Origin of the sequence: Paraburkholderia dioscoreae (genome assembly GCF_902459535.1) — a bacterium.
Classification (GTDB): domain Bacteria; phylum Pseudomonadota; class Gammaproteobacteria; order Burkholderiales; family Burkholderiaceae; genus Paraburkholderia; species Paraburkholderia dioscoreae.
Genome location: NZ_LR699553.1, coordinates 1,773,135 through 1,996,829 on the forward strand (window position 1 = coordinate 1,773,135; position 223,695 = coordinate 1,996,829).

Genomic DNA, 223,695 nt, shown 5'->3' on the forward strand with positions numbered 1-223,695 from the left:
ACGAGGGCAACGCGGTCGGCAACCGGCTGCGGCCGGGCAATTTCGTCGACGTATTTTTCACGCTCAAGCGCGATGGCGGCAGCATGGGTAATGGCGGCGAAATCGACCGGACCCAGGCGCGCTTGCTGATGTCGAAAGTACGCGTGCTCGCGTTCGGCAACGCCACCGCGAGCGGCGACAGCGCGGGCGACCCGAACGGCATGGTTCGCACGGCGGTGCTCGCGGTGCCGGTTGCCGATGTCGATCGTCTGACGCTGGCCGAGAGCGCCGGCCGTCTGATCTTCGCGCTGCGCAATCCGAAGGATACCGAAGTAGTCGATCAAAGCGTGTTGCCGGCCTATCCGGGCGTGCTGAAGACAGCGGCTCATGCGGGCACGGCGGAGCCGCTCCAGGACTCCACGCGCGCCGCGGCCGGCGTCGCGCTCGACACCTTGTCGGGCAGCGCCAACGCGGGCAGTGCCGGCACTGCCGCGAGGCTGCCGCCGCTGCCGCGCATGCCGCCGACGCGCGTGGCGGGCAATATCAACAGTACAAAGAGCGGTATCGAAGTGATACGGGGTGGGCGCGCCGAGACGGTCGCCTGGTAAAGCAGTTTCAGGGAGCGGGCGGCCGGTCGCGTCCATAACTACATGACAGAACGGATTTTTGTTTTCCGCAAGGCGGCGTGGCTCGGGGTGGCTTTGCTGGCCGTATCGGCGGCGACTGATGCAGCCGGGCCGGCGCCGCGGGGGCAAGCCGCGCAGGCGGCTCAAGCGGCTCAAGCGGCCCAGCCTGCGCTCGCCGCGCCCGCGCAGCGCATCGCCCTGACGGTCGGCGCGCAGCAGCAGCTCGCGGTCGGCCACACGCTGCAGCGTGTCGCGATCGGCGATCCTTCGGTGGCCGACGTGCTGATCATCAAGGGCGACAAGCGCGGTGGCGTGCTGCTGGTCGGCAAGGCTGCGGGCACTACCAATCTGATGCTGTGGGCGCGTGACCGTGACGCGCCGCTGCAATACACCGTCGACGTGACCACGCCGGCCGCCGCGTCGCTGTTGGGACCGGATACGCCGGCGGTCAAGGTGCTCGGCGGCACCGCCGTGGTGTCCGGCACGTCCGCGACGATGGAGGCTCACCAGCGCGCCGTGGTTGCGGCCGAGGGCTCGCTCGGTAAGGACGGGGCGGTATTCGACACCTCGACGGTGGCGAGCCGCGCGGTAGTCCAGGTAGACGTGAGAGTGGTCGAGTTCAGCCGTTCGGTGCTCAAGGAAGTCGGCTTCAACTTCTTCAAGCAGAACAACGGCTTCACGTTCGGTTCGTTCGCGCCGTCGGCGTTGAGTTCGGTATCGGCGACGGCGGGGCAGGCGCCGAGCATGACGGGCGTGACGCCGATTTCCTCGGCGTTCAACCTGATTTTCAACTCCGCCACGCATGGGCTGTTCGCGAACCTGAGCCTGCTGGAGAGCAACAACCTCGCGCGCGTGCTGGCCGAGCCGACACTGGTGGCGTTGTCCGGTCAGAGCGCGAGTTTCCTCGCCGGCGGCGAGGTGCCGATTCCGGTGCCGCAGGCGCTCGGTTCGACTTCGATCGAATTCAAGCCGTACGGCATCGGGCTCACGCTCACGCCGACCGTCCTGAGCCCGCAGCGTATTGCGCTGAAAGTGGCGCCGGAGGCGAGCCAGCTGGACTTCGCCAACGCGGTGACGATCAGCGGCGTGTCGGTGCCCGCGTTCATCACGCGGCGGGCGGACACCACCGTCGAACTCGGCGATGGCGAGAGCTTCGTGATCGGCGGCCTGATCGACCGCGAGACGGCTTCGAACGTCTCGAAGGTGCCGTTGCTCGGCGATCTCCCCGTGATCGGCACGTTCTTCAAACAGCTGAACTATCAGCAGAACGAGAAAGAGCTGGTGATCATCGTGACGCCGCATCTGGTCTCGCCGCTTGCCAAAGGCGCGAGCTTGCCGTCGACGCCGGGCGAGCAGTCCGAGCAGCGCAACGGGCCGGTGTGGCGTTCGCTGATCGGCGGCGTGGCGGCGCGCGATTCGGCGCCGGGATTTTCGAAGTGAAGCCGGCAGGCGCTCTCGCGGCGCACCGGGTGAATACAGGCGTGAGCCGGCGTGCGTGCGAACCGCGCGCGCCCGCCGGCAGGCAGTACGACGCGGGGGCGTTGCCGCCCATGCCGCATAAGGAAGTCCAATATGAACGCGAGAACGCATTCATTGACTGAACGGGCGGTCACCGACTATTTCGTGTTCGCGTCGCTGACCGGCGAACACGTGCATTGGCTCGCCGATACGCTGGTGGCGGCCGGTGTGGTCGAAACGGCCACACTCGATCCGTCGATGCTGACGCAGCGCATCGCGACGCTCAATCCGTCGCTGGTGTTCGTCGATTTTTCCTGCGGCCGCGCCGCGGCGGCGAGCGCTGCCGCGAGCGCGGTGCGCGCCGCCTATCCGGGCATGCAGATCGTCGCGCTGGGTTCGCTCGCCGAGCCCGAAAGCGCGCTGGCCGCGTTGCGTGCCGGCGTGCGCGATTTCATCGATCTGTCGGCGCCCCGCGAAGACGCGCTGCGGATCACGCGCCAGGTGCTCGACAATCTCGTCGAGCCGGTCAGCCGGCATGGCCATGTCACGGCGCTGCTGGGCGCGCGCGTCGGCATGGGCGTAAGCACGCTGGCCGCGAACCTCTCGGTGATGCTGCAGCGGCGCGACGTCGCGCAGGGCCGGCAAGCCGCCTTGCTCGATCTCGGCCTGCCGGCCGGCGACGCCTCGCTGCTCCTGAATACGCGCAGCGAATTCAGTTTCGTCGAAGCCGTGCGTAATCTGCGCCGCTTCGACCAGACCTTCGTGCATACGGCGCTGTCGCATCACGCGAGCGGCCTCGCGCTCACCACGCTGCCGCCGAACCTGGCCGATATGCGCGAGGTCTCGTACTCGTCGTCGATCGGTTTGCTGACTCGCCTGCGCGCGTTTTTCGACCAGCAGATCATCGATCTCGGCGGCTTCACGAATGGCGAGTTCATCGCCCATGTCGTGCAGGCCGCGGACGAAACCTGGCTGCTGTGCGATCAGGGCGTGGCCTCGATCGTATCGGCCGTCGGCGTGCTCGACGCGCTGCGCGAAGAAGGCGTGGACACCGCCAATGTGCGGCTGATCGTCAACAAGTTCGACGCCGATCTCGGCCTCGCTCCCGCGCAGATCGCGCAGCGTCTGGATATTGCGTTGCTCGGGACCTTGCCCGAGCGGCGTATCGCGCTCGGGCAGGCGGCCAATCAAGGGCATCTGCTGGTCGACGTCGCCGCGCGCGACCCGTATGTGCGCGCGCTCGAGCCGTTGATCGAGCGGCTCGGCGGCGCGCAGCGCGCCGTGGCGCAGGCACGCGGCAAGGCGGCATTCGGCGCGCTCAGGCGCCTCATTCCAACCACTCACAAGCGGTCATAGACGATGGCAAAAGACATCGAATTTGCCGACGACGCGCCTTCGTTCGCGCATAGCCAGCAGTTCCAGGATATCAAGAACGCTGCGCACGAACATCTGCTCACGCGTATCGAAGAACTCGGCTCCGAGTTCGGCCGCTGGTCGCGTAACGCGATCAACCAGTTCGTCGATCTGGAGATGGACAGCTTCGTCAGGCTGCGCCGGATACCGATCAACGAGAGCGAGGTGCGCCTGATCGCCGAGGCGCTGACCAAGGAGCTCGCGGGCTTCGGTCCGATCGAGGATCTGCTCGCCGACCCGGCCGTCGAAGATATTCTGATCAACGGCTACAACGACGTGTACGTGTCGCGCCACGGCATTCTGACGCGCATTCAGGTGCGCTTTGCCGACAACGCGCATCTGCTGCGGATCGTGCGGCGCATTCTCGCGCCGATCGGCCGGCGTCTGGACGAATCGAATCCGATGGTCGATGCGCGTTTGCCGAACGGCGGCCGCGTGAACGTGGTGATCGAGCCGCTTTCGATCGACGGCCCGATCGTCTCGATCCGCAAGTTCCGCAAGGATCCGATGCGGCCCGACGATCTGCTCGGCAACGGTACCTACAGCCCGGAAATCGGCGCGTTGCTCGAAGCCGCGGTGGCGGCGCGCTGCAACGTGCTGGTGTCGGGCGGCACGAGTTCGGGCAAGACCTCGCTTCTCAATGCGCTGGCGTTTCACATTCCCGAGGCGGAACGCGTCGTGACCATCGAGGACACGGCGGAGCTGTCGCTGAACCATCCGCACGTGGTGCGGCTGGAAAGCCGGCCGGGCGGCTTCGACGGCGCGGGCGTCGTGACGATTCGCGACCTGCTGCGCAATACCTTGCGGATGCGGCCGGACCGCATCATCGTCGGCGAAGTGCGCGGCGGCGAGGTGCTCGAAATGCTGCAGGCGATGAACACCGGCCACGACGGTTCGATGGGCACCGTGCACGCCAGCTCGCCGCGCGAATGTCTGTACCGGCTCGAAATGCTGGCGGGCTTCGCGGGCTTTCAGGGCACCGAGTCGAGCCTGCGCCGCCAGATCGCCAATGCGATCGACTTCATCGTGCAGATCGGCCGGCTCTCCAACGGGCGCCGGCGCATTCTGTCGATCACGGAAGTGACGGGGCTGTCGGACAACATCATCGCCACTCAGGAGTTGTATCGCTACGAGCCGATCCTGAATGCCGATGGCGACGAACTCGACAACTGGGTTTCGCTCGGCATTCATCCGCACTCGCCGAAGCTGGCGCGCTTCCGCCAGGCGCTCGGCGGCGGGGCCGGCAATGCGTTCGGCAATGCGGGTTTCGGCGGCGGTTTCGGTGGTTCGGGCGGTGGTGGCTTCGGCGGTTCGGGCGGCGGTGGCGGCGGGTTTGGCGGAGGCTTCAATGTCTAGCGCGGTTCTGGTCTTCGCGGCGCTTGCGCTGCTCTGCGCGGCGCTTGCATTGCTGCTCTGGCAGCGCAGCGCGCAACGCAAAGGCCAGGTGAGCGCGGAACGCTATATCGACAGCCGCGTGGCGTCTTCTGGTGGGGGCGCCTTTGGCGCTGCTTCCGCCATGCCGGCCGGCGCTGGCGTCGTCGGCGGCGGCGCGGGCTGCGTGGGCGGCGGCGCGGGCGGCGGCGCGGGCGGCGTGGGCAGCGGCCCGGGCGGCGTGGGCGGCGTGGGCAGCGTGGGCAGCGGCCCGGCAAGCGGCGCGCGCGCCACGCCCGCGCGCGCCACGACGCACGCCGTGATTGCACCGCAGGCGCCGCCTGCGGATGCCGGCTGGCTCGCCTATTGGCGTTATCTGCGGGCGCGCGCGCGTTTCATGGTGCGGCATGCGTTGGCGCGTGCGGGCATTGCCAATGCAAAAGGGCCCGCCGTGCTGGCGGGCACGCTGGTGTTGCTGCTGTGCGGCTGGGCCGCGCTGGTCGGCGGCGCGCTCGCGGCCGGCGTTGCGTTGTGCGCCTGCGTGATGTTCTTCTATTTTCTGCTGACGCTGCGCGTGAACAAACGCCGCCAGCAAATCGTGCGGCAGTTGCCGCTGTTTCTCGACGGCATCGTGCGTCTGATCACGCTCGGCAACAGCGTGCCCGCGGCCTTTCAGGCCGCGCTGCAAACGACCGAGGCGCCGTTGCGCGAATGCCTCGACTACGTGTCGCGGATGCTGCGCACCGGCGTCGAAATCGACCGTGCGCTTTCCCAGGTCGCGCTGATCTACGGCGTGCGCGAACTCGAACTGGTGGGCGCCGTGCTGCGCCTGTCGGTCAAATACGGCGGCCGCGCCGACGTGATGCTCGAACGGATGGCTTCGTTCATGCGCGACCTCGAACACGCCGAGCGCGAACTGGTGGCGATGTCGGCGGAAACGCGGTTGTCGTCCTGGGTGCTGGCCATGCTGCCGGTGGGCATCGGCGGTTTTCTGATCCTCTCCAATCCTAAGTATTTCGCTTCGATGTGGTTCGATCCGACCGGCCGGCAACTCGTCTATCTGGCGTTTGCTTTGCAACTGGGTGGGGCATATCTGCTCTATCGCCTTGCGAACCTGAGGAATTGACATGCAGACCCAACAACTCGTCGCGCTCGCGCTCGCTCTGGCCGCGCTCGGTTTGCTGCTGATCGCCGGACTGGTGCTGGCGCGCATGGCCGCCGCGCGGCGCAGCGAACGCACGCTGCGCCACGCGCTCGACGAGCGCGCGCTGCAAAGCGCGGCGCTCGCCGCCGCCGCGGCGGCACGCGGCGCAGAAGGCGCGCAGGGTGGCGCAAAGCGTGCCGCGCGGCACGCGCCGCCCACGGGTCTCAAAGGTCTGCTGGAGCGCTTCGCGCACACCGGGATTCGCTGGCTCGACACGCCGTTCGGCCGCCAGATCGTCGCCGAAGAAGATCGCCGGCTGCTCGAACAATGCGGTTTCGTGGATACGCGCACGCGCGGCCTCTTTCTGGTGGCGCGGCTCGCAGGTGCGATGGTGCTGCCCGTGCTGGCCGGCATGCTTACGCGCGGTCAGTTCGAGGGCTCGCGGTATGTGGCGCTGGTGATCATCGCCGCGATGGCGGGCTTCATGCTGCCGAAATTCGTGCTGCGGCGGCGCGCCGGCAAGCGCCGCAACGGCGTGGTCGACGAATTGCCGTTGCTGGTCGATCTGCTGCGGCTTCTGCAAGGCGTGGGTTTGTCGCTCGATCAGAGCTTGCAGGTGGTGGTCAACGACTTTCGCGGCATGCTGCCGGTGCTCGCCGGCGAGCTGGAAATCGCCCAGCGTCAGTTCACTGCCGGCCGCACGCGCGAGCAGTCGCTGAACCGGCTCGCAACGAGTTACGACAACGAAGATCTGCGCGCGGTTATGCGTTTGCTGGTGCAGGTGGACCGGCACGGCGGCGCCGTGCAGGAACCGCTCAAGCAGTTCGGAGACCGTCTGCGCGAAACGCGCCGCGCAATGTTGCGCGAACGCATTGGCCGGCTCGCCGTGAAGATGACGGGCGTGATGATCGTCACGTTGCTGCCCGCGTTGATGATCGTCACGGCCGGCCCCGGCGTGCTGGCTGTCCAGCATTCGCTGGGCGCGGCGAAGCACTGAGGATTTGCCATGACTCACACTCTCCCGTTCGATTCCGTCAAACATGGCGCGCGCTGCGCCGCGGCGCTGGCCTTGCTGGCGCTGCTCGGCGCGTGTGCGTCCAGAGACCTGACGGGCTACGGCGTCGGCCCGCAGGCCGAGCGTGCCGTGCTGGCCCAGCAGGCCAACAAGGATCCCGCGCCGGACACGCCCGGCATGTACCTCGGCCTGATCGACCAGATGCAATCGCAAGGACTGTACTTCGCTTCGCTCGCGCATATCGATGCGTACGACAAGCAGTACGGCGCGAGCCCCGACTCGATCCTGCTGCGCGCCGACGCGCTGCGCATGACCGGGCAGCCGGCCGCCGCCGCGGCCGCGTACGGAGAACTATTGAAGACGCCGCTCGCCACGCGCGGCTATCGCGGCCTCGGTCTGATCGCCGGCGCGGCCGGCGACTTCGCGCGCGCCGCGCAGGCGTTGCAGCAGGCCGTCCAGCTCGCGCCGACCGACGCGGCAACGCTGTCGGACCTCGGCTACGCAAGGCTGCGCGACGGCGACGTGGACGGCGCACGCGTGCCGCTCATGAAAGCGGCCGAACTCGACCAGAGCAATCCGAAGATCGTCAGCAACTTCGTGCTCTATCTGCTCGCGAGCGGCGACCAGGCGCAGGCGCTGGCGGTGATGAACCAGCAGAAGCTCGCACCGGACGTGCGCGCCGCGATTCGCAGCGATGCGGCGAAGGTGGCCGCGGCAGGACGCGCGCAAGCACGCGGCGCGCCGGCGCAACAGCAATCGGGCGCGGCGGGCGCGGCGGGCACGGGCACGGGCACGGTCGCGAGCGCGCAGGGCATCGAGCCCGCGCCGCGCCTGTTGCAGCGTTTCTCGCAATGAGCGCGCCGCGACTTCGGGCTGATGCATCAGGCAATCATGGAGCAACGATGAAAAACAGAATCACGAAGCGGGGTTGGCGGGCGTCGATGCCGGCCCGGTGGCTGGCCATGACCGCGGCGGCCGGCGTGCTGCTGGGCGCCTCCGTCTGCACGATGGCGCAGACGGACGAATCGGCGCAGCCGGTTCAGGCCGCGCAGCCGGCGGTACGCGCCAGCGAAGTGGGTCATGCGACCCGCGCATGGCTCGACCTGCAGAGCAGCAATGCGCAAGCCGCGCCGGCGCTGCCGACGCTCGGCGCCGAAGCCGGGCTGGCCTATCGCCGCTACATGGAGTCGTTCAAGAGCAAGATTCCCGATCTGTACGGTTCCGCATTGAACGCCGGCAACGGCGGCAGCGGCGCGATGGCCGTCAACAGCGAGCTGGGCGGAAGCAGCGGCGGATCGAACTGACATGCGCAAATTGCCTTTCGCCACGACGCTTGCCGCGCGCAACGCCCGTCCCCGGTGGACGGGGCGTGCGCCTGCGCGCCGCCAGCATGGCGCCATCGCGATGCTCGCGGCGATCTGGCTGAGCGTGGCGATTGCGGCGCTCGGTGCGCTCGACGTCGGCAACGTGTATTTCGCGCGCAGGCAGTTGCAGCGCACGGCCGATCTGGCGGCAATGGCGGCGGTCCAGTTGATCGGCTCCACGGGCGGCTGCGCGACCGCCACCACGGCCGCGCAGCAGAACGCCGCGGCCAACGGCTTCACGGCCGGCAGCACCACGACCATCAGCACCACGTGCGGCCGTTGGGACACGAGTTCGAACGCGTACTTCGGCACCAGCGGCAATCCGCTCAATGCGGTGCAGGTGAAGACGACCCAGGTCGTGCCGTATTTCTTCGTCGGACCGAGCCGTAACGTCTCGGCGACGGCCACCGCGTTCGCGTCCAACATCGACGCGTTTTCGCTCGGCACCGGCATCGCGTCGATCAATACGCAGCAGTCGGCGCTGTTGAACGCGATCCTTGGCGGCTTGCTGAACACGAGCGTGTCGCTGAGCGTGGGCGACACGCAGAGCCTCGCGACGGCGCACGTCAAGCTGGAAGATCTGAAAGTGGCGCTGGGCGCCGCGACGATGAAGGGGCTGCTCGGCACCACGGTGAGCTTTCAGCAACTGATGGTTGCGATGGTCACCGCGCTGCAGACGGGCGGCGATACGATCAATGCGGCGATTCTGCAGCGGTTGGCCGTGGCTATTCCGGGTGGCCAGAACATCACGATCGGCGATGGCGTCACGTCCGCACCCGGGTTGCTCGCGCTCGGCCTCGCCAATCCGGATGCCGCGGCGAGCGCGACGGTCAACGCGTTCGATGCATTGCTGGTTGCCGCGCAGATCGCGCAGCGCAGTCCGGACGGCACCTTGGGCAAGGCCCCGGTGATCAACGTGGCGGCGGGGCTCGCGGGCGTGGCCGGGATTTCGCTGCAGATCGTCAATCCGCCCGTGCTGGCGGTGGGCGAGGGCGGCACGTCGGCCGACGGGACATACCGGACGAACGCGCGCACGGCGGTGGTCAACGCGAGTGTGAATCTCTTGCCGCTCAACTTGCCGACGATCACGGTGGGCGGCGCGCCATTGCTCGCGGTGACCCTATCGGCATTGAGCACGCCTTTGAACGTCTCGGTGCAGACCGCCCAGGGTAGCGCGTCCCTGACGTCGGTCGATTGCGAGAGCACCAAGGCGGCCACGAATGCCACGATCAAGGTCACGCCTGGGATTGCCGCGCTCTGTATTGCCGGCGACGCGTCCTGCAGCAAGCCGGTCAACGTGGTGTCGTTGTCGGCGGTCGTGCTCGGCATCACGGTGCCGGCGGGGACGGTTGCGCTGAACCCGATCAAAGCCAGGCTCGATCCGGGCACGCTGACCCCGCTTGTCTTCAACGGTCCGTCGGGCAGTTTCGACGCCAGCAAAAGTGCGAATTCCAACGCCATCGGCAGCGATGGCGCCGTGCTGACCTCGACGTTGCTCAATAGCCTGTCGGGCGCGCTGGTCGTCAATGCGCTGGGTGTCGATCTAGGTGGCGTCGTGTCACTGATCCTTTCGGGCCTGACAGGCCTCCTCGTGCCGGTTCTCCAACCCGTCTTCAACCTCCTCGACGCAGTCCTCGTCCCCACACTGTCCCTGTTGGGCGTTCAGGTCGGCACCGCCACGGTCCACAACATGTCGCTGACGTGCGGCGTCGCGCAACTGGTCAACTAGCCTATCCAAGATGAGAACCACCACCAAAATCGAGGAACTCGATATCTACGTCTGGGAGGGCAAGGCCGACATCGTCGACCGGGTCGCGCGCTGCATGGCGAGCTTCGACGTCGAAGTGATCCGTGCTGACGATATCGCGATCTCGCCCGAGCGGACCGCGCTGCGGCCGTCGCTCGCAATCATCAGCGTATCCGTGATCGACAGCGGCGCGCTGATCCTGCGCGACTGGCAGGCGGCGCACGGCATCCCGGTAGTGTGGGTCGGCGCCGCGCCGCGTGAACACGATCCGGCCACGTACCCGTCCGAGTACTCGCATATCCTGCCGCTCGACTTCACCTGCGCCGAATTGCGCGGCATGGTCATGAAGCTCGTGCTGCAAATGCGCGCGCACAGCGCGAAGACGCACGAGTCCGACGCGATGATCGCCAACTCGGAGTGCATGCAGGCGCTGCTGCACGAAGTCGACACCTTCGCCGATTGCGACACCAGTGTGCTGGTGCATGGCGAAACCGGCGTCGGCAAGGAGCGCATCGCGCAACTGCTGCACGAAAAACATAGCCGCTACGGGCAAGGCCCGTTCGTCGCGGTGAACTGCGGCGCGATTCCGGACGGGCTGTTCGAGTCGCTGTTCTTCGGTCACTCGAAAGGCTCGTTCACCGGCGCGGTGGTCGCGCACAAAGGCTACTTCGAGCAGGCCGACGGCGGCACGCTGTTCCTCGACGAAATCGGCGATCTGCCGCTCTATCAGCAGGTCAAGCTGCTGCGCGTGCTCGAAGACAGCGCGGTGACGCGCATTGGTTCGGCGACGCCGGTGAAGCTCGACTTCCGGCTGGTGGCGGCGACCAACAAACTGCTGCCGCAACTGGTGAAAGACGGCACGTTTCGCGCCGACCTCTACTACCGGCTTGCCGTGATCGAGTTGAAAATTCCGTCACTGGAAGAGCGGGGCGCCGTCGACAAGATCGCCATCTTCAAGGCGTTCATTGCGCAGATCGTCGGCACCGAGCGTCTCGCCGCGCTGCCCGACCTGCCGTACTGGCTCGCCGACGCCGTCGCGGACACCTACTTCCCCGGCAACGTGCGCGAACTGCGCAACCTGGCCGAACGCATCGGCGTGACCGTGCGCCAGATCGGTGCGTGGGACGCGGCGCGCCTGCAACGCCTGCTCGCGCTCGCGCGCACCAGTCAGCCGGTGCCGGCCGAAAGCGTCGCCGAGGTGCTGGTGGACCGCAGCAAGTGGGACATGGCCGAACGCAACCGCGTGCTGGCCGCGCTCGACGCAAACGGTTGGCGGCGCCAGGATACCGCGCTCTACCTGGGCATCAGCCGCAAGGTTCTGTGGGAGAAGATGCGCAAATACCAAATTTTCGACGAAGAGCCCGAAACACGCGAAAGTGAGTAATAATGAGACGGTTGTACTAAAACAAAAACTGTTCAAGCAGGAATTACATGGACCGAAAGTCGAAACTACGACAGATTGCCTTCGCCGCAGTCATCGCGATCGGGGCAGCGCAGGGCGTGAATGCGCAGTCTCTGCCGGACAGCAGCGCGGGTGCTGGCGCCGGGGGCGGCGTTGTTTCCCAGCCGGGCGCGACGGTGGCGTTGCCGGCAACGCCACCGGCAGGACAGGCTCAGACGTCGGCGCTCACGCCCGACGAAGCGAAGCAGTCCGCCGCGGGCAATGTGGCGGAATTGCAGCAGATGATCCACGGCTCGGATCTGAGCGAATTGCGCACCACCTATAACGGTAGCTACGGCGCGAGCTTGCTGTTTTACGGCAAGGAGATGACGTACTACGTGGCGCTGTTCCAGCAGAAAAATTTCTGGCGTGTCATCAAGACCCAGGACGCCGCGCGTGCCGACATGATCTACAAGGATTTCGTGCGTCAGACGGTGCAACTGTCGGACGTCGAGATTCGCCGCACGCAGCTCGAGGCGCAGAAAGCGTTTACGGAGCGGATGATCGCGTTGTCGCAAGACCGCGCGAACCGTCTGCAGGCCGATCTGGATGTGGCGCGCCAGCAGCAGACCATCGTGGCGAGCCAGCAGCAGCAGACCCGCGCCGAAGCTACGGCGCTCGCTCAGCAGAAGGCTTCCGCGCAAGATCAGTTGCGTGCCGCGCAGCGTCAGGTGCGTGAACTGCAGCGCCAACTGGAAAGCGGCTTGCCCTCGCACTGAGGGTGACGGTCTGAAAAATATCGGGTGGGCCAGGGCGGCGCGGATCAACAGTACCGGCCGCCGCCCGTCACCAGCGCCGGCTGCGCCTGCTCAGAAAACGCGTGTCACGCATGGCACACGGCCTCGCTATTCCCTCAGCTGTTTGCGCGCGCACGAGCGTTCGCGCCTGACTCACCGCATGTACGGTGGTAGGGCTAATCTTCGCGGCATCGCTTCGCCATGTCCGCGAGAGAGCACTGCGGCAAGTTCTAATGCCGCTTCTTTCCCTCCGAAGGCGCTCCCTTTTCCTCTGCATGATGCGGATCACCCGTATCCACAGCGATCGGGTCGCTGGCAGGAAAACTTTCCTCTAGCGCCTCATCGAGCCGGCTGTCTTCCGATTCCGCGGGCGTTTGGGTTTCGGCGGGATGAGTCTCGGGGTGCTTCTTGCTGGTCATGACGTGCTCCGTAAGAAGAGAGTCGGCAATCCAGCATAGCGCAAAGCAGGCATCGGCGAACATCGGCCGAACGGTTTAAGACTGCGCGCCATCCGCGTGGGCGTCAGAACGGCGAGCCGAACGGGGCTGGAGCCGAAGCAACTTCATCAGCCAAAACTTAAAACCGATGCGCATCGACTCGTTTTCCGTGTGTCGATGGAAAGCGGCGCGGAAAAACAAATCATTCGCCGACCGCGTGGGCCGGCGGACAGCAACGCATGCCGCAGGCCGGCAGTGTCAAGCTCGGGAGGGGCGCAACCAGAACCTGTGAACAAAGGCAGCGAACAACATGAACCGGAAAAAAACCGCGTGCGCGCAGCGTCTCAACGCGTCACACGTCGTAGAAACAGAACTGGATCATCTGGATTGGGCAACGAAGCAGCCGGCGCAGCGCATGCTCGACGCCGTATATTGGCGCCGCCGCGTGCTGGCGGTTAAATGTAGATTCGAATTGACGGAACTGCAGGTGATGCGCCTGGAAAAAATCCTGCAGCGGCTCGGCCATTCAGCGGAGTAGCCGAGCGCTGCCGCAGTGGCTTACTCGGTGCTGCCGCTGCCGCCGTTACCACCATTACCACCGTGATTGCCGCCACCGTGGTTGCCACTGCCATGATTGCCACCGTCGCCGCCCGTGCCGAACAGACGCCGGCGGCGCGTCACGACCACCGGGCCGTCCGACGTGCCGCTGCTACGATCTGACGCAGGCCGGTCCGAAGACGGCGCGCCATACGACTCGCGCGGTTCACGCGGCTCACGATGATCGCGGGGTTCACGCGAACCGTGCGGCCCACGCGTGGTGTGCTCGCCATGCGAAGGACGCCCCGCGCGCGGAGCCGGACGCGTGCCGGTGTCGAGCTGGATCGTCGAGATGGCGCGCTTGTAGATGCCTTGCAGGCCGACAGGCGTGCGCAGCATCACCAGATACTGATCGAACGACTCGATGCACCCCGTCAGGCGGATGCCGTTGACAAGATAGATCTCAACGCGCTTTCGTTCTTTGCGCGCAGCGTTCATGAAGTCGTTTTGCGGATGCGATTCTGCGGAAGCCATGGACAATTCAGGTTAGAAAAACGGTTGTTCGCCGCGATTCTACCCTGTGTGGGGGCGGAACGCGTCGGCGGGCGAACTGCGTCCACTATAACGGCTTGTGGGCGCATAAGCATCTGATAACTATTGACTGTAACGTTGCGTTACGAATCTGCGGACGAATGCCGCATTCTTCCGCCACTCACGGGCCTTCGCGGCGCGGATGGCGGAAAAAGATAGCGCCCGGCCGTGTCTTCGGCGGAATAAACCAGCGCCTGCCCGCGTTATATCAGGCATGGCGGCGCTGCATCGTGCGCGTGGCCGACCGGCTTCTCGGCCCGCACAAGGCGTCCGGGCGCTCATCAGGAGATTCACCATGAAAGTATCCCGCATTCTTTCCGCCGTTTTCGTTGTGCTCGCGCTCGCGGCCGGTACGCTTGCGACGAGTGCCTGCACGACCGATGGCAGCGCCTCCGGCACGAGCGGCGGCAACAGCAGTGGCGGCGGCTACTGAGCGCCACACGCCGGGTGAATTTCGAAGCCGAAGTGATTTCGTGGCTCCCGCAGTTGCGCCGCTACGCGCGCGCACTGACGGGCGACCGCGCCTGGGCCGACGACCTCGTGCAGGATACGGCGGAGCGAGCGTTCGCGCGCTGGGCGGCGTTCCGGCCGGACAGCAATCTGCGCGCGTGGCTGCTGACGATCCTGCGGCATCTCTACATCGACCAGTTGCGCGGCCGCCGCGAGATTGCCGTCGACGACGAGAGCGCGCCGTGGCGCAACCTCGAAGCGCCTCAGGGTGAAGTCGACGGTCTCGTGCTGCGCGATCTGCAGCGCGCGCTGTATTGTCTGCCGGTCGAACAGCGCGAAGTGCTGTTGCTGGTCTGCGTGGAGGAACTGTCTTATCAGGAAGCGTCGAGCGCACTCGGCGTGCCGATCGGCACGGTCATGTCGCGGCTGTCGCGCGCGCGCGAACACATGCGCGCGTTGCTGACGGAGGGACCGGCTCAGGGGCCGGCGCGTAAAACTACGCCGTTAAAAGTAGTGAGAAATCCGTGATGAATAGCGACGACTACGATTCCAGCTTGCCCGAAGGGCTCGATCTGCGAGCGCTGTCGGCGTTTGTCGACGGCGAATTGCCAGGCGTGGAGCGCGCCGCGATCGAGGGGCAGTTGAAACAGCATCCGCAGGCCGCCGCGCGCGTGGCCGCATGGCGCGCGCAGAAGGCTGCATTGCGGGCGCTGTGCGGGGCGCCGCAGCGCAGCGAGCGTGACACGCGCAACGAACGCCGTGAGGACGATGCCGCCGACGAACCGGCCTTCATCGTGTTGCGCCGCAAGACGCCGTGGTGGCAGCGCGCGGGTGTCGCGGCCTGCTGGCTGGCGGCAGGCGCGGGGCTCGCGCTCGCGTTGGGGCCGCTCGCGCCGCGCCTGACCGGCGGCGCGTGGGGCGGTCTGGGCGGCCAGCCGCCGAGCTTCGCCGAGCGCGCGGACATTGCCTACGCGGTGTACACGCCGGAGCGGCGTCATCCGGTGGAAGTGGCCGCGAGCGAAGAAGAGCATCTGATCAACTGGCTCTCCAAACGGCTGAACCGGCCGCTCTCGGTTCCTTCATTGCAGGAATACGGTTACTCGCTGGTGGGCGGGCGGCTCTTGCCCGGCGAAGCGGGACCGGCGGCGCAATTCATGTACGAGAACGGCAGCGGCGCGCGCCTCACGCTCTACGTCACCGGCACGTCGCGCGACGAAACCGCGTTCCGCCTGTTCCGCGAGGGCAACCGGCGCACCTTCTACTGGATCAACGACGGCATGGGCTACGCGCTGTCCGGGCCGATCGCGGAAGGCAAGCTGCGCACCATCGCCATCGACGTATGCAGCGCGCTCGGCGGCAAACCGGAGTCGTGGCAATAGCGGCGGTCGCGGGCCCGGTCCTCTGCCGCGCCGGGTCTGCAACACGCGGTAACAGAAACCGTTCGCGCTGCCGCAGCGCATGCGGAATAGCGTCGCGAAGGGCTTCGTTTACTGCTTGCTGGATCGTGTTGTCGCCGCGCACTTGTGCGTGTTCACGGCGCGGTTTCGAGCAAGGCAAACCGACGGTGTCTTCACGGTGCCGACACGTTTCTTGCGGGTCGCAACGCCGGCGCGTCGAGGCAGCAAAATCATGCTCACATTTCATCAGTTCGGCAGCCGGCTGTATCGCGGCATAGTCTGGTTGTGTCTGGGCGCCGCGTGTGCGGCGCCGCTCGCGGCGCACGCGGATGACGACGCGCTGTCAGGCGATGGGTCAACGTGCCGGTTCGTGGCGGGGCAGGCGGAAATCGACGGCGTCATGCAGCAGATCACCGGCCGTGCGTGCCTGCAACCGGACGGCACGTGGCAGATCGTCGATGACGATGCCGCCGCTCAAGCGCTGGCGGATGGCGCGGCTTACTACTACGATCCGTGGTACTGGGGCCCGGCGGTCGTGTTCGGTGTCGGCGTGTCGTTCGTGTTCATCGACCGCTTTCATCATTTTCATCCCATGGATCATGTGCGCTATGTGCGTGGCGTGCGCGGACCGTATGTGGTGGGCGGCCACGGCGGTTGGCACGGCGCGCCGCCCATGCACGCATGGGGCGGCATGTCGCACGGCGGCGGTGGAATGCGCCGCTAACCCGCTGCCGCTCGCACGCGCGGCGGCCAAGGAGATGCTTTGATTCGCAGCTTGCCGCCGAAGGTATCCGCCGCGCAGTTCGATCGCGCACTCGCCGCCTGGCGCTCGATTGTCGGCGAGCCGCAGGTGGTGAGCTCGGCGGATGGGCTCGCGGCGTATCGCGATCCGTTCGCGCCCGGCGAGCGCGAAGCGTTTTCGGCCAGTGCCGCGCTCATGCCCGGATCCGTCGACGAGATCCGCGCGATATTGCGGATTGCCAATCAATTTCGCATTCCGTTGTGGACCGTTTCGACCGGACGCAACTTCGCCTACGGTGGTGCGGCGCCGCGCCTGGCCGGTTCGGTCGTGCTCGATCTGCACAGGATGAACCGCATCCTCGAAGTGAACGAGACAATGGGCTACGCGCTGGTCGAACCGGGCGTCAGCTACTTCGATCTGTACGCGTATCTGCGCGAGAAGGGCTACAGGCTGTGGGTCGATCCACCCGCGGCCGGCTGGGGCAGCGTGGTCGGCAATACGCTCGAGCGCGGCTTCGGCTATACGGACTACGGCGATCACGCGGCGGCGCAGTGCGGCATGGAAGTGGTGCTGGCCAACGGCGACGTGTTGCGCACGGGCATGGGCGGAATCGAAATCGGCACCGCGTGGCAGCTGTATCAGCCGGGCTACGGACCCTCGTTCGATGCGATGTTCATGCAGTCGAACTACGGCATCGTCACCAAGCTGGGCGTTTGGCTGATGCCCGCGCCGCCCGCGTATCTGCTCGGCGAAATCCAGTTCCGGCATGAAGCGGATCTCGAAACGATCGTGGAGATTTTGCGTCCGTTGCGACTCGATGAAACGATCCGCAATCACGCGGTGATCGAAGGCGGCCTGCGCCGCGCGGCCGGTCTGTCGGCGCGTGCGCAATGGTATGACGGCCCTGGCGCGATGCCCGAGAGCGCGGTGGCCGCGATGCTCGACAAGCTGGATGTGGGCCGCTGGAATCTGCATTTTGCGCTATACGGTACGCCTGAATTGATCGACGCGCGCTATGCGATCGTGCAGCGCGCGTTCGCCCGCGTGCCGCAGGCGCGGCTCTCCGCCACGCGTTACGCGGGCGATGCGCAGCCCACCGGGGGCGGCGATCGCAATCTCGCCGGCATTCCGGCGATGACCGCGTTTCGCATGCTCGACTGGCGTGGCGGCGCGGGCGCGCACGTCGACTTCGCGCCGGTGTGCCCGGCGACGGGGCGCGACGCGCTGCGTCAATACACGATGGTCAAAGCGCGCGCCGCGGAATACGGCTTCGATTACTACGGCGGTTTTACGGCGGGCGCGCGGCATCTGCATCACATTTTCGCGGCGATCTTCGACCGCGACGACGCGAACCAGGTCGAGCAGGCCGGCGCGCTGGTGCGTTCGCTGATCAGCGATGCGCGCGCGGCGGGCTACGGCGAATATCGCACGCATCTCGCGTATATGGATTTTGCCGCGGCCCAATACAGCTTCAACGACGGCGCTCTGCTGCGGCTCTCGGAGACGATCAAGGACGCGCTCGACCCGAACGGCATTCTCGCGCCGGGCAAGCAAGGCATCTGGCCGGCGGCATGGCGCGACCGGCGAGGCTACACCTGAGGCGTGCGCTGCACGCGCTCAATGACGACAGGAGCGATCAATGGACCGCCGCACTTTCATGATGACCGGCGCCTGCCTGCCGACCGTGGCAGGCGGCGCGTGGCCGTGGCTCGCGCACGGCGCGGCTCATGGCAATACGGTGGCGCTTGCCGATTCCACGCTGGCCCAGGGCGCCGCGCTCGCCGGCTATGCCGCGCACAGGCAGTGGCCGGTTTTCGAAACCGGCGACGATATCGGCATGCTGTGGCACACGACACTCGCACCGCTTCTTCGCGCGACGTCCACGCATGCGTCGGTCTCGCTGATCGGCATCACTCGCGTCTCCGATTATTTCGTCCTGAGCGAACTCGCGACTCGTGCGGGACACCTGATCGAACACACTCGCGAACAAGGCGCGAGCGCTAACGCGCAACCGGCCCATGTTGCGTTCGTGTTCGCGCCGCGCGTGCCGCGCTAGAACCTGTACGCCTTGTTCTTCGGATCGAACGTCGAGTCGTCGAATGTTTTCGGCGTGATGGTTTCGAACACGATTCTCTCGAAGATATTACCGTCGTTGTCGTAAGACTCGACGCTGCGGAAATACGGATGCCGCAGATCGAGGCCGAGCGTTTCCTTCTTCGCGTAGAACTGCGGCTGGCCCATCGGCGTTTCGAAGGTGAAAGCCACCACACGTACGCCGTCGATCGTTTTGACTTCCACCGTGGACGAGCGCGGCAGACCGGCGGCAGCGTATTTTTTGCCTTCGTCGAGGTACTGGTTCGCAATGTATTCGGTGCCGAGATCGCGCACGTCATGGTTCGATTGCGAGTGGGCGAGGGCGCCATTCAGCGAGGTCCACAACGGCATCACGTTCAGGATGCCGCCCAGGTGTCCATACAATTCGTCGGTCCGTTTGGACTCGTCGTAGATGACTTCCTGACCCGCGTGGCCGCCGTCGGGCAGCCACGTAGCGTAGATTCGCAGCGGGTCGTGCGTGAGGCGCACCAGCATGTGATCGGGCTTGTCGGGCCAACTGCCGTGAATGCGTTCCGAACGCGACATGGTGAACTCGTACGACGGATAACCGTTCGGCCCTTCCTTGATATAGCGCGGCAACGCGAGCGGGTCGAGCGACTGGAATAGCGCGACCAGTTGGGCGTCGCCGAGCTTTTCCAGGGCGCCGCTCTGTTGCGCGGCGCGCAGCCATTTGACCTGTTGATCCAGCGTGAGCTTGCCGACCTGCGAGGACGGCGTGGCCGGCGCCTTGACGGCGTTGACGGTATCGAGCGCGGGCGGCGTGTCGTCGTTTTGCGCGAACGCGGCGGGAGTGGCCAGTGCGGCCAGTGCGGCCGCGCCGCTCATGAGCGCGGCGAGCAGGAGTCCGCGCGACGGCACGCTTTGCAACGGTGCATGGCGCGACGCCCACAAGCGGGCGGCTTGCGTCGAATCACGGATGAGGTGCATGAAGGCCGGCGTGCGGCATGAGCGTGCGGACATGCGGTGCTTCATGAATCTCTCCGTAAGGTGATGCGAGGCGCAACCTCTGTCAGGCAGGCTTTTGCTTCGCGAGTTCCTCGTCTCGCAGTGCGCGGCGCAGAATTTTACCTACGTTGGTTTGCGGCAGCTCGTCGCGGAACTCGACGAGCTTCGGCACCTTGTAACCTGTCAGGTTCTTGCGGCAATGGGCGATCACCTGTTCCGCCGTCAGCGAAGGATTGCGCCGGACGATGAACACCTTCACCCGTTCGCCCTGCGCGGCATCAGGCACGCCGATGGCCGCCACTTCCCGCACGTCCGGATGCGTTGCGATCACGTCTTCGACTTCGTTCGGATAGACGTTGAAGCCCGACACCAGGATCATGTCCTTCTTACGGTCGATCAGGCGGATAAAGCCGCGCGAATCCATCACGCCGATGTCGCCGGTGGCGAGCCAGCCGTCGTCGTCGATCACCTTGGCGGTTTCCTCCGGGCGATTCCAGTAGCCCTTCATCACCTGCGGCCCCTTCACGCACAATTCGCCCGCCTCGCCGATGTTCGCCCAACTGCCGTCGTCTTTCCGGAAGCGCACGTGAGTGGACGGCGCGGGCAAACCGATCGACCCTTCGAAGTCGCGCATGTTGTTCAGATCGACCGGATTCATCGAGACGATCGGCGAGCATTCGGTCAGCCCATATCCTTCGATGATCGGTTTGCCGGTCACCGCCTTGAAACGCTCGGCCACCGACTTCTGCGTGGCCATGCCGCCGGCCATCGCGAGCTTGAGATCCGAGAAGTCGCGCTTGCAGAACTCCTCGTTTTCGAGGAACGCGTTGTAGAGCGTATTCACGGCGGTCATGCCGGTGAATTTTTCGTGACGGATGATCATCATCACGCGCTTCATGTCGCGCGGATTGGCGATCAGAATGTTGCGGCCGCCGAGCCCCATGAAGATCAGCGCGTTCACGGTCAACGAATAGATGTGGTAGAGCGGCAGCGGCGTGAGCACCGTTTCGACGTCGCCGGTCAGTTGCCCTTCGGACCACGCTTTCGCCTGCAGCAGATTGGCAATGATGTTCTTGTGCGTGAGCATCGCGCCCTTGGCGACGCCGGTCGTGCCGCCCGTGTACTGGAGGAACGCTATGTCCGCATGCGTGGGGCGCACGGGTGTCAACGGCCGCGAGTAGCCGATTGAAAGCGCTTCGAGCAGCGGCACGGCGTTGGGCAGGTTGTACGCGGGCACCATCTTTTTCACGTGCCGTAGCATGAAATTGAGCAGACGTCCCTTCAGATTCAGGCCGTCGGCAAGCAGATCGCCGAGACCCGTCACGATAACGTTCTGCACTTTGGTCCCCGGCAGCGCGTCTTCGACCGTCTTCGCGAAGTTCTCGAACACGATGATGGTTTGCGCGCCGCTGTCCTTCAATTGATGCGCGAGTTCGCGCACCGTATAGAGCGGATTCACGTTGACCACCACGCCGCCGGCCTTCAGTATGCCGAACAGCGACACCGGATACTGGAACGTGTTCGGCAGCATGATCGCCACGCGCTCGCCCGGCTTCACGCCGAGGCTTTGCAGATACGCGGCGAATGCGCTGGCCTTGCGGCCGAGCTCGCCGTAGGTCATGTTCGCGCCCACGCTCACATAGGCCACACGCTCGCGGAACCGGGCGATACATTCGTCGAAGAACTGCACGACCGATTCGTACTGCGCGACGTCGATGTCGTGCGGCACGTCTGCCGGATAGGACGCGTACCAGATGGCGTCGGTGTTGGGCGCGTGAACGGGCGCCTGAGCCGGCGCCTGAGTCTGCGTGGAAGCAGGCGCGGGGTTCGCGGCGTACTGCGGTGCGGAATCGGCGGCTAGCGGAAGCGGGGTTTGAGTGGACTGCGTCATGATCGTCTCCCATGCAAAGCGGTCGACCGGAGCTGGCGCTATGGTGCTTTGGCGCTTGTCCCGGTCCCATGCAAGATAGTGGCTGAAGCTGCAGCTTCACCTGTTTGTGTGTTGATCCTGCGGTCGGTCAGTCATCCAGGCACTCCGCGCGAGTGCGGCAGCGCGCGAAGCAAAAACACGCCGCGAAGCGAGTGCGAAAAACATCACGCCGCTCAGCGCTCCAGAATCGCGACCACACCCTGGCCGCCCGCCGCGCAGATCGAAATCAGTCCGCGCGCGGTGCCGGCCGGTTTGTCGAGTTGCGCGAGCATTTTCGCGAGACCGGCGACGATGCGTCCACCCGTCGCCGCGAATGGATGACCCGTGGCAAGCGAGCTGCCATTCACGTTCAGTTTCGCCCGATCGATCGCCCCGAGCGCGCCCGGCAAACCGAGTTGCGTGCGGCAATATTCGTCATCCTGCCACGCCGCGAGCGTGCACAACACCTGGGCGGCGAACGCTTCGTGAATTTCGTACAGATCGAAGTCCTGCAAGGTGAGTCCGGCGCGCGCCAGCATGCGCGGCACAGCGTATGCGGGCGCCATCAGCAGGCCTTCTTTCCTGTCGAAGAAATCGACGGCGGCGGTTTCGGACCAGCTCAGATACGCGAGCACCGGCAGTCCATGCCGCGCGGCCCAGTCCTCGCTCGCGAGCAGCACGGCGGAGGCGCCGTCGGTGAGCGGCGTCGAATTGCCGGCGGTCAGCGTGCCGGCGTCGCGATCGAACACCGGCTTCAGGCTCGCGAGTTTTTCCAGCGTGAGGTCGGCGCGCAGATTGTTGTCTTGCGCAAGACCCCGGTACGGTGTCATCAGATCGTTGACGAAGCCGCGCGCGTACGCCGCCGTCAACTTGCGGTGGCTGTCGTAGGCGAGTACGTCCTGCGCCTCGCGCGAGATGTTCCAGCGTTTCGCCATCAGCTCGCAATGCTCGCCCATCGAAAGGCCCGTGCGCGGCTCGCCGTTACGCGGCAGCAGCGGCTTGAAAAACATGCCGGGCCGCAGTTTGCTCAGCGCGCCGACGCGTTGCCCGGTGCTCCTGCCGCGATTCGCTTCGAGCAGGATCTTGCGCATCCGCTCGTTGACGCCGATCGGCGCATCGGAAGTCGTATCGACGCCGCCCGCAATGCCCACTTCGATCTGCCCCAGGGCAATCTTGTTGGCGACGAGGATGGCAGCTTCGAGTCCGGTGCCGCAGGCCTGCTGGACGTCGTAGGCGGGCGTCTCTTTGGCAAGCGTGGTGGACAGCACGGATTCGCGCGTCAGATTGAAGTCGCGTGAATGTTTGATGACAGCGCCTGCCGCGACTTCGCCCAGCCGTTCGCCGTGCAGGTTATAGCGGTCGATCAGGCCTTGCAGCGTAAAGGTCAGCATGTCCTGATTCGACGCGGTCGCGTAGGCGGTGTTCGAGCGGGCAAACGGAATCCGGTTGCCTCCGACTATGGCGACGCGGCGTACGGCTGGCGGCGGGTTGGACATGCTCGGCTCCTTCGGGTCGTTCCCTGGTTTTATTGAATGGTGCGAATGCTGCACATGCTGCGATTGCGGTGATGCCTGATAACGACGGTCCTGATGCAACAACGATTTCAGCGGGCCCGAATTCCACGCTTCGACGCCCGATGCGCGTGCGTCATTGCAGTCTCCATTGCATGCGCCCACGCAAATGCGGTTTCTGTCCGCCAATGTCGCGCACTTCAATGTCGCGTTCGATCAGCGAAGGCGATGCACCCCACAGTGAAGCCTCGCCGGGCAGCAGCATCGGCAGCTTGAATTCGGCGCTGAGCGTGGCTTCCGCGAGCGGCTTCGGCGGTTGCAGCGCGGAGGCGGCGCGCGCCAGCGTCCACATGCCATGCGCGATCGCGCGCGGAAAACCGAAGGCCTTCGCGGACAGCGCGCTCAGATGGATCGGGTTGTAGTCGCCGGACACGCCCGCGTAGTCGCGGCCGAGTTGCGACGGCAGTTGCCAGCGCGCGATGCGTTGCAGTGGTTCGGGCCCGAGTTCGAGCGGATCGAGCACGCTACCGCTCGCCTGCACGCCGCGCTTCAGATAGACGCTGTCGCCGTCCCACACTGCTTCGCCGCGCCGGTACATGTGGGTATGCAGCACGAACGCCTGGCCTTTGTCGTGGCGCAGCAGCGCGCCGAATTCCACCTCGACGCGCAGCATGTCCTTGTAGGCGAGCGGCCGGCGCAGGCGCACATGGTTGGCCAGATGCACGAGCCCGAGCGCCGACCACGGAAACGCCGGGTCGGTCAGCATCAGCAGATGCAAGGGAAAGGCGAGCAGATGCGGATACGTGAGCGGCACGCCGTGCTCGGGAATGAAACCGCACACGCGCGCGTAATGCCAGATCTGCCCTGGCTCAAGGGGAACGGCGGGGCGCACGAGACGCAACGGCGGCAGATGTGTCTCGCGCCCGCGTTTGACGATGCCGGACAACGCGCGCGCGTAGAGCTTCGCGGGCGCGGGCAAGGTGTCGATCACGACGGTCCTGGGCCGCACGGCGTCCGGCCGCGCCGTGTTCGATGCCTGACTGCCGCTGAACGGATCCCCCGGCTCACTCATGGTCACGCTCCAATCAGGCTTTGTCCGCACACGCGCACGACCTGGCCGCTCACGCCCGCCGATCCCGGATGCGCGAGCCACGCAATAGTCTGCGCGACGTCGACCGGCTGGCCGCCCTGGCTCATCGAATTCATGCGGCGGCCGGCTTCGCGGATTGCGAGCGGAATCTTCGCGGTCATCTGCGTTTCGATGAAGCCGGGCGCGACGGCGTTGATCGTGATGCCGCGCGCGTGCAACTGCGGCGCCATGCTTTGCACGCGACCGATCACGCCGGCCTTCGAGGTGGCGTAATTGGTCTGGCCGAGATTGCCGGCAATGCCGCTGATCGACGACACGCCGACGATCCGGCCGCCGTCGCGCAGAATGCCGGCGGCGAGCAGGGCGTCGTCGATCCGCTCCTGCGCGGACAGGTTGATGTCGATCACGCTTTGCCAGGCGGCCTCGGTCATCTTCACGATGGTCTTGTCCTTCGTGATGCCGGCGTTGTGCACGACGATATCCACGCCCTGTTCGTCGAGCGCGGCGGCGATCTGCGCGGGTGCTTCGGGCGCGGCGATGTCGAACGCGAGCGCGGTGCCGTTCAGTTGACGCATGGTGGCGTCGAGCGCCTCGCGGGCCGTTGGGATGTCGATGCCGATTACGTGCGCGCCTTCCGCCGCCAGCACGCTCGCGATCGATGCGCCGATGCCGCGCGCGGCGCCGGTCACGACCGCGCGCCGGCCCGCGAGCGGCTGCCGCCAGTCGAACGTGGGTGTCGTTTCCGCGCCGGCACTGGCGGCGGCGATGCGCACGACCTGACCCGACACATAAGCCGAGCGCGGCGACAGAAAGAAACGCAGCGTCGCTTCAGCGCGACCTTCGGCGCCTTGCTCCACGTAGACCAGATTGGCGGTGATGCCGCGCCGCGCTTCCTTGCCGAGCGAACGCGTGAAGCCTTCGAGCGCGCGCTGCGCGGTCCACTGCCGCGGCGTCGCACAGCTTTCCGGCGGCCGTCCCAGCACGATGGTGCGCCCGCACCTGCCGAGCGAGCGCAGTGTGTCGTGAAAGAAGCCGTGCAGCGGTTCGAGCTGGGTGCTGTCTTCGATCCCGCTCGCGTCGAACAGCAGGGCCGCGAGCTTGCCTTGGGAGCCGGAATCGGCCGCTTCGAAACGCCCCGTCATCAGACCGTGGCGATTGGCGAGCGGCACCCACAGCCCGGCGCCTTCATGCGCGACGCTGGTCACGCCGATGCCGGCCACGAGATTCGCGAGCGCGTCGAGCAACTGCGGTTCGCGGCCCGCACCGATCGCCATCAGGCCGCCGAACTCCGGCTGGTCGGCGCGATAGCGGCGCAGCACCTCGGGCTTCGGCAGGCCGAGCGAGCGCGCAAGGCGCGCGCCGAACGGCGAATTGACGAAGTTCAGATAAGAGTCGTTCATATTATTGATTGCTCCCGCTGGCCACGCCTCGAAGGCAGCCCCCGGCCCGAATGAAGTCCCTCGCGGGATTGGAGGCGTCGAACGTGTGTCAGTGTGCACCGAGTTCGGCGCACACGGCGCGCCTTTCCCGGATGTTTTTTTTACAAGCCGGCGCCGAGCTCAGGCTGCGAGCTCCAGCGCCTTTTCCAGCGTCTCCTTGCGTTTTTGCAGGTTGGCAAGCATGTCGAAGTCGGCGGGGAAGTCATCCACCTTCACGACTTGTGCGCCATAACGCGCGTAATCGTCGAGCACGCGGCGTTCGTCGGCGTCGATCAGGCCTTTTTTCTGCGCCGCGTCGGTCCATGCGGCCAGTTGCGGCAGGCTCTGCGGCATCGGCTCGAGCAAACCTTGTTTGACCGCGTCGCGCAGCTTCTGGTCGATCTGCGTGAAGCGCGGGTTCAGCTCGAACACCAGCTCGCCGTAGCCGAGCGCGTCGACATCCGGATGCGGCACGTACGAATCGGACACCAGACGGTTGCGCGCGGCACCCGGTGTTTGCATCAGTTCGGCGATTTCACTGCCGAGTCGGTCGGACGGTTCGCGGTGGGGCAGGCCGAACGGAAACGCGAGCACGCGCACGAGGCCGGCGGCGACGCGGTTCGGATAGTTGGCAAGCACACCGTCGAGCGCGTGTTGCGCCTTGTACAGCGAATCCTCGACGCCCCAGCGAACCAGCGGCAGGTCTTCTTCCTGGCGGCCTTCGTCCTCGAAGCGCTTGAGCGTGGCCGAAATCAGGTAGAGCTGCGACAGCACGTCGCCCAGACGCGCGGAGATGCGCTCGCGGCGTTTCAGATCGCCGCCTAGCACGAACATCGAGACATCGGCGAGCAGCGCGAATGCGGTGGAAAGGCGGGTCGCCGCGCGATAGTACGCATGCAGCGGCGCGTAGGCCATGCGCGGTTTGGCGATGAACGCGCCACCCGTCACGCCGTACACGAAACTGCGCACCACGTTGGACAGCGTGAAGCTGACATGGCCGAAGAACGCTGCGTCGAAATCGCGCAGCGCCTTCGCGCGATCCGTTTCGCGCGTGGCGGCCATTTCCTTCAGCACATACGGATGACAGCGGATCGCACCCTGGCCGAAAATGATCAGGCAGCGCGTGAGAATGTTCGCGCCTTCCACAGTGATCGCGATCGGCACCTGCTGATAGGCGCGCGCGAGAAAGTTCGACGGTCCCATGCAGATGCCCTTGCCGGCGGCGATATCCATGCCGTCGTTAATGACCATGCGGGCACGCTCCGTGATGTGATATTTGGCGATCGCCGAAATCACCGAGGGTTTTTCGCCGAGATCCACCGCGTGCGCCGACAGGCGGCGCGCGGCGTCCATCACATACAGGTTGCCGCCCATGCGGCCGAGCGCTTCCTGCACGCCTTCGAACTTGCCGACGGCGGTGCGGAACTGGCGGCGAATCGCGGCGTAAGCGCCGGTGCCGCGCACGGCGATTTTCGCCATCCCCACATTCGACGAGGGCAGCGAAATCGCCCGGCCCGCTGCCAGGCATTCCATCAGCATGCGCCAGCCGTTGCCGACCTGCGCGCGGCCGCCGATCACCCAGTCGAGCGGAATGAACACGTCCTTGCCCGAGTTCGGACCGTTCTGGAACACCGCGTTGAGCGGCCAGTGACGGCGGCCGATGTTCACGCCCGGATGGTCGGTCGGAATCAGCGCACAGGTAATGCCGGGTTCGTCGCTCATGCCGAGCAGGTGGTCGGGATCGAGCGCGCGGAACGCGAGGCCGAGCACGGTCGCGATCGGTCCGAGCGTGATGTAGCGCTTGTCCCACGTGACGCGAAAACCCAGCGTCTCGCGGCCTTCGAACGTGCCTTTGCATATGATGCCGACGTCCGGAATCGCCGCCGCATCGGAACCGGCGTACGGGCTCGTCAAGGCGAAGCAGGGAATTTCCTCGCCGCGTGCGAGGCGCGGCAGATAGTGGTTTTTCTGCGCGTCGGTGCCGTAGTGCATCAGCAGTTCGGCGGGGCCGAGGGAGTTCGGCACCATCACCGAAACGGCGGCGGCCGAGCAGCGCGTGGCGAGCTTCATGATGACCTGCGAATGCGCATACGCGGAGAACTGCTTGCCGCCGTACTGCTTCGGAATGATCATGCCGAGAAAGCCGCGCTCCTTGATGTACTGCCAGGTTTGCGGCGACAGATCCTGCCAGATCATGGTGGTCTCCCAGTCGTTCGCGAGATCGCAGAGCTGCTCGCATTCGACGTCGAGGAACGACTGTTCTTCCGCCGTCAGCGTGGCGGGGCCGTAGCCGAGCAGCTTGTCCCAGTGCGGGCGGCCCGAGAATAGTTCGGCGTCCCACCAGACCGTGCCGGCTTCGATCGCGTCGCGCTCGGTCGGCGACATCTCCGGCAGGATCTTGCGGAAGATATCGAGCACGGGCTTGGCGAGCCACGCGCGGCGCAGCGGCTTGAGCGCGAGCACGAGGGCAGGGAGGACGAATACGACAGCGAGCAGCGAGGTGGCCACCGGGCCCGTCGCGCCGCTGACATGCGCGGCTGCCACCCAGACGATCATGAAGGCAAGCCACCATACGGCGCGTGCCTGAACGTAGACGAGCGCGAGAGCGGCTATGACGAGCACTGGGATGAACCACGGCATGACGTTTCCTCCTGTTTCGATGGTGCGTGCGAACGCGTCCACGGGGCGCGGACGGTGCGCGTTCTATTGATTTTCTGCCCGGCGGCTGTGGTGCTTTTCCACGCGTTTGCGTGTTGCCTGCGTTTGCTTCCCCTCGCGCCTGCTTCGTTTTGCGCGTCGTGTCTGCAGTTCGACAGCGCGGCGTCGCTTAGGTGCGGGACTTAGACGTGCTGCTCAGGTATGCGGCGTTCATGATGTTCGGCTGCCTTTTTTGCTGGGTTTGTACCGGGTACTTGTTGCCTGTCTGATGCCTCGCCGACGGTGTAGAGATTGCCGGTCGATGCCTCGTGCGATGCTGCGGCATGCTTAACGTTGTGCGGCTTGCCGGCGTGACGCGGCGGGAATGTTATTGCCGGCGCGCCAGTGCGCTGCCTGTTCCTCGTGCGGACGGCTCATGACGGCGCCGCCCGCAGCGCCTGTTTGCTAAGCCGTGCCGTGCAACGCGTGCTGAAACGCGCCTGCCTCCATATTGTCGCCACGGCGTTCGCCTTCGGATACCCCCGCCGATGCCGATGCCGACGCCGATTCGCCTGACGCCCGCGTCGTGTTTTCCGCGCCTTGCGCGCTGCCCTCGATCGGGCATTCCGAGCCTCCTTCGGTAGCGTCGCCCAGTACCGCGGCGAATGCGGCCAGTTGCGAGCCGTTGGGCAGCGGCGCCTTGAGCGCGGCCACCATCAGCGAGGCAAGGCGTGCTATGAGCTGCAGGTCGTTCATCGACTTGCCCTGCGAGAACTCGGAAATCAGGCTGTCCGTATCGGTACCGGCCAGCACGCCTGAGAGCGCGCCGATCGCGAAGTGAAGCCGCCAGCCGAGCTCCTCACGCGGCAAATGCGGCAACGCGCGCTGGAACGCATCGAAAAAACGCACCGCTACCGAAGCGTAGTGCCCGTTGAGAAAGTCGCGAATGAACGACGACGGGTCGGTATAAGCGCGCCCCAGCAACCGCAGGAATGCCTTGCCGCCCACGCGTGGATCGCGCGACAGGCGCAGCGCCGGAATGAACATCGCGCCGAGCACATGCTCGCAGGTCAGACGCTCGCCGAGCATCGCGTCGAAGCGATCGAGCAGCTTGAGCCGCTCCTGATTGAGACGATCGAGGCGGCGCGACAGCATCGAGTGAATCAGCGATTCCTTGCTGCCGAAGTGGTAGTTCACTGCCGCCAGATTTACTTCGGCACGCGAAGTAATCTGGCGCAGCGACATGGCCTCATAGCCGCATTCGATGAACAGCGTTTCGGCGGCGTCGAGGATGCGGGACTTCGTATCGCCGGCATGCCGGCCTGTTGTGCGAACTGCCATGTTGCGTCTCCCAGTTGCCGGGCATGCGGCCCGCAAACAAGCGATTCAAATATCGATTTGAAACGGCCGTTTTTTTCAGGATAAGAAGGAATGGTGCGTGCGATCAAGGGTCTGTGTCGACTAACTCCTCTAGAAGACCTGACGAAGGTCGAGCTTTCCCTGCACGCGGCGCGTCAAACCGCGCGGAAATAAAAAAGGCCGTTCCGATGGAAATCGGAACGGCCTCGTATGGCTTTGCTACTCTGTTTGGCCCAGCTTCTGTTTGCTGACGCGTGCTTTGCGTCGCGGCGGTTCGAGCCGCCTTTGCCGCTTATTGTGCCCGATAACGCGCCGGCAAAATAGCTGTTTGGTTCAAACGCTTAAAGCTGTGCCGCAACCTGCTTCGCCGACTGCGTCATGTCGATGCCGCGGCGCTCGCGGCTGAACGGAATCAGCGCGGCGATCACCACGGCCACGACGCCAATTACCACCGCCATGATGAGCGCGTAGTTGTTGCCGTGCGCTTCAGCGGCGCTCGCTTGCAGTGGGCCGTTGACCGACGCGATCAGATTGCCGAGCTGGTACACGAGGCCGGGGAACGTCGCGCGAATTTCATCGGGCGAGATTTCGTTCAGGTGCACCGGAATCACGCCCCACGCACCTTGCACGGAGATCTGCATCAGGAAGGCGCCGAGCGCGAGCAGCAGCGGGGTGGTCGAGAAGGCCCACAAGGGCAGCACCGGCAACGCGATCAACGCCGCGATGAAGATCGCGCGCTTGCGGCCGATCTTCTCGGACAACGAACCGAAGAACAGGCCGCCGCAAATCGCGCCGACGTTCAGCGTGATGGTGATCCACGACACCGTATGCGCGTCGAACTGATGCTGCACGCGCAGGAAGGTCGGATACAGATCCTGTGAGCCGTGCGAGAAGAAGTTGAACGCGGTCATCAGAATGATCGCGTACAGCGACAGCTTGACGTTCTGCCGGAGCGTGGCCACGAGACCCGGGCGCGCTTTCTTTTCGAGCGTCTTGAAGGCGGGCGATTCCGGCACATGCGCCCGCACGTATAGCACGAGCAGCGCCGGCAGTACGCCGACAAAGAACATGCCGCGCCAGCCGATGTACTGATAGAACACGCCGAACACGACCGAGGCGAGCAGATAGCCGCTCGGATAGCCGGCTTGCAGCAGACCCGAGACGATGCCGCGCGATTTGGGCGGCACGGTTTCCATGGTCAGTGCGCCGCCCACGCCCCATTCGCCGCCCATCGCGATGCCGAACAGCGCGCGCAGCACGAGCAGGGTGGCCAGGTTAGGCGAAAAGCCGGAGAGCAATTCCAGCAGCGAGAAACACGCGATGTTGACCATCAGCGTGGGACGGCGGCCGTACCTGTCGGCGAGCCAGCCGAAAATCAATGCGCCGACCGGACGCATCATCAAGGTCAGCATAATGCCGAAGGCGACCTCCGGGATTTTCGTATTGAACTCCGCCGCGATATCTTTCAATACGAACACCATTAGAAAGAAATCGAATGCGTCGAGTGTCCAGCCCAGATAGGCGGCGATCGTGACGTTTCTCTGTTCCCGTGTCCAGCTCATTGATTGTTCTCCTGAGTCTCCAATCACCCGTGTTCAACTACGGGCGGCTCCGCAGCCCCGCACCCCCTGTGGCAAAGGCTCCGGGGCGAGTGTACGCCGACTGTTAAACGCTTGCATGAATGAACGCACGTTTATCCGTATTAATCCCTGGAGCAAGTTTCATGCGAAATGACGGTGCATGCATTATGTTTGGTAAATGTAATTATTGTATTAATAGTGTGTGCAATGCAGTTTGTTATTTGTAATCTATTTCAAGTGCCATTGCACGGTAATCCGTCAGTCTGACTTCAAGGTAATTCACGCGCGATAGAGGTGGTGCTCGCGGGATTCCGGTTGGCGGCGGCGCGGACCGGCGGGTATAACAGCGGCTCGCGGCATTCGCGCCGCGCATACAAGGGAGACTGATCAATGACAATTCCGCATTTATGCCTGCTCATCGTGGTGCTGTTGCCGTTTCCGTGGACGATGCTGGCGAAGGTCAGCAAGCGCTATGACAACCGCACGCCGCGCGCTTATCTTGCCGGGCTCGAAGGCTGGCGCGCGCGAGCGCATGCGGCGCATCAGAACGCGTGGGAGGCGCTGGCAATGTTTACCGCTGCGATCGTCGTGGCCGGGCAGGCGGGCGGATCGAGCCCGTGGATCAACTGGCTGTCCATCACCTTCGTCGTTACCCGGGTGCTGCACGGCGTGCTGTATGTGGCGAACGTGGCGCCGCTGCGGTCGCTGGTGTGGTTCGTCGGCATCGTGTGCGTAGTGTCGATCTTCTTTGTATCGGTTCGCTAGGTAAGCGTGGTGGCGTCCGCGCTGTTCGCGCGGGCGCGAGCCGTCTTTGGTGGCGCTTTAGCTTGAATGCCTTGTTGGATCGAACGAGCTGGCGCGGGCCGAAACGTGAGCGCCTGATCCGGTGGGCACGGCCGGGAAGCCCTATGGCACCTGCCTTTCGGCTTATATATGCAGTTTATGAATCAGTCGAGCTGAAAAATCAATTGGATTCATGCTGCGTCGCGGAATAAGATGCTTGGCATCCCGTTCATTTCATTGCAGCCGACGCGCCATGTCAGTCAAATCAATCACTTCCGTGCCAGTACGCCGCGAGCGGAGTCCGTTTGTCGTCGTGGCCGCCGTCACGCTGCTTACGGGCCTTGGCGCCGGTTTGGGCGGCATGCTGCTCGCGTTGCTGCTGCACGGCATCCAGCATCTCGCCTACGGCTACAGCGTGACGCACGTGATCAGCGCCGAGAGTTTTCTGCAAGGCGTGAGCGGCGCCGCGCCCGAGCGCCGCCTCGTCGTGCTGACGATCTGCGGGTTGGTGGCGGGGCTCGGCTGGTGGGCGCTGTACCGGTTTGGCCGGCCGCTCGTGAGTATTCGTCAGGCCGTCAAGTCCGACGATCCGCAGATGCCTGTGCTGAGCACGACGATCCATGCATTGCTGCAGATCGTCACCGTCGCGCTGGGCTCGCCGCTCGGCCGTGAAGTCGCGCCGCGCGAAGTCGGCTCGGCGCTCGCCGGCTGGCTGTCGCGCCGCGCGGGTCTGTCTGTCGCGCAGAGCCGGATCATGGTGGCGTGCGGCGCGGGCGCCGGTCTGGCCGCGGTCTATAACGTGCCGCTCGGCGGCGCGGTGTTCGTGCTCGAAGTCCTGCTGGGTACTTTCGGCTGGCCCGCCCTGGTGCCGGCCATCGTGACCTCGTCGGTGGCGGCGCGGGTCGCGCAGCTGGGACTGGGCAACGAGCATCAATACCTCGTGCCTTCAATGGTGCTGAGTTCATCGCTCGTGGTCTGGTCCGTGGTGTGCGGCCCGATTCTGGGCGCGGCGGCGTGGAGCTTCGCGGAGCTGATGAAGCGCTCGCGCGCGGCTGCCCCGAAAAACTGGCGCCTGCCGGTGTTGTCGCTGCTGAACTTCGCGATGATCGGCGTACTGGCGATGCATTTCCCGCAGTTGCTCGGCAATGGCAAAGGGCCTGCGGGACTGGCATTCAACGGTGGCCTGACCCTGAGTCTCGCCGCGATGCTGCTGGTGCTGAAGGTGGTGATTACCGCGAGCAGTCTGCGGGCGGGCGCCGAGGGCGGCCTGCTCACGCCGGGGCTCGCGAACGGCGCATTACTGGCGATCGTGCTCGGCGGGTTGTGGAGCATGGTGTGGCCGGGGGCGTCGCTGGGTGCGTTCGCGGTGGTCGGCGCAACCGCGTTTCTCGCTGCCTCGATGCAGATGCCGATTACGGCCGTGGTGCTGATGTTTGAATTCACCCGCATGAGCCAGGATTTTCTGATTCCGGTTCTGTTTGCCGTGGGCGGCGCGCTGCTCGGTTTTCGCGCCTGCGCGAAGTGGGTGCCGGCGCTGCAGTCGAGCTTTGGTTTGAACTGGAGCGGGGCGGCCAAAGCGCGATAAGGCGGTGGCCTTTGGTGGCGGCATGGTGGATGCCATGCCGTCGAACGCAAAACCGGCCGAAGCGCCGTTGCTCAAACGCTACGGCCTTTTTCTCGCCGCCACCTCGCGGATCAGATTCCCCACCACCTCCAGATCCTCGATTCCCGTCAGATCGCTTTTGGCCTCGCCGGTCTCGACAATTTCTCTCAATAGCCGCCGCACGGTTTTGCCGGCGCGTGTCTTGGGCAGCGCCTTGCAGACGAACACGTGCTCCAGACGCGCGATAGTCCCGATCGCGTCGCTCACCGCCGCGCAAATCTGGCCGACAGTCGCCTCGACCGGCGCCCCGGCCACCAGTGTCACGAACGCCACGGGCACCGTGCCCTTGACCGCGTCGCTCACGCCGACCACGGCCGCATCCGCAATCCCCGGCTGCGACGCCACGACCGATTCGATCTCCATCGTACTCAGCCGATGCGCGGCAACGTTGATGACATCGTCGCCGCGTCCGAGCACCCACAACTGCCCGGTGCTATCGACCACGGCCTCGTCGGACGTGTTGTACACGCCAGGATAACGGCCGAAATACGTATTCAGATAGCGTTGATGGTCGTCCCACACCGTGCGGGCGAGCGTGGGGAAGGGCGCCGTCAGGACCAGCGCGCCTTTGGTGCCGACCGGTGCAATCGATCCGTCTTCGAGCAGCACGCGGTACGCGTGTCCCGGCACCGGCGTGCCGCATGAACCCGCTTTCAGCGGCTCGACGCCGTAGACGGGATAGGTCCAGGTCGAACCGGTCTCGGTCTGTCCGTACGCATTGACGATCGGCAACTGATCGCCGAGCGTGTCCGATGTCCAGTGATACGTTTCCGGATCGAGCGGTTCCCCTTGCGTCGTAATTAGCCGCAAGCCATCGATCCGGTTGGCCTTCGCCACCTCGTCGCCGAGCGCGCGCAGCATACGCAGCGCGGTCGGCGCGATCAGGATCTTGGTGACGTGATGCCGGTTGGCGATCTGGTAGAAGCGGTCTTTGCCCGGCGTATCGAGTGCGCCTTCGTAGCACACCAGACTCGCGCCGTGTGCGAGTCCGCCGATCACGGCCTGAATCGGAAACGTCAACCAGCCGACATCGGCCGCGCACCAGTAGACATCGTCTTTTGCCGGGCCGACCTGCCATTGCACATTGGCCCACGTGCCAAGCAGAAATCCCACGACGCTATGCACCACACCCTTGGGCTTCGATTCGGTGCCGCTCGTGAAAATCAGAAATGCCGGCGCGTTGGCTTCGAGCGGCACGCACGGGCAATCGTCGGACTGCGCGTCGACCAGTTCCTTGTAGCCGGTCTCGCCGTCATGCAACGCGGGCGCCGCCCCGGTGCGATCGATCACGACGATGTGCTCCAGCTTCGGTGCCGAGCGCCGCGCTTTGCGGGCGTTTTCGAGTAACGGCACCTGCTTGCCGCGCCGATAGCTGGCGTCCGCCGTCACCAGGACTTTGGCCCGCGAGGTTTGCAGTCTTAGCGCGGCGGCGTCGGCCGAAAAACCCGCGAACAGCACCGTATAAATAGCGCCGATCCGGTTGCATGCCTGAATCGCAACAAAAGACTCCAGCATGTTCGGCAGATAGATCGCGACGACGTCGCCCTGACCGACGCCGAGCGAGCGTAGCCCGTTCGCAAAGCGTGCGGTGGCGGTGCGCAGTTGCGCATAGCTGAGCGTGGCGCAATCGCCCGGCTCGCCTTCCCACGTGATTGCCGGCCGCGACGCGTAATACGGATCTTCCGCGTAGCGATCGACGCAGTTGTCGCACACGTTGAGCATGCCGCCGGCGAAGTATTTGAACTCGGGGAAGTTGCCGTCGCGCACGCTGTCCCACGGGCGCATCCAGCGGAATTTCTTCGCCACCCACTCCCAGTAGGCGTCGGGGCCACCGACGCGCTCGATCTCGCGCGCTTGCGCGAGCAAAGCGGCCTGTTCGGCGACCCGCCATTGTTCAGGCCAGGGTAAAAGCGGTTCGGCAAGCAGCGTGCTCAGCGTATCGGTGGAGCTCATGCGGTGTCTCCTGCGTCTGACTTCACGGATAGATCCAGCGCGGATCGATCGGCACGGCCGACAAGCGGATCGGGCGCAGCGGCGACCCGGCTCATGCTGCGGATGCGTTTGCGCCCGCTTGCGTCCGTTCGTTCCGCTGGCTCCCGACCGTCCCGGTGCCGGTTTTGAATTGTTCTGCTTGTTTTTCTGATTGCACGGTTGCCGTTTTGCGTGTGAAAATCTACCTAACGTTTGTTAGATAGTCAAGCACCGGAGGCACTCGTGGGCGCAGAGGATTTCCCTGATCAGCAGCAACGTTCGCCCTATTTCAGCGAAGAGCACAGCATGTTGCGCGATGCGATACGCCGCTTTATGGCCAAAGAGGTACTGCCATTCGCGGATCAGTGGGAGATGGACGGCTATGTGCCGCGCGAGCTGCTGCGCAAGATGGGCGAGCAGGGTTTTCTCGGAATCCGGCAGTCCGAAGCATTTGGCGGTGCGGCAATGAATGTGCTCGGCACAGTGGTGCTTGCCGAAGAATTGGGCCGCTCCACCTTCGGCGGTTTTGCGATCACGGTGCTGGTTCATACGGACATGGCGTCGCCGCATCTGCAGCATGCGGGCAATCCCGCGCAACTCGAACGGCTGATGCCCGATCTCGTCGCGGGCCGCAAGATCGCCGCCGTCGCAATGACGGAAGCGGGCGCGGGTTCCGATCTGGCGTCCATGCGCACCACGGCGCGTCTCGACGGCGACCACTACGTGCTGAACGGCGCGAAGATGTTCATCACCAACGGCGTTCACGGCGACGTCTATTTCGTCGCGGCCAAAACCGGCGGCCCGGGCCGCAGTCACGGCGGCATCTCCATGTTCATTGTCGAGAAGGGCATGCCGGGATTCTCCGTCGCGCGGCCGCTGAACAAGCAAGGCTGGCTGTCGTCCGATACGGCGGAACTGGTGTTCGACGAATGCCGCGTGCCCGTGCAAAACCTGCTTGGCGAAGAGAACAAGGGCTTTTATTCGCTGGTCAGGAATCTGCAGAACGAGCGCATCACGCTTGGCGCGCAGGCGCTGGGCGAAGCATCCAAAGCAATCGAGATCACGCTCGCTTACGTCACCCAGCGCACCGCTTTCGGTCAGACGCTGTGGGAGAAGCAGGCGATCCGTCAGAAGATGGCGATGCTGCTCTCGAAGGTGGAAGCGGCGCGGCAACTCCTTTACAACACCGCATGGCGCGATGCGCAAGGGCAAACGGTCGTCGCGGAAGTCTCGATGATCAAGGCGCTGTGCGGAGAACTCGTCAACGAAGTGATGTACGCCTGCCAGCAGTTTCACGGCGGCTTCGGCTACATGCGTGAAGCGCCGATCGAGCGAATGGTGCGCGACGCCCGTGTGCAGTCGATCGGCGGCGGCGCAACCGAGGTGATGCTCGAAGAAGTCGCGAAGCGGATGGTATGACGTCTATGGTCAGCACGCCCGTTCCCGCCATATCGACGAGGGCAGCCGCATCGGCAGGCAGCGGCGATGTCGCGTCGGCGTCGCCCACAACTGCGGCCAGCGACTCACGCCGCACGATCCTCGATACGGCCGCACGCCTGTTTCGCAAAGAAGGTTACGCCGCCGTGTCGTTGCGCGACATCTCGGCGGCTTGCGGCATGAAAGCGGGCAGCCTGTATTACCACTTTGCGTCGAAAGACGAGATCGTGTCCGAGGTCTTGCGGATCGGCGTGGAGCGTGTGTTCGCCGAAGTGCGCGCGTCGATCGACGCATTAGGCAAAGACGCCGCGCCCGAGCAGGTGTTTCGTACGGCGGTTCGCGCGCATTTGCGCGCGTTGCTCGAATCGCACGACTATACGTCGGCCAACATCCGCATTTTTGGTCACGTGCCTGCGCAGATCCGGGCGGCGCAATTGCCATTGCGCGACGAATATGAGGCGGTGTGGGCCGACATCATTGCGCGACTTGTACCACGGCGGAAAAAACGCAGTGACGAGTTGCGTTTCGTGCGGTTCTTCCTGCTCGGCGCGATGAACGGCACGCTCGACTGGTTTCATGCGGGCCACGCTTCAGTCGACGAAGTGGCGCAACGGTATGCGTCGCTGGCGCTGTCGGGCCTGCTGGGCGCAAGCCGGGATTGATGCGGAAGTCGTGCAGAACAGGGATAGAAGCAGCGATATGTCATCCACCGTCGCGTTGCACGACCCGATCCAGAAACGCCAGCAGTGCGTCGCCGAACACGTCGTTCCGGTCGCCGGCCACCATATGCCCGGCGTCCATCACGTTCACGTATTCGCTCTGCGGACATAGCGCGCGAAATTCCCGCGCGCCTTCTTCACTTAATACGTCGGACAACGCGCCGCGCACCAGCAGGGTCGGACACGTCAGATGCCGCGCGCAATTTTCGAGTCGCTGCTGCCGTAACGCGAAGTCCCACTCCTGAGGCTTGAAGCGCGGATCCCAATGCCATCGATATTTGCCGTCAGCGGCAAGCCGCACGTTTTTCGCGAGGCCGTCGAGATTTTTCCGCCGTGCGCGTTGCGGCTGATAACTGGCGATCGCGTCGGCCACTTCTTCGAGCGACTCGAAGCCCTCGGGCTTTTGCGTCATGAAGTTGTGCACCCGGTCTGCGCCGTCCATCTCCACCCGCGGCGCAATATCGACGAGGATCAGCGCGCAGGCCTCGACGCGGCCTTCACCCGCCGCGATCAGACTGGTGCCGCCGCCGAGCGATGCGCCGATCAGCGCGGCGCGCGGCCTGCCGAGCGCCGCGATCACGCACCGCAAATCCTCGACCATCACGTCTTCGCCGTACGCGCCGTCGGGCGCCCAGTCGGAATCGCCGTGGCCGCGGGCGTCGAACGCGACTGCCCAGTAACCGCGCGCGCCGAGCTTTTCGCCCGCACCTTTCCACGCGTGCCGGGTCTGGCCGCCGCCATGCTGCAGCAGGACCAGCGGGCCGCGAGGGTCTCCCCACGCATCACCCGTAATCGCGACGCCGCCCGCGCCGCGCCACGTGAACATCGGCTCGGGCGTGCCGGGAAGTCTTATGCCTGCTGTCACGCGATGACTCCTTCAAAGAAATGCGGCCCTACTGGGATGACCGGCAACGGTTCACCAGGAATCGAAAGTCGGCGCGCGTTTTTCGGAAAATGCCTGCATGCCTTCTTTCCATTCGTCGCCACCGACCAGCATCGACAACGCCTCGATACCAAAGCGCCGCGCCGTGCGCAGATCGGCGTCTTCGCTGACATAGATGCTGCGTTTCGATTGCGCGACCGAGCGTGGTCCGAGTTTGCGGATCTCCAGCGCGATGTCAAGCGCGCTTTGCAGCAGCATGTCGCCCGGCACCACCGCCGACACGAGCCCATAACGGTCCGCGGTGGCCGCGTCGAGATGGGTGGCACGCAGAATCCAGTCGAGCGCTTTGCTGCGGCCGACGTGCCGGATCAGTTTCTGCACGCCGCCGGCGCCCGCCACAGCGCCAAGTTTGGTCTCGGGCAAACCGATTTTTGCGTGCGAAGCGATCACACGGAAATCGCAGGAGAGCGCCAGCTCGCATCCGCCTCCGAGCGCAAAGCCGTTGATTGCGGCGATGGTCGGAAAGTGCAGTTCTTCCAGCCGGTCGAACAGCACGGCGATATCGGCCAGATAGTGGTCGCGCGCGTCGAACGGCTGATGGATCGATGCTTCGGGCCCCGCGAAATATCGCAAGTGCGCGCCGCAGCAAAACGCGCGCTCCTGCCCCGTGATGATCAGCGCACGGGTGCTTTCCATGTCGACGAGATCCAGCGCGTGATCGAACTCGGAGAGCAGTTCGAGCGACAGTGTATTCATCTGCGCAGGGCGTGTGAGCGTAATCAACGCAATCGCGCGCTCGGCCCATTCGAGCCGTACCGCGCTGCCTTCGAACGTCGGTCCATCAAATGTTCCACTCATAAGGTCTCCTGGTTGGTGCGCACGGCCACGCTGGCGGCGCAGTGCCGGGCGTGCCGATTTCTTTGGAAAGGGTAGGGGGACGACGGCCAGTCTGTCAAGAAAATGAACTGACCGTCGGGTTAGTTTTGATCATGCGGCGTGATGGAGCGGTCGGGAATACGGGCGATCCAGCAGCATAAAGTTGAAAACTAACCGTTGGGTTAGAAGATTGACCAGGAAGATTAAGGTCGTTATGATGGGTCCTGGAGACAGCACGCACCATTGTCCGTGGCCTTCGCCATGCGTGGCGGGAGCCGGGGAGGCCGGCGTGGCGCGTAGGTCGGAGAACAGCCTGTCGCGCTGGCTTCATCCGCGAAACGGAAAATAAAGGTCCAACATGGATGTCTATGTGATGGGAGTGGCGATTCATCCAGCGGCGGACGCGATCGGCGATCTGCGGCTGGAAGAAATGGCCTACCGCACCGCGCGCGCCGCGCTCGACAATGCGGGGGTCGAACGCCGCGAGATCGATCATCTGACGCTTGCCGCCAGCGACGAAATCGACGCACGCGGTATCAGCAGCATGCTGCTCGCCGCGCCGTCGGGCGGTTATCTGAAAGACGAAATGCGCGTCACCGATTCGGGCCTCGCCGGCCTGCACCTCGGCGCGATGCGCGCGGCGGCGGGACACTTGCAGCTCGGCCTCGTGGTCAGTTCGAACCAGAGCTCGGTCGTGCCGCTCGAAGACATCGCGCGAATGCGCGGCGAGCCCTTTTTTCTGCGGCCGGTCGGCTTGAACTTCGCGATTGCCGATGGCCTGTTCGCCGGCGCGGTGGCCACGCGGTACGCCATTTCCGCCGCAACGGCCGCCGAACGCGTACTCGAACGCATGCGCTCGGCGGCCCGCAACAGCCGCGCCGTGGCGCGTACGCTGCCGCGGCTTGACGACATCGCGGGCTCACCCTGTCTCGCTTATCCGCTGCGCGCCGGGCATCGCGCGCCGGTCACGGACGGCGCGGTCGCCATGGTGCTCGCGTCCGGCGAATGGCTGCGCGCGCATCCGCAACACCGGCCGCTCGCGCGCATTGCCGGCATGGCGTGGGGCGTCGACCGTTATCAGCTGGATGCCGAGCGCTTGGCCGGCCTCGATATTTTCCAGCGCGGCCTCGATGACGCGCTGTCGCGCGCGGGCCTAGAGAGCGTCGACGAACTCGAAGTGGTCGAACTCGAAGCGCAAAACGCATGGGCCGACGTGGCCTTCAGCCAGGCGCTCGGCGCCTCGGCGCGTGTGAGCGTCAGCCCCTCGGGCGGCGCATGGGCGCAAAACCCGTTCTTCTGCACCGGCTTGCTGAATGCCGCCGAAGCAGCGCTGCAGGTTGCCGGCCAAGCGGGCGGCCATCAGGTCGACGGCGCGCGGCGCGCGCTGGCTCACGGCGTATCCGGCTTTGCACAACAGACTCATGGCTTCGTCGTCATGGAAGGAATAGCGGCATGAAGGCGCACAACGTAGCGGTTATCGGCGTTGGCCAGACGGAATTCCGGTCGCGCTCGGACAATCAGACTTACGCCGAACTCGCGCAGGAGGCCGTCGCGCTCGCGCTTGTCGACGCCAATCTGCAGCCCGAGGAAATCGACGCGGTGGTGTTTTCAATGGCGCCGACCACGTTCATGGGTGTCGCGGACGCCGACAAATGGGCTGCGGATTACATCTGGGCGCGCGGCAAGCCGTTCATGCGCGTGCACACCGGTGGCGCGACCGGCGGCTCCGCGTTGCAGGCGGCACACGCGCACGTCGCGTCCGGGCAGTACGGCACCGTGCTGGTGGTCGGCGCCGACCGCATCACCGAAACGCCGGACGCGCAGTTCGTGTTGAACCTGATCTGGGACGCGTTCTACGAGCAGGACTTCGCGCTGAACACGGTGACGATGACAGCGCTCGCCACGCAGCGCTACATGCACAAGTACGGCACGACCGAGCGGCAATATGCGAATGTCGTGGTGCGCGCCCGCCGCAATGCGTTGAACAATCCGTCCGCGCATCTGAAGGGCGCGATCGATATCGACGCGGTGCTCGCGTCGCCGCGCATTTCGTGGCCGTACAAGCTGTTCGATATCTGTCCGCGTTCGGCGGGTGCGGCGGCGGTCGTGATTACGTCCGAGACGCTCGCGCGCGAACGCTGCACGCGCCCGGCGTTCATCACCGGCACCGCGGGTGTGTCGAACACGATATTCATGGGCGATCGCATGGGTCCACACGCCGATACCGATTTCGCCGATTTCGCGGAGTTGCGCCAGGCGGCACGCGAATGTTTCCGCCAGGCAGGCATAACAGATCCGCTGCGCGAGTTGCAAACGGTCGAAATCTACGACCCGTTCAGTTCGTTCCAGTTTCCGCAGCTCGAATCGCTCGGCTTTTGCAAACCCGGCACGGCGCAGCAACTGAGCGACGAAGGCGCATTCGACATGGATGGCGCAATCGCCGTGAATCCGTCCGGCGGCACGCTGTGCACGAATCCGATCGGCGTGACCGGCCTCGTGCGTGCGGCGGAAGCGGCGCGTCAGGTCATGGGCCGCTCCGCCGCGATGCAGGTCAAGAACGTTCACAACGCGCTCGCCACCGCGATTGGCGGGTCGACGCAATTTTTCACGGTCACGATGCTGAGCGACGAGCCGCGCCGTGCCCCGGCGGCCTGACAGGAGATCATTCATGAGCAAGAGTCCAGCAACACCCGAACCGCGCACTTTTCCGGGTGAATGGCATGTGCGCTACAACTATCCGGTAGGAGACGTGGGCGCGCATTTCTTCGACGCGTTGAAGGAGAAACGCATTGTCGCGACGCGCTGCAGTGCGTCGGACATGACGTATCTGCCACCGCGCGCGTACTGCGAGCGCAGCTTTGAAAAATGCGACGGCTATGTGGATGCCGGCATGGAAGGCACGATCGAAGCGGCGACTATCGTCAGCGCCGCATTCGACAACCTGCCGACGCCGCCCTATGCGATCGCCTATGTACGGCTCGACGGCGTCAGCACCGCGATGGTCAACTTCGTGCGCGGCATGGATCTCTCGGACGTACCCGCGGCGGCGGCGAAACTGCAGCCCGGCACGCGCGTGCGTGTCGAGTTCATCGATGCGCCGCAAGGCCGCATTACCGATTTCCACTACGTGCTGGCCGCCGCGTGAGTACCATCCTCTCCCGCATCGATCGCCAGTCCGACGCGTTCAGGAACAACGAAGCGCACTACGACGCGCTGCTCGCCGAACTGCGCGAGCGCCACGCGCATGTGCTTGCGGGTGGCGGCGAGCGGCTGGTCGAACGGCATCATGCGCGCAACAAGATGCTCGCGCGTGAACGGATCGACCTGCTGCTCGACCCGCTATCGCCGTTTCTCGAACTGTCGCCGCTCGCGGCATGGGGCATGTACGGCAACGCGGTGCCGTCGGCCGGCGTGATTACCGGTGTCGGCCTGATCGCGGGCACGCCCTGCATGCTGATCGCCAACGACGCCACCGTGAAGGGCGGCTCGTTCTTCGCCGAGACCGTCAAGAAACATGTGCGCGCGCAGGACATCGCCGGGCATCATCGTTTGCCGGTCATTTATCTGGTCGATTGCGGTGGTGCGTATCTGCCGGAACAGGATCGTGTGTTCCCCGACAAGGACCACTTCGGCAATACGTTCTACCGGCAATGCCAGATGTCGGCCGCGGGCATTCCGCAGATCGCCGCGGTGTTCGGCGGCTGCACGGCGGGCGGCGCATACATACCGGCGCTCGCCGACGAAGTCGTGATGGTACGCGGCCAGGCACGCATTCATCTGGGCGGCCCGCAGATCGTCAAGGCGGCGATCAACGAAATCGTCGACGGCGAAACGCTCGGCGGCGCCGAGATGCACACGCGCGTGTCGGGCGTCTCCGACTATCTGGCGGAAAACGAAGCGCAGGCACTCCAGCGCGTGCGCGACATCATCGCCAATCTGAACCGGCCGCGGCCGCTTTCTGGCGCAGTGCGCGACGTCGTGCCGCCGCGCTACGACATTGGCGAGTTGCGCGGCATCCTGCCGCCGGGGCTGAAGGAATCGTATGACGTGCGCGAAGTGATCGCCCGGCTCGTCGACGATTCCGAGTTCCAGGAATTCAAGCCTGAGTTCGGCAGCACGCTCGTGTGCGGCACTGCTTACTGGTGCGGTTATCCGGTTGGAATTCTCGCCAACAATGGCGTGCTGTTTTCAGAGTCGGCCACGAAGGGCGCGCATTTCATCGAACTGTGCAACCAGCGCAATATTCCGCTGCTGTTTCTGCAGAACATCACCGGCTTCATGGTCGGTACCGAGGCCGAGCGTGGCGGCATCGCACGGCATAGCGCGAAGCTCGTCTACGCAATGGCGACCGCACGCGTGCCGCGCCTCACGGTGATCATCGGCGGCTCGTTCGGCGCGGGCAACTACGGTATGTGCGGTCGCGGCTTCGATCCGCGCTTCCTGTTCGCATGGCCGAACTCGCGAATCGCGACCATGAGCGCGGACGTCGCGGCGACCGTGCTGACCGACCTGCGGCGCAGCAGTCTGAAAGCCGCCGCCGACGAAGCCGAGATCGCCGAAATCGATCGCGTCACGCGCGAGCAGTTCACCACGCAAAGCGATCCGTATTACGCCACTGCGCGCCTGTGGGACGACGGGCTGATCGAGCCGTCGGAAACGCGCGAAGTGATCGGCCTGTGCCTCGCACTCGCGGCGGCCGAAGCGCCGGCGACCGGCCCTTCACCCGTCTTCCGGATGTAAAGGCAAACATGTTCGAATCCATTCTTATAGCGAACCGTGGCGAAATCGCCTGCCGGATCGCACGCACCAGCCGCCGGCTGGGCATCCGCGTCATCGCTGTCTATTCCGACACGGACCGCGGCGCGCGTCATGTTCGCGAGGCCGATGTCGCGGTGCGAATCGGCCCGGCGGACGCAACGCGCAGTTATCTCGACGCCGACGCGATCATCCGTGCGGCACTCGAAACCGGTGCGAGCGCGATCCACCCGGGCTACGGGTTTTTGTCGGAGAGCACGCAGCTTGTGAGCCGCTGCGCCGAGCACGGCATTGCGTGGATCGGTCCACGCGGCGACGTGATCGAGCGGATGGGCTCGAAGATCGAATCGAAGCGTATCGCTGTCGACGCGGGCGTGCCGTGCGTGCCGGGTTACCACGGCGATAACCAGAAGCTCGAGCATCTGCTCGAACAGGCGCGCGCAATCGGCGCGCCGCTTCTGATCAAGGCGAGCGCCGGTGGCGGCGGCAAGGGCATGCGGCGCGTCGACGACCTCGACGATTTCGCCGCGCAATTGAGCATGGCGAAGCAGGAAGCGTTGCGCGCATTCGGCGACGACCGCGTGCTGATCGAAAAGCTGATCCTGCGGCCGCGCCATCTGGAAGTGCAGCTTGCGGGCGACCGTCACGGCAACCTCGTCCATCTGTTCGAGCGCGAATGCTCGATCCAGCGCAACTATCAGAAGGTGTTCGAAGAAGCGCCGGCGCCGCATCTCGCGCCGGCCGTGCGCGAAAAACTGCTCGACGCCGCGACGAAGCTCGGCAACGCGATCGGCTACGACTCGCTCGGCACGGTCGAGTTCGTGCTCGCCGAGGACGCCGATACGCCGTACTTCCTGGAAATGAACACGCGCCTGCAGGTCGAGCATCCGGTGACCGAAATGGTCACGGGTCTCGATCTGGTCGAACTGCAGATTCGTATTGCCGCCGGCGAACCGCTGCCGATGCAGCAGGACGCGGTCGCTGTCACAGGCTGGGCAATCGAGGCGCGTATCAATTGCGAAGACCCGGCGCATGGGCATCGGCCGGAGTTCGGCACGGTCGCGCGTTATAGCGAGCCTGCGCTGGCTGGTGTGCGCGTCGACAGCGGCATTGAAAGTGGCTCGGAAATCGCGCCGCACTATGACTCGATGATCGCGAAGGTGATCGGTTACGGCGCGACCCGTGCGCAGGCGGTCGAGCGTTTGCGTGCCGGTCTCGGCGCGTTCGAGGCCGCCGGCATCGGCACCAATCAGAGCTTGCTGTGCGCGATCGCGGATCACTCGCTGTTCCGCGCGGGGCGGTTGACCACCGGCTTTCTCGCGGAAGCATTCCCCGGCGGCTGGCACGACGATCCCGCGGACTTCCGCTACGCGGTGTGCGCCGCCGTGCTGCATCGGCTCGCGGCACGCGCGGCGCCGGGTGCCGATTACTGGCAGAGGCAAAGCGGGCACCGCTTCATGGCGGCGGCGGGGCGGCGGGCGGCCGCGCGCATGCGGGTCGCACTGGACGGCGACGAACAGCCGGTCAGTGTCGAACGCGATGGCGAACTCTGGCTCGTGAAAGCCGGCGACGAGGCCGTGCTCGATCTCCAGGTGCGCGCACTTGCCGACGACCAGTTGCTGCTGCTGCCGCGGCATGGTGTGCCGCGCCGCTACACGCTCACCGCCGACGGCGCGCATCTGTTCGTCAATCACGTCGGCACGCGCTGGCGCGTGCAGGTCGTGAGCGAAGTGGAAGCGCTGGCGCGCGTGGCTGCGCAAGCGGGCGTGCAGGGTAGCGAAGTGGCATCGGAAATGCCGGGCGCCGTGACGGAGATTCATGTCGCGCCAGGCGATCAGGTGGCCGCCGGCGACGTGCTGGTCGTGATGGAAGCCATGAAGCTGATCTTTCCGCTGGTCGCGCCGCGCGACGGCACGATCGCCGTGGTCCGTTGCGCGCTCAACGAAATCGTGCCGCGCGGCCATGTGCTCGTGCAACTGGAGCAATTGGCGACACCGGCGGACATACCGGCGCCAGCAGCCGAATCCATCGACAAATAAAGGGCGATACGGATATGCGCGGACTTTACTTCGAGGAATTCACGGTCGGGATGCGGTTCGATCATGCGCTCACGCGCACCGTCACCGAGTGGGACAACATGCAGTTCTCCAACATGACGATGAACCCGCAGCCGCTGCACGTCGACGCGCATTTCGCGGCGTCGACGGAGTTCGGCAAGCCACTCGTGAACAGCCTCTTCACGCTAGGACTAATGATCGGGATCTCCGTGTGCGAGACCACACTGCGCACGACCATCGCCAATCTCGGCATGACCGACGTGAGCTTTCCCGCGCCGGTTTTTCAAGGCGATACGCTGCACGTTAGAACCGAAGTGCTGTCGTTGCGCGCGAGCGCTTCGCGGCCCGGCGCCGGCATTGTCGAGTTCAGGCACGCGGCGTTCAATCAGAACAACGTCGAAGTCGCGCGCTGCACGCGCGCGGCGTTCATGCATCGGTCCCCGGCGTGAGCGCGGCGCAATCGTGGCTGTTCGTGCCCGGCGACAGCGCGCGCAAGATCGAACGTGCGCTGCAAGGCGACGCGCACGCGCTGATCTTCGACTGGGAAGATGCGGTGGCGCCCGCGGCAAAAGCGGCGGCGCGGCAGACCACGGCAGCCGCGCTCGCTGCGGCGGGCGCACCGGCCGGGCGCTGCTGGATTCGCGTCAATGCTTTGTCGACAGCGTTTTTCGACGACGACATTGCCGCGCTGCCGGGCGCCGCGATTGCGGGCGTCGTGCTGCCGAAAGCGTGCGGCGTGCGCGATATCGAGCAGCTCGGCGCAGCGCTGGAACAGTTTGAACGTGCGAACGGGCTTGCCGCCGGCGTATTGCGGATCGTCGCGATCGTGACCGAGTCGGCGGCTTCGGTACTCGCTTTATCGGAATTCCGCGCGCCCGTATCGAGACTGCACGCGGTGATGTGGGGCGGCGAAGATCTCGCGGCCGATCTCGGCGTGGCGAATAATCGCGAGACCCGCAGCGACGCTCATGCGGCCTATCGGGCGCCGTTCCAGCTTGCGCGCAATCTGACGCTGTTTGCCGCGGCTGCGGCAGAGTGCCTTGCGATCGACGCAGTCTTTACCGACCTGCATGCGCAGGACGCGCTGCTCGCCGAAAGTGCCGCGGCACGCGCCGACGGTTTCGGCGCAAAGGCGGCGATACATCCGGATCAGGTTGCCGTCATCAATCGTACGTTCGCGCCGACCGCGCAAGAACGGATGTGGGCGCAACAGGTGATCGCGGCGTTGGACCAGCAGCGGGGCGGGCTCGCCGTGCTCGACGGCAAGATGCTCGATGCGCCGCATTTGAGGCTCGCGAAGCGCATTCTTTCGCGCTAGCCATCGGGAGAGAAAGATCGGTTGCCGCACGTCGCCGGCCGGGAGCGGGCGGCGTGCGGTAGTCCGTCGATTAGCGGCGCACTTCGATTCCCTCGCGCTCGCGATCCCAAAGCTGCGCGCGGCGCGCGTCGGCATCGAGTTTCAGTTTGTATTTTTCGAGCTTTTCGCTGGCGGTCTTCGGCAGCCTGTCGATGAACTCGACAAAGCGTGGCACCATGAAATAGCTCATGTGCTCGGCGCTGAAATGCACGACGTCCGCATGCGTCATCGACTCGCCCGGCTTCAGCACGACATACACCATCACGTCGTCTTCGCTCAGTTCGGAGGCGACTGGAATCGCGGCCACTTCATGAATCGCCGGATGGCGGCACAGAATCAACTCCACCTCATACGCGGAAATATTCTCGCCGCGCCGGCGAATCGCTTCCTTCTTGCGGTCCATGAAAAACAGGTAGCCGTCTTCGTCCAGATAGCCGCGATCGCCCGTTTTGAACCAGCCATTGTCGAATTCGCGCGCCGTTTCCTTCGGCATCTTGTAGTAGCCCTTCATCATGCTGCCGGGTTTGAGCGGCAGCATGTAGATTTCGCCGACCTCGCCGGCGAGCAGGTCGGTGCCGTCGTCGGCGACGATGCGCAGTTCGCATTCGCCGCGCGGTTTGCCGGCCGAGCCGGCTTTTTCCGCCGGGTCCGAGGGCGTGAAGCGCGTCATCGCAAAGTTTTCTGTCATTGCGAACACGGATGTCAGCACTACGCCGAAGCGTTCCTGAAACTCGGAGTAGATCTCTTTGGGCACCGGCACTGCCATGCACAGGCGTAGCTTCGTTTCGCGCTCATGCGGACCGGGCGGCAGCTTCCAGATGATGTTGGTCATCGCGCCGAGCGTATTGAACTGCGTGGCGCCGGTTCGGCGGATGTCGTCCCAGAAGCGCGTTGCCGAAAAACGTGGCGCGAGCGCGATTGCCGCATCGGCCCAGAGCGCCGCGTAACACGAGTAATACGCGGCGTTGCCGTGAAAGAGCGGCAGGCACGTGTACAGCACGTCGTCTTCCCGATAGCCGAAGTCGAGCGTCAGCGCGCGACCCACCGCGTGACCTTGCGAATGCGGGCATTGCACGCCTTTTGACGGTCCGGTCGTGCCGGACGTGAACATGATGAGCTGCGTGTCATCGTAAGTGACACGGTCGAGCGGCGGCTGGCTCGCGTCGTCCGATTCGAGCTCGGACAGTGCACGGACGGTGCTTTCCGCGTTGTCCGGAAGGCTCGGCACACCGTTGCCGCCGTGGATGAAATACTGCCTGATCTGCGGCACCTCGCTTCTGATTGCGGCGACCCGCTCGCTCCATTCCTCATCGACGACGAAACACACCGAGTCCGATTTATCGAGGAAATAGCGCATCAGCTCGCCTTTCGCGGCGGTATTGATCGGCACCGCCACCGCGCCGATCTTGCTCAAGCCCCACACTACCCAGAAAAACTCCGGGCAATTGGGCAGCATCACCGCAACGTGGTCGCCGTAGCCGATGCCGTGCGCGATAAAGCCGTTGGCGTAGCGGTTGGTGATCGTCTCCAGTTCCGCATAGGTGTACCGGCGGTCCTGCCAGATCAGGAAAGTCCTGTCTGGAATGCGCTGCGCCTTGTCCGCCAGGATGCGGCCCATCGTTCGGTCTTCCAGCTCGTAATCCTGCATTGCCGTCTCGCTCCTTCTACTCGCCCAGATAGGCTTTGGTTAGTTCAGGATGGGTCGACATCGCTTGCGCGGTGCCCTGCATTTCGACCCGCCCGTGCTTGAGCACATACACCTGGTCGGCCAGCTTCAGGACCAGATGCGCGTTCTGCTCGACCACGAGAATGGTCATGCCAAGCTCGCGCAGCGTCTGCAAATGCGCGAAAACCTGTTTCGTGATGACGGGTGCGAGGCCGAGACTGACTTCGTCGGCGAGCAATAGCCTGGGGCGCGACATCAACGCGCGCGCGAGCGCGAGCATCTGCTGTTCACCGCCGCTGAGGGTCGAGCTGTCCTGTTTCTCGCGCCGCGCGAGCGACGGGAACATCTCGAGCATTCGCGCATAGTCGTGGGCAATCTCGCTGCGCGAGCGGCGCGTGTGTGCACCGGCCAGCAGGTTTTCGCGCACCGTGAGGTCGGGAAACATGCCGCGGCCTTCCGGCACGTGCGCAATGCCGAGTCGCACGATGTGTTCGGGTTTCGTCCGGCCGATGTCGCCGCCGTCGAAACGGATCGTGCCGCTGCCCGCACGCACGAGGCCGCTGATGGTGCGCAGCAGGCTCGTCTTGCCGGCGCCGTTCGCGCCGAGAATCCCCACGAGCTGCCCTGCGCCCACTTTCAGCGACACGTTCTGCAGCGCGCGGATCGCACCGTAACTGACACACAGGTCGTTGATTTCAAGCATCGGCCGGCACCTCGCCGAGATAGGCCAGCAGCACGCGCGGGTCGCTCAGCACGCCGTCCGCCGTGCCTTCGGCGATGACGCGGCCGGCGTCGAGTACCACGACGTGATTGCACAGCCGGCGCACGAGCCCCATGTTGTGTTCGACCAGCAGCACCGACAGTCCCTGTTCGCGCTGCAGATCGAGCACGACGTGTCCGAGATGATCGATCTCGGCGTCGTTGAGTCCGGCGATCGGCTCGTCGAGCAGCAGATGGCGCGCGCCCATCAGGATCACGCGCGCCAGTTCGAGCAGCTTGCGATGGCCGTAGGGCAGGCTGCCGGTCACCATGCCGAGGCTTGGGCTCAGGCCCACGCGCGCGGCGACCTGCATGGCAGCGTGGCGTGCCTCGGCTTCCGCGCGCCGCACGCTCGGCAGGCCGATCATTTCGGCGAGCACCGAATAGCGGAGCGTGCGATGGTTTGCGACCATCAGGTTGTCGAGCACGCTGAGTTCCGGAATCAGTTGCGGATGCTGGAACACGCGGCCGAGTCCTAGGCCCGCGATCTGATCGGGACGGCGGCCTGTCAGGTTCGTTTCACCGAGCCGGATGGTGCCCGCGCCCGGCCGTGAGATGCCCGAGATGCAGTTGAGCAGCGTGCTCTTGCCGGCGCCGTTCGGACCGATCAGACCGACGATGCTGCCGGGTTCCAGCGTCAGCGAGACGTCCTGCAGCGCGTGCACGCCGCCGAAACTGACGCTGATCGATTCGATCGACAGAGTGGCGGACCGATTCATGATGCCGCCTTGCGCCGGGCGCGCAGCAGACTGGTGAGCCCGCCGGGCAGCAGGATCACGACCAGCATCAGCGAGATGCCGAAGATCAGGCCCGGCGCATCCTTGAAACCGCGAAACGCTTCGGGCACCGCGACGTAGAACGCCGCGCCGAGCAGGGCGCCGCGCACGCTGCCCATCCCGCCGATCACGATCATGGCGAGAAACATGATCGACATGTTGACGTCGAAGCTTTCGGGATTCACGTAGCGCACCACGTTTGCATACAGGCCGCCCGCCACCGCCGTGTAGAACGCGCTCAAGGCGAACGCGACGACCTTGTAGCGCGCCACGCGAATGCCGATGCACGCGGCCGCCGTTTCGCTTTCGCGCAGCATCGAGAGGGCGCGGCCGGTGCGGCTCGACGCGAGCCGGAAAGCGGCCCACGTGCCGGCTGCGAGTGTCGCGGCGATCACCCATGCCATGCGGCTGCCGTCCGCGACCGACAGGCCGAACAGCGAGGGCATCGGCACCTGCATGCCGCCGCCGCCGCCCGTGACCGTGCGCCACTCGAAAATTACCTTCTGCGTGACGATGCCGAAACCGAGGGTGGCGATCGCCAGGTACAGGTCTTTGAGCCGCAGCGCCGGCAATGCGATCAGCGCGCCGATCACGGTCGCGAACGCGCCGGCGAGCGGAATGGCGAGCCAGAACGGCACGCCCCAGCGCTGCGCGAATATGGCCGACGCGTACGCGCCGATCGCGAAGAATCCCGCATGACCGAGACTGGTCTGGCCGGAGAAGCCGGTGAGGATCGTCAGGCCGATTGCGACCAGCGCGAAGATGCCGATCAGGTTCAGCAGGTAGACGAAATAGCCGCCGCTGAAGAGCGCGATCAGCGCATACAGCACGACGAAGCCGCCGAGAAACCACTGGTCGCGGCTGCTTTTCGCGCGCGCCGGCAGCGCGGTCGTGGTGGTGTGGTTCATCGTCGGCATGCTCAGACCTTGGTCGATTTGACGCGGCCGAAAATACCGGCCGGCGCGACGATCAGGACAACGATGATCAGGATGAACGACAACGCCTCGTTGAAGGTTCCCGACACATACGCGCCCAGCAGATTTTCGACCACGCCCAGCAACAGGCCGCCGACAAACACGCCCGGCAGGCTCGACAGGCCGCCGAGCACCGCGCCCGCAAAGCCTTTGATGAGCAGCGGCGCCATCAGGTTGACGTCGAGGAACAGGATTGGCGCGACCAGGATGCCCGCCACCAGACCCGCGACGCTGCCCATCGCCCAGGCGAGTGCGAACGAGCGGCTCACCGAGATGCCCATCAGCTTCGCGACCGCCTGGTCCTGGCTTGCCGCGCGCAATGCGATGCCGGCTCGCGTGTGACGCAGAATGAGCGTAAAGACGATGATCATCGCGACCGACACCAGAATGGTCAGCGCACTGTCGGGCGATACGTTCACGCCGAACAGCCTGAACACCGGCAGGTCGGCCACGGGGCTCGTGAACACATTGGTCAGATTGCCCCAGATCATTCCCGCGACGCTGTGCAACGCCATGTTCAGTCCGAGCGTCGCAATCACCGCATTGATGGTCGGCGAGCCCAGCAGCGGCCGGATGATCAGTTGCTGCACGACGATTCCCTGCAGCGCGGCGAACGCGATCGCGGCCGGCAGCGCGATCCACCAGCTCAGCGAATAGGTGTTGAGCATTGTGTACGCGACGAAGGTGGAGAACATTGCCATTTCGCCCTGGGCGAAGTTCGGCACGTCGGTGGCTTGCAGCACCAGGACGACGGCGATGCCGATCAGTGCATACAGGCTGCCCGAAGCGAGACCGCCGATGATGAGTTCCGCGGTCATGTGGCGCTCTCCTGTGTGTGCTTCGTGTGCTTCGGGTTCGAGGGCGGATTCGACGCGGCTGGCAGGGCGCCGCCCGCGAGCGCTCTCAGACGCGTTTTGCGCGCCTTGCCGCTCAGCATTTCGAGGAAACGCAGTCCGCGCGGATCGACGAGCGTGTCGAGCAGTTTCAATTCCTCGGCGGTGGGCGGCGGCGATACGGCCACGTCCGCGTGCCACTTGAGTTCGAAGCCGGTATTGCGCTCAACGTCGCCGCGCGTCACGCCGGGATGCAGATGCGTGACCTGCAGACGACCGGACGGTCCGCTCGCCATCACACACAGGTTGGTGATGACGACGATCGTCATGTCGACGCCGTTGCCTTGTCCCGGATGTCCCGCGCCGCTGCAGAAATCGAGCGACGGCACGAACACCTGGCGCGTATGGCGCGGCGCATAGTAGTAGAAACGCTTCGCCGCCGTGGACGCGTCGGGAATACCCGCCGAGCCGGGCAACCGCAGCGTCGGCCGTTCGTGCGCGCCGATGCAGACATTGTTGGTCGCGCCCATCGGATCGATCTGCGCGGGGCGCATGAATTCCGTCCAGCGCGGTTTACCGCCGAGAAAAATCGCCGGCATGTACAGCAGATTGATCTGCAGATAGTCGAGCCATACCGATGCGCGCGGCACGGTGTCGAATTCGTCGTGGCCGAGCGTCAGTGCGCGCGTGCCCTCCATCAGCGTATTGCCGTTCGGGCACAGGCTCGTGCAATTCGGCGCATGCATGTGTTTGGCGAGCATATAGGCGGACGTCGAGAGGAACGTGCCGATGCCTTCGGCGAGAAAGTCGCCGTCTTCGACCAGGCGGGCCATTGCGACGACCATCTGGTCGGTCTGCGCGCGCTGTTCGTCTGACAGCAGGAGATCGCTCATTGCGGCGGAGTCTGTTGCGTCGCTCATGCCAGCGCTCCGGTTGCGGTTTCAAGCCACTGCTGCCAGGCGCCGCTATCGCTGGTGCCGGCCGTGCCTGCGGCATCGGCGTAATCGAGTACCGCCGCAAGATCCAGCGGATGCTGCGGAAAGCACGAAGTCGGAAGGCTGCCGCCCGGCACTTCCACGAGGTGCGTTACGAAAATGCCGGGCAGTTGCACGCCGCCGTCCATTGCGCGAAGTTCGTCGGGCTCGACAATGGTTTCGGCGGTGACAATCGTAATGTCGGCGATGGCGGGCAGATGACGATCGAGCGCAAGCTGGCCTTGCAGGCTGCAATTGCCGAAGCGGTCGGCGGCGCTTGCGTGGAGGATCGCGACGTCCACGTGCAACGCGGGCACCGCGAACAACGTCGCCCCGGTGAGCGGACAGGCAAACGCTTTCAGGTCGGGCCGCGCCTTGGGGAGATCCGTGCGGGCGATATCGCCGCGCATCGGCAGGAACGGCACGCGCATGGCGGCAGCCTGCACGCCGTAGCTCAACGTGTATTCGGTCTCTTCGATCAGTTCGAGCGTGCCGTTCTGTACGCCGCGCGTGAAATGCGGCGCGAAGCCGACCACCTCGAGGCCTGTATAGCAACTGCGCAGACGCCGCACGCAACCGGCGCCGATCAGCAGATCGGTTTCAATGCCGCCCGTGAGCGTGACAATTTCCAGATCGCGCCGCCCTGCTGCGGCGAGTGAGAGCGCGGCGGCGACCGGCCGCCGGTACAGCGTCATGCCGCCGAGCGCGACGGTGTGGCCGTCGCGCACGGCGGACAGTGCGTCGTTGAGACCGGTCCGTTTGTCGGGATTCATTCGGCCTTCATCCAGTCGGTCTTGATGACCCACTTGCCGTCTTCCGCGCGCATGAACGCAACGGCGTTGCTGCCGGCGTGCTGCGTGGCGGTGAACGTGATCGGGCTCATCAGGCCGGTGTTGAAATTGTTCATCTGTTCGAGTGCGGCGACGATCTTGTCACCGGTCGGCTCACCCTGCACGTGCTTCAACGCTTCGACGAAAATCTCCGCGGCGTTATAGCCGTGCATGCTGTACGTGGTGGGCGGTGTCTTCGGCAGATACTTTTTCTGGCGCGCGATGAAGTCGAGCACCGCGGGTTTTTTCGAATCGAGCGGCTCCATCACTGCTACCGCGATCGCGCCGTTGACGAGCGCGGCGCCCGCCAGCGTGAATGTCTGCGGATCGCCGAGCGCGCTGTGGCCGCTGAATTGCGGCTTCCAGCCCATCTTGTTCGCTTCGCGCATGATCAGCGCGCCGTCGCGCGGAATACCGAAGAACACGACGTCTTCGGCGCCGGACTGGCGAGCTTGCGAAACCACACCGCTGAAATTCGACGTGCCGCGATCGAACGGCAGCTTGGTGAACGGCACGTTGTCCTTTTTCATCCGCGCTTCGAAGCCCGCTACCGCGTCCTGACCGAAATCGTCGTTCTGGTAGATGGCGGCGATTTTCGTGTGCTTGAGCGTTTTCACGAGATAGGTGCCCAGTACGTCGGCCTGCAGGCGCACTTCGGGAAGCGACGTGAACACATAGCGCTGTGTCGGCGTGGTCAGTTTGTGGCTGAACGCATAGGGCGCGATGATCGGCAGCCTGCGTTCCTGCGCATAGGGCAGCATGGCGGTGACGCCCGGTGTGCCCGTGGGCGACACGATGGCGACCACGTTGTCCTGTTCGGCGAGCTTCTTTACACCGGCGAGCGAGCGCATGGGCTCGTAGCCGTCGTCTTCCGCAATCAGTTCGAGCTTGCGGCCGTTCACGCCGCCCTGGTCGTTGATGTAATCGACGTACACCTGAATGCCGTCGCGCACGCCCTGGCCGAGCAGCGACATGCCGCCCGAAGCGGGACCGGTGAAGCCGATCTTGATCGGGTCTGCGGCGAACGCGGGCGCGGCGGCACAAATGCACGCTGCGGAGGTGAACACGGCTAGCACCGCGCGGAATGCCGACGAGCGAAAAGCGGTCATGGGTGTCTCCTGATTCTGTTTTTTTGGGGCTTGGGAAGAATCCCGCTTGCCGTTGGTTGTGCCGGCATGACGCCGATGCGGCCCCGTGAAACTCCGCCTGAGCCCATGCCGCCCGCCAGCCTCGCGTTCCAATTCAGCTTAACGCCATGCTGACTACGATGTCAACTAACTAACCGATCGGTTAGACAACTTACTTGTGGATATTTTTCTGGCCGTTCATCCTTCCGTCGCGAGGGTTTCGGGCCGATAGGAAGGTGGGAGGAAATGTGCATGAACTACAGGGAAACCCCAACCTAGATGTGTGAAACGATCCGGAGTGGCGACCCTCGGTAGCTCAATCTGACCCATGAGTCAGTTCAATTGACACGTGGTATTGCTGCGGATATCGTGGGCGATGAATCCGGGGGGATTGGCGACCCGGAAAGTGTCGGACAGAAGGAGACCCCAGCATGACCGAGCCGTCCGTTGTCGCAGTGAGCCGCGCCGGCACCGTAGGTGTCATCGAACTCGCGCGGCCTGAAAAATTCAATTGCCTGTCGCTTGCGGTGTTCGCGGCGATCAGCGCGGCCGTGGACGCGTTCGAGACGCCTGAGTCGGGCGTGCGCTCGATCATGATCTGCGCTCAGGGCAAGAATTTCTGCACCGGCGCGGATCTCGACGAGGTTCTTTCGTTGCGCCAGGACATCGGCGAAATGCGCCGCTTTATCAGCACTGCGCACCAAACCATGAAGCGGCTGTCCACGAGCAGCCTGCCGGTAGTTGCGGCATGCCAGGGTTTATCGCTAGCCGGCGGCTTCGAATTGATGCTGGCCTGCGATATTGCGATCGCCGCACGAGACGCGCGCTTCGGCGATCAGCATGCACAGTACGGCCTGCTGCCGGGCTTCGGCGCGAGCCAGCGGATCCCCCGTTTGATCGGGTTGCGCCGCAGCATGGATTTGTTCTTCTCGGCGCGCTGGCTCGATGCGCAGACTGCGCAGCAATGGGGTCTCGTGAATCGGGTCGTCGAAGCGGGCGAACTGCGGCAGGCGGCGCTCGATTACTGCGAGGAGTTGGCTACGCGCAGCCGCATCGGGCTTGCAACGATGAAGCGGCTGGCGCGCGAGGGACTCGAAGGGTCGCTGGAGGCGGGACTGAAGCTGGAGGAGGAGGTCGTGTCGGGCGGCTTGCTGGAAGAGGACGTGAGCGAAGGACTGGCGGCGTTCCAGGAGCGTCGCTCGCCCCGGTTCCGCTCTTAGGCGCGGGCCGCCACCCCGCGCAGCCGTTCTGATCAGACGGCCGAGATACCGCCCGTGATGCTGATCGCCTGACCGGTGATCTTCGCGGCGGCCGGTGACGCGAGAAACACCACCAGGCCCGCCAGTTCTTCCCTCGTGACCACGCCGAGCTTCGCCATCTTCTCCGCTTTGCCGAACAGCTTGCCGGCAAACGGGTCCGCCATGATCTTGTCGTAATGGTCCGTGCCGCTCGTGATCGACGGTGTGACGATGTTGGCGCGCACGCCGTCATGCTTGCCTTCGGTGGCGAGTCCGCGCGTGAACATGACGATGCCGGCCATTGCCGCGCCTATCACGCTTTCGCCGGGTGTCGGCAACTTGGCGGCGTCAGATGCGATGTTGATGATTGCGCCGCGCCGCGCTTCGCGCATGTAGTGCAACGCGGCGCGGCTGCAAAGAATCTGCGCAAACAGGCCGCGTTCGAGAATGCCGGGAATCTCCGCGACGGCGATTTCATGCAACAGCCTTGGCATGTCGTTGCCGCCGGTAGAATTCACCAGCACGTCGATACGGCCGAGCGATGCCATTGCGTCCGCCATGATCTTTTCGGCAATCTGCGGCTGCGCGGCATCGCCGATGGAAAGCGCGACGGTCGCGCCCGGAAAGCGTTGTTGCAACTCGGCCCGGGTGGCTTCGGCGCGCGCGGCATTGCGGCCGTTGATAAGGACGCCGGCGGCCCCCGCTTCGAGCAGAGCTTCGGCGCAGGCGCGGCCAAGACCCGCCGTGCCGCCGGTGATGACGGCAGTGGTTTGATTTAGCATCCGGTAGGTCTCGAGAAGAAGAAATAGAAGGGGTGTCGCCCTAGTTTAACCACAACTTGACTGCAGGGGCAACAGACCGACCTATGGGTTAGAATGGCATCCGATCAAATTTTTTCGAATCATTTTTTTGAATCACTCACTGAGATGAAACAGAGAGACGGCTTGCTTCGGTTTGCGCATGGCTTTTGCGGAGTGTGTGTATGAGCACCTGGAAGAATGCGGTGTTGGGCGCGAGCGAGCAATTCGATCGCAAGCGCGAGGTGCTGTTGCGCGAGGCGGCGGCGTCGTTCAATCGGAGCGGCTATCACGGCACGTCGCTCGCTGAAATCGCGAAGAAACTCGGCGTGACGAAAGCCGCGCTGTATACGTATGTACCCAGCAAGGAAGAGCTGCTTTATTTCTGCCACGATTCGGCGATGGACAGCGCCATGGAGATTCTCGTGCAGGCGCGCGCGGGAGCCGGAACCGGCCTGCAGAAACTCGCGGCTACGCTGCGCGGTTATCTGAACCTGATGCTCGGCGAGGACGGCAGCTATGTGGTTCTGCTCGAAGAGAACGCAATGAAGCCCGTGCACATGCGCGCGATCATCAAGCGGCGAGACAGGTTCGAACAGGGTTTGCGCGATCTGGTCGAGGAAGGCATTGCGGACGGCAGCATCGTGTCATGCAATGCGAAGCTCGCCATTTTCATGATCATGGGCGCAATGAACTGGAGCCGGAAGTGGTATCAACCGAGCGGCAGCTGGTCGGGCGCTCAGATTGCCGTTGCGCTTACCGAGATTCTCGAACGCTCGTTGGCGGGCACGCCGGTCGCGCAGTTGATCGCGGATCCGGGCAGCATCGAAGTGGAGGAGCCGGCCGAGGAGGCGCCGGTCGCGAAGGCGCGGCGGCGGCCGGCGTAAAGCCGGGCGGCGTGGAACGCCGCCCCTGCGGCTCAGGTTCGACGCGTTCTGAACACGGGCTCGCCCCCCAAGTCCGGGATGCGCAAATGTGGGAATCGTCGATACCAGTAGAACAGCAGGGGGCTAAATGAAAAAAACCCCGTAATACTTTGATCTTACGGGGTTTCTCGAACTACCTCGGCCTATGTTGGGTACCGTGCGGGATTCGAACCTGCGACCAACGGATGACAGTCCTACATTGATTCTCCCGTATTTGCCTTGCGACCGGTAGATGTCAAGGCATGTCATGCGCACGCGCGTGCCTGGGTGGCGACTTGGAGCAGGAAGAAACAAAGGCCGTAGGCTGGCTCGCTTCCAGCCCGAGTGTTCACATCTGCGGATCGTTGACGGGGAAGGTGGGGCGTCCGTCCTTCGCCGGCAGACCCCACTTCTGCATCACACTTTGGTAGAACCCTTGCTGCTGCAACTTGATCAGGGCTTGCTGGAACGCATGAGCGAGCCGCTTGCCGTTGTCGTCGACACCAAAGCCGATTCCGTATGACGAGAGGTCGTAGTAGTACACCGCCTGGTATTTGTCCGGAAACTTTTTGATGTTGTAGTTCGCAGCGGGCGAGTCGACCCACACGGCCTGGCTTGCTTCGTTGGTCAGCGACATCAGCGTCATGTTGGTGTCCGGATACGTCGCGATCGAGATCGCTTTCTTGCCGTTCGCTACGCATTTGCTGCTCACTTCATTGGCCCGTTGCAGCGGCGCCGTGCCGCGCGGCAGCGCGATCCGCATCCCACATAGATCGTCGAGTGATTTGAGCGTCAATTGCCGCTTAGGCGAGGCGACGATCGTCTGGCCAACGTTCAAGTAGTCGATGAACGTCACTTTGCTATGGCGCGACGGAAAATCGCCAAGCGACAACAGCACATCGAAGCGGTTCGCGGCGAGGCCCGGAATCAACGAATCGAACGATGCCTGCACGAACCTGATTTTCAACCCCAGAACTTTGGCCGCAGCAGAGACCAGATCGGGCGCGAAGCCCGCTACGTCGCCGTCTTCGTCGATGAACTTGACGGGTGCGATCTCCGGATTGACCGCAACCGTGATCGGTTGCTTCTGACGATAGAACTCCGGCACGAGCGCGGAAAGCTCGGGGCTTGCAGGTATGGAGTCGATATTCGGCGCGTCTTCGGCGAAAGATGGCGTAACGCTCAGGCCGAGCGTGGCGGCAACAGTGAGTCGTGCAACGATCCGGGTGAAACGAATGGGCGTGGTCATTATGTAGGGATGGTTGGAACGGGGTTGACCGGACTAAAGCATATGTTCTGCTGTGGCGCTCATCGCGCTTCCACTGCCGCAGCCGCGAAATGACGCTGATGCCAGAACAGACAGTGCGCGGACGGGTCGTCGTGTGTCGATGAATCGGTGATCTCGCCGATAAAGATCGTATGCGAATACCCGTTGTGCGTCGCGATTACTTTGCAATCGAGAGAGACGACACTGCCGGTCAGCAACGGCGCGCCACTCTTGCCAGCTTTCCATTGCGCCGGATCGAAACGGGACGGCCCTTTCTCGGTGGCAAAGCGTTGCGCGACGTTCTTCTGGTCGGCGGACAGCAGATTGACGGCAAACACCTTAACGCGCAGGATCACGTCGTGTGCGCTCGCGCTTCGGTTTACGCAGGCGAGCACCGTCGGTGGATCGGCTGACAGGCTGCACACCGATGTCGCGATCAGGCCGAACGGCGTGCCGCTTATAGCGGTCGTGATGACCGTGACGCCGTTGGTGAAGCGCGCCATCGCGTTGCGGAAAATTTCGTCGGTCGTGTCGGTGCTCATGTGAAACGCCTCGCGTCAGAAAGGCACCGCTCCTTGGCAAGCGGCGCACGATACTTTTTTAGTCGCCGAAATCTAATCGCCAAAGTGCAGGGGCTGCAGTCCGAGATTGCCCCTCAGCGTGCTCGCCTCGTACTCGGTGCGAAACAGTCCGCGCTTGCGCAGCTCGGGAAGAATGTATTGCGTCAGGTCGTCGACACCTTGCGGCAACGTCGCCGGGCAGATATTGAAGCCATCGGCAGCGCCGGCCCGGAACCACCTTTCCATTTCGTCGACGATGTCTTCCGCGGTGCCGACGATCTGCCAGTTATTGCCCGAGGCCACGCGCTTGTACATCTGGCGGATCGTCAGGTTTTCCCTGTGCGCCAGCGCCAGCAGATTTTCCGCAATACTGCGCACACGCTGATTGCCGACATCGGGCACCGGGCCGTCTAGATCGTATTCGGACAGATCGCCGAGCACGCCGTACAGAATGGCCAGTCCGCTAAGCGGATCGATCAGGTTTTGCAACTGATCGAACTTGTCCTGCGCTTCGCCGCGCGTCTTGCCGACATACAGTGTGACGCCGGGCATGATCAAAAGTTGATCCGGCCTGCGGCCGTATTTCGCAAGGCGGCCTTTGAGATCGTCATAGTAGGCCTTGGCGCCTTCCATGCCGCTTGCATTGCTATAGACGACATCGGCATAGCGCGCGGCAAGTTCGCGTCCCGCTTCGGCGGCACCGGCTTGCACGATGATGGGCCGGCCTTGCGGCGTGCGCGCGGAGTTCAGTGGGCCGCGCACCTTGAAGTGCTTGCCCTTGTGATCCGGCACGTGCAGCTTCGCCTCGTCATAGAAGACGCCGCTCGCCTTATCACGGATAAACGCGTCGTCTTCCCAGCTATCCCAGAGCTTCCTGACCACTTCGACGAATTCGTCCGCGCGCTCATAACGCTCGTCATAGCCGAGATGTTCGTCGCGGCTGAAATTCCACGCTTCCTGCTGCGACCACGACGTGACGACGTTCCAGCCCGCGCGGCCGCCGCTGATATGGTCGATCGACGCATACTTGCGTGCGATATGGAAAGGCTCGTTGTACGTGGTCGAAGCCGTCGCGACGAGGCCGATATGCGACGTGCACGCGCCGATCGCCGCCAGCAAGGTCAGCGGTTCGAGTTCGGCATTCTTTGCGTCGCGGGCGAGCGATCCTTTAGGCGTATCGTTTGCGCGGATACCGATTCCGTCGGCAAAGAAAATCATGTCGAGTTTTGCTTCTTCGGCTTTCTTTGCAGTACGAAGAAAGTAATTGAAATCGATGGCGCCCGCTGCCGGCACATCCGGATGCCGCCATGCGGCCATGTGATAACCCAGATAGCGCATCGAGAGGCCAATTCTGATCTTTCCGTCTGTAGCAGTCATTTTTACAATCCCGATCGAAGTTTCCAAAACACCGGTTAACCGCCATGCGCTAGGTGCGCAGGCTGGAAAGAAAGCGTTTGCAGCGTTCGGTGCCGCCGCCATTGAAGATGTGGGCCGGTGTGCCCTCATCGACGATGCGGCCGCCGTCCATCAGCACCACGCGGCTCGCCACCTTGCGCGCAAATTCCATCTCGTGCGTGACGACGACCATCGTGGTGCCCGCGAGCGCCAGCTCCCTGATCACGTTGAGCACTTCGTTGACGAGTTCCGGATCGAGCGCACTGGTCGGCTCGTCGAACAGCATCACTTCTGGTTCCATTGCGAGCGCGCGTGCAATCGCGACGCGCTGCTTCTGTCCGCCGGACAGTTCGGCCGGGTAGTGGTGCATCCGGTCCGCGAGTCCAACGCGCGACAGCAGATACTTGCCGCGCTCCATCACGTCGCGCTTGCGCTTGCGCCCGACAATGCACGGGCCGGCCAGCACGTTGTCGAGCGCCGAATAGTGCGGGAACAGATGGAAGCCCTGAAAGACCATGCCGAAGTAACGGCGTTGCTGATCGAGTGTTTTCTTCGGCAGGCGCACGCACCGCGTACCGCGCATTTCTGTGCCGAGCACTTCGCCCTTGAAGGTGATGCTGCCGGCGTCGATCAATTCGAGCATATTGATGCAGCGAAGCAGTGTGCTCTTGCCCGAACCGGACGGCCCGATCATCGCAACGACTTCGCCTTTGGACAGCGAGAAGTCCACGGCATCCAGCGCGGTGAAGTCGCCGAACTGCTTCGTGACGGCGCGCATGTCGAGAAAGCGTGTCGTGTCGTTCATCGCCGATGTGTCCTCGTGGATCGCGTTCACGTCCGCACTCCTTTCCTGAAGTGACGTTCAAGCAGACTCTGCGCCGCCATTGCGAGGCTCGTCAGCGCCAGATACCAGATACAGGCGACGGTCAGCAGCGGAATCGTTTCGAAGTTGGTCGCGTAGATCAACTGCACGGTCGTCAGGAGTTCGACGTAACCGATCACCGTGACGAGCGACGTGTTCTTGAACATCGTGATCAGTTCGTTGGCGAGCGGCGGAATGATGATGCGCACCGCTTGCGGCATGACCACATGCCACATCGTGTGGAAATCGCTCATGCCGATCGCCTTGCAGGCTTCGCGCTGTCCGCGATCGACGGCTGAGACGCCGCCGCGAAAAATTTCCGCGCTATAGCCGCCGAGGTACATCGCGAGACCGATCACGGCCGCGCTGAAGCGCGAGATGATCTGGTTGGTGTCGATGTCGAACAGATTCGCGTGAAGGAACGGCAGCGGCAGATAGAGCCGCGGAATCAGCGCCGACAGAAAGAACAGCAACAGCAGCATTGCTAGCGGCGGCGTCGCGCGGATGATCCAGATGTACACGTAACCGGCGGCGCGCAGCACTGCGTTGTCGGCCATCCGGCAGGCGGCGATCACGACCCCAAAACACAGGCCAAGCGCGCTCGACGACGCGGTGAGGACCAGCGTATTCCCTAATCCCTTCAGCACGCGCTTGTTGAACAGGTAATGGGCGACGATGTCCCATTGCCAGCGCGGGTTGTCTACCACCAGTTCGACGAACAGGATGACGACGACAAGTAGCATGGCGTACCAGAACCAGTCGGATTTCTTCGGGCGCGCGTGAATGCGCAAGCCCGCAGGCTGCTGCACGGCGGCCCTGTACGCTTCGCCATTTTGCCGGCGGGCGACCGGCGTCTCCGTGAAAAACGCAGCGGCGTCCTGCATGTCTTTTCGAGCTTCAATGTCCACTGGCCTGTCCTCGTGAAGCAGTCGTTTTGAAAGGCGCGCAATGCGTCGATGAAGCGACTATAGGCAGGCAAAACTATTACATCTAGTACAATTTTGTTCGTTTGATCCTACTCTATGTAATGCCCTAAAATCGCTGCACGGTGGCTTTCAACACCACCGCGTTGCGCCAATAATCGGGGAGACAGGCTCGTGGCCAGGCTCAATGCCAAGCAGATGGAAGTGTTCGTCGCGGTGATGACGCACGGCTCGATCACCGCCGCCGGACAGCGCCTTAACGTATCGCAACCGGCCGTGAGCCGGATGATCGAGCGCTTCGAGCAGGAGGCCGGTTTCGTCGCTTTCGAGCGGCGCCGAGGCAAGCTGGTGCCGACGCCAGAAGCGGAAATTTTCTTCGCCGAAGTCACGCAGGTATATCGCGGCCTCGATTACCTGAACGATGTAGCGAGAGAAATCGGCACCATGCGGCGCGGCTATTTGCGCGTCGGCGTATTTCCCGCATTCGCCGAGGGCTGGATCACTGAACGGATCACACGCTATGTCGCGGGGCGTGAGGAACTGCTGACGTCGCTGGAGCCGATGTCGACCGATAGCGTGATCGAAGCCGTGTCGCGGCAGACCATCGATCTCGGTATCGCGCTGCGCGCATCCGATCGCGAGGGGTTGCGTAGCGAGGAAATCGCCAGTTCGGAGATTGTCTGCATTCTGCCCAAAGGGCACCGCCTGACTGGACGACCTGTGTTGCAGCCAACCGATCTGTCCGGCGAAGACTTCATTTCGATGGCCGCCAAGGTGAAGGCGCGCACGTCGATCGATGCGGTGTTCGATTCGAGCGGCGTCGAGCGACGCATTCGCGCGGAGACCCCGTGGGCATCGACGGTCTGCCATATGGTGGCGCATGGTCTGGGCGTCGGGCTCGTGATCCGCGAGTCGGCGCTCGAGTTCGCGCATCTGGGCTATCACATCGCCGCGTTCAAGCCGCGCATCGACTATCGCGCGTATCTGATTACGTCGACCGCTCGCCCGTTGTCTACGGCGGCAAACGGGTTTCGCGACATGCTACTGCTCGAATTCAACCAGGCAAAGAAAACACCGCGGGCGCCGAAGCGTTGCCCGACCTGACAAAAAAGCCATGGCCCGCGTCAACAGGACGATGGGCTCACAGCTACTGCGCAGAACGCAAATACGCGGACGCGAATAAGCGAAGTTGATTAGTCGCTCAGCGCCGAATTGCTGAAGCTCAGGCTGCCGATTTCGACGTCTCTTACTGGAATCCTGCTTTCAATGGTCTATGTTATAGCCTGCGGTTTGCTTGCATTGGAACGATATCGCACTGCTCTGTTTTAGACGTCGCAACCTCGGCCTGATAAGGTGTATTAACCTGCCTGCGACTTCCACAGACTCAGTTCGACCCAACGGATTGTCTACTGTTGTTGGATTCAGCGCCCGCTCCAGCCTTAAAGTTCGGAGGCCCGTGCCAGTGCAAGCGTGTCGATGTACTCCCGGATGTTCGTCACTTTGCCATTTCGAACGGTAATGGCGAAGACCCAATCGTCCTCGAACGTCCTATTCGTGGCTTTGACTCTGCCGGTGGCGAAGCCGACAACCAGAACCCGGTCGCCCTGCGCTACGAATTCGGGGGGCTGTGGGTATGACGTTTCCACCATTTCGGAAGCCTTTTGAAGCAGATCCGCCAATCCCTCGTGTCTGCGGTGTGTGCCAGCCAGCGCCCACTCGCCCGGAATGACCCACTCAATGTCTTCGGCACAAATCGCCAGCAGACCTTGCTTGTCGCCGCGGCTCATTGCTGCAAAAAAATCCTTCACAATCTGGACATTCTCTTGCGTGCTCATCGAAATCTCTCCATTTCTGTTGCATCTGATCGTGTCCGATCTAGTCGGACGTGATCGAAATAGATCCGCGACTGGGGCAAGCGAGGGAACGATCGCATCCCTGAAGTCGATCGTGGGTCCGATCGCGGCCGCGGCGGATGCAAAGCTTTCAGGGTCGCGAGTGGTTGCAACTGACACTTCGATGCCGCTTCGGGCAAACGCCCTGGCCAGCGCCTGGCCGATCTTGCCGAAGCCGATAATTGCGTAGCTCATATATTTTCCTTCAGTTTGCCGAGCCTTACGGCGCTCCGGATAATCGAGTGGAGCGCCGTAGGGCGTAGCGTCAGAGTTGCGCCAGGCCGCCGTCGACAGCGACCTCGCTGGCGGTCATGAAGCTGCTGTCCGACGACGCGAGAAAGGCGGCCACGGCCCCGATCTCCGACGGATTGGCCATGCGCTGGAGCGGAGTCATAGCGGCGTAGACCTTCTGGCCTTCTTCGCCGAGCGCAGCCTTCGCGAGTTCTGTCGCCGTCGCCCCGGGTGACAGCACGTTCACCCGGATGCCGGTGCCCTTCAGATCCTCCGCCCAGGTCCGCGCGAGGTTGCGCACTGCCGCCTTGCTCGCGCTGTAGGCGCTCATTCCCGGGGCGCCTGTGGTGCCGGCGCTCGATCCGGTCAGGATTATCGAACCGCCCTGGCCCATCAGCGGCAGCGCCTTCTGGACCGTGAAGATCGTACCCTTCACATTGGTGTCGAAGGTTTCGTCAATGTGCTCGGCGGTGATCTTGCCGAGCGCAAGCTGGCTTCCCGCCCCGGCATTGGCGAAGACGATGTCGAGGGTTCCGCGCTCGGCCTTCACCGCCGCGTAGAGTCGGTCGAGGTCGGCCTCATCCGAGACCGAGCCCTTCACCGCGCGGGCATTGGGGCCGAGCTCGGCCACAGCGGCGTCGAGCGCTTCCTGCCGGCGGCCGTAGATGAAGACGAAGGCGCCCTCCTCGATAAAGCGCTTTGCTGCGGCGCGGCCGATGCCGGTAGCGCCGCCGGTGATCACAGCGGTCTTTCCATTCAGTCTGGTCATGTCGTGCATCCTTCCTTGGAGTTGTACGGAAGCAGGGAACTGCTGGCTTGAGATCAGTATGCAGTTCTGATAACCTACGGACAAGTATGCACCTTTTGGTAACCATGAAAAATGACTGACTGTTCTCAAAATTGCGGGGGTCGCTACTCCTACGGGCTCGCCGCCACGCTCAGCATCATCGCGGGCAAGTGGAAGCCGCTGATCCTGTACTTTCTGCTCGACGGCCCGAAGCGCTACGGCGAGCTCAAGCGCAACGTCCACGGCGTCAGCGCAAAGGTGCTGATCCAGCAATTGAAGGAACTGGAAGCCGATCGCGTGCTGGCGCGGACCGACTACAAGGAGGTGCCACCGCGCGTGGACTACGCGCTGACCCCGCTCGGACGCAGTCTGGCCGACAGGATTGTCCCGCTGTGCACTTGGGGAACCGAGAACATGGCAGAAATGGTGAGCATTCTCGCCGAGCGAGACCGTTTGCTTTAGCAGGACGCTGAAGAACCGCTGAGTCATACGACCCTCCGCGTTCGTAGGAGGGCGGCAGGTGGAATTCCTCCGCACAGAAGTCGGACGGTCTCTACTCCCTTGACCTGCCGCAGGATTTCCAGGCCGAGCCGCCGCAGCGTGTAGATCCCACGCTCTTCGGCGCGATTTCATATGGCCGAAAAGCCGAGTTGGTCGATGAGAACGACGTGAGAGACGTGTTGTTCCCAGTGGTGTCGTGGACCTGCCGGTGAGGACGAGGTGTCGGTGATTCAGCCGACATCGACCTTCAAGGCGATGTCGAAGGTGCCGGCGCCGTTTTTGGCCAGACCGATGAGCATCAGGCCAAGCGACTCGAGCGTCTGGGCCATATGTAGGCCGCCGACATCGAACGGACGAAGGCCGAGACTCTCGATGAAGGTTGAGACGCGCGCCTTGGCCTCCGGATCGTCGGCCGCGATGAACGCGTCGAGGCGCCCACCCCGAGCAAGGACGGGTCCGAAGAGGGTGTTGAACGCCTTCACGACATGCGCGCCGACGGGGGCGCCCCTGGCGATCTCCTGCGCAGCAGAACTGCCGGCGGGGGTGACGAGGCCCGTGGCGTCGGGGGAGATCGGGTTGGTGATATCGATGATCACCTTGCCGTCGAGCGCTTTCCTGTACTCGGCCACCACCGCCGCCGCACCGTTGTACGGCACGGCGAGGATGACGATGTCGCCCGCTGGCGCGGCGCCGTACGTCCCTGTGGTCGCTCCGGCTGCGAGCTGGTCGGCCAGCGCCCGCGCCCTGGCGGGGGTCGCGGCTGATTACCTCGACGGTGTACCCAGCCTTGGCGGTACGGCCGCCGATCGCCGCGGCCATGCCTCCCGAGCCGATGATGCTAATAGTGCGGATAGTGCGGATAGTGCTCATGTGCAGATTCCTCGTGAGTTGGGGTCTTGCTCCGTAGTCTTTAACCGGGGCATCCCCCGGCTAATATTTCGTGTGTGGCGAGCTGCGTGCGTCATCCCTCATGACATCCCCGGGTCGACAGAATCTTTGGTCGAACGGATCACGGCATCGCGACATCGCTGTCCGCCGGGCTCGTTGCGACCCGGCTCCCTGCCTCAGCTCGACTCAGCCGGCAGGGAAGTAATGGCCGTTGTCCAGATCGGCGAGCAGCCAGGGCTGGGCGGGTTCCCAGCCGAGGGTCTGGCGGGTGATGAGGTTGGACGCCGGGAGGTTCAGCGTGACCATATTCGCGAGGAATCCAAAGTATCCCGGCAGCATCAGTACGTCCGCGGGAATGCTCACGGCCGGCAGGCCCAGATGGCTGCCAATGGCCTCGGCGATCTTGCGGAACCGGATGCCCGCGCCCTCGATCCCGTGCCAATTTTTTCCAGCCGGACCCTTCTCCAGCGCCAGCCGGAACAAGGAGGCGAGGTCGCGGCTGTGCACGGCCGGCCACAGGTTCGCGCCATCTCCGGGGTAGCCGATGGCGCCTTTCTGCTTCGCGAGCCCGATCAGCAGCGGGAGGAAGCCGGCACTATCGGTCGTGCTGTGCGCGATGGGAGGAATCCGCACGATCGAAGACCGCACGCCCCGCGCCGCGAGGCCGAGCACAGCGATCTCCACGACGTTACGAACCCGCAGGGTTCCCCTGTACTCGTCGCCGCCGGGAAGGGGCGGATCCTCCTCCGTGGCTGGCCGGCCCAGGTTTTCCCACCCGGGCGAGCCAATGCTCCCCGCCGCGACCAGCGGCTTTCCGGTCCCTGCCAGCGCCTCGCCGTACGCGCGCATGATCTGCAGTTCCGCGGCGGCCACGGCATCGATCCCGCCGGAGGGAAGCAGGTCCTGCCTGTGCGCGAGGTGGATGACGCCATCGGAATCCGCCGCTGCCGCCTTGAGCCCATCGAGGTCGGAAACATCCCCGCGACGCACCTTGGCCCCGAGCGCGGACACCGCCGCCGCGGACTTGTCCGACCTGGCCAGGCCGGTGACCTCGTGGCCGGCGGCGATGAGCTCGGGGATGATGTACGAACCGATATGGCCGGTCCCGCCAGTGACCAAAACGTGCATGTTATTGCTCCTTGTAGGTGATGTGATGCGAGAAGTGGTGGTACCGATGCACTCAGCCGAGAAGGCTGCCGCCGATTGAGAGGTGGGTGGGCTTGACGGAGTGGAGGGTCACAGAATTCGTGTGGTCGGAGGCGACGGCGTTGGTGATGTCGACTAGAACCTTGCCTGCCAGCTCTTCGCCGTACTGCTTCACCACGCCGAGAACGGCGGAGTAGGGAACCGCCAGGATGACAATGTCCCCGGCCGGGGCGGCGCCGAACGTTCCTGTCGTCGCGCCGGCTCCAACCTGCTCGGCGAGCGCCCGCGCCCTGGCGGCGTCGCGACTCATCATCTCGACGGTGTGTCCGGCCCCGGCGGCAAGACCGCCGATCGCTGCGGCCATGCCATCTGCGCCGATGATGCTGATAGTGCTCATGTGCTGTCTCCTGGTGAGTTGGGTGGCGCTCGTAACCACTAGCAACCATCCTATTCAAATTACTTGCAAAAAACAAGTAAACATGGAATTTTACTTGCATCAAGCAAGCGATGTTAATATCTAGCCATGAAGACGACATCTAAAGAAGACGTTCGGTCCCATTGCGCAGTGAACTACGGCGTGGAGATCTTCGGCGACCGCTGGTCGCTCCTGATCATTCGCGACATCGTTTTTGCCGGCAAGAAGACGTATGGCGAGTTCCTGAAATCGGAAGAGGGAATCGCGACCAATGTCCTTGCTTCCCGCCTTGCGTTTCTTGAGGAGCAAGGAATTCTCTCGAGGGCACCCAGCCCCGACGACAGGCGGAAGGACTTTTACACGCTGACCGAGAAGGGCCTGGACCTCATTCCTGTCGTGCTTACCATAGTCCTTTGGAGTGCGAAGCACGATTCGAAGTCGTACGTGCGGCGCCGTAAGGAATTCGTTGCTCGATTGAGTCAGAGCCCCTTGCAGGTGAGTGAAGAGGTGAAGGCGCTGGTCCGCAATGGCGGATGTATGTTTCCTGAGAGCAAGAAATGAGCAAGACGGCAAGCGCGTCCTGTCACGTCGCACGAACGATATGCATACACCACCGGCTACGAGGTGCAGCGAATAACGGGGCCGATGTCCGAAACGGTCCTGGAAGCCGCTATTAATGTTTCACCAACCCCAGCGGCTGCTCAGGGTCGCACTGAGCCAGTCGTCGTCCGGCACAGTGCGGCCATGACGCTACATTCGCGCCTGTTGCGAGCTCACACCGAATGTCCCCTTCAGCCGTGCGCGCCTATGAACATTCGGCAATCCACGACGAAAACGGCCAGGTTATCGAAGTCGAACAGGTGCTACCTCGTGCCCTTGCGCCTGAAGAGATGCCCGGCGTGATCGAAGAATTCCGTCACGCCGCGGCGCTTGCGAAACAGGCCGGTTTCGATGGCGTCGAACTGCATGCCGCCAATGGCTATCTGCCTGACCAGTTCCTGCAGGACGGCTCGAATCACCGCACGGATGCATACGGCGGCTCGTTAGAGAATCGCGCGCGCTTTCTGTTCGAGGTGCTCGATGCCATCGGTTCAGTTTGGGACGCTGGCCAGATCGGTGTTCGTCTTTCGCCCGGAAGCTCGTATGGCACGGTGTCCGATAGCGATCCGCATGCTACGTTCGGCTACGTCGCGCGTCGTCTGGATGGCTACGGCCTGGCATACCTGCATATGGTCGAGCCTCGTGTGCGCGGTAACGACGACGTCGATGCAGCGGTATCGGCGGTTTCGGCAAAGGATCTGCGTCGTGTGTTCAAAGGCACCCTCATCGCGGCGGGGGGCTTTACTGCGGATAGTGCGCATCGCATGATCGAGGCAGGCGACGCCGATCTTGTCGCGTTCGGCCGCCTGTTCATCTCCAATCCGGATCTGCCCGAGCGACTGCGCGTCGGGGCGCCATTGAACCGTTACGACCGCTCGACGTTCTATGGCGGCGATGCGCGCGGCTACACCGATTATTCCTTCCACAGCGAAGCGCCGGTCATCTGAACCAGAAGCGAGCGTTGTTACTGGCCCCGCCGCAAGATCCCCTGCGGCGGGGCTGTTTAGTCTCTGCGGATCGTTTCCGTGGATTGTGCGGATTGCAAAGCCCGCTCGACAACGCCAATTTCATCGACCGTGTTCCGACGCGATAGACTTCGGGCTTAAAACATCTCAGCCACGACACGGACTTCACGATCCTTCAAGGAGAAGCAGCGGCATGGACCGGATGGCAGCAATGGAAACGTATGTCAGTGTCGTGGAGGCGGGTTCATTCTCGGCGGCCGCAAAACGGCTTAAGCTCGGGCAGCCGGCCGTCTCGAAGTCGATCGCGCAGCTCGAAGAGCGGCTCGGCGTGCGACTCCTGCTGCGCTCGACACGCGGCCTGACACCCACCGATGCGGGTCAGCGGTTCTACGAGCACGCGCGGCGCGCAATCGAAGAAGTGGATCTTGCTGAACAGGTGGTGCGCGACGCGTCTACTGGACTGTCGGGCGTGCTACGCATCAGCGCCGCAGTGACCTTTGCACGCCTGCACATCCTGCCGGCGCTCAAGACCTTCATGAACCGCCACCCGAATCTGCAGATTGACATCGTGCTGGACGATCGCACCATCGACCTGCTCGAAAAAGGCGTGGACGTTGCATTGCGCATGGGCTCGCTCGACGATTCGGCCATGACCGCGCGTCGCATTGGGCGGAGCCGGAGGCTGGTCGTCGGCACACCCGGCTACTTCGCCGAAGCAGGCGTGCCGAAATCGCCCGCGGATTTGAGCCAGCACCAGGCCGTGGTTTATTCGTTACGCGGTGGGGGCGAATCCTGGGCGTTCAGCCAGCACGGCAAGGAAGTAGCCGTGGTCGTGTCGGGTCGCGTCAGTGTCAGCGCCGCCGAGGGCATCCGCACGACGGTGCTCGGCGGCATGGGCCTCGCGATCGCGTCGGAATGGATGTTTTCTCCGGAACTTGCCGATGGTACGGTCAAGGCGGTGCTGACCGACTGGGAATTGCCCCCGATCGACCTTTGGGCGGTATTCCCTGCCGGACGCCTGGTGAGTGCGAAGGCGCGCGCCTTCGTCGCTTTCGTGGCGGAGGTAGTGGGCGTCGCGTCTGCCGGCAATGCCGGCACGCCCTCAGAACCCTAGCTTGCCGATCGACGCGCCGCCGTCGACGTACAGCGTCTGACCCGTCATGAAGGCGGTTCACGACCCATCCCCAGCCCCGGGCCCGCATACCGGGAAGCAACGCCTGAACGGTCTGGACCGCCGGATGGAGGTTCAGCGCGAGGACGTCGTCGAGATCGTCGAGCGCGACTTCACCCAGACGTTATGGCCTGACCAGCGCAACATTGTTCACCACGCCGTCAAACGAATGCCGGCGCACCAGATCCTGGAGCACGGCGTTGGTTGCATCACGGTCGGCGAGATCGACACGGACGAGTTCACCCGGAAAATCGCTTGCTTCACGCGCGAGGCCAACGACACGGTGGCCGTCGCCAATCAGGCGCTCTGTCAGCGCGAGACCGATGCCTTTGGTCGCGCCGGTAACGAGAAAAGTACGCTGTGTCATTAAATGTCCTTTAAGAACAGGAAGGAATCGAAAAGCCGCGGCGGGTTCTCCGGCGCGGCGTAGTGACCGTTTAGCCTTAAGCGCTGAGCAGTAAGGCTCAGGCGTTGGCGGTCGCTTTTTCCAGAACCGGGAACATATGCGACGGGTCGGGACGACGCGCGTAGTCCGGATTGACCTCGGAATACAGCACGATGCCGTCCTGTCCGATGACATAGCGCGCCGGCATCGGCAAGGTCCAGCTGGGATCGTTGTTGAACGTCGGCAGATCGTTCTTCAGGTTCTTGTAAAGCTCGACCAGATAGTCGGGCAGCGCGAAGCGCAGTCCGAAGTCGGCGCGCGTCTGACCGTTCACGACCGTTCATGTCACTCAGCACCGGAAAACCCAGTTCGTTGGTGCGCACCGACTTGCGGCTAGTGAGCGGTGTCTGCGGTGAGATCGCCACGACGTTCGCGCCATATGTCTGAATTTGCGGCAGCACTTCGTTGATCGCCTGCAATTCGATATTGCAGTACGGGCACCAGGCGCCGCGATAGAACGTCACGACCAGTGGCCCCTTCAGGAGCAGCGCTGCGAAAGACACGTCGTTGCCATCCTGATCTTTCAGGTTGAAGTGCGGCGCGCGATCACCGGCCTTAATGGCTCCGGCGGCCTGCCCGCTCGCAATCAGTTCTGCCGTGGCGCGTTCCATCACCGAATGAATCTCCGGCGGTGCGTTGAACGGCGGCTTGCCCGCCTTGAAGTCGGCCCGGAATGCGTCGAGTTTGTCTTGCAGTGACATGAGTGTTCTCCGTCGAGAGAAAGAGGAATTGAGGAACCAACGAGCCGGTGGCTTCAGGCTACGTTCTGCGCTGCCGCAATGCGCGCCACTTCGGCCGCAGTGATACCTTCGAGCGCCAGCCCGTAGCCGATGCCTTCGTCGATCACGCGACGCAGCCGCTGGGTCAGGCCGATGCGGGTGTATTTGGTGGTGAGCGGGGGCTGCTTTGCGATAGTCGCGGCGATGGCATGCGCACGACTGAGCAGTTGATCCGCAGGTACGATCTCATTGACGACGCCCAGCGACTTCCCCTCCGCAGCGTCGAGTTTTTGCTGCGTGAGCACGAAGTACCGGCCGCGAATGCTGCCGATCATTTCCGGCCACAGCAGATGGACACCATCGTTGGGGGCGATGCCGAACGCAGCGTGCGGCATGTCCTGGAACACCGTCTCGGGTGTGGCCACCACGATGTCGCACAGCAGGACGTATTCCGAATGCAGCAGGACCGGGCCGTTCAGCGCGGCGATCATCGGGACTTCGACGTCCAGGATGTTCATCAATATCTTGCGGCCTTCGCGGAAGATCTTGTCGTAGCCGCGCGGAGTAAAGAAATCGAAACCTTCCGGCGAAATCGCGTCCATGAAAGCGTCACCGCTACCGGTCAGGATGACCACGCGGTTATCCGGGTCTGCGCCGATCTGATGGAACATGTCGGTGAACTGTTCATGCGTATGGCCATTGAAGACGAGCTTCGCGCCGTCGGTATGGAAGCGGACTTCGAGCACGCCGTCCGGCGTACGGGTCAGTCTGGCGTTGGCGTATGCGTCTTTATAGCGGTCGAACGCGGACATTTCGGTTCCTCGGTGAGCTTCGATATGGGATTGGACGAGAGCCGCGAGGCGGCTCCCCGAGACGGCTTAGGCAGCGACAGCGACCGGCTTGGTCCACTCGTTACCGGCCATGAAGCCGTCGAGCTCGGTGTGGGCGATGTGGTTCGTGTAGTTGCTCATCACCTTGGTTGCCACGCCCAGAATCACTTCGAGGACGTTCTGACGGGTGTAGCCTGCGGCGAGAAAGGCGTCGACATCAGCGTCGGGAACAAAGCCACGCTCACGCACCACGAGCGTCGTGAAACGATGCAGCGCTTCGAGCTTTGCATCGGGCAGCGGCGTGCCGGCGCGCAGCGCGGCGATCACGCCTGCGTCCATCTTGATCACTTTCGCCAGCGTGCTGTGACCGGCCATGCAATAGCGGCAGTTGTTCTCGAAGTTCGAGGTCAGGTAGACGACCTGCTGTTCGTGCGGCGTCAGCGTGCTCTTTGAGAACAGATCCCACAACGCCGAGTAACCGGCCAGCAGCGCGGGCGATTCCGCCATATGCGCCTGAAGGTTGGGGACGAAGCCAAACGCGCGCTTCGTGTCTTCAAGGCTGGCCTTCGAGGCGGCCGGTGCGTTATCGATCGTGTAGGTTTGGAAGTTGCTCATCGTTTTGCTCCTGCTGGTTGACGGTGAGCAAATGATGAAGGTCAGCCCTTTTTCTAAGAAGGCAGGCACCGTCGATAACAGTCATTCCTCGCAGGCATAAAGCGATGGTTGAAGTGCTCACGCCTGAGGGGGCGGATGGTCCGGCGCGGTGAGCGGTGGTGGAACGCAAACGCATGGAAAGTCCTCGCCTGGCGGACATCCTACCGACGGCTCCGGTCAAGGGCGCGCCGGCCGACTGGATGGAGCGGAAGGCCGGAATATCTTAAAGGCGGTCGTTGTGGACGGGCTGGCCGGAGCGGCCGAAGTAGGGCGGCAGTGTGAATTCGTTGATGTCCCAGCGGCCGTTCGCGATCGCCGTTGGCGAACGACCGCTGTGCCGCAGTGAGCGGGCATGCCGGCATCAACATGCGAACGAGTCGAGCCAGCGCGGGGCCACGAGATGGAAGGCGTCTTCGGCCAGGCGTTTGCGGGCGATGGACTCGGCCTGGCGATATGCAACCGGATCGATGCCTTCGCGTACGAGATTGCGTGCGGTAGTGGCCGACCGTCGCGCATCAACGATGCGTGATATCGGGGTAGGGGCCGAGGCTGAGGAAATTATCCTTGCCCGTGCTCGGTCGTCGGTAGCGGAGCAATGCCAGTGGCGCGCACGGGAACCACGGGAACCACGGGAACTATAGGCAACAAAAAACCCCGTAAGACATTGATCTTACGGGGTTTCTCGAACTTCACCGGCTTACGCCGGAACAACTGATGGTGCCCAGGAGAGGACTCGAACCTCCACGGTGTTGCCACCGCTAGGACCTGAACCTAGTGCGTCTACCAATTCCGCCACCTGGGCACGTTTTCAACCTAGACCGCTATTTTAGCGTGATGATGCAGCGTGTCAATCCCCACATTCAAACTAACTTCGCTCCAATCAACCGCGCGGATATCGCGTGCAATGAAGGAATGCTTTCACTGCTCGACAACCGTCCTGCCACCACTCATTTCACCACGTGATCCACGCCGATAAACAGAAACGGATCACATGGGTTCACACAAAAAGTAAAGCCGCTCGTAAGCGGCTTTACTTTTGAATCTGGTGCCCAAGAGAGGACTCGAACCTCCACAGTGTTGCCACCGCTAGGACCTGAACCTAGTGCGTCTACCAATTTCGCCACCTGGGCAGGTGATGAACAGCAAAGACCGACATTATAGCGACAGATTGGTGACTGTCAAGCGTTTCTCAAAACTCGCCTGAACATCGCTCCGAGGAGCGTGCATGCGTCTCGCAGCAACCGCCGGGCGACTATTGACGGGCCGCTAGGCGCGCAATACGGGTGTTAGAATGCCTCGCAGTAGTTCGTTGGCACGGTGCACACGCCCGTCGGACTCAGCCTTGACCGAGCCGGACCCGAGCAGTCTTTTCTGTGCATTTGCAGGTGCAATTCAAGCGCGACTGAAGCGCAAGCGAAGCGCGCCGTCATCGCTTCCCAAGCCGAGCCACATCGCAGACCGACGTCCATGCAACGAGAAAAAATCATCGACAAGCCCTTGAGCAAATTTCCGTATCCGATTCCAAGCCGCGAAGAAATCCTCGGCGTCCTGCGCACGAGTGAAGCGCCGCTTGCCGCGAACGACATCGCCGAAGCCTTGTCGATCAAGCGCCAGGAGCGCGAAGGATTTTTCAAGCGCCTGGGCGCGATGGAGCGCGACGGCCAGATCCGGCTCGATCAGCGCAATCTCTATCAACTGACTCATCCGTCGAACTTCGTCGCGGGCCGCGTGCAAGGCCATCGCGACGGCTACGGTTTTCTGATTCGCGACGACGGCCAGGACGATCTGTTCCTGCCCACCGGCGAGATGCAGAAGGTCATGCACAACGACCGCGTGCTCGCGCGCATCGTCGGCTATGACCGGCGCGGCCGTCCGGAAGGGCACATCGTCGAGGTCACGGATCGCGCCAACAAGCGCGTGATCGGCCGGCTGCTCAACGAGAACGGCGCGCTAATTGTGGCGCCCGAAGACAAGCGTATCGGCCACGACATTCTGATCCAGCAGAACACCAAGAAGGCCAAGGTGGGCCAGGTGGTGGTGGTCGAGCTGACCGATTTCCCGAGCCGTCATTCGCAGCCGCTCGGCCGCGTGGTGGAAGTGCTCGGCGATATCGACGACCCCGGCATGGAAATCGAAATCGCGGTGCGCAAATACGGTGTGCCGCACGAATTCAGCCAGGCCGCGCTCGACGAAGCCGCGCGGCTGCCCGACGAAGTGCGCCCGGTCGATGCGCGTCATCGCATCGATCTGCGCGACGTGCCGCTCGTCACGATCGACGGCGAAGACGCCCGCGACTTCGACGACGCCGTGTACTGCGAGCCGGTTCAGGTCGGCCGCGGCGAGGGCTTCCGCCTGATCGTCGCGATCGCGGACGTGTCGCATTACGTGCATCCGAAGAGCGGGCTCGACGCGGACGCGATCGAGCGCAGCACCTCGGTGTATTTCCCGCGCCGCGTGATTCCCATGCTGCCGGAGAAGCTGTCGAACGGATTGTGCTCGCTGAATCCGAACGTCGACCGTTGCGTGCTGGTGTGCGACATGATCGTCACCACGCGCGGCGAAGTGAAGGCGTATCAGTTCTATCCCGGCGTGATGCACTCGGCCGCGCGGCTCACCTATACGGAAGTCGCCGCGGTGTTGAAGAACACCAAGGGCCCGGAGGCCGCGCGCCGCGCCGCCTTGCTGCCGCAACTGCAGAATCTGTACGGCGTGTACAAGTCGCTGTTCGCCGCGCGCCAGAAACGCGGCGCGATCGACTTCGATACGACCGAAACGTATATCGTCTGCAATGCGCAGGGCAAGATCGAACAGATCATTCCGCGCACGCGGAACGACGCGCACAAGCTGATCGAGGAATGCATGCTGGCCGCTAACGTCTGCGCGGCCGACTTCCTCAAGCGCAACAAACATCCGGGACTGTTCCGCGTGCATGCCGGGCCGACCGCGGAAAAGCTCGAGAATCTGCGCACCTTCCTGCGCGGCATGGGCCTCACGCTCAACGGTGGCGACAAGCCGCACGCGAGCGACTACGCCGCGCTGATGGCGCAGATTCGCGAGCGGCCCGACGCGCAGATGCTGCAAACCATGCTGCTGCGCTCCATGCAGCAGGCCGTCTACAGCCCGGACAATATCGGCCACTTCGGTCTCGCGTACGAGGCGTATGCGCACTTCACGAGCCCGATTCGACGTTACCCCGATCTGCTCACGCACCGCGCGATCTACGCGATCCTGCAGGGCCGCAAGTATCAGCCGGAGCCGCCGCAAGGCGTCGAGTTGAATACGGCGCTCTCGCCGCGCGCTCGCGCCATGCAGCAGGCCGACGACGAAAAACGCGGCCGCGTGCGCGGCAACAACGTGGCGATCTGGGAAGAGCTCGGTCTGCATTGCTCGGCCAACGAACGCCGCGCCGACGAAGCCTCGCGCGACGTCGAAGCCTGGTTGAAGTGCTACTTCATGCGCGACAAGCTCGGCGAAGAGTACGGCGGCATGGTGAATGGCGTGACTTCGTTCGGCATTTTCGTGCAGCTCGACTCGCTCTTCATTGAAGGCCTCGTGCACGTCACGGAACTCGGCTCGGACTACTTCCAGTATGACGAGATCAAGAACGAGCTGCGCGGCGAGCGCACCGGCATCCGTTATCGGCTGTCGGATCGGGTGCGGGTGCAGGTAAGCCGTGTCGATCTCGACGCGCGCAAGATCGACTTCCGGCTCGTGCGCGACACGCCGATCAAGCCGCCTTTGGCGCGTGGGCCGGGGGCTGACAAGTCGTCCGCTGAAAACGGCGGTGCACGCGTGCGTGCGCTGCCGCCGGCGGAAGGCGGCACGGCAGCGCCGGGCGCGCGCCGCAAGCGCGCCGCGCCCGCGCAAACCGAGGCGGTCAAGGAAGCGCGCGCGGCGCGCGGCGCGGCGAAGAAGCACGGCGCCGCGACCAAATCGGCGTCGAAACCGCAGGCACGCAAGAAGCGCTGAAGTCGCCGGACTGCCTGAACCGCGCGCATCGGGCACGTAGCAACGTGCCCGATGCGCGCGGTCTGCGTTTTATCGCCGGCAGGCATTCGAACGCGGCAGCGAAACGTGGCGGCGAAACGTGGCGGCGAAGCGCGGCAGGCAGGTTTGCGCAGATTCATATTCATCACAGCAGCGCGTGTTGCACGCGCGCTCAATCAAAGGTTGTATCAGTCATGGCACGTCTCAAGGTTTTATATGGTTTCCACGCAGTGACCGCGCGTATCCGGCACGATGCGTCGACAGTCGAAGATGTCTATTACGACGCGACGCGCAAAGACCGTCGCATGACCGAATTCCTGCACGCGGCGAAAGAGGCCGGCGTGCGCCTGATCGCCGCCGACGAAACGCGTCTGTGGGGCCTCGCGCACACCGAGCGCCATCAGGGCGTGGTCGCGCGCGCGGGCGACATGCCGCTCGCGCAGAACCTGGCCGAGCTGCTCGACGGCATCAACGGTTCGCCGCTGATTCTCGTGCTCGACGGCGTGACCGATCCGCACAACCTCGGCGCCTGCTTGCGCGTGGCCGATGCCGCCGGCGCGCACGCGGTGATCGCGCCGCGTGACCGCGCGGTGGGTCTGAACGCGACGGCCGCGAAGGTGGCGAGCGGCGCGGCCGACACCGTGCCGTACATCACCGTGACGAATCTGGCGCGCGCGCTGCGCGAGTTGAAGGACGCGGGCGTGTGGGTCGTCGGGACGGCCGGCGAGGCCACCAAAAGCCTCTACGACACCGAGCTGGACGGTCCGGTGGCACTGGTGATGGGCGCCGAAGGCGAGGGCATGCGGCGTCTCACGCGCGACACCTGCGACGTGGTCATGCAGATTCCGATGGCGGGCACGGTCGAAAGCCTGAATGTCTCGGTGGCGAGCGGCGTTTGTCTGTTCGAAGCCGTGCGGCAGCGGGCGGTGAAGAAGTAAGCCCGGCCGGCGCTCGCGCGCCACTCCGGTAAACTACCGTTTTTCTACTGCCCGCCAGCCTCTTCCATGACTCAAGACGAACTCAAACAACTGGTCGGCCAGGCCGCCGCCGACTACGTGAACGCCAACGTGCCCGAAGGCTCGGTGATCGGCGTCGGCACCGGCTCCACCGCGAACTGTTTCATCGACGCGCTGGCCGCCGACAAAACGCGCTATCGCGGCGCGGTGTCGAGTTCGCTCGCCACCACCGCGCGGCTGCAGTCGCACGGTTTCAAGGTGCTCGATCTCAACGAAATCGATTTGCTGCCGGTGTACGTGGACGGCGCCGACGAGATCGACCACAGCGGTGCGATGATCAAGGGCGGCGGCGGCGCGCTCACGCGCGAGAAGATCGTCGCGTCGGTGTCGGACGTGTTCGTGTGTATCGCGGACGCCAGCAAGCTGGTCGAAACGCTCGGCAATTTCCCGCTGCCGATCGAAGTGGTGCCGATGGCGCGCACCTCGATCGGCCGCCGCGTCACGGCGCTCGGCGGCGTGCCGGTGGTGCGCGTCACTAAGGAAGGCGTGCCGTTCATCACGGACAACGGCAATGAGATCATCGACGTCAAGGGTTTGCGCATCAGCGACCCGCGCACGCTGGAAACGCATATCAACGCATGGCCGGGCGTGGTGACGGTGGGCCTGTTCGCGAGTCGTGGCGCCAATCTGTGCCTGCTCGGCACGGACACCGGCGTCGAGACGATCGAGTACAGCAAGGGCTGAGCAACGCCGCCCGATCGTCGCGCGCGAGTTCGGGTCAACCGGCTCGCGCAGACGGCGAATGCGGGACTCGAGTCGATATGCGTGAGCATGCTTAACGTGCGCTAAGCTGCATCAACGCGTGCATCAACGCGCGGCCTGCCTGATCGCCTGCGTCATCCGCTGCAAATACTGCTCCACCGAAAATTCCGCTTGCGCATCGGCCAGCGCCTGTTTTGCAAGACGCTGCGCCAAGGCCGGATCGGCACGCAACGTGCCGATTGCCTCCGCTAGCGCCGCGACATCCCCTGGTTTCACCAGCCAGCCGTTGTGCCCGTGCCGCACGATCTCGGTTACGCCGCCGGCCGCCGAGGCGATCACCGGGCGCGCCGCCGCCATCCCTTCGACGACCACCCGTCCGAACGGCTCGGGTTCGGTCGATGTATGCAGGATCACGTCCATCGCTTTCATCCACGCGGGCACGTCGTCCTGAAAGCCCGCAAAGTGCACGCGATCGGTCACGCCGAGCGCCGCGGCCTGCTCACGCAGGCGCTGCGCATAGGCATCCTCGCCGAATAGCGGGGCGCCGACCAGCACGAGATGCGCGTCCGGCAAGCGCGCGAGCGCGTCGAGCGCGACATGCTGGCCTTTCCACGGCGCGAGGCGGCCGAACAGACCCGCGAGCCAGGCCGTTTCCGGCAAGCCGAGGCGCCGCCGCAGCGCGGCCATGTCGCTGCCGTTCACGCGGCTGAACGCGGCGGCGTCGATACCGTTATAGACGACCGGTGCCGAGCCGGCCGCGCTGCCGGTCAGCGCCGCGAGCGAACGCTCTGACGCCTGCGAGTTCACCACCACGTGATCGACCGCGAAGCGCACCAGCCATTTGACGACACTCAACTGCACGCGCCCGAAATGCTCGCGCGTGAGAATGTCGTGCTGATACCAGATCACCGGTTTGCGATGCAGCGGTTTGCCGAGCGCGCCGAGCACCAGCGCTTTCTGCGTGTTGAGAAACAGCACGTCGAAACGTCGTGCACGCGTGGCGATTGCGCGCACCTGACGCAGGATGCCGGGCACGACGCGCAGACAGTTCAACACAGACGCTTGCCGCTCGACGTTCGACACCCGCGCGTCGTTGATCACCTGCACGCGCACGCCGAGCGTTTCGAGGCGCGCGCGAAACGGGCCATCGGAAAGCAGCACGACTTCGCTGCGCGCGGCGCAATGTCCCGCCAGTTGCAGCAGCGCGAATTCAGCGCCGCCGAGCTGGCCGCTCTGATCGACGAACAGCACGCGAGGTATGGCGGGCGCTGCAGCGGTTGCCGTCGATGCAGAAGGCGCGGGTGCAGCAGGTGGATCGATCAGCGTGGGCTGAACCAGTTGCAAGGAATGAGTAAGCGGGGCGAGTGGCGAGGCTTCGATCGTCGGGCGCATAGGAAGGCGAAGTAATAGAAAGCGAGAAGGCGCAGGTTCGCAATAGGCGAATGGCGATACCTGATTATTCGCGTACAGTCGCGCGTCGAATGTGGGCACGCGCACGCACAGCCAACGATGCGCCACATACACTCGTTGCTAAGCCCAAGAGGCGTTAATTAAAAATCGGGGGGATCATGAAAGTGGCGATCGTGCACGACTGGCTGGTCGCGCCGGGCGGGGCGGAGAAGGTGCTTGAGCAGATCATCGAGTGCTTTCCCGACGCGGATCTTTTCAGTCTTGTCGATTTCCTCGAAGACCGTAGACCCCTGGGCGGCAAGCCCGTGACGACATCGTTCATTCAGCGGCTGCCGTTCGCACGACGCCACTATCGAGCTTATTTGCCGTTGATGCCGCTTGCTGTCGAACAGTTCGATCTGTCCGGCTACGATCTGATCATTACGAGTTCTTATGCGGTCGCCAAGGGTGTACTGGTCGGCCCGGATCAGACGCATGTGAGTTATGTGCATTCACCGATGCGCTACGCGTGGGATCTGCAGCATCAGTACCTACGCGAAGCGAATCTGACGCATGGACCGAAGTCGTGGGCGGCGCGCGCGCTGCTCCACTACTTGCGCGGTTGGGATTCGCATTCGGCGAACGGCGTCGACCGGTTGATCGCGAACTCGCAGTTCGTGGCGCGCCGCATGATGAAAACCTACCGGCGCGATGCGGCCGTGATTCCGCCGCCCGTCGACGTGCAGGAATTCGAACTGTGTACGCGCAAGGAAGACTTTTATCTGACTGCTTCGCGAATGGTGCCTTACAAGCGTATCGATCTGATTGTCGAGACCTTCAATGCCACACCGCACCGCAAGCTGATCGTGATCGGCGACGGGCCGGAGATGGCGACGATCCGTGCCAAGGCCCGCTCGAATGTGACGATTCTCGGTTATCAGCCGTTCGAGGTTCTGAAGGATCACCTGCAACGCGCGCGAGCTTTCGTGTTCGCCGCCGAAGAGGACTTCGGCATCGTCCCGCTCGAAGCGCAGGCATGCGGTACGCCGGTCATCGCATTCGGCAAGGGCGGCGCGCTTGAAACCGTGGTGCCGATCGGCGAGGCGCATCCCACCGGCGTGTATTTCGCGCGCCAGACGGTAGTGTCGATGCTCGACGCGATCGATCGCTTCGAGCGTCAGCGCAACCAGATCACGCCGGCGGCATGCCGTGCGAACGCTGAACGGTTTTCGGCGGCGGTGTTCCGGCGCGCATTCATGGCCGAGGTCACGCGCACGATCGCGGCGGCGGGGCTGCGTCATCGGGTCGGGGCAGTGGAGCGGGTCGAGCCCGATCCGGCCGCCCAGCCCCAGGATCTACGCTGGCCGGCCGAACCGGCGCCGAAAAGCAGTTGGGGCCGCTGACGGGCTCGAAGGCGACCACGTCAGTGGCTTGCGCATGATGGAGAGACGACCGCTGGGCAGCGGTAGGTCGTCTCATTATTCGCATATCGCGAAGTTCGCGAAACGAGAATAAAATGCTGTTCGTTGTCCCGCAGTGAGCTGTAAACAGCCGTTCGGACTATGCCTTCCGGCCGGCTATCGTTGTCGATTCGCTCCGTTTAGCCTTGCCGGTGGCGCGCCCATGTTCAGCGCGCGATTACGTGCAAGGAAATCCGATGCGGGTCATTTCAAAGAAAGCGTTGCTGGACTTCATAAACAGACATCCGGGGGCGCGCAGTGCGCTATTGACGTGGTATTCACTGGCGCAGGCATGCCTCGCGTATGGCTATAACGACCTGAAGCAGACGTTCGCCGGCGTGGACTACGTGCCGCCTCAATACACCGTTTTCGATGTAGGCGGCAACCGGTTCAGGATCGTTGCGGCGATTCACTACAACAGGCAGTCGTTATTCGTTCGTCATGTATTGACGCATGCGGAGTACGACCTTTGGACGAGGAAGAATCTAAACTCATGAATGCCGATCGCCTTCCGGGAGGTTTTCCCGACATCGCACAAACCTGGGCCGCGCTGCAAGCCCAGTTGCCGATCACGCCCATTCGCAACGAGCAGGACTACCAGACCATGGTGCGGCTCGCCAATTCGCTTGCCGATCATCTGAACGGCAACGAGGAGGATCCGCTGTCCGATCTGTTCGCGATCGTGACCGACCTGATCGAAAGCTGGGAAGCGCACAACGTCACGATTCCAAAAGCGGAACCGCGCGAGGTGTTGCGTCATTTGCTGGAAACGCATGGGCTCAGGCAAAAAGACCTGATAGGTATCGCATCGCCCACCGTGGTGAGCGACATTCTTGCGGGCCGCCGCGCCATCAGCAAGAAGGTGGCCAAGGCCCTGGCCGTGCGTTTTCATACCGACGTCAGTGCGTTTCTGTAAAAACGGCGCAGCGCCGGCCCTGTGCCATGCGCTGCGCTGACCGGCAAGCTTTTTCCGGTCCTTCAGTTCACTTCTCTTCACATCACTTCGGTTCGGTTCTGTCCATGCACCGTCGGCGGCATTTCTAACCGCCGGTATCGGTGTCCTCCCTCCGCCCTGTAGATCCGCCCAATACAAAAAGGGCTGCGCCCTCGATGCGGCGCAGCCCTTTTCGTTATCCCACGCTCAACGCGCTCTAGCCTGGCGCGTGAATGTCGGGCGGATCACCGGCGGAGTACGTGTACGCATACGCATAGTCGTACGTGCCGTTGCGATTGTGGCTCTTGAGCGGCACGGCATTCATCACGCCGCCCACCACCCGGGCCCGCGCGCGCCGCAACTTCTTCAGCGCGTCGGCCACGTGGCCTTCGGTGTGTGCGCCGGAGCGCATCACCAGCACGGTGGACCCGGCGATGTTGGCGACCACCGCCGCGTCAGCCACGGCCAGCAGCGGCGGCGTATCCACGATGACCAGATCGAACTCCTGCTCGAAGCGCGCAAGAATCTCGCTGAAGCGCGACGACGTCAGAATCTCCGACGGATTCGGCGGATAGGCGCCCGCCGCGATGAAGTGCAGGCCGTCCACGCCGGTCGCGCGCGCCACGGTTTCGAGGTCCGCCTCGCCGGTCAGCAACTCGGTCAGGCCGCCGTTCGGCGAGCGGCCGAGATAGTGCGCGAGCCGGCCGCGCCGCAGATCGGCGTCGATCAGCAGCACGCGCTTGCCCGATTCCGCCATCAGCGCGGCGAGGTTCGCACACAAAAAGCTCTTGCCGTCCGAAGGTGCCGGGCTCGTGATCGCGACGATCCGGTTGGGCGCGTCGAGCAGGCCGAATTGCAGCGTGGCGCGCAGACCGCGCAAGCCTTCCACCGTCGTATCGTACGGATGCGTCTTGACCAGTAGCGGCCGTATCGGTGTCTTGCCCGACCCGATGATGGTCTGCGTGCCCACCGGCACACTGGCTTGACCGCCGGCCGCCGGGCGCGGCCGCAACAGCCGCATGACGCCCGCAGGTTCGTCGGCGGCCGCACGTACCTCCGTCGGCGTGGAGCGCGGCGCGGGCAGGGCGGCGCGGCGCGTCGCGCTCAATTGCCGGTCGCTGCGCGCCTGTTCCGGGCTGAAGGCGATCGAGCCGAAGATCGGCAGATGAAAGCGCCGTTCGACGAACTCGGGATCGGACACGCCGGTAAAGAACGTGCGGCGGCAGAACGCGAACAGAATGCCGCCGATCACGCCGAGCACCGTGCCGGCCGAAATGATCAGCGCCGACTTCGGCCGCACCGGCTGGGACGGCAGCAACGCTTCGTCGATGATATGCACGTTGCCGATCGTGCCGGCACGCGAAATCGACAGCTCCTGCGTCTTGTTCAGCAGCGTCACATAGATTTCTTCGGCAACCTTCGCATCGCGCTGCAACGCGATGGCGTTGCGCTCGGAACTCGGCAGGGACGCGAAGTGATCTTCGAAGTGCTTTTTCTCACGCGTCATCGCGGCGATTTGCGCGTCGACCTGCTGCACTTCCTGAGAGGCTTCGGTGAAACGCTGCAACAGTTGCGCGCGCTGGATGCGCAGCGTGCCGAGCTGCTTGTCGTAGTCGAGGCCGCCGGCCAGATACACGCCGGCTTCCTGAGTCGGCTGGAACGAGAACGAGCCGACTTTCGACTGATACTCCGACAAGGCGGTTTCCGTCCTCTTCACTTCTTCGCGCAGGCGCGGCAATTCGCCGTTCAGGAAGGTCAGCATGCGGCTCGCTTCTTCCTGCGCGCGCTCGGTGCGTTGCTTCAGATACGACTGTGCCACCGCGTTGGCGATGTCGGTGATCGCGTGCGGGTCGGTGCCCGTGTACGACAGTTGCACGACGCCGGTGTCGCGGCCTTTCTCCGTGACCTGCAAACCGGCCGCGAGGCCGTTGACCGCGTCGAGCTGGTTGTAGCGCGTCACGTATAACTCGGTGCCGGGACGCGCCACCAGTGTCTTCACGAACAGCGTGACGCCGCCGCCTTCGGCTTCCTGGCCGGCCACGCCGGTCAGGATCTGCTGGCCGAACGCGTCGCTCAGTTCGTAGCGGCCGTGGTCCAGCACGCGCAAGGTCAGGCGCGCGCCTTCGAGCGACTTCGGCACGGTGATCGACTGGACCTCGAATTGCTCGCCGCCCCACGCATACGAATCCAGGCCGAAGGCCGCGCCGAGCGGATGGCCCGGACGCGCGAACAGCGCCGAAATCCTGCCGAGCACCGGCACGGACTTCTCGGACGTGGTGAAGTTCAGCTTGAACTGTTCGACCACGGGTTCGACCACGGCGCGGCTCTTGACGATCTCGATCTCGGCGTCGGTGCGCATCGGGCCGACCGTCGGCATTAGCGACGCCGAGTTCTGCGCTTGCCCGCTGCCGTTGTTGCTGCTTTGCGCGTCGACCTGAAGCAGCGCGTCGGCGGAATAGATCGGTGTGGCGATCTTCGTATAGAGCACCGCGGCGAGAATCACGCTCGCGGCAATGCCGATCACCCACCAGATCTGATCCATAACCATGCGCAGGAGGTCGCGCATCACGGCATCTTCGTCGCTGCTGGACGCCGGTCCCGGCTCCAGCATGTCATATGTACTCATAGTGATTCCCCGTTGCGAGCAATTTTTCTGAACAACAGCGCGGTGTGGAAGAGCGGTACGGCCGCGAGCTCGGCGGCCATTGTTTTGATGATCATGTCGTGGTCCCTCGCGAGAAACCGGTGCGTCGATCCGGTGCGTCGATCGGTCAGCGCATCGCTTCCTGCCATGCCCCGCGCATTGCGCGTAAACCGACCCGCCATTTGCGAAGCGCAAGTGCCACGCCGCCGCGCTCGAACGCTAGCGACAATGCGCGCAGGAACCCCGGGTCCGCGCGATCGCCGATCAGCGTCGAGTAAGCAACGAACGCCCATCGGCCGGGTGGCGTCAGGTATTCGCACATGATGAGTCGGAGATTGAACGACGCGTTATAGAACGCCGCGTCGTTGAAGGTGAAACGCTGGTCTTCGTCGCTGCGCTGGGCGGGGAAGTGCTCCACCAGCAGCGCCGGGTCGTAGATCAGTTTCCAGCCGCGCCGCTGCACGTCCAGACTGAAGGCCATCTCGCAGTGAACCTGCGCGCCGGTGCCGCGCAAGCGGGCGTCGAAACGCAGCGCGCCGATCGCCTCGCGGCGAAACGACATGTTCACGCCTTTGAGCACGTGGACTTCACGCGCCTCACCGTGGCCGATATGGTGATTGCCGATGGTTCGCCCATACCAGCGCACGATCCCCACGCGCGGCTTCTGCCCTTGCAGGATGCCGTTGCGTTCGTGCACGATGTCGCGTCCGCCCAGGCCGCCGAGCGTCGCATCGCGTTCGAAGGCGCGCGCGATCCGCGCGACCCAGTCGGAGTGCGGCGCGGCGTCGTCGTCGGTGAAGCAGAGCACGTCGCCGCTGGCGCTTTCGATGCCGAGGTTGTAAGCGGCGACCACGCCCGGCTCGCGCACCAGCACGACCGCGCGGCGCGAGTCGGGCCGGTTGGCCTCGCGGGTGCGCAACCAGTCGAGCGTGGCGTAATCGTCGTGGCGTGCGATCACGATCACTTCGTCGGCGCGGCGCTCCTGGGCGTCGAGTGCCGCGAGGCAGCGCGCCAGGTCGGCGGTGCGCCGGTAGGTCGGCACGATCACGGAGACTTTCACGAACGGTTCCCGTATTGGCATGATCAGAATGCGTTGCGGCCGACAAAGCCCTTGAAGATCGTGATGAACACGATCTTCATGTCGAACCAGAACGACCAGTTGTAGATGTAGAAGAGATCGAACTTGACGCGCGCTTCCATCTTTTCCACCTTGCTGGTGGCGCCGCGATAGCCGTTGACCTGGGCCCAGCCGGTAATGCCCGGTTTGATCCGGTAGCGGTACATGTAGCCGTACACCTGATCCTTGTAGAGATCGTCGTGTTCGACCGCATGCGGACGCGGGCCGACCACGGACATCTGCCCGAGCAGTACGTTGAGGAATTGCGGCAGCTCGTCGAGGCTAGTGCGGCGCATGAAGCCGCCGAGCTTCGTGACGCGGGCGTCGTTGCGCGAGGCCTGGGTGAGCTGGCCCTGCGCTTCGTGATGCACGGTCATCGAACGGAACTTGTAGATCGCGAACGGCTGGCCGTCCACGCCCTTGCGAATCTGGCGAAAGAACACCGGTCCCGGCGAGCTGAGCTTGATGCCGATCGCGAGCACCACGAACACCGGCGCGAGCGCCAGCAGCGCAGCCGCCGCGAACAGGCGGTCGAAGATCAGCTTGGGCCACATCTGCGGCGACGAGAAGGGCGTCGCGCTCAGATTGAGCGTGGGTAAACCGACGACATCGACCAGCGCGTGATTGAAAAGCGAAAGGCTGCGCACATCGGGAATGAAGCGCAGATTCACGAAGTCATGCCGGAACATGCGCGTGAACCGGTAGATCGTATGTTCTTCGGAAAGCGGCAACGCGAGCCACACTTCGTTCACGTGTTCTTCGCGCACCCTGGCGGCGAAGGCGTTCAGATCGGTCAGTACCGGCAGGCGGTTCAGACGCGCGCCGTACGATTCGGCCGCTTCGATGCTGGTGTCGAATACGCACACCGGCTTGAAGCCGGCTTGCGGCGCATGTTCGAGATGGGCGAGCAGCGTGCGTGCGAAGCCGGGTGCGCCGACAATCGCCACGGTGCGGTAGTTCATCCCGCGGCGCCGCACGATGCGCAGCGCCACGTGCACGAGGCACTTGGTCGCGATGATCAGTGCGCCGGAAATCAGCGTGGAGTAGCCGAACCACAAACGCGACACGGCATCCATGCGATGCAGCGTGAACGCGAGAAAGAGCGCGGTGGCGACCACCACTATCCACGCTGCGGCCACTCTCGCCAGCATGGATGACAGGTGTTTGCCGCGCCAGGTTTCATAGACCCCGAAGCCGGGAAACAGCAGCAGGACCAGTACGCAGTTAAAGGCGATCAGAAGACGCTCGGTGTCCGACAGCGCAATCGGCGTCGAGAACCGCATCCAGTGAGCGAGCAGGCCTCCCGCAATCACGAAGAGTGCGTCGAGGAATCGCGCAGTATTCCTGAACATGTTTGACTCTACCCATTAGTCGAACGGACCTGCGCTTACTCGACGGCTTCGGCCTGGCGCAGACGCGGCAGCAGGCGGTCGAATTCGCGCTTGACGAGGCCATAGCATTCGCAGGCGCGTGCCTCGAGTCCTTTGCGGTCGAGCACCTTGATATGGCCGCGGCTGTGATGGATCAGGCCTTCGTCGTGCAACTTGCCGGCCGCTTCGGTAATGCCTTCGCGGCGCACGCCGAGCATGTCGGCGATCAGTTGCTGGGTAACGGTGAGATCGTTCGATGCAACGCGGTCCACCTCGATCAGCAACCAGCGGCACAGTTGCTTGTTCAGCGCGTGATGACGGTTGCAGGCGGCGGTTTGCGCGACTTGCGTGAGCAGGGCGTGCATGTACAGCAGCATCAGGCGGCGTAGAAAGTCGGAGCGGGCAAATTGCTGCTTGAGCGCCTGTGCGCTCATCCGGTACGCGAAACCGGCGCACTGGACCTGCACGCGGTTCGGCATGGTTTCGCCGCCCGTGAGCACCGGCACGCCCGTCATGCCTTCGCGGCCGACCGCGGCGATTTCGACGGAGCTGCCGTCTTCCATCGTCGAGAGCATCGAGATGATCGCGGTGGTGGGGAAGTAGACATGATGAATGCGTTGACCCGAGTCACACAGCAATTGCTCGGTGCGCAGGTGAACCAGTTCCAGGTGGGGTGCCAGTGCCTGCCATTCGTGGGACGGCAGTGCGCCGAGCAAATGGTTACCGTGCAAATCGGATTGAAGTGTCAACATGATCGGTCCTCGCGTGAAAGTCGCGCTCTGCGTGACTTTCTGTTTTTGATCCGATGCCTGCATCCCTTGATAAACACGTGCTGCCTGGCGAGCAGCGAAGGATGAACAGGACCGGCCCCGTATTGGCCTGATGCGCCGCCGTTGTTGTCTATCTCGTCTGCGGTGACGCGGTGTTGCGCTCTTCTATTAGCGAGGAGCGTGCCAGCGATAGGGAAAACGAGGACTGGTGCGGGGTAACGCACGAAGGCTTAGCGCTGCGCGAAGCCAAACGCGGCTTTTTGTTTCAAATCTGTACACCGGCCTCGCGCCCGCCGCACGTTTCGCAGAGCCCCTTCGTTTGGATCAATGCCTTGCTGGGACTGGGCTGGCGGCTGACGGAAGGGGGTGGGTGCCAGGTGTCTCAGGGGTGAATCAGCCTTACTGGGCGTGTTTTCATGCGGCGTCCGGGATGTGCCGGAATTGATTCAGATGTGTTCGACACGCTATGTGCGGCGCCGCACCGATGATGTTTTTGGCGCCGCAAAAGTCTGAGAAAAACCAACAGTGATTCCGCAGACCAGACAGATGGATTCGCGCAGCGCGAGGTTTTACGCGCCTCGCGAAGGGGTGGCCAGATCAGGGAGACGTTCAGCCGTAGAACGTGGCGGATATCGCATTGACCGCGCGAACTTCGCCGGCGGGCGCCGCGTATGTTGCATCGGCTTTAAACACGGCATTCGATGCGTGTGCAACGAATCCGTCGTGCGGCATGAGCGGAATGAGCGGCACGACGCAACGCCGGTTCGGCGGCAGATGGAACCAGTCGTGTGCGGCGCGGTAGTGTGTGTCAACGATATGAACGAAGCGCGCAAAGCGCTTTGTTTCGATCACGAGCTGCCAGCCGTCGCCGTTACGCTCGGCGGCAACGCTCACTCCCAGATCGTGGCGCCCGGCAACGCGCCGCTCCGGCAGATAAAACGCTTCCGAAACGATCTCGCCGCTCGCCTTGTCGCGCAGCGTGGCCATCACCACGTCGTGCGCGCGCGGGCCGAAGCGGTACGCGTGCGTGAAATCGAAGAACTGGCCGAGGCACGCGGCCGCGCTTATACGTTGCGCGCTGTGCGACGCAAGCTCGACTTCGCAGCTTGCGCAGGCGACCTTGACGCTGCCCTCGCGCAGGCAGACCAGTTCGAGTTGTGCGACGAGGGGCTGCGCGCGCTCGTTGAGCAGATGAATATCGAGCCCGTTGAGGCCCTCGTCGGTCATCAGCACCTGAATGGGTTGCAGGGCTTTCGCGAGGCCGTGCAGGGCGCTTTTAGGCCGTCCTGTGGCATCGATCAAGCCCCAGCCTGCACCGGCTCGCAAATCCTGAAGCTGCCAGACCAGCGCACCGCCGCATGTCGAACCGTTGCGGCGCCATTCGGCGAATACGTCTCCCATCAGTTCGGCGACCACTGCGCGCGACAGGTCCAGATAACGCTCGGGGTCTTCGTAACGCAAGCATGCGGGCTCGACACCGTACAGCGTTTGCAGATAGTGGTCGCGCACGTCGTCAAAATCCCAGCCGGCGCCGGGGTCGCGCGGCACGGCGGCTTTCCAGCGCGGATCGTGCAGATGAATCGTGCCGGGCGCGTCGTGCAAGGTGGCGTCGTCGGGCACGTTGGCGAAGGCGAGGCATTCGGCGGCGAAGCGCACTTGCGAGCGGCGCACGTCGTCGAGCGGACGCTGATAGGCGCCTACGCCGTAGTAGTGAGTGACGCCCTCGTTAGTCGAAAACGGCCACACGCCTCCCGATGGCGAGTTGCTCACGTACGGCACGTCGCTCCGTTCGCGCGCGACGATGGCGGGCAACTGTTCGGTGAAGAGTGGTTGCGCGCGCATCGAAGGCGGCAGGCCGAACATGGCCGCCTGCTGGTCGACTTCGCTGCCGCCGCACAGTACCGCGAGCGAAGCGAAGCGCCGTGTGCGCGTCAGAAACTGGGTGGCTTCGCGCTCGATCGACGCACTGAACGCGGCATCGCTCGGGTAGTCGAAATTCGCCAACGCGAAGTCCTGCCAGACGAGCATGCCGTATTCGTCGGCGAGCGCATAAAACGCGTCGGACTCGTAGACCATCGTGCCGCCCACGCGCAACATGTTCATGCCTGCATTGCGGGCCAGCGTGAAAGCGTGGCGCAGTTGCGCCTCAGTGCCGTTGAGGGTGACGAGGTCCGCACTGGTCCAGCACGCGCCGCGGCAGAACACCGGCAGGCCATTTACGCGCAATGCGAAGCCCATGCCGTCGGCGCCGCGGTCCACTTCAATGCTGCGAAAGCCGACCAAACCCAATACGTGAGATGTCGGGTGCCCGTCATCAAGCTGCAACGTCAATGAATATAACGTGGGCTCGCCGTGCGTGTGCGGCCACCAGCGCTGCGCACACGGCACGCGCACGCTGCCGGTCAGTGTATATGCATCACGCCATTGCAAAGACGAAACACCATCCCTGCATTTAAGCGAGGCGCGTAAGTTCGCTTCATTCTGTGGACGAACGAAACGTAGCGTCAACGAAACAACGCCGTCGTCGCCGTCGAGCCGGCTCGACATGTCCACGGTGTCGAATGCGTGAGGCGCGTCGCTCAGCAATTCGACCGGACGCCACGGCCCGACCGCCTGCACCGAAGGACACCAGCCTGGCATATGGCCGAGCAGCGTGGTGCGCACGTTGCGCAAGGTGGGCGGCGACACGAGCCGTGGCCGCCAGCGAGCGCGTGAACGTTTTGCCGCCAATGCCGGGGTGAGAGAGCGGAAGCACAGCGCGAGCGTCGCGCTGCCGTTCAGTTCGATGTCGAGATCGTGCGTAACGAACATCGAATCGGAGTCGAGATGCCTGACGCCGTCGAGCCACACTTCGGCGACGGTCGCGAGGCCATGCAGGCGCAAGCGGCGTTGGCCGCTGCCTTCGAGCGCGAGGCGATACCAGTGATCGTCGAAGGCAAGCGGCGGCGGCTGCGAGATGTCCAGCAGACCCGCGGCACGCCGCGCGCTCGCAACGGTGCCGGGCACTTGCGCGGCGAGCCAGCCATGTGCGGGTAAATCGGCGGGCGACGCGCATGCGCCCGCCGGCGTGCTGACACACTGCCAGCCGATATCGAGCCGCTGCGGCCAGAGTGTTTGCGATGCCCGTGCCGAGGCGACATCGACATGTGCACCGGTATGCGCGGCGCTGCGGGCTTCGTCAGGCGCGCTCACGAGCGCTCCGCTCGCGTCGCCTTCATCGGGCGCGAGGTTGATCGTCAGTCCATCCACGGCAGGTTCCTGAGAAGTCCGCAAAGCTTCGCGCGGCGCGTCACAGCACCAGCGCGGCGAGCGGCGGCAGCGTCTTTTCGTAAGCGCTTTCGAGCACGTCGAAGCAGTCTTCGCACAGATCGCGGCGCCCGCGGGTAATGGCCCGCACGAGCCGGAACTGCATGACCATCGACTCCGACGCGATGCTCTGCGCCGCTGCCGGAATCGATGCCGGAATCTCGAAGCCTTGCGCGGAAAGCCACAGCAGATACTTCGAGAGAAACTCGAAGTTCGCGCCGAGCTGGCGCATCAGGTTGAACGAGTACGGGTGGAAAAACTTTTCGCCGCGTTCGAGCAGCGTCTCGAGATGCGCGGGAAACGCGGCACGCCATTGCGAAACCGGATTGACGAGCGGCCGGCGCCCAAGATGCGCGCACAGCAGTTCCGCCGATGCCTCCGCCAGTGCGGTGCCTTCGAGCGCGGGCCGCGCCTGCTTGGCGAATTCCACGTACGGAAACAGCAGATCGGGCTGCTGCGCGAACTGCGGCAGCTTGCGGAATACGCCGTCGTAGTCCTCGCCGTCGAGCCGGTGATAGCCGGTGTTGTGAAAATAGCCGAGACGGCGCGCGTCGGGATCGATGAAGTCGATGCCCACCGTGGTTTTTGGATGCTCACGCCGGTACGACGTGGCGCGCGTGTTCGGCAGGTAATAGCCGTCCACTTCCACCAGCACCGTATGACCGCGCGAAGTCTGCGCGAGCACGCGAGCTTCGAGTGAATCGTAGATGGCCAGTTCCTGCACCTGGGTGCCGTAGAGCCGTTCGATATCCTCGAGCGGAAACTTGAAGAAGGTGAACTGGTCGCCTTCGAAATCCTGCGTGACGGTAAAGCCGAACGCCGCGCGCGGATCGAGGCCGAAGCCATGAAGCAATTCGATCCACAGGTCCACGTAGCAGTTGGTCTCCTGCCACACACGCTCGCCCTGATGCAGCGCATGCGGCGCATGCTCGCGCGAACGCGTGACCGGCGTGACTGGCGTGACCGTGGCGATGCCGCCCGCGAGCGGCGGATCGGCGCGCCGGCTGGGCGGGAAGGCGGTGTGCGCGCCGTTCGGCAAAGGTGTCATCGACGGATTCATACGCGCTCTCCGGCGTCTTGCGCCGCCGCGTCGGACGCTGTCTGCATGGTCGCGATGCCATGCGCCACCCGTCCTTCGGTATCGCCCCACAGCAGCGCGCGCACGTCGTCCGGCCACGCGTTCACGTCGAGCCCATGATGACGGAACAGCGCGAGCGTGATGCGTTCCATGCCGAAACCGACACAGCCCGTATGCGCGACCGTGCCGTCGTCGCACTCGATCTTCCAGATCGCGCCGAAGTGTTCCATGTGATAGTTGAACGACAGGCAAGCCGTTTTGCCTCGCGGGTCGGCCACCGGAATCAGCAGTTCGAACTTGAGCGCCTGGGCACGCTGGCTGTCGGCGACGATCTTGCCGCCGCGGCCGAAGAACGGGTCGTTGGCGAGATCCACTTCGACCGGCAACTGCAGCAGATTGACGAGCAGCGAGCCGCGCTCGATCCACATCTGCCGGAACGCCATCACCTGTTCAGCGTTGCCGAGGCGCACGTATTCGCGCTGACGGAACATCTGCATGCGGCCGGGATCGAGCGAGGGTTCGTGACGGAAGCAATACGACAGCACGTCGATCGTGCGGCCGTTCGCGGGCAACGGACCGCGCCGCGCCATCACCGGGTAGATCGGATAGCAGGCGGCCGGCGTGAGCACCACGCGGGTCGGTTTCTGCTGCGCCATCCATGCGTCGCTGCGGTCGTCGTCGCTTTCGGTCATGGCGTCGTCGAGTGCGCGCAACAGGCGCCGGTGGCCCATGTCGTCGCCGCAGAACGAGTGAATCGTGCCGGCCAGATTCGGGAAGCTCTTCAGATACTCGCTGTCTTCGAAGTCGGTGCGGCGCATGGCGGGCGGAAAGCGCAGCACTTCCGGCTGCTGGTCCGCGCCCAGATGCGTGATCGCCACGTTCAGACGGTCCACCACGTCTTCGAAAATCTGACTGCGGCCGTACAGGCCGTTTTCGCCGGTATCGATCAACAGGCCCGCGGCCAGCAGTTCATCGCGGAAGCTCGGCGCTTCGGCCTGCTGTGCTGCGGCCGCGAGCGCGGCGGTATCGGTCATCGTGTTCATCTCAGGCTCTCCCGGGGGCGGCAGGACGTTGCGCGAGCAACAGGCTCGCGGTGTTCTGCGCAATGCGGTCGTTGTTGATCATCAGCGGCGCCGAGTACAGGTCGCGCAAATGGCGCCCGACGCTGTACGGTGTGCCGTTCTTGTAGCCCGCCATGCCGCAGATCATCAGCACTTCCTGCACGACTTGCAGCGCGGTGGTGGAGATGCTCGTCTTCAGCGTGTTCATGTCGGAGGCGAAGCCGAGCATGGCCGCGAGCGGCGCATCGGCTTGCGAGCCGCCGTGACGCGCGCTGTGGGCGGCCCGCGCCGCCTCCAGCGCGACCGCGAGGCGCGCCTGCATCATCTGCAGCAGACCGACCGCTTCGGCGAGGCGCAAGCCGGCCGGCGGAATCGAACCGGGCTTCGAACGCGCCTGTGCGCGGAAGAAGGCTTTCGCGCGATTCACGGCGTCGCTGGCCACGCCGGTCCAGACCGAGGCCCACAGCGTGTGCGAGACGGGCAGCATGGTCTGATCGGCGATCTCAGCGAACGGTGTCGGCAGAAGCTGTTCGGCCAGTCCCGTGGCGATGAGCCGGAAGCCCTCGCTGCAGGTGCCGCGCATACCCATCGAGTCCCAGCCGCCGCGCTTTTCCAGCTGCGTATCGGCGCGCAGCGCGACGATCAGCACCTGGTCGGCCGCGGCCGACTCGGCGGTGCGGCGGGCCGTGACGAGAATGCCGTCGGCGTGCGCGCCATACGAGATCGTCGGTGCGAGCTTTTCGATGCGAAAGCGCGCAGCGTCGAGCTCGACTGCGCAGGCGCTGGTGCGCATATTGCCGCCGATGGTCTCCTCCGAAGTGGCCGAAGCCAGCAGCCATTGGTGTTCGACCAGTTGCGCGAGCAACTTCCGGTGCCACGCCGAGCTGCTGCCGTGCGCCTCGATGCACGCCACCTGAATCTGGTGCATCGCATACACCATTGCGGTGGAGGCGCAGCCTTGCGCCAGCGTTTCGCAGATCGCGCCGACGTCGGCGAGCGACAGGCCCGCGCCGCCGAACGCCGCCGGCACCATCGCCGAGAGCAGGCGCTCGCGCTTGAGGGCGTCGAATGCTTCGACCGGAAAGCGTGCTTCGCGATCCACCGAGTCCGCGAACTGCGCGGCCACCGCGGCACAGCGTTGCGCGGCCGCGCGCCAGCCGGGTTCGGTTTCGACAGCGGTCAGAATGACCGACGGGTCGGTTTCGTCGTGCGCCGGCGTATGAGCGGCCGACGGCGCCGCATCCAGCAAGGGGGCGTTCATGCTGCCGCCTTCGCCTGTTGCAGCTCGGTCACCGCGGCGGCCATCGAATCGATGCTGGAGAACAGCCGGCGCGTCAACAGACGGTCCGGAATTTCAATGCCGAATTCATCTTCGATTGCCAGCATCAGATGCACGGTCGCGAGCGATGACAAGCCCGCGGCGTACAGATCGGCGTCGTCGGCCAGGGTGTCCGGCGGGACATCCAGGCGGGCCGATTCGGAAAGGATGCGTCGCAATGCGGTTTTCATGGTGTGGTCCCCCAGTTATTCAACGGTCTCGAATGTTGCGGACATCGATCGAACGCACGTGAATCGTTTTTGTGTCCATTGCCGCGGCGCATGCCGGTGTGGTCCATTTGCCGGGCGCGACGCGTTCACAGTCACGGCGTGCGGTTTCAGGCGGCGTGCTGACATGCCGTGCCCCGATGTCCTGTATTTAAGAATTGTCAAAGCCCAGCGTCAGTGCGATGGCGCACGGAAACACGCGGTTTGCGGACGTACCGTGTAGCCATCAGAACGGGCCGGCGCAGGCAGCCAGGCCGTCGAGGCGGGCGCGCGATGCCGGCTTCGTTGAATTTATTGGACCGCTGGGGAACGTGATGAACTGGAAAACGCTGGAATTCGATCAGCTTTCGGCACGCGAGTTGTATCTGATCTTGCGGGCGCGCAGCGCGGTGTTCGTGGTCGAACAATCGCATGTTTGTCTCGACGCCGACGGCCGCGACGAAAACGCGTTGCATGTATTCGCCGTGGAGGACATGGCGCGCCCGATGCCGATTCTCGCCTATGCGCGCCTGCAACCGGGCGACGCGGAAGATCCGGAGATCACCATCGACAAGGTGCTGACGAGCCCGCTGCGACGCGGCGACGGCACCGCCGAACTGCTGCTCGAACGCGTGCTGCAGGCGCTCGCCGAACGTTGGCCGGGACATGCCGCGCGTGTCAGCGCACCGCTCGGTTTGCGCGGCTTCTATGAGCAATTCGGCTTTCGCAAGACTGAAGGGCCGTATCTCGAACATGGCGTGCCGTTCATCGGCCTCACTCGCCAGGTGCGCGTGAGTCAGCCGCTGTTCGGCGTGCGGCGCCGCGAGCGCGACAGCGCCGTGCTGGTCAATACTTTCGAGTTGCTGTGATGGGGCGAATGCTCGTCACGCCATCCAGTGCGCAGCTTGCACTGGCGAGACCGGCGCCGGACAGGCCGCGCGCGCTGCCCGGCACGGTTTCCGGACCCGCCGCGCCGACTGCGGTGCCGCTTGCGCCGGTTACGCGCAGGCAGGTCAGAGGCCTGCGGCATCCGCTGCGCCTGCCGTTGCTGCTGTTTGCGGTGACGTTGGGGCTGATCGCGCTGCATCAGGGCCGACTGGTCGAGTACTTCTTTCCGTTCGCAGCGTTCGGTATCGCGTTGCTGTTGTACTGGCGCTCGCCCGCGCATTACCTCGGTTTCGTCTGCTGGCTGTTTTTCCTGACGCCCGAGGTGCGCCGTCTCGCGGACTTCGTCAACGGTGCGTTCAATGATCAAAGTCCGATCATGATCGCGCCTTTGCTTGCCGTCGCGCTCACCGGCCTGACCTTGCTCAAGCATGTCTCGCTGTTGGGGCAGCGCCGCGCGGCGCCGCTCGTGCTGATCGTGATCGCGCTGCTGTATGCGTATGTGGTCGGCATGGCGCAGGTCGGCCCAGCCGCCGCGACCTACACGCTCATCAACTGGCTGTATCCCGTGATGGTGGCGTTTTATCTCACCGTCACGTGGCGCCATTATCCGGACTATCACCGGGTGCTGCTGAAGACCTTTGTTTATGGCGGACTCCTGATGAGCGTGTACGGCCTCGTCGAATTCGTTTCGCCGATGCCGTGGGACGCGTTCTGGCTGATCGCTTCGAAAATGCAGTCCGAGGGGCAGCCCGTGCCGTTCGGCATGCGCGTGAGCAGCACGATGAACTCGTGCGGCCCGTTCGCGGTGACGCTCATGACGATTCTGCTGATGTCGTTCGCGGCACGCGGTAAAGCGCGCATCGTGCTGGGCTGCGTGGGAATTCCCGTGCTGCTGCTCACCAGCGCGCGCAGCACGTGGGGCGGCTTTGCGATCGCACTCGCGTATTCGTTTCTCATGCTCAACGGCAAAAGCCGCATGCGTCTGTTGGCCGGCGTGCTGGGACTGGCCGTAATGGCCGCGCCGCTGATGATGATCGATCAGGTCGCCGAACCGGTGATACAGCGCTTCAGCACGATGCAGAACCTCGGCCAGGACAACAGCTACCAGGCGCGCGCGGAGTTCTACAAGAGCTTCTTCTCCTCGGCGTTCACCGACATCGCGGGGCAGGGGCTCGGCACGATCGGACTCGGCACCAAGCTCTCCGACGACAAATCATCCACGGCGATGGTCGATTTCGACAGCGGCCTGATGGAAGTCCCCTTCGTGATGGGGTGGCCGGGCACGCTGCTGTACGCCACCGGCGTGCTCATGCTGCTGTGGCGCGCGTACCGCGCGAGCCGGCTGCATCCGAACGACCTGCTGGCGATTTCCGGCGTCGGCGTGGCCGTCGCGATTTTCTCGATGATGATTTTCATCAACACGCTGACCTCCGTATCGGGAATGTTTTTCTTTCTCGGCGTGACGCTGCCGGTGATCTCGCTGCGTTATGCGCGCGAACGCCAGAACGTGGCCGCCGCGGCTTCGCCACGTCACAACAAGATATCCAGATGAAGGACAAGAGGATGCGGATTCTGATCGTCACCCACGTCGTGCGCAAGAACGACGGCCAGGGGCGGGTCAATTATGAAATCGTGCTGGCGGCGCTCGCCGCCGGTCATTCGGTGACGCTGCTCGCCGCCGAGGCGGCGCCTGAACTGGTGCAGCATCCCCACGTGCGCTTCGTGCAGGTCGCCACCAGCCGTTTGCCGACCAAGCTGCTTCAATACCAGATGTTCGCGTGGCGCTGCGGCGCATGGATTCGCGCGCATCGCAACGAGTTCGACGTGGTGCACGTGAACGGCTTCATTGCGTGGGCGCGTGCCGATGTCAACGCCGCGCATTTCGTCCACGACGGCTGGTATCGCTGCGGCTTCTATCCGTTCCGGCTGCTGCACAACCTGTATCACGCGTACCAGGTCACCTACACGCTGCTGAACATCGTGTGTGAGAAGTGGGCATTCCGGCACGCCGAAGTGATCGTGCCGGTGTCGCAGAAAGTGGCGGGCGAGGTTCGCGCGCTGGGCATCGGCGGGGCACGCGTGCAGGTGATCCATAACGGCGTCGACACCGGCGAATTCACGCCCGGTGCGCCGGAACGGGCTCGCTTCAATCTGCCGCAAGGACCGTTCATGCTGCTGTTCGCCGGCGACCTGCGCATGTCGCGCAAGAATCTCGACACGGTGCTGCATGCGCTCGTGCGTACGCCCCCGAACGTGCATCTGGCGGTCGCGGGGATTTTGCACAACAGTCCGTATCCCGCGCTGGTGGAGTCGCTCGGATTGACGCAGCGGGTCCACTTCACGGACATGGTGATGGACATGCCCGCGCTGATGCGCTCGGTCGATGCGTTCGTATTTCCCTCGCGCTACGAGCCGATGGGACTCGTGCTGCTCGAAGCGCTGTCCGCCGGACTGCCGGTCATTACCGTGCGTACCGCGGGCGGCGCGGAAGTGATCGCGCGCGGCAGCGGCATCGTGCTCGACGATCCCAACGACGCCGCCGCGCTCGCCGTGGCGATCGAACATCTCGCGAAGGAACCGGACTACGCGCGACGCCTTGGCCTCGCCGCGCGCGCGGTAGCCGGCACCTTGAGCTGGCAGGCTATGGCCGAGCGTTATCTGTCGGTTTATGAGCAGGTGCATGCGCGGCGTACGTCGCGCGAGCTGCCGGCGGCGTGTGCGACCGCATCGGCGGAGCTATGACCGATATGTCCATCGACTCGCTGCAAATCGGTATGCACTGGTTCAACGAGAGGCCGGGCGGCCTCGACCGCATGTTCAAGGCGTTGATCGATACGCTGCCCGACCAGGGCGTCAATGTGCGCGGCATGGTGGCGGGCACGCCGGGCGTGTTCGATGCGTCGGGCGGGCGCGTGCTGGCCTTTGCCGGCGCGCAGTCGCAACTCGGCACGCGGTTGTGGGGCTCGCGTAGGCAGTCGCGCGCGCTGCGGGCCGCGAAGATGCCCGACGTGGTCGCCTCGCATTTCGCGCTCTACGCGGCGCCGACTGTGGGCGTATTTCGCCGCGTGCCGAAGGTCGTGCATTTTCACGGACCGTGGGCGGCCGAATCGTTTCCGGGCGGCGGTGGCGGCTGGTCTCGCGCGGCGCGTGTCGCGCTCGAACGTTTCGTGTATCGCAGCGGGACACGGCATATCGTGCTCTCGCAGGCATTCGGCTGCGTTCTGCACGAAACCTATGGCGTGCGTGAGGACAGCATTCGTATCGTGCCGGGTTGTGTCGACGTGGCGCATTTCAATACGCGCGCGACGAAGCGCGAGGCGCGCGGGCGTTTGCGTTTGCCGCAGGACAGGCCGCTGCTGTTCTGCATGCGGCGCCTCGTGTCGCGCATGGGACTCGAGGATCTGATTGATGCGATGGCTATCGTCAAGCCGATGATCCCGGACGTACTCCTGATCATCGCCGGAAAGGGGCCGCTGGAAGCGCAATTGCAGGCGCGCATCGTCTCGCGTGGCCTGGAGCGCAATGTCCGGCTGGCGGGTTTCGTGGCCGACGAGAAGGTGCCGCTGTGGTATCGCGCGGCGGATCTTTCGGTGGTGCCCACCGTGTCGCTCGAAGGCTTCGGGCTCACCACGATCGAATCGCTCGCGGCCGGCACGCCGGTGCTGGTGACGCCGGTGGGCGGCCTGCCGGAAGCGGTGGCGCAGCTGTCGTCCGAACTGGTGCTGCCGTCGAGCGGTTTCAGGTCGATCGGCGAAGGTATTGCCGACGTGCTGCTCGGGCGCCGCGCGGTGCCGGATGCCGAAGCGTGCCGCGCGTATGCGAGCGCGCATTTCGACCGGCCGGTGGTCGCCGCGCAGGTTGCGCGCGTTTATCGCGAAGCGATCAGCGCATTCTGATGCGCCTGTGATCATGCGAAGCTCTGCACGCAAAACCTTCGAGCGGCTCGTGTGCGTTATCGCCGTGGCGTTGCCGGTGCTCGTGCTGGTCACGGCGGGTGGTGCCGGCTGGACGACACACGGGCCGACGCTTGCCACCGAAGCGGCGGCAGCCACTGCTGCGGCAACCGCGACCGCCACGACCGTGGCCGCGGCCAGCCGGCCCGCCGCCGAAGCGCATGCCGTCTCCGCTCATCCTTCGCTATCCTACCGAACCTCGTGGATCGGCAATACGTGGGGCTACGCCGATCATCGCTGGATGCAGATCGACGTGCAGGCGCTCGCCGTCACGCCCGACGGTGACGTATTCACGAACGCACCCTGGGACGAAGGCGGCGGCGAACTCGGCCAATACCGCAACGGCGAACTGGTTCGCCACGGCGGCGAGTCGCATGGCTGGGGCATGATGGGCGGCGACGCGATCGCGGTGAACAGCGAGTACGTATACGTCGCACAGACAATGGTGAGCCTCGGCAACGAAGAGGCGAAGCACCGCGCGACTCCGCGCGAGGGCGAAGTATGGACGGGCGTGGCGCGCCGCAGCCGCGCCGACATTCGCGACGGCGTGCCGTTCGCCGGTCAGGTGAAATTTCCCGCCGGCAGCCGGCTCGCGTATCTGTTGATCTCCACCTATTCGGACAAGACGGACTATGCGGTCCGGGGCCTCGCTGTCGACGACACGCGTCTGTTCGTCTCGAACCTGCTCGACAACCGTGTGCAGATCTACGACGCGCAGACCATGCAGCCGGTCGGCGCATTCCCGGTGCATGAGCCCGGCCGCCTCGCGCTCGCTCCCGACGGCTCCTTGTGGGTCATTGAGAACAGCCGCACAGACAGCGCGCGGCGCGTGGTTCACCATGCGCGCGATGGCACTCGCCTCGCCGAACTCGCATTGCCCGACGGCGTGGTGCCGGTGGATCTGACGGTCGATACGCACGGGCGTTTGTTGATCGCCGACAACGGCGTACGCCAGCAGATCCTGATCTTCACGGCGACGCCCGGCGCGACGGCGGGCAGCACGATTGAGCAGGGAGCGGGCCTGCAACTGTCGGCGAGCTTCGGGCAGGAGCGCGGCATCTATGCGGGGCGCGCCGGCGCGCCGGGGCCGCGGCGCTTCAACGGGCTGACCGGCGTGGGCGTGGACCGCGGCGGCAACCTCTACGTGTCGATGAACGGTGCGGGACCGCGACCGTTCGGCACGGGCCCGAGTACTTACGACGGCGCACTGCTCGAAAGCTATACGCCCGATGGTAAGCAGCGCTTCAGTCTGCAGGGACTGTTGTTCGTCGACGGCGCGCAGTTCGTGGATGGCGAGCCGCCTTCGGTGTACAGCGGCAGCAAGCGCTTCACGCTCGATCTTTCGCGACCGCTTGGCCAGGAGTGGTCGTATGCCGGCTACACGGCGGACCGTTTCCGCTATCCGTACGATCCGTATTTTCATCTGTATCTCGGCGGCCAGCGCGGCATGCCGATGGTGCGCGACGTGCGCGGTCACCGGCTGCTCTATACGACCGACATGTACTCGTCGTATCTGCGGATCTACCGTTTCGCCGACGATCGCGAGACCGCGATTCCCGCAGGGCTTTTCTCTCAATCGCATATCGACGGCGCGTGGCCGCCGAACCAGCCGCGCCAGGGCGAATGGATCTGGCGCGACACGACGGGCAAGGGCGACTTTTCCCCGGCGGCGTTCGACCAGAACCTCCGCAGCACCGACGCGCCGCAAATGCGCGGCTGGTGGGTGGATAGCCACGGCGATATCTGGCAGGGCACCGAATCGCAGGGCATTCGCTGCTTTCCGTTGCAGGGCTTCGACCGCGTCGGCAATCCGGTCTACCGCTACACGGCGATGCGGCAGTATGCGCCGCCCGCACCGTTCTACCGGATCGCGCGCCTGAATTACTTCCCCGATCAGGACAGCATGTTTGTGGCCGGTTCGACGCCGGCGCATCCGTTCGTTCAGGAGAACTGGAACGGCGCGGGTTCGCAGTTGGCCCGCTACGACCACTGGAAGAGCGGCAAACCTGTGCTGCGCTATGTGATCGGTTTGCCCGACCGCGGCGCGCCGGACTGGTCGTCGATCAGCGGCTTCGCCGTGGCCGGCGATTACGTTTTCGCGGTCGAAACGCGCGGCGCGGTGGTGCGTGTGTACGACCGCGCGACCGGACGCGATGTCGGCCGCCTCTCACCGGGCAAGGAAGTCGGCTCGACGAGCGGCTGGGTCGATGTGCCGATGCCGATGACCGCCCATCGCCTCGCTTCGGGCGAATACCTCGTGCTGGTGGAAGAAGACGCGTACGGCAAAGCGCTGATGTACCGCTTCACACCGCAAACCGCGCCGCCTGCCGCGGCCGCCCCTCACTCAACGACTGTTGCGCAGACTCCATGAAAATCATTCACCTCGCCAATCACGCGAAATGCATCGGCAATGGCATCGTCAACGTGATGGTCGACCTTGCCTGCCTGCAGGCGCGCGCCGGCCACGACGTGACGGTGGCTTCGGCCGGCGGCGGCTTTGAAGCCCTGCTGGCGCGGCACGGCGTGCGTCATGTGCTGCTGCCGCAGTCGCCTAGACCGTCCCGCGTGGTGGGCATGGTGGCGGCCTTCAGACGCCTCATCGCGCAATACGATCCCGACGTCGTGCACGCGCACATGATGACCGGCGCGTTGATCGCTCGCATGAGCGCGCTGCGGCGACGCTACGTGCTGATCACGACGGTGCACAACGAGTTTCAGCGCAGCGCGACGCTGATGGGCGTGGGCGACCACGTGGTGGCGGTCAGCGATGCGGTGGCCGTGGCAATGGCGCGGCGCGGCATTGCGCGGGAGCGTCTGAGCGTGGTGCGTAACGGCACGATCGGCACGCCGCGCCTCGCCGACACGCCGATGCCCGCGCAGCCGCAACTCGCGCATCCATGCGTCGTCACGGTGTCGGGCATGTATGAACGCAAGGGCATCGGCGATCTGCTGTACGCCTTCGTTCTGCTGCACAAGCGCGTGCCGGACGCGGTGCTGTATCTCGTCGGTGACGGGCCGGACCGCGTTGCAATGGAGGAATTGGCGCAGCAGTTGGGTGTCGCCGCGCAAGTGCGCTTCGAAGGTTTTGTCGCGGACCCGCGCGCGTATCTCGCCCAGGCTGACGTGTTCGTACTCGCTTCGCACTATGAAGCCGCCGGGCTCGTGCTGTGCGAAGCGCGTGAACTGGGGCGCGCGATCGTAGCGACGCGCGTGGGCGGCATTCCCGAGATGCTCGACGGCGGCGAAGCCGGCGTACTCGTGCCGGTGCAGGATCCCGCTGCGTTGGCGGAGGCGATCGGGCATCTCATGACCGCGCGCGACGCGCATGCGGCGCTGACCGCACGCGCGCCGCACAAGCTCGAAAAATTCAGCGTGCAGCAGGTGAGCGACGGCTATCTGTCGATCTACGAACGCACGTTGGCAAGTTGCCAGCCGCGCCGTTTTGCCAGCATCGCCACGCGCGGGATGACGGCATCGGGCAGGGTGGTGCCTGATAGCGTCACGCAATCGACCACGATCTGATAAAGCGGGCCGCGCACAGCGACCCGCTTGAACCCGCCATTCTCCGGATTTAACTGCTGGTGGACGGCGTAAAGCGTGCCCAGAGCTTGTAGACGACGCCGCGCAGTTCGCTCGACCCATGCAGCGACAGCCCGAGGTTCGCGAGCGCCAGCACCAGTGCCGCGGCGATCAGCGTCGGCAGCGCGCTGATCGAATCGGCGAGCACGACCGCAACCAGCAGGAACGCGAGGTGAGCCAGCATATTGCGCACGATGGTCCACACGTGCAGCCGCGCAAAAACCAGCAGCACGCCATAGTCGAAGAGCGTTTTCAGCGTGACGACGACACCCGCGCCCATGATCCCGAACCAGTGAATCCCGCACCATAGCGAGCCGGCGAACACCGGCAGTTCGAACCAGCTTACCGTGGCGACGGCCGCCGGACTGGTCTGCGCCTGGATCAGAATGCCCAGAATCCCGCACTGGCCGCTCAGCCATACGCCGAGCACGAGCACGCTGGCGACCGGCGCGGCGGCCGCGACTGTCGGTCCGAGCCAGAGCAGCAGGAAAGGCTTGAGCGCGAACAGCGCGACGATCACGCACGGCGTAAACGCGCCGTTGAGAAAGGCGAGAGCGCTATGCGCCAATGCGTCCGCATCCGCGCGGGAGACGGCCGACAGGCGCGGGAACAGCGTGCGCACCATCGCGATAGGCAGCAGATTCAGGCGCGTGATCAGGTTCTGCGGCGTCGCGTAGTACGTCACGTAGCGCGCGCCGAGCAGTGCGCCCACCAGCACGCGGTCGAGCGTCGACGCAATCATGTTGGCGCCGGAGAACATCAGCATCCACCGGCCATAACGGAACAGTTCGGCCATCACATGCCATTGCGGCATCCGCACGCGGCGAATTCCCAGCGCGCGAAACGCGGCCGCGCCCAGCATCAGGCCGGCGACAAGACGCGCCACCACAGCCGCCGGAATCACCACCGCGAGCGAGGGCGAAAAGCAGAAGATCGCCGCTAACGGCAGCAACTGGAACAGCGCCGTGCCGAGCGTCTGGTTGATGTTGAAGCTGGCGAAGCGTTCCACGCCATTGATGGCGCCGGCAAATACCCACGAGACGTTGGCGATCGGCACGGCCACGGCGATCCACGGCAGGCTCGCCATTACTTCGCGCTGGAAGGCGGGTTCGATCTTCACGCCGTGCGTGATATAGACGACCGTGCCGACATAAATGAGCAGGCCGCCGACGATGCCGGTGCCCAGATTCATGAACCACGCGCTCCAGAAGATGCGCTCGATCGAGTCGTCGTTGGCGGCGCGTGCTTTGGAGATCTGATTTTCCGTGGCGAGACTCGTGCCGAGATCCAGCACGCTGAAATAGCCGATCAAGGTCCACACCAGATTGATCACGCCGTATCGCTCGACGCCCATCAGGTGAATGTAGGCGGGCACGGTGACGAGGGAGATGAACGTTGGAGCGATCGCTCCGGCGAAATTGATGACGATGTTCCTGACGATACTTCTTTCCATGGTGCGCGGTCCGGCGTCTGAATTCCTGCAATGGTGTGGTCCGTTCTGGCCGCTGTCGGTGCGTAGTCGCACCCTGCAGCACGCTTTACGCGACGGCGTCGGTCCGTCGCAGGTTTCGATATTGCCCTGGCCCCCAGCGCGTCTATGTGTGTGGCCGTACAGATACTTGCCATCGGGCAGGGTTAAATGCAAATCATCAGAAGGTAGTGCGCGCGGCGGCGGTTTGCCGCGCATTCATCAAACGGGGTTTGACAATGAAGCGTGCCGGATTCGAGCGCCGCTCGCGGGCCAGAATGCAAAGCGGCCTGAACGCGAACTGTTTGCGGAGCACACATGGTTGATCGCACCGGCGACCAGCAGGGAAGCGGCGCGACCGAACTGGATGCGCGGCTGATCTCCATCTGCATTCCCACCTGCAACCGGCCCGCGCTGCTCGAACAGGCCATCGCGAGTTGTCTCGCGCAGACTTATGGCGAGTTCGAAATCGTGATCGGCGACGATTCGACCGATGACAGCGCGCAGCAGGTGGTGGAGCGCTGCCGCTTGCACAGCGACCGGTCCATTCGTTACGAGCGCAATGTGCCGCGGCTCGGCCAGGCGTCCAATGTGAACCGGTTGTTCGCGCGCGCACACGGTGCCCGGCTCGTACTGCTGCACGACGACGATCTGCTCGAAGCGGATGCGTTGAGCCGTCTCGACGCTTGCTGGCAAGCCTGTCCAGAGTTGACAGCGGCATTCGGCAAGCAGCGCGTGATCGCCGACGACGGCACGCCGCGGCCCGACGCCAGCGAACGCCTGAATCGCGATTACCGGCGTGTGCCAGGGCGTGCCGGAAGGCTGCCCGTGCCGGCGCTGGCCGGCATCGACCAGATGTTCCCGAACAACGGCTATCTGGTGAATACCGTGGACGCGCGCCGCATCGCGTATCGGCCGGCCGCGGAAGTCGGCGAAGCGTGCGACTTCGATTTCGGGTTGCGGCTGAGCGTCGCGGCAACGGCGATCTGCTTCGTGGACGAGTTCGTGTCCGTATCGCGTGAAACGGCGCTGTCGATTTCGACGCATGCGCTGCCCGCCATGCACGCGTTTGCGCAGCTACGCGAGAGCCATGTGCCCGCCGCGGCGCAGGCCGCGCGCGAAGATGCCCTGCGCCGCGTGGCGCCGCGCGCGGCCTCGGCCTATGCGCGTGCGGGCGAGCCTGCCGCGGCCTGGCGTGTGCTGCTGTCGAGGCATTACCCGATGCGCGACAGACTGCGCGCACGTTTCCTCTATCACGTGCTGCTTGCCGCGCGCTCGACGTTCGCGCTGCGCGCGCCGCACGGCAATTGATGGCGCTGCCCGCTGCTGATCACCCGCGCCACGGTCGTTGGCCGATATATCGGACTCCGAGTCAATGTGGCGGGACGTACAGACCAATCATGCGATGGCTGATGTAATGCGTTGAAAGGGAGAACCTCGTGAGGAGCATAGCGTGAGGCCTGTAGTGTTCGGCGGCCAGTTCGGCTGGTTGCATCCGGCGAGCGGGGCGGACGGCGTGGTGTTGTGCTACCCGTTCGGCTACGACGCGCTATGCACTTATCGCGGCATGCGCAGGCTGGCCGAGCGGCTCGCCGCGCGCGGCATGCCCGTGCTGCGTTTCGACTATCCGGGCACGGGCGATTCGGCGGGCGAGGCGAACGAACCCGGCCGCTGGCGCGCATGGATCGACAGCATCAGGCAAGCCGTGGCGTTGCTGCGCGAGACCGCCGGTGTCGAACGCGTGACGCTGTGCGGCATGCGGCTCGGCGGCACGCTCGCCGCGCTGGCCGCTCAGGAGCTTGGCGGCGTGGACGGCCTCGTGCTGCTCGCGCCCGTTCTGTCGGGCAAGAACTATCAGCGCGAGTTGCGTGCGCATTATCGTCAATGGCTGTCGATTCCGGCTGCGATGGATTGCCTGGCCGAACCCGATACCGACGCTTTTGTGGAGGCATACGGCTTTCGTCTCTATCGGGACACCCTGGAGAGTTTGCGCGCCGTCGATCTGAAACGCGATGCACAGCGGCCGGCCGGCCGCGTTCTCATACTCGATTCGCTCGATCCCATGCGGATCGACGCGCTGGCTGCGCATTATCGCGAGCAAGGTATCGACGTCGACCGGCAGTCGTTCGACGAGTACAGCAAGTTCATGATGGAGTCGCTCGACAGCGAGATTCCGCAGGCGGCATTCCAGTCCATGGAAAACTGGCTGGCGGACGGCGTGGCCCGTGCGAGTGCATCCGGGCGCGCGAGCAAGATCGGCGATACCAATGCTAATGACCAACATGCCGCTGATCACGAGACGGCCCACGTGGTCGAGCCCGGTGTGATCGAAACGCCGGTATGGCTCGACGGCGGCAGGCTGTTCGGCATCTATTGCCGGCCCGAAGCACGCGGCGCGGCCGCCGCGCCGGCCGCGCTGTTGCTGAATACAGGCGCCGTGTCGCGAATCGGCAATGCGCGGCTCGGCGTGCGCTTCGCGAGGCGTCTCGCGCAACAGGGCATTGCCTCGTTGCGGGTCGATCTCGGCGGTCTGGGCGACAGCATGCCGTCGCTCGACGCATTGAGCCTCGACGCGCTCTACGCGCAGTCGGGCGTCGACGACGCCGCCTGCGCCGCGCGCTTTCTGACGGCGCAAGGCCATCGCGGCGCGGTATTGCTCGGCATCTGCGCAGGCGCCTATGTCGGCCTGCATGCCGCGGCGCGCGAGCCGGCGGTGCTCGGCGCGGTGCTGGTGAATCTGCAGAAGTTCGTCTGGCAGAACATCTGCGATGAGCACGGCAAGCCGACCGTCGCGGTAGCCGCGTTTGGTTCGACGCGCAGCTATCTGCGCTCGATGTGCCAGCCGGGCAAATGGCTGCGCGTGCTGAAGGGACAGTCGGGCGGCTGGCCGGTTGCGCGCGAACTCGCGGGCCGCTTCGCGGCGCGCTTCGCTCTCGCGTTTGCCGACCGGCTCGAACGTGTTTGCGGCATCGAGATCGCTGCGCAGGAAGAGCGCAGGCTGATAGCCGCAGTGGATGCACAAGGTGTCGAGACACGGCTTCTCTATGGCGTCCTCGATGAAGGCGTCGAAGAACTGGAACGCCATTTCGGTGTACGTGGCGCGCGATTGCAGCGCTTCAGGCATGTTCGCGCGGCGTTTTGCGTGCACACCGATCACGCAATCCTGTCGTCCAGCGCGCAGGAAAATGTGATGTCGTATTTCGAGCAGTTTTATCGCGGCAGCTTTAGCGAGCGCCACGTGGCCGATACCGTAGCCTCCCGCGAGCCGTCCACGCAGCGCGCCGGCTGGCGGCGCGCCCGGGCCACGCAATGGCTTGTAAAGCGTGCGCGCGCGTTTCGTCTATTCGGGGAAGCGTAATGAATGCGCAAGGATTGTCCGGCGCACCTACGCTTGAAGGGAGCGCGCCATGAACAGTCCTTCCGAGTTGGACCGCATCAACCAGGTTGCATGGAATTCGCCCGACGCCGCGCGCGTTTTCACGCTCGACAAGACCTATTCCGATCCCGGCGAGCAGGCGGCGTTCGATTGGCTCGCGCCGCGTTGCGCGGGCGAGCCGCTGCTCGATATCGGCGTCGGCACCGGCCGCACCATTCCGCTGATGACGGCGATCTCGAACGACTACACCGGCGTCGACTACACGCTGAAGCTGCTCGATCTAGCGAAGGCGCGCTATCCGGAACGCGACCTTCGGCATATGGATGCGCGGGACATGTCCGCGTTGCCGTCGGGCCATTTCGGACTCGCGGAATTCAGCTGGAACGGCATCGACTGCGTGGACTACGACGATCGCGTGAGGATTCTCGAGGAGATGTATCGCGTGGTGCGGCCCGGCGGATACGTGCTGTTTTCGTCGCACAACCGCGGCGGCCCCGGCTACCGCGAAAACATCTGGCAACTGCTGCCGCGATTCACGTTCAATCCGCTCAGATTGGGCTGGCGCACGCTGCATTCGGTGCGACGCTTTCAGCTAGGTACGCTGAACTATCTGCGCAACGTGAAGCTGAACCATGACTACGGCCGCTACGCGATCAAGACCGCGGCGGCTCACAACTTCGGCATTGTGATCATCTACACGACACTGGGTGAGCAGCGCCGGCAGCTCGCGCAGGTGGGCTTGCAAAGCGACGCCGTGTTCGGCAGTTGCGCAGGCGATCGCATTGCCGACGACGTGGAGGAGAGCAACGCGTGGTGGTTTCACTTCATCGCGCACAAACCGCTGGCCGCTTACCGTTTCGATTGACGGGCGCTGAAACGAAGAAGAAGCAAAGATGAAGCAAAGAAAGACACGGCATCGCCCGCAGCGCGCGGACGACTCCCTGCAACAAAGAACCGCGCCAGTTTGACCATACACGGGGAATCGCAAATGAATCGCATCGTAGAACCAGGCAATCCGCTCGCGGCGACCGCGAGCGTTACCGGAACGGCCACGCGTTTGTCCGTGCAGCCGGTGATACTCGCAGGCGGCTCGGGGACGCGATTGTGGCCGCTGTCGCGCGAACGCAATCCGAAGCAGCTGATCGGCCTGATGGGCGACGAGTCGCTGCTCGAAAGGACCCTGCGCCGGCTCGACGCGTCGTTCGCCGCGGTGGAGCACGAAACGCCGGCAGCCGGCACGCGCCTTATCGCGGCGCCGCTGGTGGTCTGCTGCGAGGACTTGCGGCTGCAAACGCTCGAACGTCTGCAACGCCTGGAGAGGCCGGGCCGGCCGGTGCGCATGGTGCTCGAACCGGTGCCGCGCAACACCGCGCCCGCGCTGACGGTGGCGGCGCTGGCGGCGCGCGCGGCGGCTGTCGAGGGCGACGATCCGGTCATCGTGGCGCTGCCGGCGGATCACCTGATCGGCGATCACGTTGCGTTCGGCAAGGCGCTCGCCGAGGCGCTCGAACACGCGGCGGCGGGCGCGATCGTCACGCTCGGCGTGCCGCCGAAGCGCGCGGAGACCGGCTACGGCTATATCCGCACGGGTACGGCGCTCGGCACGCGAGGCGCGCGCGTCATCGAGCGGTTCGTCGAGAAGCCCGATCCGGAACTCGCGGAGCGCTACGTCGCGTCCGGGGATTACTGGTGGAATAGCGGCATGTTCGTGGTGCGCGCTTCCGTGTGGCTCGCGGCGATCGAGTTGTGCCAGCCGGCGATCGCCGCAGCCTGCGCGGACGCGTTCGAGCAGGCCACGGTGGACGGCGACGGCGCCCTGCATCTCGCGCGCAAGGCGTTCGCCCTGTGCCCGTCCGATTCGATCGACTACGCGGTGATGGAGCGTGTGGCCACCGACGCACGGCTGGTCGGCGTGGCCGTCCCGCTCGTCGCGGGTTGGTCGGACGTGGGTGCGTGGGATTCGGTGTGGGAAGCGTCCGCGAAAGACGCCGACGGCAATGTCGCGCGCGGCCGTGTGATGTTCGCCGGCTCGACCGACAGCTTCGCGCATTCGGAGGGCCGGCTCGTCGCCTGTGTCGGCGTGAGCGGCGTGATGGTGGTCGAAACCGCGGACGCGGTTCTCGTCGTCGCGAAAGACCGCGTGCAGGACGTCAAGGCGGTGGTCAGCCGTCTCAAGCTGGAGCACGGCGCGGAAGCACAGGAGCATCGCAAGGTCGGCCGGCCGTGGGGTTATTACGACTCGCTCGAACGCGGCGCGCGCTTTCAGGTGAAGCGCATCGTCGTCAAGCCGGGCGGCCGTCTTTCGCTGCAGATGCATCATCACCGCGCCGAACACTGGATCGTGGTGCGCGGCACGGCGCGCGTCACGCGCGGCGAGGAATGCTTCTTTCTCACGGAGAATCAGTCCACTTACATTCCGCTGGGCGTTACGCACCGGCTGGAGAATCCGGGCAAGACTTCGCTCGAAATGATCGAGGTGCAATCGGGCGGCTACCTCGGCGAAGACGACATCGTGCGTTTCGACGACCAGTACGGTCGCGATCAGGAGAGCGGCCATGCAGGCAAGGGTACGTCACGCTGAAGCACCGCAGCCCGCGCAGGCGGCGGCTTTCGACGAGCGGCGCTTCCGTCATGCGCTGGGGCGCTTCGCGACCGGCGTCGTGGTGATCTCGACGGGCAGCGGCGACGGTTTGCATGCGATGACGGCGAACGCCTTCATGTCGGGCTCGCTCAATCCGCCGCTGATCGTCGTCTCGGTTGGACACCGCGCGCGCATGCACGAGCGCCTGATGGACAGCGCGCTGTTCGGCGTGAGCGTGTTGTCCGAGGCGCAGGAGCCGCATAGCCGCCACTTCGCCGGCGAGCCGCAAGGATGGCTCGCGCCGCGCTTCGCGGCGGTCGAGGGGCTGCCGGACGTGGTGCTCCTCGAGCACGCGGCGGCGCGTTTCGCGGCGCGCGTGGTGGACCGGCATCCGTGCGGCGACCATACGTTGTTCGTCGGCGAGGTGCTGGTGTTCTCGCTCGATGAGCACGCGCCGCTGATTTTCTTCGGCGGCCGCTATGGCTCGGTTGCGGCGCGGGGTGCAACGCAGGGGTCAACGCAGGCGTCGACCCAGGACTCGCCGTCACTCGCGGCCCGCCCGTGCTGATGCGAACCGATACGCACGCCGGCCGTCGTTTTGCGCCAGTCGATATCCGCCTCGCGTGTTGCAGATCAGACAATTCGCGTTGCAACGTGCGTCTTCGCACTATGCAAATTTCTCCGCACAGGCACGCTTGAGACGCAAGCTTATGGCCCGTCAGAATATGCGGCGTTACACGGAAGAAACAATTCTTCAGAGGGATAACCCTCTCGGGAAGTGTCCCAACTGGCGCAAGCGTTTTGAAGCTAGCAACGTATCGTAGAAGAACAAAGTCACACTCATAAAACGACACACAAGGGCCGCTCGATCAACAGGCTACGCGGGGGCAAACACCGCTTCGGGGAGAGTGTCATGGAACAGGCAAACAAAGATCGATCGCTCGTGAGCAAAGTCATGGATGGACTGGTCACGGGCATCGTCGAAGAGAAATACGGCGCCATACTGCCACCGCAGGATGTGCTGTCCAAGGAGTTCGATGTCAGCCGCACCGTCATGCGCGAGGCGCTGTCGATGCTGCTCGCGCGCGACATGCTGGACGTGCGGCCCAAAATCGGCACGCGCATCCGGCCGATGAGCGATTGGCGCATGATCGACGAGGACGTCGTGAACTGGCGTTTTCGCGCGAAACCCGATCCGCTGTTTCTGCGCGACGTGATCGAGTTTCGCATCCTGATCGAGCCGCGCGCTTCGGCGCAGGCGGCCGCGCGCGGCAGCGCGGCGGATATCGCGGCGATTCGCGAGGCGTTCGAGGCATTCCGCGCGATCCGCCCCGGCGAGCCGGGCTATCAGGAAGCGGATGAACTGTTCCACGCCCGCATCGTGGTCGCGAGCGGCAACCAGTTCTTCAAGCAGATGGCCGCGATCATTCGCGGTGCGCTTTCGACCGTCAACCCCATCGTCACCGACCGTGACGGACTGTGGGAAACGGCGGTCAATTCACACCAGCGCGTGGTGGACGCGATCGAGCGGCATGATCCGAAAGAAGCGGAAATCGCCTCGCTCGCCATGATCGATTACACCGCGGAAGAAGTCGGCAGCCAGTTTTCGGCGGAACCGCCGGCACGCGGCTGAGCGTGGCCGCTGCGGCGGCACGGCGGCTCGCCGATTGTTCCTCGTGAGACTGTGCAGCACGAAGGGCGCGAGTTCAGGCCCACGCGGGAGCGTGCGGCATGCGCGACAATAGCGCCTGTTCTGAACTGCATGGACTCGAAGGAACGATGACAATCGCAACACAGGAAGTCCCCGCGGACGGCACGATCCGCTGGGGCATCGTCGGGACGGGCCGCATTGCCCGTCGTTTTGCTCAGGGTCTCGCTCACGTGCCGCAGGCGCGACTGACCGCGCTGTGGTCACGCCGCGCGGAACCCGCCGGCGCTTTCGCCGAAGAGTTCGGCGGCGAGGTTTGCGCAAGTTTCGACGCGCTGCTCGCGAGCGGTATCCACGCGCTCTATATCGCCACCGTCCAGGACAGTCACGCGGGCTATGCGATCGCCGCGTTGCAGGCCGGGCTGCACGTACTGTGCGAAAAACCCGCCACCATCAATCAGCCGCAACTCCAGCGCGTGCTCGACGCCGCGCGTGCCGCGCAGCGGCTCTTCATGGAAGCCATGAAGCCGCCGTTCTATCCGCTCTACAGAAAGTTGCGCGCGCATCTGGACGCCGATCCGATTGGCGCGGTGGGGCTGGTGCGGGCCGGTTGTTCGGTGCCGGGCGTGCCGGACGATCATCCTTCGCTGTCGTTCGGGCATGCGGGCGGTGCGCTGCTCGACATCGGCATCTATGAAATGTTTCTCGCCGTCGACTGGCTGGGTGCGCCGCGCGAAGTGCAGACGCTCGGGCGGCTCGGCGCGACCGGCGTCGATACGTTCGCCAGCCTGAACAGCCAGCATGAGGGCGGCATCGCCCAACTGTTCTGCGGACTCGATCTGCACGGCAAAGGTGATGCGCTGCTGATGGCGACAGGCGGCCACGTCACGATTCACGAGCCGTGGTGGAACCCGTCGCGCGCAACGATCCGGTATGCCGGCGGACGTGTGATCGAACTCGATGAACCGTTCGAAGGCGGGGGCCTGAACTACGAGACCGCGCACTTCTGCGAGTTGATCCGGGCGGGGCAGGTGGAGAGTCCGGTGATGCCGCACAGCAAGTCGTTGCAGATGATCGCAATGGCCGACGCGGCGCGTGCGGCGCTTGGGTTGAAGTTCGCGGGCGAATGAGAGCGCGCCGAGCGTTCGTCGAGGCGCGCATCTCGTGGGCATGCGCGAACCCCGCGCGCGTCTGACGAGACGCGCAAGCCGGTGCTGCTGCCGTGCGATTGCGCGAAGCTGCTATGCCGATTCGCCGCCGACGTTCGCCGTTGCTGCCGGCGGCGGTGGTACGATTTGCGCGGGCATGCTGCGAGAGAAAACGCCGCACATGCCACTGCTTTCGAATCCCTTCCAATGGAGCCGCCTGCCATGCGCATGCTCGGAAAACTCTGGCGCGACAACAAGAGCCTCGTCGCGTTCCTCTTCCTGATGGTGCTGTTTCGCAGTGCCGTGGCCGACTGGAACGTCGTGCCGAGCGGCTCGATGCTGCCGACCATCCGTGAAGGCGACCGGATTTTCGTCGACAAGATGGCCTACGATCTGCGCGTGCCGCTTACGCATATCGCCATCGCGCATCTGCACGATCCGCAGCGCGGCGATATCGTGACGATCGATTCTTCGGCCGCGCATGAATTGATCGTCAAGCGTCTGATCGGTTTGCCCGGCGACAGCGTGGCGATGCGCGAGAACGTGTTGTACGTGAACGGCGTACGCGCCGATTACCAGCCGCTGAAATTCAAGCCGCTGCCCGGCGACGCGAGCTCACCCGGCGATTATCTGACCGAGCGCTTCGATGGCGTCGCGCATATCGTGCGGCTCGCGCCGCAAGCGCCAAGTCCGCGCGATTCGTTCGGGCCGGTGATCGTGCCGCCCGGCGAGTATCTGATGCTCGGCGACAATCGTGACGACAGCGCCGATTCGCGTTACTTCGGTTTCTTTTCGCGCAAGGAGCTGATGGGGCGCACGCGTCGCGTCGCGTATTCGCTCGACCCGGATCATTACTACGCGCCGCGCTTCGAGCGCTTCGGCGCGCGGCTCGATAGTTCGGCGTCGGCGGTCGCGAGCCGCTAAAGCGGGCGCGGCCGGGCGTTCAGTGGCGCGACGGCAGCGCGAGGCGCCGTTCGTACCAGCGCTGCACGCTTTCGAGCATCTGGCACAGCACCCAGTAGACCGCGGCCGCGGCGAGATAGAGCGGCAGCGGCTGATAGGTCGAGGCGATGATTTCCTGCGCGCTGCGCAGCAGTTCGGTCACGGTAATCACCGACACCAGCGAGGTGTCCTTGATGAGGCTGATCAGACTGTTCGACAGACTCGGCACGGCAATGCGCAACGCCTGCGGTGCGATCACATAGCGCAGCGTCTGGCGGCGCGAGAGGCCGAGACTATAGGCGGCGAGCCACTGACCCTGGTGAATCCCCAGAATCGCGCCGCGCATGCTCTCGGACAGATACGCCGCGACGTTCGCCGACAACGCAATCACGCCGGCCGGCGTGGGGTCGAGTGAAATGCCGAAGCTCGGCAGGCCGTAATAGATCACGAAGATCTGCACCAGCAGCGGCGTGCCGCGCATCACGCTCACGTAAATGCGTGCGATCCAGTTCAGCGCGCGGCTGTGGCTCACACCCATCAACGCGAGCACGGCGCCGGCGATCAGGCCGAAGATCATCGACAGAACCGCGAACTTGATCGTCAGGACGGCGCCCTGTGCGAGCACGGGCAGCGATTCAACGAGCAGGGAAGTGGTGGACATGAGCTGAACGGTGGTCGGGTTGGCGCGCAAACGCGCACATCATGAAGTTTGCTGCAGAAGCGCGAAGGGCGGCATCGCCGACGATGCCGCCCTCCGTTCCAGCCAGCGCGTCTTATTTGATCGGCTTGCTGACGTCGATACCGAACCACTTGTCCGAGATCTTCGAGAACGTGCCGTCCGCTTCGAGTTGGGTCATCGCGTCGTCGATCGCCTTGGCGAACTTTGGGTTGCCCTTCCTGAACGGAATGCCGGAAGGGTTGCCCGCGCCGACGTTCGCACCGGTGCGCAGCGGCAGCGGCGAGTTCTTCATCAGGTAGGCGAGCATCAGGCGGTCGTTGAGCGCCGCGTCCAGACGCCCGGCGGCCAGATCGCGCAGGTATTCGGGCGCGCCCGGATAGGTCTTCACGTCGATGCCCGGCACCGACTTCGCCATGTCCATGTAGTTCGTGCCCAGACCGACGCCGAGCTTCTTGCCCTTCAGATCCTCGAGCGATTTGAACTGGCGCGTGTCGTCCTTACGCTGGATCAGTTGCGCGGCCGAGTACGTGTAGGCCGGCGAGAAATCGAGCGCCTGCTTGCGCGCGTCGGTAATGCCCACCTGGTTGACGATCACGTCGAACTTGCCCGCCTGCAGGCCGGCGATGATGCCGCTCCACTCGGTCGTGACGAATTCCGGCTTCACGCCGAGCTTGGCCGCCACGGCTTTGGCGATGTCGACGTCGTAGCCGACCAGTTCACCCGAAGGCGCTTTCGAATTGAACGGCGGGAAGGTGCCTTCGAGACCGATACGCAGCGTGCCGCGCTGCTTGACCTGGTCGAGCAGGTCGTCGGCATGCGCGGTGACGGCGGTGAACGACGCGCCGATCAGACCGGCGACCAGAATCTTTTTCAGCAAACCAAATTTCATCGAGTTCCTTTTTTGTTCGTCTGGCGTTTTAACAGACGAAAGCATAACAAAGCAGACTATCGAAACCAAAATACCGTTTGTTTATGTCTATATTACGGGCGCCGCACAGGCTGGCGGGCCGCTTCGCGGGCTGCGCCTAGCGCAACGCCTGAACGCATTCGGCGACCAGCGCCGGTCCGCAGTAGATGAAGCCGGTATAGAGCTGCACCAGCGACGCGCCGGCCGCCATCTTGGCGCGCGCGTCCTCGCCCGAGAAAACCCCGCCGACGCCGATGATCGGCACCGTTTCGCCGACTTCCGCGCGCAGCTTGCGGATCACTGCGTTCGACGCGTCGAACACCGGCTTGCCCGACAGGCCGCCGGCTTCGTCGCCGTATGGCATGCCGGCGACGGCGGTGCGCGAGAGCGTGGTGTTGGTGGCGATCACGCCTTCGAAGCGATGGCGCAGCAGCGTGTCCGCGATCGATTTGATCTGTTCGTCGTCGAGGTCCGGCGCGATCTTCAGCGCGAGCGGCACCAGCTTGCCGTGCATGTCGGCCAGACGCTGCTGCTTGTCCTTGAGCGCCGCGAGCAGCGCGTCGAGTTCGCCCGCGCCCTGCAACTGGCGCAGATTCTTCGTATTCGGCGACGAGATGTTGACCGTCACGTAGCTGGCGAACGGATACACGCGGTCGAGGCAGTACAGGTAGTCTTCGGCGGCGCGCTCGATCGGCGTGTCGGCGTTCTTGCCGATGTTCAGACCGAGAATGCCGCGATAGCGCGCGGCCTGCACGTTCTTCACGAACTGGTCGACGCCCGCGTTGTTGAAGCCCATGCGGTTGATCACGGCGTTCGCCTGCGGCAGACGGAACATGCGCGGGCGCGGATTGCCCGGCTGCGCGCGCGGCGTCACCGTGCCGACTTCGATAAAGCCGAAGCCGAGCGCGGCGAGACCGTCGATGCATGCGCCGTCCTTGTCGAGCCCCGCGGCGAGCCCCACCGGATTGCGGAACGTCAGCCCCATTACGGTGCGCGGCGCATCCGGCACGCGCGGCGCGAGCGCGCCGGCGAGGCCGGTGCGGCCGGCGGCGCCGAGAATACGCAAGGTCAGGTGGTGGGCGTCTTCCGCGTCCATGCGAAAGAGTTGGGCGCGTACGAGCGGGTAGAGGGAACTGAACACGGGACGAAGCCGGGCGGCCGGAAAATGGGAACCCGCCATTTTACCGGCTTTAAGGCATGACTTTGACGCATTGATGAAGCCGACTCGCTGGACCGGGCGGCGACCGGCCAGGTGAGCTACGATGAGCTACGGCTTGAACGGCGGACGTTTGCCGTGAATCGCCAGATCGACCGGCGGCAGATCCAGGCCGGTGGGGTCGAGCACACGCCAGGCGCCGTCGATCAAGCCCTCTAGCGGGTGGAAATTCGCCTTGTACGCCATTTTCGGACTCTCGCGAATCCAGTAGCCGAGGTACACGTAGGGCAGCTTCAGGCTGCGCGCCTGCTCGATCTGCCAATAGATGTTGTAGGTGCCGAAGCTCGTGTGTGGCAGCCCCGGCTCGAAAAACGTGTACACCGACGAGAGCCCGTCGCCGAGAATATCGATCATGCTGATCATGCGCAGAATGCCGGGCGCATCCGGCCGCTCCGGCTGTTCTGGCCACTCGCGCGGCGGCTCGCGGAATTCGACCAGCCGCGAGTTGATCCGGCTCTGCAGCAGGAACTGCTCGTACTGGTCGCGGCTGTCGCGGTCCATGCCGCCGCCCGCGTGCCGCGCCGACTGATAGCGCATGTAAAGCGCATAGTGTTCTTCGTCGTAATGGAGCGGCGCGACGGTCGCGATCAGTTCGCCGTGTTTCTTCCAGACGCGGCGCTGCGTGCGGTTCGGCTCGAACCGGTCGACAGGTACACGCACCGGCACGCAGGCGCGGCAGCCATCGCAATACGGCCGGTAGGTGAACACGCCCGAGCGCCGGAAGCCGGCCTTGACGAGGTCGGTGTAGACGTCGGAGTTGATCAGATGACTGGGGGTGGCGACTTGCGAACGCGCGATGCGCCCGTCCAGATAACTGCAGGGATAGGGCGCCGTTGCATAAAATTGCAGCGCCGAAAGCGGGGAAAGAGGCAGCTCGTTGGGATGAGTCACGTTGGCAGCTCTCGAAGCGTCTCTGGTAATGCAAACCCGGCGCCTTGCGGTCGACGACCCGCGGCTAGTGACCCGCGGCTCGGTGGGCGGCGGGTCCGGATTCGGCCTGATTCTTCCTACGCCGCCGGCGCGACGATCTCGAGCAGCACGGTCTTGTCGAAGAGCCAGGGAATAGGCGGCGCCTCGACCGACGCGCGAACATGCGCGATGAACGCCTTGCGCGCTATCTCGCGACCGCCCAGCGACGCCAGATGCGACGTGTTCTGCTGGCAGTCTATCATTTCTATTTCGTGACGGCGCAAGTGTCCGACGAGCGCGGCCAGCGCCATTTTCGACGCGTCCGTGACCTCCGCGAACATGGATTCGCCGAAGAACATCTTGCCGAACGACACGCCGTACAAACCGCCCACGCGCCTGCCTTCGAACCAGGTTTCGATGCTGTGCGCGTCGCCCACACGATGCAGCGACGAGTACGCCTCGACCACGTCGGCGGTGATCCACGTGCCGCGCTGTCCACGTCGCGGCGCCTGCGCGCAGGCGCGCATCACGGCGGCGAAATCATGGTCGACGCGGATTTCCCACGCGTCGTCGCGCAGCACGCGCCGGAGCGTTTTGCGCAGCGACGGCGACACTTTGAATTCGGCGGGGCGCAGGATCATGCGCGGGTCGGGACTCCACCACAACACCGGCTGGCCGTCCGAATACCACGGGAAGATGCCGCGCCGATAGGCGTCGATCAGGCGCGACGTCAGCAGATCGCCGCTGGCGGCGAGCAGGCCCGGCGCGCCACTGTTCGCGCCGAGCGCGCGCTCGACGGGAGGAAACGGATCGTCGGGTCCGAGCCAGGGAACCATGCGCGCCGCTCAACCTTCGCGCAGCGAGCGGAAGATGTCGCCCGTGTGCAGGCCGAAGCTGCCGGCGGCGCGGTCGGCGAAAAAGAAACGCAATGTCTGGCCGACCGTGGGGAAGGCGATTTCGTCCCAGGGCACTTCATGTTCTTCGAAGAGTTTTACTTCGAGACTTTCTTCGCCGGCGGCAATGTCGAGATCGAGCAGGCGCGCCATATAGAACAGATGCACCTGATGCACGTGCGGCACGTTCAACAGCGAGAAGAGATTTTGCACTTCGACGCGCGCGCCGGCTTCTTCCAGCGTTTCGCGCGATGCCGCCTCGGCGGTTGTCTCACCCATTTCCATGAAGCCCGCCGGCAGCGTCCAGTAGCCGTAACGCGGTTCGATCGCGCGACGGCACAGCAGCACCTTGTCGTCCCACACCGGAACGGTGCCGACCACGTTGCGCGGATTCTGATAATGCACCGTGCCGCAACTGGCGCATACGAAGCGCTCGCGGTTGTCGCCCGGCGGAATGCTCAGGCTGACGCCGTGGCCGCAGACAGAACAGAATTTCATAGGAAGGGGGCAGGAAAGGGTGATAGGAGTTTATCACTGGGGCGCGGTTTTACTCAGGCGGGGGAAAGGTGGCGTGCGGGAGCTGGCGGTGAGTGGGCTTTATGCGAAGGGGTGCGACGGGGACAACAGGCAGAGGAAGGGTATATTTGATTCGGGATGCAGAATATCTTTCGCGCGGGCGTTGATCCGCGGGCGCGAATGGTGTTGCGGGTAAGGCATATCCTGATATCGCGAACCCCTGATGAGCTCCGGGTACGGAACGGGAAAGACGGACGCAGCGCGCGGAACTCGCAACCCGTTATGAAAGATTTGGCAAAAGAAACAAAAAAGGCCTGCCGGTTTGGCAAGCCTTGAATGTTGTTTTCGACGTCTTGAGCATACGCGATGCACTTGGTTGCGGGGGTAGGATTTGAACCTACGACCTTCGGGTTATGAGCCCGACGAGCTGCCAGACTGCTCCACCCCGCGTCCGTCGAAGAAAAGATTATAGAAGAAAGTGCATGACTATGCAACAGCTAATTAAGAACCGGCTTCAATCCGCCTATCTCGCGGCCGGCGCCGCGATCTCCTCAAAGTCGCCGCACGCATTGCCCGCGTCGCATGCCGGAAGGCACACGTAAGACGCTGCGCTAGAATTCAGGTTCTCTTCGCGGCGCCGCCGTGTCTGCACGGCGGCGTACGCTTCACCTCCTACGTTGCCCCGAACCCTCATGGATATCGCTCACGATCTGCAGGTGATTGCCGCTCAGGAACATGCCCTGGTGTTTCCCCAATTCGATCCCGACCGCGCGTGGCAGGTCGGTGCCTATCTGCATGAGGTCGCCAAGGCGCGTGGCATCCCCGCTGCGATCGACGTGCGCACTTTCGGCCAGCCGCTGTTCTTCAGTCTGCTCGACGGCGCCACACCGGACAACGTCGATTGGGCGCGCCGCAAAGGCAATACGGTCGCGCATTTTCGCCGCAGTTCGTACGCGATCGGTCTGAAGATGCAGCAGGCCGGCAGCACGCTCGCCGACAAGCACGGCTTGCCCAATACGGAATACGCGTCGCACGGCGGCGCGTTTCCGCTGACGGTGGCGGGCGCGGGCGTGATCGGTTCGATCACGGTGTCGGGTTTGCCGCAACGCGCCGATCACGAACTGGTGGTGGAAGCGCTGTGCGCGCACCTCGGCCACGACTACAGCAAGCTCGCGCTTGCAAAGGCCTGAAGCGATGCGGTTGCCCGCTTATGCATTGCTAGGCATCGCCATCGTGGCCGAAGTGATTGCAACTTCCGCGATGCGCGCGTCGGACGGTTTCTCGCGGTTGCTGCCTTCAGCGGTGGTGGTGCTCGGCTATGGCGTGGCGTTCTATTGCCTGTCGCTGACGCTCAGGAGTATTCCGGTCGGCATCGTCTATGCGGTATGGTCCGGCGCCGGCATCGTGCTGATCACGCTGGTCGCGGTGGTGTTGTACCGGCAGGTGCCCGACGTGCCGGCCATTATCGGCCTCGGGCTGATCATTGCCGGCGTCGCCGTGCTGAACATGTTCTCGAAGATGCAGGCGCACTGAGCACTCGCGCCGACCCACGAGCTTCGGGTTCGCTTCTTCTTATTTGCAGCGCACGATCATCGAACGGTTCTTCACGTTGGCCGAGACGACGTTCGTGACGCTGCCGCCCGCCGTGCCGCCTTCGTCATTGTCTTTCGACACGATGTCATAGCCCGTCGCGCCGCATGCCTTGCCGGCCTGCACGTAGCACGAGGCCCAGCTGGAAGCGGCGTCGGCGCCGCTGCAATTCACGGCGAAACCGGTCTGGCCGTTCGGCAGGTTGATCAGCGACGTGGTGTTCGACGATGCGCAGCCGGCGAGGCCCACGCCCAACAGCACGGCGGCGGGAAGGGCGGCCGCGAGCGACGTCCGGCGAACCAGCGCAAGCGCCGCACGGGTTCGGAGGCGGTCGAGGCGGCCGGCGCGGCGCAGTTGCGTCATGAAATGCATCGTGATGTTTCCTTTCAGATTGAGATGTTCGGGCGTGTCGCGCCAACCGGGCGCGGCTGTTGATTCACGGCGATCTCAGGGCGTTTCGATCGTAATGCCCGCCGCACTGACCAGCCGACGGCTTTCGGCGCCTTTCTCGGTGGCCGCGTCTTCCCAGATGCTGATGGCTTTCGGAATGTCGATGCCGTGGCTTTCGGCGTAGGCAAACCATTTGTTCGCCGCATCCGGTTCGGGCAGTTCGTGGTTTTGCAGAAAATATTTTCCCATATTGCGCTCGCTGAACTGGAAAAGGCGTCGTGGCAGCAGCACGGATCGTGCCGATGATCCAGTTCGACCGGCGCGAGCCGAACAAGTGCGATCGAGAGATCGCGTTGCTGGCCGCTACAGAACTAATCGGCTCGCAAGGCGCCTTACATACTGGTTGGCTGCGGCGTGCCGACTTGCGTGCAACTCGGGCGGAGCATGTGCACCGTAGGGCCAACGGAGGTCGACGCAGACAGGCGTATCGGGCGCGGATCCACGCGGCGTCCGCTCATGAACTCGAATTGCAACGAGGAGAACGAATATGGCTGAACGGGTCAGCGGCCCTTATCGCGGTTATTACATTAGCGCCGCCGCGCGCCTCGTACCGGCGGTCGACACACCGGCTACATCGGCCGGCGGCGCGAGCGGCACTTACGTCGGCTCGGTGAGTCTCGCTGAACATGGCCCGGACGATCCTCATCGGATGGAAACGCTGCTCGAACTCGGCGACGGGCAGCGCTTCGGCAGCGAAGAGGAGGCGCTCGTGTTCGTCGAGCAGGCGGCGCGCGATTACGTCGACCGCCTGCTGGGAGGCAGTTGATGGCGGCGCGTCAAGGGGAAAAGGCCGTCGCCTGGAGCATCGACAAAACCGCCGATGAAAGCGCCGCGGCAGGCTGGACCGCGGTCCGGCCGCGCGAGTACCATATCGACGTTGTCCGGGGCCGGCCGGTTCTCGCCGGCACCGGTTTCCTGTCGGATCTTTCTGATGAGGCGACCATGGAAATTCGGTTTCCCGCGGACGCGCCCGCTTACCGCGACTCCAATCTGACCGTTGTCTTTCCCGCGCTGGTGGACGGCGAGCCCGTGCCGTGCGCGATCTCGGTCGAAGCGCTCGAAGATCACTTCGGCGCCTATTCCGAAGACCTGGAAGGCTGGATGCGCGCGTTCGACGCCGGGCGTCGGCGCATCGAGGCGGTGGCGCGCGAGCACTTGCAGATCAGTAACGGCACGCCCGTGCTGCTGAAAAGCGGCCACTTTCCACCGGGCAACGTAGCCGGTTGATGACAACTGACCGTAATTGAGCGCGGCCGTTGGAACTGAGCGGACGGGGCGAGCCTGGGCGAGCTTTTATACATCGGCGCATACATCGGCGCAAAAGGCCGCTCGCTGGCCGGTAACGAGGCGCGAGCGCCGCTCATCGCACACTGGCGCGTCTGTCTTCTTCGCGCGCCCGATCAAACCGCGTTCGCGGTGCTGCCGTTTGTTCCAGCCTTCGGCGCTGCCGCCTCGCGCGCGGCGTCGAAAGCATGGCGGATGCCTTCCTCGTAAGACGTCCTGGCGATCGGGCCGATCAGTTCCGTCAACGCCGAATCGTCGAGCACGACCGGTTCGGTCATCAGGTAGTTCATCTCCACCAGTTCCCGCATCAACGGATTGAACAGGCCGAGCAGGCGCAGCAGCGTCTTGCCGGCCACCATCAGCTTCGGTGCGCGGCCGGCCAGCGCGTAGGCCTGCCGCGCGACTTCGCGCTGCGTGATGGTGCCCGCGCCGGCAAGGTGCCACCAGCGCCCATACGCTGCGGGCGTGCGCGTGAGCTTTTCGACCACCGGCCCGACATCCGGCAGATAGATGAATTCATGCGGGACGTCCAGCGGGCCGATCATCTGCGCGCGCTTGCCGGTTGCGGCGCCTTCGAACACGCCGTTCAGCAGGCTGCGCTCGATGCATGGGCCGTAGAAGTCGGGCAGACGCAACACGAGGGTCGAGAGGCCGTCCCGTCCGTGCGCCGCCAATACCAGATTTTCCTGCGCGAGCCGCATCCGGCCTTTGAACGTGTGCGGCTCGCGCGGATGCTTTTCGCTGATCGGATTGCCCTGCGCGCGGCCGTACGGATACACCGTGCCGATCAGAATGAAACGCTCGACGCCCGCCGCCGTGACGCCGGCGAGGGTTCGCTCCATCAGCGGCGGGTGCGCGGCAAACTGATCGTAGGGCACGCCGACCAGATAGATCACAGTCTGCAGACCCTCTGCCGCCGCGCGGATCGAAGCGGGGTCGTCCGGATTCCACGTGACGATCTCCGCGCGCGGGTCGCGGCCGAACGCGGCCTCCAGCGGCCCGCGCGAACGGCCGACGGCCCGGTAGTCGCGGCCCGCAGCGCCGAGCGCCGCAGCAATGCTCTGACCGGCCGCGCCCGCGGCTCCGAATAAACCCACTTTGCCTGTGCCTTGCATGACGACTCCTCGAAGCGGCGCCGTATCGCGGCCGCATAAATGGACTAACGTTGTCTGACGGTTGAAAATTTAGTGAACACTGTTTAGTGAACGGTGTTCAGTTTAATTTGACTTTTCAGTTTGTCAACCCGAGAATGTTCGCCATGGGAATCGCTGAACGAAAGAACCGCCAGAAACAGGCACTGCGCGAGCGCATCCTCGATGCCGCCCGCCGCATCGTGATGCGCGAAGGCTTTGCCGCGCTCTCCATGCGCAAGATCGCCGACGCCATCGAATATTCACCGGCCACGCTCTACCTTCACTTTGCGAGTCGTGACGAGATCGCGCAGGCGTTATGCGCGGAAGGCTATGCGCAACTGCTGGAGACATTCGTGCCGCTCGCGCGCCTTGCCGATCCGGCGGAGCGGCTCAAGGCGCTGGGGCGGGCTTACGTGGCGTTCGGCGTCGCGCATCCTGAAACGTACCGGCTGATCTTTATGGAAGATCCGAGCTATACCGGCGCGGCAATGGGCGGCGCGGCGAGAGGTGCGGGCAAGGACAAGGCGGCGCGGGACGAGGACTCCGGAATCGCGGCGGCGCAGGCGGCGAACGGTGAGGCGGCCGCGCCCGAGGACGACCCCGGCGAGGCCGCGTTGCACATCATGATCGCCGCGCTCGAAGAACTCAAAGCGGCTGGCGGGTTGCCGGCATCGACGGATCTGGCGGTGTGGGCCGAGGCATTCTGGGCGACCTTGCACGGCATCGTTGCACTGAATCTCACGTGTCCGGTATTTCCGGCTACATCGCTCGAGACTGTCGTGGCCGTCGCGCTGGATACCTGGCTGGGTGCGTCGCAGGCAACGGAAAACTCCGCGCGGTCGCGGAGCAGCGCGACTACCGGCGGCACGCGCAAGAAGAAATCTCCGCGCGCGAGCGCCGAGCCGCCGGCGAAGCTGGACCCGAAGTCGGAACCGAAGCCGGAACCGAAGCCGGAACCGCACCGCGAACCCGTCGCTCAGCCGTCGGGCAAGAAGCCGGCGCAAGCGGCAACGGCCGGTGTCGCCGCGCCCGCCGTTAGGCGCAAAGCCCCGAGTGCATGATAACGTTCAATTCCACCTCACTTTGCGCCGTTGCGCTTAGCTCCCCATGTCCATTTCCGCCTCGCCCGCCGTCAGCGACGAAGTCGCGACTTACGTAGCCAACCGCATCGGTTTCATCGAACTGGAAAGGCCGAAAGCGCTCAACGCGCTGTCCACCGGCATGATTCGCGCAATCCACGCGGCGCTCGACCAGTGGCGTGAAAATCCCGATGTGCTCGCCGTCGTGATACGCAGCCAGCACCCGCGCGCGTTTTGCGCGGGCGGCGACGTCCGCTTTCTGTACGAGACGGCGCAACGCGGCGAGCATGACGCGCGCGACACGTTTTTTATCGAGGAATACCGGCTCAATCACGCGATCTTCACTTATCCGAAGCCGTATATCGCGTTGATGAACGGCGTCGTGATGGGCGGCGGCATGGGTATTTCGCAGGGCGCGCATCGCACCGGCGGCCTGCGCGTCGTCACCGACTCGACCAGAATGGCCATGCCCGAAACCCGTATTGGACTCTTTCCCGATGTCGGCGCGAGCTGGTTTCTGGCCCGCACGCCCGGCGCGATCGGGCGCTATCTGTCCGTGACCGGCGAGACGATCGACGCGGCCGACGCGCTCTACGCGGGTCTGGCCGACACCTACATCGAGGACGCGGCATTGCCCGCGCTCGTCGATACGCTGCGCAGCGAGCTGTTCGAGCGAGGCGCGGACGTGGTGGCGTGCATCGAACGTGAGGCGCTGGCGCACCAGGTCGTGCCGCGGCCCGAGGCGTCGTTGCTGGCGAACGCGCGTGCGCTGATCGACCGCCACTTCGCGTTACCCGATGTCGCGCGGATTCTCGCCTCGCTCGAGAGCGAGCGCAACGGCGAGGCCGCCGATTGGGCCGAACAGATGATCGGGATCTTGCGCGAACGTTCGCCGTTGTCGATGGCGGTGTCGCTGGAAGTGGTGACGCGCGCCGAGGGTTCGATGGCGGACGTGCTGCGCTGCGACCTCGATCTGACGCGCTCGAGCTTTCTGCATGGCGACACGATCGAAGGGATTCGCGCGCGCATCATCGATAAGGACAACGCGCCGCGCTGGCGCTTTGCGCGCATTGAGGATGTGAATGCCGTTGAGGTCGAGAAGATGTTCGAGAGTCCGTGGCCGGCTAACGAACACCCGTTGCGGGATTTGCGCGGTTAGGCCCTAAGCCCGGAACAGCGGGAAACTATGCCGGCTTGGGAGCGGCGTAACGGCGTAGTGGTGCAGTGGCATAACGGTGCAGCGGCATAACGGCGTAATGGCGTAACGGCATGGCAGCATTGCGAACCATGTAACGGCCGGTCAGACCGGCCGCTCACCGCTCGCTCCTATTCTTCCTCTTCGCTCGCCATGAACGCGCGCATGAACACCAGCGCGCCCCAGCCCCACATGGCATTCGCCGCGAAACCCACCGCGAGGCGCGGCAGCATGTTGCCGCTCGGCCAGATGCCGCGCAACGGATCGACGACGAACACACCCGCCGCCGTCAAGGCAATACCACCGAACACGAAGGCCGGCACCCACGGCGCACGCCGATGCGGCGCGACGCGCAGGAGCCAGGCCATCAGCACGGCCCAGAACGCGCTCCAGATCGCGTTGGCGATGAACTCAGGCAGCCCGAGCGGTAAAAACGGCGCGGTCGAAAAACCGCTTGGGTCGATCATCCCGGCTGCATGCAGCAGCGCCAGCGTCGATTCGTGGAAGAACAGGGAAGCCAGAAAACCGGCGACGAACGGCAGGATGAGTTTTTGCATGCATTGCACCGCCAGGGTACAGGCGGCGTGCTGTCGCGTGGCCTGCACCGGGTTATTGGAAACGTGCGCCATTATATAGAGCGCCCCCCGAGCTGTCGCTTTACGCCAGGCTCCGGATAGGGCGCAAAACCTGGCGCGGCCGGCGTTTTCCCGCGAGGCGCACGCGCTTGCGCGCATGCATCACGCGCAAGATCCGTATGCTTTAGCGTCGGGCTAATCACGAAAGTGGAAAACCTAAGCTAAAAAAAATCGTTCAAAAGCGACAGCCCGATCCATAGACTGTTTCTCCATACAGACGGCGTTTGCCGCCGTCGCTGTTTAATCGAGCGCATGACGCGCACGTTTGGTCGAGGGAAGCCGTCGCGATGTCCTGCCTGATGCCGATCTTCACCCGCCACATGGCGCACGCGCGCCGGCGGGTCCGCTGCCGCCGCTAGCCAGCGCCGCTACCGCGTTTCTTCCGCCTCCTTGCGATGCACCGCCCGGCTGCGTGCCGGATGGATGCGCGCGGCCGCGTGCGCGCCGGCACTCGACGCACCGTTTCCATTCAATCCAGTTTCGACCATGCAGGAGCAGCAAATGAATGTGTTCTGGTTCATTCCGACTCACGGCGACAGCCGCTATCTCGGTACGTCCCAAGGCGCACGCGCAGCCGATTACGACTACTTCCAGCAGATCGCCGTCGCCGCCGATACGCTCGGCTACGAGGGCGTGCTGCTGCCGACGGGGCGCTCATGCGAGGATGCGTGGGTGGTCGCGTCGAGCCTGATCGCCGCGACCAAACGGCTGAAATTCCTGGTGGCGATTCGCCCGGGCATCTCGTCGCCGGGTCTGGCCGCGCGCATGGCGGCGACGTTCGACCGTCTGTCGAACGGGCGTTTGCTGATCAACGTCGTGACCGGCGGCGATGCGGCGGAACTGGAAGGCGACGGCGTGTTCGTCGACCACGACACGCGCTATGAAATCACCGACGAATTCCTGCACATCTGGCGCAAGCTGCTCACCGCCGCGCATACCAACGACGCGATCGACTTCGAAGGCAAGCACCTGAGCTCGAAGGGCGGCAAGGCGTTGTATCCGCCCGTGCAGCACCCGCATCCGCCGCTGTGGTTCGGCGGTTCGTCGCCGGCCGCGCACGACATGGCGGGCGAGCATATCGACACCTATCTGACGTGGGGCGAGCCGCCGGCCGCAGTGGCGAAGAAGATCGCCGACATTCGCGCGCGCGCCGCGGCGCGTGGCCGCCAGATCAAGTTCGGGATTCGTCTGCACGTGATCGTGCGCGAGACCGAAGAAGAAGCGTGGGCCGCCGCCGACAAGCTGATCAGCAAGCTCGACGACGAAACCGTCGCGCGTGCCCAGGCCTCGTTCTCGAAGATGGACTCCGAAGGGCAACGCCGGATGGCCGCGCTGCACGGCGGCAAGCGCGGCGGCCGCGCGGAGCTCGAGGTTTATCCGCATCTGTGGGCGGGCGTGGGCCTCGTGCGCGGCGGCGCGGGCACGGCGCTGGTCGGCAACCCGGAACAGGTGGCGGCGCTCATGAAGGAATACACGGACCTCGGCATCGAGACCTTCATTCTGTCGGGTTATCCGCATCTGGAAGAGTCGTATCGCTTCGCCGAACTCGTGTTTCCGCTGCTGCCGAACCGACTGAACAAGGTTTCGAACGGGCCGCTGTCGGGTCCGTTCGGCGAGATCGTCGGCAACAACTATCTGCCGAAGGCGGCCAGTTCGAGCTGAGTGCAAGTGCTGCAAACGGCATGCACGATCATCGACAGGCAATAAGGAAGGCAAGCATGGCTCAATCCACTGTAAGTACGGATCGGGACGAAACCGTTGAGGCCGGCGCGGGTTTGAACACGTTGCGCCGGATCGGCGCGCATCTCGCGCCGTGGCTCGCGCCGCTCGCGATTCTGCTGGTGTGGGAATTCGCCGCGAGGAGCGGCGTGTTGTCCACGCGCGTGCTGCCCGAACCGCTCGCGGTCGTGAAGGCCGCGTGGTCGCTGATCCAGTCCGGTGAAATGTGGGCGGACGTGAAGGTCAGCACGTGGCGCGCGGTGTCGGGTTTTGCGATCGGCGGCGGCATCGGGCTCGTGCTCGGGCTCGCCACGGGTCTGTTCAAACCCGCCGAGATCGTGCTCGATTCGACCGTGCAGATGGTCCGCAACATCCCGGCACTCGCGATGATTCCACTCGTGATCCTGTGGTTCGGCATCGAGGAGGAAGCGAAGGTGTTTCTCGTCGCGCTGGGCGTGTTTTTCCCGATCTACGTGAACACCTTCCACGGCATCCGTTCAGTCGATGCCAATCTGATCGAAATGGCGCGCAGTTATGGCGTGAGAGGTTTCGCGTTATACCGGCATGTGATTCTGCCGGGCGCGTTGCCGTCGATTCTGGTCGGTGTGCGTTTCGCGTTCGGGCTGATGTGGGTCACGCTGATTGTCGCCGAGACCATTTCCGCGCAATCGGGCATCGGCTACATGACGATGAATGCGCGCGAGTTTCTGCAAACCGATGTGGTGGTGGTCGGCATTCTGCTCTACGCCGCGCTCGGCAAGCTCGCCGACGTGCTGGCCAAGAGCCTCGAGCGCGTCTCGCTACGTTGGCATCCGGCCTACCAACGAGGAGCGAAGCCATGAACGCAACGACATTGTCGGCGTCGTTCAGTGGGATTGCCGGCAGCGATCTCGAAGCCGAACTGGCGCAAGCACGCACCGTCGATCACGACGCGAACGAAGCCGCGGACCAGGAGCACGCCGAAGCGACGCATCATCATGCCCGCGTCGCTGCGCGGGGTGATGCGCAACTGCCGGCCGGCGCACTGGCGCGCGACGACGCCCGCCGCGCCGCGGATTATTCGGTGGAGTTGCGCGGCGTCGGCAAGCGGTACGGCGAACGCAAGGTGCTGTCCGGTTTCGATCTGTCGATCGAGCGCGGCAGCTTCGTGGCGATTGTCGGCCGCAGCGGCTGCGGGAAATCCACCTTGCTGCGGCTCGTCGCCGGTCTGGAAAAGGCTACCGCGGGCGTGCTCGAAAAGCGCAACGAAGACGGCGGCACGCTCGACACCCGCATCATGTTCCAGGACGCGCGTCTGTTGCCCTGGAAGAGCGTGCTGCAGAACGTGATGCTGGGCCTTGGCCGCAGCGCACGCGAGGATGCCCGCGCCGTGCTCGCCGAAGTCGGCCTGCTGGAGCGCGCCAACGACTGGCCCGCGCAGCTTTCCGGCGGTCAGCGTCAGCGCGTGGCGCTGGCGCGGGCGCTCGTGCATCGGCCGCAATTGCTGCTGCTCGATGAACCGCTCGGCGCGCTCGATGCGTTGACGCGCCTCGAAATGCACGCGTTGATCGAGCGCCTGTGGCGCGAACATCGATTCACCGCGCTGCTGGTCACGCACGACGTGCATGAAGCCGTGGCGCTCGGCGACCGGATTCTGCTGATCGAGGAAGGACGCATCGCACTCGATCAGCCGGTGCCGCTGGCGCGTCCGCGCGCGCGCGCGTCGGCCGGTTTCGCCGCGCTCGAAGAGCATGTGTTGCAGCGCGTACTGAAGACGGCGCCGAATGACGACGCGTTGTCCGATCGTGCGTACGACGCACGTGACGAAGGCCGCGCGAGGCGGCCGACAGACGTCCGCTGGGCCGTCTGACATTCCTTGACTGACTGTTCTCAATCGCTTCTCTGGAGTCACCCGATATGAGCATTTCCGCAATCAACGTACGCAATCAGTTCAAAGGCAAGGTCAAGGAAATCATCCGCGGACCTGTGGTGTCCGAAGTCGACGTGGATACGCCGTTCGGTATCGTCACCTCGGTGATCACCACGCGCTCCGTCGACGAACTCGAGCTGAAGGTCGGCTCGGAAGTGGTCGCGCTGGTGAAGTCGACGGAGGTTTCGATCGCGCGCCTGTGAGGCCCGCGCTATTTCGCGTTCGCGCCGCTCGCGGGCGGCTCGTGCATCATCCTGTCGTTGGTGGGCTTGCGCGGGCGCTTGATCGGCATGTTGTCAGGATTGCTCGATCCGCTTGAGCCCGACGCGGACTCGGGCGGTTTGACCATCGATGAATTGTCGCCCGGCGCTGTGGTTTGCGCCGTTTTTTGCGTGGGTTGTTCTGCCTGCTGCGCTTGTCCTGGTTTCGCCGTTTGCGCGAATGTCGCGGTGCCGCTCGTGCCGGCTATCGCCAGCGCGGCGCTCGCTGTCAGCACTGTCCATCTGTTGCGCTCCATTGCCGTTCTCCTTGGCGACGCCGCCTGCCGGTTTCGCCGCCGTCACGCTGATGGGATGACTCCCGCCACGCAACCCGCGTGCCTCGACGCGCCCGCACGTACATGGCCTGCATACGCCCCCGAAACTTGCTAGGATGAATTGATCATGTAGACGGAGACGGCCATGTCGAAGTCATTGAGTCCCGAAGCGGTTGAAGCCTTGCGGCGTCTGAACGATGTCGGCGTCGGACAGCCGGCGCCCGAACTGGCGCAGTCCGTTGCTGCCGAATTGCTGGCGGGCGGACTGGTTGCCGATGCGAGCGGCGGCAACGTCGAGATTACCTGCAACGGCCGGCAATACCTGTCGGGCGATTGCGATTGATCGTCGGAGCAGGGCCGCGTCGCTTCGCTTCGCGAGCCGTCGAGCACGCTCGCCGGGCGAGTCTGGCCGTCATATTCGCGGCGATATCACGGAGGCGAACATGGAGCCGAAAGGCCTCGACATGGGGGACTATCAGGAGCGCTATCAGGACTACGACATCGACGTCGCCGTCGAACAGGTGCTGACGGGCGTCAAGGCACATTTTCGGGTGTTGCGGGACGACGCGGTGGTGGTCGACTGGCGGCTCGTGCATATAGACAGCTTGTGGTCCACGGAGCATGCCGCCGCCGAAGCAGGCTTCCAGGCGGCGCGCTCAGTGATCGACGCGGGCCTTGCCGTTTAGTCGCCCGAGGAGAAATAAGCCGCCGCGGCGTCGCGAAGCGGTGACAATGAGCAGCACGCTGGCAGCAGTGGCCGGTTGTGGAGCCGCAGAGGAACGGTTGTGGAACGGGTAAACGCAACTGGGCGCCAGCATCGATACTGCATGCGCGGCGCCCAGTTTACCGGTTGCTCTCGTGAGGCAGCCGGTTCAACGGCTACTGCTTAGTGGCCGAAGAAAACCGATTGCGGGCCCGAAACCGGCTCTTTGGCACCCGATTGCGACGACACGTTCTTCACGCCGCCGTAGGCATTCGATTCAGCATTAGCGCGTTCAGCTGCGACGGTTTGTGCGTTCTGGCCTTGTTGCGAAGCCGGTGCGCCGACCGACGGACGGTAGAACGGTGCCGGGCCGTAGCCGCTAGCGAAAGCGGGAGCGGCGATCGAGGCAGAAACAGCAACCAGCAGGGCGGCGATGAGCTTGGTCTTCATGGTGTGACTCCGGGAACGTTTCGACTTCATTTCAAGGAAGGCGTCGCAGGGGCCGGTGAGGTGTGTCTGCAACGTCGATGGAAAGCAGTGTATACCCCTACTATCGAGAATTTGTGCCGATAATCTGAAATTACTGTTCTTGATTCTGAAATAATCGGCTTGACGTAGGCGGGACAAGCGTGAGCGACGGTCCGACCCCGTCTGGCACGGGTTTCACGGGATTAAAGGCCCGGATCACGGCGGGGTTAAAAGTGGCGGACGGAGCGTGATTCCAGCGAATATCGATCTGAATCCGTGGCTTGGGAGAGCACTCTGATGGACCTATGGATTCAACCGTGCGCCGCTTGCGCCGAGCTTTACGGCCAGCCGGCCAGCCGAGGCCCGCACGGCAGGCTGACGCTGAATAATCGAGGGGCGGTCAAGGATGTGCGGGTGGAGGAGCACTACACCTGCGTACGCTGCAAGGCGGTGTTCGCTCGCATTCTGGCGGGTGAGCCTCACAAGCAGATATGGATGCTGCTGAATGCGAGTCAGCACTGACCGGCGATGGGCTCATTCCGGCGAAGGTGCCGTGTCTGGCGATGGCAGGGCGCCAGGGCGATTAGCGGTATCGGGAATGACGCCACGGGGAAGGCGTGATCAGAAGCCTTGACGGCCTCGCTGTAAAGTTTTCGGTGCGGCTGCCGAAAACGGAAGCATGAAATACTTCTTCGACTACACACTCGCCGATCGATACGGCTACGGGATGGCCGTGTATATCGCCGCTGAAACTTCCGATTTGCAGCGTGCCATTGATTTGACGAACGCACGACGCCTGCGCGCCGGCCGGCGCCTGCTTGACGACGCTCGAATCGAGGATGTGCTATCGGCCCTGCGCAACACGGGACGGCTTTCGGCTGAAACGGATGAGGGCGGAGCTAACGTTTCCGGCGCGGCGCGCTGAAGCGGTTGAAAACCGTACAGCCAAGCCAAAACAAAAACGGCGCAGTGATTTCTCACAACGCCGTTCATAAAACTTTACCGCTTGAATTCTTTGGGGTGGCTGATGGGGCTCGAACCCACGACAACAGGAATCACAATCCAGTGTATCCGTACAGCTACCACAAGGGTGTGAGGGGTGTGATGCCGATGAATGGAACGCAAGTTGTAAGCTGACAACTGCTTCTTGGGGCCAAGTTCGTTCCCCTGTTTCACAGCGCTTTCGCTTCGCAACCCGGCTGCTATCACAGCCGCGCGCGATGGTCGCCGGGTTGGCGTCCGGGTCGGAAGTGCTCCGCGCTCGACCTTGTGCTGGATCACCTGATCCTGTCGGGCTCAGTGTCCACGAAGTCAAGCGACTTCTTGCGCGGGCGCGCCGCCGGCATGGGCAATGGCGCCGCCCGCAGACCGCGACCGAGCGGTTTGGAACGCCTTTTCAAGGTCGTTGGAAACGACGATAACGAAATCAGCAAAGTGAAGGCGTTGCATACTGTGCGCCATTCGTCCGTTGACGCCGCGTTGCCATTGAAAAATCTGCAGAGGCGAGCCGACGCAGTAGGGTGTCTTAGCGTACTTTCTGATGGCCGCGCGCTCGACAAATTGTCACGGTCTAGCGCATACCAACTCACCAAGCAGTTCCTTGCACGGCCACGCGGCGAGTTGGCCTGCACCGTTCGGTCCAACGCGTTCGAAATTTAAATTGAGGCGATCGAACATAGGCTGCAAATTCTCGTACCGTTCACTCCAATAGAGCACCTTGCGATGATCATCCGATAGTTCGTTGGTCGCTCGCTTCAGATAGCCAGCCGCGTTCCGCATCATGATCGCGGACTCATATGCGCCAATCCCCGAATTCACCATCAACACGGCCACAAGCATGTAACCGGCAATCCGTTTTTCCTGCAATGCGAGGATTGCTAGCAGGCACACTAGCACGTAGAGCTGCGGATTCAGGCGTGCCCACCATGACTCGGGACTAATTACGCATAGCACCGCGACAATAGCGAGGAGCGGCGCGGTGCGCCTCACTGATCTCCACGACCAGACCGCGGATGCAATCGCCAATAGTAGCGCACCGCCAAAGAGCGGTCCCCAACCTCCCCATCTCACATCGACACCACCGGCTGTGGTGAACTCGACGGCGTCAACTGTGAACGGCGCTTTGAGCTGCGGGAGACGTGGTGTCGCCAGGTCGAGCGGATTTTCGTTTCTGGTCTTTCCCATGACACTCAATCCGAGTTGTGTAAAGCGATCAAGGGAGTGGAACTGCGGCGTGGTCTGTCCGGAAATCAGGTTCTCCACGCGCCCGACGCCCATCACGGGGTAGAAGATGTGATGCCCCTCGACGAGGTTTTTAACGTACGGGTTCACAGCCAGTACGACGAATGTCAGTGCAAGCATGGCCGCGCCGCTTGCCCCGATGCCGAGCGGAACTTTCCGTATCCGAGAAATGCAGAACGCGCCTGCGAGCAGCACACTCGAAAATACAAGGCCGGTGTCCTTTAACGTTGCCGCGCCGATCAAGGCTAGCAACAACGGTATAGCCAGGTGCCGCGAGCCGTTGTTCCAGAACAGGCCGTAGATGCACAGAATCTGAATCGAGAGGAAAGCGGCCATGCAGCCGTCCACGTAGTGCGTGAAAAGCTGAAGGATCGCGATCGGATTTAGAGCCACGCAGATCGCCGCGAGCGAGCGTGGCACTACGCTGGAGCCTCTCAATGCCGAGAAAGTAACTAGGCCAGATGCCAGCATCAGGATGAAGTTGATACTTTTTCCAATTTCGAAATTGCCAGTCAGCCTCAGTAACGATGCAGCGTAGAACCAAGAAATCTTCGGATAGCTATTTATGTATATCGCATAATGCCCGGCTAGTGACGACTTGAGAAAATCGAAATGCTCGGCCAATTCATGGATTGCGTTTGCGTGATAGCCAAGGCCGTCCGAGGAGAAATCGAAAAAAATAGTTGCTGCGGACATGGAGGCAACGATCGCGAGCAAGGCCGCGACCGTGACCCACACTGCGTGCGCCCTGCTGCGAACAAATGTTATGGCTGCACTGACGGTGGCGCCTAAAATCGGAGCTGATGCGGCAAAGTCGGCCGGCGCATGGATACCTTGCAACAAGGCAAATAGCGCCGCAGTGCCCACTATAAAAACGAGCAGAAAAACGGCAACATCTAGGACCGCGTCTGCGTAATCGGCGTCCGATTTTTTCATCATTGGAGCAGTAGAGGGTGGTCAAGAAGCGTTGAACGCATTCCTGAATACGTAGTTTTTGTCGAGATTGTATTTAACGATGTACCCGACCGTCAGGCCAAGCACAGCGCCAAGGTATCGCATGAAATCCGTGTGAAAGACCGCCTGAAAGACGGCCTCAGTACCCCAGAAGATGACTGTGGTGGCAAGGCCCATTGCCGTATAAAGGATAAACGTCGTGCCGTCATGTACAGCGCTAGTGGCTTGAAAACGGAAGATGAATTTCTTGTCGAGCATGTATTTGATGACGAGTCCGACGCCAGTTCCGACCGCAACCGATAGGGGCATTGCAAATTTTCCGGCATAAGCCAGCAGCGTCAAATGTTGCGCGCCGATGTTTGCTGCCATGGCGATTGCCGCCAGCAGTGAATAGGTGATCAACAACGTCATCCAGGCTCCGATTCAACCAACGGTCGTGAAAACCAGATACATAACCCAGATCCCGCCTGCCATCACCGCAACGAAGAGGATGCGCTTGAGCGGCGAGCATGTTTTTATTTCGTTGCTTGGCTCTGATAATTCGCGCAGTCTGCATCAATACTTTTTGGTATAAGTGGCGGCTGGACTGGTCGATCTGGAACTTCGGATCCGAACACGCTGAAAACGAACGAGCGCATAAGCGCGACGAGTGGCGCTGCGCCTGCGGCATGGTTAGCTTGGAAACCATCGTCGACCGATCCGGTAAGACAGATCCCATTGCGGCCCGCGCACATGCGGTCGATGACCCCGCCAGCTATGCCCCAGTCAGTTGAGTAAGGAGGTACGGCGCCCGAACCGCTGCCGTCTGGGAAATCCCGCGGGTCGTGGTGCCGCGGCGCGTCAGTGCTTACCGGATCAAACCGTTTGCTTTGGTCAATGGGTGTTTTCAGAGCGCGCGACACCCAGTAGTCGAGCACGGCACCTTCAAGTTTTTTTGTTTTCATAGTGCTTTGCCAGCTTTTTTACCGGCGTCCATTTTAAGAGCACTTGTTATAAGAAATCGCGCGGGTTCAAGTCCCCAATAGGATGAATAGGCATTGCCAACCCCGGTGCCTTTCACCATTGCCGCTAACGCGAGCACGCCCCTTCTTCATATGATACTTTAGCAGATGCACTTCCCAATTTTTCTGGGAGTAAATACGATGAAGTAGATCAAATTGCGTGTGCCGCGCGAGGAAACTGGTGATCTCCCGGACGACCTCACGGCATGGGCGGGCACTGTCCGGCCCAACCATATTGATTTACTGGCATGTTTTTGCCTCTGGTGGCGGCGTCACAGCGGTACTGCGCCGTGGGTCAAACGCAAAAAAGCCCGCAGCGAAGTGCGGGCTTAATTCCGAAAATCCGATTTTTGTTCCGAATTTTACTATGTGAAATTTCCGGAGTCGGCTAAACGGTTGATGCTAAAGGTGTTCTTTGGGGTGGCTGATGGGGCTCGAACCCACGACAACAGGAATCACAATCCTGGACTCTACCAACTGAGCTACAGCCACCACTGACATCTGCTTGACTTGCCGTAAAAACTTGGCTCGCCGATGAAGAAACGAGATTATACGAACAAGAATCTCGTTTGCCTAGTCCTTTATTCAAAAATTTCGACAGGCTCGCGCAGATGCTGCCTTGCTTCGTCGAAGATGCTCAGATCGCGTGCGGCGAGGCGTTTGCTGTCCGACAGGACACGGCGCCATCCACGTGCACCCGCTTCGCCGCGATAGAGGCCGAGGGCGTGGCGCGTAATGGCGCCGAGATAGGTGCCGCGCGCCATTTCAGCGGCGCAATAGTCGATCAGTTTTGCTTCGACCTGCTCGCGAGTCAGCGGCGAGTCTGTCGAACCATAGAAGCGGGCATCGACATCGGCCAGCCGATATGGGTTGTGATACGCCTCGCGTCCGAGCATGACACCGTCGACGTGTTGAAGATGAGTCTCCACTTCATCAAGCGTCTTGATGCCGCCGTTGATGATGATCTCCAGATGCGGGAAGTCGCGCTTCAACTGATACGCGTAGTCGTATTTGAGCGGCGGAATCTCGCGATTTTCCTTCGGGCTCAAACCCTTCAGAATCGCGTTGCGCGCGTGCACGATGAACACATTGCAGCCCGCATCCGCAATCGTGCCGACGAAATCGCGCACGAAACCATATTCTTCGACCGCATCGACGCCGATGCGGTGCTTCACCGTCACCGGCACGGATACCGCATCGCGCATGGCCTTCACGCAATCGGCGACGAGTTGCGGCTCGTTCATCAGGCACGCTCCAAATGCGCCGCGTTGCACGCGCTCGGATGGGCAGCCGCAGTTCAGATTGATCTCGTCGTAACCCCATTGCTCGCCGAGCTTCGCCGAGCGCGCGAGGTCGTCGGGTTCGCTGCCGCCGAGTTGCAGGGCGACCGGCGCTTCTGCGGGCGTGAACGCGAGATGACGCGGCACGTCGCCATGCAGCAGCGCGCCGGTGGTTACCATTTCCGTGTAAAGCCACGTATGCCGGGAGATCACGCGATGCAGGGAACGACAATGACGATCAGTCCAGTCCATCATGGGTGCAACCGATACGCGGCGCGGACTGGGAATTCGAGGTGACGACATGGGGCGGCCAGACGGCTTGATTCAAAACACCGATTTTACCGCAAGGCATGAAATCGCCGCCTTGCCGGGAGACCCGCGAGCGTTTCGAGCCAGAAGCCATGCAATCGACCGGCCCGCGAGTCACGCGCGGGCCACGTCAACGTCAATGTCCATGTCCTCCGCCGTGGCCGCCACTGCTGCCCCAGGAACTGCCGCCTCCGCCGTGGTAGCCGCCGTAACCGCCGCCGTGCCAGCCGCCGCCATGCCCGCCGTTTCCGCCGTGCCATCCATGACCGCCATGCCAGTACCCGCCACGGTAGTAACAGCAGGAGCCGCCCCAGCCGCCGTAGATACCTACGCTGCCGTAAACCGGCGCATACGGTGGTCCGTAAGCGTAACCGTAGCCGGGGTAATAAGGTTGCGCGTAGCCATAGTCGTATGCCGGTGCAACCACGCATCCGTTCAGACTGGCCATCACCGCCAACAGCGCCATTGATGCAATGAGCCTGCTCACGATTTTCTCCTTCGCATGAGATTGAGAAAAGACGCACGCCCAGGAGTTCAGCTGCATTTGTGTCCGCACATTACGGGTCGCCCGCGACCTGGCGGCTCCGTGAGATATACATGGCGATCGGAGACCACGGAATAAGGCGCAGCGGCACGCTTCCACACCTTACGTGATCCTCCTGCTGTAACAGTTAGTTAAATTTCCGCAACGCAACTGTAGGGCGCGCCTGTTAAGTTCCCTTCAGACAATTACCTCGAATCCAGGCCGTGCCTATTTACCCGCCGGACGAAAAGACCACACCCGCTCACTGTCAGGACCGCTCGATGCGAAGCCCGCAAAAATCCAGCCGTCAATGAAGTACGATCCACAGCCGGCCACCGCTTCAGAATGGCGTGCCGAAGGCGACGCTTATGCGGCGCGCGGCGAACTCGCCGCCGCGCTCCAACGTTTCGAAAACGCGCGTGCGCTTGCCCCTGCAGATGCGCTCGTGCATCAGCGCCTCGCGGCGACGCTCGCCGCCCTGAACCGTTTTCCCGAAGCCCTCGAACGCTATCGGGAAGCGATCGCGCTCGATCCGCGCGACACGGATTCGCATCACGGCCTCGGCTGGACGCTCGAGCAGATGCATCGGCTCGAACAGGCGGTGGACGCCTATCGCGAGGCCGCTCGCCTGAATCCGCAAGCCGACGGCTCGCACAACAACATGGGCAACTGCCTGCAGGCGCTCGGCCGTTTCGACCAAGCTCACGCAGCGTATCGCCGCGCAATCGAAGCCGCGCCGCAGGTGCCGCTGTACTACCGCAACTTCGTGCAGACCAAGCGCCTCACTACTGAAGATCCGGTATTCGTCGCGATGGAACGCCTTGTCGGCAATGCCGCGTCGCTCACGCCGGCCAATCAGGCGGAGATTCACTTCGCGTACGGCCAGGCGCTGTCCGATGTGGGCCGCAACGACGCGTCGTTCGATCACTTCCTGAAGGGCAATGCGTTGCACCGCGTTAGCGTGCGCTACAACGAAGCGGACACGCTCGGCCTGTTCGCGCATCTGCCCGAGCTGACGGCTTCGGAAGTGCTGGAGGCGAAGCGCGGTCTGGGCGATCCGTCAGCGGCGCCGATCTTTATCGTCGGCATGCCGCGCTCGGGTTCGACCTTGATCGAACAGATTCTCGCCAGCCATCCTCGGGTATTCGGCGCGGGTGAGCGCACGGAATTCGGGGAGGCGCTGGTGAGCTGCATTCGCCGCGATCCGGCCGATCCATTGCGGATCGACATTGAAGCACTTGGGGACGTCGACGCCGCGCCGTTGCGCGAACTCGGCGCGGACTATCTGCGTCGCATGCGCAACGCGCTGCCGGAAATTCAGAGCCTCGCGCGGAACGAAGAAGCCGACCCGACTCCGCGCTATACGCACTTCACCGACAAATATCCGTTCAACTTCATCAACCTGGGTCTGATCCATCTGGCGCTGCCGAATGCGCGCTTCATTCACAGCCGCCGCGCGCCTTTGCAAACCTGCCTGTCGATCTTCTCGCGCATTTTTCACGACGTGCCGTTCAGCTATGATCTCGGCGAACTGGGCCGCTACTATCGCGCCTATAACGCCCTGATGAACCACTGGCAACGTGTGCTCCCCGAAGGTGTAATGATCGAAGTCAAATACGAAGAACTGGTCGACGATTTCGAAGCCAATGTGCGCCGCTTGCTCGCGCATTGCGGGCTCGACTGGAACGAGCGCTGCCTGTCGTTTCATCAGACCACGCGCCAGGTGAATACGGCCAGTTCCGCTCAAGTGCGCCGGCCCCTGTATAAAACTTCAGTGCAACGCTGGCAGCCGCAGCAGGCGTTGCTTCGACCGCTGTTCGACGGCTTGGGCCCGGAACTCATGCCGGTTCATGGCGGTCAGCCTGACGAGGTCGTGGCAACCGGCGTGGAGCGTCGCTCATGAGCGCGGCTCGCGGTGCCGTGATATGGATGACGGGGCTCTCCGGCGCCGGCAAGTCGACGTTGGCCAACGCCTTGCATTTGCGGTTGAAGGAAGCAGGGCACGCCGCGATCGTGCTCGACGGCGATGTGCTGCGGCGTGGACTGAACGCCGACCTCGGCTTCACGCCCGAGGACCGCACCGAAAACCTGCGGCGGGTCGCGCACGTTGCCGCGCTCTTCATGCAGCAGGGCTTCGTGGTGATTGCCGCGGTGATTTCGCCGGAGCATCGGCACCGGCGCGCGGCGCGTGAAATTGTCGGCGATGGATTCGTCGAAGTCTTCGTGAACGCTCCGCTGCAGGTCTGCGAAGCGCGCGATGCCAAGGGGCTCTATGCCCGTGCGCGACGCGGCGAGATTGCGCATTTCACCGGTATTTCCGATCCGTTCGAAGCACCGCTCGCCGCCGATGTGGTGATCGAAACTGATCGCATGCCGGTCGACGAGGGCGTAGACCGGTTGCTCGCGCATCTGGTCGCGATGGGGCGTGTGAGCGGATAGCGCGTTGTCCTTATGCTGCTCGCGCCATCTATCGCAACAGACCGCCCGAATGATGGAGGACCGGATACACGCCGATGATGAACGCCGCGTAGATCGCGGCCATCGTCACGCCGGCGGCGGTGCCCCAGATGTCGCGCGATGCGGCACCCTGGCGGAAATGAACGGGCAGTCCGACGACCACGTAGCCGATCAGAAAGAACGCGATGACCGCCCGTACCGGCGAGAGATCGTGGCCGATAAATTCGAGCAGCGCGGACCAGTTGAATTCAGACATGGACGGGCAGGCAGGATGACGGGCAGGACGACATACGGACAATGGCGGGAACCGTGGCAGAGCGTGCGAGAACCTACGTGGATTAAAGTCCATTCAGCCGGCAGGGTACAAGCAAAAGACTGTATGAATTTGTACAGATCTGCATGGCTTGCACGATGCCTGCGGACTTTCAACCGCGCTTCACGACACTTCGCGGCGCTTTCACCGCGAGGCGATCAGCGCTTGCGCAAGGGCTCGAGTAGCGACTTCAAACCGTTGTGATCGATCTCGTGCATCAAGGCGAGCAGCCTGCCGATTTCGCCCGGCGGGAAGCCCTGACTGGCAAACCAGTTTAGATAATGACCGGGCAGGTCCGCAATCAGGCGGCCCTTATATTTCCCGTAAGGCATGATGCGCGTGACCAGCAGTTCGAGGTGTTCGGGATTCATTGCGGAAGGGGCGGCGCGGAGAAACCTTGCGCGTGGAAAAACGGGCGGCGCCCGTTGGAACCGCATTTTAGCGTGCCCTGCAGGTATCGCGCGGGCGTGGTAACGTCAGCGCTTTTCGTTCAACCAATCAACAGGACAAGTTCGATGGAATACCGCAGCCTTGGCGATTCCGATGTGCAGGTTAGCCTGATCGGTCTCGGCACCATGACATGGGGCGAGCAGAACACGGAGCAGGAAGCGCACGCGCAGATCGATTACGCGCTCGATCACGGCGTCAATCTGATCGACACCGCCGAAATGTACCCGGTGCCGCCGATTGCCGAGACGCAAGGTTCGACGGAGCGTTTCATCGGCACGTGGCTCGCGCAGCATCGCAGCGCACGCGAGAAAATCGTGCTCGCCACGAAGATCGCCGGCCCGGCGCGTCAACCGCATAACCCGCGCCATATTCGTGGCGAAGGCAATCAGTTCGACCGCAAGAATCTCACCGAAGCGCTCAACGACAGCCTGAAGCGCCTGCAAACGGACTACGTCGATCTGTATCAGTTGCACTGGCCGGATCGCAGCACGATGACGTTCGGCCGCGCCTCGTATCCGTGGGTCGACGACGCATACACGGTGCCGATCGAAAAGACGTTGTCCGTGCTCGCGGAATTCGTGAAGGCGGGCAAGGTGCGTCACATCGGCGTGTCGAATGAAACGCCTTGGGGTGTCGCGCAGTTTCTGCGCGCGGCCGAAAAACTCGGCTTGCCGCGCATTGTCAGCATCCAGAATCCGTACAGCCTGATCAATCGTACGTACGAAGCGGGTCTGTCCGAGTACGGGCATCGCGACAACATCGGCCTGCTGGCCTATTCGCCGCTGGCCTTCGGCTGGTTGTCGGGCAAGTATGAAGGCGGCGCGCGTCCGGCCGGCGCCCGCATCACGCGGTTCGAACGCTTCCAGCGCTACAGCAAGCCGCAAGCGGTGCAGGCCACCACGCGTTACGTGGAACTGGCGAAGCGTCACGGTCTGGCGCCCGCGCAGTTCGCGCTCGCGTTCGTCAATAGCCGGCCGTTCGTGACCAGCAATCTGATCGGTGCGACCTCGCTCGATCAATTGAAGGAAAACATTGCCAGCGTCGACGTGAAACTCTCGCCGGACGTGCTCGCGGAAATCGATGCGCTGCATGAATTGCAGCCGAATCCTGCGCCTTGATGCGCGAACGGCGGCGCGTCGGTTCGAGTCGGGCTTGAAAGAAGAATGAAGACTGAGTGCCGCTCGAATCGCCGCGCTGTCCCAAGTGCCTCGGCTTCACGGCCGGGGCACTTGCCGGATGGTCGGCATCTGAAATGCCATCACTGCCGGGCGCACGCTTAGCGGACCTTTGGCTTGCCGCGCACAGCATGAAGCGCGAGCGAACTCGCCCCCGCACAGAACATCGGATTGCAGCCCGGCGCGATCCGATCGCCAGCCAGCCAGCCAGCCCGCGCGCGGCGAGGCCACGCTACGGCGTGCGTGCGATACCTCTCCATTCGCCGTCGATTGGAAGGCAAATGTCCCTGCCGGAACACGAATCACGACCTAAACTGTGGTGGACGGGGCGGACTGAAAGCGCCAGACCGCGCGGCCGGCATTGCTGCAGCGCACACCGGTGGTAGGATTCAGGCCGAAAAAGGGAACGCGGCGCGCGCACGACGCAGCGTGCCGTCCACAACAGAGCGATAGGAACTCAGGACATCGAATGGCGCAACAAAAAACAAACCCAAAACTTGAGCAGGCGCTGACGCGCGGGGATCTGGCAATCCGTCAGGCGAATTCGGCGCGAGCGACGGCATTGCTGCGTGCATTGGGCAAGATGATCGTGGAGGCTTCGGCGACCATCGGCGTGGAAGCCTTCACGCTGATTCCCGACGGCGACCGGATCTATGATCCGGCCGATGGCCTATGGCCACAGGAATTGCAGATCTCGCTCGACGGTCCGGTTGAAGAATCCGATCCGGACGAAGTTCGCACGGTCCGGCTGATCGCCGATGATCCGGCCACGATGTTCCGGGTCGAATGGCAGCGCGCCGACGGCAAGATCGGCCGTCAGGACGGCGGACCGTTCGCGACGGTGGCGTTTATTTCCGACGTGGACATTCCGTGGACGGACGACGAGGACTGAGCAGGGGCGGGCCGCGACAGGCGCTGATCGCTGTCCGCTGTTAGCAACCGTTAGCCGGGCATCAGCGCCTGCGTTACTCGAAAGCCGGGCCTACTTCATCATTCTGCGTCTGAACAGAATCGCCGACACGATAAAGCCGCCCAGTGCATACGCCGTCAGCAGGGCCACATGCAACAGCGCGTGCTCGACCGGCCGCCCGAGCATGGCCGGCCGCATCAGGTCGACGGCATGCGCCAGCGGCAGCACCTGGGTGGCGCCTCGCGCCATGACGGGCAATTGCGACACCGGAAAGAACACGCCGGACAGTAACAGCATCGGCGTCAACACCAGCGTCTGATAAAACATGAAGAAGTCGTACGAAGGCGCGAGCGCCGTGACGACCATAGCGATGCTCGCGAACGCGAGCCCGGTCAGCACGATGACCGGCAACGCCAGCAGCATCGACGGAAAATTCGCGTAGCCCAACGCGCCGGCCACCAGCATGATCGCGGCGCCGGAGAGTATCGACTTGCTGGCCGCCCAGATCACTTCACCCAGCACGATGTCGCCGAGCGTGAGCGGCGTGTGCATGATCGCTTCCCAGGTGCGCTGTACGTGCATGCGCGAGAAGCCCGAATACATCGACTCGAAGCTCGCCGACATCATCACACTCGACGCCACCGTGCCCGCGGCGAGAAAGGCGATATACGACACGCCGTCCACATGGCCGACCATCAGCCCCAGCCCGAAGCCGAGGCCGAACAGATAGATCATCGGATCGGCGAGATTGCCGAACATCGAGGCGATCGCAAGCTTTCTCCACACCAGATAGTTGCGGCGCCATACGGCGATCCAGTTGGTTGCGTTCGCGGGAAAGGCGGCGAAGGTTTCCTGTTTCGATGGCGTGTCGCCCGGGCTTTCGTATGTGCGTGCGTTCATTGCGTGTCTCGTGCCGTGCCCCTCGAGGGGCTTCCTTCTTCGTTATAGCCGTAGCGCGTTGCGTGCGATGCCGATATCCATGCGCCTCTAGTCCTGCATCTCGCGACCGGTGAGCCGCAGGAACACATCTTCCAGATTCGCCGGCCGATGCAGATAGCGCAGATCCGCGCGCTGCTTGAGGCGTGCATGCACCGGTTGCGCGTCGTTGACGTAGCAGAACAGCGTCTCGCCGCTGATCTCGGTGCGCTCGACGAGCGGCGCCAGTTCATCGCGCAGCGCAACCGGATCGGGTCCGAAAATCTCGATCACGTCGCAACCGATCTCAGAGGCGATCAACGCGCTCGGCGCGCCTTCGGCGATCTTGCGTCCTTCCTCGATCACGCATAGCCGGTGGCAGAGCCGTTCGGCTTCTTCCATGAAGTGGGTGGTCAACAAAATGGTCTTGCCGCGCGCGAGCAACGAGCGCAGCCGCTCCCAGATCAGATGCCGCGCCTGAGGATCGAGGCCGGTGGTCGGTTCGTCCATGATCAGCACGTCGGGGTCGTTGACGAGCGCGCGCGCCAGCGTGAGGCGCCGCTTCATGCCGCCGGAGAGGTCGCTCACGCGCGCGTCCGCCTTGCTTTCGAGGCGCGCGAATTCGAGCAGCGGCGGCACCATCGCCCGGCATTGCGCGGCGCTCATGCCGAAGTAGCGGCCGAACACCAGCAGGTTCTCGCGCACCGTGAAGTCGGGGTCGAGATTGTCGAACTGCGGCACCACGCCGACGCGCGCCCGGGCCACGCGCGCGCGGCTGGGGATCGGCTCGCCGCACAGGCGGATCGTGCCCGCGTCCGGCGCCGCGATGCCGAGCAGCATGCGCAACGTGGTGGTCTTGCCCGCGCCGTTCGGGCCGAGCAGGCCGAAGCATTCGCCGGGGTTGACATGGAACGACAGCCCGTCGACGACCGTTTTTTCGCCGTAGCTTTTCTTGACCTCGTGAAATTCGATGGCGGCTTCAGGCATGGATCGAACGAGTCTCCGGGAAAGACATGAATGACGCGAATGGCCGGGAAGGCCGCCTATTCTAGGGCATCGGCTGCCCGGCGTCGGTTCGCTCCCGACGTTCCGGCGTGGGTTTCCTGCACTGCGGCATCGACCTGCGGACGCCGCCCGGCGGCGCGCGCACCTGTTTAGGGCGCGGCTGGCGTCCAGTAGCGCGCAGTTAGCGTTTTCCATCCCTTGCAACCTGAATTGCGGCGCACCATGATTCATTCAGATCGTGCGTCCCGCGCGAAGGGAGAAAAATCATGGCGAGCTACCAGAAAATCCTGCTGTGCTACGACGGCTCGCGCGAAGGCCGCAAAGCGTTGCGTTGCGGCGCCGACCTGGCGATGGATCTGAAAGCCGAAACTCACCTGTTGTCGGTTGTCGACATGCGTTCGAGCATTGCGCAAAGCGCGGGCCTGCTGACCGATGTGGCTTGCGGCAGCTTCGAAAAGACCGCCCGCGACATCCTCCAGGAAGGCGTGGACTGGCTCACCGAGCGAGGCGTGAGCGCACAAGGGCATTTCGCGTTCGGCCATCCGATCGACGAGATCGCCAACCTCGCCAATGAATTGCATGTCGACCTCGTGGTGGTCGGCCACCGCTGCCGTACGGGCTTGTCACGTTGGTGGATGGGTGCGGGTAATACGCCGCTGCTCGACCGCGTCTCGTGCAGCATTCTGGTGGCCTGTTCTTCTGCGCAGGAGCAACAGCAAGCAGCGGCTTGACGCACGGTCTCGGGGAGTGTGTTTGACTGGCCGGCCGCCCAAGCCTGACGACATCAGACGGTCATTCGTTCAGATTGACCGCGGCCAGCTTCCATGTGAATACGCCCTCGCGCTGAAAGATCGCCGAGTAACGTGCGTCGCCGGCGCCATGCTGGTACGTGACGACGAACTCGTTGATGCCGCGATAGCCCGCGGTGGTTTGCGGCGGTTGCGGGGGCGCGGCGTTGCCATTGCCATTGGCTGCGGTGCCAGTGGCGGGTGCTGCCGGCGCGGGTGAAGTCGCTGCGGCATCCGATGGAGTGTTCGTGGCAGCCGGCACGGGCGGCCGCTCGCCCGGATCGCCGCGCGGCGGCATGCCGTTCAACAGGGCCGCCACGCCGTCTGGGGTGGCATAGGCATCTACGAGCGGACCAATCAGCGCAACGCCGATCATCGCGCCAATGGCGGCCAATGGATTACCGTTGCTGTGTGCGTCGAGACGCCGTGTCAGCAAGCCGGCGACCTGCTGCTTCAGGCTCTCACGCAGCGCGGGAAAATCGACGTACTGATTGACCGTTTGCGCGTCGCGCGCATCGGCCGCGCGTTTGAGATTGTTCAGCGCAATATACGGCGTCGCGTACGCGAACCCGAGCGCGGCGATCACCACAATCACGAGCAGCGTGACGATCAGCGGCCGGGTAGCGCCGCCTTTGGTGCGTTTCAGAACGGCCATCGAATGGGGCTCTCCGTCAGGTGTGATCTAACGTGGACCGCCGCCACGCAAAAACGATCCCATGCGAAGCAATATCGCCACCCGATTGAAGGCCGATCAAGACTCGAATACCGCACCACGTAAGTTTGCTTCGTCGGCAATGCAGCGGTCGATCATGCGGCATACGGCGTCTACCGTGCCGACCATGATGAGCCGCGATGGGCCGTGATAGACACGCACCGGTGCGCGCCGCGCCGGCTCGGCCGTATTCAAACCCGAATTCAACGACACGCGGGCAAACGCCGGCAACGACGAGGGCAGGCTCGACGCGCTAGCAGGCGAGTCGAATAACGACGGCGTGCTGGCCGTGGGCGCCTCGATCAATGAGCAGGGCACCAGCTTGCGAAGATGGCGCAGACGACCGAACTGGCGAAAAGGCAGCAGGCGGGCAAGGCGTTCCATGAGACTCTCCAGACGATGCAACATTGATGCGGCGTTGGCGTGGCTTTCTATTCTGCCGAACGGGCAAGACGGGGCTTGGAACCAGAGCGCTTGAATTCCAGGCGCCTGGAACCAGTGTGCTTAGAACTCGCCGGGGCGAATCAGCCCGACGGCGATACCCTCCAGCGCGAACTCCGCACTGCCGGTTTCAACGAAGATGTTTTCGTAATCGGGGTTCTCGGCGATCAGTTCGAGCCCGTTCGGCCGGCGCTTCAGGCGCTTGACCGTGACGTCGTCGCCAAGCCGGGCAATGACGATCTGGCCGTCTTTGGCTTCGCTCTTCTTTTGCACCGCGAGCAGGTCGCCGTCGAAGATGCCCGCGTCGCGCATGGACAGCCCGCGCACCTTCAGCAGGTAATCGGGCTTGCTCGAGAACAGCGCCGGGTCGCACGCGTAGTGCTGCGAGATATGTTCCTGCGCGAGGATCGGGCTGCCCGCGGCAACCCGCCCGATCAGCGGCAGCGACAGTTGCATGATGCTGGCGTGCGGCAGCGTGAACTGGTGCGGCGAATCTTCCGGGCCGGCCAGCAGGCGGATGCCGCGCGACGCGCCCGCCGCGAGCTCGATCACACCCTTGCGGGCGAGCGCGCGCAGATGTTCTTCTGCCGAGTTGGCCGAGCTGAAGCCCAGTTCGGCGGCGATCTCCGCGCGGGTGGGCGGAAAGCCGGTGCGTTCAATAGCCCTGCGGATCAGATCGAAAACCTGCTGCTGTCGTGCGGTGAGTTTGGTCATGGCGCCACTGTATGGATGAACAGGTGACTGTATTTTTATACAGTATCGGGCGCAATTCAAGCTTTACTTTAAGTTCGTGCCGAAGGGTGGCGTTGCAGCGCCGTCAAAAGACGCTCCAACACCCGTTTTCGTGCCGCAACGCCTTATCCAGCTGCCATTACCACTTTTGCGTATTAAAGAATGAATAAACATTATTTTTAATGATGAAAGCGCTTCGATAGACTGGCCTCCGAGTTGGCGCTCATGTGCACGTGACCGCGACGCAGAGCAACACCACACGCTGTTTCAGCGAATTACGACGCGGAGAAAGTTGACATGAATCACCAAGGTACGGGGCTGGCGGGCAGGACGAAGAAACTCATCGTGGCGCTGGCACTGGGTGCGGCGGGCGCGCTCGGCGCGATGGCACAGGCACACGCTGCCGACACGACGCTGCTGAACGTGTCCTACGACCCGACGCGTGAGCTGTATCAGGACATCAACCAGGCGTTCGGCAAGGAATGGAAGGCGAAGACCGGCGACACGATCACTTTCAAGCAGTCGCACGGCGGCTCCGGGGCGCAGGCGCGTTCGGTGCTCGATGGTCTGCAGGCCGACGTCGTGACGCTCGCGCTCGCTTACGACATCGACGCACTGGCCAACAAGGGGCTGCTGGACAAGGGCTGGCAGAAGCGTTTGCCGGATAACGCATCGCCCTACACGTCGACGATCGTGTTTCTGGTGCGTAAGGGCAACCCGAAGCACATCAAGGATTGGGATGATCTGATCAAGCCGGGTGTCTCGATCGTCACGCCGAATCCGAAGACGTCGGGCGGCGCGCGCTGGAACTACCTCGCTGCCTGGGCGTACGCCGAGCATCAGCCGGGCGGCAATGACCAGAAGGCCAGGGAATTCGTCGGCAAGCTCTACAAGAATGCCGGCGTGCTGGATTCGGGCGCGCGCGGCGCGACCACCAGCTTCGTGCAACGCGGTATCGGCGACGTGCTGATCGCGTGGGAAAACGAAGCCTTCCTGTCGCTGAAGGAATTCGGTCCGGACAAGTTTGAGATCGTCGTGCCGTCGGTCAGCATTCTGGCGGAGCCGCCGGTTGCGGTGGTGGACAAGGTGGTCGACAGGCACGGCACGCGCAAGGTCGCCGAAGCGTATCTGAACTTCCTGTATAGCGAGGAAGGGCAGGAAATCGCGGCGAAGAACTTCTACCGTCCGCGTTCGAACAAGGTGCCGGCCGAGTTGACTGCCAAGTTTCCGAAGCTGAAGCTGTACACGGTGGACGATTCGTTCGGCGGCTGGACCAACGCGCAGAAAACACACTTTGCCGACGGCGGCGTATTCGATTCGATCTACCAGCCGCAGTAATACCGTCCATGCCTGCAACGGCATAGGCAAAGCGATACGCTCACGCGTCACTCCCAAGCGCGCCCCCAGGGGCGCGCTTTTGGCCAGCCGGGGCCCGGCGGCCGGTAACACGAGCATCAACCTGAACGAGTAACGAGCATGACGACGTTGACCTTCCGAAAACCGAGCGCGTTGCCCGGTTTTGGCCTGACACTCGGCATCACGGTGGCGTATCTGAGCCTCGTGGTGCTGATTCCGCTTGCGGCGACCTTTCTGAAGACCGCGACGCTCGACTGGGACCAGTTCGTGCGCGCGGTGAGCTCGCCGCGCGTGCTCGCGTCGTATCGCCTGACGTTCTTTTCCGCGCTCGGCGGCGCGCTGATCAATGCGGTGTTCGGCTTTCTGGTGGCATGGGTGCTGGTGCGCTACACGTTTCCGTTCAAGCGCATCGTCGATGCCGTGGTCGATCTGCCGTTCGCGCTGCCCACCTCGGTGGCCGGTATTTCGCTCGCAGCCGTGTACGCGGGCAATGGCTGGATCGGGCAGTTCCTCGAACCGCTCGGGCTGAAGATCGCGTTTACGCCGGCGGGCGTGCTGGTCGCGCTCACGTTCATCGGTCTGCCGTTCGTGGTGCGCACGGTGCAGCCGGTGCTCGAAGAGTTCGAGCGCGAACAGGAGGAAGCGGCCGCGTGCCTGGGCGCCTCGCGCTGGCTGACGTTTCGCCGCGTAGTGTTGCCGGCGGTGTTTCCGGCTCTGTTGACGGGCTTCGCGCTGGCATTCGCCCGCGCGCTCGGCGAATACGGTTCGGTGATTTTCATCGCCGGCAATGTGCCGATGAAGTCCGAAATCACCTCGCTTCTCATCATCACCAAGCTGGAGCAGTACGACTATGCGGGTGCGACTGCCATCGCGGTCGTGATGCTGGTGGTGTCGTTCCTGATGCTGTTGTTGATCAATACCTTGCAGTGGTATCTGCAGCGCCGCACGAGCCGCGGTGGCGCGGGTCCGGCGCCTGCCGCCAGTGTTGCGGCCGTCGGCGGGGGTGTGCAATGAGCCGCAGAACCGTGAATGGAGCGGACGGCGTGAATGGCGTGAGCGGCGTGAATAACGCCGCCGTGGCCGTGGCGCCGCGCGCGCCGTTGAACGTCGCGCGCCGTCCCGATCCGGTCACCGAGCCGCCCGTCGTGCGCTGGATTCTGACCGGCGTCGCGCTACTGTTTCTCGCACTGTTCCTGGTTGTGCCGCTCGTCGCCGTGTTCTATCAGGCGTTGAACAAGGGACTCGGTTTCTATCTGGAATCGCTTGCCGATCCTGACGCGCTCTCGGCGATCAAGCTCACCGTGATCACCGCCGCGATCGCCGTGCCGCTGAACCTCGTGTTCGGCCTCGCGGCTTCATGGTGTATCGCCAAGTTCGAATTCCGCGGCAAGGCGCTGCTGACCACGCTGATCGATCTGCCGTTCTCGGTGTCGCCGGTGATCTCCGGCTTGATCTATGTATTGATGTTCGGTGCGCAGGGCTGGTTCGGCCCGTGGCTGCAGGATCACAACATCCAGATCATTTTCGCGGTGCCGGGCATTGTGATGGCGACGATCTTCGTGACGTTCCCCTTTGTCGCGCGTGAGCTGATTCCGCTGATGCAGGCGCAAGGCAACGACGAAGAAGAAGCCGCGCACGTGCTCGGCGCGTCGGGCTGGCAGATCTTCCGCCGCGTCACGCTGCCCAACGTCAAATGGGGCCTGCTGTACGGCGTGATTCTGTGCAACGCGCGGGCGATGGGCGAGTTCGGCGCGGTGTCGGTGGTGTCGGGCCATATTCGCGGCCAGACCGACACCATGCCGCTGCACGTCGAAATTCTCTACAACGAGTACAACTTCTCGGCGGCGTTCGCCGTGGCGTCGGTGCTGGCGCTGCTCGCACTCGTGACGCTCGGCCTGAAGCTGCTCGCCGAGCGCCATATGTCGGCGGAACTGTCGGCCGCGCGCGATGTGCCCGCGTACGCCGGCCCCGTCACGATTCCGGCCACTGTCAGTCAAGCAACGCAAGCCACGCATGCATCGCAGCAACACCCGCTCAAGCAAGGAGAGCTGTAATGGGTATCACCGTTCGTAACCTGCAGAAGCGCTTCGGCGATTTCGTCGCGCTCGATAACGTCACACTCGACTTTCCGCCGGGTGAACTGGTTGCGCTGCTCGGGCCGTCGGGTTGTGGCAAGACCACCTTGTTGCGTGTGATCGCCGGGCTCGAATACGCGGACGGCGGCCAGGTCGTGCTGCAAGGCCAGGACGTGGCGACGGTCGGCGCGCGCGAGCGGGAAGTGGGTTTCGTGTTCCAGCATTACGCGCTGTTCCGTCATATGACGGTGTTCGAGAACGTGGCGTTCGGCCTGCGGGTGAAGCCGCGCAAGGAGCGTCCCTCGGAAGCGGTGATCCGCGAGAAGGTGCATGAGCTGCTCAAACTCGTGCAACTCGACTGGCTCGCGCAACGCTATCCGTCGGAACTGTCGGGCGGCCAGCGGCAACGGATCGCGCTCGCGCGCGCGTTGGCGGTCGAGCCGAAGGTGCTGCTGCTCGACGAACCCTTCGGCGCGCTGGATGCGAAGGTGCGCAAGGAACTGCGCAGCTGGCTGCGGCGCCTGCACGACGATCTGCATATCTCGACGATTTTCGTCACGCATGACCAGGAAGAAGCGCTTGAAGTGGCCGACCGTATCGTCGTACTGAATCGCGGGCACGTGGAGCAGGTGGGTAGTCCGCAGGACGTGTACGATCATCCGCAAACCTCGTTCGTCTACGAGTTTCTCGGCGCGGCGAACCGTCTGCATGGCAACGTCGACGCGAGCGGTTTCGTGGTGGACGGCGCGGCGCTGCCGGTGTCGATCAAGGCCGATTTCAGCGGCCCGGCGTTCGCCTATGTGCGTCCGCACGATTTGCAACTGTATCCGCAGGCGTCCGGTCATCGCGAGGGTATCGTCGTCGACGTGCGGCGCGTGGTGACGCTGGGCGGCTCGGTGCGGGTCGAACTCGCGGGCCGCGAGGGCAACCTGCTCGAAGCCGAACTCGATCGAGAAGCGTGGCGCGATCTGCAGCTCTCTATCGGCGACGGTGTGACGGCGGTGCCGCGTGCATTGCGCGTGTTTCCGGCGCAATGAGCGCCGTGCGGCTACGCGTAGCAACACGACCCGGTGTTTCAGGCAAACTCAAATAACTCAACTCTGGACGAACCGGAGACATACAGATGAATTTCCAGCAATTGCGCTTCGTGCGCGAAGCCGTGCGTCAGAACATGAATCTGACCGAGGTGGCGAACGTTCTGTACACGTCGCAATCAGGTGTGTCGAAACAGATCAAGGATCTGGAGGACGAACTCGGCGTCGATATTTTCATTCGACGCGGCAAGCGTCTGACGGGCCTCACCGAGCCGGGCAAGGCGGTGCATCAGCTGATCGAGCGGATGCTGCTCGACGCCGAGAATCTGCGCCGCGTCGCGCGCCAGTATGCCGATCAGGATAGCGGCCATCTTGTCGTGGCCACCACGCACACGCAGGCGCGCTACGCGCTGCCCAAGGTGATCCGTCAATTTACCGAGGTATTCCCGAAGGTGCATCTGGCGCTGCGCCAGGGCAGTCCGCAACAGATCGCGCAGATGATCATCAACGGCGAAGCGGACATCGGCATCTCCACCGAAGCGCTCGACCGTTTCCCGGATATCGTCACGTTCCCGTGCTATTCGTGGCATCACGTCGTGGTCGTGCCGAAGGGGCATCCGCTGGTGGGCCGGCCGAATCTGACGCTCGACGAGATCGCCGAATTCCCGATCGTCACGTACGACCAGGATTTCACGGGCCGCTCGCACATCGACCAGGCGTTCGCGAAAGCGGGTGCGTTGCCCGACGTCGTGCTGACCGCGATCGACGCCGACGTGATCAAGACGTATGTCGAACTGGGCATGGGCATCGGCGTGGTCGCGGCGATGGCCTACGACCCGAAGCGCGACACGGAACTGGTCGCGCTCGACACGCAGCATCTGTTCGAAGCGAGCACGACGCGAGTCGGTTTGCGCAAGGGCGCGTTCCTGCGCGCATACGCGTACCGGCTGATCGAGATGTTCGCGCCGCAACTGAACGAAGCGGACATCGCCGCGCAGTTGCGCGAAGCGGTCTGATGGATGCGTTGGGTCGTTGAAGGGCCGTTAGGCCCTTCACCTGGAAAAGAAGGTTGTCCTATCCGATCTTCCGCAAGGACTCCCTGGGTGCGAACCCTGCTGCGAAACGCTATCTGCAACTGGTCATCTTGTTGCGGTAGATAGCCAGGCATAAAACGGACAGTGACAGGGCGTGGCATCCCGGCCAGAGACGTATTGTCAATTGGCCGCCAAGTCCTTCAGCGGTTCGACGAACTCTCCGAGACCGAGACCTTTCATCAACTGCGTCTGGATCGACACTGCTTGAGCGTTAAGGACATCAGCGCCGAACGATTGCCCGACTACCAGGCGTGCGGGACGCGTGCCGTTTGGTTGTTCGACTACCCGCGCAATGGCTTCGGCTACGTCGTGCGGGTTCGGAGCGTCGTCACCTTCGAACAGCTCCATCAACGTCTCTACCATCTTGCCCGGAATTGCGCCGATTTCGCCGTACCCAGTACCGCGCGCGGCGTCGCCTGGCCGCTGCGCGCTCGCGAAAATATTCGTCGGATAGTTGCTGGGTTGGACGAGAACTACGTCGATGCCCAACTTCGACAACTCATAGCGGTAGCTATCGGTTAATGCTTCGATGGCGAACTTCGACGCGCCATAAAGACCGAAAAAAGGCAAGGTCACGCGGCCGAGGATCGAGCCGATATTCACAATCAAGCCGTCGCGCCGATCCCTGAAGACGGGCAACACGGCCCTCAGTGTCCGTTGGATGCCGAATACGTTCACGTCAAAGAGCGCGCGTACCTGTTCTGTCGTGAACGCTTCGGAGATTCCCGCCGAGCCGATGCCGGCGTTGTTGATGAGGACGTCGAGGCGTCCGGCCGTTTTGAGCACAGAAGTCACACCACGCTCAACGGAGACGTCGTCTGTCACGTCGAGTTCGATGACATGGATGCCCCTGGCTTGTAGCGCATTGGCATGGGGCCGGTTGCGCCCGGCGACATCACGCATGGACGCGAATACCTGGTGTCCGGCGAGCGCGAGCGTCTCGGCCGTGTCGCGGCCGAAGCCGCTGCTAGCTCCGGTAATAAGGATACATTTGGACATGGTCACTTCCTTTCACTGGTTTAACGCGTTTGAAGGACTGCGGCCAGATCCCAGATCCGGGCCAGCATGTCCGATGCGGGTAAGTTCAAACGTGCGACGCAATTCGAAGCCAAGCCGTTCATACAGCGCGATCGCGGAGAGGTTGTCGCTAAAGACGTGCAGAAACGGCGTCTCGCCTCGCCGCTCAATTTCTCCGCGCAAAGCTTTCATGAGTCGGCCCGCCAGGCCGCTTCCGCGATAGTCTTCGTCGACGCAAACGGCGCTAATCTCGAGGTACCGATCGACGTGCATCCGTTCGCCGGCCATCGCAATGAGATGCCCGCCGTCGCGAATCCCGATGTAATTGCCGGTTTCGTGCGTTCGTCTGCCGAATGGTCCGGGCTTGGTCTTCCGGACCAGATCGAGCATCTCTTTCGCATCCGCGTCACTCAAGCGGATTACCTCGTCATCCGCACTCGCTGCTTCACCGAGTGTGGAGATCATCTGGTGGATCACGCCCACGCGCGTCATGTGCAGGCCTTCGACTGGACCGACCGGTTCCCCGGATAGCAACGCGACCTGCTCATGAGGCAACAGGAGCTGACGGAGCGCCCGATATGCCGCAGGCGTTTCAGAGGCCAGTGCGGCAAAGGGCGCCACGTCCGGATCATATCGACGGGCAAGCGCATCTCCGTATCCAAGGTGTGCCTGATTCGTCGTGAGGGCCGCCCAGACCGGCCGGTCGAGGTCGGCGTCGGTGCGTATCGAACTACTCATGCTGTCTCCCTTTACTAGCGCAGCGGTGCTCCGGCGGATCAATTGAATTTCCAGCCGGCGTATTACTCTCGCTGCATCGCTACGCAGTCTAGACGGCCCGATGGGACGGAGCTATAGTCGCAAATGACATTAATGGGGCTATTTGCGACATGAAGCTGGTTATCTTCGCGCTTGACGGCCTGTTCGACACCGGGCTTACCGTGTTGCTGGATACCTTCGCGACGGCCAACGAGCTGGCCGTCGCGCAAGGATTCCCCGCGCCGCCCTTCGAGGTGCGGCTCGTTGGCGTGCGCAGCCGCATTCGTACCGCGCACGGGCTGTCGACGCCGGTCGAACTGGCGAGCGCCGTTGGTCACGCCGACTGGGTGGTGGTGCCTGCGCCGAATGTCCGGCAACCGGAACGCCTGGTGGAGGCCCTGGAGCGTCGCGACATGCGTGCCGCGATGGCATACCTTCGAACCTGGCACGCCGGCGGCGTTGGCGTCGCGGCGGCCTGTATCGGTACTTTCCTGCTGGCCGAAGCCGGGCTTCTGGACAATCGCGAGGCGACGACCACGTGGTCGCTGGCGCCGTTCTTTCGCCAACGCTATCCGGCTGTCAATCTGGACGACTCACGTATGGTCGTCGCGTCACATCGCGTAGTCACGGCAGGTTCGGCGATGGGCCATCTCGACCTCGCGCTATGGTTGCTGCGTCAGACCAGTCCTGAGCTTGCGACGCTCGTTGCGCGCTTCATGCTTATCGACAAGCGTTCATCCCAGGCCGAATACATCATCCCCGATCATCTCGCCCATGCCGATCCCCTGGTCGAGCGATTCGAGCGGTGGGCCCGCAACAATCTTGCTTCGGGTTTTTCGCTTCAGGCAGCGGCGGCAGCGTTGGCGGTTGGACCACGCACCTTGCAGCGCCGCACCGAGGCTGTGCTCGGCAAGTCACCGCTGGCGTTCTTCCAGGATCTGCGAATCGAACGGGCGCAAAACCTCGTCTCGATTGGCTACGATATCGAGACGATTGCAAGCGAGGTCGGCTATGCCGACTCGGCGACATTGCGGACCTTGCTGCGCCGAAGGCTCGGCCGTGGGGTGCGGGAACTTCGTGCGGAAATGCGTTAAACCTTGGCATGCACCGCGCTTGTCCGGCTTTACCGCCTGTGCACGTCAGCGAAACGACCTGCGCCTGTGGAAATCGCGTGCGACGACGACAGTGCATCGCCTGGCGCAAACGACGCCAAAAATAGTCACAAGTAGCAATGGTGGATCCCAACGCAGGCGCCTACTCTTCATCTGCCGATCCGCGTTACTGGAAGCCGGTAGTGTGTGAGGCTGCTCCGTACGGCGCGATGACGACCGGGCAGTCACCTGTTCTTGCGTGACGGTATGGAGGCGCCCGGCGCATCGCTTACAATCGCCGCCATGAATACTTCGATTCCTTCCTCCACCACGCCTTCAGACGAAGGCGCCACGCTGCTGCCGCGCATCGCCGTGCTGGCGACCGGCGGCACGATCGCCGGGGCGGCTGCGGACGCCACCAATACGTCCGGCTACCAGGCCGGCGTGGTCGGCGTCGAGCAATTGCTGGCGGTGGTGCCGGCCTTGTCCACGGTGGCGCGCATCGCGCCCGAGCAGATTGCCAGCATCGACAGCAAGGACATGGCGTTGCCGCTGTGGACCACGCTCGCGCAACGCATCAACGCGCTGCTCGCCGACGACGACATCGACGGCGTGGTGGTCACGCACGGCACGGACACGCTCGAAGAAACCGCCTACCTGTTGCATCTGACCATCAAGTCGGACAAGCCGGTCGTGCTGACGGCGGCCATGCGCCCGGCCTCGGCGCTCTCCGCCGACGGTCCGCTGAATCTGCTCAACGCCGTGACGGTCGCGGCGCACGTGGCGTCGCGCGGGCAGGGCGTGCTGGTGGCCTTCAACAACAGGATTCACAGCGCGCGCGACGTGGTCAAGACGAGCACCTATGCGGTCGATGCATTCCATTCGCCGGAAATCGGTGCGCTCGGCTGGGTGCAGGACGGCCGCGTCGAATTCCAGCGCAGCGTGGTGCGTCCGCATACGCTCGCCACCGAATTCGTGATCGGCGCGAAGTGGCCGCATGTGGAGATCGTGGTGAGCTACGCGGGCGTGTCGCGGATTGCCGTGGATGCGCTGGTTGCCGCCGGCGTGCGCGGTATCGTCGTGGCAGGCACGGGCAACGGTTCGATTCACGCTTGGGTGCAGCAGGCGCTGGCCGATGCCGCCTCGCAAGGCGTAGCGGTGGTGCGTGCGTCGCGCGTGGGTTCGGGGCATGTGATGCGCAACGGCGCAGCCGCCGACGACGCGCTCGGCTTCGTCAGCGCGGGTTCGCTGAATCCGTACAAGGCGCGTGTGTTGCTGATGCTGGCCTTGGCTGCGGGCGCCACGGGGCCGGTGGTGTTGCAGAAGATATTCGATACGTACTGATCGATTGAACGCGGACGGCGTGGTTCAAAGTCAGAACCGTGTCGCGCACATGAAGCTTGAATGACAACGCGGCGCCCAAGGCATCGACCCGGGCGCCGCGTCGTCATTTCTGCTTGAGGCTGTTTCTGCTTGAGGCTTTTAGCTGCCGCCGGAAACCGGCGGCGTGTGCAAGCCGTTAGCTCGCCAGATCCGGCGGCAACTTCCCGCCGTTCGCCGCCAGCGCCTGCATCACCTGTTTGTGCAGCCAGATATTCATACTCGCCGAATCGCTCGTGTCGCCGCTGTACTTCAGTTCCTTGGCGAGCTCCTTGCGATGCTCGAGGCTGCTGTCGACGCCGAGCGCCTTTAGCGTATCGACGATCGACGTGCGCCAGTTCAACGTTTGCCCGCTCTCACTGACGAACTGGTCCATGACGGCAGCAACGTCGACGTCGGCCAGCGGCGCGGGCGCCGCTGCAGCCGCCGGCGCAGCAGCTTGCGCCGCTGCCGGATCCGGTGTCGGCTCGACCGCAGGCGCAGGCTGGTCGGGTTTCGCTTTGCCGAAGAGCTTGTTTACGATGTCACCAAAAATGCTCATTCTGAATCCTTTGCAGATGGGTTACTGGCGCAAGCACATGCCGCTTGCGGGGTGCACACTGGTTGGGAATCGGGCGAACGATGCAGAGGACATGCGTTGCCCTGATCGGCAAGCCGCATTTGAACGCTGATACGCCCGCAACCAGACTCAACGAGTGTAGGAGAAAAGCGCGCAGCGATGTGTCAAAAAAGGTGGAGCGGCGGGCACGGAGTTGCAAGCAAATGCAAGCGGACTTGCGAGCACGTGTGCGAGGAGACTTGCAAGGGGAGGTGTCGGCAGGCGGCGTGCATGATGCACCCGCTACGAGAGATTGGCGGAAAAAGCATAACGATGAAATCCGACAGCCGGACACCCGACGACGACGTCTGACCGACCAAGGCTTCCCCGGCGCCGCCGGGTGCCGCTGCGGACCCCACTTGCCGCTCTCAGCCCAGAGCGGCACGATTTGCCCGCTTCGCCGTGCATATCGCACGACGAACCGGGCGCCCCACCTGCGAGTGCCATGACGTTGATCACGCAACGACCATGGCAGTCCGTATTGCTTGCTCAAGCTGCCTTGGCTTCGCTGCCCGGCGCTTGTGCGACTTCATGGTTGGCCATGATTTCGAGCGCTCGCACCATTGCCGAGTGATCCCATGCCTTGCCGCCATTCGCCGCGCACACGCTGAACAGTTGCTGCGCGCTCGCCGTATGCGGCAGCGCGATGCCGAGCTTGCGTGCGCCGTCGAGTGCGAGGTTCAGATCCTTCTGGTGCAGTTCGATGCGAAAGCCCGGATTGAACGTGCGTTTGGTCATGCGCTCGCCGTGTACTTCGAGAATCCGCGACGAGGCGAAGCCGCCCATCAACGCCTTGCGCACACGTTCCGGATCGGCGCCCGAGCGCGAGGCGAACAGCAACGCTTCGGCCACGGCTTCGATGTTCAGCGCGACGATGATCTGGTTCGCAACCTTGCAGGTCTGACCCGCGCCGTTGTCGCCGATCAGCGAGATGTTCCTGCCCATCAGATCGAACAGCGGCCTGGCTGTTGCGAACGCTTTTTCCGGGCCGCCCACCATGATCGTCAGCGACGCTTCACGCGCACCGACTTCGCCGCCGGAAACCGGTGCGTCCAGATAGTCGACGCCGAGCGCATTGATCTTCTTCGCGAACGCCTGGGTGTCGAGCGGCGAGATCGAGCTCATGTCGATTACGAGCTTGCCTGGCGAGAGGCCGGCGGCGACGCCGTCGTCGGCGAACAGCACGTTGGCGACGTCGGGCGTGTCCGGCACCATGATGATGACGATGTCGGCGGCCTGCGCGACAGCGGTCGAATTCGCGACGACGCTCGTCGTCTTGCCCAGATCTTCCGGCACCGGGTACGCGCCGTTCACGAACAGCGAGTGACCGCCCTTGATGAGGTTGCGCGCCATGTGCGCGCCCATGATGCCGAGGCCGATAAAACCGATCTTTGCCATGTGTCTGAATCTCCAGTGTTGTTTGGTGTCCCTCAAGAGGACATCCTTCGGGGCGGGAAGCGCCTGATCCGGCCGATCAATGAAACAATGCGGCGCTCAGGCGGCGGCGTGGGCTGCGCCGCGGGTTTGCCCGGCCACGCTCTGAATCCAGCCGAGACCGGCGGCCGTGGTCGTGCGCGGTTTGTATTCGCAACCGACGTAGCCGTCGTAGCCGAGCGAGTCGAGTAGCTCGAACAGGAACGGGTAGTTGATTTCGCCCGTGCCCGGTTCGTTGCGGCCTGGATTGTCGGCGAGCTGGATGTGCGCGATCTGCGGCAGGTTCTTCCTGATGGTCGCCGCCAGTTCGCCTTCCATCCGTTGCATGTGATAGATGTCGTATTGCAGGAACAGATTGTCCGAACCGACTGCGCGGATCACGTCGAGGCCTTCAGCAGAACGATTGAGCGCGAAGCCCGGAATGTCGTAGGCATTGCACGGTTCGACCAGCAGCCTGATGCCGTTTTTTTTCAACTCGCCCGCGGCGAAACGCAGGTTCTCGACAATGGTCGAGCGTGCCTTGTCCGCATCGACGCCGGCCGTGGGAATGCCGACGAGGCAGTTCAGTTGCGGTACCTTCAAAGCTGTCGCGTATTCGATCGCGCGGCCGACGCCTTCCTGGAACTCGCCCACCCGATCCGGCAGACACGCGATGCCGCGCTCGCCGGCTTCCCAGTTGCCCGCGGGCAGGTTGTGCAGCACGAGTTTCAGGCGGTTCTGTTGCAGACGTTCGTTCAACTCAGCGATCTGGTACGGATACGGAAACAGGAATTCGACGGCGTGAAAGCCCGCGTCCGCAGCCGCCGCAAAGCGGTCGAGAAACGGGACTTCGTTGAACAGCATGGTGAGATTCGCTGCAAATTTCGGCATGGTGCGTCTGTCTCTCAGGTCGGTCAGTGGAATAACTGCGTGACGCGGTTCGGTGTTGCAGAACCGCGCTCACGTGATGCTTATTTGTTCAACACGTCAGGCAACTCAGTCGAGCATGCTGATCGCGGTCGGTGCGTCTTCGCGAGTCGTGGCCAGCTCTTCGAACTCGTTGATTGCGTCGATCTCGGTGCCCATCGAAATGTTGGTCACGCGTTCGAGAATCACTTCGACGATCACCGGCACGTTGAACTCGGAGAGCATGGCTTGCGCTCTCTGCAGCGCGGGCTTCAGCTCTTCTGGTTTGAACACGCGGATCGCCTTGCAACCCAGACCTTCCGCAACCGCGACGTGGTCCACGCCGTAGCCGTTCGTCTCCGGCGAGTTGATGTTCTCGAAGCCGAGCTGCACGCAGAAGTCCATGTCGAACGCGCGCTGGGCCTGGCGGATCAGGCCGAGGTACGAGTTGTTCACCACCACGTGCACATACGGCAGCTTGAATTGCGCGCCGGCCGCCAGCTCTTCGATCATGAACTGGAAGTCGTAGTCGCCCGAGAGCGCCACGATCGGGCGTTGCGGATCGGCCGCACGCACGCCGAGCGCTGCCGGAATGGTCCAGCCGAGCGGGCCCGCCTGGCCGCAGTTGATCCAGTTGCGCGCCTTGTACACATGCAGGAACTGTGCGCCGGCGATCTGCGAGAGACCGATCGTGCTCACGTAGCACGTGTCGCGGCCGAACACCTGGTTCATCTCTTCGTACACGCGTTGCGGCTTCATCGGTACGTTGTCGAAGTGGGTCTTGCGGTGCATGGTCCGCTTGCGTTGCTGGCAGTCGGCGACCCATGCACTGCGGTCCTTCAGCTTGCCCGCGGCTTTCCATTCCTTCGCCACTTCCACGAACAGTTCGAGCGCGGCTTTCGCGTCCGACACGATGCCGAGGTCCGGGCCGAACACGCGGCCGATCTGCGTCGGCTCGATGTCCACGTGCACGAACTTGCGGCCCTTCGTATAAACCTCGACGCTGCCCGTGTGACGGTTCGCCCAGCGGTTGCCGATGCCGAGCACGAAGTCGGAGGCGAGCATCGTTGCGTTGCCGTAGCGGTGCGAGGTTTGCAGGCCGACCATGCCGGCCATCAGCGGATGGTCGTCGGGAATCGCGCCCCACGACATCAGCGTCGGAATCACCGGCACGCCGACGGTTTCAGCAAACGTGACGAGCAGGTCTTCGGCCGCCGCGTTCAACACGCCGCCGCCCGAGACGAGCAGCGGCTTGTCCGAGTCGTTGAGGAGCGTGAGGACGGCTTCGATCTGCTTGCGAGTCGCCTTGGGCTTGTAGACCGGCAGCGGTTCGTATGTGTCGATGTCGAATTCGATTTCGGCGAGCTGCACGTCGATCGGCAGATCGACCAGCACCGGACCCGGACGGCCCGAGCGCATCAGGTGGAATGCCTGCTGGAACACGCGCGGCACCAGCGCCGGCTCACGCACGGTGACGGCCCACTTGGTGACGGGCTTGGCGATCGATTCGATGTCGACGGCCTGGAAGTCTTCCTTGTACAGACGCGCGCGCGGCGCCTGGCCCGTGATGGCGAGAATAGGAATCGAGTCGGCCTGAGCCGAGTACAAACCGGTGATCATGTCGGTGCCGGCGGGGCCCGACGTGCCGATACACACGCCGATGTTGCCCGGCTGGGCGCGCGTATAGCCTTCGGCCATATGCGACGCGCCTTCGACGTGGCGGGCCAGCACGTGGCTGATGTTGCCCGCCTTGCGCATGGCCGAGTAGAACGGGTTGATCGCTGCGCCCGGAACGCCGAATGCAGTGTCGATGCCTTCTTTTTCGAGCACCAGCACGGCTGCGTCGACGGCTCTCATCTTGGCCATGAATGTCTCCTGAATGGCAGGGAATGGGCGAAATAAACGGGTTGAGTGCACTTTAGGCCTGACCTAAAGGTTTGATAAGATCAGTCCGGGTCGCTTATTTCGAAACAAAAAGTATGGAATGGCTTGTTGCCCGATGGGCGGGGCGCGCTGCGTGGGACCGGAGTAAGCGCTAAAGCGCTAACTCCGGTCGACAGGAGACAGAAATGGACCGGTTCAAACAGATCGAAACGTTCGTGCGCGTCGCGGATGCGGGTAGTCTCGCGGCGGCCGCGCTGGAGGAGGGTGTGTCGCCGGTGATTCTCGGCCGCCGCATCGATGCGCTGGAAAAGCGCCTCGGCGTCAAGCTGATGTACCGCTCGACACGCCGGCTGGTGGTGAGCGAAGACGGCGCCGCGTTTCTGGAGCGCTGTCGGGGCCTGCTCATCGAATGGGATCAGGCGGAAAACGAACTAAGCGCCGGGCGGCGCGCGATCAACGGCCATCTGATCGTGTCGGCGCCGGCAGCGTTCGGACGCAAGCACGTCGCGCCGCTCGCGCCGGCATTTCTCGCCGACAAACCGGAATTGCAGGTGTCGTTCAATCTGACCGACCGGGTGGTGGATCTGGTGCGCGAGGGTTACGACCTGTCGATCCGCATCGGCGGGGCGGTCGATCCGAATTTCGTCGCGGTCAAGCTGGCGTCGAACCGGCGCGTGGTGTGCGGCACGCCGGAGTACTTCCGCCGGCACGGCAGGCCGAAAACGCTCGAAGACCTGCCGCAGCACAACTGTCTCGCGTTCAATCTGCAAGGCGGGCAGAACCGCGGCTGGTACTTCCGCCGCAACGGCAAGCTGGCGACGGTGCGGGTGGGCGGCACGCTCGACTGCAACGACGGCGAACTGCTGCACCGCTGGGTGTCGGAAGGGCTCGGGCTCGGCTGGCGCTCCACATGGGAAATCCAGCAACAACTGGCACGCGGCGAGCTGGAAACCGTGCTGGACGAGTTCGCGCTGCCCGACTACGACATTCTCGCGGTCTATCCGCAGCAGCGGTATGTGCCGGCCAAGGTGCGCTACTTCATCGATTACCTGAAGGACGTGTACGCCAGCGCGGATTACTGGAACCGGCCGGCTTACTAGACGTAGGCGGGACGGGCCGACACCCGACACCCTGGCGATCCTGTGGTCCTGCACCCGGCCGGTCCGGCCAGACTTTTTTGCGGATTGCACGCGGCGTCGGGAATAAACTCGCCGAATGCCCGGTTATGCGCTGTAGAGAGTGTCACGACGAGCTCCGTCGCATAGTCCGCAATGCCCTGGAGGGCCGAGGTGGTCCAGACCGATTCAGAACCTGTTCGCGCGCACGGCGAGACCGACGCGGCGAGGAGCCGGCGCTTTCAGCAGATGGCGCTGCCGCACCTCGACGCCGCGTACAACCTTGCGCGCTGGTTGTGCGGTAACGCCAATGATGCCGACGACGTCGTGCAGGAAGCCTTCATGCGCGCGTTTCGCTTCTTCGACACCTTTCGCGGCGACTCGGCGCGGCCGTGGCTGCTGGCGATCGTGCGCCGCACCTGGTACACGGAATGGCGGCGGCGGGCGTCGTCGCACGAAACGGTGGAGTTCGACGACACGATGGACGACGCGTCCTTCGACGGCTGGACGGTGGGCGGCACCGACCCGCAGGCGCTCCTGATCCGCGACGAGGATACGAAGCTCGTACACGAGGCGCTCGCGCAGTTGCCGGTCGAATATCGGGAAGTGCTGATGCTGAGGGAACTGGAGGAAATGGGTTATCGGGAGATCGCGCTGGTGGCGGACGTGCCGATCGGCACGGTGATGTCCCGGCTCGCGCGAGGACGCAGCAAGCTGGCCGCGGTGCTGACGGAGAAGCAGGGCGGCGCGACGGCGCCGCACAGACCGTCGATGTGCGCGGCGGCGCCCGGCGCAAGCAAATCGGCCACGGCGAGCGTGACGCCCCTGCGGGCGTCCGCCAACGGCCGGCCACTCAACACGCCAGGCGGCAGCGCCGCGGGCAATGCTCAGGAGACGCCAGATGGACTGTAACGAAGCGCGGCCGCTCCTCGATGCGAACGCCGATCACGAATTGCCCGCGCCGGATGCCCGGCGCGTCCAGCAGCACATCGAGAGCTGCGCCGCCTGCCAGCGCGAAAGCGAGAACCTGCGGGCCTTGAGCGGCGCGCTGCGGGCGGCGCCTTATCATCGTGCGCCGCAGTCGCTGCGCGAGCGGATCGTCGCCGGATTGCCATCTGTCGACGAACCGGCTGCGGCGGCCGAGGCGCCGGTTGAGCGTGTCGAGCGTGTCGGGAGTGTCACGCCGCCGCCGCGCGAATGGGCGCGGCGCGGCTGGCTCGACCGTTTGCTGGACGGCTGGCGCGCCCCGCAAGGCGGCTTCGGCTGGCCGACGGGCGCGGGCGGCCCGGTTGGCTCAGGCGGCGTGTTTGCGCGCGGCTGGCTGGTGGCGCTGGTCGTCGCGTTGTGCGCGGTGGCGGCGGGCGTGGCGTTGAACCTGCGCCGGCCGGCGGAATTCGGGCCGTTCGCCGACGAACTGGTGGAAAGCCACGTGCGCGCGCAGGTGTCGGGACGCGACATCGACGTGATCTCCACGGACCGGCATACGGTCAAGCCGTGGTTCAACGGCCGGCTCGACTATTCGCCGCCGGTTGAGGATCTGGCGGCGAGCGGCTTCGCGCTGGAGGGCGGGCGCCTCGATTACCTCGCGCATCAGCGCGTGGCCGTGCTGGTGTACCGCTACCAGAAGCACGTGATCGACGTGTACGTGTTTCCGCAGGCCGGTGCCGGTGGCACGGGCCGGAACACGGACGGCGCCGCGCCGGCCATGCTCGCTCGCGAAGGCTACTCGATTGCGCACTGGAACGCGGAAGGCATGACCTGGTGGGCGATCTCGGACGCCGCGCCCGACGCGCTGAAGGGGCTGGAAGTGGCGCTGAAGGCACGTTTGCAAAGCGGTAGCGAGCGGACGGAGGCGGGGTCCTAGACGGGCCGCCGCCGCCTAAACCCTTGAAAACACACCCGATTCGCGCGCCGCAATAACGGGATATCTTGCAACCCGGCCCCAATCGGGTTACACTCTTTGGCTTCTCACTTGCCACACCGGTTCCGACGCCCGGGTGGCTTCTATCCAAAAGTCAGCACAAGGAGTGTGTATGCGTCATTATGAAATCGTCTTTATCGTGCATCCCGATCAGAGCGAGCAGGTGCCCGCCATGATCGAGCGTTACAAGAGCACGATCACCTCGCACGGTGGCCAGATCCACCGTATCGAAGACTGGGGCCGTCGCCAACTGGCCTACATGATCGAGAAACTCGCGAAGGCTCACTACGTCTGCATGAACATCGAATGCGACCAGACCACGCTCGACGAGCTGGAACACGCGTTCAAGTTCAACGACGCCGTTCTGCGTCACCTGATCGTCAAGATGAAGAAGGCCGAAACCGGCCCGTCGCCGATGATGAAGGAAGTGCAGCGCGAAGAAGCCAAGAAGTCGGCTGCTACGCAACCGTCCGAAGCGCAGGCTTAAGACACACTATTTAAGCTACCAGATCAAGCGTCGCTCTCGACCAAGGTTACATGAATCGGCTGCAACTCACGGCCAGCGTCGTCGAACGCGAACCGGTGCGGTATACCCCCGCCGGCGTTCCGATTGCAGGCTGCACGTTGCACCACCGCACGGAAGTCGTCGAAGCCGGTATTGCCCGGCAAGTCGAACTGACCATGCAGGCGGTAGCCGCAGGCGAGGCGAGCGGTAAGCTGGAAAGCTGTCAGATGGGCGTGGAAACGCTCTTCACAGGCTTTCTGGCGAAAAAGCACCGCAACGCTAGAGCTCTGGTATTTCACATCACAGCATTGCAGGACATTGGAAAGGACTGAACATGCCCCGCCCGACTGGTAAGAAATTCGACAAGCGTCGTCAGCAACAAAATCCGCTCTTCAAGCGCAAGAAGTTCTGCCGTTTCACGGCCGCTGGCGTCGATCACATCGACTACAAAGACCTCGAAACGCTGAAGGACTTCATCGGCGAAAACGGCAAGATCACGCCGGCGCGTCTCACGGGTACGAAGTCGCACTATCAACGCCAGCTGGATACGGCAATCAAGCGCGCACGTTTCCTCGCGCTGGTGCCGTTCACCGACCAGCACAAGGCCTAACCCGACGACGCGATAAGGAGTCTCCGAATGCAAATTATTCTTCTGGAAAAAGTCGTCAATCTGGGCAACCTGGGCGATATCGTGAAGGTCAAGGACGGTTACGCACGTAACTTCCTGATCCCGAACAAGCAAGCTCGCCGTGCAACGAAGGAAGCCCTGGCTGAATTCGAAGTGCGCCGTGCAGAACTCGAAAAAGTCGCCGCTGAAAAGCTGGCTGCTGCTACCGCTCAAGGCGAAAAACTGGCTGGCTCAACGGTTCAGATCAATCAGAAGGCTGGCGTCGACGGCCGTCTGTTCGGTTCGGTGACGAACGCGGACATCGCTGAAGCCCTGGTCAAGCAAGGTTTCGCAGTGGAAAAGGCGCAAGTGCGTCTGCCGGAAGGCCCGCTGAAGCTGGTTGGCGAGCACGCTGTTCAGATCTCGCTGCACACCGACGTTCTGGTCGATGTGACGGTTGCTGTGATCGGCGAACACGTCTAAGCAGCAAGTAGTATTTGCCAGGACGTTGCTGGCGAAAAGCAGGGGCCGGGTGACCGGCCCCTGCTTTTTTTGTGTCCGTTTTTTTAGCTTTTCGGCCGCCCGCGCGCCCTCGATTTGCCCGATAATTCCTCTCCATGAACGCACCGTCCAAAGATCCCCAACTCGAGTCGCTGAAAGTCCCGCCGCATTCGATCGAGGCCGAGCAATCGGTGCTGGGCGGCCTGCTTCTCGACAACGCCGCATGGGACCGCATTGCGGACTTTCTGTCGCAGAGCGATTTTTATCGCTATGACCACCGCATCATCTTCGAGCACATCGGCAAGCTGATCGCGGCCACCCGGCCGGCGGACGTGATCACGGTGTACGAGGCGCTCGGCACCGCGGGCAAGGCGGAAGAGGTTGGCGGTCTCGCTTACCTGAATGCGCTGGCCCAGAACACGCCGAGCGCGGCGAATATCCGGCGCTACGCGGAAATCGTGCGCGACCGCGCGGTGCTGCGCCGGCTGGTTTCCGTCGCCGACGAAATCTCGGCCGACGCCTTCAATCCGCAGGGCAAGGAAGTCCGGCAGTTGCTGGACGAGGCCGAGTCGAAGGTGTTTTCGATTGCCGAAGACGGCGCGCGCGGCACTCAGGGCTTCCTGGAAATCGGGCCGTTGCTCACGGAAGTCGTCGAGCGGATCGATACCCTTTATCACACGGCCAATCCGAGCGACGTGACCGGCACGCCGACCGGCTTCGTCGATCTGGACCGCATGACGTCGGGCATGCACGGCGGCGAGTTGATCATCGTCGCGGGCCGTCCGTCGATGGGTAAAACGGCGTTTTCGATGAATATCGGCGAATACGTGGCGGTTGAGTATGGCTTGCCGGTCGCGGTGTTCTCGATGGAAATGCCGGGTTCTCAGCTCACCATGCGTATGCTCGGCTCGGTCGGGCGGCTGGATCAACACCGCATGCGAACCGGGCGCCTGACCGACGAAGATTGGCCGAAGCTCACGCACGCCGTGCAGAAAATGAGCGAGGCGCAGATTTTCATCGACGAAACCGGCGGCCTGAACCCGATGGAATTGCGCTCGCGGGCGCGCCGGCTGTCGCGCCAGTGCGGCAAGCTGGGACTGATCATCATCGACTACCTGCAGTTGATGAGCGGGTCGTCGTCAGGCGAAAACCGTGCGACCGAAATCTCGGAAATCTCGCGCTCACTGAAGAGTCTCGCCAAGGAACTCGACGTGCCGGTGATCGCCTTGTCGCAGCTCAACCGGGGTCTCGAGCAGCGCCCGAACAAGCGCCCGATCATGTCGGACCTGCGTGAATCCGGCGCTATCGAGCAGGATGCTGACGTGATCCTGTTTATTTACCGCGACGAAGTGTACAACCCGGACAGCCCGGACAAGGGCACCGCCGAGATTATCATCGGCAAGCAGCGGAACGGTCCGATCGGACCCGTTCGGCTCACGTTCCACGGTCAATTCACGAAGTTCGACAACTTTGCAGGCGCGCAGAATTTCTACAGCGATTGAGCGGAGAAGTGAAGCGATAACTGGGGCGCCGTTGTAACGGCGCTTTCAAAAGTGCGGCGCGGGTCTCGCGACGGTACAATGTGGCGGTTTTATGTCAGCCATAATGTGACCAATTTTCGGGATCCCAATGTTCGGTCGATTCATGCCCACCGAGGGCAAGTTCTTTGAAATTTTCAATGCGCACGCAACGTGCATCGTCTCGGCAAGCCGTGAACTCGAGCTGCTGATCGACAATCTGCAGGACGCCGAGACCCATAAGCAAAACGTGCAGAAAGCCGAGAAGGCCGCTGACAAGCTCACGCACGAAACCATCGACCTGCTGCACAAGACGTTCATCACGCCGCTCGACCGCGACGAGATTCACAAGCTGATCACCACGATGGACGACATCCTCGACCTGATGGAGGACGTTGCCACCGCCATTTCGCTGTACGACGTGCAGGCCGTGACTTCCGAGGCGAGCCAGTTGGCGCACATCTGCACTGCCACTTCCGAGCGCGTGCAATTCGCCGTCAGTCTGCTGTCCGACATGAAGCAGGCCAGCCAGATTCTGAAGGCTTGCGAGGAAATCGACCGGCTGGAATCGGAAGCCGACCGCGTGCTGCGCTCGGCCATGTCGAAACTGTTCCGCGAAGAAGACAACGTCAAGACCCTGATCAAGCTGAAGGCGATCTACGAATTGCTCGAAACGATCACGGACAAGTGTGAAGATGTAGCGAACATCATCGAAGGCATCGTGCTGGAAAACGCATAATGCAATCGATACAACTCGCAATCTGGGTCGTCACCGGCCTGGTCGCCGTCGCGCTGATTTTCGACTTCATGAACGGCTTCCACGACGCGGCGAATTCGATCGCCACGGTCGTCTCGACCGGCGTGCTGAAACCGCAGCAGGCGGTCGCCTTCGCCGCGGCGTTCAACGTCATCGCGTATTTCGTGTTCCATCTGAAAGTGGCGGCGACCGTCGGCAAGGGCACGATCGATCCGAACATCGTCGACCATTACGTGATTTTCGGTGCGCTGGTCGGCGCGATCGGCTGGAACATCATCACCTGGCATTACGGCATTCCGTCGAGCTCGTCGCATGCGCTGATCGGCGGGCTGGTGGGCGCGGCGCTCGCCAAGTCGGGCTGGGGTTCGCTCAATTTCGACGGCCTGATGAAGACGGTGGCCTTCATCTTCATTTCGCCGCTGCTCGGCTTCGTGCTCGGCTCGTTCTTCATGCTGGCGGTGTCGTGGATCTATTTCCGCACGCCGCCGAGCAAGGTGGACCGGCGTTTCCGTCGCCTGCAACTGGTGTCCGCGGGCTTGTATAGCCTCGGCCACGGCGGCAACGACGCGCAGAAAACCATCGGCATCATCTGGATGCTGCTGATCGCGACCGGCTATGCGTCGTCGATCGCGGACGCGCCGCCGCTGTGGGTGATCGGCGGCTGCTATCTCTCTATGGGCATCGGTACGTTGTTCGGCGGGTGGCGGATCGTCCGCACGATGGGCCAGAAGATCACCAAGCTCAAGCCGGTCGGCGGTTTTTGCGCGGAGTCGGGCGGCGCGATCACACTGTTTACCGCCTCGTGGCTCGGCATTCCGGTGTCCACCACGCATACGATTACCGGCGCGATCGTGGGTGTCGGCGCGACGCAAAAGCTGAGCGCGGTGCGGTGGGGCGTGGCCGGCAACATCGTCTGGGCGTGGATTCTGACGATTCCGGCTTCCGCGGCCCTCGCCGGGGTTGCGTGGTGGCTCGGCCACCGTTTCCTGTAGGCGCGGGAAACGCGGAAAACGCACAACACGCGCGCGGCAGCGCTGCCTGCCGCGCGCTCAGTTGCAGGGTTAGAAGCGCGCCTAGATCAGCGGCGCGCTGCCTCCATCCATCGGGACGATTGCGCCCGTCACATAGCTTGCACGGCGGCTCGCCAGAAACAGCGCGACGTCGGCGATTTCCTCCGGTTTGGCGAAGCGTCCGAGCGGCACTCTGGCCTGGCCGCGCGCGAGCGCTTCCGCACTGCCGATGCCTTGCTGCGTCGCTTCCAGTTTGACTGCTTCCTCGACACGCTCGGTGAGCGTCGCGCCGGGATTGATCGCGTTGATGCGGATGCCGTAGCGCGCGTAATAGTGCGCGAGGCCGACTGTGGCAAGCATCAGCGCGGCATTCGCGGCGCCGCCCGCAATGTGGATATCGCTCGCGATCTTGCCGCCCATGCCGATGATATTGACGATCGTGCCGGGCTCGCTCCCATTACCGGATTTCGCCCGCTCGGCCATGCGGCGCAGCACTTCCTGCTGGGGATAGATGTAGGGGAAGTATTTCGCTTCCATGGTGGCGCGGAACGCCTCGGCATCGAGCGTTTCCGGGTCGTAGCGGCGCGCGGCGCCTGCGCTGTTGATCAGCACGTCGATCGGGCCGACCGCGGTGCTGACTTCTTCGACGATATCGGCGGCGCTGTGCGGCTCGTGCAGATCGGCGCGGGTCCGGTGCACCTGCAGGCCTTCTTGTTTCAACTGTTCGTAGGCGCGCGCGAGGTTGGCGGGATCGCGCGAGACGATCGCGACTTTCGCGCCTTCGAGCGCAAACGCACGGGCACAGGCAAGCCCGATTCCCTTGCTGCCGCCCGTGATCAACACCACCTTGTCTTTGAGTCCGAGATCCATCGTCATCACCCGCTGTCGAAAGAATATCGGTGACGATAGCAGATCGGCGGCGAGCTTGTGGTGCACCGGTCGGCAGCGCCGCGCATGATTGCGAGCGGCCGGGCGCGTCAGCGCGCTGACCACCAGCCGCGCTTCGCGACCTCAGAAGTTGCCGTTGGCGAAGCGGGCGATCGGGTCGTCGTTGGTTTGCGTGGGAGCGGGCATGCCGCGCGACGCCGTGGAAGCCCGCATGATCTGCACGCTGCCGCTCTCATCGGCTTGCTGCGCCTGCCGGGCTTGGCGGGCGGCGACGGCGGCGGGCGGCGGCGGTTCGAACGCGTCGGCTGCCGCGTCGATAGGATCGGGTGGGTGGACGGCCGCCGTTGGCGCAGCACTGCTTGAAGCCGTCGGATGTTGTTGAGCCGGTGCGCCGGAGTTGGCGTCGTACGCGCTGGTCTGAGCGCCAGGAACCGGCGTCGGCGACACAGCGCCAGCCTCACGCGCCTGGATCTGCGCGGCGCTCATGCCGGGCGGTGGCGGCTCAAACGGATCAGCTTGTGCCGATGCAGTGAGCGGCTGAGCCTCCGCAGTCAAAGGTGCGCGAGGCGCCGCTGCAACGCGGGCCGTCTGCTGCGGCTGGGATTGGGGCTGCAGCGCACCTGCGGCATAGACCGGCGGCTGTGTCGCCGTCTTCGCCGAGGTCGGCGCCACCACGGTCGCCGTCGTGCCCGCCGCACCAGCATACGCCGGCGTTGTTTGCGCCACCGGCGCGACGCGCTCAGGCTGCGGTGCCGCAGCCTGATAGCTCGGCGTATCGAACGGCGTTGGCGTTGCAGCCGGCGCGGCCACGCGACGAATGCCGTCGAAGCGTTTGGCCCAATACGGATTGGTCAGGTAATCGAGCCGCACCGTGCCGCCGGTCGACGGCGCGTTGACGAAGCGCAGCTTGCCGACATAAATGCCGACATGCGAATGCGCGCGCCCCGTCGTGTTGAAGAAAATCAGATCGCCCGGCGCGATCTCGTCCGGTTCTATCGACTCGCCGCGCCCACTCATGTCCGCCGTCGTGCGCGGCAGATTCACGGAAGCCGCGCGCGAGACCACGTAGCGAACCAATCCGCTGCAATCGAAGCCGCTATCTGGAGTATTGCCACCCCAACGGTATGGAATGCCGACCAGGCTCATCGCCTGAATCGAGATTTCCTCGCGGCCGATGCTGTGATCGACGAAATTCGGAAACCCGGGCGGCGGAGCGTGATAAGCGCCGTTCGCCACCACGACCGCGCTACTCGATCCGCGTGACGACGTCTTTTGCGGCGCACCGGCACAGGCGGCGAGCAGCAGAACGGTCAGCAACGAAAAGGCGAGTCGGCGCATGAAGACGAGGAGAGCGGTAAACGCTCGTTTAATGGCGGACGATGTCGGGATGGTAGCCCTTGGAGCCTCGCTCCGGCAAGAATTCTTCATAAATTACATGAAGTTCATGCGCTAAGTGTTGCCAGTCGGGAACGCACCACCAAGAAAAAAGCCACGTCCGGAATGCTCCGGACGTGGCTTCGTACTGAAGCTAACTAACTGAAACCTAGAGAATTTCCGACGCGTAGTCGGCGAGACGCGAACGCTCGCCGCGTGCCAGTGTCACATGCCCGCTGTGCGCCCAGCCCTTGAAGCGATCGACCACGTACGTCAGACCCGAACTGCCTTCCGTGAGGTACGGCGTGTCGATCTGCGCGATGTTGCCCAGACAGATGATCTTCGTGCCAGGGCCCGCACGAGTGACCAGCGTTTTCATCTGCTTCGGCGTCAGGTTTTGCGCCTCGTCGATGATCAGATACTTGTCCACGAACGTGCGGCCACGCATGAAGTTCATGCTCTTGACCTTCAGGCGCGAGCGGATCAGCTCCTGAGTCGCGGCGCGGCCCCATTCGCCGGCGGCGTCGTCGGTTTTCTGCAGGACTTCGAGGTTGTCGTCGAATGCACCCATCCACGGCTGCATTTTTTCCTCTTCCGTACCTGGCAGGAAGCCGATGTCTTCACCAACCGGCACCGTTGCGCGCGTCACGATGATCTCGTTGTAGCGCTTGTCGTCCAGCACCTGCGCGAGACCGGCGGCGAGCGCGACCAGCGTCTTGCCGGTGCCGGCCTGACCCAGCAGCGTGACGAAGTCGATTTCCGGGTTCATCAGGAGGTTCAGCGCGAAGTTCTGCTCGCGGTTACGCGCCGTGATGCCCCACACGTTGTTCTTGTGGTGGCCGTAGTCGCGCAAGGTTTGCAGCAGCGCCGTCTTGCCGTTCAGTTCGCGCACCAGCGCGTGAAACGCCGGCTCGCCGTTCTGCGGCTCCAGATAGACGAACTCGTTGACCAGCATCGACGCGCACAGCGGACCGGTCACGCGGTAATACGTGGTTCCGGTCTTGGTGTCCTGCCAGCTCTCCATGCCCTTCGCGTGCCTGGTCCAGAAATCCTGCGGCAGCGCGCGAATGCCGGAATACAGCAGATCGCTGTCTTCGAGCACCTGGTCGTTGAAGTAGTCTTCAGCCGGCAGGCCGAGCGCATGCGCCTTGATGCGCATGTTGATGTCTTTCGACACCAGCACGACCTGGCGATCCATCCGGTCGCGCTGCAACGCGCGCACCACGCCGAGGATCTGGTTGTCGGCTTTGCCTTCCGGCAGACCTTCCACCGGTTCGATGGCGGTGAGCTTGGTCTGGAAGTACAGGCGCCCGGAAGCCTCGCGGCTGCCCAGACGCGCGAGCGATATGCCGTCGGACATATTGCCGGCGTTCGCCACGAGCGCGTCCAGCGTGCGGCTCACCTGACGGGCGTTGCGCGCGACTTCCGACATGCCCTTCTTGTGGTTGTCGAGTTCTTCCAACGTCATCATTGGCAGATAGACGTCGTGTTCCTCGAAACGGAACAGGCAGCTCGGATCGTGCATCAGCACGTTCGTGTCGAGCACGAAAAGCTTCTGGACTTCGACCGGTTCGGTGGCCGTGCCGCGTTTCCTGCCGGTGCCGCGCGTGTTCGGCGCGGCGGCTGCGGGTGTGCTCGCCTCAGCCTGCTTCGCACTCGGCGCACGCGCGACGACCGGCTCTGCGGGCGCAGCCGGCTCGGCTTGCGGACGGGCAGCGGGAACCGGCTGCAACAGGGCGGCCGTCTGCTTCGATTTGCGGCTGCGGGTGGGCGCGGCCTCGCCCGAGGATTCGGATACAGCCGGAGCCGCCGACGACGTCGGCACAGGCCGCAAAGTGGTCGCGGCATTGGCGGCGTGCGCCATCGGCGTGGCGACGTTTGCGCGGCCATAGTCGGCCGACTCTGCGGATTCCCCAACGGTCGCCTGTTTCTTCGCGGCGGAGCGCGCCGGGCTGGCGGCTTTGGCCTTGTATTCGTCAGGCGGCAGGAGATTGCCGAGCTTGCTGGGGGGGGTAGGCAAAGGCATGGTTTCCCTCGAATTAATCGGGTCGCATATCGTGCGCCGCCTGTCGCATTCTGCCGGTGCCAATGGATGCGCACGCAGTTTGCGCCCGGAGGCGCGCATTCGGTCTAGAGATGCCGGTTCGCCTGGTCTTCGATCGGCTCCTTAACGGAAGCGCGTGGCCGAGTGAACGAACGGCCGCGCGCAATTAAAAAAGCCGCCGCCCCGGCGTACGGGGCAAGCGGCTCGCCTACAGTGCTCGCGTTGCGCCTCACGACTCCGACGGCACCCGGGAAAAACCGGAAACGGCCGTCAAGTCTGGCGCAGCGGCGAAGAATTTGGGGTGTACAGGCACTCATTGCAACCCAATATAACGCGCCTCAAAGCGCTTGTACAGCCTCCAGAATATCGTCGACGTGGCCGGGCACCTTCACGCCGCGCCACTCCTGGCGCAGCACGCCTTCAGCGTCGATGAGGAACGTGGAGCGTTCAATTCCCCGTACTTCTTTGCCATACATTTTCTTCATTTTGATGACGTTGAAGAGCGCGCACAGCGTTTCCTCGGGATCCGAGATCAACGGGAAGGGCAGTTCGAGCTTTGCCTTGAAATTGTCATGCGAGCGCAGGCTGTCGCGCGACACGCCGATGATCTCCGCGCCGGCCTTCCTGAACTTCGGATACAGATCGCGGAACTGCAGACCTTCGGTTGTGCAGCCCGGCGTGTTGTCCTTCGGATAAAAATACAGCACCACCTTCTTGCCCCGCAGCTTGGACAGCGTGATCTCGCCGCCGGTAGCGGGGGCGGTGAAGTCGGGGATGGGTTGGTCGACTGCGATGGGCACGAGGTTCTCCGGTTGTTATGGCCGGCGCCGGAAGATTGCGGCGGCGCCGGCCTGGCGTCGAGACTTTTGGGAGGGGCGGCCGGCGCGCGGCATGTTCTCGCGCGGCGCTCGGGTCGTCAGGGCCGGCTGCGGGCTGACCAGTCAGGGCTGGACAATCAGTTCGCCGGAGCGCCCTGGAATTTCGCCCCATGTAACAGGGTACGATGGCAGCGTGCTGCGGTCTAGCGCCGCGTAATAATCGCCCATCGTCGCGAAGGTGTGGCCTTGCGCGCGCCAGCCTTCCAGAAGCTGTTCGAAAATCGGCGCGAGCTTTTGCCCTTCGAGTTCCGCGTGCAGCGTGTACACCTGGTCGTGCGGATTGTTTTCCGTATGCTTGAGCATCCACGCGGCGACATTGTGCGGCTCGACACCGTCCACGCCGAGCACTTCGTCGAGCGTGGGCAGCGTGGTGGGCATCTGCACATGCGTGAGCGTTCGCCCGCCGACCACCGGCAGATACGGCGAGTGGCCGCGGCCGTCGGACGCGTAGTGCATGCCCCACGCGTCGATCTGCTCGAACGCGTGGCCGTTCATCTGCCAGCCGGCCGCGCCGTGCGTGACCGGCGGCGTGCCGAACACTTCGACGAAACGGTCGTGGCTTTGCTGCATCTGCGCCGTGGTCCATGCGCGGTCTTTCGAGCGCACGTTGTCCTGCCAGTAGACGTGATCCCACGTATGAATGCCGCACTCGAAGCCGGCTTCGTGGATCGCGCGCATTTCCGCTGCGGCCTTGGCGCCGATGTCCGGGCCGGGCAGCAATACGCCGTACATCAACTGTTTGATGCCGTAGTGTTCGACCACCGAGGTGCGCGACACCTTCTGCAAAAAGCCCGGCCGCAGCACGCGGCGCATCGCCCAACCGGTGTGGTCGGGCCCGAGGCTGAAGAGGAAGGTGGCGCGCGCCTTGAAGCGGTCGAAGATGCGCGCGAGATTCGGCACGCCTTCGCGGGTGCCGCGCAGCGTGTCGACGTCGATCTTCAGGACGATACGAGCCAAGGATCGGCCCTTATTGCTGTTCGACGAGCGCGCGCGCTTCGCCGACGTGGCCGCGATACGCTTCGAAAATCTTGCGCAGCGCTTCGTCGAAGGTCGACTTGGGCGCCCAGCCGAGTTCCTGCATGGTGTTGTCGATCTTCGGCACGCGGTTCTGCACGTCCTGATAGCCCGCGCCGTAGTACGCGCCCGACGAGGTTTCGACCAGTTGCACCTGCTTGGCCGTGTCTGCGTATTCCGGGAATTCGGCGGCGAGCGTCAGCATCTTGTGCGCGAGTTCACGCACCGAGAAATTGTTGGTCGGGTTGCCGATGTTGTAGATCTTGCCCGTTGCCACGCCGTCCTTGTTCTCGATGATCTTCATCAGCGCGCCGATGCCGTCGTCGATGTCCGTGAACGCGCGCTTTTGCGCGCCGCCGTCCACGAGGCTGATGTTCTCGCCGCGCACGATATGGCCGAGGAACTGCGTGACCACGCGCGAGCTGCCTTCCTTCGGCGTGTAGATCGAGTCGAGGCCCGGGCCGATCCAGTTGAACGGACGGAACAGCGTGAAGTTCAGGCCTTCCATGCCGTAACCCCAGATCACGCGGTCCATCAACTGCTTGGAGCACGCGTAGATCCAGCGCGGCTTGTTGATCGGACCGTACGACAGTTGCGATTCTTCCGGATCGAACTGCTCGTCCGTGCACATGCCGTAGACCTCGGACGTGGACGGGAACACGAGGTGCTTGCCGTACTTGACGGCCGAACGCACGATCGGCAGGTTCGCCTCGAAGTCGAGTTCGAACACGCGCAGTGGCTGCTTCACGTACGTGGCGGGCGTGGCGATCGCGACCAGCGGCAGGATCACATCGCACTTCTTGACGTGATATTCGACCCACTCCTTGTTGATCGTGATGTCGCCTTCGAAGAAGTGCATCCGTTCATGATTGATCAGGTCGCCCAGACGTTCGGTCTGCATGTCCATCCCGAACACTTCCCAATCGGTCGTTTCGAGAATGCGTTTGGACAGGTGATGGCCGATGAAGCCGTTCACACCCAGAATCAGGACTTTTTTCATGAGTAACGGGGAGTTTGAATGAGCTGGGCAAATTCGGCCGGAGTGACGACAGTCTCGCTGCCGCCGTGCTGGTGCCGCAATTCGTGGATGGCGATCGTGCGGCCGTCGCCGCATATCGCGAAAATGGCATTATCGCTTACGTGCAGGCCCGCGGGCAAATCCGAGCGAAGCGCGCCGGGCGCGGCCAGCCGCGCGCGCGCAACCATGAAGCGGTGCCCGCCGAGGTCCGTGAACGCGCCCGGATAGGGCGGCGCGACCGCACGGATCAGGTTGTAGACCTGCTGCGCCGGTTGCGTCCAGTCGATGCGGCCGTCTTCCGGCTTGCGGCCGCCGAAATAGCTGCCGTGCGAGATATCGTTCGGCAGATGCGGCGCTTCGCCCGCCAGCAAGGACGGCAGCACGCGCCACAGCGTCTGCTCGGCGGCCACCGTGACTTTGTCGAACACTTGGCTCGCGGTGTCGTCGGGCAGGATCGGCACCGGCGTTTGCGCGACGATCGCGCCCGCGTCCGGCTTGGCCGCCATTTCGTGCAGCGTCGCGCCGGTTTCGGTTTCGCCGTGAATCACCGCCCAGTTGGTCGGCACGCGGCCGCGGTACTTCGGCAGCAGCGAGCCGTGCATGTTGTACGCGCCTCGTGCGGCGAGCGCCAGCAACTCGACCGGCAACATATGGCGGTAGTAGAACGAGAAGATGAAGTCCGGGCGCGCGGCACTCACCGCGGCGTGCAGCTCGGGACTTTTGGGATCGTTCGGCGTCATCACCGGAATACCGTGTTCGGCCGCGACGGAGGCGACGCTGCCGAACCAGATGTTTTCGGTCGGGTTGTCTTCGTGCGTGACGACGAGCGCCACGTCCACGCCGCGCGCGAGCAGCACCTGCAGGCAGCGCACACCGACGTTGTGATACGCGAATACGACGGCGCGCGGCTTCATGGAGTGGGACCCTGGTCGAGGAGCGGCGCGGCCTGCACGGCCTGTACGACCGTCTGGCGCGGCGCTTCGGCGACGGTCGTGCCGTCGCGCTGTTCAAGAATGGTTTGCACGAGGTAGCGTGGACGCGCGCGCACCTGCTGATAGATCCGGCCGATATATTCGCCGAGCAGACCGAGCGCGAAGATGATCACACCGAGCAGGAAGAAGGTGATGGCGAACAGCGTGAACACACCTTGCACTTCCGCGCCGATGATGAAGCGGCGAATCAGCAGCAGCACGAACAGCGCCGCGGACCCGAGCGACAGGATCACGCCGATGAACGACAGCCATTGCAGCGGCACCACCGAGAAGCCGGTCACGAGGTCGAAATTCAGGCGGATCAGCGAATACAGCGAGTACTTCGATTCGCCGGCAAAACGCTCTTCGTGCGCGACCTCGACTTCCACCGGATTCTGCGCGAACGTGTACGCGAGCGCCGGAATGAAGGTGTTGATTTCGCCGCAGCGATTGATCGTGTCGATGATATGCCGGCTGTACGCGCGCAGCATGCAGCCCTGGTCGGTCATCTTGATGCGGGTGATGCGCTCGCGCAGCCGGTTCATCGCACGCGAGGCCTTGCGGCGCCACAGGCTGTCCTGGCGCTGCAGGCGAATCGTGCCGACGTAGTCGTAGCCTTCGCGCATCTTGTTGACCAGCTTGGCGATCTCTTCCGGCGGATTCTGCAGGTCGGCGTCGAGCGTGATGACGATCTCGCCGCGCGATTGCTCGAAGCCCGCCAGAATCGCCATGTGCTGGCCGTAGTTGCCGTTCAGCAGAATCACGCGGGTCGAGTCGGGACGCGCACGGAACTGCTCGGCGAGCAGGGCCGCGGACTTGTCGCGGCTGCCGTCGTTGATGAAGATCACTTCATAACCGGTGCCGAGCGCGTCTAGCGCAGGATAGAGGCGCGCGAACAGCGCAGCCAGACCGGCTTCCTCGTTGTACACCGGGATGATGACCGACACTTCCGGTGCGACGGCGCGATGTTCCGAATAACTCATTTCCGCTTATTTTCCGTATTGTTCGCAAATTTCATTGACCGCGCGGCACACGCGTTCCACGTCGCTTTCGTTCATCAGCGTGAAGAGCGGTAGCGTGACGGTGGTTGCGCCGAAACGCTCCGCATGCGGGAACATGCCTTCCCTGAAACCGCGTGCCCGGTATAGCGAGAACAGGTGGATCGCCGGGTAGTGCACGCCCGAACCGATGCCGCGCTCTTTCAGTTGGCCCATGAAGCCGGCGCGGTCGATCGAGAGTTTTTCGAGCGGCAGCGTGATCTGGAACATGTGCCAGTTGCTGTTTTCAAAATCAGCAAACGGCAGGCCGACTCCCAGTTTCGTCGCCGCGCTACCCTCGAAGCCCGCGAAATACGCACGCACCAGTTTCCGGCGCTGCGCGAGAAAGCGCTCCAGATGTGGCAACTGACCGAGCCCGACGCGCGCGGCGACGTCCGTCAGGTTGTACTTGCCGCCGAGCACGTCGCAGTCCATGCCGTCGAAGCCGGTGCGCGTGATGCCTTGCAGACGGTATTTCTGCGCGAGAATGGCTTCTTCTTCGTTGTTCAGCACCAGCGCGCCGCCTTCGATCGAGGTCAGGTTCTTGTTCGCGTGGAAGCTGAACGAGACCATGTCGCCCAGCCGCCCGATGCGCTCGCCTTTCCACGTCGAGCCGAACGCCTGCGCGGCGTCTTCGATCACCCGCAGCTTGTGGGCGCGGGCAATCGCATACAACCGGTCCATATCGACCGGCAGGCCCGACAGATAGACCGGAATCAGCGCCTTGGTACGCGGCGTGATGGCCTTTTCGAGCAGATCGAGGTCGATGTTGCGGGTGACCGGGTCGATGTCGGCGAACACCGGCGTCGCGCCGACTTCATAGATCACGTTGCTGGTCGAGACCCACGAGGCCGGCGTCGTGATGACCTCGTCGCCTTCACCCACGCCGGCAATGCGCAGGCCGATTTCCAGCGTCGCCGTGCCGGAATTGAACGTGCGCACCGGGCGGCCGCCGCAGAATTCGGAGAGCGCCGCCTCGAATTTCTGGTTCTGCGGGCCGGTGGTGATCCAGCCGGAGCGCAGCACGTCGGCGACGCCCTGAATCGTTTCCTCGTCGATCTCGGGTTTCACAAAGGGCAAAAACGGGACTGTTGACTGGCTCATGAATGCTTCGCTCGATTGAAAGGGGGCGCAACCCGAAGGGCGCGAACTAAACCACACACCATGCGCAACCGGGGCCGCGGCTAAAACAGGGCGCAACCGCGCAGCATACCGTGGTCAACCTTACGTATTCCTTAGCCGGCCGGATTGCCGGCTTAAGGTCTTTGCCGCCTGCGTCTGTTCAGGCGGCGCCGGCAATAAACAGTAATAGATTGTGTCCGGCACGCCGCCGGGCCGTTACATCTAGCTGCGAGCCAATACCAGCACGCCGATCAGGATGATGCCGATGCCGATCATTTTCTGTACCGACAACACTTCGCCGAACAGGTACCACGCCGCGAACGCGTTGACGACGTAGCCGAGCGAGAGCATCGGATAGGCGATCGATACGTCCACCCGCGACAGGCCGACGATCCACACGGCCACGCTGATCACATAGCAGGCCAGTCCGCCGATGATCGGCGGCTGGGTTGCGAGGCGAAAGGCGATGGGCAGGATGTTCGCACGGGTGAATTCGAAGTGTCCAACGGCATTCGTTCCGGCTTTGAGCAGCAACTGCGCGCCGGCGTTCAACGTGACGCCGGCAAGAATGCAAAAGAGGGAAATCGGGTTCATCGAACGGTTAGATCCTGATATGGGGTCATTGTTGTGCTTTTTCTACCGGCGCCGACTCTGGCGCCGGTGTCACGGCCGCCGGCCCGCCGGGCACGGCGAGCGGCTTCTCCACCACCACGCGGCGCGAGTCGCGGGCGATCACCTGCATCGGCAGGCCTTCCTTGAGGAGCCGGTCGTAGGTCGGCGGCGGGATCAGCGCGAGCGCATAGCGGTCGGCCTTCCAGCGCTCGATCCACGCATCGACGGACGGAATCCATTTCTGCGGTTCGACGGAGACGCCGAACGCCAGTTCGTCGGGATGCTCGACCATGATCATGGCGTGGTCGACATAGAACGGCAGCGTGTGGTCGAGCACGCCCACCGAGTAGAACGGCGTATCCGCCGGCAACCTGGCGATCTCCGCCTTGATGGCGGGCGCGAGCGGCGCACCGGAGCTCAGGCGGCCGAACACGTCGTGACCCGTGCCGGCGATGGTGCCGAGCAGCAGCCACGCCGCGCCGAAAGTGGCGACGGCGCCGAGGCTGCCGGCGCGGCTGCGGCGGTTCAGCCACAGCGCGGCCAGCGTCAGCACGAAGGCGACGGCGAGCGCCGCCAACACCCACGTGCGGTATTCGGCATACAGTTCGGCCGGATTGCGGGCACTGCCGAAACGCGGCAGGAACAGCGCACCGAACGCGGCCGCGACGAGAAAGAGCGCATAGCCGGCGAGATGGCGGCGCAACTGGTCGCGCGTGACGAGCGGCAGGTACATGCCGATCAGAAGCGCGATCGGCGGCGCGATCGGCAGCGTGTAGGACAGCAGCTTCGAATGCGACGCACTGAAGAACAGGAAGATGAAGACGGTCCACGTCAGCATCAGGGTGACCGGCGCGAAGCCGTTCGGCTGGCGCGGCAGGCGCCATGCGTGGCGCACGCTTTGCAGCGTCACCGAGAGCCACGGCAGGAAGCCCACCAGCAGCACCGGCACGAAGTAGTAGAACGGCCCCGGACGGTTCTGCTCAGGCGTCAGATAGCGCTTGAACTGCTGAACGATGAAAAAGAAATTGAGGAATTCCGGGTTGCGCTGCTGCACCAGTACGAACCACGGCGTGACGATCGCGAAGAACACGATCAGGCCGCCGATCAGATGCAGGCGCTTCCACACGGCCCAGTCGCGCGCGATCAGCGTGTAGAGCACGAGCACGGCGCCCGGCAGGATCACGCCGACGAGTCCCTTGGACAGCACCGCCAGCGCCATCGAGCCCCAGCACACCCACATCCAGCCGCGCACGCAGCCGGTCCGCAGGTTGGGGCGCTGCGCGAGCAGCAGTGCGCACAGCGTCAGTTCCATCCAGAACGACAGGCCCATGTCGAGCGTGTTGAAGTGGCCCATCAGGTTCCAGTACGGCGAGGTCGCCAGCACGATCGCCGCAAATACGCCGGTCGCCGCGTTGAACACGCGCGCGCCGGTGAAGCCGATCAGCAGTACGCCGGCAAAGCCCGTCAGTGCGGTATAAAGCCGCGCCTGCCATTCGCCGATGCCGAACCACGCGAACGTGAGCGCGTTCGCCCAGGTCTGCAGCGGCGGCTTCTCGAAATACTTGTAGCCGTTGTAGCGCGGCGTGATCCAGTCGCCGGTGACGAACATCTCGCGTGCCATTTCGGCGTAGCGGCCTTCGTCGCTCGGCAGCAGGTGGCGCCAGCCGAGCGGCACGAACCAGATCACGGCGAGGGCCAGCACCAGCAGCAGAATCGTGGTGCGGTTGAGCGGTAGCCTGGAAGGCGTATCGTTCATGGATTTCAACCTTTGTGGCGACGCCGCGCGGGCGGCGAAGCGGTGTTGTTCGGAAATGGCGACCGGCTATGCGCGGCGGCCCTCCGCGAAGCGACCAGCGCTGCGCGGGACTGCCGTGAGCGAGGCGCGCGCGCGTCAGACTCTGCGCGCCGCATTCTGGTTGCCCGCGAGCGCAGCCGGCCTTGATGGCGGCGGCTTCTTCGCCTGCCGTCTACAGCGCGCGGCCACGACGCGCGGCCGTGCTCAGGCTGCCGGTACTGCCTTCGATGGCGCGCAGTGTACGTGATCGGCCGTCACGCGGACAGGGCGCGCAGTGAGCCTGACGAGCCGGCCGGACAGCGTGGCCGCAGCGCACACGGGGTGCGGCACGCTGCGGCCAACCCGTGCTGGCGCGGCTGCGCGGCACGCGCCTATGCTTCGATCAACAGCGCGGCCGCGACCTTGCGGCCCTCGGCCATCAGAATGTTGTAAGTGCGGCAGGCGGCCTTGAAGTCCATCGTTTCGACGCCGATCCGCTTCGCGGTCAGCGCGGCGGTCAGGCGTGGATGCGGAAAGCGCAGCCGCCCGCCGCTGCCGAACACGACCACTTCGGGCGCGGAATCGACCAGCATGGCGAAGTGCTCGGCGCTCAGCTGCTCGAAGGAGGCGATGGGCCAAGGGATGACGGGTGCGTCCGGCAGCACGAGAAGGCTGCCTGAATGGCGCACCAGATTGATTTCGACGTAGTCGGCGCCGTAACCGGTGACGGTGTTGAGGGCGCCGCTCGAATCCTGATGTAATTTCAAATTGGTTTTCCGAAGTCGTCGTGAGACATCATGCGTGTTGGCGGCCTGACCGGGCTGGGCCCGGGCGGGGCGATTCGACGCGAGTGGGACACGCGCATGGGGCACAAGCGAGGCAAAAGCGGGGCAAATGCGGCCGAAAAGGCTTGCCGTTGCGGTTGGTGCATTGCGGAAGTCGGCCAAAATCCGCTAAATTATAACTTTTTAGCCGCCTTGCGGCGCCCCTCGCTCATATGCCGCCACAAGCCGCGCTGAGTCGGCGGGTGCGGCCCACCGGCTATCCGCCTTGGTTTTGCCCGCTTTCGGCCGCTTTTCGTCTGCTGTGTCTGTGTTCGTCAACGCGAAGAGGGTTCGCGAAGCGGCCTGCGCAGCGGCCCGACGAATGGGCTCCGTGATTGACCTGACCCGATCCGCGTCCGCCGGTCGTCGCTTGCCGTCGCCGTCCGTGCCGCGTCCGAATTCCCCATATCGGCGAACCTGCCCGGCCCTGTTGCTGTTTGCCCGCGCCGGTTTGCCCAAGCCATCAACCAGGATGAAGTGCCCGCCGTGAAACCGATACTCAAATCCAACAAGTTGTTGAATGTCTGCTACGACATTCGCGGGCCCGTCCTCGAACATGCGAAGCGGCTCGAAGAAGAGGGCCACCGCATCATCAAGCTGAACATCGGCAATCTCGCGCCGTTCGGCTTCGACGCGCCGGACGAAATCATTCAGGACATGATCCTGAACCTGCCGGGGTCGTCGGGTTATTCCGATTCCAAGGGTGTGTTCGCCGCGCGCAAGGCGATCATGCATTACACGCAGCAAAAGGGCGTGCACGGCGTAGAACTGGACGACATCTATATCGGCAACGGCGCCTCGGAGCTGATCGTGATGGCGCTGCAGGGGCTGCTCAACGACGGCGACGAAGTGCTGCTGCCCGCACCGGACTACCCACTGTGGACCGCCGGCGTGAGCCTGTCGGGCGGCACGCCGGTGCACTACATCTGCGACGAATCGAATAGCTGGATGCCCGACCTCGACGACATTCGCGCGAAAATCACGCCGAACACCCGCGCGCTCGTGGTCATCAACCCGAACAACCCGACCGGCGCGCTGTATTCGGACGAACTGCTGCTCGGCCTGATCGAGATCGCCCGCCAGCACGGCCTCGTGATTTTCGCCGACGAGGTCTACGACAAGATCGTCTACGACGGCAAGAAGCACACGTCGATGGCGGCGCTCTCCGAAGACGTGCTCACGGTCACGTTCAACAGCCTGTCGAAGAGCTACCGGTCATGCGGTTATCGCGCCGGCTGGATGTTCATCTCGGGCCTGACCGCCGGCGAGAACCGCCGCCATGCCAAAGACTACTTCGAAGGGCTCGGCATTCTGGCTTCCATGCGCCTCTGCCCGAACGTGCCCGGCCAGTACGCGATCCAGACCGCGCTCGGCGGCTACCAGAGCATCAACGACCTGATCGTGCCGAGCGGGCGCCTGTACAAACAGCGCGAACTCGCGTATGACATGCTGACGGCGATCCCCGGCGTGAGTTGCGTGAAGCCCGAAGCGGCGCTGTACATGTTCCCGCGGCTGGACCCGAAGATCTATCCGATCCAGGACGATCAGCAGTTCATTCTCGACCTTCTGCTGGAAGAGCGCGTGCTGCTCGTGCAGGGCACCGGCTTCAACTGGCCGACGCCGGATCACTTCCGCGTCGTGTTCCTGCCGAACGTGGACGACCTTGCGGATTCGATCAACCGGATCGCGCGTTTCCTCGACGGCTACCGCAAGCGTCACACAGCCTAGCGCACAATAGGAACAGGGCGCACGGCGCGGCACGTCTTACAGGCGAGTATGCCTGGGCACATGCCGCGCCGGGCGACCCGCGCCGGACCCGAGACCCGTTTACTTTTAATCATCTACTTGAAAACACACGCTGCATGGAACCGATCAAAGTTGGACTGCTGGGCTTCGGCACGGTAGGCAGCGGCACCTTCACGGTACTGCGCCGCAATCAGGAAGAAATCAAACGCCGCGCGGGCCGCGGCATCGAGATTGCGCGCATTGCCGTGCGCAATCCCGCCAAAGCGACAGCGGCGCTCGGCGCCGAGGCCGGCACGGTGGCGCTGACCGATGAGTTCAATGCGGTGGTCGACGACCCGTCGATCGATATCGTGGCCGAGATGATCGGCGGCACGGGCGTGGCGCGCGAGCTCGTGCTGCGCGCGATCCGCAATCGCAAGCATGTGGTGACCGCCAACAAGGCGCTGCTCGCGGTGCACGGCACGGAGATTTTCGAAGCGGCGCGCGCCAACGGCGTGATGGTGTCGTTCGAGGCGGCGGTGGCGGGCGGCATCCCGATCATCAAGGCGCTGCGCGAAGGGCTCACGGCCAATCGCATCCAGTACATTGCGGGCATCATCAACGGCACGACGAACTACATTCTCTCGGAAATGCGCGACCGCGGGCTCGACTTCGCGACCGCGCTGAAAGCCGCGCAGGAGCTCGGTTACGCCGAAGCCGATCCGACCTTCGACATCGAAGGCGTGGACGCCGCGCACAAGGCGACCATCATGAGCGCGATCGCGTTCGGCGTGCCGGTGCAGTTCGACAAGGCCTACGTCGAAGGCATCAGCAAGCTCGCGGCGATCGACATCAGATATGCCGAGGAACTCGGCTACCGTATCAAGCTGCTCGGCATTGCGCGCCGCACGGACAAGGGCATCGAATTGCGCGTGCATCCCACGCTGATTCCGGAAAAGCGCCTGCTGGCGAACGTGGAAGGCGCGATGAACGCGGTCGTGGTGCACGGCGACGCGGTCGGCACCACGCTTTACTACGGCAAGGGCGCGGGCGCCGAGCCCACGGCTTCCGCGGTGGTGGCCGATCTGGTCGACGTGACGCGTCTGCACACGGCGGACCCGGAGCATCGCGTGCCGCATCTGGCGTTCCAGCCGGACAGCCTGTCGAACACCCCGATCCTGCCGATCGACGAAGTCACGAGCGGCTACTACCTGCGTCTGCGGGTGGCGGACGTGACTGGCGTGCTGGCCGACATCACGCGCATTCTGGCCGACACCGGCATTTCGATCGACGCGCTGCTGCAGAAGGAATCGGAGCAGGTCGACGCGAACGGCAAGGGCGAAACCGACATCATCCTGATTACGCACGAAACGGTCGAAAAGCACGTCAACGCTGCGATCAAGACGATCGAAGCGCTGAAGACCGTTGTCTCGCAAGTCACGAAGCTGCGCATGGAAGCGCTGAACTAGGCCGAACTATGAACTACCTCTCCACGCGCGGCGCCGGAGCCGGCGAGCACCATACCTTTTCCGACATCCTGCTGGGCGGTCTCGCGAAGGACGGTGGCCTGTACCTGCCCGCCGAATATCCGCGCATCACCGGCGACGAATTGACGCGCTGGCGCACGCTGCCGTACGCGGACCTGGCCTTCGAGATCCTGTCCAGATTCTGCGACGACATTCCCGCCGAAGACCTGCGCGCACTCACGCGCAAAACGTACACCGCGGCCACCTACTGCAACGTGCGCGACGACGAAAGCGCCGCGCAGATCACGCCGCTGAAGACGCTCGGCGTCGAGGACGGCGCGCCGCTGTCGCTGCTGGAGCTGTCCAACGGACCGACGCTCGCGTTCAAGGACATGGCGATGCAGTTGATCGGCAACCTGTTCGAATACACGCTGGCAAAGCACGGTCAAACGCTGAACATTCTCGGCGCGACTTCGGGCGACACCGGCAGCGCCGCGGAATACGCGATGCGCGGCAAGAAGGGCATCAGCGTGTTCATGCTCTCGCCGCACAAGAAGATGAGCGCGTTCCAGACCGCGCAGATGTACAGCCTGCAGGATCCGAACATCTTCAACATCGCCGTGGAAGGCGTGTTCGACGACGCGCAGGACATCGTCAAAGCCGTGTCGAACGATCACGCGTTCAAGGCGAAGTACAAGATCGGCACGGTCAACTCGATCAACTGGGCGCGCGTCGTCGCGCAGGTCGTGTATTACTTCAAGGGTTACTTCGCGGCCACGAAGTCGAACGACGAGCGTGTGTCGTTCACCGTGCCGTCGGGCAACTTCGGCAATGTGTGCGCGGGTCACATCGCGCGCATGATGGGTTTGCCGATCGAAAAGCTGGTCGTGGCGACAAACGAAAACGACGTGCTCGACGAGTTTTTCCGCACGGGTATTTACCGCGTGCGCAAGGCGGTCGAGACGTATCACACCAGTAGCCCGAGCATGGACATTTCGAAGGCTTCGAACTTCGAGCGTTTCGTGTTCGATCTGCTGGGCCGCGATCCGGCGCGCGTGTTGCAACTGTTCCGCGACGTCGAAGAGAAGGGCGGTTTCGACCTCGCCGCGAGCGGCGACTTTGCGCGCGTGCAGCAATTCGGTTTCGTGTCGGGCCGCAGCAGCCACGAGACCCGCGTGGAGACGATTCGCGACGTGTTCGAGCGTTACGATACGATGATCGACACGCACACGGCCGACGGCCTGAAGGTCGCACGCGAACATCTGCAGCCGGGCATTCCGATGATCGTGCTGGAGACCGCGCAACCGATCAAATTCGGCGAGACGATCCGCGAAGCGCTGCTGCGCGAACCGGAGCGGCCGGCGGCTTTCTCGGGCCTCGAATCCCTGCCGCAGCGCTTCGAAGTGCTGCCCGCGGACGTGCAGCACGTGAAGGACTTTATCGTGGCGAACGTGGACGCGTAAGCGAGTCACAGTTGTCGAAGCGTGACCGGATCTGCGGCTCACGCAGCCGTCCGGCACGCTCCCGCACGCCGTGCGCTCCACGTCGAACGGCGCTTGCCGCGAAACCTCGCGGCAAGCGCTCAAACACCAGAAATTCCCCCATAACGCCACGCAGCCCAGGCTTCCTGCTTCGACCGCTACAATATTCTTTTAACCTGCGGCTCCGAGACCCGAGATGTCCACACCCATGCCCCGCGCGCCGATGCTTGCCACCGCCGAAGCGCTGGCGACCCTGCTCAGCGCAGCGAGCCCGATTGCCGGCACAGAGTCGATCCCCACGCTGGATGCGCTGAACCGTGTTCTCGCGGCCGACGTCACTTCACCGCTCGACGTCCCGCCAATGAACACCAGTTCAATGGACGGCTACGCGATCCGCACGGCGGACCTGACGGTTCGGGACTACAGCCGCTTGCCGGTTTCGCAGCGCATTCCTGCCGGCCACGCGCCGGAGCCCCTGAAGCCCGGTACGGCGGCGCGCATCTTCACGGGCGCCACGGTGCCGCCCGGCGCCGACGCGATCGTGATGCAGGAGCAAACCGAAGCCGCCGACACAGACGTCGTGATCCTGCACAGTCCGGAACCGGGCGAATGGATTACAGCGCAAGGCGCGGATATCCGCAGCGGTTCGGTCATCCTTCCGGCGGGCACGCGGCTTACGCCGCAGGCATTGGGGCTCGCCGCGTCGGTCGGTTGCGCCGAACTCGCGGTGCGGCGGCGCGTCAAGGTTGCCGTATTTTTCACCGGCGACGAGCTGACCATGCCGGGTGAGCCGCTGAAGCCTGGCGCGATCTACAACTCGAACCGTTTCACGCTGCGTGGCCTGCTGGAAAAACTCGGCTGCGAAGTGACCGATTACGGCATCGTCGCCGACAAGCTCGATGCGACCCGCGCGACCTTGCGTGAAGCCGCCGAGGCACACGACCTGATCCTCACGTGCGGCGGCGTGTCGGTGGGCGAGGAGGATCACGTGAAGCCGGCTGTGGAAGCAGAAGGGCGTCTTGCCATGTGGCAGATCGCGATGAAGCCGGGCAAGCCGCTCGCCTTCGGCGCGGTGCGCCGTGCAGCGCGGCGTGGCGAGACCGCGGCGGCGCCGGATTCGGCGTCGGCGGAGACCTTCTTTATCGGTCTGCCGGGCAATCCGGTGTCCAGCTTCGCGACCTTCCTACTGTTCGTGCGCCCGTTCATCCTGAGTCTGGCCGGCGTGCAGGCGGTCGCGCCGCGCGCGCTGTCGCTGCGCGCGGACTTCACGCAGAGCAAGGCCGATCGCCGCAACGAATTTCTGCGCGCGCGTATCAATCCGGCTGGCGGGCTCGATCTGTTTCCGAACCAGAGCTCGGCTGTGCTGACCTCGACCGTCTGGGGCGATGGCCTGATCGACAACCCGCCGAATCACGCGATCAGCGCCGGCGAGACCGTACGCTTCATTCCTTTTTCCGAATTGTTGAACTGAGGCCGGCAACCGCCGGCGCCATCCCGATGAAGATCCAACTCCGATATTTTGCGAGCGTGCGCGAAGCGCTCGAATTGGCCGACGAAACCGTCGATCTGCCCGACGGCATCGCGACCGTCGGCGACGTGCGCGCGTGGCTGCGCGTGCGCGGCGGTATCTGGGCGGATACGCTGGCCGAAGGCCGCGCGCTGCGCATGGCACTCAACCACGTCATGACCGGCGCCGGCACGCGCGTCACCGAGGGCTGCGAAGTCGCGTTCTTTCCGCCCGTCACCGGCGGCTGAGTCGCCACGCCGCTTAATCGCATAGGAGCCGCAGATGCCCGTTCGTATCCAGACGGAAGACTTCGACCTCACCGCCGAGGTCGCCGGATTGCGCGCGCGCAACCCGAAGATCGGCGCGGTCGCCTGTTTTGTCGGCACCGTGCGCGACCTGAACGACGGCAGCACGATCGAGACGATGGAGCTCGAACACTATCCCGGCATGACGGAGAAGTCGCTGGAGGCGATCATCGTCAGCGCGCGTGAACGCTGGCCGGGCATCGAGGTGCTGATCGTGCATCGGGTCGGCAAGCTGTATCCGCTCGATCAGATCGTGCTCGTGGCGACGACGGCCGCGCATCGCGGGGAAGCGTTCGCGTCGTGCGAATTCGTGATGGATTATCTGAAGACCCAGGCGCCGTTCTGGAAGAAAGAGAAAACCGAGGCCGGCGAGCGCTGGGTCGACGCCCGTGTCACCGACGACGCGGCGCTCGCCCGCTGGGGCATCGAATCGGACAACCGGACGGTGGAATAGGCGTGGCGGTGGGGTTGCGGCATGATGGGAGTCAGCAGGCGTTTGTGGCGGCTCTCAAACGGTTCTGAAGCGCGCTTGGCACATAGCATGCGCGCGCATCTTGCGAGCGCGTGACGGGCCCAAATAGCCTGACGCCGTGTTGATGCAGACAGCCCCGAAGCAGTCCCGAAGTGTCAGCCGCACGGCGCCAGCGTCGATAGGCCCACTAAATCACTCGTCCCGAGCTTGACCGACAACCCGCGTCGGAAATGGCTCGCCTGGCGCGCGTGCCGCATGAGCGGCATCGTCACCCTCGCGCGGCGGCCGTTTGGGCGCAACGCGTTCGAGCAGCGCCTGTTGTTCCTCCGGGATCTTGTAATCCCAGCCGAAACGACTCAACTGCAGGCTCTGGGCGATACGCAGCGCCGGTTCCATGAAACGGACCGCCGCAGCCGGCTCATAGCGCGACTGGACCGTGTCCAGAAACAGATACAACCAGCGGCTGAAGTGCTGCGGCTCGATTCCCTCGAGCGGCTGGTGCGCCTGCTGCACGTTGCCGCGGTATTGCTTTGCGCCGAGTACAAGGCTGCCCCAGAACGTACACATCTTGGGCAGATGATCGTCCCAGCGGCCTGCGAGTGTCGCGTCGAACACCGGCCCAAGCAGCGCATCGGCACGCACACGGTCATAAAAGGCGTAGACCAGTTCGCGGATATTCGTTTCGGTGGGACGGGCGGCGCGTTCGACCGCCGGCGCGGCAGGGAAAGACGGGTTCATGCTGATTCCAGAAAATGCGGCGCTTCGTTGTAAGTTGCCACACGGCGCCGCGCAGCGTCAGAAATGGCCTCAAAGTGGAGTCCAAACGAAAGGAAGTAGGCTGCGAATACCCCGCTTTTCGTAAGAATGCCCCAGGCAGGAAACGTTACCATTACTGCCGAAAGTTCAACACCGCCTGTCTGCGCAGAACAGGAAAACATGCGCAGCGCCTGCATCTTAGGGCGAAGCGACGGCACACGGCAACCCTTGCATCGACGCGGTTATCTCCGGATCGCGGCTTGCGCTCATCGTGATACCTGCACCCATGAGACTGACCGACTATACGGATTACTCACTACGCGTTTTGCTATACCTTGCCGTGCGCGGCGAAGGGTTATCGACGATCCGGGACATTTCGGACGCGTACGGCATTTCCAAGAATCACTTGATGAAAGTCGTGCAGCAGCTCGGCGAACTGGGTTGGGTCGAGACGGTGCGTGGGCGCAACGGCGGATTGCGGCTCGCCGATCGAACCAGCGCGCTGACGGTCGGCGAAATCGTGCGCGCGACGGAAAGCGACTTTGCACTCGTCGGCTGTTTTCCGGACCAGCAGGGCGAGCGCCGGGCTTGCGTCATTACGTCGCAGTGCCGTCTGCGTGGCGCGCTCGAGGCGGCACGCCACGCCTTTCTCTCCGAGCTCGACCGGCATACCATTGGCGAGGTGGCGCAGCCGCACGGGCCGCTGTCCGCGCTGCTCGGCCTGAGCAGCGTGATTCCGATCGTGCCGGTCGCGCCGGCCGGCGGCGGCTCCGCGCCGCTTGCCTGAAGGCGGTGCGGCAGTTCTCTTGCGTCAAACGTCAAATATTCGTCGCCTGATGCAAAAAAGCGCTTGAAACCTGGATAAAACACCTCATTTTGGTGGTAATCGAAATTGGAGGTCTCTTGATGAGAATCGACAAACTCACCACTAAATTCCAGGAAGCACTGGCCGATGCGCAAAGTCTGGCTGTCGGCCACGACAATCAATACATCGAACCGGTTCATGTCCTGTCGGCGCTCGTCGCCCAACAGGATGGTTCGGCGCGTTCGCTGCTCTCGCGTGCGGGTGTGCATGTGCAGGCGCTGCAAACGGCGCTCGGCGACGCCATCACGCGTCTGCCGCAGGTGCAGGGCACCGACGGCAACGTGCAGATCGGCCGCGATCTGACCGGCCTCCTGAACCAGGCCGACAAGGAAGCGCAAAAACTCAACGACACGTTCATCGCGAGCGAGATGTTCCTGCTCGCCGTCGCGGACGACAAAGGCGAAGCCGGCCGTCTCGCGCGTCAGCACGGCTTGTCTCGCAAGTCGCTGGAAAGCGCGATCGCCGCAGTGCGCGGCGGCTCTCAGGTGCACAGCCAGGACGCCGAAAGCCAGCGTGAAGCGCTGAAGAAATACACCGTGGATCTGACCGAGCGCGCGCGGGCCGGCAAGCTCGATCCGGTGATCGGCCGCGACGACGAAATCCGTCGCTCGATCCAGATCCTGCAACGCCGCACCAAGAACAACCCTGTGCTGATCGGCGAACCGGGCGTGGGTAAGACCGCGATCGTCGAAGGTCTGGCGCAGCGTATCGTCAACGGCGAAGTGCCGGAAACGCTCAAGGGCAAGCGCGTGCTGTCGCTCGATATGGCGGCGTTGCTGGCCGGCGCCAAGTATCGCGGCGAATTCGAAGAGCGCCTGAAGGCCGTGCTGAACGACATCGCGAAAGACGAAGGCCAGACCATCGTCTTCATCGACGAAATTCACACCATGGTCGGCGCGGGCAAGGCCGAAGGCGCGATGGACGCGGGCAACATGCTCAAGCCGGCGCTTTCGCGCGGCGAGTTGCATTGTGTCGGCGCGACCACGCTCGACGAATATCGCAAGTACATCGAAAAGGATGCCGCGCTCGAACGCCGCTTCCAGAAGGTGCTGGTCGACGAACCGACGGTCGAAGCCACCATCGCGATCCTGCGCGGTCTGCAGGAAAAGTACGAGCTGCACCACGGCGTCGATATCACCGACCCGGCGATCGTGGCGGCGGCTGAACTGTCGCATCGCTACATCACGGATCGGTTCCTGCCGGACAAGGCCATCGACCTGATCGACGAAGCCGCTTCGAAGATCAAGATGGAAATCGATTCGAAGCCGGAAGAGATGGATCGGCTCGACCGTCGTTTGATCCAGTTGAAGATCGAGCGCGAAGCCGTCAAGAAGGAAAAAGACGAAGCGTCGCAGAAGCGTCTGCAACTGATCGAGGAAGAAATCGAGCGGCTGAACCGCGAATATTCGGACCTCGACGAAATCTGGACCGCGGAAAAAGCCGCGGTGCAAGGCAGCGCGCAACTGAAGGAAGAGATCGAAAAAACGCGTGCGGAAATCACGCGCCTGCAACGTGAAGGCAAGCTCGAGAAGGTCGCCGAGTTGCAGTACGGCAAGCTGCCGGGACTCGAAGCGCAGTTGAAGGAAGTGACCAAGGCCGAGGCGAGCGAGCAGAACAATCCGACGCGTCCGCGCCTCTTGCGCACGCAGGTCGGTGCGGAAGAAATCGCTGAAGTCGTGTCGCGCGCCACCGGCATTCCCGTGTCGCGCATGATGCAGGGCGAGCGCGAAAAGCTGCTGCAGATCGAAGAGAAGCTGCACGCGCGCGTGGTCGGCCAGGACGAGGCGATCAGCGCGGTGGCCGATGCGATCCGCCGCTCGCGCGCGGGTCTGTCGGATCCGAACCGGCCGTATGGTTCGTTCCTGTTCCTCGGCCCGACCGGCGTGGGCAAGACCGAGTTGTGCAAGGCGCTCGCGTCGTTCCTGTTCGATTCGGAAGATCATCTGATCCGTATCGACATGAGCGAGTTCATGGAGAAGCATAGCGTCGCGCGTCTGATCGGTGCGCCGCCGGGATACGTCGGCTATGAAGAGGGTGGATACCTGACCGAAGCCGTGCGCCGCAAGCCGTATAGCGTGATCCTGCTCGACGAGATCGAGAAGGCGCATCCGGACGTGTTCAACGTGCTGCTGCAAGTGCTCGACGACGGCCGCATGACCGACGGACAGGGCCGTACCGTGGACTTCAAGAACACGGTGATCGTGATGACGTCGAACCTCGGTTCGCAGGTGATCCAGGCGATGGTCGGCGAGCCGCAGGAAGCGGTGAAGGACGCGGTCTGGGAAGAAGTGAAGCTGCACTTCCGGCCCGAGTTCCTGAACCGGATCGACGACGTCGTGGTGTTCCATGCACTCGACCGTTCGAACATCCAGTCGATCGCACGGATCCAGTTGCAGCGTCTGCAGGAGCGGCTCGCCAAGCTCGATATGCAACTGCTGGTGTCGGACGAGGCGCTCGAACACGTCGGCAAGGTCGGCTACGATCCGCTGTTCGGTGCGCGGCCGTTGAAGCGTGCCATCCAGCAGGAGATCGAGAATCCGGTCGCCAAGCTGATTCTGGCCGGCAAGTTCGGTCCGAAGGACGTGATTCCGGTCGAAGTGGAAGACGGCAAACTGGTGTTCGAACGCGTCGTGCATTAACAAGACGCGCTCGGCGAACGACGGAACGGCAGCGGTCGAGCTGTTCCCGCCGAAGTAAAAAACCGGCAACGAAGGTGACTTCGTTGCCGGTTTTTTTTTGCCCGCTGACCGCGTGGGCTGCGCGATTGCCAGTGGGCGCTTGTGCTTAAGCGGTGCCCTTGCCGAACAGCGCCGACAGGCCGCCGAGCGCGCCGAGCACGGTGGTGGCGTTCAGCTTGCCCTCGGCCGGCACTTCGCCTTCCGGCGTGGCAGCGTTGACGACGTGCGGCAGAATCTGTGACAGCAGGCCGGTGACCTGATCCGGCTGCACGCCGGCTTTTGCCGCGAGGTTGGTGACGGTCTCGGAGCCGAGTACGCTGTGCAGCGCGTCGGCCGCGATCGGCTGGTTCTCGCCGTTGCTGACCCATGAGGTCACGACGTCGCCGAGACCTTTTTCCTTGAAACGGTCGATCAGGCCGTTCAGGCCGCCCGGCTGGCTATTGACGAATTCGAGTGCGGCCGCAACCAGGGCTTGCTGGCCTCCGCCTTCGGGCGACTTGCCAACCAGGGAACCGAGTGTGTCGAGTAGGCTCATGACGGTCTCTCTTGAATGCCGACACGTGTCTGACGGGTCGGCGGGTAAAAACGCCGCGCGCTTGCGCGGCGCCGTGGAAGGAAGGCGGTCGGCGGCGGGAGGGCGCCGGTGATTCGTCGCATGGGGATCATGCGCGTATCGCACGGGCCGTTACGCTGCTGGCGCTCAATCCTGTTTCGTACTCCGTTTCATTCGCGTCCGGTCCGCGTCCGGTTCAGGCACCGCCCGAGGCCGCCGCAGCCGATGCGGCCTTGCTCTTCTTTGCTTTCTTCTTCGAAGCCTTGCTGCCGGAGGCATCGGCCGGCGCCGCCGCGGTTGTCGCGGCCGGCGCGGAAGCCGCCGCCTCGGAAGCCGCGGCCTTGCTCTTCTTCTTCGACTTCGACGCCTTCGCACCGGAAGCTTCAGATGGCGCGGCCGGCGGGGTGGTCGCGGCTGGCGCTGCCGGGGTGGCTGCGGTGGTGGCCGCAGGCGCGGCGGCCGGTGCTGCCTTGGTGCCGGCGGTGCCAGCCGCCTTGGTGGCGGGCTTGGCGCCGGTCGGCGGCGTGGATGAGCCGTTGATCGTCAGGCCGGCTGCTTCGAGGTTGGTCACCGATTTCGTGCCGATGCCCTTGACGCGTGTGGCGAGATCATCGGCGTTCTTGAACGGGCCATTCTTTGTGCGTTCGTCGATGATCGCTTTCGCATGCACCGGCCCGATACCCTTGACCGATTCGAGCGCCGCCTGGTCGGCGGAATTCACTTCGACGGCCGCAGCGAATCCGGCCGACAGCGACAAAGCCAAAGCGACGCAAAGCATTAAAAGCTTCTTCAGCATGGCAAGCACTCCATTGAGGGCAAAAAAAGTTAGCCGCAAAGGGACGATTCAGGACGACTCGGGACGACGCATCCTGTCAGCAGATGCTGCGCTTAAGCATAGAACAAATTGCGCGCCCTTATTTGCGAACGCGGACGATTTATACCGATCGATTCGTGACAAGTAAATCAATGTGAACAGGATTTAAACCTTTTGCCTGGTTATTAGGCTGTTGTGAGCTTATCGAGCAAAACGCACATGCCATAAAGAATGAACGCGAGAACCGCGGAGAGAACAAATGACAGCACGACGCGCTTGACTTAGAGTGCACTCGAAGTCCTAACCTGAGTTCCGTCATGTCGAATATCTCGAAAGCACTCACCATCGGCCAGGTTGCTGAAACGATCGGCGTCTCGACACATACGCTGCGCTATTACGAACAGGCGGGCTTGATCCGCGCGGTCGGGCGCACGGCGGCGGGGCATCGGCTGTATTCGCCGGCGGATCTCGACTGGCTGCGGTTCCTGATGCGGCTCAAGGCGACCGGCATGCCGATCGCCGGTATGCAGGCGTTCGCGGCGCTGCGCGCGCAAGGTCAACCGACCGTGGGCGCGCGCCGCGACATGCTGGTGGCGCATCGGGATGCAGTTTTGGCGCGCATCGCCGGGTTGCAGCTCAATCTCGGCGCGATCGTCGACAAGATCGCGCACTACGAAGCAGCCGAGCGCACACCCGCCGCGGATCATTCGACACGACACACCGACGAAACGACCGGCGAAACCCGGGCACATTCACATCAGGAAAAGGACTCATCATGGACCACCCACACAACGACCGCTACACCCGAGGCTGGGACAAACTGAAGGAAATCGACGGCTCGGCCGGCGAGCAGGTGATCGCCGCGCTCGCACCGATCGCGCCGGATTTGGGCCGTCTGCTGATCGAATTCGGTTTCGGCGATATTTACAGCCGGCCGCAACTCGATCTGCGCGCGCGTGAAATCGCGACGATCGCGTCGCTAGCCACGCTCGGCTGCGCGCAACCGCAGTTGAAGGTGCATATCGAGGCGGCGTTGAACGTCGGCTGCACGCGCGAGGAGATCGTCGAGGTGTTCATGCAGATGGCGCTTTATGCGGGGTTTCCGGCGGCGCTGAATGCGCTGTTCGCGGCGCGTGAGATTTTCGAGCGACACGATCGGGCATTGAGCGAGGCGCAACCCCCTGCAAACGCGGCGCAGATGCCGGAGGAGGCGCACGCGGGGTGAGAATCCGCGGCCACTCCGTCAAGCGGCCGAATCGGCCTGAAGCGCCGTCTCGCGACGCAAATGCCGCTTGCTCACCACCCGCCAGTACATCAGCAAGCCAATGCCGGCAATCGCCAGACTCGCGGTATTCGCCACCCAGAAGCCGCGCGCGCCAGTCAACCATTCCGGTGTGATACCGGTCACGTTGAAGCCGAGCACATAGCCGCCGCCGAGCCCCACGCCCCACAGCGCCACCGCGTAGATCACGGTCGGCACGACCGCCACCTTGTAGGCGCGCAGCACGAACGCGGTTGTGATCTGCAACGCATCGAACAGGTGATAGCAGGCGACGATCAACACCAGCGGCAACGCCGCCGCCACGACCTGCGCATTCGGCGTATAGCCTTCGATGATAAATGGCCGCAGCGCCAGCACGATCGCGGCATAACAGCAGGCGATCGTCACGGCCATCGTGATGCCGTGACGCGACAGCGTGCGCGCCGCTTCCGGGCGATGCGCGCCGAGCGCCTGCGCGACCAGCGTCGACGAAGCAATGCCGATCGACAGCGGCGTCATGTACAGCACTGCGCCGATATTGCCGGCGATCTGGTGACCGGCCAGCGTCGTCGTGCCGAAGCGCGCAATGAAGAGCGCCATGAACGTGTAGGAGGTGACTTCGATCAGGTACGACAGGCCCATTGGAATGCCTAGCCGCAGTTGCGCCGCCTGACGCCGCCAGACCGGCCAGCAGAACCGTGCGAAGATTGCGAACGGCGTGAATACGTCGACGCGCATGAGCAGCACCATGCCGAGTATGGCAAGCCCCCAGTTGATCGTGGTGCTGGCGAGCGCGCAACCGGGGCCGCCGAGCGCCGGCACGCCGAGGCCGCCGAAAATGAACCATGTATTGAGCGGCACCTTGAGCAGCAGCGCGCCGATCTGCAGGATCATCACGAGCCGCGGTTTGCCGACCGCGTTGGTGACCGAACTGTAGACCCGAAAGGCGAGGCCGGCGGGCAAGCCGAAGGCCAGAATCCGCAGGTAGGCAACCGTGCGGTCGTGCAGCGCCTCGGGCACGCGCGCCAGATGCAGCACGGGGCCGGGGAAAAACAGAAGCAGGAAGCCGATCACGGTCAGCGCCAGCGCGAGCCACAAAGCCTGGCGAACTTCCTCGCCGATCTCGCTATAGCGGCGCGCGCCGTAGAGTTGCGCGGTGATCGGCTGCAGCGCGGTCAGAATGCCGGTCAGGCCGATGTAGACGGAGATATAGATCGACGAGCCCAGGCCGAGCGCGGCCAGATCGACCGCCGAGTAGCGGCCCACCATCGCCGTGTCGATCACGCCGAATGCGATGATCGCCAGCTGGCCGATCAATACCGGCCAGGCGAGCGCGGCGATTTTCCGTACGTCGGCGAACATGGTCAGCCGGACTTCTTGTGCCAGTTGCGGCGTTTGACGACCGGCGGCTTCGGACGGTCGATGCGTACGTACAGGCGGAAGCGTTCGTCGCGGTCGGCCACGCGGCGGCCTTCCCACACCAGTTTCCAGACGAAGTCGGACATTGCGCTCGGTTCGCCGTAATCCTGCGTGTCCTGGCGCAGGATCACGTCGCAGTCCTGGTCGAAGGAGAAATGCATGTCGCCGAAATAGGCGAAGGTCGCGATCTGCGCATTGCCGAGGCGCACCGGTGAGATGCAGGTGTAGTCGTCCGGCAGATGTGCGGCGATCTGTTCGGCAACGTCTTTATAGGTCCGGCTGTAATTGACGACCGGCAGCCATAACGTCATGAGCAGCACCCACATCAAGGTGGTGCCGGCGCTCGAGAGCACCACGCTGCGCCACAAGACTTTCGGATGACGGGCAAGGCGCCATTGCACCAGCACGAACCAGCAGATCGTCACGGCGACCGCGCAGACGAACGACAGCACCTTGAACTGCGGCGCGAAGCCCGGCGCGAGCCGTGCGAGATTGCGCGCAAGCGGATACGGGAAGCCGGTCAGCCCCGCGATATAGACCAGCCAGACGAAGCTGCCGAGAATCGTGAAGCTCAGGAGCGCGAACCAGTCGATCGCATTGATCGCGCCGCGTTTGAGCGTGGGCAGCGCGAAAGCGGCCAGCACGGCGAGCGGCGGCAGCAGCAGCATGTACAGCCGGTTCGATTGATGGCTCTGCAGGATCACCAGCACCAGCAGCGGCCCGATCACCGAAAGCGGGATCGCCACATGCGGCGCGCGCCGCAGGCCCGACCAGCTGAACCACGCCCAGAGTGCCAGCGGCCACGCCGGCCAGGTGAAGAGCGGCAGATTCTTGAGCGCATAGCCGGCGACCGAGCCGGGCGGCCCGGCGAACGAACTCAGGCTGACATGCACCCATTGATTGAGGTACCAGACGGCGTCGTCGGGGAAAGTGGCGAGCGCGGCGACCGGCCACGCCGACGACAGCACCAGCGCCACCGGCAGACCCGCCAGCAGCAGCCAGCGCGAGCGCGTCTCGCGCACGATCAGGGTCATCGCCAGCGTGCCGAGCAGTAGCGCACCGACCAGCACCGGGCTGCTGGCCAGGGTGACGAGGGCGATGGCGAGGCCCCAGATCAGCGCACCTTGAACCGGTTTGTCGATCATGCGCACGAGCCCATATACGAGCATCGCGATACCGAAGAACTGCGCGAGCTGCGGCGTGGTTTCGTGGCCGCGCTCGGCGAGGCCGAAGCAGGCGAGCAGGATCAGCAACGCGCCGTCGGCGAGGGTACGGCCATAGTCGCGCGGTTCCGGCTCGCCGCCGAACGCGTATTTGAACGGCTGGACTTCGGCGCGCCGGCCGAGCAGGTAAGCGGCATACCAGACGAACGCGCAACCCGCGCAGAACATCAGGCCCGTGAAGACGCGCGAGGCGTTGCTCGCGTCGACCCATGGCGCGAGCGCGCGGATCGCGCTGGCGCCGAACCAGTAGCCGAGCGGGCCGTCTTCGGTGAGATATTTGCCGACCAGGTTGGGCAGAAGCCAGTCGTGCGCGCTGCCGTTCGCCATGGTCCACATGACGCCGAAGCCGGCTGCATCCTCGTTCTTCCACGGATCGCGGCCGAATAGTCCAAACGATGCGTAGACGATACAGATGGTCAGCAGCAGCCAGCGCGGCAACGCACTGGTCGCTGAGGCAGTGAGGCGAACGACAGGTCTCATGCGGTGTGTGGATATCGGATAAGCGGTGCAGCCGGGACCGGACGGCATGTCCGGCTGGAATGGCCAATTTGGAGCATCCGGCATTGTAGTCGTGCCGTGCGATGCGCGTCACGGCCGGTAACGGCTCGCAACGTGGATGGAAAAGCTGTAACACGGGTTCGGCAGTGCGCCGTGTTCGTTCCCGGCCATCGCTGATCAATCGGCAAGGCGACAAAAAAGGGCAGCTCGCGCTGCCCTTTTTGCTCCTGCTGCGCTGCCGGCCAGAGCCGGCGACGAGGCGGGTATTACTTCGCTGCGACCTTGCCGGTAGCGCGCGAGCCGAACTTGTTGCGGAACTTCTCGACGCGGCCTGCCGTGTCCATGATCTTTTGCTGGCCGGTGTAGAACGGATGCGATTCCGACGACACTTCGATCTTGGCGAGCGGGTAGGTCTTGCCTTCGAATTCGGCGGTTTCACGCGTCTGGATGGTCGAGCGCGTCACAAACTTGAAGTCGTTCGACACGTCGATGAACAGAACTTCGCGGTAATCCGGGTGAATGCCTTCTTTCATGGTCTTTCCTTTAATCTGGCGGTAGCCAACCCGCGTGCGACCGTATTGAACGGACCGCATCTAGGCGCGAGCCACTTGCCTATGGTCGAAAAACGGCGATTATGCCAGAAAATCAGTCGCTTGACGACTTTTGTGGCCGCCTTTTGGTCACCTTTGGGCCGCGGTGAGTGCCGGTTTCGCCGCTTGCCTGCCGGATCGCAGCCTGCGCGCGACCGGGACTGGACGGCCTTGTCCAGTGGGCGTTGCGCGTCAGCCGGCGGTGAACGTCAGGCCGACCCGCGCCGGATCCTGCCGGTAAAAGCGCGCGAGCAGCCGGTACAGCTCCGGATATTCGGCTTCGAACGCTTGCGGCCTGACAAACAGCGCCTCGCTGCAAACGGCAAAAAATTCCGATGGATGGTCCGCCGCGTACGGATCGATCAGCGAGTCGCGCTCGAAGCGCGCCCAGCGGCGCTCCGGCACCGCGTCGACCTTGGCGCAGAAGCGGTCGTAAGCGTGGTCGAACACGTCGGCCCACGCCTGCGAATCGAGCGGTGCGTGCCAGCGGCGCATCAGCGGCGGGTGGCCGTCCGCCTCGCCGTTCAGCATGTCGATCTTATGCGCGAACTCGTGAATCACGACGTTGTAGGCGTCCGTGCCGTCCGTCATCTGCGCGTCTTCCCACGACAACACCACGGGCCCGCCTTCCCACGCTTCGCCGCTCGCGTCCTGTTCGACTTCGTGCACCACGCCGTCTTCGTCCTCGACGGTCTTGCGGATCACGAATTCGCCCGGATAGACGATCACGCCGACCCAGCCGCGATACAGATCGAGGCTCAGGTTCAGCACCGGCAGGCATGCCTGGGCGGCGATCGCCACGGTCATTGCGTCGGTGAGCTCGAGCTCGTGCGCGGTCGAAAATTCCTTTTGCGCGAGGAAAAGGCTCGTCAGTTCGCGCAAACGCAGGAGATCCGGCGCGTCGAGGTGCGCGAGGAACGGCAGGCCGTCGAGCGTGGCTCGCCAGAGCGAGTCGTCGATCGCGTAGTCGCGCAGCGCGCGCTCGCGGCGGCGTGTGCCGAGCCATTGAGTGAGTTTCGAGAGCATGGCCTGATGCAACCTTTAGTCGATCTGTTTTTGCCACGCGGCGAAAATGCCGCCGCATATCGCCACGCCGACCAGGAAATAGAAACCGTCCAACGAGGCCAGAAAGCTGGCCTGTTGCGCGACCGTGCGGCTGATTTCCACGAGCGCCAGCGAGTGCGCCTCGGACGGTGAGCGACCTGCGGCGGCAAAACCTCGCGTCAGCGTGACGAGTGAATTCTGGAACACCGGATTGTACGGATTCACGAACTCCGCGAGGCGTGTTTGGTGCAGCGTCTGCCGATGCTGCTCGACGATGATCACGGAGGCCGTCGCGAACGAGATCGTCACCTGCCGCACGATGTTTTTCAGCCGGTAGCCGTGCGTGAATTCTTCGATGGCGAAGATCCTGAAAGTGAGATTGGCCACCGGCAACACGATGAACAGCAACAGCAGGCCGCGCAGCAGCAGGGGCAGCATCAGCGCCGCCTCGCCGACGCCGGGCGACATGCGCGTCATCCACGCCGCGGCGAACGCGGCCACGGCGAAACCCGGCACGATGATCCACTTCTTGCGTGGCAGCAGCTTCGCATAACGCAGGTAGACGAACAGCGCGCTGGCGGAAATCAGCGACGTCACGCCGACCAGTTGCCCGGTGTTTTCGACCGGATAGCCGAGACCGCCTTCGAGAAAGCGCGAGATCAGATAGCTGAACACGGTCGAGATGTAGTAGTAAAACATATAGAGTACGAGCCCGGCCTGGAACACCTTTTCGCGCAACGCATTGAGGCGCACGAGCGGCGCGGGATGATGCCACTGATGATAGGCGAACCAGCCTGACGCGACGATGCCGGAGACGGTCAGCAGAATCAGTCCCGGCGACGCGCTGAACAACTGGAAGCGCACCTGTTGCATGACGATTTGCAGGGCGCCTTGGGCGAACGCGAAGATGAGATATGGCCAGAAATGTGCGGCGCCGCGTTCCTCGGGCAGGCGGTTGCCCGAGTCGGGCAACGCGAGCAAGGCCAGCACGGCGAACAGCACGCCCACGGGCGCGGTGCATGCGAACAGCGCGCGCCAGTCGAAATACGCGACCAGCTGGCCGCCAATCAGCGGCGCGAGCGCACTGCTCAGGACGATCAGCACCAGAAACGCGCGGGTGGCCGCGGGCCGCTGCTGCGGCTTGAAACTCATCTGGATCAGGATGCGGCAGGTGCCCATCATCGGGCCGATGAAGTAGCCTTGAAAGCCGCGCGCGAACGCCAGTTCGATCGACGATTCGCACAGCGTCGCAGTCACCGAGCCGGCGGAATAGAGCAGCATGCAGCCGGCCACGTAGCGCCGGTAGCCGAAGCGTTCGACCCACCACTGTTGCTGCAGGATGCCCAGCACCGCCGCGACCGCATAGGCGCTCGACGCCCACACCAGTTCATCGGGCGACGCGTTGATGCCGCCCGCGATATAGCTGGTGAAAAAAGAGAAGATCGAATTGTCGAAATAGTCGAGGCCGGTGACGACGGCCAGCACCCATGGGAAAAAGTCGCCGCGCAGTTTTTCGACGCTGAACAACGGCACGCGGGACGACGTCGTGCTCATCAGAATTCGTCCGGCGCGGAGTCGTCCGGGTTGTCGACGCGCTTCGCGGGCGGCGTGCTGCGTGTTTTCGCGCGCGCGCTGCGGCGCTGCGCGAGCAGCGCGTCGGCATTCTCGCCGGCGAGGCGCCGCTGGAGATAGTCGAGATCGGGGCTCAGCTCGGCGCGCAGCTTCTGCGCTTCCTTCAGTTCGCGGCGCATCGTGTCGATGCGCGCGTCGAGCGCTTCGACCTGTTGAGCGATGGCGTCGTGAATCTGCCGCAGCGATTCGGTGGAGTAGCGGTGGCCTCCGTCGACAGGTTCGAGCGGGCGCTTGAGCATTTCGGTAACGCTGTGCAGCGAGAAGCCCAGCGAGCGCAAACGCAGAATGCGGCCGAAGCGCTTCAGATCTTCCTCGTCGTAAAGCCGGTAGCGGCCTTCGCTGCGGGTGGGCGAGACGAGGCCGCGCTCCTCGTAGTACTTCAGCGTGCGTGGTGTGACACCGAGGCGTTCCGCGGCGTCACGCACGGTGAGCAGAGTGGGTGAGTCTTTCGACATGGGTGGTGACGGATGTGACAGACTGCGTGCATTGTACTTTAACGTGTACGTTCACGTACAGGTTAAAGTGCGGGTTGACGTGCGACAGATGGCGCTGGCAGCCGAAAGGCGAGGGGTGAAATCTGCCGCGCGAAAACGGCAAAAGGACGGACGAAAAAAAACCGCTCGTTTGCGACGAGCGGCTTCTTTATGCGGTGCGGATGCTGTGGTGAGTGCCGCTATATCGGCACAGGAGCTTGGCCTTAGCTGCCGCCGCCACGGCGCATCATGTCGAAGAACTCGGAGTTGCTCTTTGTCTGGCGGATCTTGTCGAGCAGGAATTCCATCGACTCGACTTCGTCCATGTCGTGAATGAACTTGCGCAGCACCCAGATCTTTTGCAGCACTTCGGGTTTGATCAGCAGTTCTTCGCGACGGGTGCCCGACTTGTTCAGGTTGATCGACGGATACACGCGCTTTTCGGCAAGGCGACGTTCCAGGTGCACTTCCATGTTGCCGGTGCCCTTGAATTCTTCGTAGATCACGTCGTCCATGCGGCTGCCGGTTTCGATCAGCGCCGTGCCGATGATGGTCAGCGAACCGCCTTCCTCGATATTGCGCGCGGCGCCGAAGAAACGCTTCGGACGTTGCAGCGCGTTGGCGTCGACACCACCCGTCAGCACCTTGCCCGAGGCCGGCACGACGGTGTTGTAAGCGCGCGCGAGACGCGTGATCGAGTCCAGCAGAATCACCACGTCGTTCTTCATTTCGACGAGGCGCTTGGCTTTTTCGATCACCATTTCGGCCACTTGCACGTGACGCGCGGCCGGTTCGTCGAACGTGGAGGCGATCACTTCGCCCGCCACCGAACGCTGCATTTCGGTCACTTCTTCCGGGCGTTCGTCGATCAGTAGCACGAACAGCACGACATCCGGATGGTTCTGCTTGATCGCGTGCGCAATGTGCTGAAGCATCACGGTCTTGCCCGACTTCGGCGAGGCGACCAGCAGGCCGCGCTGGCCTTTGCCGATCGGCGCGATCATGTCGATGATGCGGCCCGTGACGTTTTCCTCGCCGCGCATTTCACGTTCGAGCAGCAGCACCTTGTTCGGGTGCAGCGGCGTCAGGTTTTCGAACATGATCTTGTGCTTCGAGGCCTCCGGCGGCTGGCCGTTGACCTTGTCCACCTTCACCAGCGCGAAATAGCGTTCGCCGTCTTTGGGCGTGCGCACTTCGCCTTCGATCGTGTCGCCCGTATGCAGGTTGAAGCGGCGGATTTGCGACGGGCTGATGTAAATATCATCCGTGCTGGCGAGGTACGAGGTTTCCGGCGAACGCAGGAAGCCGAAGCCGTCCGGCAGCACTTCGAGCGTGCCGTCGCCGAAGATCGTGTCGCCCGTTTTGGCTCGTTTTTTTAGAATGGCGAACATCAATTCCTGCTTGCGCAGGCGGTTCGCACTTTCGATCTCGAGGCCATTGGCCATCTCGATCAATTCGGACACGTGCAGAGTCTTAAGCTCGGATAAATGCATACGGAGAACCCGCAGGAGAAGGTGCGACGAAATGAAATCTGGGAGGAGAGTGAGCGGAACCGCTCAAGGACTTACACGTCTTTTCGACGTTTTGCGGATTCTAGCATAGCACACGCCAATTTCCGCCAGTGCGACGGCATGGCATCTTTCTTGTTGAGCGTGTTGCCGGCTGACAACACGCTCAACACAACGCACCCGCAGGCCCCAGCGGACCCCGAGCGCGCCGATGCGGCCGCTTTTACAGGTTGCCGTCGAGGAACGCGGTAAGTTGCGACTTCGACAACGCGCCGACTTTCTGCGCGGCGACAGCGCCGTTCTTGAAAAGAATCAGCGTGGGGATGCCGCGCACGCCGAACTTGACCGGAGTCGATTGGTGTTCGTCGACGTTGATCTTGGCGATTTGCAGGCGATCGGCGTAATCCTTCGCGACTTCGTCGAGGATCGGCGCGATCATCTTGCACGGACCGCACCATTCAGCCCAGAAATCGAGCAGCACGGGTTTATCGGATTTCACGACGTCCTGTTCGAACGATGCGTCGCTAATATGCTTGATTTGTTCGCTCATTGTATGAATACCTCTATCGGTTCGAGGCCCGCCTGAATTGCTCGCCACGATACGTCAAAATCTAAGGAAACTTCCGTTCGCTTTGCCGCAACCAGAGCCTTGCCGACACATGCCGGAAAAGGTGAAAACCTGTTACGGAATATGCGGAAGGCTCGCGCTCGCGGGTCATCCGTACGGCAGTTTAGCTTAATTCGCTATGCGTTGCCGGGGGCGATAGTACTCATCAGGGGCAGTGGGGCCAACGGCTGCCGATGAAGTGCCACCGTGTTTCATCAACCACGACGTAGCGTATCTGGTGGCTCGGCGGCCAAACTCAAGTGGCTGCATTGCGGGCGGCCGCGATGTTGATACGGCCTTGTCTATATGAAGCGAAGGTCGCGATTCAGCGCACTGTTGACGCTTTGGTCGTATTAACAGTCGCGCGACAGGCCAAGCGATGATAGAATGTTTCGTGACGGGCCTCCTCGCATGGAGGGATGGTCAACCTGGTCAGGTCGGGAACGAAGCAGCCACAGCCGTTTTCCACCAGTGCCGAGGGTCGGGCTCGTCACCTTCCTCTTTTGTATTTCCTCTGTTTTCCGTTTTGTTCTGCGGTGTGTCCTGCGCGAGTTCTTCCGCAACGCATTCCTTCTTCTGTTTACCCTGGATACGTTGAGTACAGGCGCATGCAGCCATGCTCCGTGGTGTTTCCGCGCGCGCCTCGTCTATTTTTTTCTATCGGTCCGTTAGCCAGTTTCAATGATGTGGCAGCATGCGTTCGAGCGCTGTCGCGAATCGTTTTGCGCGGCATTGTTACTGATACAATTTCCTGATGACCTATCAAGTTCTCGCACGCAAATGGCGGCCGAAGGATTTCGCTTCGCTCGTCGGACAGGAGCATGTGGTGCGCGCGCTCACGCACGCGCTCGACGGCGGCCGTCTGCACCATGCCTATCTGTTTACCGGCACACGCGGCGTCGGCAAGACCACGCTGTCGCGCATCTTCGCCAAGGCGCTGAATTGCGAAACTGGCGTGACCTCCGCGCCGTGCGGCGTATGCCGCGCGTGCCGCGAGATCGACGAAGGGCGTTTTGTCGATTATGTGGAGATGGACGCGGCGAGTAATCGCGGCGTCGACGAAATGGCTGCGCTGCTGGAGCGCGCCGTTTATGCGCCGGTGGATGCGCGCTTCAAGGTCTACATGATCGACGAAGTGCACATGCTGACCAACCACGCCTTCAACGCGATGTTGAAGACACTGGAAGAACCGCCAGCGCACGTCAAGTTCATTCTCGCCACCACGGATCCGCAAAAGATTCCGGTCACGGTGCTCTCGCGCTGTCTGCAATTCAATCTGAAGCAGATGCCCGCCGGTCATATCGTCTCGCATCTCGAGCACATTCTCGGCGAAGAAAAGGTGCCGTACGACGTCCAGGCGCTGCGCCTGCTCGCGCGCGCGGCCGACGGCTCGATGCGCGACGCGCTCTCGCTGACCGATCAGGCGATTGCCTACTCGGCCAACCAGGTCAATGAAGAAGCGGTGCGCGGCATGCTCGGCGCGCTCGACCAGAGCTACCTGATCCGCCTGCTCGATGCCCTCGCTGACGGCGACGGCGCCGCGGTGCTGTCGGTGGCCGACGAGATGGCGTTGCGCAGCCTGTCGTTTTCGACGGCATTGCAGGATCTGGCGAGTCTGCTGCACCGGATTGCGTGGGCGCAGTTCGCGCCGTCGTCGGTGCTGGACGAGTGGCCCGAGGCGGGTGATCTGCGCCGCTTCGCCGAAGCGCTGAGCGCCGAGCAGGTGCAATTGTTCTATCAGATCGCGACCATCGGCCGAAGCGAACTGGGTCTCGCGCCGGACGAATACGCCGGCTTCACCATGACGCTGCTGCGCATGCTCGCGTTCGAACCGGCGCCTATGGGCGGCGGCGGGGGGGCCGTGGGTGCGGCGCGTGCGCCGGGCCAGTCCGGCGCGGGCGGAGCGAGACGCGCCGGTGCGCCGGCCGTGGCCGCGCAGCAGGGTGCGTCGGGTTCGCCCGTTTCACAGGCGCGGCCGGTAGCGGCTTCGAGCGCAGTGCCGGGGACTTCGCGTGAAGCGCAGGTGAGCGCTGCCGCGCCGGGCCGCGAAACACAGCCGGGTAAAGTTGTTGTGGCCGATAAGGGCGTCGTGGTTGAGGCAGCGCCGGTTGAATCGGCAACGCGCGCCATGGCGCAAGCCGACAGCACGGTTGAAGTGCAGCCTGCGGCTGGCGACGTTCAGGATGCCGCGGCGGATTCTGCTCAAGGCGCGATCGCCGGGCAGCCGCCTGTCGCAGAACCGGCAATAGTTGCAGAGCCGGCGCCGGTTATCGATGAATTGGAACCGACACCGACGTCCGCGGCGGCTGCCGCCCCGGTACCCGCGTTGGCTCCATGGGACGATGCCCCCGTCAACTCGGCAGCGGGCGAAGTGTCCGCAGCCATTGGCCTCAACGATCCTGCTTCGAGCGATGTCTCCGCGGCCGCAGGCTCCAAAGGTGCGGCTTCGAATGGAGTCTCCGCGTCCGCTGGCCTTAACGAATCTGCTTCGAGCGAAGCCTCCGCAATCGCTGATCTCAACGGTGCGGCCCAGAACGGAGCCTCCGCAACCGCAACTCTTAACGACGAAACACGCGCCGGCGAAGCTCCCGCATATTCGCTGAGCGCACCGGCAGCCGCCGCGTTTGCGCGCACGGAGCAAGCCGCGGCTGCGGCGCCGTCGCAAGAACTACCGCCCGTAGCCGATACTGCACCCCGTCGCGCGGGCGGTGCGAGCGCCGCCCTCGACGTCTTGCGCAGCGCCGGTTTGAAAGTGTCGTCGGACCGTGGCCGCGCGAGCGCGGCAACTGCCGCGAAGCCCGGCGCGCCGGCCACGCCGAAACCCGCCGCCCCGCGCGTCGTCGTTCCCGTGCCGACGCCGGGCGCGCCACGCCGTGCGCCGCAGCAGGATGCCGCACCGGCAGCACCTGCCGCGCGCGCGGCAGGATCAGCGTCTTCGTCGCTAGCGCACCGCAACGGCGCTGAGCAGAATGGCTCGTCGGTGCCGCCGTGGGATGACATGCCGCCGCCTGACGAATACATGCCGCTCACGGCCGCCGACGAAGGCTATTACGGCCTGCCGGACGACGGCTATATGCCCGTGTTCGACAGCGGCCCGGACGATGTCCGCGTGAGCGCCGCGCCGGCGCCCGCGTCGACGCCGGCGCCGGCGCCGGTGATCGACCAACGTCCGCTGCCGCCCGCCGTGCCGCTCGATCCGCTGGGCTTCAAGGGTGACTGGCCGGCGCTTGCCGTCGATCTGCCGCTCAAGGGCATTTCGTATCAGCTCGCGTTCAACAGCGAACTCATGGCGCTCGAAGGCAATACGCTCAAACTGAACGTGCCGGTGCCGCAGTACGCTGAAGCCTCGCAGGTCGCTAAACTGAAAACCGCGCTCGCCGACAGGCTCGGCCAGACTGTCGAGGTGCTGGTCGAAGTCGGTCCGGCGCGCCGTACGGCCGCCGCCCACGACGCCGCCATGCGCGCACAGCGGCAGCAGCAAGCCGAGCGCGAGATCGGCGCCGATCCGTTCGTGCAGTCGCTGATCCGCGAGTTCGGCGCGAGCATCGTGCCCGGCTCGGTCCGCCCGATTACTCCGGACGCCGGTTCCAACGGAGCGCCGTCGGTCCACTGATTCGCCGCGCGATACGCCAGAGCGCGCCCGATTTCCGAATTTCACGCTATCAAGAAGGAGCATGTCCATGATGAAAGGCCAACTCGCCGGGCTGATGAAGCAAGCCCAGCAGATGCAGGAAAACATGAAGAAGATGCAGGAGCAACTCGCACTGATCGAAGTCGAGGGGCAGTCGGGCGCCGGTCTCGTGAAGGTGACGATGACCTGCAAGAACGACGTGCGCCGCGTGTCGATCGACCCGAGCCTGCTCGCCGACGACAAGGACATGCTGGAAGACCTCGTCGCCGCCGCGTTCAACGACGCCGTGCGCAAGGCTGAAGCCACTGCCCAGGAAAAGATGGGCGGCATGACCTCGGGCCTGCCGCTGCCGCCGGGCTTCAAGCTGCCGTTCTGAACGACGCCGCCGCAAGGCGGGGTCCGGGCCGCGGCTGCAGTCGCGGCGGCGTGAACGGCATAATGGAACGCGCGAGCCGTACCTGCCGTCAGGGTTGCACTCGCTGCGCGCGTTCCGCGCCTGACCCGACTGGCCGCGCCTCGGCCGAAATGTGCAGCGCGTGCCTCGCGAGGCCATCGCCGCAATGATGGAAACCGAACGAATCACCTGTATCGTCACCCTCATAACCGGGCACTACCCACTTCGACGCCGATCCGCATGAAACAACCTTCCGCCTTGTCGGCGCTCGTCGAAGCGCTGCGCGCGCTGCCCGGCGTCGGGCCGAAGTCCGCGCAACGCATGGCGTACCACCTCATGCAGCACGACCGCGACGGCGCCGAAAAACTTGGCCACTCGCTGCTGTTCGCCACCGAGCATCTGCAGCACTGCGAGAAGTGCAACACCTTCACCGAGGCGCAGATCTGCGAGGTCTGCCTCGACGAGGAGCGCGATCCCACCTTGCTGTGCGTCGTCGAAACGCCGGCCGACCAGATCATGCTCGAGCAGACCATGACCTATCGCGGTCTTTATTTCGTGCTGATGGGGCGCCTGAGTCCGCTCGACGGTATCGGTCCGAAGGAGATTCATTTCGACCGGCTCGTCCGGCGCGCGTCGGACGGCGTGGTCAAGGAAGTGGTGCTCGCAACCAATTTCACCAACGAAGGCGAAGCGACCGCGCATTACCTCGGGCAGACGCTCAAGGCGCGCGGCCTCGCCGTCACGCGCCTTGCGCGCGGCGTGCCGGTGGGCGGCGAACTGGAGTATGTGGACGCCGGCACGATTGCCCGCGCCATGCTCGATCGCCGCTCGATGTAGCGCGAGGCACCTGTTTCAACTTGACGCAGCGCAGCGCGCGTCGGGATCAGAACAAAGGAGACACATGAGCGTCACCCCTGAATCAGGCGCGGGCGCCGCGCCTCAAGAGAAAACCGGCCCGCTCGCCGGCGTCAAGGTGCTGGAACTCGGCACGCTGATCGCCGGTCCGTTCGCCGCGCGCTTTCTCGGCGAATTCGGCGCCGACGTCATCAAGATCGAAGATCCCAAAGGCGGCGACCCGCTGCGCAAGTGGCGCAAGCTTTATCCGGAAGTCGGCGGCACGTCGCTCTGGTGGGCCGTGCAGGCGCGCAACAAGAAATCCGTCACGATCAATCTGAAGGCCGAAGAGGGCAAGGAAATCGTGCGGCGCCTCGCGAAAGAAGCGGATATCGTCGTCGAGAATTTCCGGCCGGGTTTGCTGGAGAAGCTCGGCCTCGGCTACGACGTGCTGTCCGCGGACAATCCCGGCCTCGTCATGGTGCGCCTGTCCGGCTATGGCCAGACCGGGCCGTACCGCGACCGGCCCGGCTTCGGCGCGATCGCCGAATCGATGGGCGGCCTGCGCCATATCACCGGCTATCCGGATTTGCCGCCGCCGCGCATCGGCATTTCGATCGGCGATTCGATTGCCGCGCTGCACGGCGTGATCGGCGCACTGATGGCGCTGCATCACAAGCAGGTGAACGGCGGCAAGGGGCAGGTGGTCGACGTCGCGCTGTACGAGGCCGTCTTCAACATGATGGAAAGCGTGGTGCCCGAATACGGCGTGTACGGCATGGTGCGCGAGCGCACCGGCGCGTCGCTGCCGGGCATTGTGCCGTCCAATACGTATCCATGCCGCGACGGCAGCATCGTGATCGGCGGCAATAGCGATCCGATCTTCAAGCGCCTGATGATCGCGATCGACCGCGAGGATCTCGCGAACGACCCGGCGCTTACGCACAACGACGGCCGTGTGCCGCGCACCCAGGAAATCGACGGCGCGATCGCCGCGTGGCTCGCCACGCGCACCATCGACGAAGCCCTCGCCGTGCTGAATGCGGCCGACGTGCCGGTGGGCCGCATCTACAGCGTGGCGGACATGTTCACCGATCCGCAGTTCATGGCGCGCCAGATGATCCAGCGTTTCAAGTGGCAGGACGGCCAGGAAATCACGCTGCCGTCGGTCACGCCGAAGCTCTCGGCCACGCCGGGCGAGACGCGCTGGCTAGGCCCGGAACTGGGTGAACATACCGATGAAGTCCTTCAATCACTGGGTTATGATGCAGACCACATTGCAAGGTTGCACGCGCAACAAATAGTCTGAGTGTGCGCGCTGCGGCAAAGCAGAAAAGCCGATAAAAAACGGACAACAAAAGTTTGGAGACTCAAGACCATGCAACGGAGAAGCTTTCTCGCCGGTACTGCCGCACTCGCGGGCGCCACGCTCGCTGCCACGCCGCTCGCCTTCGCGCAGGGCAAACCTGAAACCACCAAGGTGGCGATCGCCGTCGGCGGCAAGAACCTGTTTTACTACCTGCCGCTCACCATCGCCGAGCGCCGCAATTACTTCAAGGACGAAGGGCTCGAAGTCGAAATTTCCGACTTTGCCGGCGGCTCGCAGGCGTTGAAGGCGGCGGTCGGCGGCAGCGCTGACGTGGTGTCCGGCGCGTTCGAGCACACCTTGCTGCTGCAGGCGCAGAAGCAGATGTTCCGCGAATTCGTACTGCAGGGGCGCGCGCCGCAGATCGTGCTCGCGGTTTCGAAGAAAACCATGCCGAACTACAAATCGATCGCCGATCTGAAGGGCAAGAAAATCGGCGTTACCGCGCCGGGTTCGTCGACCTCGATCATGGCGAGCTTTGTTTTGGCGAAAGCCGGGCTAACCGCAAAAGACGTCGCGTTCATCGGCGTGGGCGCGGGTGCCGGCGCCATCGCCGCGTTGCAGTCGGGGCAGATCGACGCCATTGCCAATCTCGACCCGGTAATGACCAAGCTCGAACGCACCGGCGAGATTCGCGTCGTGTCGGACACGCGCACGCTTGCCGATACGCGCAGCGTGTTCGGCGGCGATATGCCGGCGGGCTGCCTGTACGCGTCGCAAAGCTTTATCACGAAGAATCCCAACACCACGCAGGCGTTGACCAACGCGATGGTGCGCGCGCTCAAGTGGTTGCAAACGGCGACCGGCAGCGAACTGATCAACACGGTGCCGGAAGGCTATCTGCTCGGCGACCGCGCGGTGTATCTGGACGCGTGGCAGCACGTGAAGGAGGCCATGTCGCCCGACGGCCTGATGCCGGCGGACGGTCCCGCGACGTCGCTGAAAACGCTGCAGGCGTTCGACCCGAACGTGCAGGGCAAGCCGATCGATCTGTCGAAGACGTGGACCAACGACTTCGTCAAGAAAGCGCTGAGCACCGTCAAGGCTTGAGTCGAACCCGGGCGCGTGGGCCACGAGTCGGCCACGCTGCAAGCCGATGCGCGCCGCGCTCGCCGCGGCCCCGTTGCCATGATGCGACCACACACCGAATCCGATCTTTCGAAGCGAGCTGAACGATGACAGTTGCCGCCCTGGCGCTCGACAACATCACCTGCACGTTCGCTGCGCGCGACAACCACGCGCAGCGCTACACGGCGGTGAAGGACACGACCTTGCGCATCGCGCCGGGCGAGTTCGTCTCGGTGGTCGGTCCGACTGGCTGCGGTAAATCCACGCTGCTCAATGTCGGCGCGGGGCTGCTGGCGCCCTCGTCGGGGACGGTCAGCGTGTTCGGCGAGCCGCTCCGCGGCATCAACCGGCGCGCCGGCTATATGTTCCAGGCCGACGCGCTGATGCCGTGGCGCTCGGCCATCGACAACGTCATGGCCGGCCTCGCTTTCCACGGCGTGCCGCCCGCTGAAGCACGCGTCAAGGCCGACGAGTGGTTGAAACGCGTCGGCCTCGGCGGCTTCGGCGATCGTTATCCGCATCAGTTGTCGGGCGGCATGCGCAAGCGCGTCGCGATGGCGCAGACGCTGATTCTCGATCCGGACATCATCCTGATGGACGAGCCGTTTTCCGCGCTCGATATCCAGACGCGTCAGTTGATGGAAAACGAGTTGCTCGACCTGTGGGCCGCCAGGCGCAAAGCGGTGTTGTTCATCACGCACGATCTCGACGAAGCGATCGCCATGTCGGATCGCGTAGTGGTGCTCTCGGCGGGGCCGGGCACACACCCGATCGGCGAATTCACGATCGATCTGCCGCGTCCGCGCGATGTGGCGGAAATCCGCGCGCATCCGCGCTTCGTCGAGTTGCATGCGCAGATCTGGAGCGTGTTGCGCGACGAGGTGCTCAAAGGCTATCAACAGCAGCTCACCGCCGTTTAAGCGCGTCACGTAATTGCGTCACGTAGGGGCGTCGTGTATTGGCGTCGATCAATCGTCCAAGGCAAACCGAGTCATGTGGAAGACGTTGCGCCCAAACCGGGCGAATCTGGTGATCTGGCAATGGCTGCTGCTGGTGCTGTGCTTCGTACTCTGGTACGTGCTGACCAGTCCGACGCTGCTGCCGGCGTTCTATTTCGACGACCCGAATAAAGCGGCGTTCTTCTTCGGCGAGCCGCAGAAGGTGTTGCAGCGGATCTGGGAGTGGTTCACGGGCGGCGAGATCTATCTGCACCTGTGGATCACGCTGGTCGAAACCGTGCTCGCGTTCACGCTCGGCACCGCGCTCGGGCTCGGCGTGGGCTTGTGGCTCGCGCTCTCGCCGCTCGCGAGCGCGCTGTTCGATCCGTATATCAAAGCCGCTAACTCGATGCCGCGCGTGATTCTCGCGCCGATCTTCGGCGTGTGGTTCGGGCTGGGCATCTGGTCGAAGGTGGCGCTCGGTGTCACGCTGGTGTTTTTTATCGTGTTCTTCAACGTCTATCAGGGCGTGAAGGAAGTCAGTCCGGTCGTGCTCGCCAACGCGCGCATGCTCGGCGCGAACCGCAAGCAGTTGCTGCGCTTCGTCTATTTGCCGAGCGCGATGAGCTGGGTGTTTTCCAGCTTGCATACGTCGGTGGGGCTGGCGTTCGTCGGCTCGGTGGTGGGGGAGTATCTCGGCTCCGCGCGCGGCGTCGGCTATCTGATTCTGCAGGCCGAAGGCACCTTCGATATCAATACCGTGTTTGCGGGGATTCTGGTGCTGACCGCGTTCGCGCTGATTCTGGATGCGATTGTCGGCATGGGCGAGCGGCGCCTGATGAAGTGGCAGCCCAAGACAGGCGACACGGAAAAGCTGTAGGCCTACGAGCGCAAACTTGCTCAGCAGCGAGCTTTAACGAAAAACGGCGCACGGGTTGGAAAACCGCGCGCCGTTTTTTCGACCACCAGAACGAAGCGCTCGATCAGGCGACGTCGATGCTTCGACTAAGGCGTAATCACCACCTTCCCGATCACGCGACGCTCAGCCATGTCACGCAACGCGCGCCCAGTGTCCTCGAGCGGATAGCGCGCCGACACGTACGGCTTGAGCTTGCCCTCACCGATCCAGCGTGTCATCTGCTCGAACGCCGCGTGATTATGCTGCGGCTCGCGCTTCGCGAAGTCGCCCCAGAACACGCCGACCAGACTCGCGCCTTTGAGTAGCGTCAGGTTGAGCGGCAGCTTCGGAATCTCGCCGTTGGCAAAGCCGACCACCAGATAACGTCCGCGCCAACCGATGCTGCGAAACGCCGGCTCCGCATACACGCCGCCGACGGGGTCGTAGATCACATCCGGGCCTTTCCCGTCGGTAAGCGCCTTGATGCGCTCGCGCAGATCCTCGGTGCTGTAGTTGATGGTGGCGTCCGCGCCGTGCTTGACGCAGATCGTGAGTTTCTCGTCGCTCGATGCCGCCGCGATCACGCGCGCGCCGAGTGCCTTGCCGATTTCGACGGCCGCGAGCCCAACGCCGCCGGCCGCGCCCAGCACCAGCATCGTCTCGCCGGCTTGCAACGCGCCGCGATCGACCACGGCGTGATGCGAGGTGCCGTACGCCAACGTAAAGGCCGCGGCCAGTTCGAATTCGACACCGTCCGCCAACGGCACGCAGGCCGAGGCCGGCGCCAGCGCCTGGTCCGCGAAACCGCCCTGACCGGTGAAGGCAACCACGCGCGAGCCGGGCTTGAACTGCGTCACATCCGCGCCGACAGCGCGCACCACGCCCGCGACTTCCGAGCCGGGCGTGAAGGGCAGAGGCGGTTTGAACTGGTATTTGTTCTCGATGATCAGCACGTCGGGAAAGTTGACGGCTGCGGCTTTGACGTCGATGACGACGTGACCTGGCGGCGGTTCGAGGTCCGGCAGGTTTTCGACGACCAGGCTCTCCGGCGGCCCATATTGATTGCAGCGAATCGCGCGCATCGTGTCTCCATATCGATCAGGGGTTCGCAAGTATTCTGAGTGTAAAACAATCAGCACGACCGTGCGTTTTTATTGCGCTGCGCGCGTCCGGCGGGTGATTGCCGGATGATCGATGCACGGCTGGCTGGCGACTCGCGCGAGGTATTCGCAATGCTCACGCGTGCGCTTTGCATAAGGCGTGGGCACGGCCGGCAGTCTCGTTCGCGCGTCTTCTTTCCTCGGTTACAATCGCCGCATGCGAATCCTACTCAGCAATGACGACGGTTATCTGGCGCCCGGCCTTGCTGCGCTTTACGAAGCGCTCAAGCCGATCGCGGACGTCACCGTGATGGCACCCGAACAGAATTGCAGCGGCGCCTCGAATTCCCTGACGCTGTCGCGGCCGCTTTCGGTACTGCGTTCGGCCAATGGTTTCTATTACGTGAACGGCACGCCCACCGACTCGGTACACATCGCGCTGACAGGCATGCTCGACCATCGGCCGGACCTGGTGGTCTCGGGCATCAACAACGGTCAGAACATGGGCGAAGACACGCTCTATTCGGGAACCGTCGCCGCCGCCACCGAGGGCATCATGTTCGGTGTGCCGGCCATTGCCTTCTCGCTCGTCGACAAGGACTGGGTGCATCTCGAAGACGCCGTGCGCGTCGCCGCCGAAATCGTCGCGCACTATCTTGAGCAGCCGTTGCCCGGGCATCCGCTCCTGAACGTCAACATTCCGAATCTGCCCTACGACCAACTCGGCGACTGGCAGATCACGCGCCTCGGCAAGCGGCATCCGTCGCAGCCGGTGATCCGGCAAACCAATCCGCGCGGCGAACCGATCTATTGGATCGGCCCGGCGGGCAGCGCGCGCGACGCGAGCGAAGGCACCGACTTTCACGCGGTCGCCAACGGCCACGTGTCGATCACGCCGCTGCAGCTCGATCTGACCCACACGCAGATGCTGCCCGCAGCGCGCGACTGGGCGCGCGCCGGCAGCGGCGCTTCATGACCAGCGAGCGCGCCAAGCGCTTTCCGCTCGGCCTCGAGGACCTGGTGCGCGAACCGCGCCGGCCCGAAGGGCGTCCGGGCGAAATTCGCGCGGCGGCGCTTGCCGCGAGCGCGGCGCTGAACGCACGTCCGCAGCCGGCGAAGAACTCGTCGCCCGGGTCCGCGGGTAAGTCCCAGTCGCGGCAGGCGAACCCGCAGACTGCGGCGCAGGCGAAGCTCCAGACCAAGCCATCCGCGGCGACTCCGCCGAAGCCGCTGGCCGCGCCTTCCGCCAAAGCGCCGGTGAAGGCGCCGCTGAATGCATCGATGATGAAAACGCCGGCCAAGGCCGCCGTGCAGAATTCCACCGCGCGTCCCTCGCCGCAGCCGGCGGTTCCGGCCAAACCCGCCGCCCGCGCCACCGAGCGCAGCGCCGCGCCGAACGTTGCTTTGAACGGCGCATTGGCGCTGACTTCGGAACGGGTTCGCGAACGGATGGTCGAACGCCTGCGTGCGAACGGCGTGACCGATCAGCGCGTGTTGAACGCGATGTCGGTGGTGCCGCGCCACATGTTCGTCGACCCGGGGCTCGCCGCGCAGGCCTATGAAGATGCCGCATTGCCGATCGGTCATCACCAGACGATCTCCAAGCCCTCGGTCGTTGCACGGATGATCGAGCTGGCCGCCGCCGGTCGTGCGCTGAACAACGTGCTCGAAATCGGCACGGGCTGCGGTTATCAGGCGGCCGTGCTGAGCCAGGTCGCGCGCGAGGTTTACTCGATCGAGCGCATCAGGCCGCTGTCGGAGCGCGCCAAGACCAACCTGCGGCCGCTGCGCATTCCGAACATTCGCCTGCACTATGGAGACGGGCGGTTGGGTCTGCCCTCGGCGGCGCCTTTCGATGCGATCGTGATCGCCGCGGCGGGGCTCGACGTACCGCAAGCATTACTTGAACAACTCGCGATCGGCGGCCGTCTGGTCGCGCCGGTCGGCTCGCAGGAAGGCCAGAACCAGGTGCTGACTCTGGTCGAGCGCCTCGGACCCGCGCAGTGGCGCGAGTCGCGGCTTGATCGCGTTTTCTTTGTACCCTTAAAATCCGGAGTGATTTGACACCGATGAGTATGTTGCGCGCGATGCAAAGAACCAGACTGAATGCCCCCATGACCGTAACCCAGCGTAGCGTGTGCGTGCTCGCCTTGTCCCTGTTGATGACGGCCTGTGCGTCGCGGCTCGATCAGGCGCCTGTCGTCGACCGCTCCGGCGGCGCCACGCTCGGCACGCAAGCTGCGCAACCGGCCGTGCCGCTCGGGCCGCCGCCGCCGGGCTACTATCGCGTGAAGCCGGGCGACACGCTGTATCGGATCGCGTTGGAGAACGGCCAGAATTACCGCGACATTTCGGCGTGGAACAATCTGACCAACCCGAATCAGATCGAAGTCGACCAGTTGCTGCGCGTCGTGCCGCCGGGCGCAAATACCGCGGCGCTCACGCCGGGTGTCGCGACCGCACCGATCGGCGGCGGCGCTGCGGTGCAAAGCGCGCCGCTCGGCGGCACGCCGCCGTCCACGGGTGCTAACGCAGGTGTCGCGGCACCGCCGCTCTATGGTTCGGCTGCGAACAACGCGTCGTCGGCGCCGCCTGCCAACCCGGGCGCGGCGAGCGACTCGAATGCCGGCGCGTCCGGCAGCGTGGTCTTCGCATGGCCGGTGCGCGGGCCGCTGCTTGGCACCTTCAACGACTCGACCAACAAGGGCGTGAATATCGGCGGCGCCGCGGGCGATCCGGTGAAAGCTTCGGCGGATGGCCGCGTGGTTTATGCCGGAAATGGGCTGCGTGGTTACGGCAATCTCATTATCATCAAGCATGACGCAACTTATCTCACCGCGTATGCACACAACCGCTCTTTGATGGTAAAAGAGGGGGACGCGGTGACGAAGGGGCAGAAGATCGCCGAGATGGGCAATAGCGATTCCGACCGCGTGATGTTGCATTTCGAAGTTCGCCGGCAGGGTAAACCTGTCGACCCACTGAAGTATTTGCCGCCGCAATAAGCGATACGACCATGCCGAAATCGAAGCGCCCGCCACAGCAAGCCGAGTCTGAGACGATCAGCCACGCTATGTCCGCTTCGGTGGATGAAAGCGGCGCTTCGGAAGTGGAAGAGGAGGTCGCGGAGGAGCGCGATCTCGACGAACGCCAGGGCGGCGCGGACGAAGGCGGCGACGCCCGCGAAGGCGCGAGCGAAGTCGCGCCGGACGCGGACGACTTCCGCGCGCTGTTGCAAGCCGAACTGACGGCCGACACGATTCAGCACTATCTGAACCGTATCAGCGTCAAGCCGCTCCTGACCGTCGAGGAAGAGCAAAAGTATTCGCGTCTCGCCAAGGCGGGCGAGTTCGAAGCGCGGCAGGTCATGATCGAGCGCAATTTAAGGCTCGTTGTCAGCATTGCGAAGGGCTACCTGAACCGTGGCGTGCCGCTGCTCGATCTGATCGAAGAAGGCAATCTCGGCCTGATGCACGCGATCGAAAAATTCGATCCGACGCGCGGCTTCCGGTTTTCCACCTACGCGACCTGGTGGATCCGCCAGAGTATCGAGCGCGCGATCATGAACCAGGCGCGCACCGTCCGTTTGCCGGTGCACGTGATTCGCGAGCTCAATCAGGTGCTGCGCGCCAAGCGCCATCTGGAAAAGAATTCGATGAACTCCGGCGAAGCCGCCGAGCGCCGCGACGCCAGCATCGACGACATTGCCTATCTGACCGGCAAGACCACCGACGAAGTGACGGACATCCTCGCGCTGAACGAGCACACCGCGTCGCTGGACGCGCCGCTCGATCTCGATCCGGCGAGCAGCCTGCTCGATCTGCTGTCGGACGACCAGAGCCAGTCGCCGGACGCCGAAGTGCAGCACCGCGAACTGGAAACGCT

214 protein-coding genes, 4 tRNA genes, 1 other RNA gene and 3 pseudogenes (2 of these 222 running past the window's edge) are annotated in these 223,695 nt (G+C 63.8%); 115 read left to right on the plus strand and 107 right to left on the minus strand.

Features of this window, described 5'->3' with window-relative positions; all coding sequences use genetic code 11:
* The 11 genes from cpaB to PDMSB3_RS07875 form a co-directional block, all read left to right on the plus strand.
* Positions 1-587: the 3' portion of a Flp pilus assembly protein CpaB gene (gene cpaB / locus PDMSB3_RS07825; RefSeq protein ID WP_007182274.1), read on the plus strand. It extends 364 nt beyond the left edge of the window; only the last 587 of its 951 coding nucleotides appear in the window; the start codon falls outside the window, past its left edge; the stop codon is at positions 585-587.
* Between the two features lie 42 nt (positions 588-629).
* Positions 630-2,045 carry a type II and III secretion system protein family protein gene (locus PDMSB3_RS07830; protein WP_165185655.1) on the plus strand — a complete coding sequence of 472 codons (1,416 nt, stop codon included), beginning with the start codon at positions 630-632 and terminating at the stop codon, positions 2,043-2,045.
* 132 nt (positions 2,046-2,177) lie between these two features.
* Positions 2,178-3,419 carry a fimbrial protein gene (locus tag PDMSB3_RS07835; RefSeq protein WP_165185658.1) on the plus strand — a complete coding sequence of 414 codons (1,242 nt, stop codon included), beginning with the start codon at positions 2,178-2,180 and terminating at the stop codon, positions 3,417-3,419.
* 3 nt (positions 3,420-3,422) lie between these two features.
* Complete coding sequence (locus PDMSB3_RS07840; protein WP_011487869.1) at positions 3,423-4,832, plus strand: CpaF family protein; 1,410 nt, start codon at positions 3,423-3,425, stop codon at positions 4,830-4,832.
* Positions 4,825-5,973, plus strand: coding sequence for a type II secretion system F family protein (locus PDMSB3_RS07845; RefSeq protein WP_165185661.1), 1,149 nt, complete (start codon positions 4,825-4,827; stop codon positions 5,971-5,973). Before PDMSB3_RS07840 ends, PDMSB3_RS07845 begins: the two co-directional genes overlap by 8 nt.
* 1 nt (position 5,974) lies before the next feature.
* Entirely contained in the window at positions 5,975-6,988 is a 1,014-nt protein-coding gene (locus PDMSB3_RS07850) for a type II secretion system F family protein (protein WP_165185663.1), read from the plus strand.
* A gap of 9 nt (positions 6,989-6,997) precedes the next feature.
* Positions 6,998-7,861, plus strand: coding sequence for a tetratricopeptide repeat protein (locus tag PDMSB3_RS07855; protein WP_165185666.1), 864 nt, complete (start codon positions 6,998-7,000; stop codon positions 7,859-7,861).
* A gap of 47 nt (positions 7,862-7,908) precedes the next feature.
* Positions 7,909-8,310 (plus strand): DUF3613 domain-containing protein, encoded by a 402-nt coding sequence (locus PDMSB3_RS07860; RefSeq protein WP_165185668.1) that lies wholly within the window; start codon positions 7,909-7,911, stop codon positions 8,308-8,310.
* Position 8,311: 1 nt separating this feature from the next.
* The gene (locus tag PDMSB3_RS07865; RefSeq protein WP_165185671.1) at positions 8,312-10,099 is read left to right on the plus strand and encodes a TadG family pilus assembly protein; all 1,788 of its coding nucleotides are present in this window, start codon (positions 8,312-8,314) and stop codon (positions 10,097-10,099) included.
* A 10-nt stretch (positions 10,100-10,109) separates the two neighbouring features.
* A complete protein-coding gene (locus PDMSB3_RS07870; RefSeq protein WP_007182264.1) occupies positions 10,110-11,501 on the plus strand; it encodes a sigma 54-interacting transcriptional regulator in 1,392 nt (463 codons plus the stop codon).
* 47 nt (positions 11,502-11,548) lie between these two features.
* A complete protein-coding gene (locus PDMSB3_RS07875) occupies positions 11,549-12,277 on the plus strand; it encodes a DUF2968 domain-containing protein (protein ID WP_011487875.1) in 729 nt (242 codons plus the stop codon).
* Positions 12,278-12,525: 248 nt separating this feature from the next.
* Here the strand turns inward: PDMSB3_RS07875 and PDMSB3_RS07880 are convergent, their stop codons facing one another.
* Entirely contained in the window at positions 12,526-12,714 is a 189-nt protein-coding gene (locus PDMSB3_RS07880; RefSeq protein ID WP_007182262.1) for a hypothetical protein, read from the minus strand.
* Positions 12,715-13,042: 328 nt separating this feature from the next.
* Between PDMSB3_RS07880 and PDMSB3_RS37800 the strand changes: the two genes are divergently transcribed.
* Entirely contained in the window at positions 13,043-13,270 is a 228-nt protein-coding gene (locus PDMSB3_RS37800) for a hypothetical protein (RefSeq protein WP_007182261.1), read from the plus strand.
* Positions 13,271-13,290: 20 nt separating this feature from the next.
* Here PDMSB3_RS37800 and hfq read toward each other — a convergent pair whose 3' ends face one another.
* On the minus strand, positions 13,291-13,803 hold the full coding sequence (gene hfq / locus PDMSB3_RS07890) for an RNA chaperone Hfq (protein WP_165185674.1): 513 nt from the start codon (positions 13,801-13,803) through the stop codon (positions 13,291-13,293).
* A gap of 352 nt (positions 13,804-14,155) precedes the next feature.
* On the opposite strand from hfq, the gene PDMSB3_RS07895 reads away from it, so the two are divergent.
* The 6 genes from PDMSB3_RS07895 (at position 14,156) to PDMSB3_RS07920 (ending at position 18,505) form a co-directional block, all read left to right on the plus strand.
* Positions 14,156-14,293 (plus strand): hypothetical protein, encoded by a 138-nt coding sequence (locus tag PDMSB3_RS07895; RefSeq protein ID WP_007182259.1) that lies wholly within the window; start codon positions 14,156-14,158, stop codon positions 14,291-14,293.
* 14 nt (positions 14,294-14,307) lie between these two features.
* On the plus strand, positions 14,308-14,838 hold the full coding sequence (locus tag PDMSB3_RS07900) for a sigma-70 family RNA polymerase sigma factor (protein ID WP_007182258.1): 531 nt from the start codon (positions 14,308-14,310) through the stop codon (positions 14,836-14,838).
* Positions 14,838-15,689 carry an anti-sigma factor family protein gene (locus PDMSB3_RS07905; RefSeq protein ID WP_007182257.1) on the plus strand — a complete coding sequence of 284 codons (852 nt, stop codon included), beginning with the start codon at positions 14,838-14,840 and terminating at the stop codon, positions 15,687-15,689. The genes PDMSB3_RS07900 and PDMSB3_RS07905 overlap by 1 nt, the downstream gene beginning before the upstream one ends.
* A 250-nt stretch (positions 15,690-15,939) precedes the next feature.
* A complete protein-coding gene (locus tag PDMSB3_RS07910) occupies positions 15,940-16,431 on the plus strand; it encodes a hypothetical protein (RefSeq protein WP_007182256.1) in 492 nt (163 codons plus the stop codon).
* 39 nt (positions 16,432-16,470) lie between these two features.
* Entirely contained in the window at positions 16,471-18,048 is a 1,578-nt protein-coding gene (locus PDMSB3_RS07915) for an FAD-binding oxidoreductase (protein WP_165185677.1), read from the plus strand.
* 40 nt (positions 18,049-18,088) lie between these two features.
* Positions 18,089-18,505: a hypothetical protein gene (locus tag PDMSB3_RS07920; protein WP_165185679.1), complete on the plus strand. Its 417-nt coding sequence runs from the start codon at positions 18,089-18,091 to the stop codon at positions 18,503-18,505.
* Here the strand turns inward: PDMSB3_RS07920 and PDMSB3_RS07925 are convergent.
* The 8 genes from PDMSB3_RS07925 to PDMSB3_RS07960 all read right to left on the minus strand — a co-directional run bounded on the left by PDMSB3_RS07925 (position 18,502) and on the right by PDMSB3_RS07960 (position 30,995).
* Complete coding sequence (locus PDMSB3_RS07925) at positions 18,502-19,536, minus strand: DUF1571 domain-containing protein (protein ID WP_007182253.1); 1,035 nt, start codon at positions 19,534-19,536, stop codon at positions 18,502-18,504. The two genes, PDMSB3_RS07920 and PDMSB3_RS07925, sit on opposite strands and share 4 nt — an antisense overlap.
* A 37-nt stretch (positions 19,537-19,573) precedes the next feature.
* Complete coding sequence (locus PDMSB3_RS07930) at positions 19,574-21,400, minus strand: AMP-binding protein (RefSeq protein WP_007182252.1); 1,827 nt, start codon at positions 21,398-21,400, stop codon at positions 19,574-19,576.
* A gap of 212 nt (positions 21,401-21,612) precedes the next feature.
* On the minus strand, positions 21,613-22,914 hold the full coding sequence (locus PDMSB3_RS07935; RefSeq protein ID WP_007182251.1) for an acetyl-CoA C-acetyltransferase: 1,302 nt from the start codon (positions 22,912-22,914) through the stop codon (positions 21,613-21,615).
* Between the two features lie 151 nt (positions 22,915-23,065).
* Complete coding sequence (locus PDMSB3_RS07940) at positions 23,066-24,001, minus strand: MaoC/PaaZ C-terminal domain-containing protein (protein WP_165185682.1); 936 nt, start codon at positions 23,999-24,001, stop codon at positions 23,066-23,068.
* 2 nt (positions 24,002-24,003) lie between these two features.
* Entirely contained in the window at positions 24,004-25,419 is a 1,416-nt protein-coding gene (locus tag PDMSB3_RS07945; RefSeq protein ID WP_007182249.1) for a 3-oxoacyl-ACP reductase, read from the minus strand.
* Between the two features lie 159 nt (positions 25,420-25,578).
* Positions 25,579-28,077: an acyl-CoA dehydrogenase gene (locus PDMSB3_RS07950; protein ID WP_165185684.1), complete on the minus strand. Its 2,499-nt coding sequence runs from the start codon at positions 28,075-28,077 to the stop codon at positions 25,579-25,581.
* Between the two features lie 462 nt (positions 28,078-28,539).
* Complete coding sequence (locus PDMSB3_RS07955) at positions 28,540-29,415, minus strand: TetR/AcrR family transcriptional regulator (protein ID WP_165185687.1); 876 nt, start codon at positions 29,413-29,415, stop codon at positions 28,540-28,542.
* 359 nt (positions 29,416-29,774) lie between these two features.
* Complete coding sequence (locus PDMSB3_RS07960; protein ID WP_007182245.1) at positions 29,775-30,995, minus strand: MFS transporter; 1,221 nt, start codon at positions 30,993-30,995, stop codon at positions 29,775-29,777.
* A 408-nt stretch (positions 30,996-31,403) separates the two neighbouring features.
* Between PDMSB3_RS07960 and PDMSB3_RS07965 the strand changes: the two genes are divergently transcribed.
* Together PDMSB3_RS07965 and PDMSB3_RS07970 are read left to right on the plus strand one after the other, a co-directional pair.
* A complete protein-coding gene (locus PDMSB3_RS07965; protein WP_007182244.1) occupies positions 31,404-31,778 on the plus strand; it encodes an MAPEG family protein in 375 nt (124 codons plus the stop codon).
* Between the two features lie 271 nt (positions 31,779-32,049).
* Positions 32,050-33,381 carry a chloride channel protein gene (locus PDMSB3_RS07970; RefSeq protein ID WP_007182243.1) on the plus strand — a complete coding sequence of 444 codons (1,332 nt, stop codon included), beginning with the start codon at positions 32,050-32,052 and terminating at the stop codon, positions 33,379-33,381.
* Between the two features lie 78 nt (positions 33,382-33,459).
* Here PDMSB3_RS07970 and PDMSB3_RS07975 read toward each other — a convergent pair whose 3' ends face one another.
* Entirely contained in the window at positions 33,460-35,412 is a 1,953-nt protein-coding gene (locus tag PDMSB3_RS07975; RefSeq protein ID WP_165185690.1) for an AMP-binding protein, read from the minus strand.
* Positions 35,413-35,673: 261 nt separating this feature from the next.
* On the opposite strand from PDMSB3_RS07975, the gene PDMSB3_RS07980 reads away from it, so the two are divergent.
* On the plus strand, positions 35,674-36,849 hold the full coding sequence (locus PDMSB3_RS07980; RefSeq protein WP_197740221.1) for a long-chain specific acyl-CoA dehydrogenase: 1,176 nt from the start codon (positions 35,674-35,676) through the stop codon (positions 36,847-36,849).
* Positions 36,846-37,529: a TetR/AcrR family transcriptional regulator gene (locus tag PDMSB3_RS07985; RefSeq protein WP_165185692.1), complete on the plus strand. Its 684-nt coding sequence runs from the start codon at positions 36,846-36,848 to the stop codon at positions 37,527-37,529. Before PDMSB3_RS07980 ends, PDMSB3_RS07985 begins: the two co-directional genes overlap by 4 nt.
* A gap of 40 nt (positions 37,530-37,569) precedes the next feature.
* Here PDMSB3_RS07985 and PDMSB3_RS07990 read toward each other — a convergent pair whose 3' ends face one another.
* Both PDMSB3_RS07990 and PDMSB3_RS07995 read right to left on the minus strand, forming a co-directional pair.
* A complete protein-coding gene (locus PDMSB3_RS07990; RefSeq protein ID WP_197740222.1) occupies positions 37,570-38,451 on the minus strand; it encodes an alpha/beta fold hydrolase in 882 nt (293 codons plus the stop codon).
* A 51-nt stretch (positions 38,452-38,502) separates the two neighbouring features.
* Entirely contained in the window at positions 38,503-39,327 is an 825-nt protein-coding gene (locus PDMSB3_RS07995) for an enoyl-CoA hydratase/isomerase family protein (protein ID WP_165185695.1), read from the minus strand.
* Between the two features lie 376 nt (positions 39,328-39,703).
* Here PDMSB3_RS07995 and PDMSB3_RS08000 point away from each other — a divergent pair, with 376 nt between their 5' ends.
* The 7 genes from PDMSB3_RS08000 to PDMSB3_RS08030 are packed head-to-tail and all read left to right on the plus strand — an operon-like array spanning position 39,704 to position 47,475.
* Positions 39,704-40,801, plus strand: coding sequence for a thiolase family protein (locus tag PDMSB3_RS08000; protein ID WP_007182237.1), 1,098 nt, complete (start codon positions 39,704-39,706; stop codon positions 40,799-40,801).
* A complete protein-coding gene (locus PDMSB3_RS08005) occupies positions 40,798-42,000 on the plus strand; it encodes a thiolase family protein (protein WP_007182236.1) in 1,203 nt (400 codons plus the stop codon). The genes PDMSB3_RS08000 and PDMSB3_RS08005 overlap by 4 nt, the downstream gene beginning before the upstream one ends.
* Positions 42,001-42,013: 13 nt before the next feature.
* Positions 42,014-42,490, plus strand: a complete 477-nt coding sequence (locus PDMSB3_RS08010; RefSeq protein WP_007182235.1) for a Zn-ribbon domain-containing OB-fold protein — start codon at positions 42,014-42,016, stop codon at positions 42,488-42,490.
* Positions 42,487-44,085 carry an acyl-CoA carboxylase subunit beta gene (locus PDMSB3_RS08015; protein ID WP_007182234.1) on the plus strand — a complete coding sequence of 533 codons (1,599 nt, stop codon included), beginning with the start codon at positions 42,487-42,489 and terminating at the stop codon, positions 44,083-44,085. The genes PDMSB3_RS08010 and PDMSB3_RS08015 overlap by 4 nt, the downstream gene beginning before the upstream one ends.
* A gap of 8 nt (positions 44,086-44,093) precedes the next feature.
* Positions 44,094-46,139: an acetyl/propionyl/methylcrotonyl-CoA carboxylase subunit alpha gene (locus PDMSB3_RS08020; RefSeq protein WP_165185698.1), complete on the plus strand. Its 2,046-nt coding sequence runs from the start codon at positions 44,094-44,096 to the stop codon at positions 46,137-46,139.
* Between the two features lie 14 nt (positions 46,140-46,153).
* Positions 46,154-46,606, plus strand: a complete 453-nt coding sequence (locus tag PDMSB3_RS08025) for a MaoC family dehydratase (RefSeq protein ID WP_007182232.1) — start codon at positions 46,154-46,156, stop codon at positions 46,604-46,606.
* Positions 46,603-47,475, plus strand: a complete 873-nt coding sequence (locus PDMSB3_RS08030) for an HpcH/HpaI aldolase/citrate lyase family protein (protein ID WP_007182231.1) — start codon at positions 46,603-46,605, stop codon at positions 47,473-47,475. The genes PDMSB3_RS08025 and PDMSB3_RS08030 overlap by 4 nt, the downstream gene beginning before the upstream one ends.
* A 70-nt stretch (positions 47,476-47,545) precedes the next feature.
* Here PDMSB3_RS08030 and PDMSB3_RS08035 read toward each other — a convergent pair whose 3' ends face one another.
* From PDMSB3_RS08035 to PDMSB3_RS08070, 8 genes are read right to left on the minus strand one after another with little or no spacing between them, the layout of a single operon-like run.
* Positions 47,546-49,162, minus strand: coding sequence for an AMP-binding protein (locus PDMSB3_RS08035; RefSeq protein WP_007182230.1), 1,617 nt, complete (start codon positions 49,160-49,162; stop codon positions 47,546-47,548).
* A gap of 16 nt (positions 49,163-49,178) precedes the next feature.
* Positions 49,179-49,883 (minus strand): ABC transporter ATP-binding protein, encoded by a 705-nt coding sequence (locus PDMSB3_RS08040; protein ID WP_007182229.1) that lies wholly within the window; start codon positions 49,881-49,883, stop codon positions 49,179-49,181.
* A complete protein-coding gene (locus tag PDMSB3_RS08045; protein ID WP_007182228.1) occupies positions 49,876-50,658 on the minus strand; it encodes an ABC transporter ATP-binding protein in 783 nt (260 codons plus the stop codon). Before PDMSB3_RS08045 ends, PDMSB3_RS08040 begins: the two co-directional genes overlap by 8 nt.
* Positions 50,655-51,632: a branched-chain amino acid ABC transporter permease gene (locus PDMSB3_RS08050; RefSeq protein ID WP_007182227.1), complete on the minus strand. Its 978-nt coding sequence runs from the start codon at positions 51,630-51,632 to the stop codon at positions 50,655-50,657. Before PDMSB3_RS08050 ends, PDMSB3_RS08045 begins: the two co-directional genes overlap by 4 nt.
* A 2-nt stretch (positions 51,633-51,634) precedes the next feature.
* The gene (locus PDMSB3_RS08055; RefSeq protein WP_007182226.1) at positions 51,635-52,507 is read right to left on the minus strand and encodes a branched-chain amino acid ABC transporter permease; all 873 of its coding nucleotides are present in this window, start codon (positions 52,505-52,507) and stop codon (positions 51,635-51,637) included.
* Complete coding sequence (locus tag PDMSB3_RS08060; protein WP_165185701.1) at positions 52,504-53,442, minus strand: CoA-transferase subunit beta; 939 nt, start codon at positions 53,440-53,442, stop codon at positions 52,504-52,506. The genes PDMSB3_RS08055 and PDMSB3_RS08060 overlap by 4 nt, the downstream gene beginning before the upstream one ends.
* On the minus strand, positions 53,439-54,269 hold the full coding sequence (locus PDMSB3_RS08065) for a CoA transferase subunit A (protein WP_007182224.1): 831 nt from the start codon (positions 54,267-54,269) through the stop codon (positions 53,439-53,441). Before PDMSB3_RS08065 ends, PDMSB3_RS08060 begins: the two co-directional genes overlap by 4 nt.
* Positions 54,266-55,435 carry an ABC transporter substrate-binding protein gene (locus tag PDMSB3_RS08070; RefSeq protein WP_007182223.1) on the minus strand — a complete coding sequence of 390 codons (1,170 nt, stop codon included), beginning with the start codon at positions 55,433-55,435 and terminating at the stop codon, positions 54,266-54,268. The genes PDMSB3_RS08065 and PDMSB3_RS08070 overlap by 4 nt, the downstream gene beginning before the upstream one ends.
* A gap of 449 nt (positions 55,436-55,884) precedes the next feature.
* Between PDMSB3_RS08070 and PDMSB3_RS08075 the strand changes: the two genes are divergently transcribed.
* Positions 55,885-56,673 (plus strand): enoyl-CoA hydratase/isomerase family protein, encoded by a 789-nt coding sequence (locus tag PDMSB3_RS08075; protein WP_165185704.1) that lies wholly within the window; start codon positions 55,885-55,887, stop codon positions 56,671-56,673.
* A 32-nt stretch (positions 56,674-56,705) separates the two neighbouring features.
* Here PDMSB3_RS08075 and PDMSB3_RS08080 read toward each other — a convergent pair whose 3' ends face one another.
* Positions 56,706-57,473 carry an SDR family NAD(P)-dependent oxidoreductase gene (locus tag PDMSB3_RS08080; RefSeq protein WP_007182221.1) on the minus strand — a complete coding sequence of 256 codons (768 nt, stop codon included), beginning with the start codon at positions 57,471-57,473 and terminating at the stop codon, positions 56,706-56,708.
* Between the two features lie 200 nt (positions 57,474-57,673).
* Between PDMSB3_RS08080 and PDMSB3_RS08085 the strand changes: the two genes are divergently transcribed.
* A complete protein-coding gene (locus PDMSB3_RS08085; protein WP_007182220.1) occupies positions 57,674-58,375 on the plus strand; it encodes a TetR/AcrR family transcriptional regulator in 702 nt (233 codons plus the stop codon).
* 367 nt (positions 58,376-58,742) lie between these two features.
* Here the strand turns inward: PDMSB3_RS08085 and PDMSB3_RS08090 are convergent, their stop codons facing one another.
* The 5 genes from PDMSB3_RS08090 to PDMSB3_RS08110 all read right to left on the minus strand — a co-directional run bounded on the left by PDMSB3_RS08090 (position 58,743) and on the right by PDMSB3_RS08110 (position 63,361).
* Positions 58,743-59,642, minus strand: coding sequence for an ABC transporter substrate-binding protein (locus PDMSB3_RS08090; protein WP_007182219.1), 900 nt, complete (start codon positions 59,640-59,642; stop codon positions 58,743-58,745).
* 59 nt (positions 59,643-59,701) lie between these two features.
* Positions 59,702-60,202 carry a flavin reductase family protein gene (locus tag PDMSB3_RS08095; RefSeq protein WP_007182218.1) on the minus strand — a complete coding sequence of 167 codons (501 nt, stop codon included), beginning with the start codon at positions 60,200-60,202 and terminating at the stop codon, positions 59,702-59,704.
* Between the two features lie 72 nt (positions 60,203-60,274).
* Positions 60,275-61,597, minus strand: coding sequence for an LLM class flavin-dependent oxidoreductase (locus PDMSB3_RS08100; RefSeq protein WP_007182217.1), 1,323 nt, complete (start codon positions 61,595-61,597; stop codon positions 60,275-60,277).
* Between the two features lie 49 nt (positions 61,598-61,646).
* Positions 61,647-62,450, minus strand: coding sequence for an amino acid ABC transporter ATP-binding protein (locus PDMSB3_RS08105; protein WP_007182216.1), 804 nt, complete (start codon positions 62,448-62,450; stop codon positions 61,647-61,649).
* Entirely contained in the window at positions 62,447-63,361 is a 915-nt protein-coding gene (locus PDMSB3_RS08110) for an amino acid ABC transporter permease (RefSeq protein WP_232064140.1), read from the minus strand. The genes PDMSB3_RS08105 and PDMSB3_RS08110 overlap by 4 nt, the downstream gene beginning before the upstream one ends.
* A 213-nt stretch (positions 63,362-63,574) precedes the next feature.
* Here PDMSB3_RS08110 and PDMSB3_RS08115 point away from each other — a divergent pair, with 213 nt between their 5' ends.
* Positions 63,575-64,504, plus strand: coding sequence for a LysR substrate-binding domain-containing protein (locus tag PDMSB3_RS08115; RefSeq protein WP_007182214.1), 930 nt, complete (start codon positions 63,575-63,577; stop codon positions 64,502-64,504).
* Positions 64,505-64,839: 335 nt separating this feature from the next.
* Here the strand turns inward: PDMSB3_RS08115 and PDMSB3_RS37805 are convergent, their stop codons facing one another.
* Both PDMSB3_RS37805 and PDMSB3_RS08130 read right to left on the minus strand, forming a co-directional pair.
* Positions 64,840-65,487 carry a nuclear transport factor 2 family protein gene (locus PDMSB3_RS37805; protein WP_232064141.1) on the minus strand — a complete coding sequence of 216 codons (648 nt, stop codon included), beginning with the start codon at positions 65,485-65,487 and terminating at the stop codon, positions 64,840-64,842.
* A 70-nt stretch (positions 65,488-65,557) separates the two neighbouring features.
* Positions 65,558-66,292, minus strand: coding sequence for an SDR family NAD(P)-dependent oxidoreductase (locus tag PDMSB3_RS08130; protein ID WP_165185706.1), 735 nt, complete (start codon positions 66,290-66,292; stop codon positions 65,558-65,560).
* Positions 66,293-66,403: 111 nt separating this feature from the next.
* Here PDMSB3_RS08130 and PDMSB3_RS08135 point away from each other — a divergent pair, with 111 nt between their 5' ends.
* On the plus strand, positions 66,404-66,772 hold the full coding sequence (locus PDMSB3_RS08135) for a winged helix-turn-helix transcriptional regulator (protein ID WP_007182211.1): 369 nt from the start codon (positions 66,404-66,406) through the stop codon (positions 66,770-66,772).
* A 269-nt stretch (positions 66,773-67,041) separates the two neighbouring features.
* Here the strand turns inward: PDMSB3_RS08135 and PDMSB3_RS08140 are convergent.
* The 3 genes and pseudogenes from PDMSB3_RS08140 to PDMSB3_RS08150 form a co-directional block, all read right to left on the minus strand.
* Positions 67,042-67,663: pseudogene (locus tag PDMSB3_RS08140) on the minus strand (NADPH-dependent F420 reductase).
* A gap of 222 nt (positions 67,664-67,885) precedes the next feature.
* On the minus strand, positions 67,886-68,827 hold the full coding sequence (locus PDMSB3_RS08145) for an SDR family oxidoreductase (protein WP_165185709.1): 942 nt from the start codon (positions 68,825-68,827) through the stop codon (positions 67,886-67,888).
* 52 nt (positions 68,828-68,879) lie between these two features.
* Positions 68,880-69,242, minus strand: a complete 363-nt coding sequence (locus tag PDMSB3_RS08150) for an NAD(P)-binding domain-containing protein (RefSeq protein WP_007182208.1) — start codon at positions 69,240-69,242, stop codon at positions 68,880-68,882.
* Between the two features lie 126 nt (positions 69,243-69,368).
* On the opposite strand from PDMSB3_RS08150, the gene PDMSB3_RS08155 reads away from it, so the two are divergent.
* The 3 genes from PDMSB3_RS08155 to PDMSB3_RS08165 all read left to right on the plus strand — a co-directional run bounded on the left by PDMSB3_RS08155 (position 69,369) and on the right by PDMSB3_RS08165 (position 71,939).
* On the plus strand, positions 69,369-69,821 hold the full coding sequence (locus tag PDMSB3_RS08155) for a winged helix-turn-helix transcriptional regulator (RefSeq protein ID WP_007182207.1): 453 nt from the start codon (positions 69,369-69,371) through the stop codon (positions 69,819-69,821).
* Positions 69,822-70,042: 221 nt separating this feature from the next.
* On the plus strand, positions 70,043-70,807 hold the full coding sequence (locus PDMSB3_RS08160) for an oxidoreductase (protein WP_310699013.1): 765 nt from the start codon (positions 70,043-70,045) through the stop codon (positions 70,805-70,807).
* Positions 70,808-71,018: 211 nt separating this feature from the next.
* Entirely contained in the window at positions 71,019-71,939 is a 921-nt protein-coding gene (locus PDMSB3_RS08165; RefSeq protein WP_165185712.1) for a LysR family transcriptional regulator, read from the plus strand.
* Positions 71,940-71,994: 55 nt separating this feature from the next.
* On the opposite strand, the pseudogene PDMSB3_RS38420 reads toward PDMSB3_RS08165, so the two are convergent.
* The 6 genes and pseudogenes from PDMSB3_RS38420 to PDMSB3_RS08195 all read right to left on the minus strand — a co-directional run.
* Positions 71,995-72,363: pseudogene (locus tag PDMSB3_RS38420) on the minus strand (SDR family NAD(P)-dependent oxidoreductase); the annotation flags it as partial.
* 97 nt (positions 72,364-72,460) lie between these two features.
* Positions 72,461-73,142, minus strand: a pseudogene (locus PDMSB3_RS08175) (peroxiredoxin-like family protein).
* A 53-nt stretch (positions 73,143-73,195) separates the two neighbouring features.
* On the minus strand, positions 73,196-73,972 hold the full coding sequence (locus PDMSB3_RS08180) for an enoyl-CoA hydratase/isomerase family protein (protein WP_165185715.1): 777 nt from the start codon (positions 73,970-73,972) through the stop codon (positions 73,196-73,198).
* 66 nt (positions 73,973-74,038) lie between these two features.
* Complete coding sequence (locus tag PDMSB3_RS08185; RefSeq protein ID WP_165185718.1) at positions 74,039-74,605, minus strand: carboxymuconolactone decarboxylase family protein; 567 nt, start codon at positions 74,603-74,605, stop codon at positions 74,039-74,041.
* A gap of 754 nt (positions 74,606-75,359) precedes the next feature.
* Positions 75,360-75,446, minus strand: a tRNA-Leu gene (locus tag PDMSB3_RS08190).
* Positions 75,447-75,687: 241 nt separating this feature from the next.
* A tRNA-Leu gene (locus tag PDMSB3_RS08195) sits at positions 75,688-75,774 on the minus strand.
* 337 nt (positions 75,775-76,111) lie between these two features.
* Between PDMSB3_RS08195 and rnr the strand changes: the two genes are divergently transcribed.
* The 3 genes from rnr (at position 76,112) to rpiA (ending at position 80,331) form a co-directional block, all read left to right on the plus strand.
* Positions 76,112-78,613 carry a ribonuclease R gene (gene rnr, locus PDMSB3_RS08200; protein WP_007182198.1) on the plus strand — a complete coding sequence of 834 codons (2,502 nt, stop codon included), beginning with the start codon at positions 76,112-76,114 and terminating at the stop codon, positions 78,611-78,613.
* 212 nt (positions 78,614-78,825) lie between these two features.
* Complete coding sequence (rlmB, locus tag PDMSB3_RS08205; protein ID WP_007182197.1) at positions 78,826-79,569, plus strand: 23S rRNA (guanosine(2251)-2'-O)-methyltransferase RlmB; 744 nt, start codon at positions 78,826-78,828, stop codon at positions 79,567-79,569.
* A gap of 66 nt (positions 79,570-79,635) precedes the next feature.
* Positions 79,636-80,331 (plus strand): ribose-5-phosphate isomerase RpiA, encoded by a 696-nt coding sequence (gene rpiA, locus PDMSB3_RS08210; RefSeq protein WP_007182196.1) that lies wholly within the window; start codon positions 79,636-79,638, stop codon positions 80,329-80,331.
* Between the two features lie 123 nt (positions 80,332-80,454).
* Here rpiA and PDMSB3_RS08215 read toward each other — a convergent pair whose 3' ends face one another.
* A complete protein-coding gene (locus PDMSB3_RS08215) occupies positions 80,455-81,741 on the minus strand; it encodes a glycosyltransferase family 4 protein (protein ID WP_007182195.1) in 1,287 nt (428 codons plus the stop codon).
* A 176-nt stretch (positions 81,742-81,917) separates the two neighbouring features.
* Here PDMSB3_RS08215 and PDMSB3_RS08220 point away from each other — a divergent pair, with 176 nt between their 5' ends.
* The 3 genes from PDMSB3_RS08220 to PDMSB3_RS08230 all read left to right on the plus strand — a co-directional run bounded on the left by PDMSB3_RS08220 (position 81,918) and on the right by PDMSB3_RS08230 (position 84,114).
* Positions 81,918-83,141 carry a glycosyltransferase family 4 protein gene (locus PDMSB3_RS08220; protein WP_007182194.1) on the plus strand — a complete coding sequence of 408 codons (1,224 nt, stop codon included), beginning with the start codon at positions 81,918-81,920 and terminating at the stop codon, positions 83,139-83,141.
* A 254-nt stretch (positions 83,142-83,395) separates the two neighbouring features.
* On the plus strand, positions 83,396-83,695 hold the full coding sequence (locus PDMSB3_RS08225; RefSeq protein WP_007182193.1) for a type II toxin-antitoxin system HigB family toxin: 300 nt from the start codon (positions 83,396-83,398) through the stop codon (positions 83,693-83,695).
* A complete protein-coding gene (locus PDMSB3_RS08230; protein ID WP_035518172.1) occupies positions 83,692-84,114 on the plus strand; it encodes a helix-turn-helix domain-containing protein in 423 nt (140 codons plus the stop codon). The genes PDMSB3_RS08225 and PDMSB3_RS08230 overlap by 4 nt, the downstream gene beginning before the upstream one ends.
* A gap of 235 nt (positions 84,115-84,349) precedes the next feature.
* Here PDMSB3_RS08230 and PDMSB3_RS08235 read toward each other — a convergent pair whose 3' ends face one another.
* From PDMSB3_RS08235 to PDMSB3_RS08280, 10 genes are all read right to left on the minus strand, one after another.
* Entirely contained in the window at positions 84,350-86,758 is a 2,409-nt protein-coding gene (locus PDMSB3_RS08235; protein WP_165185721.1) for a polysaccharide biosynthesis tyrosine autokinase, read from the minus strand.
* Entirely contained in the window at positions 86,755-86,925 is a 171-nt protein-coding gene (locus PDMSB3_RS08240; RefSeq protein WP_165185724.1) for a hypothetical protein, read from the minus strand. Before PDMSB3_RS08240 ends, PDMSB3_RS08235 begins: the two co-directional genes overlap by 4 nt.
* The gene (locus PDMSB3_RS08245) at positions 86,904-87,857 is read right to left on the minus strand and encodes a glycosyltransferase family 2 protein (RefSeq protein WP_007182189.1); all 954 of its coding nucleotides are present in this window, start codon (positions 87,855-87,857) and stop codon (positions 86,904-86,906) included. The genes PDMSB3_RS08240 and PDMSB3_RS08245 overlap by 22 nt, the downstream gene beginning before the upstream one ends.
* Positions 87,858-87,859: 2 nt before the next feature.
* Positions 87,860-89,245 (minus strand): undecaprenyl-phosphate glucose phosphotransferase, encoded by a 1,386-nt coding sequence (locus PDMSB3_RS08250; protein ID WP_007182188.1) that lies wholly within the window; start codon positions 89,243-89,245, stop codon positions 87,860-87,862.
* A gap of 35 nt (positions 89,246-89,280) precedes the next feature.
* Positions 89,281-90,015 (minus strand): Crp/Fnr family transcriptional regulator, encoded by a 735-nt coding sequence (locus PDMSB3_RS08255; protein WP_007182187.1) that lies wholly within the window; start codon positions 90,013-90,015, stop codon positions 89,281-89,283.
* A 627-nt stretch (positions 90,016-90,642) separates the two neighbouring features.
* Positions 90,643-93,282, minus strand: coding sequence for a glycoside hydrolase family 2 protein (locus PDMSB3_RS08260; RefSeq protein ID WP_165185727.1), 2,640 nt, complete (start codon positions 93,280-93,282; stop codon positions 90,643-90,645).
* A 40-nt stretch (positions 93,283-93,322) separates the two neighbouring features.
* Positions 93,323-94,399 (minus strand): DUF1839 family protein, encoded by a 1,077-nt coding sequence (locus PDMSB3_RS08265; protein WP_165185730.1) that lies wholly within the window; start codon positions 94,397-94,399, stop codon positions 93,323-93,325.
* Positions 94,396-95,460 carry an amino acid--[acyl-carrier-protein] ligase gene (locus PDMSB3_RS08270; RefSeq protein ID WP_007182184.1) on the minus strand — a complete coding sequence of 355 codons (1,065 nt, stop codon included), beginning with the start codon at positions 95,458-95,460 and terminating at the stop codon, positions 94,396-94,398. The genes PDMSB3_RS08265 and PDMSB3_RS08270 overlap by 4 nt, the downstream gene beginning before the upstream one ends.
* Before the next feature lies 1 nt (position 95,461).
* Positions 95,462-96,739 (minus strand): acyl-CoA dehydrogenase family protein, encoded by a 1,278-nt coding sequence (locus tag PDMSB3_RS08275; RefSeq protein ID WP_007182183.1) that lies wholly within the window; start codon positions 96,737-96,739, stop codon positions 95,462-95,464.
* A complete protein-coding gene (locus PDMSB3_RS08280; protein ID WP_007182182.1) occupies positions 96,736-96,987 on the minus strand; it encodes an acyl carrier protein in 252 nt (83 codons plus the stop codon). Before PDMSB3_RS08280 ends, PDMSB3_RS08275 begins: the two co-directional genes overlap by 4 nt.
* A gap of 350 nt (positions 96,988-97,337) precedes the next feature.
* Here PDMSB3_RS08280 and PDMSB3_RS08285 point away from each other — a divergent pair, with 350 nt between their 5' ends.
* From PDMSB3_RS08285 to PDMSB3_RS08310, 6 genes are read left to right on the plus strand one after another with little or no spacing between them, the layout of a single operon-like run.
* The gene (locus tag PDMSB3_RS08285; protein ID WP_007182181.1) at positions 97,338-97,871 is read left to right on the plus strand and encodes a GNAT family N-acetyltransferase; all 534 of its coding nucleotides are present in this window, start codon (positions 97,338-97,340) and stop codon (positions 97,869-97,871) included.
* On the plus strand, positions 97,871-99,442 hold the full coding sequence (locus PDMSB3_RS08290) for an O-antigen ligase family protein (protein WP_165185733.1): 1,572 nt from the start codon (positions 97,871-97,873) through the stop codon (positions 99,440-99,442). Before PDMSB3_RS08285 ends, PDMSB3_RS08290 begins: the two co-directional genes overlap by 1 nt.
* An 11-nt stretch (positions 99,443-99,453) precedes the next feature.
* Positions 99,454-100,632, plus strand: a complete 1,179-nt coding sequence (locus tag PDMSB3_RS08295) for a glycosyltransferase family 4 protein (RefSeq protein WP_007182179.1) — start codon at positions 99,454-99,456, stop codon at positions 100,630-100,632.
* On the plus strand, positions 100,629-101,786 hold the full coding sequence (locus PDMSB3_RS08300; protein WP_007182178.1) for a glycosyltransferase family 4 protein: 1,158 nt from the start codon (positions 100,629-100,631) through the stop codon (positions 101,784-101,786). Before PDMSB3_RS08295 ends, PDMSB3_RS08300 begins: the two co-directional genes overlap by 4 nt.
* 13 nt (positions 101,787-101,799) lie before the next feature.
* Positions 101,800-104,214: an NHL repeat-containing protein gene (locus tag PDMSB3_RS08305; protein WP_165185736.1), complete on the plus strand. Its 2,415-nt coding sequence runs from the start codon at positions 101,800-101,802 to the stop codon at positions 104,212-104,214.
* Complete coding sequence (locus tag PDMSB3_RS08310) at positions 104,211-105,365, plus strand: glycosyltransferase family 4 protein (protein ID WP_165185739.1); 1,155 nt, start codon at positions 104,211-104,213, stop codon at positions 105,363-105,365. The genes PDMSB3_RS08305 and PDMSB3_RS08310 overlap by 4 nt, the downstream gene beginning before the upstream one ends.
* A 49-nt stretch (positions 105,366-105,414) precedes the next feature.
* Here the strand turns inward: PDMSB3_RS08310 and PDMSB3_RS08315 are convergent, their stop codons facing one another.
* Entirely contained in the window at positions 105,415-106,875 is a 1,461-nt protein-coding gene (locus PDMSB3_RS08315; protein ID WP_007182175.1) for an oligosaccharide flippase family protein, read from the minus strand.
* A gap of 333 nt (positions 106,876-107,208) precedes the next feature.
* Here PDMSB3_RS08315 and PDMSB3_RS08320 point away from each other — a divergent pair, with 333 nt between their 5' ends.
* From PDMSB3_RS08320 to lepB, 8 genes are all read left to right on the plus strand, one after another.
* Positions 107,209-108,201, plus strand: coding sequence for a glycosyltransferase family 2 protein (locus PDMSB3_RS08320; RefSeq protein ID WP_165185742.1), 993 nt, complete (start codon positions 107,209-107,211; stop codon positions 108,199-108,201).
* A gap of 142 nt (positions 108,202-108,343) precedes the next feature.
* Entirely contained in the window at positions 108,344-110,248 is a 1,905-nt protein-coding gene (locus PDMSB3_RS08325) for an alpha/beta fold hydrolase (RefSeq protein ID WP_165185743.1), read from the plus strand.
* Between the two features lie 49 nt (positions 110,249-110,297).
* Positions 110,298-111,131: a class I SAM-dependent methyltransferase gene (locus tag PDMSB3_RS08330; protein ID WP_011488113.1), complete on the plus strand. Its 834-nt coding sequence runs from the start codon at positions 110,298-110,300 to the stop codon at positions 111,129-111,131.
* A 123-nt stretch (positions 111,132-111,254) separates the two neighbouring features.
* On the plus strand, positions 111,255-112,847 hold the full coding sequence (locus tag PDMSB3_RS08335; RefSeq protein WP_011488114.1) for a mannose-1-phosphate guanylyltransferase/mannose-6-phosphate isomerase: 1,593 nt from the start codon (positions 111,255-111,257) through the stop codon (positions 112,845-112,847).
* Positions 112,822-113,415: a flavin reductase family protein gene (locus PDMSB3_RS08340; protein WP_165185744.1), complete on the plus strand. Its 594-nt coding sequence runs from the start codon at positions 112,822-112,824 to the stop codon at positions 113,413-113,415. Before PDMSB3_RS08335 ends, PDMSB3_RS08340 begins: the two co-directional genes overlap by 26 nt.
* A gap of 345 nt (positions 113,416-113,760) precedes the next feature.
* A complete protein-coding gene (locus tag PDMSB3_RS08345; protein WP_011488116.1) occupies positions 113,761-114,480 on the plus strand; it encodes a FadR/GntR family transcriptional regulator in 720 nt (239 codons plus the stop codon).
* 146 nt (positions 114,481-114,626) lie between these two features.
* Positions 114,627-115,625, plus strand: coding sequence for a Gfo/Idh/MocA family protein (locus PDMSB3_RS08350; RefSeq protein ID WP_165185745.1), 999 nt, complete (start codon positions 114,627-114,629; stop codon positions 115,623-115,625).
* A gap of 240 nt (positions 115,626-115,865) precedes the next feature.
* A complete protein-coding gene (gene lepB / locus PDMSB3_RS08355; protein WP_165185746.1) occupies positions 115,866-116,567 on the plus strand; it encodes a signal peptidase I in 702 nt (233 codons plus the stop codon).
* Between the two features lie 19 nt (positions 116,568-116,586).
* Here the strand turns inward: lepB and PDMSB3_RS08360 are convergent, their stop codons facing one another.
* The 7 genes from PDMSB3_RS08360 to PDMSB3_RS08390 all read right to left on the minus strand — a co-directional run bounded on the left by PDMSB3_RS08360 (position 116,587) and on the right by PDMSB3_RS08390 (position 122,155).
* A complete protein-coding gene (locus PDMSB3_RS08360) occupies positions 116,587-117,246 on the minus strand; it encodes an amino acid ABC transporter permease (RefSeq protein WP_011488119.1) in 660 nt (219 codons plus the stop codon).
* A gap of 112 nt (positions 117,247-117,358) precedes the next feature.
* Positions 117,359-118,153 carry a cystine ABC transporter substrate-binding protein gene (locus tag PDMSB3_RS08365; RefSeq protein ID WP_011488120.1) on the minus strand — a complete coding sequence of 265 codons (795 nt, stop codon included), beginning with the start codon at positions 118,151-118,153 and terminating at the stop codon, positions 117,359-117,361.
* 136 nt (positions 118,154-118,289) lie between these two features.
* Positions 118,290-119,351, minus strand: a complete 1,062-nt coding sequence (locus PDMSB3_RS08370; RefSeq protein WP_165185748.1) for a quinone-dependent dihydroorotate dehydrogenase — start codon at positions 119,349-119,351, stop codon at positions 118,290-118,292.
* Between the two features lie 87 nt (positions 119,352-119,438).
* Positions 119,439-120,278: an arginyltransferase gene (locus tag PDMSB3_RS08375; RefSeq protein WP_011488122.1), complete on the minus strand. Its 840-nt coding sequence runs from the start codon at positions 120,276-120,278 to the stop codon at positions 119,439-119,441.
* 116 nt (positions 120,279-120,394) lie between these two features.
* The gene (gene aat / locus PDMSB3_RS08380; protein WP_165185750.1) at positions 120,395-121,132 is read right to left on the minus strand and encodes a leucyl/phenylalanyl-tRNA--protein transferase; all 738 of its coding nucleotides are present in this window, start codon (positions 121,130-121,132) and stop codon (positions 120,395-120,397) included.
* A gap of 9 nt (positions 121,133-121,141) precedes the next feature.
* The gene (locus tag PDMSB3_RS08385; protein WP_007182161.1) at positions 121,142-121,687 is read right to left on the minus strand and encodes an NUDIX hydrolase; all 546 of its coding nucleotides are present in this window, start codon (positions 121,685-121,687) and stop codon (positions 121,142-121,144) included.
* Positions 121,688-122,078: 391 nt separating this feature from the next.
* Positions 122,079-122,155: transfer RNA gene (locus tag PDMSB3_RS08390), tRNA-Met, on the minus strand.
* 242 nt (positions 122,156-122,397) lie between these two features.
* Here PDMSB3_RS08390 and PDMSB3_RS08395 point away from each other — a divergent pair.
* Together PDMSB3_RS08395 and PDMSB3_RS08400 are read left to right on the plus strand one after the other, a co-directional pair.
* On the plus strand, positions 122,398-122,895 hold the full coding sequence (locus tag PDMSB3_RS08395) for a heme-degrading domain-containing protein (RefSeq protein WP_011488124.1): 498 nt from the start codon (positions 122,398-122,400) through the stop codon (positions 122,893-122,895).
* A 10-nt stretch (positions 122,896-122,905) separates the two neighbouring features.
* The gene (locus tag PDMSB3_RS08400; RefSeq protein ID WP_405044856.1) at positions 122,906-123,238 is read left to right on the plus strand and encodes a DMT family transporter; all 333 of its coding nucleotides are present in this window, start codon (positions 122,906-122,908) and stop codon (positions 123,236-123,238) included.
* A 39-nt stretch (positions 123,239-123,277) separates the two neighbouring features.
* On the opposite strand, the gene PDMSB3_RS08405 is transcribed toward PDMSB3_RS08400, so the two are convergent.
* Positions 123,278-123,667 carry a hypothetical protein gene (locus PDMSB3_RS08405; protein ID WP_011488126.1) on the minus strand — a complete coding sequence of 130 codons (390 nt, stop codon included), beginning with the start codon at positions 123,665-123,667 and terminating at the stop codon, positions 123,278-123,280.
* A 75-nt stretch (positions 123,668-123,742) separates the two neighbouring features.
* Entirely contained in the window at positions 123,743-123,934 is a 192-nt protein-coding gene (locus PDMSB3_RS08410; protein WP_011488127.1) for a hypothetical protein, read from the minus strand.
* 298 nt (positions 123,935-124,232) lie between these two features.
* Between PDMSB3_RS08410 and PDMSB3_RS08415 the strand changes: the two genes are divergently transcribed.
* Positions 124,233-124,511, plus strand: coding sequence for a hypothetical protein (locus PDMSB3_RS08415; RefSeq protein ID WP_007182156.1), 279 nt, complete (start codon positions 124,233-124,235; stop codon positions 124,509-124,511).
* Positions 124,511-124,972, plus strand: a complete 462-nt coding sequence (locus PDMSB3_RS37815; RefSeq protein ID WP_007182155.1) for a DUF1488 family protein — start codon at positions 124,511-124,513, stop codon at positions 124,970-124,972. The genes PDMSB3_RS08415 and PDMSB3_RS37815 overlap by 1 nt, the downstream gene beginning before the upstream one ends.
* Before the next feature lie 173 nt (positions 124,973-125,145).
* On the opposite strand, the gene PDMSB3_RS08425 is transcribed toward PDMSB3_RS37815, so the two are convergent.
* On the minus strand, positions 125,146-126,144 hold the full coding sequence (locus PDMSB3_RS08425; RefSeq protein WP_007182154.1) for an NAD-dependent epimerase/dehydratase family protein: 999 nt from the start codon (positions 126,142-126,144) through the stop codon (positions 125,146-125,148).
* A gap of 143 nt (positions 126,145-126,287) precedes the next feature.
* Here PDMSB3_RS08425 and PDMSB3_RS08430 point away from each other — a divergent pair, with 143 nt between their 5' ends.
* Together PDMSB3_RS08430 and PDMSB3_RS08435 are read left to right on the plus strand one after the other, a co-directional pair.
* Entirely contained in the window at positions 126,288-127,223 is a 936-nt protein-coding gene (locus PDMSB3_RS08430) for a TetR/AcrR family transcriptional regulator (protein ID WP_165185756.1), read from the plus strand.
* 46 nt (positions 127,224-127,269) lie between these two features.
* Positions 127,270-128,400, plus strand: a complete 1,131-nt coding sequence (locus tag PDMSB3_RS08435; protein WP_007182152.1) for an enoyl-CoA hydratase/isomerase family protein — start codon at positions 127,270-127,272, stop codon at positions 128,398-128,400.
* A gap of 167 nt (positions 128,401-128,567) precedes the next feature.
* Here the strand turns inward: PDMSB3_RS08435 and PDMSB3_RS08440 are convergent, their stop codons facing one another.
* Positions 128,568-128,993, minus strand: a complete 426-nt coding sequence (locus PDMSB3_RS08440; protein ID WP_035518635.1) for a hypothetical protein — start codon at positions 128,991-128,993, stop codon at positions 128,568-128,570.
* Positions 128,994-129,572: 579 nt separating this feature from the next.
* Here PDMSB3_RS08440 and ssuD point away from each other — a divergent pair.
* Genes ssuD through PDMSB3_RS08460 form a run of 4 tightly spaced genes read left to right on the plus strand, consistent with a single transcriptional unit; the run spans position 129,573 to position 132,902 of the window.
* The gene (gene ssuD, locus PDMSB3_RS08445) at positions 129,573-130,733 is read left to right on the plus strand and encodes an FMNH2-dependent alkanesulfonate monooxygenase (protein WP_007182150.1); all 1,161 of its coding nucleotides are present in this window, start codon (positions 129,573-129,575) and stop codon (positions 130,731-130,733) included.
* 56 nt (positions 130,734-130,789) lie between these two features.
* Positions 130,790-131,632 carry an aliphatic sulfonate ABC transporter permease SsuC gene (gene ssuC, locus PDMSB3_RS08450; protein ID WP_007182149.1) on the plus strand — a complete coding sequence of 281 codons (843 nt, stop codon included), beginning with the start codon at positions 130,790-130,792 and terminating at the stop codon, positions 131,630-131,632.
* Positions 131,629-132,639, plus strand: coding sequence for an ATP-binding cassette domain-containing protein (locus PDMSB3_RS08455; RefSeq protein ID WP_165185759.1), 1,011 nt, complete (start codon positions 131,629-131,631; stop codon positions 132,637-132,639). Before ssuC ends, PDMSB3_RS08455 begins: the two co-directional genes overlap by 4 nt.
* A gap of 47 nt (positions 132,640-132,686) precedes the next feature.
* Positions 132,687-132,902, plus strand: a complete 216-nt coding sequence (locus PDMSB3_RS08460; protein WP_007182147.1) for a TOBE domain-containing protein — start codon at positions 132,687-132,689, stop codon at positions 132,900-132,902.
* 8 nt (positions 132,903-132,910) lie between these two features.
* Here the strand turns inward: PDMSB3_RS08460 and PDMSB3_RS08465 are convergent, their stop codons facing one another.
* Positions 132,911-133,216, minus strand: a complete 306-nt coding sequence (locus PDMSB3_RS08465) for a hypothetical protein (protein ID WP_007182146.1) — start codon at positions 133,214-133,216, stop codon at positions 132,911-132,913.
* Positions 133,217-133,379: 163 nt separating this feature from the next.
* Between PDMSB3_RS08465 and PDMSB3_RS08470 the strand changes: the two genes are divergently transcribed.
* Together PDMSB3_RS08470 and PDMSB3_RS08475 are read left to right on the plus strand one after the other, a co-directional pair.
* Complete coding sequence (locus tag PDMSB3_RS08470) at positions 133,380-133,577, plus strand: hypothetical protein (RefSeq protein ID WP_007182145.1); 198 nt, start codon at positions 133,380-133,382, stop codon at positions 133,575-133,577.
* Positions 133,578-133,677: 100 nt separating this feature from the next.
* Complete coding sequence (locus tag PDMSB3_RS08475) at positions 133,678-133,920, plus strand: DUF6566 family protein (protein WP_007182144.1); 243 nt, start codon at positions 133,678-133,680, stop codon at positions 133,918-133,920.
* Between the two features lie 200 nt (positions 133,921-134,120).
* On the opposite strand, the gene PDMSB3_RS08480 is transcribed toward PDMSB3_RS08475, so the two are convergent.
* Complete coding sequence (locus PDMSB3_RS08480) at positions 134,121-134,387, minus strand: hypothetical protein (protein ID WP_007182143.1); 267 nt, start codon at positions 134,385-134,387, stop codon at positions 134,121-134,123.
* Positions 134,388-134,702: 315 nt separating this feature from the next.
* Here PDMSB3_RS08480 and PDMSB3_RS08485 point away from each other — a divergent pair, with 315 nt between their 5' ends.
* Complete coding sequence (locus PDMSB3_RS08485; protein WP_007182142.1) at positions 134,703-134,927, plus strand: hypothetical protein; 225 nt, start codon at positions 134,703-134,705, stop codon at positions 134,925-134,927.
* A 157-nt stretch (positions 134,928-135,084) separates the two neighbouring features.
* Complete coding sequence (locus PDMSB3_RS08490) at positions 135,085-135,330, plus strand: hypothetical protein (RefSeq protein ID WP_007182141.1); 246 nt, start codon at positions 135,085-135,087, stop codon at positions 135,328-135,330.
* Between the two features lie 386 nt (positions 135,331-135,716).
* Here PDMSB3_RS08490 and PDMSB3_RS08495 read toward each other — a convergent pair whose 3' ends face one another.
* From PDMSB3_RS08495 to PDMSB3_RS08525, 7 genes are all read right to left on the minus strand, one after another.
* Positions 135,717-135,854 carry a hypothetical protein gene (locus PDMSB3_RS08495; protein ID WP_165185762.1) on the minus strand — a complete coding sequence of 46 codons (138 nt, stop codon included), beginning with the start codon at positions 135,852-135,854 and terminating at the stop codon, positions 135,717-135,719.
* A gap of 114 nt (positions 135,855-135,968) precedes the next feature.
* Positions 135,969-137,585: a hypothetical protein gene (locus PDMSB3_RS08500; protein WP_165185765.1), complete on the minus strand. Its 1,617-nt coding sequence runs from the start codon at positions 137,583-137,585 to the stop codon at positions 135,969-135,971.
* A gap of 18 nt (positions 137,586-137,603) precedes the next feature.
* Entirely contained in the window at positions 137,604-138,011 is a 408-nt protein-coding gene (locus PDMSB3_RS08505) for a GtrA family protein (protein ID WP_165185768.1), read from the minus strand.
* A gap of 104 nt (positions 138,012-138,115) precedes the next feature.
* Entirely contained in the window at positions 138,116-138,544 is a 429-nt protein-coding gene (locus PDMSB3_RS08510; RefSeq protein ID WP_165185771.1) for a phage protein NinX family protein, read from the minus strand.
* Positions 138,545-139,017: 473 nt separating this feature from the next.
* Positions 139,018-139,093, minus strand: a tRNA-His gene (locus PDMSB3_RS08515).
* A gap of 89 nt (positions 139,094-139,182) precedes the next feature.
* Positions 139,183-140,184: a tRNA dihydrouridine(20/20a) synthase DusA gene (gene dusA, locus PDMSB3_RS08520; RefSeq protein ID WP_007182140.1), complete on the minus strand. Its 1,002-nt coding sequence runs from the start codon at positions 140,182-140,184 to the stop codon at positions 139,183-139,185.
* Positions 140,185-140,326: 142 nt separating this feature from the next.
* Positions 140,327-140,677, minus strand: a complete 351-nt coding sequence (locus PDMSB3_RS08525; RefSeq protein ID WP_007182139.1) for a hypothetical protein — start codon at positions 140,675-140,677, stop codon at positions 140,327-140,329.
* Between the two features lie 346 nt (positions 140,678-141,023).
* Between PDMSB3_RS08525 and PDMSB3_RS08530 the strand changes: the two genes are divergently transcribed.
* Together PDMSB3_RS08530 and cysC are read left to right on the plus strand one after the other, a co-directional pair.
* Positions 141,024-142,616: a tetratricopeptide repeat-containing sulfotransferase family protein gene (locus PDMSB3_RS08530; RefSeq protein ID WP_165185774.1), complete on the plus strand. Its 1,593-nt coding sequence runs from the start codon at positions 141,024-141,026 to the stop codon at positions 142,614-142,616.
* On the plus strand, positions 142,613-143,152 hold the full coding sequence (gene cysC, locus PDMSB3_RS08535) for an adenylyl-sulfate kinase (protein WP_007182137.1): 540 nt from the start codon (positions 142,613-142,615) through the stop codon (positions 143,150-143,152). The genes PDMSB3_RS08530 and cysC overlap by 4 nt, the downstream gene beginning before the upstream one ends.
* Before the next feature lie 28 nt (positions 143,153-143,180).
* Here cysC and PDMSB3_RS08540 read toward each other — a convergent pair whose 3' ends face one another.
* On the minus strand, positions 143,181-143,426 hold the full coding sequence (locus PDMSB3_RS08540) for a hypothetical protein (protein ID WP_007182136.1): 246 nt from the start codon (positions 143,424-143,426) through the stop codon (positions 143,181-143,183).
* Between the two features lie 215 nt (positions 143,427-143,641).
* Positions 143,642-143,854, minus strand: coding sequence for a DUF3820 family protein (locus tag PDMSB3_RS08545; RefSeq protein WP_035518164.1), 213 nt, complete (start codon positions 143,852-143,854; stop codon positions 143,642-143,644).
* 144 nt (positions 143,855-143,998) lie between these two features.
* On the opposite strand from PDMSB3_RS08545, the gene PDMSB3_RS08550 reads away from it, so the two are divergent.
* Positions 143,999-145,051, plus strand: a complete 1,053-nt coding sequence (locus tag PDMSB3_RS08550; protein ID WP_165185777.1) for an NADP(H)-dependent aldo-keto reductase — start codon at positions 143,999-144,001, stop codon at positions 145,049-145,051.
* Between the two features lie 526 nt (positions 145,052-145,577).
* Positions 145,578-146,000 carry a hypothetical protein gene (locus PDMSB3_RS08555; protein WP_007182133.1) on the plus strand — a complete coding sequence of 141 codons (423 nt, stop codon included), beginning with the start codon at positions 145,578-145,580 and terminating at the stop codon, positions 145,998-146,000.
* 90 nt (positions 146,001-146,090) lie between these two features.
* On the opposite strand, the gene PDMSB3_RS08560 is transcribed toward PDMSB3_RS08555, so the two are convergent.
* Complete coding sequence (locus PDMSB3_RS08560) at positions 146,091-146,918, minus strand: ABC transporter permease (RefSeq protein WP_165185780.1); 828 nt, start codon at positions 146,916-146,918, stop codon at positions 146,091-146,093.
* A gap of 87 nt (positions 146,919-147,005) precedes the next feature.
* Positions 147,006-147,920, minus strand: a complete 915-nt coding sequence (nodI, locus tag PDMSB3_RS08565; protein WP_165185783.1) for a nodulation factor ABC transporter ATP-binding protein NodI — start codon at positions 147,918-147,920, stop codon at positions 147,006-147,008.
* A gap of 284 nt (positions 147,921-148,204) precedes the next feature.
* Between nodI and PDMSB3_RS08570 the strand changes: the two genes are divergently transcribed.
* Positions 148,205-148,669: a universal stress protein gene (locus PDMSB3_RS08570; RefSeq protein ID WP_007182130.1), complete on the plus strand. Its 465-nt coding sequence runs from the start codon at positions 148,205-148,207 to the stop codon at positions 148,667-148,669.
* Between the two features lie 61 nt (positions 148,670-148,730).
* Here PDMSB3_RS08570 and PDMSB3_RS08575 read toward each other — a convergent pair whose 3' ends face one another.
* From PDMSB3_RS08575 to lexA, 3 genes are all read right to left on the minus strand, one after another.
* Positions 148,731-149,381 (minus strand): DUF2939 domain-containing protein, encoded by a 651-nt coding sequence (locus PDMSB3_RS08575; protein WP_165185785.1) that lies wholly within the window; start codon positions 149,379-149,381, stop codon positions 148,731-148,733.
* 96 nt (positions 149,382-149,477) lie between these two features.
* The gene (locus PDMSB3_RS08580) at positions 149,478-149,822 is read right to left on the minus strand and encodes a hypothetical protein (RefSeq protein ID WP_007182128.1); all 345 of its coding nucleotides are present in this window, start codon (positions 149,820-149,822) and stop codon (positions 149,478-149,480) included.
* Positions 149,823-149,942: 120 nt separating this feature from the next.
* On the minus strand, positions 149,943-150,593 hold the full coding sequence (gene lexA, locus PDMSB3_RS08585; protein WP_007182127.1) for a transcriptional repressor LexA: 651 nt from the start codon (positions 150,591-150,593) through the stop codon (positions 149,943-149,945).
* Positions 150,594-150,908: 315 nt separating this feature from the next.
* On the opposite strand from lexA, the gene PDMSB3_RS08590 reads away from it, so the two are divergent.
* The 5 genes from PDMSB3_RS08590 to PDMSB3_RS08610 all read left to right on the plus strand — a co-directional run bounded on the left by PDMSB3_RS08590 (position 150,909) and on the right by PDMSB3_RS08610 (position 156,092).
* Positions 150,909-151,949, plus strand: a complete 1,041-nt coding sequence (locus tag PDMSB3_RS08590; RefSeq protein ID WP_007182126.1) for a sulfate ABC transporter substrate-binding protein — start codon at positions 150,909-150,911, stop codon at positions 151,947-151,949.
* A gap of 138 nt (positions 151,950-152,087) precedes the next feature.
* Complete coding sequence (cysT, locus tag PDMSB3_RS08595) at positions 152,088-152,981, plus strand: sulfate ABC transporter permease subunit CysT (RefSeq protein ID WP_007182125.1); 894 nt, start codon at positions 152,088-152,090, stop codon at positions 152,979-152,981.
* A complete protein-coding gene (gene cysW / locus PDMSB3_RS08600; protein WP_007182124.1) occupies positions 152,978-154,021 on the plus strand; it encodes a sulfate ABC transporter permease subunit CysW in 1,044 nt (347 codons plus the stop codon). Before cysT ends, cysW begins: the two co-directional genes overlap by 4 nt.
* Positions 154,021-155,079: a sulfate/molybdate ABC transporter ATP-binding protein gene (locus tag PDMSB3_RS08605; RefSeq protein WP_007182123.1), complete on the plus strand. Its 1,059-nt coding sequence runs from the start codon at positions 154,021-154,023 to the stop codon at positions 155,077-155,079. The genes cysW and PDMSB3_RS08605 overlap by 1 nt, the downstream gene beginning before the upstream one ends.
* A gap of 86 nt (positions 155,080-155,165) precedes the next feature.
* Positions 155,166-156,092, plus strand: a complete 927-nt coding sequence (locus PDMSB3_RS08610) for a CysB family HTH-type transcriptional regulator (protein WP_007182122.1) — start codon at positions 155,166-155,168, stop codon at positions 156,090-156,092.
* 198 nt (positions 156,093-156,290) lie between these two features.
* Here PDMSB3_RS08610 and PDMSB3_RS08615 read toward each other — a convergent pair whose 3' ends face one another.
* Together PDMSB3_RS08615 and PDMSB3_RS08620 are read right to left on the minus strand one after the other, a co-directional pair.
* The gene (locus tag PDMSB3_RS08615; protein WP_165185788.1) at positions 156,291-157,169 is read right to left on the minus strand and encodes an SDR family oxidoreductase; all 879 of its coding nucleotides are present in this window, start codon (positions 157,167-157,169) and stop codon (positions 156,291-156,293) included.
* Between the two features lie 12 nt (positions 157,170-157,181).
* Positions 157,182-157,925, minus strand: coding sequence for a GNAT family N-acetyltransferase (locus tag PDMSB3_RS08620; protein ID WP_165187432.1), 744 nt, complete (start codon positions 157,923-157,925; stop codon positions 157,182-157,184).
* Positions 157,926-158,074: 149 nt separating this feature from the next.
* Here PDMSB3_RS08620 and PDMSB3_RS08625 point away from each other — a divergent pair, with 149 nt between their 5' ends.
* A complete protein-coding gene (locus PDMSB3_RS08625) occupies positions 158,075-159,037 on the plus strand; it encodes a GlxA family transcriptional regulator (RefSeq protein ID WP_007182119.1) in 963 nt (320 codons plus the stop codon).
* Positions 159,038-159,337: 300 nt separating this feature from the next.
* Entirely contained in the window at positions 159,338-160,378 is a 1,041-nt protein-coding gene (locus tag PDMSB3_RS08630) for an asparaginase (protein WP_165185791.1), read from the plus strand.
* Positions 160,379-160,553: 175 nt separating this feature from the next.
* Here PDMSB3_RS08630 and PDMSB3_RS08635 read toward each other — a convergent pair whose 3' ends face one another.
* The 4 genes from PDMSB3_RS08635 to gcl all read right to left on the minus strand — a co-directional run bounded on the left by PDMSB3_RS08635 (position 160,554) and on the right by gcl (position 165,197).
* Positions 160,554-160,955: a DUF3597 domain-containing protein gene (locus PDMSB3_RS08635; RefSeq protein WP_007182117.1), complete on the minus strand. Its 402-nt coding sequence runs from the start codon at positions 160,953-160,955 to the stop codon at positions 160,554-160,556.
* 546 nt (positions 160,956-161,501) lie between these two features.
* Positions 161,502-162,410, minus strand: coding sequence for a 2-hydroxy-3-oxopropionate reductase (locus PDMSB3_RS08640; protein WP_007182116.1), 909 nt, complete (start codon positions 162,408-162,410; stop codon positions 161,502-161,504).
* A 96-nt stretch (positions 162,411-162,506) separates the two neighbouring features.
* The gene (gene hyi / locus PDMSB3_RS08645; protein WP_007182115.1) at positions 162,507-163,316 is read right to left on the minus strand and encodes a hydroxypyruvate isomerase; all 810 of its coding nucleotides are present in this window, start codon (positions 163,314-163,316) and stop codon (positions 162,507-162,509) included.
* Positions 163,317-163,421: 105 nt separating this feature from the next.
* Complete coding sequence (gcl, locus tag PDMSB3_RS08650) at positions 163,422-165,197, minus strand: glyoxylate carboligase (RefSeq protein WP_165185793.1); 1,776 nt, start codon at positions 165,195-165,197, stop codon at positions 163,422-163,424.
* Between the two features lie 203 nt (positions 165,198-165,400).
* Here gcl and PDMSB3_RS08655 point away from each other — a divergent pair, with 203 nt between their 5' ends.
* The 10 genes from PDMSB3_RS08655 to PDMSB3_RS08700 all read left to right on the plus strand — a co-directional run bounded on the left by PDMSB3_RS08655 (position 165,401) and on the right by PDMSB3_RS08700 (position 173,130).
* On the plus strand, positions 165,401-166,315 hold the full coding sequence (locus PDMSB3_RS08655) for a LysR family transcriptional regulator (RefSeq protein WP_165185796.1): 915 nt from the start codon (positions 165,401-165,403) through the stop codon (positions 166,313-166,315).
* Positions 166,316-166,504: 189 nt separating this feature from the next.
* Positions 166,505-167,242, plus strand: a complete 738-nt coding sequence (locus PDMSB3_RS08660) for an RNA polymerase sigma factor (protein WP_165185798.1) — start codon at positions 166,505-166,507, stop codon at positions 167,240-167,242.
* Positions 167,232-168,194, plus strand: coding sequence for an anti-sigma factor family protein (locus PDMSB3_RS08665; RefSeq protein ID WP_007182111.1), 963 nt, complete (start codon positions 167,232-167,234; stop codon positions 168,192-168,194). The genes PDMSB3_RS08660 and PDMSB3_RS08665 overlap by 11 nt, the downstream gene beginning before the upstream one ends.
* Before the next feature lie 169 nt (positions 168,195-168,363).
* Entirely contained in the window at positions 168,364-168,738 is a 375-nt protein-coding gene (rpsF, locus tag PDMSB3_RS08670; protein WP_006048823.1) for a 30S ribosomal protein S6, read from the plus strand.
* Between the two features lie 50 nt (positions 168,739-168,788).
* Positions 168,789-169,088 (plus strand): primosomal replication protein N, encoded by a 300-nt coding sequence (gene priB / locus PDMSB3_RS08675; protein ID WP_165185801.1) that lies wholly within the window; start codon positions 168,789-168,791, stop codon positions 169,086-169,088.
* A 2-nt stretch (positions 169,089-169,090) separates the two neighbouring features.
* Positions 169,091-169,366, plus strand: coding sequence for a 30S ribosomal protein S18 (gene rpsR, locus PDMSB3_RS08680; RefSeq protein ID WP_165185803.1), 276 nt, complete (start codon positions 169,091-169,093; stop codon positions 169,364-169,366).
* Between the two features lie 27 nt (positions 169,367-169,393).
* On the plus strand, positions 169,394-169,846 hold the full coding sequence (gene rplI / locus PDMSB3_RS08685) for a 50S ribosomal protein L9 (RefSeq protein WP_007182108.1): 453 nt from the start codon (positions 169,394-169,396) through the stop codon (positions 169,844-169,846).
* A gap of 134 nt (positions 169,847-169,980) precedes the next feature.
* On the plus strand, positions 169,981-171,366 hold the full coding sequence (locus PDMSB3_RS08690) for a replicative DNA helicase (RefSeq protein ID WP_007182107.1): 1,386 nt from the start codon (positions 169,981-169,983) through the stop codon (positions 171,364-171,366).
* Between the two features lie 127 nt (positions 171,367-171,493).
* A complete protein-coding gene (locus PDMSB3_RS08695; protein WP_007182106.1) occupies positions 171,494-172,120 on the plus strand; it encodes a DUF47 domain-containing protein in 627 nt (208 codons plus the stop codon).
* The gene (locus PDMSB3_RS08700; RefSeq protein ID WP_007182105.1) at positions 172,120-173,130 is read left to right on the plus strand and encodes an inorganic phosphate transporter; all 1,011 of its coding nucleotides are present in this window, start codon (positions 172,120-172,122) and stop codon (positions 173,128-173,130) included. Before PDMSB3_RS08695 ends, PDMSB3_RS08700 begins: the two co-directional genes overlap by 1 nt.
* Before the next feature lie 81 nt (positions 173,131-173,211).
* Here the strand turns inward: PDMSB3_RS08700 and PDMSB3_RS08705 are convergent, their stop codons facing one another.
* The 11 genes from PDMSB3_RS08705 to PDMSB3_RS08755 all read right to left on the minus strand — a co-directional run bounded on the left by PDMSB3_RS08705 (position 173,212) and on the right by PDMSB3_RS08755 (position 185,862).
* The gene (locus PDMSB3_RS08705) at positions 173,212-174,018 is read right to left on the minus strand and encodes an SDR family NAD(P)-dependent oxidoreductase (protein ID WP_035518632.1); all 807 of its coding nucleotides are present in this window, start codon (positions 174,016-174,018) and stop codon (positions 173,212-173,214) included.
* Between the two features lie 141 nt (positions 174,019-174,159).
* The gene (locus PDMSB3_RS08710) at positions 174,160-175,374 is read right to left on the minus strand and encodes a C40 family peptidase (RefSeq protein ID WP_007182103.1); all 1,215 of its coding nucleotides are present in this window, start codon (positions 175,372-175,374) and stop codon (positions 174,160-174,162) included.
* Between the two features lie 205 nt (positions 175,375-175,579).
* A complete protein-coding gene (locus PDMSB3_RS08715; RefSeq protein WP_007182102.1) occupies positions 175,580-177,436 on the minus strand; it encodes a PhoH family protein in 1,857 nt (618 codons plus the stop codon).
* A 356-nt stretch (positions 177,437-177,792) separates the two neighbouring features.
* Complete coding sequence (locus PDMSB3_RS08720) at positions 177,793-178,254, minus strand: peroxiredoxin (protein ID WP_007182101.1); 462 nt, start codon at positions 178,252-178,254, stop codon at positions 177,793-177,795.
* Positions 178,255-178,395: 141 nt separating this feature from the next.
* A complete protein-coding gene (locus PDMSB3_RS08725; RefSeq protein ID WP_007182100.1) occupies positions 178,396-179,289 on the minus strand; it encodes a polysaccharide deacetylase family protein in 894 nt (297 codons plus the stop codon).
* 10 nt (positions 179,290-179,299) lie between these two features.
* Positions 179,300-180,346: a bifunctional UDP-4-keto-pentose/UDP-xylose synthase gene (locus PDMSB3_RS08730; protein ID WP_007182099.1), complete on the minus strand. Its 1,047-nt coding sequence runs from the start codon at positions 180,344-180,346 to the stop codon at positions 179,300-179,302.
* Positions 180,343-181,278: a formyltransferase gene (locus PDMSB3_RS08735; RefSeq protein ID WP_007182098.1), complete on the minus strand. Its 936-nt coding sequence runs from the start codon at positions 181,276-181,278 to the stop codon at positions 180,343-180,345. Before PDMSB3_RS08735 ends, PDMSB3_RS08730 begins: the two co-directional genes overlap by 4 nt.
* Positions 181,275-182,318, minus strand: a complete 1,044-nt coding sequence (locus PDMSB3_RS08740) for a glycosyltransferase (RefSeq protein WP_007182097.1) — start codon at positions 182,316-182,318, stop codon at positions 181,275-181,277. Before PDMSB3_RS08740 ends, PDMSB3_RS08735 begins: the two co-directional genes overlap by 4 nt.
* 6 nt (positions 182,319-182,324) lie before the next feature.
* Positions 182,325-183,476: a DegT/DnrJ/EryC1/StrS family aminotransferase gene (locus PDMSB3_RS08745; protein ID WP_007182096.1), complete on the minus strand. Its 1,152-nt coding sequence runs from the start codon at positions 183,474-183,476 to the stop codon at positions 182,325-182,327.
* A 240-nt stretch (positions 183,477-183,716) separates the two neighbouring features.
* Positions 183,717-184,088 (minus strand): SMR family transporter, encoded by a 372-nt coding sequence (locus tag PDMSB3_RS08750; protein ID WP_007182095.1) that lies wholly within the window; start codon positions 184,086-184,088, stop codon positions 183,717-183,719.
* 25 nt (positions 184,089-184,113) lie between these two features.
* The gene (locus PDMSB3_RS08755; protein WP_007182094.1) at positions 184,114-185,862 is read right to left on the minus strand and encodes a glycosyltransferase family 39 protein; all 1,749 of its coding nucleotides are present in this window, start codon (positions 185,860-185,862) and stop codon (positions 184,114-184,116) included.
* Between PDMSB3_RS08755 and PDMSB3_RS08760 the strand changes: the two genes are divergently transcribed.
* Positions 185,861-186,148 carry a hypothetical protein gene (locus PDMSB3_RS08760; RefSeq protein WP_035518154.1) on the plus strand — a complete coding sequence of 96 codons (288 nt, stop codon included), beginning with the start codon at positions 185,861-185,863 and terminating at the stop codon, positions 186,146-186,148. The two genes, PDMSB3_RS08755 and PDMSB3_RS08760, sit on opposite strands and share 2 nt — an antisense overlap.
* Before the next feature lie 124 nt (positions 186,149-186,272).
* Here PDMSB3_RS08760 and PDMSB3_RS08765 read toward each other — a convergent pair whose 3' ends face one another.
* Entirely contained in the window at positions 186,273-186,647 is a 375-nt protein-coding gene (locus PDMSB3_RS08765; protein ID WP_007182093.1) for an Mth938-like domain-containing protein, read from the minus strand.
* Positions 186,648-187,181: 534 nt separating this feature from the next.
* Here PDMSB3_RS08765 and PDMSB3_RS08770 point away from each other — a divergent pair.
* The 6 genes from PDMSB3_RS08770 to PDMSB3_RS08795 all read left to right on the plus strand — a co-directional run bounded on the left by PDMSB3_RS08770 (position 187,182) and on the right by PDMSB3_RS08795 (position 193,642).
* On the plus strand, positions 187,182-188,432 hold the full coding sequence (locus PDMSB3_RS08770) for a pyridoxal phosphate-dependent aminotransferase (protein WP_007182091.1): 1,251 nt from the start codon (positions 187,182-187,184) through the stop codon (positions 188,430-188,432).
* A gap of 134 nt (positions 188,433-188,566) precedes the next feature.
* A complete protein-coding gene (locus tag PDMSB3_RS08775; RefSeq protein WP_007182090.1) occupies positions 188,567-189,898 on the plus strand; it encodes a homoserine dehydrogenase in 1,332 nt (443 codons plus the stop codon).
* A gap of 8 nt (positions 189,899-189,906) precedes the next feature.
* On the plus strand, positions 189,907-191,358 hold the full coding sequence (gene thrC / locus PDMSB3_RS08780) for a threonine synthase (RefSeq protein WP_165185806.1): 1,452 nt from the start codon (positions 189,907-189,909) through the stop codon (positions 191,356-191,358).
* 241 nt (positions 191,359-191,599) lie between these two features.
* Positions 191,600-192,847 (plus strand): molybdopterin molybdotransferase MoeA, encoded by a 1,248-nt coding sequence (locus PDMSB3_RS08785; RefSeq protein ID WP_165187434.1) that lies wholly within the window; start codon positions 191,600-191,602, stop codon positions 192,845-192,847.
* A 26-nt stretch (positions 192,848-192,873) separates the two neighbouring features.
* On the plus strand, positions 192,874-193,131 hold the full coding sequence (moaD, locus tag PDMSB3_RS08790) for a molybdopterin converting factor subunit 1 (protein ID WP_007182087.1): 258 nt from the start codon (positions 192,874-192,876) through the stop codon (positions 193,129-193,131).
* Positions 193,132-193,165: 34 nt separating this feature from the next.
* On the plus strand, positions 193,166-193,642 hold the full coding sequence (locus PDMSB3_RS08795; protein WP_007182086.1) for a molybdenum cofactor biosynthesis protein MoaE: 477 nt from the start codon (positions 193,166-193,168) through the stop codon (positions 193,640-193,642).
* A gap of 210 nt (positions 193,643-193,852) precedes the next feature.
* Here PDMSB3_RS08795 and PDMSB3_RS08800 read toward each other — a convergent pair whose 3' ends face one another.
* The gene (locus tag PDMSB3_RS08800) at positions 193,853-194,398 is read right to left on the minus strand and encodes a group III truncated hemoglobin (RefSeq protein WP_165185809.1); all 546 of its coding nucleotides are present in this window, start codon (positions 194,396-194,398) and stop codon (positions 193,853-193,855) included.
* Positions 194,399-194,702: 304 nt separating this feature from the next.
* On the opposite strand from PDMSB3_RS08800, the gene PDMSB3_RS08805 reads away from it, so the two are divergent.
* Positions 194,703-195,203 (plus strand): Rrf2 family transcriptional regulator, encoded by a 501-nt coding sequence (locus tag PDMSB3_RS08805; RefSeq protein WP_007182084.1) that lies wholly within the window; start codon positions 194,703-194,705, stop codon positions 195,201-195,203.
* 119 nt (positions 195,204-195,322) lie between these two features.
* Entirely contained in the window at positions 195,323-197,920 is a 2,598-nt protein-coding gene (gene clpB / locus PDMSB3_RS08810; protein ID WP_007182083.1) for an ATP-dependent chaperone ClpB, read from the plus strand.
* A gap of 145 nt (positions 197,921-198,065) precedes the next feature.
* Here clpB and PDMSB3_RS08815 read toward each other — a convergent pair whose 3' ends face one another.
* Together PDMSB3_RS08815 and PDMSB3_RS08820 are read right to left on the minus strand one after the other, a co-directional pair.
* Complete coding sequence (locus tag PDMSB3_RS08815; RefSeq protein WP_007182082.1) at positions 198,066-198,494, minus strand: YidB family protein; 429 nt, start codon at positions 198,492-198,494, stop codon at positions 198,066-198,068.
* 214 nt (positions 198,495-198,708) lie between these two features.
* On the minus strand, positions 198,709-199,308 hold the full coding sequence (locus PDMSB3_RS08820) for a ComEA family DNA-binding protein (protein WP_007182081.1): 600 nt from the start codon (positions 199,306-199,308) through the stop codon (positions 198,709-198,711).
* 335 nt (positions 199,309-199,643) lie between these two features.
* Between PDMSB3_RS08820 and PDMSB3_RS08825 the strand changes: the two genes are divergently transcribed.
* Positions 199,644-200,150, plus strand: coding sequence for a MerR family transcriptional regulator (locus PDMSB3_RS08825; RefSeq protein WP_007182080.1), 507 nt, complete (start codon positions 199,644-199,646; stop codon positions 200,148-200,150).
* Complete coding sequence (locus PDMSB3_RS08830) at positions 200,102-200,551, plus strand: carboxymuconolactone decarboxylase family protein (RefSeq protein WP_165185811.1); 450 nt, start codon at positions 200,102-200,104, stop codon at positions 200,549-200,551. Before PDMSB3_RS08825 ends, PDMSB3_RS08830 begins: the two co-directional genes overlap by 49 nt.
* Positions 200,552-200,569: 18 nt before the next feature.
* On the opposite strand, the gene PDMSB3_RS08835 is transcribed toward PDMSB3_RS08830, so the two are convergent.
* The 8 genes from PDMSB3_RS08835 to trxA form a co-directional block, all read right to left on the minus strand.
* Positions 200,570-201,949 (minus strand): MATE family efflux transporter, encoded by a 1,380-nt coding sequence (locus PDMSB3_RS08835; RefSeq protein WP_165185814.1) that lies wholly within the window; start codon positions 201,947-201,949, stop codon positions 200,570-200,572.
* A gap of 2 nt (positions 201,950-201,951) precedes the next feature.
* Positions 201,952-203,709 carry an ArnT family glycosyltransferase gene (locus PDMSB3_RS08840; RefSeq protein ID WP_035518152.1) on the minus strand — a complete coding sequence of 586 codons (1,758 nt, stop codon included), beginning with the start codon at positions 203,707-203,709 and terminating at the stop codon, positions 201,952-201,954.
* Positions 203,710-203,993: 284 nt separating this feature from the next.
* Complete coding sequence (locus PDMSB3_RS08845) at positions 203,994-204,260, minus strand: type B 50S ribosomal protein L31 (protein ID WP_007182076.1); 267 nt, start codon at positions 204,258-204,260, stop codon at positions 203,994-203,996.
* A 249-nt stretch (positions 204,261-204,509) separates the two neighbouring features.
* A complete protein-coding gene (locus PDMSB3_RS08850; protein WP_007182075.1) occupies positions 204,510-205,343 on the minus strand; it encodes a M90 family metallopeptidase in 834 nt (277 codons plus the stop codon).
* A 15-nt stretch (positions 205,344-205,358) separates the two neighbouring features.
* Positions 205,359-206,915 carry an MFS transporter gene (locus PDMSB3_RS08855; RefSeq protein ID WP_165185817.1) on the minus strand — a complete coding sequence of 519 codons (1,557 nt, stop codon included), beginning with the start codon at positions 206,913-206,915 and terminating at the stop codon, positions 205,359-205,361.
* Positions 206,915-207,448: a MerR family transcriptional regulator gene (locus tag PDMSB3_RS08860; RefSeq protein WP_007182073.1), complete on the minus strand. Its 534-nt coding sequence runs from the start codon at positions 207,446-207,448 to the stop codon at positions 206,915-206,917. The genes PDMSB3_RS08855 and PDMSB3_RS08860 overlap by 1 nt, the downstream gene beginning before the upstream one ends.
* 242 nt (positions 207,449-207,690) lie before the next feature.
* Positions 207,691-208,959, minus strand: a complete 1,269-nt coding sequence (rho, locus tag PDMSB3_RS08865; protein WP_006048863.1) for a transcription termination factor Rho — start codon at positions 208,957-208,959, stop codon at positions 207,691-207,693.
* Positions 208,960-209,197: 238 nt separating this feature from the next.
* Positions 209,198-209,524: a thioredoxin TrxA gene (gene trxA / locus PDMSB3_RS08870; protein WP_006048864.1), complete on the minus strand. Its 327-nt coding sequence runs from the start codon at positions 209,522-209,524 to the stop codon at positions 209,198-209,200.
* A 453-nt stretch (positions 209,525-209,977) separates the two neighbouring features.
* Between trxA and ffs the strand changes: the two genes are divergently transcribed.
* The 8 genes from ffs (at position 209,978) to PDMSB3_RS08910 (ending at position 218,692) form a co-directional block, all read left to right on the plus strand.
* Positions 209,978-210,076, plus strand: an RNA gene (gene ffs / locus PDMSB3_RS08875) — signal recognition particle sRNA small type.
* Positions 210,077-210,335: 259 nt separating this feature from the next.
* Positions 210,336-213,194: a DNA polymerase III subunit gamma/tau gene (gene dnaX / locus PDMSB3_RS08880; RefSeq protein ID WP_165185819.1), complete on the plus strand. Its 2,859-nt coding sequence runs from the start codon at positions 210,336-210,338 to the stop codon at positions 213,192-213,194.
* A 67-nt stretch (positions 213,195-213,261) separates the two neighbouring features.
* Entirely contained in the window at positions 213,262-213,588 is a 327-nt protein-coding gene (locus PDMSB3_RS08885; RefSeq protein ID WP_007182071.1) for a YbaB/EbfC family nucleoid-associated protein, read from the plus strand.
* 258 nt (positions 213,589-213,846) lie between these two features.
* Entirely contained in the window at positions 213,847-214,443 is a 597-nt protein-coding gene (recR, locus tag PDMSB3_RS08890) for a recombination mediator RecR (RefSeq protein WP_007182070.1), read from the plus strand.
* 64 nt (positions 214,444-214,507) lie between these two features.
* Positions 214,508-215,749, plus strand: coding sequence for a CaiB/BaiF CoA transferase family protein (locus tag PDMSB3_RS08895; protein ID WP_007182069.1), 1,242 nt, complete (start codon positions 214,508-214,510; stop codon positions 215,747-215,749).
* Positions 215,750-215,818: 69 nt separating this feature from the next.
* On the plus strand, positions 215,819-216,856 hold the full coding sequence (locus tag PDMSB3_RS08900) for an ABC transporter substrate-binding protein (protein WP_007182068.1): 1,038 nt from the start codon (positions 215,819-215,821) through the stop codon (positions 216,854-216,856).
* A gap of 125 nt (positions 216,857-216,981) precedes the next feature.
* A complete protein-coding gene (locus PDMSB3_RS08905) occupies positions 216,982-217,794 on the plus strand; it encodes an ABC transporter ATP-binding protein (RefSeq protein ID WP_007182067.1) in 813 nt (270 codons plus the stop codon).
* 73 nt (positions 217,795-217,867) lie between these two features.
* Complete coding sequence (locus tag PDMSB3_RS08910; RefSeq protein ID WP_007182066.1) at positions 217,868-218,692, plus strand: ABC transporter permease; 825 nt, start codon at positions 217,868-217,870, stop codon at positions 218,690-218,692.
* Between the two features lie 125 nt (positions 218,693-218,817).
* On the opposite strand, the gene PDMSB3_RS08915 is transcribed toward PDMSB3_RS08910, so the two are convergent.
* Positions 218,818-219,792: an NADPH:quinone oxidoreductase family protein gene (locus PDMSB3_RS08915; protein ID WP_007182065.1), complete on the minus strand. Its 975-nt coding sequence runs from the start codon at positions 219,790-219,792 to the stop codon at positions 218,818-218,820.
* Positions 219,793-220,027: 235 nt separating this feature from the next.
* On the opposite strand from PDMSB3_RS08915, the gene surE reads away from it, so the two are divergent.
* The 4 genes in view from surE to rpoS are tightly spaced (at most 11 nt apart) and all read left to right on the plus strand, a layout consistent with a single transcriptional unit that may run on beyond the window.
* Positions 220,028-220,786 carry a 5'/3'-nucleotidase SurE gene (surE, locus tag PDMSB3_RS08920; protein WP_165185822.1) on the plus strand — a complete coding sequence of 253 codons (759 nt, stop codon included), beginning with the start codon at positions 220,028-220,030 and terminating at the stop codon, positions 220,784-220,786.
* Entirely contained in the window at positions 220,783-221,874 is a 1,092-nt protein-coding gene (locus PDMSB3_RS08925; RefSeq protein ID WP_165185825.1) for a protein-L-isoaspartate(D-aspartate) O-methyltransferase, read from the plus strand. Before surE ends, PDMSB3_RS08925 begins: the two co-directional genes overlap by 4 nt.
* Positions 221,875-221,879: 5 nt before the next feature.
* Complete coding sequence (locus PDMSB3_RS08930) at positions 221,880-222,815, plus strand: peptidoglycan DD-metalloendopeptidase family protein (RefSeq protein ID WP_007182062.1); 936 nt, start codon at positions 221,880-221,882, stop codon at positions 222,813-222,815.
* An 11-nt stretch (positions 222,816-222,826) separates the two neighbouring features.
* Positions 222,827-223,695, plus strand: the 5' portion of a protein-coding gene (gene rpoS, locus PDMSB3_RS08935) for an RNA polymerase sigma factor RpoS (protein WP_165185828.1). The gene runs 214 nt beyond the window's last position; the window shows 869 of its 1,083 coding nt (coding positions 1-869); the start codon lies at positions 222,827-222,829; its stop codon lies beyond the right edge, outside the window.

Excerpts from the sequence above, each read along its gene's own strand:
- PDMSB3_RS07830 (WP_165185655.1), top strand. The coding sequence starts at position 630 with ATGACAGAACGGATTTTTGTTTTCCGCAAGGCGGCGTGGCTCGGGGTG.
- PDMSB3_RS07835 (WP_165185658.1), top strand. The coding sequence starts at position 2,178 with ATGAACGCGAGAACGCATTCATTGACTGAACGGGCGGTCACCGACTAT.
- PDMSB3_RS07840 (WP_011487869.1), top strand. The coding sequence starts at position 3,423 with ATGGCAAAAGACATCGAATTTGCCGACGACGCGCCTTCGTTCGCGCAT.
- PDMSB3_RS07845 (WP_165185661.1), top strand. The coding sequence starts at position 4,825 with ATGTCTAGCGCGGTTCTGGTCTTCGCGGCGCTTGCGCTGCTCTGCGCG.
- PDMSB3_RS07850 (WP_165185663.1), top strand. The coding sequence starts at position 5,975 with ATGCAGACCCAACAACTCGTCGCGCTCGCGCTCGCTCTGGCCGCGCTC.
- PDMSB3_RS07855 (WP_165185666.1), top strand. The coding sequence starts at position 6,998 with ATGACTCACACTCTCCCGTTCGATTCCGTCAAACATGGCGCGCGCTGC.
- PDMSB3_RS07860 (WP_165185668.1), top strand. The coding sequence starts at position 7,909 with ATGAAAAACAGAATCACGAAGCGGGGTTGGCGGGCGTCGATGCCGGCC.
- PDMSB3_RS07865 (WP_165185671.1), top strand. The coding sequence starts at position 8,312 with ATGCGCAAATTGCCTTTCGCCACGACGCTTGCCGCGCGCAACGCCCGT.
- PDMSB3_RS07870 (WP_007182264.1), top strand. The coding sequence starts at position 10,110 with ATGAGAACCACCACCAAAATCGAGGAACTCGATATCTACGTCTGGGAG.
- PDMSB3_RS07875 (WP_011487875.1), top strand. The coding sequence starts at position 11,549 with ATGGACCGAAAGTCGAAACTACGACAGATTGCCTTCGCCGCAGTCATC.
- PDMSB3_RS07880 (WP_007182262.1), bottom strand. The coding sequence starts at position 12,714 with ATGACCAGCAAGAAGCACCCCGAGACTCATCCCGCCGAAACCCAAACG.
- PDMSB3_RS37800 (WP_007182261.1), top strand. The coding sequence starts at position 13,043 with ATGAACCGGAAAAAAACCGCGTGCGCGCAGCGTCTCAACGCGTCACAC.
- hfq (WP_165185674.1), bottom strand. The coding sequence starts at position 13,803 with ATGGCTTCCGCAGAATCGCATCCGCAAAACGACTTCATGAACGCTGCG.
- PDMSB3_RS07895 (WP_007182259.1), top strand. The coding sequence starts at position 14,156 with ATGAAAGTATCCCGCATTCTTTCCGCCGTTTTCGTTGTGCTCGCGCTC.
- PDMSB3_RS07905 (WP_007182257.1), top strand. The coding sequence starts at position 14,838 with ATGAATAGCGACGACTACGATTCCAGCTTGCCCGAAGGGCTCGATCTG.
- PDMSB3_RS07910 (WP_007182256.1), top strand. The coding sequence starts at position 15,940 with ATGCTCACATTTCATCAGTTCGGCAGCCGGCTGTATCGCGGCATAGTC.
- PDMSB3_RS07920 (WP_165185679.1), top strand. The coding sequence starts at position 18,089 with ATGGACCGCCGCACTTTCATGATGACCGGCGCCTGCCTGCCGACCGTG.
- PDMSB3_RS07925 (WP_007182253.1), bottom strand. The coding sequence starts at position 19,536 with ATGAAGCACCGCATGTCCGCACGCTCATGCCGCACGCCGGCCTTCATG.
- PDMSB3_RS07930 (WP_007182252.1), bottom strand. The coding sequence starts at position 21,400 with ATGACGCAGTCCACTCAAACCCCGCTTCCGCTAGCCGCCGATTCCGCA.
- PDMSB3_RS07935 (WP_007182251.1), bottom strand. The coding sequence starts at position 22,914 with ATGTCCAACCCGCCGCCAGCCGTACGCCGCGTCGCCATAGTCGGAGGC.
- PDMSB3_RS07940 (WP_165185682.1), bottom strand. The coding sequence starts at position 24,001 with ATGAGTGAGCCGGGGGATCCGTTCAGCGGCAGTCAGGCATCGAACACG.
- PDMSB3_RS07945 (WP_007182249.1), bottom strand. The coding sequence starts at position 25,419 with ATGAACGACTCTTATCTGAACTTCGTCAATTCGCCGTTCGGCGCGCGC.
- PDMSB3_RS07950 (WP_165185684.1), bottom strand. The coding sequence starts at position 28,077 with ATGCCGTGGTTCATCCCAGTGCTCGTCATAGCCGCTCTCGCGCTCGTC.
- PDMSB3_RS07955 (WP_165185687.1), bottom strand. The coding sequence starts at position 29,415 with ATGGCAGTTCGCACAACAGGCCGGCATGCCGGCGATACGAAGTCCCGC.
- PDMSB3_RS07960 (WP_007182245.1), bottom strand. The coding sequence starts at position 30,995 with ATGAGCTGGACACGGGAACAGAGAAACGTCACGATCGCCGCCTATCTG.
- PDMSB3_RS07965 (WP_007182244.1), top strand. The coding sequence starts at position 31,404 with ATGACAATTCCGCATTTATGCCTGCTCATCGTGGTGCTGTTGCCGTTT.
- PDMSB3_RS07970 (WP_007182243.1), top strand. The coding sequence starts at position 32,050 with ATGTCAGTCAAATCAATCACTTCCGTGCCAGTACGCCGCGAGCGGAGT.
- PDMSB3_RS07975 (WP_165185690.1), bottom strand. The coding sequence starts at position 35,412 with ATGAGCTCCACCGATACGCTGAGCACGCTGCTTGCCGAACCGCTTTTA.
- PDMSB3_RS07985 (WP_165185692.1), top strand. The coding sequence starts at position 36,846 with ATGACGTCTATGGTCAGCACGCCCGTTCCCGCCATATCGACGAGGGCA.
- PDMSB3_RS07995 (WP_165185695.1), bottom strand. The coding sequence starts at position 39,327 with ATGAGTGGAACATTTGATGGACCGACGTTCGAAGGCAGCGCGGTACGG.
- PDMSB3_RS08000 (WP_007182237.1), top strand. The coding sequence starts at position 39,704 with ATGGATGTCTATGTGATGGGAGTGGCGATTCATCCAGCGGCGGACGCG.
- PDMSB3_RS08005 (WP_007182236.1), top strand. The coding sequence starts at position 40,798 with ATGAAGGCGCACAACGTAGCGGTTATCGGCGTTGGCCAGACGGAATTC.
- PDMSB3_RS08010 (WP_007182235.1), top strand. The coding sequence starts at position 42,014 with ATGAGCAAGAGTCCAGCAACACCCGAACCGCGCACTTTTCCGGGTGAA.
- PDMSB3_RS08020 (WP_165185698.1), top strand. The coding sequence starts at position 44,094 with ATGTTCGAATCCATTCTTATAGCGAACCGTGGCGAAATCGCCTGCCGG.
- PDMSB3_RS08025 (WP_007182232.1), top strand. The coding sequence starts at position 46,154 with ATGCGCGGACTTTACTTCGAGGAATTCACGGTCGGGATGCGGTTCGAT.
- PDMSB3_RS08035 (WP_007182230.1), bottom strand. The coding sequence starts at position 49,162 with ATGCAGGATTACGAGCTGGAAGACCGAACGATGGGCCGCATCCTGGCG.
- PDMSB3_RS08040 (WP_007182229.1), bottom strand. The coding sequence starts at position 49,883 with ATGCTTGAAATCAACGACCTGTGTGTCAGTTACGGTGCGATCCGCGCG.
- PDMSB3_RS08045 (WP_007182228.1), bottom strand. The coding sequence starts at position 50,658 with ATGAATCGGTCCGCCACTCTGTCGATCGAATCGATCAGCGTCAGTTTC.
- PDMSB3_RS08050 (WP_007182227.1), bottom strand. The coding sequence starts at position 51,632 with ATGCCGACGATGAACCACACCACCACGACCGCGCTGCCGGCGCGCGCG.
- PDMSB3_RS08055 (WP_007182226.1), bottom strand. The coding sequence starts at position 52,507 with ATGACCGCGGAACTCATCATCGGCGGTCTCGCTTCGGGCAGCCTGTAT.
- PDMSB3_RS08060 (WP_165185701.1), bottom strand. The coding sequence starts at position 53,442 with ATGAGCGACGCAACAGACTCCGCCGCAATGAGCGATCTCCTGCTGTCA.
- PDMSB3_RS08065 (WP_007182224.1), bottom strand. The coding sequence starts at position 54,269 with ATGAATCCCGACAAACGGACCGGTCTCAACGACGCACTGTCCGCCGTG.
- PDMSB3_RS08070 (WP_007182223.1), bottom strand. The coding sequence starts at position 55,435 with ATGACCGCTTTTCGCTCGTCGGCATTCCGCGCGGTGCTAGCCGTGTTC.
- PDMSB3_RS08075 (WP_165185704.1), top strand. The coding sequence starts at position 55,885 with ATGACCGAGCCGTCCGTTGTCGCAGTGAGCCGCGCCGGCACCGTAGGT.
- PDMSB3_RS08080 (WP_007182221.1), bottom strand. The coding sequence starts at position 57,473 with ATGCTAAATCAAACCACTGCCGTCATCACCGGCGGCACGGCGGGTCTT.
- PDMSB3_RS08085 (WP_007182220.1), top strand. The coding sequence starts at position 57,674 with ATGAGCACCTGGAAGAATGCGGTGTTGGGCGCGAGCGAGCAATTCGAT.
- PDMSB3_RS08090 (WP_007182219.1), bottom strand. The coding sequence starts at position 59,642 with ATGACCACGCCCATTCGTTTCACCCGGATCGTTGCACGACTCACTGTT.
- PDMSB3_RS08095 (WP_007182218.1), bottom strand. The coding sequence starts at position 60,202 with ATGAGCACCGACACGACCGACGAAATTTTCCGCAACGCGATGGCGCGC.
- PDMSB3_RS08100 (WP_007182217.1), bottom strand. The coding sequence starts at position 61,597 with ATGACTGCTACAGACGGAAAGATCAGAATTGGCCTCTCGATGCGCTAT.
- PDMSB3_RS08110 (WP_232064140.1), bottom strand. The coding sequence starts at position 63,361 with ATGCAGGACGCCGCTGCGTTTTTCACGGAGACGCCGGTCGCCCGCCGG.
- PDMSB3_RS37805 (WP_232064141.1), bottom strand. The coding sequence starts at position 65,487 with ATGAGCTACGCAATTATCGGCTTCGGCAAGATCGGCCAGGCGCTGGCC.
- PDMSB3_RS08130 (WP_165185706.1), bottom strand. The coding sequence starts at position 66,292 with ATGACCAGACTGAATGGAAAGACCGCTGTGATCACCGGCGGCGCTACC.
- PDMSB3_RS08135 (WP_007182211.1), top strand. The coding sequence starts at position 66,404 with ATGACTGACTGTTCTCAAAATTGCGGGGGTCGCTACTCCTACGGGCTC.
- PDMSB3_RS08145 (WP_165185709.1), bottom strand. The coding sequence starts at position 68,827 with ATGCACGTTTTGGTCACTGGCGGGACCGGCCATATCGGTTCGTACATC.
- PDMSB3_RS08150 (WP_007182208.1), bottom strand. The coding sequence starts at position 69,242 with ATGAGCACTATCAGCATCATCGGCGCAGATGGCATGGCCGCAGCGATC.
- PDMSB3_RS08155 (WP_007182207.1), top strand. The coding sequence starts at position 69,369 with ATGAAGACGACATCTAAAGAAGACGTTCGGTCCCATTGCGCAGTGAAC.
- PDMSB3_RS08160 (WP_310699013.1), top strand. The coding sequence starts at position 70,043 with ATGTCCCCTTCAGCCGTGCGCGCCTATGAACATTCGGCAATCCACGAC.
- PDMSB3_RS08165 (WP_165185712.1), top strand. The coding sequence starts at position 71,019 with ATGGACCGGATGGCAGCAATGGAAACGTATGTCAGTGTCGTGGAGGCG.
- PDMSB3_RS08180 (WP_165185715.1), bottom strand. The coding sequence starts at position 73,972 with ATGTCCGCGTTCGACCGCTATAAAGACGCATACGCCAACGCCAGACTG.
- PDMSB3_RS08185 (WP_165185718.1), bottom strand. The coding sequence starts at position 74,605 with ATGAGCAACTTCCAAACCTACACGATCGATAACGCACCGGCCGCCTCG.
- rnr (WP_007182198.1), top strand. The coding sequence starts at position 76,112 with ATGCAACGAGAAAAAATCATCGACAAGCCCTTGAGCAAATTTCCGTAT.
- rlmB (WP_007182197.1), top strand. The coding sequence starts at position 78,826 with ATGGCACGTCTCAAGGTTTTATATGGTTTCCACGCAGTGACCGCGCGT.
- rpiA (WP_007182196.1), top strand. The coding sequence starts at position 79,636 with ATGACTCAAGACGAACTCAAACAACTGGTCGGCCAGGCCGCCGCCGAC.
- PDMSB3_RS08215 (WP_007182195.1), bottom strand. The coding sequence starts at position 81,741 with ATGCGCCCGACGATCGAAGCCTCGCCACTCGCCCCGCTTACTCATTCC.
- PDMSB3_RS08220 (WP_007182194.1), top strand. The coding sequence starts at position 81,918 with ATGAAAGTGGCGATCGTGCACGACTGGCTGGTCGCGCCGGGCGGGGCG.
- PDMSB3_RS08225 (WP_007182193.1), top strand. The coding sequence starts at position 83,396 with ATGCGGGTCATTTCAAAGAAAGCGTTGCTGGACTTCATAAACAGACAT.
- PDMSB3_RS08230 (WP_035518172.1), top strand. The coding sequence starts at position 83,692 with ATGAATGCCGATCGCCTTCCGGGAGGTTTTCCCGACATCGCACAAACC.
- PDMSB3_RS08235 (WP_165185721.1), bottom strand. The coding sequence starts at position 86,758 with ATGAGTACATATGACATGCTGGAGCCGGGACCGGCGTCCAGCAGCGAC.
- PDMSB3_RS08240 (WP_165185724.1), bottom strand. The coding sequence starts at position 86,925 with ATGGCAGGAAGCGATGCGCTGACCGATCGACGCACCGGATCGACGCAC.
- PDMSB3_RS08245 (WP_007182189.1), bottom strand. The coding sequence starts at position 87,857 with ATGCCAATACGGGAACCGTTCGTGAAAGTCTCCGTGATCGTGCCGACC.
- PDMSB3_RS08250 (WP_007182188.1), bottom strand. The coding sequence starts at position 89,245 with ATGTTCAGGAATACTGCGCGATTCCTCGACGCACTCTTCGTGATTGCG.
- PDMSB3_RS08255 (WP_007182187.1), bottom strand. The coding sequence starts at position 90,015 with ATGTTGACACTTCAATCCGATTTGCACGGTAACCATTTGCTCGGCGCA.
- PDMSB3_RS08265 (WP_165185730.1), bottom strand. The coding sequence starts at position 94,399 with ATGAATCCGTCGATGACACCTTTGCCGAACGGCGCGCACACCGCCTTC.
- PDMSB3_RS08270 (WP_007182184.1), bottom strand. The coding sequence starts at position 95,460 with ATGAACACGATGACCGATACCGCCGCGCTCGCGGCCGCAGCACAGCAG.
- PDMSB3_RS08275 (WP_007182183.1), bottom strand. The coding sequence starts at position 96,739 with ATGAACGCCCCCTTGCTGGATGCGGCGCCGTCGGCCGCTCATACGCCG.
- PDMSB3_RS08280 (WP_007182182.1), bottom strand. The coding sequence starts at position 96,987 with ATGAAAACCGCATTGCGACGCATCCTTTCCGAATCGGCCCGCCTGGAT.
- PDMSB3_RS08285 (WP_007182181.1), top strand. The coding sequence starts at position 97,338 with ATGAACTGGAAAACGCTGGAATTCGATCAGCTTTCGGCACGCGAGTTG.
- PDMSB3_RS08290 (WP_165185733.1), top strand. The coding sequence starts at position 97,871 with ATGGGGCGAATGCTCGTCACGCCATCCAGTGCGCAGCTTGCACTGGCG.
- PDMSB3_RS08295 (WP_007182179.1), top strand. The coding sequence starts at position 99,454 with ATGCGGATTCTGATCGTCACCCACGTCGTGCGCAAGAACGACGGCCAG.
- PDMSB3_RS08300 (WP_007182178.1), top strand. The coding sequence starts at position 100,629 with ATGACCGATATGTCCATCGACTCGCTGCAAATCGGTATGCACTGGTTC.
- PDMSB3_RS08305 (WP_165185736.1), top strand. The coding sequence starts at position 101,800 with ATGCGAAGCTCTGCACGCAAAACCTTCGAGCGGCTCGTGTGCGTTATC.
- PDMSB3_RS08310 (WP_165185739.1), top strand. The coding sequence starts at position 104,211 with ATGAAAATCATTCACCTCGCCAATCACGCGAAATGCATCGGCAATGGC.
- PDMSB3_RS08315 (WP_007182175.1), bottom strand. The coding sequence starts at position 106,875 with ATGGAAAGAAGTATCGTCAGGAACATCGTCATCAATTTCGCCGGAGCG.
- PDMSB3_RS08320 (WP_165185742.1), top strand. The coding sequence starts at position 107,209 with ATGGTTGATCGCACCGGCGACCAGCAGGGAAGCGGCGCGACCGAACTG.
- PDMSB3_RS08330 (WP_011488113.1), top strand. The coding sequence starts at position 110,298 with ATGAACAGTCCTTCCGAGTTGGACCGCATCAACCAGGTTGCATGGAAT.
- PDMSB3_RS08335 (WP_011488114.1), top strand. The coding sequence starts at position 111,255 with ATGAATCGCATCGTAGAACCAGGCAATCCGCTCGCGGCGACCGCGAGC.
- PDMSB3_RS08340 (WP_165185744.1), top strand. The coding sequence starts at position 112,822 with ATGCAGGCAAGGGTACGTCACGCTGAAGCACCGCAGCCCGCGCAGGCG.
- PDMSB3_RS08345 (WP_011488116.1), top strand. The coding sequence starts at position 113,761 with ATGGAACAGGCAAACAAAGATCGATCGCTCGTGAGCAAAGTCATGGAT.
- PDMSB3_RS08350 (WP_165185745.1), top strand. The coding sequence starts at position 114,627 with ATGACAATCGCAACACAGGAAGTCCCCGCGGACGGCACGATCCGCTGG.
- lepB (WP_165185746.1), top strand. The coding sequence starts at position 115,866 with ATGCGCATGCTCGGAAAACTCTGGCGCGACAACAAGAGCCTCGTCGCG.
- PDMSB3_RS08360 (WP_011488119.1), bottom strand. The coding sequence starts at position 117,246 with ATGTCCACCACTTCCCTGCTCGTTGAATCGCTGCCCGTGCTCGCACAG.
- PDMSB3_RS08365 (WP_011488120.1), bottom strand. The coding sequence starts at position 118,153 with ATGAAATTTGGTTTGCTGAAAAAGATTCTGGTCGCCGGTCTGATCGGC.
- PDMSB3_RS08370 (WP_165185748.1), bottom strand. The coding sequence starts at position 119,351 with ATGGCGGGTTCCCATTTTCCGGCCGCCCGGCTTCGTCCCGTGTTCAGT.
- aat (WP_165185750.1), bottom strand. The coding sequence starts at position 121,132 with ATGGTTCCCTGGCTCGGACCCGACGATCCGTTTCCTCCCGTCGAGCGC.
- PDMSB3_RS08385 (WP_007182161.1), bottom strand. The coding sequence starts at position 121,687 with ATGAAATTCTGTTCTGTCTGCGGCCACGGCGTCAGCCTGAGCATTCCG.
- PDMSB3_RS08395 (WP_011488124.1), top strand. The coding sequence starts at position 122,398 with ATGGATATCGCTCACGATCTGCAGGTGATTGCCGCTCAGGAACATGCC.
- PDMSB3_RS08405 (WP_011488126.1), bottom strand. The coding sequence starts at position 123,667 with ATGCATTTCATGACGCAACTGCGCCGCGCCGGCCGCCTCGACCGCCTC.
- PDMSB3_RS08410 (WP_011488127.1), bottom strand. The coding sequence starts at position 123,934 with ATGGGAAAATATTTTCTGCAAAACCACGAACTGCCCGAACCGGATGCG.
- PDMSB3_RS08415 (WP_007182156.1), top strand. The coding sequence starts at position 124,233 with ATGGCTGAACGGGTCAGCGGCCCTTATCGCGGTTATTACATTAGCGCC.
- PDMSB3_RS37815 (WP_007182155.1), top strand. The coding sequence starts at position 124,511 with ATGGCGGCGCGTCAAGGGGAAAAGGCCGTCGCCTGGAGCATCGACAAA.
- PDMSB3_RS08425 (WP_007182154.1), bottom strand. The coding sequence starts at position 126,144 with ATGCAAGGCACAGGCAAAGTGGGTTTATTCGGAGCCGCGGGCGCGGCC.
- PDMSB3_RS08430 (WP_165185756.1), top strand. The coding sequence starts at position 126,288 with ATGGGAATCGCTGAACGAAAGAACCGCCAGAAACAGGCACTGCGCGAG.
- PDMSB3_RS08435 (WP_007182152.1), top strand. The coding sequence starts at position 127,270 with ATGTCCATTTCCGCCTCGCCCGCCGTCAGCGACGAAGTCGCGACTTAC.
- PDMSB3_RS08440 (WP_035518635.1), bottom strand. The coding sequence starts at position 128,993 with ATGCAAAAACTCATCCTGCCGTTCGTCGCCGGTTTTCTGGCTTCCCTG.
- ssuD (WP_007182150.1), top strand. The coding sequence starts at position 129,573 with ATGAATGTGTTCTGGTTCATTCCGACTCACGGCGACAGCCGCTATCTC.
- ssuC (WP_007182149.1), top strand. The coding sequence starts at position 130,790 with ATGGCTCAATCCACTGTAAGTACGGATCGGGACGAAACCGTTGAGGCC.
- PDMSB3_RS08455 (WP_165185759.1), top strand. The coding sequence starts at position 131,629 with ATGAACGCAACGACATTGTCGGCGTCGTTCAGTGGGATTGCCGGCAGC.
- PDMSB3_RS08460 (WP_007182147.1), top strand. The coding sequence starts at position 132,687 with ATGAGCATTTCCGCAATCAACGTACGCAATCAGTTCAAAGGCAAGGTC.
- PDMSB3_RS08465 (WP_007182146.1), bottom strand. The coding sequence starts at position 133,216 with ATGGAGCGCAACAGATGGACAGTGCTGACAGCGAGCGCCGCGCTGGCG.
- PDMSB3_RS08470 (WP_007182145.1), top strand. The coding sequence starts at position 133,380 with ATGTCGAAGTCATTGAGTCCCGAAGCGGTTGAAGCCTTGCGGCGTCTG.
- PDMSB3_RS08475 (WP_007182144.1), top strand. The coding sequence starts at position 133,678 with ATGGAGCCGAAAGGCCTCGACATGGGGGACTATCAGGAGCGCTATCAG.
- PDMSB3_RS08480 (WP_007182143.1), bottom strand. The coding sequence starts at position 134,387 with ATGAAGACCAAGCTCATCGCCGCCCTGCTGGTTGCTGTTTCTGCCTCG.
- PDMSB3_RS08485 (WP_007182142.1), top strand. The coding sequence starts at position 134,703 with ATGGACCTATGGATTCAACCGTGCGCCGCTTGCGCCGAGCTTTACGGC.
- PDMSB3_RS08490 (WP_007182141.1), top strand. The coding sequence starts at position 135,085 with ATGAAATACTTCTTCGACTACACACTCGCCGATCGATACGGCTACGGG.
- PDMSB3_RS08495 (WP_165185762.1), bottom strand. The coding sequence starts at position 135,854 with ATGCAACGCCTTCACTTTGCTGATTTCGTTATCGTCGTTTCCAACGAC.
- PDMSB3_RS08500 (WP_165185765.1), bottom strand. The coding sequence starts at position 137,585 with ATGATGAAAAAATCGGACGCCGATTACGCAGACGCGGTCCTAGATGTT.
- PDMSB3_RS08505 (WP_165185768.1), bottom strand. The coding sequence starts at position 138,011 with ATGACGTTGTTGATCACCTATTCACTGCTGGCGGCAATCGCCATGGCA.
- PDMSB3_RS08510 (WP_165185771.1), bottom strand. The coding sequence starts at position 138,544 with ATGAAAACAAAAAAACTTGAAGGTGCCGTGCTCGACTACTGGGTGTCG.
- dusA (WP_007182140.1), bottom strand. The coding sequence starts at position 140,184 with ATGTCGTCACCTCGAATTCCCAGTCCGCGCCGCGTATCGGTTGCACCC.
- PDMSB3_RS08530 (WP_165185774.1), top strand. The coding sequence starts at position 141,024 with ATGAAGTACGATCCACAGCCGGCCACCGCTTCAGAATGGCGTGCCGAA.
- cysC (WP_007182137.1), top strand. The coding sequence starts at position 142,613 with ATGAGCGCGGCTCGCGGTGCCGTGATATGGATGACGGGGCTCTCCGGC.
- PDMSB3_RS08540 (WP_007182136.1), bottom strand. The coding sequence starts at position 143,426 with ATGTCTGAATTCAACTGGTCCGCGCTGCTCGAATTTATCGGCCACGAT.
- PDMSB3_RS08545 (WP_035518164.1), bottom strand. The coding sequence starts at position 143,854 with ATGAATCCCGAACACCTCGAACTGCTGGTCACGCGCATCATGCCTTAC.
- PDMSB3_RS08550 (WP_165185777.1), top strand. The coding sequence starts at position 143,999 with ATGGAATACCGCAGCCTTGGCGATTCCGATGTGCAGGTTAGCCTGATC.
- PDMSB3_RS08555 (WP_007182133.1), top strand. The coding sequence starts at position 145,578 with ATGGCGCAACAAAAAACAAACCCAAAACTTGAGCAGGCGCTGACGCGC.
- PDMSB3_RS08560 (WP_165185780.1), bottom strand. The coding sequence starts at position 146,918 with ATGAACGCACGCACATACGAAAGCCCGGGCGACACGCCATCGAAACAG.
- nodI (WP_165185783.1), bottom strand. The coding sequence starts at position 147,920 with ATGCCTGAAGCCGCCATCGAATTTCACGAGGTCAAGAAAAGCTACGGC.
- PDMSB3_RS08570 (WP_007182130.1), top strand. The coding sequence starts at position 148,205 with ATGGCGAGCTACCAGAAAATCCTGCTGTGCTACGACGGCTCGCGCGAA.
- PDMSB3_RS08575 (WP_165185785.1), bottom strand. The coding sequence starts at position 149,381 with ATGGCCGTTCTGAAACGCACCAAAGGCGGCGCTACCCGGCCGCTGATC.
- PDMSB3_RS08580 (WP_007182128.1), bottom strand. The coding sequence starts at position 149,822 with ATGGAACGCCTTGCCCGCCTGCTGCCTTTTCGCCAGTTCGGTCGTCTG.
- lexA (WP_007182127.1), bottom strand. The coding sequence starts at position 150,593 with ATGACCAAACTCACCGCACGACAGCAGCAGGTTTTCGATCTGATCCGC.
- PDMSB3_RS08590 (WP_007182126.1), top strand. The coding sequence starts at position 150,909 with ATGAATCACCAAGGTACGGGGCTGGCGGGCAGGACGAAGAAACTCATC.
- cysT (WP_007182125.1), top strand. The coding sequence starts at position 152,088 with ATGACGACGTTGACCTTCCGAAAACCGAGCGCGTTGCCCGGTTTTGGC.
- cysW (WP_007182124.1), top strand. The coding sequence starts at position 152,978 with ATGAGCCGCAGAACCGTGAATGGAGCGGACGGCGTGAATGGCGTGAGC.
- PDMSB3_RS08605 (WP_007182123.1), top strand. The coding sequence starts at position 154,021 with ATGGGTATCACCGTTCGTAACCTGCAGAAGCGCTTCGGCGATTTCGTC.
- PDMSB3_RS08610 (WP_007182122.1), top strand. The coding sequence starts at position 155,166 with ATGAATTTCCAGCAATTGCGCTTCGTGCGCGAAGCCGTGCGTCAGAAC.
- PDMSB3_RS08615 (WP_165185788.1), bottom strand. The coding sequence starts at position 157,169 with ATGTCCAAATGTATCCTTATTACCGGAGCTAGCAGCGGCTTCGGCCGC.
- PDMSB3_RS08620 (WP_165187432.1), bottom strand. The coding sequence starts at position 157,925 with ATGAGTAGTTCGATACGCACCGACGCCGACCTCGACCGGCCGGTCTGG.
- PDMSB3_RS08625 (WP_007182119.1), top strand. The coding sequence starts at position 158,075 with ATGAAGCTGGTTATCTTCGCGCTTGACGGCCTGTTCGACACCGGGCTT.
- PDMSB3_RS08630 (WP_165185791.1), top strand. The coding sequence starts at position 159,338 with ATGAATACTTCGATTCCTTCCTCCACCACGCCTTCAGACGAAGGCGCC.
- PDMSB3_RS08635 (WP_007182117.1), bottom strand. The coding sequence starts at position 160,955 with ATGAGCATTTTTGGTGACATCGTAAACAAGCTCTTCGGCAAAGCGAAA.
- PDMSB3_RS08640 (WP_007182116.1), bottom strand. The coding sequence starts at position 162,410 with ATGGCAAAGATCGGTTTTATCGGCCTCGGCATCATGGGCGCGCACATG.
- hyi (WP_007182115.1), bottom strand. The coding sequence starts at position 163,316 with ATGCCGAAATTTGCAGCGAATCTCACCATGCTGTTCAACGAAGTCCCG.
- gcl (WP_165185793.1), bottom strand. The coding sequence starts at position 165,197 with ATGGCCAAGATGAGAGCCGTCGACGCAGCCGTGCTGGTGCTCGAAAAA.
- PDMSB3_RS08655 (WP_165185796.1), top strand. The coding sequence starts at position 165,401 with ATGGACCGGTTCAAACAGATCGAAACGTTCGTGCGCGTCGCGGATGCG.
- PDMSB3_RS08665 (WP_007182111.1), top strand. The coding sequence starts at position 167,232 with ATGGACTGTAACGAAGCGCGGCCGCTCCTCGATGCGAACGCCGATCAC.
- rpsF (WP_006048823.1), top strand. The coding sequence starts at position 168,364 with ATGCGTCATTATGAAATCGTCTTTATCGTGCATCCCGATCAGAGCGAG.
- priB (WP_165185801.1), top strand. The coding sequence starts at position 168,789 with ATGAATCGGCTGCAACTCACGGCCAGCGTCGTCGAACGCGAACCGGTG.
- rpsR (WP_165185803.1), top strand. The coding sequence starts at position 169,091 with ATGCCCCGCCCGACTGGTAAGAAATTCGACAAGCGTCGTCAGCAACAA.
- rplI (WP_007182108.1), top strand. The coding sequence starts at position 169,394 with ATGCAAATTATTCTTCTGGAAAAAGTCGTCAATCTGGGCAACCTGGGC.
- PDMSB3_RS08690 (WP_007182107.1), top strand. The coding sequence starts at position 169,981 with ATGAACGCACCGTCCAAAGATCCCCAACTCGAGTCGCTGAAAGTCCCG.
- PDMSB3_RS08695 (WP_007182106.1), top strand. The coding sequence starts at position 171,494 with ATGTTCGGTCGATTCATGCCCACCGAGGGCAAGTTCTTTGAAATTTTC.
- PDMSB3_RS08700 (WP_007182105.1), top strand. The coding sequence starts at position 172,120 with ATGCAATCGATACAACTCGCAATCTGGGTCGTCACCGGCCTGGTCGCC.
- PDMSB3_RS08705 (WP_035518632.1), bottom strand. The coding sequence starts at position 174,018 with ATGGATCTCGGACTCAAAGACAAGGTGGTGTTGATCACGGGCGGCAGC.
- PDMSB3_RS08710 (WP_007182103.1), bottom strand. The coding sequence starts at position 175,374 with ATGCGCCGACTCGCCTTTTCGTTGCTGACCGTTCTGCTGCTCGCCGCC.
- PDMSB3_RS08715 (WP_007182102.1), bottom strand. The coding sequence starts at position 177,436 with ATGCCTTTGCCTACCCCCCCCAGCAAGCTCGGCAATCTCCTGCCGCCT.
- PDMSB3_RS08730 (WP_007182099.1), bottom strand. The coding sequence starts at position 180,346 with ATGAAAAAAGTCCTGATTCTGGGTGTGAACGGCTTCATCGGCCATCAC.
- PDMSB3_RS08735 (WP_007182098.1), bottom strand. The coding sequence starts at position 181,278 with ATGAAGCCGCGCGCCGTCGTATTCGCGTATCACAACGTCGGTGTGCGC.
- PDMSB3_RS08740 (WP_007182097.1), bottom strand. The coding sequence starts at position 182,318 with ATGAGTTATTCGGAACATCGCGCCGTCGCACCGGAAGTGTCGGTCATC.
- PDMSB3_RS08745 (WP_007182096.1), bottom strand. The coding sequence starts at position 183,476 with ATGAGCCAGTCAACAGTCCCGTTTTTGCCCTTTGTGAAACCCGAGATC.
- PDMSB3_RS08750 (WP_007182095.1), bottom strand. The coding sequence starts at position 184,088 with ATGAACCCGATTTCCCTCTTTTGCATTCTTGCCGGCGTCACGTTGAAC.
- PDMSB3_RS08760 (WP_035518154.1), top strand. The coding sequence starts at position 185,861 with ATGGATTTCAACCTTTGTGGCGACGCCGCGCGGGCGGCGAAGCGGTGT.
- PDMSB3_RS08755 (WP_007182094.1), bottom strand. The coding sequence starts at position 185,862 with ATGAACGATACGCCTTCCAGGCTACCGCTCAACCGCACCACGATTCTG.
- PDMSB3_RS08775 (WP_007182090.1), top strand. The coding sequence starts at position 188,567 with ATGGAACCGATCAAAGTTGGACTGCTGGGCTTCGGCACGGTAGGCAGC.
- thrC (WP_165185806.1), top strand. The coding sequence starts at position 189,907 with ATGAACTACCTCTCCACGCGCGGCGCCGGAGCCGGCGAGCACCATACC.
- PDMSB3_RS08785 (WP_165187434.1), top strand. The coding sequence starts at position 191,600 with ATGCTTGCCACCGCCGAAGCGCTGGCGACCCTGCTCAGCGCAGCGAGC.
- moaD (WP_007182087.1), top strand. The coding sequence starts at position 192,874 with ATGAAGATCCAACTCCGATATTTTGCGAGCGTGCGCGAAGCGCTCGAA.
- PDMSB3_RS08795 (WP_007182086.1), top strand. The coding sequence starts at position 193,166 with ATGCCCGTTCGTATCCAGACGGAAGACTTCGACCTCACCGCCGAGGTC.
- PDMSB3_RS08800 (WP_165185809.1), bottom strand. The coding sequence starts at position 194,398 with ATGAACCCGTCTTTCCCTGCCGCGCCGGCGGTCGAACGCGCCGCCCGT.
- PDMSB3_RS08805 (WP_007182084.1), top strand. The coding sequence starts at position 194,703 with ATGAGACTGACCGACTATACGGATTACTCACTACGCGTTTTGCTATAC.
- clpB (WP_007182083.1), top strand. The coding sequence starts at position 195,323 with ATGAGAATCGACAAACTCACCACTAAATTCCAGGAAGCACTGGCCGAT.
- PDMSB3_RS08815 (WP_007182082.1), bottom strand. The coding sequence starts at position 198,494 with ATGAGCCTACTCGACACACTCGGTTCCCTGGTTGGCAAGTCGCCCGAA.
- PDMSB3_RS08820 (WP_007182081.1), bottom strand. The coding sequence starts at position 199,308 with ATGCTGAAGAAGCTTTTAATGCTTTGCGTCGCTTTGGCTTTGTCGCTG.
- PDMSB3_RS08825 (WP_007182080.1), top strand. The coding sequence starts at position 199,644 with ATGTCGAATATCTCGAAAGCACTCACCATCGGCCAGGTTGCTGAAACG.
- PDMSB3_RS08830 (WP_165185811.1), top strand. The coding sequence starts at position 200,102 with ATGGACCACCCACACAACGACCGCTACACCCGAGGCTGGGACAAACTG.
- PDMSB3_RS08835 (WP_165185814.1), bottom strand. The coding sequence starts at position 201,949 with ATGTTCGCCGACGTACGGAAAATCGCCGCGCTCGCCTGGCCGGTATTG.
- PDMSB3_RS08840 (WP_035518152.1), bottom strand. The coding sequence starts at position 203,709 with ATGAGACCTGTCGTTCGCCTCACTGCCTCAGCGACCAGTGCGTTGCCG.
- PDMSB3_RS08845 (WP_007182076.1), bottom strand. The coding sequence starts at position 204,260 with ATGAAAGAAGGCATTCACCCGGATTACCGCGAAGTTCTGTTCATCGAC.
- PDMSB3_RS08850 (WP_007182075.1), bottom strand. The coding sequence starts at position 205,343 with ATGCTCTCGAAACTCACTCAATGGCTCGGCACACGCCGCCGCGAGCGC.
- PDMSB3_RS08855 (WP_165185817.1), bottom strand. The coding sequence starts at position 206,915 with ATGAGCACGACGTCGTCCCGCGTGCCGTTGTTCAGCGTCGAAAAACTG.
- PDMSB3_RS08860 (WP_007182073.1), bottom strand. The coding sequence starts at position 207,448 with ATGTCGAAAGACTCACCCACTCTGCTCACCGTGCGTGACGCCGCGGAA.
- rho (WP_006048863.1), bottom strand. The coding sequence starts at position 208,959 with ATGCATTTATCCGAGCTTAAGACTCTGCACGTGTCCGAATTGATCGAG.
- trxA (WP_006048864.1), bottom strand. The coding sequence starts at position 209,524 with ATGAGCGAACAAATCAAGCATATTAGCGACGCATCGTTCGAACAGGAC.
- dnaX (WP_165185819.1), top strand. The coding sequence starts at position 210,336 with ATGACCTATCAAGTTCTCGCACGCAAATGGCGGCCGAAGGATTTCGCT.
- PDMSB3_RS08885 (WP_007182071.1), top strand. The coding sequence starts at position 213,262 with ATGATGAAAGGCCAACTCGCCGGGCTGATGAAGCAAGCCCAGCAGATG.
- recR (WP_007182070.1), top strand. The coding sequence starts at position 213,847 with ATGAAACAACCTTCCGCCTTGTCGGCGCTCGTCGAAGCGCTGCGCGCG.
- PDMSB3_RS08895 (WP_007182069.1), top strand. The coding sequence starts at position 214,508 with ATGAGCGTCACCCCTGAATCAGGCGCGGGCGCCGCGCCTCAAGAGAAA.
- PDMSB3_RS08900 (WP_007182068.1), top strand. The coding sequence starts at position 215,819 with ATGCAACGGAGAAGCTTTCTCGCCGGTACTGCCGCACTCGCGGGCGCC.
- PDMSB3_RS08905 (WP_007182067.1), top strand. The coding sequence starts at position 216,982 with ATGACAGTTGCCGCCCTGGCGCTCGACAACATCACCTGCACGTTCGCT.
- PDMSB3_RS08910 (WP_007182066.1), top strand. The coding sequence starts at position 217,868 with ATGTGGAAGACGTTGCGCCCAAACCGGGCGAATCTGGTGATCTGGCAA.
- PDMSB3_RS08915 (WP_007182065.1), bottom strand. The coding sequence starts at position 219,792 with ATGCGCGCGATTCGCTGCAATCAATATGGGCCGCCGGAGAGCCTGGTC.
- surE (WP_165185822.1), top strand. The coding sequence starts at position 220,028 with ATGCGAATCCTACTCAGCAATGACGACGGTTATCTGGCGCCCGGCCTT.
- PDMSB3_RS08925 (WP_165185825.1), top strand. The coding sequence starts at position 220,783 with ATGACCAGCGAGCGCGCCAAGCGCTTTCCGCTCGGCCTCGAGGACCTG.
- PDMSB3_RS08930 (WP_007182062.1), top strand. The coding sequence starts at position 221,880 with ATGAGTATGTTGCGCGCGATGCAAAGAACCAGACTGAATGCCCCCATG.